The sequence below is a fragment of the Pedobacter ghigonis genome, assembly GCF_903166585.1.
In the GTDB taxonomy this organism is placed as follows: domain Bacteria; phylum Bacteroidota; class Bacteroidia; order Sphingobacteriales; family Sphingobacteriaceae; genus Pedobacter; species Pedobacter ghigonis.
In genome coordinates this window covers 57,672-288,357 of sequence record NZ_CAESCM010000006.1, presented here as the reverse complement: position 1 = coordinate 288,357, position 230,686 = coordinate 57,672, and the positions used below count along the sequence as shown (strand labels likewise).

The 230,686-nt window shown below is 39.9% G+C and carries 207 protein-coding genes, 2 tRNA genes, 1 pseudogene and 1 riboswitch (2 of these 211 only partly in view); of the genes and pseudogenes, 72 read left to right on the top strand and 138 right to left on the bottom strand.

All coding sequences use genetic code 11. From position 1 onward, the window contains the following. Window positions 1-1,092 carry the 5' portion of an HlyD family secretion protein gene (locus tag HWV58_RS11570; RefSeq protein ID WP_235972715.1) on the bottom strand. 129 nt of this gene lie to the left of the window's left edge, so 1,092 of the gene's 1,221 nt are visible here — the first part of the coding sequence; the start codon lies at window positions 1,090-1,092; its stop codon lies beyond the left edge, outside the window. A 305-nt stretch (window positions 1,093-1,397) separates the two neighbouring features. After that, window positions 1,398-1,565 carry a hypothetical protein gene (locus HWV58_RS11565; protein WP_175634236.1) on the bottom strand — a complete coding sequence of 56 codons (168 nt, stop codon included), beginning with the start codon at window positions 1,563-1,565 and terminating at the stop codon, window positions 1,398-1,400. 810 nt (window positions 1,566-2,375) lie between these two features. On the opposite strand from HWV58_RS11565, the gene HWV58_RS11555 reads away from it, so the two are divergent. The 3 genes from HWV58_RS11555 to HWV58_RS11545 all read left to right on the top strand — a co-directional run bounded on the left by HWV58_RS11555 (window position 2,376) and on the right by HWV58_RS11545 (window position 5,197). Further along, window positions 2,376-2,558 (top strand): hypothetical protein, encoded by a 183-nt coding sequence (locus tag HWV58_RS11555; RefSeq protein WP_175634234.1) that lies wholly within the window; start codon window positions 2,376-2,378, stop codon window positions 2,556-2,558. Between the two features lie 92 nt (window positions 2,559-2,650). Next, on the top strand, window positions 2,651-4,066 hold the full coding sequence (locus HWV58_RS11550) for a S41 family peptidase (RefSeq protein ID WP_175634233.1): 1,416 nt from the start codon (window positions 2,651-2,653) through the stop codon (window positions 4,064-4,066). 81 nt (window positions 4,067-4,147) lie between these two features. Further along, window positions 4,148-5,197: a sensor histidine kinase gene (locus HWV58_RS11545; RefSeq protein ID WP_175634232.1), complete on the top strand. Its 1,050-nt coding sequence runs from the start codon at window positions 4,148-4,150 to the stop codon at window positions 5,195-5,197. Here the strand turns inward: HWV58_RS11545 and HWV58_RS24610 are convergent. Then, a pseudogene (locus tag HWV58_RS24610) lies at window positions 5,185-5,232 on the bottom strand (hypothetical protein); the annotation flags it as partial. The gene HWV58_RS11545 and the pseudogene HWV58_RS24610 sit on opposite strands and share 13 nt — an antisense overlap. Between HWV58_RS24610 and HWV58_RS11540 the strand changes: the two are divergent. Both HWV58_RS11540 and pruA read left to right on the top strand, forming a co-directional pair. Further along, window positions 5,212-5,919 (top strand): LytR/AlgR family response regulator transcription factor, encoded by a 708-nt coding sequence (locus HWV58_RS11540; protein ID WP_394354239.1) that lies wholly within the window; start codon window positions 5,212-5,214, stop codon window positions 5,917-5,919. The pseudogene HWV58_RS24610 and the gene HWV58_RS11540 sit on opposite strands and share 21 nt — an antisense overlap. Window positions 5,920-6,159: 240 nt before the next feature. Continuing rightward, window positions 6,160-7,794, top strand: coding sequence for an L-glutamate gamma-semialdehyde dehydrogenase (gene pruA, locus HWV58_RS11535; protein ID WP_175634230.1), 1,635 nt, complete (start codon window positions 6,160-6,162; stop codon window positions 7,792-7,794). Window positions 7,795-8,147: 353 nt separating this feature from the next. On the opposite strand, the gene HWV58_RS11530 is transcribed toward pruA, so the two are convergent. After that, window positions 8,148-8,909, bottom strand: coding sequence for a response regulator transcription factor (locus HWV58_RS11530; protein WP_175634229.1), 762 nt, complete (start codon window positions 8,907-8,909; stop codon window positions 8,148-8,150). An 87-nt stretch (window positions 8,910-8,996) separates the two neighbouring features. On the opposite strand from HWV58_RS11530, the gene HWV58_RS11525 reads away from it, so the two are divergent. The 3 genes from HWV58_RS11525 (at window position 8,997) to HWV58_RS11515 (ending at window position 10,397) form a co-directional block, all read left to right on the top strand. Beyond that, on the top strand, window positions 8,997-9,251 hold the full coding sequence (locus HWV58_RS11525) for a hypothetical protein (protein ID WP_175634228.1): 255 nt from the start codon (window positions 8,997-8,999) through the stop codon (window positions 9,249-9,251). A gap of 6 nt (window positions 9,252-9,257) precedes the next feature. After that, window positions 9,258-9,980: a DUF3667 domain-containing protein gene (locus HWV58_RS11520; protein ID WP_175634227.1), complete on the top strand. Its 723-nt coding sequence runs from the start codon at window positions 9,258-9,260 to the stop codon at window positions 9,978-9,980. A 156-nt stretch (window positions 9,981-10,136) separates the two neighbouring features. Beyond that, a complete protein-coding gene (locus HWV58_RS11515) occupies window positions 10,137-10,397 on the top strand; it encodes a hypothetical protein (RefSeq protein WP_175634226.1) in 261 nt (86 codons plus the stop codon). A gap of 57 nt (window positions 10,398-10,454) precedes the next feature. Here HWV58_RS11515 and can read toward each other — a convergent pair whose 3' ends face one another. From can to HWV58_RS11500, 3 genes are all read right to left on the bottom strand, one after another. Next, window positions 10,455-11,111 (bottom strand): carbonate dehydratase, encoded by a 657-nt coding sequence (gene can, locus HWV58_RS11510; protein ID WP_175634225.1) that lies wholly within the window; start codon window positions 11,109-11,111, stop codon window positions 10,455-10,457. Between the two features lie 2 nt (window positions 11,112-11,113). Further along, window positions 11,114-12,721 (bottom strand): SulP family inorganic anion transporter, encoded by a 1,608-nt coding sequence (locus HWV58_RS11505; RefSeq protein ID WP_175634224.1) that lies wholly within the window; start codon window positions 12,719-12,721, stop codon window positions 11,114-11,116. A 126-nt stretch (window positions 12,722-12,847) separates the two neighbouring features. Then, window positions 12,848-13,150 carry a hypothetical protein gene (locus tag HWV58_RS11500; RefSeq protein WP_235972714.1) on the bottom strand — a complete coding sequence of 101 codons (303 nt, stop codon included), beginning with the start codon at window positions 13,148-13,150 and terminating at the stop codon, window positions 12,848-12,850. A gap of 302 nt (window positions 13,151-13,452) precedes the next feature. On the opposite strand from HWV58_RS11500, the gene HWV58_RS11495 reads away from it, so the two are divergent. The 6 genes from HWV58_RS11495 (at window position 13,453) to HWV58_RS11470 (ending at window position 19,110) form a co-directional block, all read left to right on the top strand. Continuing rightward, on the top strand, window positions 13,453-14,994 hold the full coding sequence (locus HWV58_RS11495; RefSeq protein WP_175634222.1) for an acyl-CoA carboxylase subunit beta: 1,542 nt from the start codon (window positions 13,453-13,455) through the stop codon (window positions 14,992-14,994). A 136-nt stretch (window positions 14,995-15,130) separates the two neighbouring features. Continuing rightward, on the top strand, window positions 15,131-16,294 hold the full coding sequence (locus HWV58_RS11490) for an MFS transporter (protein ID WP_235972713.1): 1,164 nt from the start codon (window positions 15,131-15,133) through the stop codon (window positions 16,292-16,294). A 14-nt stretch (window positions 16,295-16,308) separates the two neighbouring features. Beyond that, window positions 16,309-16,911, top strand: a complete 603-nt coding sequence (locus HWV58_RS11485; protein ID WP_175634221.1) for a hypothetical protein — start codon at window positions 16,309-16,311, stop codon at window positions 16,909-16,911. A 2-nt stretch (window positions 16,912-16,913) separates the two neighbouring features. Next, window positions 16,914-17,327 (top strand): GNAT family N-acetyltransferase, encoded by a 414-nt coding sequence (locus HWV58_RS11480; protein WP_235972712.1) that lies wholly within the window; start codon window positions 16,914-16,916, stop codon window positions 17,325-17,327. Window positions 17,328-17,391: 64 nt separating this feature from the next. Further along, a complete protein-coding gene (locus HWV58_RS11475) occupies window positions 17,392-18,507 on the top strand; it encodes a M42 family metallopeptidase (RefSeq protein ID WP_175634220.1) in 1,116 nt (371 codons plus the stop codon). Window positions 18,508-18,696: 189 nt separating this feature from the next. After that, window positions 18,697-19,110, top strand: a complete 414-nt coding sequence (locus HWV58_RS11470; RefSeq protein ID WP_175634219.1) for a PAS domain-containing protein — start codon at window positions 18,697-18,699, stop codon at window positions 19,108-19,110. Here HWV58_RS11470 and xth read toward each other — a convergent pair. Next, window positions 19,097-19,873, bottom strand: coding sequence for an exodeoxyribonuclease III (gene xth / locus HWV58_RS11465; RefSeq protein ID WP_175634218.1), 777 nt, complete (start codon window positions 19,871-19,873; stop codon window positions 19,097-19,099). The two genes, HWV58_RS11470 and xth, sit on opposite strands and share 14 nt — an antisense overlap. A gap of 163 nt (window positions 19,874-20,036) precedes the next feature. Here xth and HWV58_RS11460 point away from each other — a divergent pair, with 163 nt between their 5' ends. Both HWV58_RS11460 and HWV58_RS11455 read left to right on the top strand, forming a co-directional pair. Further along, on the top strand, window positions 20,037-20,492 hold the full coding sequence (locus tag HWV58_RS11460; protein ID WP_175634217.1) for an RNA polymerase sigma factor sigma-70 region 4 domain-containing protein: 456 nt from the start codon (window positions 20,037-20,039) through the stop codon (window positions 20,490-20,492). Next, window positions 20,482-20,973, top strand: coding sequence for a hypothetical protein (locus HWV58_RS11455; RefSeq protein ID WP_175634216.1), 492 nt, complete (start codon window positions 20,482-20,484; stop codon window positions 20,971-20,973). Before HWV58_RS11460 ends, HWV58_RS11455 begins: the two co-directional genes overlap by 11 nt. A gap of 167 nt (window positions 20,974-21,140) precedes the next feature. On the opposite strand, the gene HWV58_RS11450 is transcribed toward HWV58_RS11455, so the two are convergent. From HWV58_RS11450 to HWV58_RS11430, 5 genes are all read right to left on the bottom strand, one after another. Then, window positions 21,141-21,659, bottom strand: a complete 519-nt coding sequence (locus HWV58_RS11450) for an RNA polymerase sigma factor (RefSeq protein ID WP_175634215.1) — start codon at window positions 21,657-21,659, stop codon at window positions 21,141-21,143. Window positions 21,660-21,784: 125 nt separating this feature from the next. After that, complete coding sequence (locus HWV58_RS11445; protein WP_175634214.1) at window positions 21,785-22,435, bottom strand: response regulator transcription factor; 651 nt, start codon at window positions 22,433-22,435, stop codon at window positions 21,785-21,787. Window positions 22,436-22,475: 40 nt separating this feature from the next. Then, window positions 22,476-23,552 carry a PAS domain-containing sensor histidine kinase gene (locus HWV58_RS11440; protein ID WP_175634213.1) on the bottom strand — a complete coding sequence of 359 codons (1,077 nt, stop codon included), beginning with the start codon at window positions 23,550-23,552 and terminating at the stop codon, window positions 22,476-22,478. Window positions 23,553-23,889: 337 nt separating this feature from the next. Further along, the gene (locus HWV58_RS11435; protein ID WP_175634212.1) at window positions 23,890-25,011 is read right to left on the bottom strand and encodes a Gfo/Idh/MocA family protein; all 1,122 of its coding nucleotides are present in this window, start codon (window positions 25,009-25,011) and stop codon (window positions 23,890-23,892) included. A 163-nt stretch (window positions 25,012-25,174) separates the two neighbouring features. Then, entirely contained in the window at window positions 25,175-25,597 is a 423-nt protein-coding gene (locus HWV58_RS11430) for a helix-turn-helix domain-containing protein (protein ID WP_175634211.1), read from the bottom strand. Window positions 25,598-25,866: 269 nt separating this feature from the next. Here HWV58_RS11430 and HWV58_RS11425 point away from each other — a divergent pair, with 269 nt between their 5' ends. The 7 genes from HWV58_RS11425 (at window position 25,867) to HWV58_RS11395 (ending at window position 34,066) form a co-directional block, all read left to right on the top strand. Further along, complete coding sequence (locus tag HWV58_RS11425; protein ID WP_175634210.1) at window positions 25,867-26,283, top strand: DUF1801 domain-containing protein; 417 nt, start codon at window positions 25,867-25,869, stop codon at window positions 26,281-26,283. 131 nt (window positions 26,284-26,414) lie between these two features. Next, window positions 26,415-28,832, top strand: a complete 2,418-nt coding sequence (locus HWV58_RS11420; protein ID WP_175634209.1) for an alpha/beta hydrolase family protein — start codon at window positions 26,415-26,417, stop codon at window positions 28,830-28,832. A gap of 275 nt (window positions 28,833-29,107) precedes the next feature. Next, window positions 29,108-30,001: a DnaJ C-terminal domain-containing protein gene (locus HWV58_RS11415; protein ID WP_175634208.1), complete on the top strand. Its 894-nt coding sequence runs from the start codon at window positions 29,108-29,110 to the stop codon at window positions 29,999-30,001. Between the two features lie 5 nt (window positions 30,002-30,006). After that, window positions 30,007-30,312 (top strand): chaperone modulator CbpM, encoded by a 306-nt coding sequence (locus tag HWV58_RS11410; protein ID WP_175634207.1) that lies wholly within the window; start codon window positions 30,007-30,009, stop codon window positions 30,310-30,312. A gap of 95 nt (window positions 30,313-30,407) precedes the next feature. Continuing rightward, window positions 30,408-31,982 (top strand): helicase HerA-like domain-containing protein, encoded by a 1,575-nt coding sequence (locus HWV58_RS11405; RefSeq protein ID WP_175634206.1) that lies wholly within the window; start codon window positions 30,408-30,410, stop codon window positions 31,980-31,982. Window positions 31,983-32,099: 117 nt separating this feature from the next. Beyond that, the gene (locus HWV58_RS11400; RefSeq protein WP_175634205.1) at window positions 32,100-32,999 is read left to right on the top strand and encodes a nucleotidyltransferase family protein; all 900 of its coding nucleotides are present in this window, start codon (window positions 32,100-32,102) and stop codon (window positions 32,997-32,999) included. Next, a complete protein-coding gene (locus HWV58_RS11395) occupies window positions 32,990-34,066 on the top strand; it encodes a phosphotransferase enzyme family protein (protein ID WP_175634204.1) in 1,077 nt (358 codons plus the stop codon). Before HWV58_RS11400 ends, HWV58_RS11395 begins: the two co-directional genes overlap by 10 nt. Window positions 34,067-34,311: 245 nt before the next feature. On the opposite strand, the gene dnaK is transcribed toward HWV58_RS11395, so the two are convergent. Beyond that, on the bottom strand, window positions 34,312-36,213 hold the full coding sequence (gene dnaK, locus HWV58_RS11390; protein WP_175634203.1) for a molecular chaperone DnaK: 1,902 nt from the start codon (window positions 36,211-36,213) through the stop codon (window positions 34,312-34,314). A gap of 479 nt (window positions 36,214-36,692) precedes the next feature. On the opposite strand from dnaK, the gene HWV58_RS11385 reads away from it, so the two are divergent. Both HWV58_RS11385 and HWV58_RS11380 read left to right on the top strand, forming a co-directional pair. Next, window positions 36,693-37,052: a DUF1304 domain-containing protein gene (locus HWV58_RS11385; RefSeq protein WP_175634202.1), complete on the top strand. Its 360-nt coding sequence runs from the start codon at window positions 36,693-36,695 to the stop codon at window positions 37,050-37,052. Between the two features lie 123 nt (window positions 37,053-37,175). After that, window positions 37,176-37,751, top strand: coding sequence for a murein L,D-transpeptidase catalytic domain-containing protein (locus HWV58_RS11380; protein WP_175634201.1), 576 nt, complete (start codon window positions 37,176-37,178; stop codon window positions 37,749-37,751). 61 nt (window positions 37,752-37,812) lie between these two features. On the opposite strand, the gene HWV58_RS11375 is transcribed toward HWV58_RS11380, so the two are convergent. Then, window positions 37,813-39,000 (bottom strand): class I SAM-dependent methyltransferase, encoded by a 1,188-nt coding sequence (locus HWV58_RS11375; RefSeq protein WP_175634200.1) that lies wholly within the window; start codon window positions 38,998-39,000, stop codon window positions 37,813-37,815. A gap of 289 nt (window positions 39,001-39,289) precedes the next feature. Here HWV58_RS11375 and HWV58_RS11370 point away from each other — a divergent pair, with 289 nt between their 5' ends. Both HWV58_RS11370 and HWV58_RS11365 read left to right on the top strand, forming a co-directional pair. Next, window positions 39,290-41,026 carry a GMC family oxidoreductase gene (locus tag HWV58_RS11370; protein ID WP_175634199.1) on the top strand — a complete coding sequence of 579 codons (1,737 nt, stop codon included), beginning with the start codon at window positions 39,290-39,292 and terminating at the stop codon, window positions 41,024-41,026. A gap of 12 nt (window positions 41,027-41,038) precedes the next feature. Beyond that, complete coding sequence (locus tag HWV58_RS11365) at window positions 41,039-41,671, top strand: gluconate 2-dehydrogenase subunit 3 family protein (RefSeq protein ID WP_175634198.1); 633 nt, start codon at window positions 41,039-41,041, stop codon at window positions 41,669-41,671. 267 nt (window positions 41,672-41,938) lie between these two features. Here HWV58_RS11365 and HWV58_RS11360 read toward each other — a convergent pair whose 3' ends face one another. From HWV58_RS11360 to HWV58_RS11200, 33 genes are all read right to left on the bottom strand, one after another. Beyond that, on the bottom strand, window positions 41,939-44,908 hold the full coding sequence (locus HWV58_RS11360; protein WP_175634197.1) for a glycoside hydrolase domain-containing protein: 2,970 nt from the start codon (window positions 44,906-44,908) through the stop codon (window positions 41,939-41,941). A 347-nt stretch (window positions 44,909-45,255) separates the two neighbouring features. Further along, complete coding sequence (gene rplQ / locus HWV58_RS11355) at window positions 45,256-45,792, bottom strand: 50S ribosomal protein L17 (RefSeq protein WP_175634196.1); 537 nt, start codon at window positions 45,790-45,792, stop codon at window positions 45,256-45,258. Between the two features lie 103 nt (window positions 45,793-45,895). After that, window positions 45,896-46,888, bottom strand: a complete 993-nt coding sequence (locus HWV58_RS11350) for a DNA-directed RNA polymerase subunit alpha (protein ID WP_025145205.1) — start codon at window positions 46,886-46,888, stop codon at window positions 45,896-45,898. A gap of 85 nt (window positions 46,889-46,973) precedes the next feature. After that, on the bottom strand, window positions 46,974-47,582 hold the full coding sequence (gene rpsD / locus HWV58_RS11345; RefSeq protein WP_124561708.1) for a 30S ribosomal protein S4: 609 nt from the start codon (window positions 47,580-47,582) through the stop codon (window positions 46,974-46,976). Window positions 47,583-47,644: 62 nt separating this feature from the next. Then, window positions 47,645-48,034: a 30S ribosomal protein S11 gene (gene rpsK / locus HWV58_RS11340; protein WP_010599885.1), complete on the bottom strand. Its 390-nt coding sequence runs from the start codon at window positions 48,032-48,034 to the stop codon at window positions 47,645-47,647. Window positions 48,035-48,200: 166 nt separating this feature from the next. Further along, window positions 48,201-48,578: a 30S ribosomal protein S13 gene (gene rpsM / locus HWV58_RS11335; protein ID WP_010599886.1), complete on the bottom strand. Its 378-nt coding sequence runs from the start codon at window positions 48,576-48,578 to the stop codon at window positions 48,201-48,203. A 70-nt stretch (window positions 48,579-48,648) separates the two neighbouring features. Next, the gene (gene rpmJ, locus HWV58_RS11330; RefSeq protein WP_010599887.1) at window positions 48,649-48,765 is read right to left on the bottom strand and encodes a 50S ribosomal protein L36; all 117 of its coding nucleotides are present in this window, start codon (window positions 48,763-48,765) and stop codon (window positions 48,649-48,651) included. A gap of 1 nt (window position 48,766) precedes the next feature. Continuing rightward, window positions 48,767-48,985: a translation initiation factor IF-1 gene (gene infA, locus HWV58_RS11325; protein WP_010599888.1), complete on the bottom strand. Its 219-nt coding sequence runs from the start codon at window positions 48,983-48,985 to the stop codon at window positions 48,767-48,769. A 71-nt stretch (window positions 48,986-49,056) separates the two neighbouring features. Beyond that, on the bottom strand, window positions 49,057-49,842 hold the full coding sequence (gene map, locus HWV58_RS11320; RefSeq protein ID WP_175634195.1) for a type I methionyl aminopeptidase: 786 nt from the start codon (window positions 49,840-49,842) through the stop codon (window positions 49,057-49,059). Window positions 49,843-49,850: 8 nt separating this feature from the next. Continuing rightward, complete coding sequence (secY, locus tag HWV58_RS11315) at window positions 49,851-51,191, bottom strand: preprotein translocase subunit SecY (protein WP_175634194.1); 1,341 nt, start codon at window positions 51,189-51,191, stop codon at window positions 49,851-49,853. A gap of 7 nt (window positions 51,192-51,198) precedes the next feature. Beyond that, a complete protein-coding gene (gene rplO / locus HWV58_RS11310; RefSeq protein WP_039475451.1) occupies window positions 51,199-51,645 on the bottom strand; it encodes a 50S ribosomal protein L15 in 447 nt (148 codons plus the stop codon). A 105-nt stretch (window positions 51,646-51,750) separates the two neighbouring features. Further along, window positions 51,751-51,930 (bottom strand): 50S ribosomal protein L30, encoded by a 180-nt coding sequence (rpmD, locus tag HWV58_RS11305; protein ID WP_010599892.1) that lies wholly within the window; start codon window positions 51,928-51,930, stop codon window positions 51,751-51,753. A 4-nt stretch (window positions 51,931-51,934) separates the two neighbouring features. Beyond that, the gene (rpsE, locus tag HWV58_RS11300; protein WP_010599893.1) at window positions 51,935-52,453 is read right to left on the bottom strand and encodes a 30S ribosomal protein S5; all 519 of its coding nucleotides are present in this window, start codon (window positions 52,451-52,453) and stop codon (window positions 51,935-51,937) included. A gap of 17 nt (window positions 52,454-52,470) precedes the next feature. After that, complete coding sequence (rplR, locus tag HWV58_RS11295) at window positions 52,471-52,824, bottom strand: 50S ribosomal protein L18 (protein WP_124561705.1); 354 nt, start codon at window positions 52,822-52,824, stop codon at window positions 52,471-52,473. Window positions 52,825-52,829: 5 nt separating this feature from the next. Next, complete coding sequence (gene rplF / locus HWV58_RS11290) at window positions 52,830-53,387, bottom strand: 50S ribosomal protein L6 (protein ID WP_175634193.1); 558 nt, start codon at window positions 53,385-53,387, stop codon at window positions 52,830-52,832. Window positions 53,388-53,406: 19 nt separating this feature from the next. Beyond that, the gene (gene rpsH, locus HWV58_RS11285) at window positions 53,407-53,805 is read right to left on the bottom strand and encodes a 30S ribosomal protein S8 (RefSeq protein ID WP_010599896.1); all 399 of its coding nucleotides are present in this window, start codon (window positions 53,803-53,805) and stop codon (window positions 53,407-53,409) included. A 151-nt stretch (window positions 53,806-53,956) separates the two neighbouring features. Then, window positions 53,957-54,226, bottom strand: coding sequence for a 30S ribosomal protein S14 (gene rpsN / locus HWV58_RS11280; RefSeq protein ID WP_039475193.1), 270 nt, complete (start codon window positions 54,224-54,226; stop codon window positions 53,957-53,959). Then, window positions 54,226-54,792 (bottom strand): 50S ribosomal protein L5, encoded by a 567-nt coding sequence (rplE, locus tag HWV58_RS11275; protein WP_056097523.1) that lies wholly within the window; start codon window positions 54,790-54,792, stop codon window positions 54,226-54,228. Before rplE ends, rpsN begins: the two co-directional genes overlap by 1 nt. Further along, on the bottom strand, window positions 54,792-55,130 hold the full coding sequence (gene rplX, locus HWV58_RS11270) for a 50S ribosomal protein L24 (protein ID WP_124561703.1): 339 nt from the start codon (window positions 55,128-55,130) through the stop codon (window positions 54,792-54,794). The genes rplE and rplX overlap by 1 nt, the downstream gene beginning before the upstream one ends. Before the next feature lies 1 nt (window position 55,131). After that, on the bottom strand, window positions 55,132-55,500 hold the full coding sequence (gene rplN, locus HWV58_RS11265) for a 50S ribosomal protein L14 (RefSeq protein ID WP_010599900.1): 369 nt from the start codon (window positions 55,498-55,500) through the stop codon (window positions 55,132-55,134). Between the two features lies 1 nt (window position 55,501). Further along, on the bottom strand, window positions 55,502-55,756 hold the full coding sequence (rpsQ, locus tag HWV58_RS11260; RefSeq protein ID WP_010599901.1) for a 30S ribosomal protein S17: 255 nt from the start codon (window positions 55,754-55,756) through the stop codon (window positions 55,502-55,504). A 13-nt stretch (window positions 55,757-55,769) separates the two neighbouring features. Beyond that, entirely contained in the window at window positions 55,770-55,982 is a 213-nt protein-coding gene (rpmC, locus tag HWV58_RS11255) for a 50S ribosomal protein L29 (protein WP_025145217.1), read from the bottom strand. 73 nt (window positions 55,983-56,055) lie between these two features. Next, window positions 56,056-56,478 (bottom strand): 50S ribosomal protein L16, encoded by a 423-nt coding sequence (gene rplP / locus HWV58_RS11250; protein WP_113951798.1) that lies wholly within the window; start codon window positions 56,476-56,478, stop codon window positions 56,056-56,058. 40 nt (window positions 56,479-56,518) lie between these two features. Next, a complete protein-coding gene (gene rpsC / locus HWV58_RS11245; protein ID WP_175634192.1) occupies window positions 56,519-57,355 on the bottom strand; it encodes a 30S ribosomal protein S3 in 837 nt (278 codons plus the stop codon). A 7-nt stretch (window positions 57,356-57,362) separates the two neighbouring features. Further along, window positions 57,363-57,722 (bottom strand): 50S ribosomal protein L22, encoded by a 360-nt coding sequence (rplV, locus tag HWV58_RS11240; protein ID WP_124561700.1) that lies wholly within the window; start codon window positions 57,720-57,722, stop codon window positions 57,363-57,365. Between the two features lie 7 nt (window positions 57,723-57,729). Then, entirely contained in the window at window positions 57,730-57,996 is a 267-nt protein-coding gene (rpsS, locus tag HWV58_RS11235; protein ID WP_010599906.1) for a 30S ribosomal protein S19, read from the bottom strand. Continuing rightward, the gene (rplB, locus tag HWV58_RS11230) at window positions 57,996-58,820 is read right to left on the bottom strand and encodes a 50S ribosomal protein L2 (RefSeq protein WP_124561699.1); all 825 of its coding nucleotides are present in this window, start codon (window positions 58,818-58,820) and stop codon (window positions 57,996-57,998) included. The genes rpsS and rplB overlap by 1 nt, the downstream gene beginning before the upstream one ends. A 20-nt stretch (window positions 58,821-58,840) precedes the next feature. Further along, window positions 58,841-59,131: a 50S ribosomal protein L23 gene (gene rplW, locus HWV58_RS11225; RefSeq protein WP_025145221.1), complete on the bottom strand. Its 291-nt coding sequence runs from the start codon at window positions 59,129-59,131 to the stop codon at window positions 58,841-58,843. Between the two features lies 1 nt (window position 59,132). Beyond that, window positions 59,133-59,762, bottom strand: a complete 630-nt coding sequence (rplD, locus tag HWV58_RS11220) for a 50S ribosomal protein L4 (RefSeq protein ID WP_090765858.1) — start codon at window positions 59,760-59,762, stop codon at window positions 59,133-59,135. A gap of 4 nt (window positions 59,763-59,766) precedes the next feature. Continuing rightward, window positions 59,767-60,384 (bottom strand): 50S ribosomal protein L3, encoded by a 618-nt coding sequence (gene rplC / locus HWV58_RS11215; protein WP_175634256.1) that lies wholly within the window; start codon window positions 60,382-60,384, stop codon window positions 59,767-59,769. Between the two features lie 172 nt (window positions 60,385-60,556). Next, the gene (locus tag HWV58_RS11210) at window positions 60,557-60,952 is read right to left on the bottom strand and encodes a DUF1634 domain-containing protein (RefSeq protein WP_175634191.1); all 396 of its coding nucleotides are present in this window, start codon (window positions 60,950-60,952) and stop codon (window positions 60,557-60,559) included. Continuing rightward, complete coding sequence (locus tag HWV58_RS11205; RefSeq protein ID WP_175634190.1) at window positions 60,952-61,785, bottom strand: sulfite exporter TauE/SafE family protein; 834 nt, start codon at window positions 61,783-61,785, stop codon at window positions 60,952-60,954. The genes HWV58_RS11210 and HWV58_RS11205 overlap by 1 nt, the downstream gene beginning before the upstream one ends. Window positions 61,786-62,009: 224 nt before the next feature. Then, complete coding sequence (locus HWV58_RS11200; RefSeq protein ID WP_175634189.1) at window positions 62,010-63,266, bottom strand: prephenate dehydrogenase; 1,257 nt, start codon at window positions 63,264-63,266, stop codon at window positions 62,010-62,012. Between the two features lie 171 nt (window positions 63,267-63,437). On the opposite strand from HWV58_RS11200, the gene HWV58_RS11195 reads away from it, so the two are divergent. Then, a complete protein-coding gene (locus HWV58_RS11195) occupies window positions 63,438-64,049 on the top strand; it encodes a hypothetical protein (RefSeq protein WP_175634188.1) in 612 nt (203 codons plus the stop codon). Window positions 64,050-64,307: 258 nt separating this feature from the next. Here the strand turns inward: HWV58_RS11195 and HWV58_RS11190 are convergent, their stop codons facing one another. The 6 genes from HWV58_RS11190 to HWV58_RS11165 all read right to left on the bottom strand — a co-directional run bounded on the left by HWV58_RS11190 (window position 64,308) and on the right by HWV58_RS11165 (window position 73,318). Next, the gene (locus HWV58_RS11190) at window positions 64,308-65,195 is read right to left on the bottom strand and encodes a PorP/SprF family type IX secretion system membrane protein (RefSeq protein WP_175634187.1); all 888 of its coding nucleotides are present in this window, start codon (window positions 65,193-65,195) and stop codon (window positions 64,308-64,310) included. A 4-nt stretch (window positions 65,196-65,199) separates the two neighbouring features. Then, window positions 65,200-65,703, bottom strand: a complete 504-nt coding sequence (locus tag HWV58_RS11185) for a gliding motility-associated C-terminal domain-containing protein (RefSeq protein ID WP_175634186.1) — start codon at window positions 65,701-65,703, stop codon at window positions 65,200-65,202. Window positions 65,704-65,708: 5 nt separating this feature from the next. Continuing rightward, entirely contained in the window at window positions 65,709-68,189 is a 2,481-nt protein-coding gene (locus tag HWV58_RS24500; RefSeq protein ID WP_175634185.1) for a collagen-like domain-containing protein, read from the bottom strand. 288 nt (window positions 68,190-68,477) lie between these two features. Then, window positions 68,478-69,821 carry a dGTP triphosphohydrolase gene (gene dgt / locus HWV58_RS11175; protein ID WP_175634184.1) on the bottom strand — a complete coding sequence of 448 codons (1,344 nt, stop codon included), beginning with the start codon at window positions 69,819-69,821 and terminating at the stop codon, window positions 68,478-68,480. 99 nt (window positions 69,822-69,920) lie between these two features. After that, entirely contained in the window at window positions 69,921-70,691 is a 771-nt protein-coding gene (locus HWV58_RS11170) for an SDR family NAD(P)-dependent oxidoreductase (RefSeq protein WP_175634183.1), read from the bottom strand. A 17-nt stretch (window positions 70,692-70,708) separates the two neighbouring features. Further along, window positions 70,709-73,318 carry an MGH1-like glycoside hydrolase domain-containing protein gene (locus HWV58_RS11165; RefSeq protein WP_175634182.1) on the bottom strand — a complete coding sequence of 870 codons (2,610 nt, stop codon included), beginning with the start codon at window positions 73,316-73,318 and terminating at the stop codon, window positions 70,709-70,711. 158 nt (window positions 73,319-73,476) lie between these two features. Between HWV58_RS11165 and HWV58_RS11160 the strand changes: the two genes are divergently transcribed. Together HWV58_RS11160 and HWV58_RS11155 are read left to right on the top strand one after the other, a co-directional pair. Continuing rightward, complete coding sequence (locus HWV58_RS11160; protein WP_175634181.1) at window positions 73,477-73,857, top strand: hypothetical protein; 381 nt, start codon at window positions 73,477-73,479, stop codon at window positions 73,855-73,857. Window positions 73,858-73,868: 11 nt separating this feature from the next. Then, on the top strand, window positions 73,869-74,063 hold the full coding sequence (locus HWV58_RS11155) for a YtxH domain-containing protein (protein WP_175634180.1): 195 nt from the start codon (window positions 73,869-73,871) through the stop codon (window positions 74,061-74,063). Between the two features lie 317 nt (window positions 74,064-74,380). Here the strand turns inward: HWV58_RS11155 and HWV58_RS11150 are convergent, their stop codons facing one another. The 5 genes from HWV58_RS11150 to rpsL form a co-directional block, all read right to left on the bottom strand. After that, window positions 74,381-74,626, bottom strand: coding sequence for a hypothetical protein (locus HWV58_RS11150; protein WP_175634179.1), 246 nt, complete (start codon window positions 74,624-74,626; stop codon window positions 74,381-74,383). A gap of 97 nt (window positions 74,627-74,723) precedes the next feature. Then, entirely contained in the window at window positions 74,724-75,029 is a 306-nt protein-coding gene (rpsJ, locus tag HWV58_RS11145) for a 30S ribosomal protein S10 (RefSeq protein WP_008244591.1), read from the bottom strand. A gap of 139 nt (window positions 75,030-75,168) precedes the next feature. Then, entirely contained in the window at window positions 75,169-77,283 is a 2,115-nt protein-coding gene (gene fusA / locus HWV58_RS11140; RefSeq protein WP_175634178.1) for an elongation factor G, read from the bottom strand. Window positions 77,284-77,412: 129 nt separating this feature from the next. Next, window positions 77,413-77,880 (bottom strand): 30S ribosomal protein S7, encoded by a 468-nt coding sequence (rpsG, locus tag HWV58_RS11135; protein WP_025145241.1) that lies wholly within the window; start codon window positions 77,878-77,880, stop codon window positions 77,413-77,415. Between the two features lie 17 nt (window positions 77,881-77,897). Then, window positions 77,898-78,311 (bottom strand): 30S ribosomal protein S12, encoded by a 414-nt coding sequence (gene rpsL / locus HWV58_RS11130; protein WP_008244597.1) that lies wholly within the window; start codon window positions 78,309-78,311, stop codon window positions 77,898-77,900. A gap of 401 nt (window positions 78,312-78,712) precedes the next feature. On the opposite strand from rpsL, the gene HWV58_RS11125 reads away from it, so the two are divergent. Together HWV58_RS11125 and HWV58_RS11120 are read left to right on the top strand one after the other, a co-directional pair. Beyond that, entirely contained in the window at window positions 78,713-79,618 is a 906-nt protein-coding gene (locus HWV58_RS11125) for a prohibitin family protein (RefSeq protein WP_175634177.1), read from the top strand. A 16-nt stretch (window positions 79,619-79,634) separates the two neighbouring features. Then, a complete protein-coding gene (locus tag HWV58_RS11120) occupies window positions 79,635-80,222 on the top strand; it encodes a rhodanese-like domain-containing protein (protein WP_175634176.1) in 588 nt (195 codons plus the stop codon). On the opposite strand, the gene HWV58_RS11115 is transcribed toward HWV58_RS11120, so the two are convergent. The 15 genes from HWV58_RS11115 to HWV58_RS11045 all read right to left on the bottom strand — a co-directional run bounded on the left by HWV58_RS11115 (window position 80,219) and on the right by HWV58_RS11045 (window position 96,435). Continuing rightward, the gene (locus HWV58_RS11115; RefSeq protein WP_175634175.1) at window positions 80,219-80,674 is read right to left on the bottom strand and encodes a hypothetical protein; all 456 of its coding nucleotides are present in this window, start codon (window positions 80,672-80,674) and stop codon (window positions 80,219-80,221) included. The genes HWV58_RS11120 and HWV58_RS11115 overlap by 4 nt on opposite strands. Window positions 80,675-80,713: 39 nt before the next feature. Next, on the bottom strand, window positions 80,714-82,114 hold the full coding sequence (locus HWV58_RS11110) for an aryl-sulfate sulfotransferase (protein ID WP_175634174.1): 1,401 nt from the start codon (window positions 82,112-82,114) through the stop codon (window positions 80,714-80,716). 100 nt (window positions 82,115-82,214) lie between these two features. Then, complete coding sequence (locus HWV58_RS11105; protein ID WP_175634173.1) at window positions 82,215-83,744, bottom strand: RagB/SusD family nutrient uptake outer membrane protein; 1,530 nt, start codon at window positions 83,742-83,744, stop codon at window positions 82,215-82,217. 36 nt (window positions 83,745-83,780) lie between these two features. Further along, on the bottom strand, window positions 83,781-86,876 hold the full coding sequence (locus HWV58_RS11100) for a SusC/RagA family TonB-linked outer membrane protein (RefSeq protein ID WP_175634172.1): 3,096 nt from the start codon (window positions 86,874-86,876) through the stop codon (window positions 83,781-83,783). Between the two features lie 197 nt (window positions 86,877-87,073). Further along, on the bottom strand, window positions 87,074-87,649 hold the full coding sequence (gene cysC, locus HWV58_RS11095; protein ID WP_235972711.1) for an adenylyl-sulfate kinase: 576 nt from the start codon (window positions 87,647-87,649) through the stop codon (window positions 87,074-87,076). A gap of 24 nt (window positions 87,650-87,673) precedes the next feature. Beyond that, complete coding sequence (gene cysQ / locus HWV58_RS11090) at window positions 87,674-88,447, bottom strand: 3'(2'),5'-bisphosphate nucleotidase CysQ (protein ID WP_175634171.1); 774 nt, start codon at window positions 88,445-88,447, stop codon at window positions 87,674-87,676. Further along, window positions 88,437-89,468, bottom strand: a complete 1,032-nt coding sequence (locus tag HWV58_RS11085) for a sulfotransferase family protein (protein ID WP_175634170.1) — start codon at window positions 89,466-89,468, stop codon at window positions 88,437-88,439. Before HWV58_RS11085 ends, cysQ begins: the two co-directional genes overlap by 11 nt. Beyond that, window positions 89,465-90,697 carry a chromate efflux transporter gene (gene chrA / locus HWV58_RS11080; protein ID WP_175634169.1) on the bottom strand — a complete coding sequence of 411 codons (1,233 nt, stop codon included), beginning with the start codon at window positions 90,695-90,697 and terminating at the stop codon, window positions 89,465-89,467. The genes HWV58_RS11085 and chrA overlap by 4 nt, the downstream gene beginning before the upstream one ends. Window positions 90,698-91,254: 557 nt before the next feature. Beyond that, a complete protein-coding gene (locus HWV58_RS11075; protein ID WP_175634168.1) occupies window positions 91,255-91,653 on the bottom strand; it encodes a hypothetical protein in 399 nt (132 codons plus the stop codon). 164 nt (window positions 91,654-91,817) lie between these two features. Next, the gene (locus tag HWV58_RS11070) at window positions 91,818-92,036 is read right to left on the bottom strand and encodes a VF530 family protein (protein ID WP_175634167.1); all 219 of its coding nucleotides are present in this window, start codon (window positions 92,034-92,036) and stop codon (window positions 91,818-91,820) included. A gap of 20 nt (window positions 92,037-92,056) precedes the next feature. Continuing rightward, window positions 92,057-92,668 carry a class I SAM-dependent methyltransferase gene (locus HWV58_RS11065; RefSeq protein ID WP_175634166.1) on the bottom strand — a complete coding sequence of 204 codons (612 nt, stop codon included), beginning with the start codon at window positions 92,666-92,668 and terminating at the stop codon, window positions 92,057-92,059. 3 nt (window positions 92,669-92,671) lie between these two features. Continuing rightward, window positions 92,672-93,079, bottom strand: coding sequence for a RidA family protein (locus tag HWV58_RS11060; protein ID WP_175634165.1), 408 nt, complete (start codon window positions 93,077-93,079; stop codon window positions 92,672-92,674). Between the two features lie 115 nt (window positions 93,080-93,194). Further along, on the bottom strand, window positions 93,195-95,174 hold the full coding sequence (locus HWV58_RS11055; protein ID WP_175634164.1) for a M1 family metallopeptidase: 1,980 nt from the start codon (window positions 95,172-95,174) through the stop codon (window positions 93,195-93,197). Between the two features lie 100 nt (window positions 95,175-95,274). Further along, on the bottom strand, window positions 95,275-96,018 hold the full coding sequence (locus tag HWV58_RS11050) for a peptidase associated/transthyretin-like domain-containing protein (protein ID WP_175634163.1): 744 nt from the start codon (window positions 96,016-96,018) through the stop codon (window positions 95,275-95,277). 69 nt (window positions 96,019-96,087) lie between these two features. After that, complete coding sequence (locus tag HWV58_RS11045) at window positions 96,088-96,435, bottom strand: Spx/MgsR family RNA polymerase-binding regulatory protein (RefSeq protein WP_175634162.1); 348 nt, start codon at window positions 96,433-96,435, stop codon at window positions 96,088-96,090. Window positions 96,436-96,682: 247 nt separating this feature from the next. Here HWV58_RS11045 and HWV58_RS11040 point away from each other — a divergent pair, with 247 nt between their 5' ends. Together HWV58_RS11040 and HWV58_RS11035 are read left to right on the top strand one after the other, a co-directional pair. After that, on the top strand, window positions 96,683-98,221 hold the full coding sequence (locus HWV58_RS11040) for a sensor histidine kinase (protein ID WP_217706981.1): 1,539 nt from the start codon (window positions 96,683-96,685) through the stop codon (window positions 98,219-98,221). Window positions 98,222-98,525: 304 nt separating this feature from the next. Then, window positions 98,526-99,200 (top strand): LytR/AlgR family response regulator transcription factor, encoded by a 675-nt coding sequence (locus HWV58_RS11035; protein WP_175634161.1) that lies wholly within the window; start codon window positions 98,526-98,528, stop codon window positions 99,198-99,200. A 1-nt stretch (window position 99,201) separates the two neighbouring features. Here HWV58_RS11035 and HWV58_RS11030 read toward each other — a convergent pair whose 3' ends face one another. Beyond that, window positions 99,202-105,546, bottom strand: coding sequence for an alpha-2-macroglobulin family protein (locus HWV58_RS11030; RefSeq protein ID WP_175634160.1), 6,345 nt, complete (start codon window positions 105,544-105,546; stop codon window positions 99,202-99,204). A gap of 167 nt (window positions 105,547-105,713) precedes the next feature. Here HWV58_RS11030 and ribH point away from each other — a divergent pair, with 167 nt between their 5' ends. The 3 genes from ribH (at window position 105,714) to ytxJ (ending at window position 106,860) form a co-directional block, all read left to right on the top strand. Continuing rightward, window positions 105,714-106,205, top strand: coding sequence for a 6,7-dimethyl-8-ribityllumazine synthase (ribH, locus tag HWV58_RS11025; RefSeq protein ID WP_175634159.1), 492 nt, complete (start codon window positions 105,714-105,716; stop codon window positions 106,203-106,205). A gap of 112 nt (window positions 106,206-106,317) precedes the next feature. Further along, window positions 106,318-106,440 (top strand): hypothetical protein, encoded by a 123-nt coding sequence (locus tag HWV58_RS24495; RefSeq protein ID WP_255420130.1) that lies wholly within the window; start codon window positions 106,318-106,320, stop codon window positions 106,438-106,440. An 87-nt stretch (window positions 106,441-106,527) separates the two neighbouring features. Further along, window positions 106,528-106,860 (top strand): bacillithiol system redox-active protein YtxJ, encoded by a 333-nt coding sequence (gene ytxJ / locus HWV58_RS11020; RefSeq protein ID WP_175634158.1) that lies wholly within the window; start codon window positions 106,528-106,530, stop codon window positions 106,858-106,860. 303 nt (window positions 106,861-107,163) lie between these two features. Here the strand turns inward: ytxJ and HWV58_RS11015 are convergent, their stop codons facing one another. After that, window positions 107,164-108,681 (bottom strand): malate:quinone oxidoreductase, encoded by a 1,518-nt coding sequence (locus HWV58_RS11015; RefSeq protein ID WP_175634157.1) that lies wholly within the window; start codon window positions 108,679-108,681, stop codon window positions 107,164-107,166. Between the two features lie 383 nt (window positions 108,682-109,064). On the opposite strand from HWV58_RS11015, the gene HWV58_RS11010 reads away from it, so the two are divergent. Next, a complete protein-coding gene (locus HWV58_RS11010) occupies window positions 109,065-110,366 on the top strand; it encodes a short-chain dehydrogenase (protein WP_175634156.1) in 1,302 nt (433 codons plus the stop codon). Between the two features lie 12 nt (window positions 110,367-110,378). Here the strand turns inward: HWV58_RS11010 and HWV58_RS11005 are convergent, their stop codons facing one another. Together HWV58_RS11005 and msrA are read right to left on the bottom strand one after the other, a co-directional pair. After that, on the bottom strand, window positions 110,379-110,732 hold the full coding sequence (locus HWV58_RS11005) for a VOC family protein (RefSeq protein ID WP_175634155.1): 354 nt from the start codon (window positions 110,730-110,732) through the stop codon (window positions 110,379-110,381). Window positions 110,733-110,867: 135 nt separating this feature from the next. Next, window positions 110,868-111,467, bottom strand: coding sequence for a peptide-methionine (S)-S-oxide reductase MsrA (gene msrA / locus HWV58_RS11000; RefSeq protein ID WP_175634154.1), 600 nt, complete (start codon window positions 111,465-111,467; stop codon window positions 110,868-110,870). Window positions 111,468-111,731: 264 nt separating this feature from the next. Here msrA and HWV58_RS10995 point away from each other — a divergent pair, with 264 nt between their 5' ends. From HWV58_RS10995 to HWV58_RS10985, 3 genes are all read left to right on the top strand, one after another. Further along, window positions 111,732-112,694, top strand: coding sequence for an isopenicillin N synthase family dioxygenase (locus HWV58_RS10995; protein WP_175634153.1), 963 nt, complete (start codon window positions 111,732-111,734; stop codon window positions 112,692-112,694). Window positions 112,695-112,798: 104 nt separating this feature from the next. Further along, window positions 112,799-113,641, top strand: a complete 843-nt coding sequence (locus tag HWV58_RS10990) for a DUF6929 family protein (protein WP_175634152.1) — start codon at window positions 112,799-112,801, stop codon at window positions 113,639-113,641. 55 nt (window positions 113,642-113,696) lie between these two features. After that, window positions 113,697-114,179, top strand: a complete 483-nt coding sequence (locus HWV58_RS10985; protein ID WP_175634151.1) for a cyclic nucleotide-binding domain-containing protein — start codon at window positions 113,697-113,699, stop codon at window positions 114,177-114,179. 132 nt (window positions 114,180-114,311) lie between these two features. On the opposite strand, the gene HWV58_RS10980 is transcribed toward HWV58_RS10985, so the two are convergent. The 4 genes from HWV58_RS10980 to HWV58_RS10965 form a co-directional block, all read right to left on the bottom strand. Further along, the gene (locus tag HWV58_RS10980) at window positions 114,312-114,833 is read right to left on the bottom strand and encodes a hypothetical protein (protein ID WP_175634150.1); all 522 of its coding nucleotides are present in this window, start codon (window positions 114,831-114,833) and stop codon (window positions 114,312-114,314) included. Window positions 114,834-114,852: 19 nt separating this feature from the next. After that, on the bottom strand, window positions 114,853-116,670 hold the full coding sequence (locus HWV58_RS10975) for a serine hydrolase domain-containing protein (RefSeq protein ID WP_175634149.1): 1,818 nt from the start codon (window positions 116,668-116,670) through the stop codon (window positions 114,853-114,855). Continuing rightward, window positions 116,657-118,291: an amidohydrolase gene (locus HWV58_RS10970; protein ID WP_175634148.1), complete on the bottom strand. Its 1,635-nt coding sequence runs from the start codon at window positions 118,289-118,291 to the stop codon at window positions 116,657-116,659. Before HWV58_RS10970 ends, HWV58_RS10975 begins: the two co-directional genes overlap by 14 nt. A gap of 125 nt (window positions 118,292-118,416) precedes the next feature. After that, a complete protein-coding gene (locus HWV58_RS10965; protein ID WP_175634147.1) occupies window positions 118,417-118,980 on the bottom strand; it encodes a helix-turn-helix domain-containing protein in 564 nt (187 codons plus the stop codon). Between the two features lie 194 nt (window positions 118,981-119,174). Between HWV58_RS10965 and mutL the strand changes: the two genes are divergently transcribed. The 6 genes from mutL to HWV58_RS10935 all read left to right on the top strand — a co-directional run bounded on the left by mutL (window position 119,175) and on the right by HWV58_RS10935 (window position 127,861). Next, entirely contained in the window at window positions 119,175-121,013 is a 1,839-nt protein-coding gene (gene mutL, locus HWV58_RS10960; RefSeq protein WP_175634146.1) for a DNA mismatch repair endonuclease MutL, read from the top strand. Window positions 121,014-121,398: 385 nt separating this feature from the next. Continuing rightward, window positions 121,399-121,476, bottom strand: a riboswitch (cyclic di-GMP riboswitch). Next, window positions 121,446-121,958 carry a rhomboid family intramembrane serine protease gene (locus HWV58_RS10955; protein ID WP_235972717.1) on the top strand — a complete coding sequence of 171 codons (513 nt, stop codon included), beginning with the start codon at window positions 121,446-121,448 and terminating at the stop codon, window positions 121,956-121,958. It overlaps the preceding riboswitch by 31 nt. Beyond that, window positions 121,951-122,805, top strand: coding sequence for a rhomboid family intramembrane serine protease (locus HWV58_RS10950; protein WP_175634144.1), 855 nt, complete (start codon window positions 121,951-121,953; stop codon window positions 122,803-122,805). Before HWV58_RS10955 ends, HWV58_RS10950 begins: the two co-directional genes overlap by 8 nt. Then, entirely contained in the window at window positions 122,805-123,914 is a 1,110-nt protein-coding gene (locus HWV58_RS10945; RefSeq protein WP_235972710.1) for an endonuclease/exonuclease/phosphatase family protein, read from the top strand. Before HWV58_RS10950 ends, HWV58_RS10945 begins: the two co-directional genes overlap by 1 nt. 227 nt (window positions 123,915-124,141) lie before the next feature. Continuing rightward, window positions 124,142-124,774 carry a nitroreductase family protein gene (locus tag HWV58_RS10940; protein ID WP_175634143.1) on the top strand — a complete coding sequence of 211 codons (633 nt, stop codon included), beginning with the start codon at window positions 124,142-124,144 and terminating at the stop codon, window positions 124,772-124,774. Window positions 124,775-125,134: 360 nt separating this feature from the next. Further along, on the top strand, window positions 125,135-127,861 hold the full coding sequence (locus HWV58_RS10935; RefSeq protein WP_235972709.1) for an Ig-like domain-containing protein: 2,727 nt from the start codon (window positions 125,135-125,137) through the stop codon (window positions 127,859-127,861). A gap of 64 nt (window positions 127,862-127,925) precedes the next feature. Here the strand turns inward: HWV58_RS10935 and HWV58_RS10930 are convergent, their stop codons facing one another. The 11 genes from HWV58_RS10930 to HWV58_RS10880 all read right to left on the bottom strand — a co-directional run bounded on the left by HWV58_RS10930 (window position 127,926) and on the right by HWV58_RS10880 (window position 147,875). Beyond that, the gene (locus HWV58_RS10930; protein WP_175634142.1) at window positions 127,926-128,885 is read right to left on the bottom strand and encodes a 2-hydroxyacid dehydrogenase; all 960 of its coding nucleotides are present in this window, start codon (window positions 128,883-128,885) and stop codon (window positions 127,926-127,928) included. Window positions 128,886-128,926: 41 nt separating this feature from the next. Next, entirely contained in the window at window positions 128,927-129,733 is an 807-nt protein-coding gene (locus tag HWV58_RS10925) for a DUF4249 domain-containing protein (RefSeq protein ID WP_175634141.1), read from the bottom strand. Between the two features lie 4 nt (window positions 129,734-129,737). Next, window positions 129,738-132,062, bottom strand: coding sequence for a TonB-dependent receptor (locus HWV58_RS10920; RefSeq protein WP_175634140.1), 2,325 nt, complete (start codon window positions 132,060-132,062; stop codon window positions 129,738-129,740). Between the two features lie 85 nt (window positions 132,063-132,147). Next, a complete protein-coding gene (locus HWV58_RS10915) occupies window positions 132,148-133,347 on the bottom strand; it encodes a multiheme c-type cytochrome (protein WP_175634139.1) in 1,200 nt (399 codons plus the stop codon). A 15-nt stretch (window positions 133,348-133,362) separates the two neighbouring features. Then, complete coding sequence (locus tag HWV58_RS10910; RefSeq protein ID WP_175634138.1) at window positions 133,363-135,114, bottom strand: cellulase family glycosylhydrolase; 1,752 nt, start codon at window positions 135,112-135,114, stop codon at window positions 133,363-133,365. Window positions 135,115-135,131: 17 nt separating this feature from the next. Then, window positions 135,132-136,472, bottom strand: coding sequence for a glycoside hydrolase family 30 protein (locus tag HWV58_RS10905; protein ID WP_235972708.1), 1,341 nt, complete (start codon window positions 136,470-136,472; stop codon window positions 135,132-135,134). A 151-nt stretch (window positions 136,473-136,623) separates the two neighbouring features. Beyond that, the gene (locus HWV58_RS10900; RefSeq protein WP_175634136.1) at window positions 136,624-138,150 is read right to left on the bottom strand and encodes a RagB/SusD family nutrient uptake outer membrane protein; all 1,527 of its coding nucleotides are present in this window, start codon (window positions 138,148-138,150) and stop codon (window positions 136,624-136,626) included. 12 nt (window positions 138,151-138,162) lie between these two features. Continuing rightward, a complete protein-coding gene (locus HWV58_RS10895) occupies window positions 138,163-141,285 on the bottom strand; it encodes a SusC/RagA family TonB-linked outer membrane protein (protein ID WP_175634135.1) in 3,123 nt (1,040 codons plus the stop codon). A 263-nt stretch (window positions 141,286-141,548) separates the two neighbouring features. Next, complete coding sequence (locus tag HWV58_RS10890; protein ID WP_175634134.1) at window positions 141,549-144,467, bottom strand: ligand-binding sensor domain-containing protein; 2,919 nt, start codon at window positions 144,465-144,467, stop codon at window positions 141,549-141,551. Between the two features lie 373 nt (window positions 144,468-144,840). Next, window positions 144,841-145,503: a GDSL-type esterase/lipase family protein gene (locus HWV58_RS10885; protein WP_175634133.1), complete on the bottom strand. Its 663-nt coding sequence runs from the start codon at window positions 145,501-145,503 to the stop codon at window positions 144,841-144,843. 275 nt (window positions 145,504-145,778) lie between these two features. Next, on the bottom strand, window positions 145,779-147,875 hold the full coding sequence (locus tag HWV58_RS10880) for an FUSC family protein (protein ID WP_175634132.1): 2,097 nt from the start codon (window positions 147,873-147,875) through the stop codon (window positions 145,779-145,781). A gap of 817 nt (window positions 147,876-148,692) precedes the next feature. Between HWV58_RS10880 and HWV58_RS10875 the strand changes: the two genes are divergently transcribed. From HWV58_RS10875 to HWV58_RS10865, 3 genes are all read left to right on the top strand, one after another. Further along, window positions 148,693-149,424, top strand: coding sequence for a DUF6261 family protein (locus tag HWV58_RS10875; RefSeq protein ID WP_175634131.1), 732 nt, complete (start codon window positions 148,693-148,695; stop codon window positions 149,422-149,424). A gap of 174 nt (window positions 149,425-149,598) precedes the next feature. Next, window positions 149,599-150,072, top strand: coding sequence for an SMI1/KNR4 family protein (locus HWV58_RS10870; RefSeq protein WP_175634130.1), 474 nt, complete (start codon window positions 149,599-149,601; stop codon window positions 150,070-150,072). 297 nt (window positions 150,073-150,369) lie between these two features. Further along, window positions 150,370-151,449, top strand: a complete 1,080-nt coding sequence (locus tag HWV58_RS10865; protein ID WP_175634129.1) for an FISUMP domain-containing protein — start codon at window positions 150,370-150,372, stop codon at window positions 151,447-151,449. 353 nt (window positions 151,450-151,802) lie between these two features. On the opposite strand, the gene HWV58_RS10860 is transcribed toward HWV58_RS10865, so the two are convergent. The 4 genes from HWV58_RS10860 to HWV58_RS10845 all read right to left on the bottom strand — a co-directional run bounded on the left by HWV58_RS10860 (window position 151,803) and on the right by HWV58_RS10845 (window position 157,120). Then, the gene (locus tag HWV58_RS10860) at window positions 151,803-152,165 is read right to left on the bottom strand and encodes a hypothetical protein (RefSeq protein ID WP_175634128.1); all 363 of its coding nucleotides are present in this window, start codon (window positions 152,163-152,165) and stop codon (window positions 151,803-151,805) included. Between the two features lie 265 nt (window positions 152,166-152,430). Further along, entirely contained in the window at window positions 152,431-154,878 is a 2,448-nt protein-coding gene (locus HWV58_RS10855; protein WP_175634127.1) for a TonB-dependent receptor domain-containing protein, read from the bottom strand. Between the two features lie 146 nt (window positions 154,879-155,024). Continuing rightward, window positions 155,025-156,767: a PspC domain-containing protein gene (locus tag HWV58_RS10850; protein WP_175634126.1), complete on the bottom strand. Its 1,743-nt coding sequence runs from the start codon at window positions 156,765-156,767 to the stop codon at window positions 155,025-155,027. A gap of 17 nt (window positions 156,768-156,784) precedes the next feature. Next, entirely contained in the window at window positions 156,785-157,120 is a 336-nt protein-coding gene (locus tag HWV58_RS10845; RefSeq protein WP_175634125.1) for a PadR family transcriptional regulator, read from the bottom strand. Window positions 157,121-157,561: 441 nt separating this feature from the next. Here HWV58_RS10845 and HWV58_RS10840 point away from each other — a divergent pair, with 441 nt between their 5' ends. Both HWV58_RS10840 and HWV58_RS10835 read left to right on the top strand, forming a co-directional pair. Next, window positions 157,562-159,019 (top strand): amino acid permease, encoded by a 1,458-nt coding sequence (locus HWV58_RS10840; RefSeq protein WP_175634124.1) that lies wholly within the window; start codon window positions 157,562-157,564, stop codon window positions 159,017-159,019. 227 nt (window positions 159,020-159,246) lie between these two features. Beyond that, window positions 159,247-159,411, top strand: a complete 165-nt coding sequence (locus HWV58_RS10835) for a hypothetical protein (protein ID WP_175634123.1) — start codon at window positions 159,247-159,249, stop codon at window positions 159,409-159,411. 15 nt (window positions 159,412-159,426) lie between these two features. Here HWV58_RS10835 and HWV58_RS10830 read toward each other — a convergent pair whose 3' ends face one another. The 6 genes from HWV58_RS10830 to recO form a co-directional block, all read right to left on the bottom strand. Beyond that, window positions 159,427-160,362, bottom strand: a complete 936-nt coding sequence (locus HWV58_RS10830) for an NAD(P)/FAD-dependent oxidoreductase (RefSeq protein ID WP_235972707.1) — start codon at window positions 160,360-160,362, stop codon at window positions 159,427-159,429. A gap of 30 nt (window positions 160,363-160,392) precedes the next feature. After that, a complete protein-coding gene (locus HWV58_RS10825; RefSeq protein ID WP_175634122.1) occupies window positions 160,393-161,019 on the bottom strand; it encodes a class I SAM-dependent methyltransferase in 627 nt (208 codons plus the stop codon). A gap of 84 nt (window positions 161,020-161,103) precedes the next feature. Beyond that, window positions 161,104-162,015 (bottom strand): UbiA prenyltransferase family protein, encoded by a 912-nt coding sequence (locus tag HWV58_RS10820; protein WP_175634121.1) that lies wholly within the window; start codon window positions 162,013-162,015, stop codon window positions 161,104-161,106. A gap of 215 nt (window positions 162,016-162,230) precedes the next feature. Next, a tRNA-Val gene (locus HWV58_RS10815) sits at window positions 162,231-162,308 on the bottom strand. 48 nt (window positions 162,309-162,356) lie between these two features. After that, window positions 162,357-162,431, bottom strand: a tRNA-Val gene (locus tag HWV58_RS10810). 94 nt (window positions 162,432-162,525) lie between these two features. Then, window positions 162,526-163,251 carry a DNA repair protein RecO gene (gene recO, locus HWV58_RS10805; protein ID WP_175634120.1) on the bottom strand — a complete coding sequence of 242 codons (726 nt, stop codon included), beginning with the start codon at window positions 163,249-163,251 and terminating at the stop codon, window positions 162,526-162,528. A gap of 121 nt (window positions 163,252-163,372) precedes the next feature. Here recO and HWV58_RS24490 point away from each other — a divergent pair, with 121 nt between their 5' ends. Together HWV58_RS24490 and HWV58_RS24485 are read left to right on the top strand one after the other, a co-directional pair. Beyond that, window positions 163,373-164,245, top strand: coding sequence for an MMPL family transporter (locus HWV58_RS24490; RefSeq protein WP_262890326.1), 873 nt, complete (start codon window positions 163,373-163,375; stop codon window positions 164,243-164,245). Next, window positions 164,239-165,723 (top strand): efflux RND transporter permease subunit, encoded by a 1,485-nt coding sequence (locus tag HWV58_RS24485; RefSeq protein ID WP_262890325.1) that lies wholly within the window; start codon window positions 164,239-164,241, stop codon window positions 165,721-165,723. The genes HWV58_RS24490 and HWV58_RS24485 overlap by 7 nt, the downstream gene beginning before the upstream one ends. 42 nt (window positions 165,724-165,765) lie before the next feature. Here the strand turns inward: HWV58_RS24485 and HWV58_RS10795 are convergent, their stop codons facing one another. The 10 genes from HWV58_RS10795 to HWV58_RS10755 all read right to left on the bottom strand — a co-directional run bounded on the left by HWV58_RS10795 (window position 165,766) and on the right by HWV58_RS10755 (window position 173,253). Continuing rightward, the gene (locus HWV58_RS10795; RefSeq protein WP_175634119.1) at window positions 165,766-167,613 is read right to left on the bottom strand and encodes an STN and carboxypeptidase regulatory-like domain-containing protein; all 1,848 of its coding nucleotides are present in this window, start codon (window positions 167,611-167,613) and stop codon (window positions 165,766-165,768) included. A 12-nt stretch (window positions 167,614-167,625) separates the two neighbouring features. Further along, complete coding sequence (locus HWV58_RS10790; protein ID WP_175634118.1) at window positions 167,626-168,582, bottom strand: FecR family protein; 957 nt, start codon at window positions 168,580-168,582, stop codon at window positions 167,626-167,628. A 4-nt stretch (window positions 168,583-168,586) separates the two neighbouring features. Further along, complete coding sequence (locus tag HWV58_RS10785) at window positions 168,587-169,153, bottom strand: RNA polymerase sigma-70 factor (protein ID WP_175634117.1); 567 nt, start codon at window positions 169,151-169,153, stop codon at window positions 168,587-168,589. A 50-nt stretch (window positions 169,154-169,203) separates the two neighbouring features. Beyond that, window positions 169,204-169,995: an SDR family NAD(P)-dependent oxidoreductase gene (locus tag HWV58_RS10780; protein ID WP_175634116.1), complete on the bottom strand. Its 792-nt coding sequence runs from the start codon at window positions 169,993-169,995 to the stop codon at window positions 169,204-169,206. Window positions 169,996-170,300: 305 nt separating this feature from the next. Beyond that, window positions 170,301-171,305 (bottom strand): SDR family NAD(P)-dependent oxidoreductase, encoded by a 1,005-nt coding sequence (locus HWV58_RS10775; protein ID WP_175634115.1) that lies wholly within the window; start codon window positions 171,303-171,305, stop codon window positions 170,301-170,303. 1 nt (window position 171,306) lies between these two features. After that, window positions 171,307-171,981 (bottom strand): DUF6134 family protein, encoded by a 675-nt coding sequence (locus HWV58_RS10770; RefSeq protein WP_175634114.1) that lies wholly within the window; start codon window positions 171,979-171,981, stop codon window positions 171,307-171,309. 136 nt (window positions 171,982-172,117) lie between these two features. Next, entirely contained in the window at window positions 172,118-172,291 is a 174-nt protein-coding gene (locus HWV58_RS24600; RefSeq protein ID WP_394354236.1) for a VOC family protein, read from the bottom strand. Next, complete coding sequence (locus tag HWV58_RS10765; protein ID WP_175634113.1) at window positions 172,257-172,484, bottom strand: VOC family protein; 228 nt, start codon at window positions 172,482-172,484, stop codon at window positions 172,257-172,259. The genes HWV58_RS24600 and HWV58_RS10765 overlap by 35 nt, the downstream gene beginning before the upstream one ends. 310 nt (window positions 172,485-172,794) lie before the next feature. Next, window positions 172,795-173,067 carry an isoleucyl-tRNA synthetase gene (locus tag HWV58_RS10760; protein ID WP_175634112.1) on the bottom strand — a complete coding sequence of 91 codons (273 nt, stop codon included), beginning with the start codon at window positions 173,065-173,067 and terminating at the stop codon, window positions 172,795-172,797. A gap of 3 nt (window positions 173,068-173,070) precedes the next feature. After that, window positions 173,071-173,253 (bottom strand): hypothetical protein, encoded by a 183-nt coding sequence (locus tag HWV58_RS10755; protein ID WP_175634111.1) that lies wholly within the window; start codon window positions 173,251-173,253, stop codon window positions 173,071-173,073. A gap of 84 nt (window positions 173,254-173,337) precedes the next feature. Here HWV58_RS10755 and ileS point away from each other — a divergent pair, with 84 nt between their 5' ends. The 5 genes from ileS to HWV58_RS10730 all read left to right on the top strand — a co-directional run bounded on the left by ileS (window position 173,338) and on the right by HWV58_RS10730 (window position 179,472). Continuing rightward, entirely contained in the window at window positions 173,338-176,739 is a 3,402-nt protein-coding gene (ileS, locus tag HWV58_RS10750) for an isoleucine--tRNA ligase (RefSeq protein WP_175634110.1), read from the top strand. Between the two features lie 30 nt (window positions 176,740-176,769). Further along, on the top strand, window positions 176,770-177,153 hold the full coding sequence (locus tag HWV58_RS10745; RefSeq protein ID WP_039481375.1) for a TraR/DksA family transcriptional regulator: 384 nt from the start codon (window positions 176,770-176,772) through the stop codon (window positions 177,151-177,153). After that, complete coding sequence (locus HWV58_RS10740; protein ID WP_124560462.1) at window positions 177,153-177,755, top strand: lipoprotein signal peptidase; 603 nt, start codon at window positions 177,153-177,155, stop codon at window positions 177,753-177,755. The genes HWV58_RS10745 and HWV58_RS10740 overlap by 1 nt, the downstream gene beginning before the upstream one ends. Window positions 177,756-178,197: 442 nt before the next feature. After that, window positions 178,198-178,734 (top strand): DUF4269 domain-containing protein, encoded by a 537-nt coding sequence (locus HWV58_RS10735; protein ID WP_175634109.1) that lies wholly within the window; start codon window positions 178,198-178,200, stop codon window positions 178,732-178,734. A 54-nt stretch (window positions 178,735-178,788) separates the two neighbouring features. Then, window positions 178,789-179,472 (top strand): 3-keto-disaccharide hydrolase, encoded by a 684-nt coding sequence (locus HWV58_RS10730; RefSeq protein WP_175634108.1) that lies wholly within the window; start codon window positions 178,789-178,791, stop codon window positions 179,470-179,472. A gap of 110 nt (window positions 179,473-179,582) precedes the next feature. Here the strand turns inward: HWV58_RS10730 and HWV58_RS10725 are convergent, their stop codons facing one another. The 4 genes from HWV58_RS10725 to HWV58_RS10710 all read right to left on the bottom strand — a co-directional run bounded on the left by HWV58_RS10725 (window position 179,583) and on the right by HWV58_RS10710 (window position 185,828). Next, on the bottom strand, window positions 179,583-179,945 hold the full coding sequence (locus HWV58_RS10725; RefSeq protein ID WP_175634107.1) for a ribosomal maturation YjgA family protein: 363 nt from the start codon (window positions 179,943-179,945) through the stop codon (window positions 179,583-179,585). 104 nt (window positions 179,946-180,049) lie between these two features. Further along, complete coding sequence (gene odhB / locus HWV58_RS10720; protein ID WP_175634106.1) at window positions 180,050-181,276, bottom strand: 2-oxoglutarate dehydrogenase complex dihydrolipoyllysine-residue succinyltransferase; 1,227 nt, start codon at window positions 181,274-181,276, stop codon at window positions 180,050-180,052. A 47-nt stretch (window positions 181,277-181,323) separates the two neighbouring features. Beyond that, complete coding sequence (locus tag HWV58_RS10715) at window positions 181,324-184,119, bottom strand: 2-oxoglutarate dehydrogenase E1 component (protein WP_175634105.1); 2,796 nt, start codon at window positions 184,117-184,119, stop codon at window positions 181,324-181,326. A 434-nt stretch (window positions 184,120-184,553) separates the two neighbouring features. Beyond that, window positions 184,554-185,828 (bottom strand): DASH family cryptochrome, encoded by a 1,275-nt coding sequence (locus HWV58_RS10710; RefSeq protein ID WP_175634104.1) that lies wholly within the window; start codon window positions 185,826-185,828, stop codon window positions 184,554-184,556. 170 nt (window positions 185,829-185,998) lie between these two features. On the opposite strand from HWV58_RS10710, the gene HWV58_RS10705 reads away from it, so the two are divergent. The 3 genes from HWV58_RS10705 to HWV58_RS10695 all read left to right on the top strand — a co-directional run bounded on the left by HWV58_RS10705 (window position 185,999) and on the right by HWV58_RS10695 (window position 189,346). Next, the gene (locus HWV58_RS10705) at window positions 185,999-186,904 is read left to right on the top strand and encodes a TIGR01777 family oxidoreductase (protein ID WP_175634103.1); all 906 of its coding nucleotides are present in this window, start codon (window positions 185,999-186,001) and stop codon (window positions 186,902-186,904) included. 530 nt (window positions 186,905-187,434) lie between these two features. Then, a complete protein-coding gene (locus HWV58_RS10700; protein WP_235972706.1) occupies window positions 187,435-187,977 on the top strand; it encodes a thermonuclease family protein in 543 nt (180 codons plus the stop codon). A 64-nt stretch (window positions 187,978-188,041) separates the two neighbouring features. Beyond that, entirely contained in the window at window positions 188,042-189,346 is a 1,305-nt protein-coding gene (locus tag HWV58_RS10695; RefSeq protein WP_175634101.1) for a cryptochrome/photolyase family protein, read from the top strand. Here HWV58_RS10695 and HWV58_RS10690 read toward each other — a convergent pair. From HWV58_RS10690 to HWV58_RS10660, 7 genes are all read right to left on the bottom strand, one after another. After that, window positions 189,336-190,223, bottom strand: a complete 888-nt coding sequence (locus HWV58_RS10690; protein ID WP_175634100.1) for an FKBP-type peptidyl-prolyl cis-trans isomerase — start codon at window positions 190,221-190,223, stop codon at window positions 189,336-189,338. The genes HWV58_RS10695 and HWV58_RS10690 overlap by 11 nt on opposite strands. 3 nt (window positions 190,224-190,226) lie before the next feature. Then, the gene (locus HWV58_RS10685; RefSeq protein WP_235972705.1) at window positions 190,227-190,712 is read right to left on the bottom strand and encodes an FKBP-type peptidyl-prolyl cis-trans isomerase; all 486 of its coding nucleotides are present in this window, start codon (window positions 190,710-190,712) and stop codon (window positions 190,227-190,229) included. Window positions 190,713-190,867: 155 nt separating this feature from the next. Continuing rightward, entirely contained in the window at window positions 190,868-191,314 is a 447-nt protein-coding gene (locus HWV58_RS10680) for an FKBP-type peptidyl-prolyl cis-trans isomerase (RefSeq protein WP_175634099.1), read from the bottom strand. Window positions 191,315-191,776: 462 nt separating this feature from the next. Then, window positions 191,777-193,570 carry an acyl-CoA dehydrogenase family protein gene (locus HWV58_RS10675; protein WP_175634098.1) on the bottom strand — a complete coding sequence of 598 codons (1,794 nt, stop codon included), beginning with the start codon at window positions 193,568-193,570 and terminating at the stop codon, window positions 191,777-191,779. A 161-nt stretch (window positions 193,571-193,731) separates the two neighbouring features. Next, a complete protein-coding gene (locus HWV58_RS10670) occupies window positions 193,732-194,907 on the bottom strand; it encodes an acetyl-CoA C-acyltransferase (RefSeq protein ID WP_175634097.1) in 1,176 nt (391 codons plus the stop codon). Window positions 194,908-195,042: 135 nt separating this feature from the next. After that, the gene (locus HWV58_RS10665; protein ID WP_175634096.1) at window positions 195,043-197,448 is read right to left on the bottom strand and encodes a 3-hydroxyacyl-CoA dehydrogenase/enoyl-CoA hydratase family protein; all 2,406 of its coding nucleotides are present in this window, start codon (window positions 197,446-197,448) and stop codon (window positions 195,043-195,045) included. A 75-nt stretch (window positions 197,449-197,523) separates the two neighbouring features. Continuing rightward, the gene (locus tag HWV58_RS10660) at window positions 197,524-197,958 is read right to left on the bottom strand and encodes a MarR family winged helix-turn-helix transcriptional regulator (protein ID WP_175634095.1); all 435 of its coding nucleotides are present in this window, start codon (window positions 197,956-197,958) and stop codon (window positions 197,524-197,526) included. Between the two features lie 132 nt (window positions 197,959-198,090). On the opposite strand from HWV58_RS10660, the gene HWV58_RS10655 reads away from it, so the two are divergent. Next, window positions 198,091-199,044 (top strand): hypothetical protein, encoded by a 954-nt coding sequence (locus HWV58_RS10655; protein WP_175634094.1) that lies wholly within the window; start codon window positions 198,091-198,093, stop codon window positions 199,042-199,044. Window positions 199,045-199,108: 64 nt separating this feature from the next. Here the strand turns inward: HWV58_RS10655 and HWV58_RS10650 are convergent, their stop codons facing one another. The 5 genes from HWV58_RS10650 to HWV58_RS10630 form a co-directional block, all read right to left on the bottom strand. Beyond that, the gene (locus HWV58_RS10650; protein WP_175634093.1) at window positions 199,109-200,428 is read right to left on the bottom strand and encodes a DUF6089 family protein; all 1,320 of its coding nucleotides are present in this window, start codon (window positions 200,426-200,428) and stop codon (window positions 199,109-199,111) included. Window positions 200,429-200,565: 137 nt separating this feature from the next. After that, complete coding sequence (locus tag HWV58_RS10645; protein ID WP_217706980.1) at window positions 200,566-202,275, bottom strand: DUF885 family protein; 1,710 nt, start codon at window positions 202,273-202,275, stop codon at window positions 200,566-200,568. Window positions 202,276-202,376: 101 nt separating this feature from the next. After that, complete coding sequence (locus HWV58_RS10640; RefSeq protein ID WP_175634092.1) at window positions 202,377-204,713, bottom strand: GAF domain-containing protein; 2,337 nt, start codon at window positions 204,711-204,713, stop codon at window positions 202,377-202,379. A gap of 86 nt (window positions 204,714-204,799) precedes the next feature. Continuing rightward, complete coding sequence (gene ggt / locus HWV58_RS10635; RefSeq protein WP_175634091.1) at window positions 204,800-206,521, bottom strand: gamma-glutamyltransferase; 1,722 nt, start codon at window positions 206,519-206,521, stop codon at window positions 204,800-204,802. After that, window positions 206,493-208,268, bottom strand: a complete 1,776-nt coding sequence (locus HWV58_RS10630; protein WP_175634090.1) for an AMP-dependent synthetase/ligase — start codon at window positions 208,266-208,268, stop codon at window positions 206,493-206,495. Before HWV58_RS10630 ends, ggt begins: the two co-directional genes overlap by 29 nt. Before the next feature lie 254 nt (window positions 208,269-208,522). Between HWV58_RS10630 and HWV58_RS10625 the strand changes: the two genes are divergently transcribed. Continuing rightward, window positions 208,523-208,987 carry a hypothetical protein gene (locus tag HWV58_RS10625; RefSeq protein ID WP_175634089.1) on the top strand — a complete coding sequence of 155 codons (465 nt, stop codon included), beginning with the start codon at window positions 208,523-208,525 and terminating at the stop codon, window positions 208,985-208,987. Window positions 208,988-209,090: 103 nt separating this feature from the next. Here HWV58_RS10625 and HWV58_RS10620 read toward each other — a convergent pair whose 3' ends face one another. Continuing rightward, a complete protein-coding gene (locus tag HWV58_RS10620) occupies window positions 209,091-210,869 on the bottom strand; it encodes a M61 family metallopeptidase (protein ID WP_235972704.1) in 1,779 nt (592 codons plus the stop codon). A 407-nt stretch (window positions 210,870-211,276) separates the two neighbouring features. On the opposite strand from HWV58_RS10620, the gene HWV58_RS10615 reads away from it, so the two are divergent. From HWV58_RS10615 to htpG, 6 genes are all read left to right on the top strand, one after another. After that, window positions 211,277-212,374, top strand: coding sequence for an efflux RND transporter periplasmic adaptor subunit (locus HWV58_RS10615; RefSeq protein WP_175634087.1), 1,098 nt, complete (start codon window positions 211,277-211,279; stop codon window positions 212,372-212,374). A gap of 2 nt (window positions 212,375-212,376) precedes the next feature. Then, the gene (locus HWV58_RS10610) at window positions 212,377-215,487 is read left to right on the top strand and encodes an efflux RND transporter permease subunit (protein WP_175634086.1); all 3,111 of its coding nucleotides are present in this window, start codon (window positions 212,377-212,379) and stop codon (window positions 215,485-215,487) included. Window position 215,488: 1 nt separating this feature from the next. Then, entirely contained in the window at window positions 215,489-216,799 is a 1,311-nt protein-coding gene (locus HWV58_RS10605; RefSeq protein ID WP_175634085.1) for a TolC family protein, read from the top strand. Window positions 216,800-217,042: 243 nt separating this feature from the next. Next, window positions 217,043-217,906 carry an N-acetylglucosamine kinase gene (locus HWV58_RS10600; RefSeq protein ID WP_235972703.1) on the top strand — a complete coding sequence of 288 codons (864 nt, stop codon included), beginning with the start codon at window positions 217,043-217,045 and terminating at the stop codon, window positions 217,904-217,906. A gap of 125 nt (window positions 217,907-218,031) precedes the next feature. Further along, complete coding sequence (locus HWV58_RS10595) at window positions 218,032-218,424, top strand: response regulator (RefSeq protein WP_039471507.1); 393 nt, start codon at window positions 218,032-218,034, stop codon at window positions 218,422-218,424. Window positions 218,425-218,599: 175 nt separating this feature from the next. Next, window positions 218,600-220,486, top strand: a complete 1,887-nt coding sequence (gene htpG, locus HWV58_RS10590) for a molecular chaperone HtpG (protein ID WP_217706979.1) — start codon at window positions 218,600-218,602, stop codon at window positions 220,484-220,486. Between the two features lie 158 nt (window positions 220,487-220,644). Here htpG and HWV58_RS10585 read toward each other — a convergent pair whose 3' ends face one another. Beyond that, on the bottom strand, window positions 220,645-221,139 hold the full coding sequence (locus HWV58_RS10585) for a type I restriction enzyme HsdR N-terminal domain-containing protein (protein WP_175634084.1): 495 nt from the start codon (window positions 221,137-221,139) through the stop codon (window positions 220,645-220,647). A 21-nt stretch (window positions 221,140-221,160) separates the two neighbouring features. After that, a complete protein-coding gene (locus HWV58_RS10580; RefSeq protein ID WP_175634083.1) occupies window positions 221,161-221,535 on the bottom strand; it encodes a hypothetical protein in 375 nt (124 codons plus the stop codon). Between the two features lie 382 nt (window positions 221,536-221,917). Between HWV58_RS10580 and HWV58_RS10575 the strand changes: the two genes are divergently transcribed. Beyond that, window positions 221,918-222,661: a LytR/AlgR family response regulator transcription factor gene (locus HWV58_RS10575; RefSeq protein ID WP_175634082.1), complete on the top strand. Its 744-nt coding sequence runs from the start codon at window positions 221,918-221,920 to the stop codon at window positions 222,659-222,661. Here the strand turns inward: HWV58_RS10575 and HWV58_RS10570 are convergent. Beyond that, window positions 222,648-222,812: a hypothetical protein gene (locus HWV58_RS10570; RefSeq protein ID WP_175634081.1), complete on the bottom strand. Its 165-nt coding sequence runs from the start codon at window positions 222,810-222,812 to the stop codon at window positions 222,648-222,650. The genes HWV58_RS10575 and HWV58_RS10570 overlap by 14 nt on opposite strands. 111 nt (window positions 222,813-222,923) lie before the next feature. Further along, the gene (locus HWV58_RS10565) at window positions 222,924-223,067 is read right to left on the bottom strand and encodes a hypothetical protein (protein ID WP_175634080.1); all 144 of its coding nucleotides are present in this window, start codon (window positions 223,065-223,067) and stop codon (window positions 222,924-222,926) included. Window positions 223,068-223,446: 379 nt separating this feature from the next. Between HWV58_RS10565 and HWV58_RS10560 the strand changes: the two genes are divergently transcribed. Continuing rightward, entirely contained in the window at window positions 223,447-224,565 is a 1,119-nt protein-coding gene (locus tag HWV58_RS10560; protein ID WP_175634079.1) for a sensor histidine kinase, read from the top strand. Here HWV58_RS10560 and HWV58_RS10555 read toward each other — a convergent pair. The 4 genes from HWV58_RS10555 to HWV58_RS10540 all read right to left on the bottom strand — a co-directional run. Continuing rightward, the gene (locus HWV58_RS10555; RefSeq protein WP_175634078.1) at window positions 224,562-227,363 is read right to left on the bottom strand and encodes a lantibiotic dehydratase; all 2,802 of its coding nucleotides are present in this window, start codon (window positions 227,361-227,363) and stop codon (window positions 224,562-224,564) included. The two genes, HWV58_RS10560 and HWV58_RS10555, sit on opposite strands and share 4 nt — an antisense overlap. Window positions 227,364-227,473: 110 nt before the next feature. Then, the gene (locus HWV58_RS10550; protein WP_175634077.1) at window positions 227,474-229,474 is read right to left on the bottom strand and encodes an OmpA family protein; all 2,001 of its coding nucleotides are present in this window, start codon (window positions 229,472-229,474) and stop codon (window positions 227,474-227,476) included. 72 nt (window positions 229,475-229,546) lie between these two features. Beyond that, the gene (locus HWV58_RS10545) at window positions 229,547-230,548 is read right to left on the bottom strand and encodes a PorP/SprF family type IX secretion system membrane protein (RefSeq protein WP_175634076.1); all 1,002 of its coding nucleotides are present in this window, start codon (window positions 230,546-230,548) and stop codon (window positions 229,547-229,549) included. 37 nt (window positions 230,549-230,585) lie between these two features. After that, a protein-coding gene (locus tag HWV58_RS10540) for a gliding motility-associated C-terminal domain-containing protein (RefSeq protein WP_175634075.1) crosses the window boundary here: on the bottom strand, window positions 230,586-230,686 show its 3' portion. It continues 3,238 nt past the right edge of the window; the window shows 101 of its 3,339 coding nt (coding positions 3,239-3,339); its start codon lies beyond the right edge, outside the window; it ends in the stop codon at window positions 230,586-230,588.

Sequence of the window (230,686 nt, the reverse complement as noted above, 5' to 3'; positions counted from 1 at the left end):
CTGGCCCTTATATCCGTTCTTTAGCTTTAAATAATCCCGGTTTAGTTTACATTTTACTTTAAAATATGGGATTTGATTCAGCAGAACGATATCATCAGCGATATCGGTAACTACCCCCGAAAGCAGGCCCCACTGGTTATAATTGAAGGCATCTATCTGAAAGCGCACTGTTTGCCGGGTTTTAATCAAGCCAATATCAGCAGGTTTTATATAGCAAACGGCAAGCAAAGCGCTATCGGGCGATATCTCTCCGATTTTTTGGTTAGCTGCAATAAACGAGCCCAGCTGAAGTCCGGATAAATTTTGAACTGTTCCAGACACGCGTGCGGTTAAGTGATACATTTTCTCCTGCTCCATCACCTGGATCTTTTGGTTCTCCAAATCTTTCAGTTCTTTTCTGTACTGGTTAGATTCTGTTTGCCATTGGGTGATGTATTTTTTAGCTACCAGTTTAAAATCTGAAAGCGCTTGTTCGTAGTTAAACTTATATTGTTCGTACTCTGCTTCGGTAACTACTTTTTTGCCATAAAGTATTTCGTATCTTTTGTAAATTTTAGCAGCCTGCTCACGTGCATTTATAGCATTTTGCAGTTGCTCTGTATATTGCTGCCAGCTTGCCGCATAAAGGCCTGTTTGCAATGCAGGTTGCCCTGCATTGCTTAATTTGGCCTCATGTAGAAGAGAGAGCGCGTCATTTAACAAATCTTTTAATTCGCGTAAACGTGTATTTAAAATCGTATTTTGTGTTTGGGGTATAGTGGGGTCGATATTTAAAAGCACTTGCCCTTTTTTTATCTTTTTATTATCAACCAAATTAATCAGGGTAATTTTGCCGGCCACAGGCGAAAGCAGCTCTGTACGCTCAATATTGCTTTGCAAAGAGCCACTGCCATTAACACTTACAGTGGTATAAATAAAAGGTAAGACTGCAAAAGCGACAATAACAGCCAGCATGGTTACTACATAAATAACCTGGGTACTGAGTTTGGTTTGATGTAAAAAAACCAGGGTGTTGTCTTCAAAATTGGCATCTTCTATAAATGGCATAATCATCAATTGGCTTTTGTTATGACCAAGTTTGATATTATTCATTTAACGTACAAAAAAGATACACCAAATGGCTTATTGTAGGGATGAAAGCTAGGATTATGTACTTACAATGAATTTCGCCTAAACACCTGTAGAAATGATTTTTTAGCGTAAAATTCTTTTTAAAAGGCCAATATTTTATTGATATAATGCATCATTATTAATGACAAGTACCAAAAACCGGCACTTTATATTTTAGAAAATACTTTAAATAAAAATGCAACTGTTTAGTAAAAAGAATTGCCTTCAAGTATTCTTTTTGAAAAGAAAAGTTTGGCTGATTCTGTCCGATTGCAAATTGTATTATTTTATTTTGCCGGCGCTGATATGGTAACATTTTTTTCTGCATCAGCATCTTGTTTCCCAAGATTGAAACCAAATTTAAAAAGTTCAAAAGAGATCCAGGCGATTAGAATAAGAAACAGTGCAAACATATAAGCTCCGTCATCCTTTTTAATTGAATTTTCGATAATCATAAGTTTATTTATAAGATAAAAGCTAAATTATATTTACACAATATGGAAAAGCAAAATAATTCCATTACAACAACTGTGTAACAACATTGAATACCCTATTCCATACTTAATACGTACATATCCAAAGCCTAAACCTGCAAATATTTGTGAGGAGAAATAAAAAATCCATTTAAGCGTAGGAAAAAAGCTGCTGCAATAACAATTCAGTAAGCTAACCTGCATTTCGTCGTTCCCAGTCAAAAAAATTGATACAATTACTCATGGGGTGGTGTATTAAAATCAGCAACCAGAGTTGGGAACGACGAAACTGATCGCATGAATTGTCAGGCATGTATTTAATTTAATAAAGGCATAAATCACCTACTGTAAGGATATCATTAATACGGATAATATCAAGTAACACTTAAAACGTATCGAATTACATACAAATCATATCAAGAAACACTCAAAATGCATCGAATTACATACAAATCATATCAAAAAAGACTGAAATCATATCAAGCAACACTCAAAATGTATCGAATTACATACAAACAGTATTAATATAGACTAGACCTGTATCTCATTATAACATAAACCCATTAAATACAACTATCTACTATACATTTTATATTATACAATATTGTATTTTAAAATAGTTTATTTAAATCATATAATATAGCCTATAATTGTAACCGCAACAATAAACACAAACTAAACAATTTATCGGTTTGGTACCGACAAACGACCGTTTGGTGTATTGTTTTTTGTCATTAGTTTCAAAAGCAACATTTTTAAGTTCTTTTATTTAAAAATCTGAATATTACGACCATGAAAAACAAAAAATTAGAAAAAGTAACCAAGTTCATTTTTAAAAGAAATGATATTTTAAGCTTAAGTAAAGAACAAATGCAAAAAATTAATGGCGGAAATGGCCAAGACTACCTGGGCGGTCCATCAACCAATCCTGGTTGTGTAGAAAATAAAACTGTGGCCGCAACAGTTGTTGGCTAAATTAGGTCGATGGCATCTATCAGTGATAGATACCATCGACTCTATTCGTTTGCCTTAGTTTATAATATTATTGAATCAAATTTCATCAGTTAATGAAATATATCTATCCCCTGTTTTTTTTCCTCCTATACTTTCTTGATTCCAATGCCCAAAACTGCAACTGTGGTAGCAATTTCCAATACCTTGTAAAAAAAATCGAGAAAAATTACGTTGGTTTTTCAGATAAAGTTACCCCTGCTAACAAAAAACGTTTTCAAAAATTTACGGATAGCCTGCAAAAAATTGCTGATCAATCCAATCCATATAAATGTTTAAGTATTAGTAGAGAATGGCTGGCCTTTTTCAAAGATAAACACATAAATTTTGGGATGGACTTCGAGAAGTTAAACCCTGATTCAGTAAAATCTTTTTTTGCAGACGAAGAAAAAACGCCATGGACAGAAAACAATTTCAAAAACTATTTAGATGCAAACAAAGGAAAGCTAGATGAAATAGAAGGAGTTTGGTTTTCTGGCATTTATAAACTTGGCATTGTAAAAGACCAGGCTAACAAGTCATTATTTATTGGTTTTATATTAAAAGCTGATGGTTACAGATGGGATGCTCAGCAGATAAAACTTAAAATAACTAAGACCAATAAAGGTTATAGCACAAGTAATTTTAAAGGTGGAGATCATTCAGAACAATTTCCAATTTTGACTAAACAAAATGACACTTTGGATTTTGGAATCTTTGGAAAATGGTACAAGGGTATGCACAAAACAGTACAAGGCCCGGCAGCTACGCAGGTAGATTACAGTCCAAAATTCAAGGTTGCAAATGATACGACTTCAATATTTGAGTTACCTTCTTTTTACTCCTTAGATTACATTGCTCAGGTAGATAGTTTAATAAGCGCCAACAAACCTATATTAACAAAAACAAAGCATTTAATTATTGACTTAAGAAATAATAGTGGTGGATCTGTATTGATATACCAAAAGTTAATACCCTATATATATACAAATCCTATATTACAGGAAGGAGGTAGTGTTTTGGCAACTGTAGAAAATATAAGAGATGGTTATTCAACAGAATATCCACAAATGTCGGATAGTATTAAAAGTGTTTTCAGGAAAAATTTGAATAGACTAAAAGCGCATACAGGTGAATTATACAACCTCTACCCTGTTGACACAATTAAGCTTCAAACAGTACTCCAAAATCCGGCAAGAATTTCTTTTCTTGTTAATAAGGAGACTGGTAGTGCTGCAGAACTTTTTTTACTCGAAGCCAGGCAAAGCACAAAAGTTAAACTATACGGTACTAACAGTGCTGGTGTAGTAGATTATACTGAAACGGTCAAAGCAACTATGCCTTGCCCTTTTTATACTTTATGGTATCCAGCATGTAAATCAACCAGACTACCAGATTTCCCATTGGATAATATTGGTATTAAACCTGATATTGAAATACCTGATACCGTACAAGACTGGATTGAATTTGTAATAAACTATCGTAAAAATTAATTCAAAATTGTGTTACAGAGATATAAATTAATAAGCTATCACTTAATTTTCTGGCTACTATACATGTTGTTAGGGAGTTTAATGGAATACGCAACTAATCCCAAAAGCTATAATTTTAGTGCGGCAGATATGTTGTTTACCCATTTACCCAATATATGTACCGTATATCTCTCAATCCTTGTATGTAAAAAATGGGCAAAACCTTTAAAGGTACTCCCATTGCTTATTGGACTGTGTATCGCTTATATATGTTCATTTTTCAACTGGTTTTTCACAGCTTATTATATCCGTCCACTGATTAATGCCAATGGGGCAGCTTTGGGCCAGATTGATTATTTTCATTTTGGAATCACCGTTCTTTGGGTATTTGTTAGATATGCAGTATTTGGATTTGGCTATTATTATGCAAGTGAAACAATTGAGCACGAACGCAAACTCCGTCTCATCGAAAAAGAAAAACACGAAGCAGAATATGCCTTTCTCCGCGCCCAGATTAACCCCCATTTTTTAAACAACACGCTCAATTTCTTTTTTGCCAAATCGTTACCCTTATCACCAGAATTAGCCGATGGTATTTTAACACTAAGTGAAATTATGCGCTATTCGCTCGAAATGGATAAAGACGACCGGCTTACTTTAATTGAAGAGGAAATTGCCCATATCAATAATGTGATTAAGATTAATCAATTGCGTTTCAACAACAAACTGGAAATTGATTTTAATATCAATGGGAATACCAGCAGTGTAAAAGTAATTCCCTTGATCCTGATTACCATCGTAGAAAATATATTAAAGCATGGTAATTGTACAGAAAAAACACATCCTGTTAAAATAGCGCTAAATATAAATGACAATGATATCCAGCTCAAAACCTGGAACCTGAAGAAAAACGGGCCAAAAGAACTTTCAAGTGGCATAGGTATGGAAAATATTCAAAAAAGACTCAGCAATCATTATAAAAATCAGTTTTCAATAAACATTAATGAAACCGAACTCGATTACAATCTCGAATTAACCTTACCCTATAACAAAGTGATCAATCACCAGGAAAAACCAACCTCGCCTGATCATTTAAGTTTTATGCAGCACTTTCAGCTTGCCCAAATTAAACCTCAACCTTATACCTCATGATAAACTGCATTATTATTGATGATGAAGAACATGCCATTGAAGTAATACAACATTACCTGAATCCTGTAACAGCCATACAAATTATGGCCACATTTACCAATCCTATTGATGCCCTTAGCTTTTTAAGCCACAATCAGATAGACCTAATTTTTTTAGATATACACATGCCGGCCATTTCGGGTATTGAGTTTATACGGGCATTAAACAACAAAAGTGTACAGGTAATACTCACTACGGCTTACAAGGAATTTGCTACCGATGGTTTTGACCTGGACGTGGTAGATTATTTGGTTAAGCCCATACCCTTGCCGCGTTTTTTAAAGGCAATAACTAAAGCGCAGGAGATCATTAATGCCAGAAACAGCAAGAAACCACAGCCCCAACCGGAAGATGATTACTTCATGGTTAAAACCGAGACGAAAGGTAAAATGCTTAAAATTAATATTGCCGAAATTGATTTAATTGAGGGCATGAAAAACTATGTTGCCTTTCATCACAATGGCATTAAAACACTGGCATTATTAACGATGAAAGATGTAGAAGACCGTTTACCCAGATCTCAGTTTGCCAGGGTACAAAAGTCGTTCATTGTGGCCGTCAATAAAATTACATCCATTGATGGGAACCAGGTATTTATAAAAGGGGTTACCGCAGAAGTAATTATTGGTGAAACCTACCGTAAAGATTTTCTGGATATGATGAAGCAAAAACTGCTCATGTAAATGCGACAATATACCCTTCCTAATTTTCCCTTTACCATAAAAATTTTGTTGAATGGCTGGGCTTAACAGCGTGGGAATATACCCTTAAATTGTAACCAGATTTTAACTAAAACCAACTCAAAATTAACGTTCTCCAAATCCAGCTACTTCACTCAAACGTTTGCCCTATTTTCTTTACAGAATAATAGAATTGGCTATGTTAAAAAGCACTATCTTTGCCCAACTCATAAAAAATACATTATGCTTAAAGGATTTTTTAACGTACCTACCCCGGTAAACGAACCTATTTTAAACTACGGACCAGGCAGCAAAGAACGTGCTTTATTGAAAGAAGCATTGGCCGAGGCCCGCGCACACCAACAAGACATTCCGATGTACATTGGAGGTAAACAAGTTCATACTACCAAAAAAGGTAAAGTTGTTCCACCTCACGATCATCAACATATTTTAGCGCAATACAGTATTGGTGATAAAACCCATATTGCACAAGCGATTGATGCAGCTTTAGCTGCAAAACAAGACTGGGAAAACCTGGCCTGGGAGCACAGAGCAGCAATCTTTTTAAAAGCTGCTGATTTAATTGCCGGTAAATACCGTTATAAATTAAATGCAGCAACCATGCTTGGCCAAAGCAAAAATGCTTATCAGGCAGAAATTGATGCCGCTTGTGAGCTGATTGATTTCTTACGTTTTAACGTAAGTTACATGGTTGATATTTACAAACAACAACCTCCTGTTTCACCACGCGGAAGCTGGAACCGTGTAGAGCAACGTCCTTTAGAAGGTTTCGTATTTGCTCTTACACCTTTCAACTTTACTGCCATTGCTGCAAATTTACCTGCTTCTGCAGCCATGATGGGTAATGTGGTGGTTTGGAAACCTGCCGATACACAAGTATATGCAGCTAACCTGTTAATGGAAATTTTCCGTGAGGCGGGCTTACCGGATGGCGTTGTAAATTTAGTTTATGCCGACGGACCAGAAACGGGTGATGTAATTTTTAACCACCCTGATTTTGCAGGTATCCACTTTACAGGTTCTACAAAAGTTTTTCAGGAAATCTGGAAAACCATTGGCACCAATATTCACAAATACAGATCTTACCCACGTATTGTAGGCGAAACCGGTGGTAAAGATTTTATTCTTGTTCACCCATCTGCACAAACCAAAGTGGCCAGTACAGCTATTGTACGTGGTGCTTTCGAATATCAGGGACAAAAATGTTCAGCAGCCAGCCGTGTGTACATCGCGAAAAGCCTTTGGCCTGAAATTAAAGAACAGATGTTAGCCGATTTAGCTACATTTAAAATGGGTGGTACAGAAGACTTCACCAACTTTATTAATGCGGTAATTGATGAGCGCTCGTTTGATAAACTGGCTAAATACATCGATCAGGCTAAAAAAGATAAAGGTGTTGAAATTATTGCAGGTGGTAATTACGATAAGAGCAAAGGTTATTTTGTTGAGCCAACTGTTTTGGTGGTTGACGATCCGAAATACACCACCATGTGCGAAGAATTGTTTGGTCCGGTTTTAACTGTTTATGTTTATGCTGACCAGGATTTCGATTCAGTTTTAGAACTCATTGATACCACTTCGCCTTATGCCTTAACTGGTGCATTAATTGCACAAGACCGTTATGCAATTGAGCAAGCAAGTCATGCTTTACGTAACTCGGCCGGTAACTTCTACATCAACGATAAATGTACAGGTGCAGTTGTTGGTCAGCAGCCTTTTGGCGGTGCCAGAGGTTCGGGTACAAACGATAAAGCGGGATCGATGATCAATTTATTGCGTTGGGTTTCTCCACGTACCATTAAAGAGGTTTTCGAATCTCCAACTGATTACCGTTACCCATTCTTAGCTGAAGATTAATACAGTAAGAAACATCATATCAAAACCTCCGGAAAGCCCGGGGGTTTTTCTTTTTTCTTTGAATGTCATCCTGAGGGGTAATTTATTCATAAAAATCAATGTGAATAACAGCCCATTCAGGACCGTCATTTTGAGGTAAGATTGCATGCCTGCTGCAGGCATGCAATCTTACTACTATGGGTGGAAAAAAGCATTATTTCCAGTTTCAACTAGCGATCGTTGTAAGATTGCTTCGTCGTTCCTCCTCGCAATGACGAATCTTCTATTGGGCCTGTCAATGGTAGCTTGTCGAAGGACCTTAGCTGATTCCAATGCGATAAGCAAAGGTTAACAGGAAAGCTATTTTGAAAAAATCAAATCACTTTATTGTTTACCGCATAAGAAAGTGCTTCGACAATATTGCTAACCCTAAAATTCTCGAATATTTTTCGCCGGTAGTACTTTACGGTATCAGGAGAAACAAATATTTTGTCGGCGATCTGGTTAATGGTTAAGCCTTGTGCATATAACCGTAAAACTTCGAGTTCGCGCTCACTCAGCTGCGGTTTGGACTGTTTGCTCCAAACCTGTTTTTTTTCATCAAGTTCCCAAAGCTGATCGGAACCATGTTTGTGAATTGCTGCATTGCCTGCCGTTTTATTGGCCGAAATGGAAACCACGCAAATGGCTTTCCACATCTTCCCTTCGGCATTGAGAAAAAGCGGGGTAAGCTTATGGTTAATCAGGCTGGCTTTTCCTCCCTTGTTAAGTAAATGAAAATCGTAGGTAATACTGTATAGCTTCTTTTCGTTAAGAGGTAATTTCTCAAAAAAATTGAATCCGCTTTCGTTAATCAAATCCAGCAATTGCAGGTCCTTTTCAGGCACATTGTTAAAGTAAAACCCATAACCCAAAGCCATTACCTCTGCCACGGTATGGCCGCATAGAAAAAGTGGATTGCTCGATACGTATTCGAATTTCATTTCGGCATAGTCGATAACATACACACTTTGATAGGTTAATTTTTCGAAAGCGCTTATGGCTTCCAGATAATTATCCAACTGGAGTATATCTTCGGAAGTTACATTTTCTATTTTGTTTTTGGTAAGTAACCCTGTGTGGTTATCGGCTTTCATGACACTACTAAAATAGCAAAATTACACTAAAGTGTAGCCGCCATTCAGATTACATTGCTGAATTTTGTTGTTCAGCACTAAATCATTATGGCAGCAGAACAACTATCTAAACTAGACTTCTCCGAATTAAACAAAAACAAAGCAAAATTAAAGTCTGTAATTATTGCAGGTGCAATTGTTTGGCTATTGTTGCTGTTCGCAGTAATTTACCTGTTCATATTTAAATCGAAATCGGCTATTCCATTTGTGGCCATTCTGATTGCAGTACCCATCACCTTTTTACCGGCCATTAACAGCCTGGTTGAAGTGAATAAAGAAATAAAATCGCGCAATCAAAATTAATTGGCAATGATGGCAATCTGTAACAGCTGCAATCAGGACGTACCTGAGAACTACTGTGGTAAATGTGGCGAACCGGCCAAACTTAAAAGAATCGACCGGCATTATATCCAGCATGAAATAGAACACATTCTACATTTAGAAAAGGGGATATTTTATACCATTAAAGAGCTATTAATCAGGCCCGGACAAACCATCCGGAATTTCATTTCCAACAACAGAAGCCGACTGGTTAAACCAATTGTATTTGTTATTGTAACCTCTTTAATTTATACATTAATTAACCACTTTTTCCACATTGAAGAAGGTTACTTTAATTTCGACAGAACCAAAACTGCAGCCATAAACCCGATTAACGAATGGGTGCAGAGCCACTATGGTTATGCCAATATCATTATAGGGGTGTTTTCGGCATTATGGCTGAAACTCTTTTTCAGGAAATATGATTATAATTTCTTCGAGTTACTCATTCTTTTGTGCTTTCTGCAAGGAATGGGCATGCTCATTTTTGCATTTTTTGCCATAATTGAAGGACTCATCCATACCCATCTTATGAAATATTCCGGGATGCTTTTTATGATCTACTTTACCTGGGCTGTGGGGCAGTTTTTTGAAAAAGGTAAATATATCAATTACCTGAAAGCTTTGGGCGGTTATATTCTTGGAGTATTTACTTTTACGGCTTGTACCATATTTTTAGGATTACTGGTATACGTTGTTTTCAAACATTAATCCGGCTTCCTGCTCCTGAAGGTGTTTAAGCACTAAAACTCCCTGTTGTAACCTGGAAAAAGCATGCGCTCGACATTAAGTTCGATTGTTCCAATCAGGAAGCTAAAACCAATCTGTTTTTGCAGTGTTTTGATATAAACAACTCAGCTACAGCTCATGGAAAACCAAAAAGAAAACAACGAAAATCTCGGCAATAAAAACATCGAAAATACGGCAGATCAAAGCAATATGCCCGATCAGCAGGTGCCGCGCCACCGCAGCAATGATAAAGCGAAAAAGAATACTGTAGAAACCGAAGCGGGCAACCTGGGCCGCGATTTCGGAATGGGAGATTTTGGTTCGGAAGAAGCCAGAACTGATGCCGAAAAGGGTAATAAAGGACATGCAGGTAATATGCCCAACAGTACAGAAAAATAAAGCCCGGATAAATCCGGGCTTTCCTAACAACTAAAAAATAACATCTAAAAGATGTTTTTAACTTACTTTAAAAGCGGCAGAAACATCATCAAGACCTGTACTTGTTACTTTAAGATCTTTAATTAGTCCCGTTTTTAAACTATATACCCAGGCATGAACCGCCAACTCCTGGCCGTTTGCCCATGCACTTTGTACAATAGAAGTATTCATCACATTTGATGCTCCTTCGATAGCATTCAACTCAACCAAACGGTCAAAACGCTGATTCTCATCTTTAATGGTCGACATTTCGCGTTCGTGGGTACGGTATACATCGCGGATGTTTCTTAACCAGTTATCGATAATACCAACTTGTTTGTTGCCAAGGGCAGCTTTAACACCACCACAACCATAATGACCGCAAACAATTACATGTTTAACTTTTAAAACATTAATTGAATAATCGAGTACCGAAAGTAAATTCATATCGGTATGCACTACCACATTGGCAATATTGCGGTGAACAAAAACATCACCTGGTTTAGTGTTTGTAATCTGGTTTGCGGGTACACGGCTATCCGAGCAGCCAATCCACAATACCGGCGGGCTCTGACCTGCTGAAAGTTTATCGAAAAAAGAAGGGTCGTTATCGATCATATCTTTAACCCAATCTCTATTACCTTGTAACAGACTATCGTATGTTATATCTTGTGTTTCAATTGTTTTGGCGCACATAACTATAATTTATTTATATCTTCTTCTACTTTAATATTTAATTTAGGAACAGCATAATGCTTCTGTATGTTTTCGAGGGTTACAATAATCCCTTTAGTGTAGGCATTATGCTTATAATTGAAAATGGTTTCCAAAACATCCGGATCAATAAAACGGGCATTGGTACCATCAATAATCACATTTGTTTCTTTCGGTATATTCGTTAATACCACCTGTATTGCAGCTTTGTTTAAAAAGGAAACCTCTTCGGCCAGTTTAATCCGGATGTGTTTCTTATCGCCTTCGTTGGTAATGCGGTAAAAGAAGGGATTACGCATATTGGTACGAAGCAGGTAGAAAACAGAAACCAACATACCTACTGCCACACCTTTTAACAAGTCGGTAAAAATTACAGCAACTACTGTTACCACAAACGGCACAAACTGATCCCAGCCTTTGTGGTACATGTGTTTGAAAAGGCTTATCCTGGTTAGTTTATAGCCGGTTACCAAAAGAATTGCCGCCAAACAAGAAAGCGGAATCATGTTAATCACCTGTGGAATAAACAACAACGATAGCAATAACCAGATACCATGAAAAATGGCCGACATTTTGGTTCTCGCGCCAGCATTGGTATTTGCCGAACTACGTACAATTACTGATGTTAAAGGCAAACCACCTAACATCCCGCTGGTCATGTTACCAATACCTTGTGCAACTAATTCTCTGTTTGTAGGCGATACACGCTTAATCGGATCGATCTTATCAATGGCTTCGATACTTAACAAGGTTTCTAAACTCGCAACCACCGCAATGGTTAAAGCTACAATATATACATCCTTATTGCCCAAAGCAGAAAAATCGGGCATTGAAAATAGTCCCAAAAACTCTCCAAAACCACTTACTACCGGAATCTTTACCATCTGATCGGGCCTAAGCTCGTGGTTGGTGCCCGCAAAAATAAGGCTTCCAACTACACCAATGGTTACTACAATTAGCGGAGCAGGCACAACGCTCAGTTTTTTCAATTTTGGCCAAATCAACAATACGGCAACCGAAATAACACTAATCAATACCGCTGCCAGACTAAAATGGCCAAGGGCTGCTGTTATTGCCGAAAATGTATTTTCGTGATCTTGCTGAAGAAAACCTTCATCCCCACTAAAATCGCTATCTACTCCTAAAGCATGCGGTAATTGTTTTAATATTAGGATGATACCAATTGCAGCCAACATCCCTTCAATTACACTCGAAGGAAAGTAGTTTCCAATGGTTCCTGCCTTTATCAGTCCCAAAATCATCTGGAAAAAACCGGCTAAAAACACTGCCAGTAAAAAGGTTTGATAATTGCCCAGAGAAGTTATTGCGCCTAATACAATAACCGTTAAGCCTGCTGCGGGACCACTAACACTGAGCTGCGAACCACTACATGAGGCTACTACTATACCACCAATAATTCCGGTAATTAAACCGGCAAATAATGGGGCACCTGAGGCAAGCGCAATACCTAAACACAGCGGCAAAGCCACTAAAAAAACTACAATACTTGAGGGTAAATCTTTCTTTAGATTCTTTTTAAGAAAATATTTCTTCACATCCGTACCTGAAAAGGCCGGGTTAAACTTTTGCATAACAATATAATTATCTGGTAAATTTTAACGAATAAAATCGTGCGGAAAACCAAAATGCCATAACCTGGCCACTACCTCAATGCAGTGTAGCATCAGATAATGAAAAATGGTTTATCCTGAAAAAAACTAGATAACGTTAGGTGGGGGTGTTGGAACAGTAGGGTGATATGGATCTACATACCGCTTGAAATGCTCTATAAAACTGCTCTTCAAAAAGAAATGACTCGAAGAGAACTCGTAAGCAAAAATAGGATGGTTAAGTTCAATAAGTTTGAAATCGGTAAATTTCGCGGTGTCTTTGGCGGCATCTTTTCCGCCTTCATGCTCTAACTCAATTTGCATGATTACGGCGTTCATAATTTCCTTATCAATGCTGGTACAAAATACCGGCGCACCAGAAATGCCCATCTTCGCCATGAAGATAAACATGAATGCTGACACGATTAAATATTTGTACTTCCTTAAAAACATCGATTGATTTCTAATCTTATTCTAATGTAACGTTACAAAAATAAACGGATATTTGGTTTTTCAATGCGATAAGCTGTAAAAAAAATGTAATATACTAAAAATCGACGGTCGTTTAGTCGCTATTTTCAAGTCTGCCAGCTTTTTAAAAGTTGGTGCAAACAGATCATTTAATCAATTGCAATAGCCACTGGATGAAATTATATCCACTATCCTTGCAATACCGTTGTTAATTTTTAAATTTAAAATCTCATCGTTAGGCAATGGATAAAAAAATAGCATTACTTCAGGATAAAATAAAACAGGCTAACCTTGGTGGCGGGCAATCCAGAATAGATAGTCAGCATAAGAAAGGTAAACTTACTGCCCGCGAGCGCATTCATTTCTTACTAGACGAAGGTAGTTTTGAAGAAATTGGCATGATGGTTACCCACCGCAGTACCGATTTTGGTATGGAAGCCGAAAAATACCTGGGTGATGGCGTGGTTACCGGTTACGGCACGATAAACGGAAGATTAACCTATGTTTTTTCACAGGATTTCACCGTGTTTGGCGGCTCTTTATCCGAAACACATGCCGAAAAAATTTGCAAACTGATGGATATGGCCATGAAAAACGGAGCACCGTTAATTGGCTTAAACGATAGTGGTGGAGCACGTATTCAGGAAGGTGTGGTTTCTTTAGGTGGCTATGCCGATATTTTTTACAAGAACGTGCAGGCCTCGGGAGTAATTCCTCAACTATCGGCCATTATGGGACCATGTGCAGGTGGTGCCGTTTATTCGCCAGCCATAACCGATTTTATTTTGATGGTCGAAAACACCTCGTATATGTTTGTTACCGGCCCCAATGTGGTTAAAACCGTAACACACGAAGAGGTAACTTCCGAAGAGCTCGGCGGTGCAGCCACCCATGCTACAAAATCGGGGGTTACGCATTTTGCCTGTGCCAACGAAATTGAAGCCATTAACCATGTAAAGAAACTATTAAGCTATATGCCGCAAAATTGCGAAGAAATAGCCAGCCACCTGCCCTACCAGCCTACTGATGAAAGCCGGCCAGGGCTGAATACCTTTATGCCACAAAATGCATCACAGCCATACGATATCCGCGAGGTAATTTCGGTTGTTGCTGATGCGGATAGTTTTTTAGAGGTACATGCCGCTTTTGCCGAAAATATTGTAGTGGGTTTTGCCCGCCTGGCCGGACGTAGTATCGGTATTGTGGCTAATCAACCTGCCTATTTGGCTGGGGTTTTAGACAGCAATTCATCTACCAAAGCTGCGCGGTTTGTTCGCTTCTGCGATTGCTTTAACATTCCGCTGTTGGTATTTGAAGATGTGCCTGGCTTTCTGCCCGGAACCGACCAGGAGTGGAATGGTATTATCAGCAACGGCGCTAAATTATTGTATGCCTTTAGCGAAGCCACAGTACCCCGTATTACTGTAATTACCAGAAAAGCTTATGGTGGTGCTTACGATGTGATGAACAGCAAACACATCGGAGCAGATATGAATTACGCATGGCCAAGCGCCGAAATTGCTGTAATGGGCGCAAAAGGAGCTGCCGAAATCATCTTTAAAAGGGAAATTACCGCAGCAGAAAATCCTGAAGAAAAATGGCTGGAGAAGGAAAAACTTTACTCCGATATTTTTGCCAATCCTTACCGTGCTGCCGAGCGAGGTTTTGTTGATGAGGTAATAGAACCTGCCCAAACCCGCATTAAGTTGATAAAAGCTTTCAAAATGTTAGAAAATAAGGTGGTTAATAATCCGAAGAAGAAACACGGAAATATACCTTTGTAAGGATGGTAGATGGATGATGTAAAATGGAATATGGATGAGGTAAGATGGAAGATGGATTGATCACATTAACCATTATCCATTTTACATCATCCATCTCACATTATCCACCTTACCTAATACATTTTACCTACTTTACATGTTAAAGCGCGCCGATATTATCCTAATGGCCTTTTGCACAGGTCTTATAGTTGCCAACATTTATTATTGCCAGCCATTGGTGGTATTAATTGCCAAAGATTTCAATCTCACCGAAACCAATGCAGGTAGAATTACCTACCTCACGCAGATCGGTTATGCTTTAGGTCTTTTTCTTTTGGTGCCACTCGGCGATATGTTTGAAAGAAAAAAACAGATCCTGATCATTACCGGTCTGGCTATTTTCGCATTGCTGCTTGCAGCGCTTTCACGTACTTTTTTCGTATTGGAAATTGCCTCGGTGCTTATTGGTGCATGTTCTATTGTACCGCAGCTTATTTTACCACTGGCTGCTAACCTGAGTACCGACGAAAACCGCGGAGCCAATATCGGCATGATTATGAGTGGCTTACTGGTAGGCATCCTGGCATCACGGGCAGTTAGCGGAAGTATTGGCTTTTGGCTAGACTGGCGGGCTGTTTACTACATTGCTGCCGCCATTTGTGCTTTGTTAATTATACTAATGGCCAAACGCTTCCCGCAAAGTTACCCAGCTTTTAAAGGCACTTATAAAGAATTAATGCGCTCTATGCTTGGCTACATCAAAACCCAGCCGGCATTAAGAGAAACTTCGATCATTAACTTTTTGGCTTTTGCCATTATCAGTGCCTTTTGGACTACCATGGTGCTGTTTCTGGCCAACCCACCGTTTAATTTCCAAACGCTACAAATTGGTTTATTTGGAATTGCAGGTGCGGCAGGTGCTTTGGCGGCTCCCCTGGTTGGTAAATTAAGTGATGGTGGCAATCCACGCAAAAACCTGATGATTGGCTTTATCCTTCAACTGGCAAGTATAGCTTTGTTTTATTTCACAGGCAGTCATTTATACTTATTTATAATCGGAATCGTCTTAATTGATATTGCTCAGCAGGCTATCCATGTAACCAACCAAACGCGCATTTACACCTTAATACCCGAAGCAAGAAACCGACTAAACACCATATTTATGTCTGTAAGTTTTATCGGGGCGAGCTGTGGTTCGGCATTGGGCCTTTGGCTCTGGGGGCAAGGCGGCTGGACCCTATTCTGTTATGGCATGACAGGCATTACACTAATTAACATTTTAATTTATAAATTTTACGGACAAAAAAAATTCAAACCTTAAATCAACAATCTTTTATGAAATCTAAAAACGCAATCAAAACAATCACTTTAATGTTAATTTGTTTAGCCATTTTCGGAAAAACGCATGCACAAGACAGTACAAAAACAGTTCAACCTACTGAAGTAAAGTCATTAAATAAAATAAGGCTAAACCTCTTGTCGGTACATTATGAGAGAGAGCAAAAGATAGGAAAATTAACCACTGTCTATGTAGGCGCGGGTATTGCCGGCACCTTTTTGATAGAGTATAATTACAATTATATGGCTGGAAGTGATACCAAAACGTATTTTGATCTTTCGCCAAACTTATATGCCGGAATCAGGAAATATTACAATTTTGAAAACAGAATAAAAAAGGGCAAAAAAACCATTAATAATGCCTCTAATTATTTTGGTCTCGATGTAGCCACTTATTTTTCTCCCTTTCTTAAAGAGGGTAATGTTAGTCAATATAACGTAATCGATTTTGAAATCGGAATTACACCACAGTGGGGTTTTCAGCGTAGTATTGGTAAGAAAACAAATTTCGAATTGTCATTAGGTCCAACTGTGCGCATCAATAAATATGAAACCTATTTCGGGGTTGACGGAAGAATAGGCTTTAGTTTTATGCTATAATTATGGTTCAAATTGAGCAAATATTCCCCTCATTAACCTGGCGCATCCGGCATGAAGCCATGTATGCCGATCAGCCTTTTGATATAGTAAAGCTAAAGGATGATTTTGATGGCATCCATTTTGGGCTATATGCCGACCACAAATTAACCGGTGTGGCTTCACTCTTTTATGAGGGTGATATTTATCAGTTTAGAAAACTGGCCGTATTACCCGCGGCTCAAAAACTAGGTTATGGCTCCCGGTTAATGGACTATATGATTGATTTTTGTAAAATTCAAAAAGCGGGCAAACTATGGTGCAATGCCCGTGTACAGGCTAAGGAATTTTATTTTAAATTTGGCTTCCACGAAACCGATAAAATCTTTTCCAAAGATGGAAATGACTTTGTGGTAATGGAAAAAGAACTAACATATTAATTGACAAAAGACAAGAAAGCGCATAACGCTATGCGCTTTGCACTTGCTATAAAACAAATATTATATGGCTAAGAAAAAAGACGACGAAAAGAAAAAACATGTAACTGTAGTCACTAAAAAATCGTTACAGTTTTTAGAAGAATACATCAATAACCCGGCTCCTACCGGTTACGAATGGGAAGGGCAAAAAATCTGGTTAAACTATTTAAAACCATATATAGACGAGCATTTTGTTGATAATTATGGCACGGCAGTAGGTGTAATTAACCCTAAGGCAGCCTATAAAGTAGTAATTGAAGCACATGCCGATGAAATTTCGTGGTATGTAAACTACATTACTGCCGACGGTTTAATTTATGTAATCCGTAACGGAGGTTCAGATCATCAGATTGCGCCATCAAAAAGGGTAAATATTCATACGGAAAAAGGCTTGGTTAAAGCTGTTTTTGGCTGGCCGGCCATTCATACCCGTCACGGTGAAAAAGAACAGGCTCCTGAGCTGAAAAATATTTTCCTGGATTGTGGCTGTACTTCGAAAGAAGAAGTAGAAAAACTGGGCATCCATGTGGGTTGCGTAATTACCTACGAAGATGAATTTATGGTGCTAAACGACCGTTATTATGTTGGCCGTGCGCTTGATAACCGTGTAGGTGGTTTTATGATTGCCGAAGTTGCCCGTTTATTAAAAGAAAACAAGAAAAAACTACCTTTCGGTTTATATATTGTAAACTCTGTACAGGAAGAAATTGGCTTACGTGGTGCAGAAATGATTGCACAGCGCATTAAACCCAATGTGGCTATTGTTACGGATGTAACTCACGATACCACTACTCCAATGATCAACAAAAATACCCAGGGCGATTTATCGGCAGGAAAAGGACCAGTAGTTTCTTATGCGCCTGCAGTACAAACAAACCTGAACAAATTATTGATTAAAACGGCCGAGAAAAACAATATTCCATTTCAGCGTCAGGCTTCTTCACGTTCTACCGGAACCGATACCGATGCCTTTGCCTACTCAAATGGTGGCGTACCTTCGGCATTAATCTCTTTACCATTGCGTTACATGCATACCACAGTAGAAATGGTACACAAGGAAGATGTTGATAATGTAATCAGTTTAATTTACGAAAGCTTATTAAACATTACCGACGGTCAGGATTTTAGAGAATTTAAATAGCAGGTTTAGAAAAACAGCTTTATAAGGAGTTAGGTTAAAACTTAACTCCTTTTTTATTGCTTAAAAAACTGAATCAAAGCCAATTAAACAGCAATTAAATTAAAACTTATAGCACTACGCTTTTTTATATTATTGCCCAAATTATCTCTACATTGTTTGCGCTATATTAATCAATAGCTTATTCATTTTATGAGATTAAGCCATAGAACACTCGACCTTGCCATGATATGCGATGCGCATTGGGATGTGGTTTTTAATCAGATTGGCCTCGGCTTTTGGGAACTGAGTTTACCCACAGGTATTCTCCGTTCGAGCACATCATTTAAAAAAAACTTCGGCTATCCTGCCGATGGTGTATTAACTTACGAAACAATATTAGGTTTAATTCTGCCCGAAGACCTGGACCGTGTTCAGGATGATATTGAACTAACCATTTCAAATGAGCAGCGCATTTACCATTCGGTTTACAGAATCCGCCGCCCGGATGGAGAAATCAGGTGGATCAGGGCAGACGGGATCATGTCGCAGCCAGAGGGCGAGCCTTTAAAATTAGTAGGAACCACACTGGATGTAACCGACGAAAAAATAACTAGTCCTCTTTAAGCGTTATCCAAACCGGGCCATGATCGCTGGTCTTTTCCCAGCCCCTCACCTGCCTGTCTACACCAGCCGATACTAAACGCTCGTTAGCCTTTGGGCTGAGTAAAAAGTGATCGATCCTTAAACCGGCATTACGCCCATAGGCATTACGGAAATAATCCCAAAAGGTATAAATGGTTTCGTTGGGATATAACTTTCTAATCGCATCTGTCCAGCCCTGCGCCAATAGTTTTTTAAACGCTTCGCGTGTTTCCGGACGGAATAATGCATCTTCCACCCAGCGCTCAGGTTTATAAGCATCCAGTTCGGTTGGGATTACATTATAATCACCTGCTAAAATTACAGGTGTATCACTTGCTAAAAGCTTAGCGGCATGCGCCGTAAAACGTTCAAACCATTGTAATTTATAATCGAATTTTGGCCCTGGTGCCGGATTGCCATTGGGTAAATAAAGGCAGCCAATAAGTACACCATTTACTGTAGCCTCGATATACCGGCTCTGCAGATCTTCCGAATCGCCGTCTAAACCTCGTCTCGATTCCTTTATTTCTAAATTACGGGCCAAAATAGCTACACCGTTCCAGCTTTTTTGTCCGTGCCAGATGGCATTATAACCAGCATCTTTAATGGCCTGTTCCGGAAATTTTTCTTCAGGAGCTTTTAATTCCTGTAAACACACTACATCGGGCTGCGTTTCTTCGAGCCAGCGCAATAAAACAGGCAAACGGCCATTTACCCCGTTTACATTATAAGTAGCTATCTTCATGTTATAAATCTCTGCAATAAAATTTAAAAATAGAACCAGTGCCTGTAATTTGTTTCAAAACCTTTACAACACCTTTGAAGTGTTTTTATTCAAAATAATTAAAGGTAATTTAAACTTTAGCCCTTATCTTGCACGTTAATTCAAATTATACCACTCAGTACCTATGCCGAAAGCAGTTTTAAACGTACCTCCTGCCGAACCCAAGGATATCCGTTGGTTTTATGACAAGTATGCCGCCATGCTGCTTGGTTATATAAATGGCATTGTTCAGGATCACCGAAAATCGGAAGATCACCTGATTTCCATTCTTACTGCATTTACTGCAGAATTTGGTGCAACAGAAAAAAGCCAGCTGGGTATTTGGCTGGAGCTACGCCAGTATGCACAAAGCAAACTGACACTGGTTACCGAAAAAGATCATTCACTAGCCCCTGCTCCCGTAAATAGCAATGGTAACCTGGATTTGTTAGACGATTTAGAGAAGCAAATTTTTTGTGCCGTATATTATCACGGAAAATCGATTTCGTACCTGGCCGCAACATTGGGTAGCGATGAAGACGAAATCCGCAATCAACTGAAACGCTCAATAGATAAAATGAGGAGGAGCCGTGGAAATTAAAAGGATTATAGAAAGTGGTTTAATGGAAACCTATGTTATGGGTATCGCCACTGAAGAAGAAGTACAGCAGGTTTTATTGCTCAAAAAAGAATATCCGGAATTTAAGGATGCCCTTGCAAGCCTTGAACTGGATATGGAAATTTTGGCCCAGGGAATGGCCATTATGCCTCCTCCAGGTACACTCGAAAAAATTGAGACCGAAATAAACGAGATTCAACGCCGTAACCAGGTGGTACAAAAAGTTGCCCGGCCTAAAACCGAACAAGGTAGCAGCGATAATGGCAGAGAAGAAAAATACATTGAGGTAGAGGCTGAGTCGAACCAGATGCGGGTAAACAAAGCCTGGAAATGGATCTTTATTGCCGTATTTATTCTTGGAAAAATATTTCTGGCCAGCGCCATTTATTTTTACCTGGAAAACAGGCAGGCCCGCGAACAGATAAACGAATTAAAATTAGAGTTAAAACAAAAGATAAAATAAAAAGAAGGTTTATTTTCACAAATAATCCCGAATTTTAAAACCAATACTAAACTGAAATGTTTAGTTGTTTAATTCATTCATGTTTGAGCGCATGTTTGAGTTTAGATATAGGGATAGACTTGCTTAGTCTGTCCCTTTTTTATTCCACACGCTGTAATTAACTCCCTTTAAGCAGCCATATCGGCATTATAATTTTTAAGCATTTTCTTTAAAAGCCCTCTGGCCACATGTATTTTGGTTTTTACGGTACCCAGCGGAATATCCAGTTCGGCTGCAATTTCATGGTATTTATATCCTTCAAAATACCGGCAAAAGCAAAAGCGGCAATCTTCTGGCAGGGCATTTAATGATCTTTGTATATCCTCCATCATAAACTTGGCACTTCCACCATTTGATGAGGCACTTGGAGCAAGCTGTACGGATGTCAAATCTTCTTCCTGCTGTATAATTTCATTTTTGCGTTTCACCTTATAGTAATGGTTGAGAAAAGTATTTTTTAAAATGGTAAAGAGCCAGGCCCTTACATTGCTACCTAATTCGAACTTACCCGAAAAACGGAAGGCTTTCATAAAGGTATCCTGTACAAGATCTGCCGCGTCATCTTCATCGCGTGTATAAGCTAAGGCGCGGTCAAAAAGCGGCTGCCTGTATTGGTAAATGTCGCAGTTGAAATTTAAAGTTTCCATACTTGGTTTTGAGGGTTGGTGTAGGTAATCAACAAACACAAGTGCTTTGTGTTATTTGTAGAAATACCCGATTTTTTACGGTTTCTTTAAATCAGCAAAAAACAGCCCTAAAAATGGCCAAAATGTTAGGTAACATAACCGTTTCGCATGGCAAAACGAACCAAAGAAGCAGAGTTTTTAGTACCGGTTTTACTGATCAGCGCCTCTCTCTGGCTCTCAACAGTACGCCTGCTCAGGTATAATTTATCGGCAATTTCCTGATTGGTGAGCCCCTCGGCAATGAGCTTTAATACGTTAATTTCACGCTCTGAAAAGTTAATTCCATTACTCATATTTTGAGCAAGCATGTTTAGCTGATTGTTAAAACGTTCCAAAATAGAGATGCATAAATCAGAAGAAAGGTAGCGTTTTCCTTTCATTACATGTTGCAGGCAGAACAGCAATTCGTCTTCTTCAATATCCTTTGACAAATAAGCTGAAGCACCTGATGTAAAGGCATTTGATGCATATTTTTCATCATCTAAAATCGATAAAACAACCACTTTTACCGGGTATCCTTTTGTTTTAATGGTATTGGTTAGTGCTATTCCATCGAGCTTTGGCATCACAATATCAGATAAAACAATATCAGCTTCTACTCCCTTTTCAAGAAGGTCCAAAACGGCTAAGCCGTCTGATACTTCTGCAATAACTTTGATGCCTTCATATTTTTCAATAAGTGCTTTAAGAGAAGCCCGGACAATATTATGATCATCCGCAAGAATAATGTTAATCATAACTCAAATATAACTTACGGTAAAGTAAAATTAAAAACGGCTACTTCGGGAGCTCAATATAGAAGGTGGTTCCGATGCCAACTTTGCTGGTAAACCAGATTTTTCCCTGATGCAATTCTACAATGGCTTTGATAATCCCCATTCCAAAGCCTCCAGATTCTTCGCCTTTTAAACCCTGCCGCATGGTTTGGGGTAAACGATCGAAAAGGCCTGGCTGTAATTCGTCCGGAATGCCAATGCCATTATCTGCTACACTAATCAGCACTGTTTTTTCATAAGATTCGGCATGTAAACTAATATCCCCGTTATCTGCCGTAAATTTTATTGCATTTGAAATTAAATTGTTGATTACCTGCAAAAATTTCATTGTATCTAAACGCAAATAAATATTCTCTGCCGAACTGGTAAAGCGTATATGCTTCATTTTACCCAATTTAGAGCGTTTATAGAAACGAACTACATCCCTCAATTCCCAAACCAGGTCTGCCCGCTCCTTGCCGATTTCTATTACCGACGACTTTAGAAACTCGCGGTTAATCATGCTCCTCACCAACAACAAATTGCGTGCACACATATCCTTAATAAAACCTAAAGCATCCATTACCTTTAAATCGCCCGTATCTGCCAATCTTCCCTCTATTGATGAAGCTGCGAGTTTTATCATTCCGAAAGGCTCCTTTAAATCGTGGGCTAAAACCTCCAGGGTAATATTTTTCCGTGCGTTAATCTGCTCGATGTGAATTTTATTATGCCTCATTACCGTAGTATCTTCTACAATACCCAGCATACATAGATTAGCCCCATCCGTAATGGTAAATACCGTAGCGCGCAAATACTTCTCATGATCGCTAAACAATAACCTGAATTCGTATTTTTTTTCGGTTTTAGACTCCAGGCTCTCATCGTAGCACGATACCACATGGTCGGCATCTTCGGGGTGGATATTTTTTAACACCAATGCCGGGTTTTCCAAAATACTGTTAACCGCTAACTCCCAAAGTGCTCCAATTGAATTATTAAGGTAAGAGAAACGCCTCTTATTCTGCTCAAAAATAAAATATCCATCGGCAGATAAATCTCCCAGCCTACAAAAAAGATCTGTATTGAGTTGAGCCATAACGTACTTATAGGATGATTACCGGGTGTTAAGGACTATGTTTTCCTTAGGGTATAACTACAACACAAACAGCAGCATGGTTAAAAAGTTTTTGGTTTATAAAAATGGCAGCGCCAGAAGCTATTTTACCTGGTTTTGAGATATTAACATTTTCCACAGGATGTGCATAATTAATTCACATAACAAAACCAACAATTGCTTAAATTGTTATCATAATAACACGACAAAAAAGTCCTGTGAGCGGGAGATCCGCGGAGGGCAGGCACACCATAAAAAGATCAAAGATCTTTCACCAATAGCCATCAAACAGGTGGCTATTTTTATTTAGTAGCAGGCGCTATTTCAGCAATACTTTTTTGCCCGTTTTAGCCGAAGTTTTAGCAGCCTCCAGAATTTTTACTACAATTAAATTATTGGCCAGCGATGCCAGGTCGTTGCCCGGATGAATTTCCCCTTTTAAAACAGCCGATAAGTAGTTTAAATGATTTGCATATACCGGACTTAAGGTTTGCGCCTGATAAATCTGATAATCGCCCTTTCCCTTAATTTTGCTTCTTAAATTCTTTTCATTAATGGCCTGCATATACCCGGTGGTACCAAACACCTCCATATCTTTTATGCTAAATGGCCAGTTCCATGAGGCCTCGATAATTCCGGTAGCAGTGGGGTATTCGAGTAAAATGGTCGCATCATCATCAACTTTAGGGTAAATATCTTTCTTAATTTGATGCGTAATGGCCGTAACGGATACTGGCAGCTGTCCATCCATTAACCAGGTCATTAAATTTGCCCCGTAACAACCAAAATCGACCAGTGCCCCTGCCCCATTTTTATCAGGATCGGTTAACCAGCTTAAAAACTCTTTACTTACACCAATTTCTTTAGGTCCCTGATGCCCGTCGTGCACAATTATTTTGCGCAAAGGCCCAATACTGTTGGTTTCCTTTATATTTTTATAGATTTCCTGATTGCTGGGGTACCACGTTGTTTCGTAGTTGGTAAGAACCTGTATTTTATACTGGCTGGCCAGGGCTGCTATACGCTCGGCCTGTTTTACCGAAACAGCTAAAGGTTTTTCTACCATTACGGATATACCTAGAGGGGCAGCTGCTTCTACCACAGCCAAATGATCGCTTATCGCATTATAGGCCAAAACTACATCCGGTTTTTTGTTGCGGAGTAACTCGGTAAGGTTGTTATAAAATATACTATCTGGTATTTTGTAACGGGTTTTAAACCGGTTTACCAGCTCGGGATTATTTTCGGCAATTCCAATGATGTTAACTTCGGCCTTTTGGTAGCTGTTCATGATGAGGTAAATATGATCATGATTCAACCCGGCAATGGCCACATTTAATTTTGCCTGTGCAAACGCAGAAAGGGAAGCAAGTAATAAACAAATAGTAAGACTGTTGAAGCGCAGAAGCGATTTTACAATGCAATAAGGTACCCTGATCATATTTTCTAAATTGATTATCACCAAATTAGAAAATTTATGAACGCCTTAATTCAAACCACTTAAAATATTACATGTTTGGGATAGGAGATGACTAGAAAGAAAAAATCAACGGGATGATTTAAATATTCATTTAATAAAACGTTACAACTCAAAGCGGTTATTGTTATTGGTACAAAAATGTTTCAGACTTTCTATTCCTTAACGGAAATTCCTTGCTAATCTGATCATTTTCATGTGCTTCTTCTGTTACTAACAGGTCGTTGTACTTTTCTAATAAGTGAATGTACTTGTTCATCCAAAAATATACAGAATTTGAATCTGAACCGATCTGTTTGCTGGCTTCAGCAGGTTGGTCCGTTGGTTCTGAATACTTGGGGAAGGCTTCTGGAAAGGATGAAGAAAGATCCTGACCTAATAATTTGCCTACCTGCCAAATTACTTCATGTCCAATTCTGTCTTGACCAAACCAATTGTAAATTGTTCTGCGGCTAACGTGAAGTTTTCTTGAAAGTTCACTGATGCCCATGCGATCTCTGCGCACTAAGCGCTCAAGGATTTCTCCTTGTTTTAGTAGTGTTGTTGTCATTGAGATAATTAATTTTAATTGAAAAAATAATTAAATCATATATCGGGGACGATTGACAGGTTAAATTTAAGAATAAGTGTGTAAGGTTGTATAAAAAGTGTTGATTTTTTGACATTTATCAAATTACTTTAGCGAAAATGTGTGAAGCAGGTGTCAATCGTGTCTTATTTATAATCAATATAATGATAAACAACGCATTATCTGTAAAACATCACTTCTCTCAAGAATGGAAATTTACTTTTAAACCCCTATATTCATATAAAAAAGATATGGCACAGAATAAAACTACCGAGAACGATTTAAATGTTACTGACTTCATCAATACAGTACCAGATGAAACAAAACGTACAGATTGCTTTGCCTTATCGCACATTATAACGGAAACAACAGGTTTTAAGGCCAAAATGTGGGGCACTGCGATTGTTGGTTTCGGCAGCTACCATTATAAATATGAGAGTGGTCACGAAGGCGATGCTCCGCTGGTTGGTTTCTCACCGCGCAAAGAGGCCATTGCAATTTATCTTTCCGCCCATTTTGAAAACCGCGATGAACTACTGGCCAGATTTGGTAAACATAAATCGGCAAAAGCCTGTATTTATGTAAAAAAAATGAGCGATATCGATATTCCGGTACTAAGGGAAATGATTCTCAATTCTGTTGCACATATCAAAAATTTATATCCTTAACTTTTCCTGCCCATAAAACAGCGCAATGCTGTCTCCTTACATTGCAAAACGATGTAAATAAGAAGTTACGCTGCAAATACTTAATTTTTACAATATTTGGTTATTCCTTATTTCGAACAAACTAACTGGAAATGATTAAAAAACTATACCTCTATTTATGGATAGCGGGCGCTTTTGTTTCGCTACATGCTGCCGCACAAGATGCAGTAAGCTACCGCACCCCACCTAAAGAAATTGCAGATTTATTACTGGCCAAGCCTACACCTGGCGTGAGCATTGGCGGCAAGGCCGAATGGATCTTATTTAGTGAACGTAATTCCTATCCATCGGTAGAAGAGCTGGCTATGCCCGAATACCGCATTGCAGGTTTGAGGCTCAATCCGAATAATTATTCGCCAAGCAGACAAACCTATATCAACAACTTTAGTCTTAAAAACATCAAGTCTAACCAAACCTTTCCGGTTACCGGCTTGCCTACGCCATTATTTGCCGGCAACATCAGCTGGAACCCATCTCAAAATAAAATTGCCTTTACCCATACCACGCAGAAAGGTGTAGATCTTTATGTGATCGACCTGGCCACGAAAAAAGCAACAAAAACCAATAAGGCCTTTTTAAACGTGGTATTAGGCAGTGGCATAACCTGGTTAAACGACAATACGATTATTTACCGTACGGCCACTAAACCTGCAAGTGCTGCACCGGCAAAACCATTAATGCCTAAAGGACCAACAATACAGCAAAACCTGGGTAAAGCAGCTCCAAGTGTTACTTATCAGGATTTAATTAAATCGCCGTTTGACGAGCAATTGTTCGAGTTCTTTGCTACTTCACAGTTGGTTAAAAATACAGCCGGAGTAGAAACGCCAATAGGTAAACCCGCTATTTATGGCTCAACAAGTTTATCACCCGATAAAAACTACATGTTGATTGAAACTATCCGCAAACCATTTTCCTATCTGGTTTCGGCCTATGGCTTCCCATCAACCGTTACCATTACCGATTTAGCAGGCAAAACAGTTAAAGTAATTGCCGATTTGCCTTCATCGGAAGGTACTCCATCTGGTTATGACAATACCCAAAATGTACCACACGGATTTGATTGGCGCGATGACGAAGCCGCAACACTGGTTTGGTCAAAACCTTTAGATAGCGGCCTGATTAAAAAAGATGTACCTTATCATGATGCGGTATATGCTTTAAGCGCTCCTTTTACCAGTGCCGAGAAAGAACTGTTTAAAACGAAAACACGTTTCCGCGGTGTGCAGTGGGGTGATGCCAATCTGGCTTTAATTATGGAAGGCCTGCGCAGTAAACAAACCAGCACTGTAAGTCTTTATAACCCAACAACCGGTGCTGTAGAAGAATTGTATAGCAGAAACCAAACCGATGCCTATGGAAACCCTGGTTCTCCGGTACCCGCCAAAAATAAGTATGGCCGTCAGGTAATTAAAACAATAGACAATGGCACCAAGTTGCTGATGAACAATCCTGTTGGTTCTTCGGAAAAAGGAGATTTGCCTTTCCTGGCCAAATTCGACCTGGCCAGCAAGAAAAATGAAATTATCTGGCGCAGTGCCGAAGGAACCTTTGAGTATGTAAGCGAAGTAATAGATCCCGACAAATTGGTTTTACTTACCCGTAAAGAGAGCCAAAAACTGGTACCGAATTATTTTATCAAAAACCTCATACTACGCGTTGCCGACAGGCCAATAACCGATTTCAGCAACCCATACCCATCTTTAGAAGGCATTACCAAAGAAAAAATTTCTTACAAACGTGCTGATGGTGTTGATTTAACCGGCGATTTATACTTACCAAAAGGATATAACAAAGAAAAAGATGGTCCGCTGCCGGCTTTGATTTGGGCTTACCCGCGCGAGTTCAACTCTGCAGCAGATGCGGCTCAAATCCGCGGTTCGAAAGATAAGTTTACAGCCATTAGCTGGGCCTCTCCTATTTTTTGGGTAACCCGTGGTTATGCTGTTTTAGACAATGCCGAAATGCCCATTGTAGCCAAAGAAGGTAAAAAACCGAATGATACTTTTGTAGATCAGTTACAGTTAAACGCTGAAGCTGCCATTAACAAACTTTCCGATTTAGGCGTAGGCGATAAAAAACGGATGGCCGTTGGCGGCCACAGTTACGGTGCTTTTATGACAGCGAATTTACTGGCGCATACCAATCTTTTTGCAGCCGGTATTGCCCGCAGTGGAGCCTATAACCGTACCCTAACGCCTTTCGGCTTCCAGAATGAAGAGCGTACCTATTGGCAGGCTCCTCAACTGTATTACGAAATGAGTCCGTTTAGTTACGCCGATAAGATTAAAACCCCGTTGCTTTTAATCCACGGCGATTCTGATGATAACCCTGGTACTTTCCCTATCAACAGCGAGCGTTTATTTAATGCCATTAAAGGTGCTGGTGGTACTACCCGTTTTGTCTTTTTACCTTACGAAGCCCACAGCTATCGCGGTAAAGAAAACCTGTTGCACATGCTATGGGAGCAAGACCAATGGTTAGAAAAATATGTGAAAAACAAAAAATAAATTTCTCTCTACCTTTATCGATTAAAGTGCCTCAATTTGGGGCACTTTTTTTGTTTACAGGGGCCTCGATTGCATCAGATATTTATGCTCCCTAATTCTCTTTATTTTTTGCCACAGAGGCACAGATTTCTTTATTTGCTTTGCGGTTAAAACGGCTAAACTAGCCCCTGCACTTCAGGCCATGCCCCTGCTCGCCACACCATGTCCACTTCAATTTAAAACCTTACATTTATGCTATAAAAAGAACATTCCACTAACTTATTTGTTAAGCCATTATGGACTACATAGACTATTATAAAATCCTCGATTTAAAGAAAGATGCAAGTACAGAGGATATTAAAAAAGCTTATAGAAAACTAGCCCGGAAACATCACCCCGATCTTAACCCAAACAATGAGGAGGCCAACAAAAAATTTCAGCAGGTTAACGAAGCCAACGAGGTCTTAAGCGATCCGGAAAAGCGGAAGAAATACGACAAGTACGGTAAAGACTGGCAGCATGCCGATCAGTTAGATGCCCAGCAGCGGCAACAAAGACAGTATCAATCGCAGGGCGGTGGCTTTGGTGGCAGCAGCTATGCCGATGGATTTGGTGGAGGAGACTTCTCTGATTTCTTTTCCTCTATGTTTGGCGGGGGAGGCCGAAGTAGCAGAAATTCGCCATTTAAAGGACAGGATTACAATGCCGATTTGCAGCTAAACCTGCTCGATGCTTATACTACCCACAAGCAAACCTTAACCGTAAATGGCAAACAGGTTCGCATCACCATCCCTGCAGGAGTAGAAAACGGGCAAAAAATTAAACTGGCAAATTATGGTGCGCCAGGGGTTAACAACGGCCCTCCCGGCGATTTGTATATCAAATTTAGTATTTCCGACGATCCAAAATTTAAACGAAAAGGAAACGACATTTACATACAGGAAGAGATAGACTTATATACCGCGGTATTGGGCGGTGAGAAAATTATAGATACCCTTAACGGCAAGGTGAAATTAAAAGTCCCGGAGGGTACACAACCCGATGCCTCTCTGCGTTTAAAAGGGAAAGGCTTTCCGGTTTATAAAAAGGAAAATCAATTTGGCGACTTATACATTAAGTGGCTGGTTAAATTACCTACCAGCTTAAATACTGAGCAAAAAGAACTATTCGAAAAACTCTCTAAACTTTAAACACCATGGAAAGTAAACTAATTCCGGTCGAAGATATTTGCGCTTATCATCATGTTGAGATTAATTTTATTCAATCTCTCGAAGATTTTGGTTTGATTCATACCAAGGTTAAAAAGAAGGCAGCCTTTTTACCCATGGCCGAATTGTCGAAACTTGAACAGTACCTGCGTCTGGCTCAGGATTTAGAGATAAACCTCGAGGGCATTTACGCAGTTTCACACCTGCTTAATCAGCTACAGGATATGCAGGAAGAAATACAATCGCTCAAGAACGAAATTAGTTATTACAAGCAACTTAACCAGCAACATTAATCAACCGTTTGTGCAAAAATTTGCATGAAAAGTGCATACCAAAACACAACCTTTTTAAGATTAGTTTCTTAAATTGGCGGTCTAATTTTATAAAAATGAGCGATTTGTCTTCAAAATTCATCGAAAAAATAAAATCATCCTATGCCCCAACGGGTTCGTACATTTATTTAGGCGCCGGGATTTTAGACGGACAAGTTTACAGTGAAGCCGAAGTTAACTTATCATTAAAAATGATGAACAGGCACGGTTTAATTGCCGGTGCCACAGGCACAGGTAAAACCCGTACGCTGCAGTTGCTTGCCGAACAGTTATCAGATGCCGGCGTTCCTGTTTTTATGTTAGATGTAAAAGGCGATTTATCAGGCTTAAACCAGCCTGGTGCTGTTAACCCCAAAATAGAAGAAAGGGCACAACAGTTAAATAAACCTTTTACCCCAACCGGCTTCCCTATCGAAATATATTCACTTTCGGGTAAAATGGGGGCACAAATGCGGGCAACCGTTTTGGAGTTTGGCCCAACATTACTTTCCAAAATTTTAGATTTAAACGATACCCAGGCTGGCGTTATGGCCGTTATCTTCAAATATGCCGATGATAACAAAATGCCTATAATCGACTTAAATGATTTAAAGAAACTGGTTTCCTATTTATCAGAAGGTGCCGGCGCAGCAGAAATAAAAAGCAGCTATGGCAGCATTTCTACAGCTACATCGGGTACCATTTTACGAAAAATTGTAGCCATTGAACAACAGGGTTTAGGTGGCATGTTTGGCGAAAAATCTTTTGATATAGAAGATCTTTTTGAACGTGTAGATGGCAAAGGCACCATCAGTTTATTGAATATTGCCGATGTTCAGAACCAGCCTGTTTTATATTCTACCTTTTTATTGAGTTTACTGGCAGAACTTTTTAACACCATGCCCGAGGTTGGCGACCTGGATAAACCCAAGCTAATCTTCTTTTTTGATGAAGCACACTTGTTGTTTAAAAACTCATCAAAAGCTTTCTTAGAGCAAATCGAAACCATTATCAGGTTAATCCGCTCAAAAGGCATTGGGGTTTTCTTCTGTACACAGGCTCCTACCGATGTACCTGAAAGTGTTTTAGGCCAATTGGGTAACCGCGTACAACATGCTTTGAGGGCCTTTACGCCAAACGACGTAGATGCTTTAAAGAAGACTGTAAATACCTATCCGAAATCTGATTTTTACGAAATAGACAAAATATTAACGTCATTGGGTACCGGCCAGGCTTTGGTCACCGTACTTAATGAGAAAGGTATCCCAACCGAAGTTTCGGCAACGATGCTTACCCCGCCAAGAGCGATAATGGGTCCACTTACCGCTGCAGACTTTGATAAGGTAGTACATGCCAGCCCAATGTTTGCCAAATACAAAGATCCGATCGATCCGGAAAGTGCTTACGATATTTTAACCAAACGCATTAACGAACAAATTGCGGCTGAAGAGCAGGCCAAACAAGAAGTAGAAGCCCAGAAACAGGCAGAAGCAGACAGTAAACCTAAACCCGGAGAAAAAAGCCTGGTAGAACAGGTAATGGGTGCTACCATTACCCGCCAGATAGGTAAAGAAATTGTTCGCGGTATTTTTGGTATGCTTACCGGAAAGAAAACCAGATCAAAATCTGGTGGCGGGCTTTTTGGATTCTAAAAAACAAATTATTAACCTTTTAAGCGCTCAAATTATTAATTTCGCGATATGAAGCCGGATAATTAGATCACTTTAATTGTCAAAAGGCTCAACCCTAACAAAAATTAACACCAATAGATGAAACCCACCCTATTAATATTGGCTGCTGGTATGGCAAGCCGTTACGGAAGCATGAAACAGATTGATGGCTTTGGTCCAAATGGCGAAACCATTATCGATTATTCTATTTACGATGCAATTAATGCTGGTTTTGGCAAAATTGTATTCATCATTAAAGAAGAGTTTGTAAATGAGTTTAAAGCTATTTTCGAACCAAAACTTGCCGGTAGAATTGAAACCGATTACGTTTTTCAAAACTTCGATTTAAAGCAGTTCGGTATTGAAGAAGAAATTTACAGAGAAAAACCATGGGGTACTGCACACGCTATCCTATCAGGTAGAAATGCCATTAAAGAACCTTTCTGCGTAATTAATGCTGATGATTTTTATGGTTACGATGCCTTTAAAAAGATGGTTGATTTCTTAACTACTGAAGTTACAGATAGCAATTACTCGATTATCGGTTATCAGGTAGGCAATACACTTTCTGAGTTCGGCGCTGTTTCGCGCGGGGTCTGTAAAGTAGATGCAGCCAGCAATTTAGAAGAAATTGTTGAGCGTACCAAAGTTTATCCTAAAGATGGAAATATCTTTTACGAAGAAGATGGCGAAGAGTTCCCGTTAAGTTTTGATACACCTGTATCTATGAATTTCTGGGGCTTTACACCTGCAGTTTTCAAAATTACTGAAGATATGTTCAGAGCGTTTGCAATGGAGAATAAAGACAAACCTAAGGCAGAGTTCTTTATCCCGTTAATTGGCGAGAACCTGGTAAAAACCAACACTGCCAACTTTAAAGTAGTACCAACTACAAATAAATGGTTTGGTGTAACCTACAAAGAAGATAAACCTTTTGTTCAGGATTGCATTGACCAGTTGATCAAAGACGGAACATACCCTGAAAAATTATGGGACTAAATTTAGCAGACGAAGTTTTAGAAGCTTACGGATACGCTAAAGAGAATATTACAATTACACAAATAGGTACGGGATTAATAAACCGTACTTATTTGCTTTCGCCTTTTGCTGAAGAAAAAAAATACATTCTTCAGAACATCAATACAGTAGTTTTTACTTCACCACAAACCATTGCAAGCAACCTGCGGGCAATAGCCGATTACCTGAGCTTTGCTTACCCCGATTATCTTTTTATTAAACCGGTTGCTACTACCAAAGGTGAAGAAATGGCTTATATCCACCACGAATACTGGCGGATGCTCCCCTTTGTACCCAATACCATTTCGCTTGATGTTTTAGCCGATACCAAACAAGCTTACGAAGCGGCAAAACAATTCGGTAAGCTGAGCAGATTGCTCGATAATTTTGATGCCGGTAGCCTTCAGCCAACCATAGCGGGTTTTCACGACCTCGCCTTGCGTTACGAGCAGTTTACATTAGCGCTGAACCAAGCCAGCGAAAAGCTAAAAATGGAGGCAGCAACACAGATCGAAAATGCTTTATCTCACAGCTACATTTTAGACTACTATATTTCTTATGCACACCGAAAGGATTTTCCCGACCGGGTAATGCACCATGATACTAAAATTAGCAATGTTTTATTAGATGATGAAAGCTATGAGGGCATTTGTGTAATTGATCTGGACACCATTATGCCCGGAAAATTTATTTCTGATCTGGGCGATATGATGCGCACCTATCTTTGTGCATACTCCGAAAACGAAACCGACTTAACTAAGATTAAAATTCGCCTGCCTTATTTTGAAGCAATGATAAAAGGCTATTTAGCCGAGATGAAAAGTATCTTAACCGAAACAGAAAAAGAGCTTATCTTATTCTCGGGCAGATACATCATTTATATGCAGGCTTTGCGCTTTTTAACCGACTTTTTAAGCGGTAACAAGTATTATCCTACCGATTACCCGGAACAAAACCTCGATCGTACTAAAAACCAGTTTAAACTGCTTTACGAAATATCCGTAAACGAAAAGGAATTACAGGATATTATTGAAGAAAATTTGGCTTAGTAATTCCCTTTTTTAGTTCTGCCTCACAATGCGATCGTCATTGCGAGGAACGAAGCAATCTTAATGCGCTCGCTAAGTAGCAGTTTTTGTAAGATTGCCTACCTATTGCAATAAGGTTTCGTCGGCTGAAAAATCCTTCTCTTAATGACAAATTTCTCAACAAAAAAGCGTTCCTGAACTTAATCAGAAACGCTTTTTATTTTATGCTTCCAGGTCTCTCGACTCAGAGCTGAAGACTCAAAGACTTATTTTTCTTCTTTCACTTCTTCAAAGTCAACATCAGTAACGTTATCGCCACCTTGAGCCTGACCATCAGCTTGTGGTTGTTCACCACCCTGAGGCTGCTCTCCAGCTTTGTACATTTCTTCTGATGCTACATTCCAGGCAGCTTGCAATTCAGCAGAAGCTGCATCGATATCTGCAAAGTTACGTGAAGAATGTGCTGCTTTTAATTTCTCTAAACCAGCTTCGATAGGTGCTTTTTTATCTGCAGATAATTTATCACCAAACTCTTTTAACTGTTTCTCAGTTGAGAAGATTAAAGCATCAGCTCCGTTAATTTTATCAGCTTCTTCTTTTTGCTTAGCATCATCTGCTGCATTAGCTTCAGCTTCTTCTTTCATTTTTTTGATCTCAGCGTCAGTTAAACCTGAAGATGCTTCGATACGGATTTTTTGCTCTTTACCAGTAGCTTTATCTTTTGCACTTACGTGTAAAATACCGTTGGCATCAATATCGAACGATACTTCTACCTGAGGCACACCACGAGGTGCTGGTGGAATACCATCTAAAATGAAGCGGCCAATTGTACGGTTTTGGCCAGCCATTGGGCGCTCACCTTGTAAAATGTGGATTTCTACTGAAGGCTGGTTATCAGCTGCAGTTGAGAAAGTTTCCGATTTTTTAGTTGGGATAGTTGTGTTAGACTCAATTAATTTAGTCATTACACCACCCATAGTTTCGATACCTAATGATAAAGGAGTAACGTCTAATAATAATACGTCTTTCACATCACCGGTTAATACACCACCTTGAATAGCAGCACCGATTGCTACAACTTCATCAGGGTTAACACCTTTACTTGGCTCTTTACCGAAGAAAGCTTTAACAGCATCCTGAATTGCAGGAATACGTGTTGAACCACCTACTAAGATAATTTCGTCGATATCGCTTGTGCTTAAACCAGCATTTTTCAAAGCAGATTTACAAGGATCGATAGTACGTTTAATTAAGCTATCAGCTAATTGCTCAAATTTAGCACGTGATAATGTACGTACCAAGTGTTTAGGTCCACTTGCATCAGCAGTAATGTATGGTAAGTTAATTTCAGTTGAAGTTGTGCTTGATAACTCAATTTTAGCTTTTTCAGCAGCTTCTTTTAAACGTTGCAAAGCCATTGGATCTTTAGAAAGGTCCATGCTGTTTTCTGATTTAAACTCATCAGTTAACCAATCGATAATGATGTGGTCAAAGTCATCACCACCTAAGTGTGTATCACCGTCAGTAGATTTTACTTCGAAAACGCCATCACCTAATTCCAATACAGAAACGTCGTGTGTACCACCACCGCAGTCAAACACAACAATTTTCATGTCTTTGTGTGCTTTATCCAAACCATAAGCTAAAGCAGCTGCAGTTGGCTCGTTAATGATACGTTTTACAGTTAAACCTGCAATTTCACCAGCCTCTTTAGTAGCCTGACGTTGTGCATCATTAAAGTAAGCAGGTACAGTAATTACTGCTTCAGTAACTTCCTGACCTAAGAAATCTTCAGCAGTTTTTTTCATTTTCTGCAAAATCATTGCAGAAATCTCTTGTGGAGTGTATTTTCTGTCGTCGATTTCAACACGTGGCGTGTTGTTATCGCCTTTTACTACTTTATAAGGTACGCGTCCAGCTTCTTTCGCACTTTCGTCGTAGCTGTTACCCATAAAGCGTTTAATCGAATATATCGTTTTGGTTGGGTTGGTTATAGCCTGACGTTTAGCAGGCTCGCCAACTTTACGCTCACCGTTTTCTGCAAAAGCAACAATAGACGGTGTAGTACGTTTACCCTCACTGTTTGCGATAACTACAGGCTCGTTGCCCTCCATTACGCTCACGCATGAGTTTGTTGTTCCTAAGTCTATTCCAATAATTTTTCCCATTGTATTTTTATTTTCTCTTTTTAAAGTATTATAATTTCTACTCCTGTTAAACAATGCTTGTGCCAATTGGTTTTTGGCAGATAATATGGGCAAAAGACTGATAAAATGTAAAAAATAATCTGATTTGATACTGACAGCATGACAGAAAGAGATGAAAAATGTACGATGACAGATGGATGAGGGGTGTGAAAGATTAAAGCGTAAGAAAGATTAAAGCGGAAAGACTAAAGCGAGCAATGTGCCTAAATGATTTTGAAAATGAAAGTCCGAATCTCGTCGGGAGCACCTGTCCCGCTTTTTGCTTGTAGTCCTGGCTTAAAGCCAGGAGCTACCGCTTCAATCGGGTTTATTTACAGCGGCAGTGCAAAAAAATCGACTAACGAACTAAATATACCTCATACAATTATCCTCAAACTTTTATATCTTTATTATTGCATAGGGTAATCCGTGTAATCATCCTATCAGTGTAATCACTTAATATGCAAGTAGCAGCACAAATCATGATCGGGCTTGTTGCCCTTATCCACATTTATATCCTTTGGCTCGAAATGTTCGCCTGGACAACCAAAGCACCAAAGGTTTTTAAAACTATCCCTAAAGATTTATTCGCTCCAACCAAAACACTGGCCGCAAACCAGGGCTTGTACAATGGCTTTTTAGCGGCAGGTTTAATCTGGTCGTTATGCATAACCGACCACCACTGGCGATTGTATGTAGCCATATTCTTTTTAACCTGTGTAATTATTGCCGGTATTTATGGCGCAGCAACAGCCAGTAAGAAAATTTTATATGTGCAATCTATCCCCGCATTAATTGCAGTGATTTTATTGCATTTATAAGTTCCGTTCTATCGGTTAGTAGCCGTACCAACCAAAACAACTGGTATCGATCAATTCTTATTCCTACTATCGGTTGGTGTCCTCACCAACCGAAATGATGCTCCGTCAACCAACATGTAATAAATGCAAAAATTATTCGCTCTCCTTATCCTATTTACACTGTTTGGGTTTAAATCGGTCCATAAAAAAAGTATCAGTGTAGATAAGGTTAATGAGGCTTTAGCTTTTTGTAAGAAAAATAATATGGATACCTCGATTGCCATCATGGTTGATATGAGTATCCACTCAGGTAAAAACAGGCTTTTTGTTTACGATTTTAAGCAAAAAGCAATCACCATCGAAGGATTATGTGCTCATGGCGTTGGCGGAGGTAGCACACCAACCAAAGTGGTGTTTAGCAATAAAGAAGGTAGTTATTGCACTTCGCTGGGAAAGTACAAGGTAAAAGGCCGTGCCTATAGTAACTGGGGAATTAATGTGCACTATAAAATGTATGGATTAGAAGAAACTAACAGCAATGCCTTTAAAAGGATTGTCGTTTTGCATTCCTACAGTCCTGTTCCCAATCATGAAATTTATCCGCAAACCTTATTTGGCCAAAGTGCCGGCTGCCCGGTTTTATCAGATTCAACGATGCGAAAGGTAGATACTTTGTTAAAAAACAGAAAAAAGCCGGTTTTGCTTTGGATTTATGTTTAACCGATAAGATTTCTCCACTACGGTCGAAATGACGGTGATCAGTTAGCAAAAAGAATCGAATCTATAACTCAAGTAACCTCTCCAAATGATGGTAACCGATCCCGAAATAGGCCTTGCTTGCTTTAATCTTTTCCAAAACCTCCGATTTTCGCTCTGCGCTTAGCGCTTTGCCCTTAATCCCCACAACAAGCACATTTTTAGGCGTATGCGCATCAGAAATAAATTCGAAAACCTTAGTTTTGTAGCCAAAATACTCTAAAATCAAAGCACGTATACCATCTGTAACCATCTCTGCCTGACGCTCTAAAAATATCCCGTATTTGGTTAAAAAAGAAACATCATTTTTCACTTTGTGCTGTTCAATTTCCCGGCGTATTTGTTTGTGGCAACAAGGTGCAACCACAATAAGTTCGGCATTGGCTTTAATTCCTTTAAAAATAGCATCATCCGTTGCCGTATCGCAGGCGTGTAATGCAATCAGCAGGTTTACATCGGCTGCCTGGTAATCTTCAATTGTTCCCTGTACAAAATTCAATTTATCGAAAGATGATTTTTCAGCAACCTGATTGCATAGTTCAACCATGTCCTGGCGGTACTCCACCCCAACCACTTCCGAATCCAGTTTCAAAACCGAATGCAGGTAATCATAAAGTGCAAAAGTTAAATAACCCTTGCCCGAGCCCATATCGGCAACCTTTCTTATGGTTCCTGCCGGCAGTTCTTTTATTAATGAACTTAAAATTTCGATATAGTGACTAATCTGACGGAATTTATCCTGCGCATTTTTAAATACCTTTCCCTCTGCATCGGTGATTTTTAGTTCCGTTAAATACGATTTCGAATCTGCTTTAATCAATCTCATTTTTTCTTTATCGTGACTGCCAGACGGAGCCTCCTTGCTCGAAGCTTTGTTTTCCCTTATCACCACCTTTCCGTTGTTCAGCTCTTCCAGTATCAGATCTTTATCTGTAGTAAACAAGGTGCCAATTTTAAAGCCATTCTCCAGATAAGCCGAAATCAAACTTAGGGCCTCATCGAGCGTGTAATTTTTTACCACATCGCGGGTTTTATAGCGATAAGTAAAAGCCAGTTTATCTTCACGTTTAATCACCACCCTGCGGATCAGGATTTGCTTTAAAGCTTCTTCTGTTCCCTTATAGTTACCGAAAGAAACCTTCACAAAAGTTCTGGTTTCAAAACTCTCTTTTAAAGCAGCGATAAATTGTTCGATATAGGCAGATACTGGCATTGATAAAGTTTAAGCTGCAAAGATAATCAAGTTTACGGGCTAAGCCTTATACTTGGAATAATGTAACAATAGAGCGACCATTACAAAAAACAATGGAAGATGTAAGCGGGGATATGGAATGTATTCCTAGTTGAAAAACCGCTCAGGCTGCCCTAAACAAATGATTGACGTAATACGATTTAGAAACGTTTAAAGCTTCATTATCTATACTGATTCTAAAGAAGGTGATCGCTTTTATTTAAAAAAATTAAACTTTAGATTAGATGTATTAAACATCTAACCATTTTACATGAGTGACTTTCAGATAAAGAAATCGCCTACCGTTTACGATGCCATTATTGTTGGCTCAGGTGCCGGGGGCGGAATGGCTGCATACGTATTGGCACATGCAGGTCAAAAAGTTTTATTGCTCGAAGCCGGCCAAAACTTCGATCCCCGATTAGATTCACACCAGTTAAAATGGCCCTGGGAATCGCCTCGCCGTGGCGCTGGTACCGTTCGCCCTTTTGGCGATTTTGATGCTTCTTACGGAGGCTGGGAACTGGAAGGTGAACCTTATACCCAAAAGAACAAAAGCGAATTTGAATGGTTCCGTTCGCGCATGCTGGGTGGCCGTACCAACCACTGGGGAAGAATTTCGCTACGCATGGGACCAGAAGATTTTAAACCTAAAGATGGCTTAACCGACAGCTGGCCTATTACCTATGCGGATGTAAAGCCTTTTTACGATAAGGTTGACCGCATGATTGGTATTTATGGTACCGTTGAAGGCATTGAAAGCGAGCCTGATGGAATTTTCATGAAACCACCTAAACCGCGTTTAAATGAGCTGTTTATCAAAAAAGGGGCTGAAAAAGCCGGTGTAAAAGTAATTGCAGGCCGTGGTTCGGTACTTACTGAGGCACTCCCAAATAATAACGACCGTGCACCTTGTTTCTACTGTGGCCAATGTGGTAGAAGCTGTAAAGTTTACGGAGATTTCTCTGCCTCGTCATGCTTGGTAAACCCTGCTGTAAAAACCGGCAATCTGACTGTAATTACTGATGCGATGGTGCGTGAAGTAATTACCGATAAAGACGGTAGCGCTAAAGGTGTTTCCTATGTAAACCGCAAAGACCTGCAAGAATATCAGGTTAATGGCAAGCTGGTAATATTAGGTGCCAGTGCCTGCGAATCGGCAAGGATATTACTAAATTCGAAATCAAGCTCACACCCCAATGGCTTAGCCAATAGCAGCGGTGTGGTTGGTAAATACCTGCACGATTCGACCGGAGCAAGTGTTTCGGGATTTTTACCTCAATTGATGGATCGGAAACGCTACAACGAAGACGGCGTGGGTAGTGTACACATTTATTCACCCTGGTGGCTGGATAATAAACGCTTAAACTTTCCGCGCGGCTACCACATCGAATACTGGGGTGGCATGGGTATGCCTGCTTATGGTTTTGGCGGAGGAGTAGCCGAAATGAATGGTATGATCCCAGGCAGGGATGGCAAAATGAAAGAAGCTGGAGGTTACGGAAAATCGTTAAAAGATGATTACCGCCGTTTTTATGGAACCGGTGTAGGTATGGCCGGTAGAGGAACAGCCATCGCGCGCGAAGACAATTATTGCGAAATCGACCCTAATATGGTCGATAAATATGGCATACCGGTATTGCGCTTTAATTACAAATGGGCAAAAGAAGAAATTCTTCAGGCCAAGCACATGCAGGAAACCTTTTTAAGCATTATGAAAGAAATGGGCGCTGTGGTAACTTCAGAAATACAGGGTGCCGATACCAATTATGGCTTGCTTAATCCGGGTAAAATTATTCACGAAGTTGGAACCATACGCATGGGCGATGATCCTAAAAAATCGGCGTTGAATAAATACTGCCAGGCGCACGACTGCAAAAACCTATTTGTGGTTGATGCTGGTCCGTTTGTACAGCAAGGCGATAAAAATGCCACCTGGACTATCCTGGCGCTTTCTATGCGTACCGCCGAATATATTTTAGCTCAAAAGAAAAAACAAAACATTTAAAAGAATTACAACATGAACAGACGTGATTCCATAAAGGCATTGGGTTTAACAGCCATTAGCACCGGGGTGATATTAGAGGCCTGTAAACAACCCGAAAATAAAACTGAAGCGGTTGTAACTGAAGAAACGGGAAAAGAAACCGGCCGGGAGCAATGGGAAATAGACCGCGATAAAAACCTGAAAGCGGAAACCTTTTTTACCAAACATGAAATGGCAACGATTACCGTTTTGGCTGATATCATTATCCCTAAAGATGATGTTTCGGGCAGTGCATCGGATGCCAAAGTACCCGAATTTATCGAATTTATTGTAAAAGACATTCCAGAGCATAAAGTACCTATGCGGGGCGGCTTGAAATGGCTAGATGTTTATTGCTTCAATAAGTTCCAGAAACCATTTGTAGAGTCTTCAGCCGATCAGCAGATTTCGATCGTGGATGAAATTGCCTACCCTAAAAAGGCTAAACCAGAAGTAAGGGCGGGAGTAACATTTTTTAACCGGATGAGAGATTTAACAGCATCGGGCTTTTACACTACCGAAATGGGTGTAAAAGATATTGGTTATGTGGGCAACGCCCCAAACCAGTGGGCTGGAGTACCGGCCGACGTATTAAAACAATACGGCATGGAAAATGTGAAGGTATAATATAAAAAACCGTCATCTCGCCCCAAACGCAGTGAAGCGGAGAACCACGCAGTGCTCAGCGAAGCTAAATCTATCTTGAAACAGATTTCTTGGGATCAACAAAAAAATAGCTCAGGGTTTAAACCATGAGCTATTTTTTTGTAACGTCATCCCGATTTGCAATCGGGTAGAACGAACTGATCGATTGATTATATCGATCTTGAAAAAACACATTACAAATGTGTAGCTTCATAATTCTCGTTGCAAACGAGGAATATGGCTTAGGTGTTATTCTACAATCAGGATCAAGCCTTTTCCTTTTTCAACCGGAACTGATTTTCCATCAGCGTAATTTCCTGCCGTTTGAAATTTATCAATTGCCGGAGCTGTTATTTTCACCTTTGCAGCGTCTAAACCTAACTTAGTCCAATCGATGTTTAAATTAACTTTTACATCACCATCGGCCCAGCTGGCCAAAGCGATCATGGTTTTACCTTGCTTTTTATAGACGGTAGCTAAAACTTTTGCATTATCGGTCTTAACCGGACAGTTTTCGCTCCAGTAACCAAACATTTCCGAACCTTTAATTCCGAAATTATCCCAGGCTTTCCACAAAGGTCTTGGATCGCTCTTTTCCGACCACCCTAAACGGCTTGTCATGCCATAAATCATTCCACGCCATGGGTTTCCATCATCCTGCAACATTTCGCCCATTAAACCAAACGGAATACCACTCACTTCAGTTAAAAAGAAGTCAGGGTTATTTTTTTGGTAGTCGAAATATTCACCAAACCATAAACGGTTCAAGTAAGGGAAGTGCTCCATATATAAAATGGCGCTATTGTTAAAACCATCGCTTTTGTTGTACTGGTTTGCCGAATGCAGATCAATAATACCCGGATGGTTATTTTGGGTTAATACGCGCTTAATCCGCTTCATGGTAACACGGTCAAAAGCCACATCATCCAGATAAACTCCGTCAATCCCTACATTATTTACCAGCCAGTTCATGCCTTCCACATAGTAATTATGCCAACGGTTCATTCCGCTGTTGATTACTGCAGCATCTTTAATCTCGGGTACAAACCAGGCCGCAATGTAATTAGAATCCAGGTGCTCCTGCAACCAGCTAAAGCCTCCACCCTTTCCAGGCGAATAAACCTCAGTACCTAAACTCCGTAAAGCAGGCCACTCGTAAGCATGGTTAGAAAGTTCGCGAACGGTATTGTATATCTTAACTTTCAGGCCTTTGCCGTGTGCATCGCTGATATAGTTTTTCATTTTTTTCCATTCGATAAACGGATAGTTGATCCACGGGTTGATTGGCGTAGCATGGTGAATATTTACCACACTTGCACCTGCCGCTTTAATGGCATCTAATTCGCCGTACTTATGGTAAAAACGGTTATCCCACTGGAAATCGGTATCGAGTAAGTGAAACGGCGTAATCAGGAGGTTAAAGTTATAATAAAGTACATCTCCTTTTTTCATGCTTCTTGCGCCGGTAAAGTTATCGGCCAGCATCGAACTGCCTTTAACATTGATCTGAATCCCGCCTTTATCTTCATTACCCCACGATTTAGGCAATAATAAAGGCTTCTGCAGGTAAAAATTGGTATTCAACGGACGAACATAACGCTCATCTCTTAAATTGTAATACAGCCCCGCATTTACGTTACCGATCCAAACAGCATCCTGGTTTTTATTGGCTACATCCCATTTCCACTTAACAGTATCTGGCCTAACGCCACCTTTTTCACCCAATCCCATTAAATATTTGGTCGAGCCTTTATCAAAAGGGATATGAAAATCAACATTACTGAAATCTACATCTTTTAAGGCGGTAACCTTAATTACGTAATGTACGTAACCATCAAATTCCAGGGCACCCTCCAAATCCATTTTTAAATTTTCGGAGGTATTGGTAGCCGTCCATTTCACTGTACCTGCTTCTTTGCTGGTAATCTGGAAATTACTTGCAACAAATTTCTCTTGTGCTTTAGGGGTATTAAAAAAGTGAAAATGGATTGGCTCAGCTAAAATATTATTAGGCTTATCGGTATAAGCCGTCATTTCGGCATTAAAAAAAGTCTGGATTTGTTTAGGGAACCCATCCGGATTGATCTCAAATTTACGTCCCAAAAGCGAAATTACATTTCCCTGAACCGTTAGCGGCGTGTAAGGTGCAACTACCATATTGGCTTGCGCCAGGGTTGAATTTAACCAGGTTAAACGCGTTTGTTTAGCAGGTGTTCCTACGCCGGCATCAGCTAGCACCTCATTCCCTACCGTAATTCTGGCAGCGATTACTTTTGCTTTTCCTTTGGCTTTAACTGTAAAGTTGCCCACATATACGCCAGCCGCTGTTGTTTTAGGAATATCAATGGTAATCCACATCGGTTGGACCTTACCCGAAGCCACATTAACCACTTCTAACAGCGGCTTATTGTCGTAACTGGTTCCTTTGGTATTTAAACAGTTAATAAATTTAGCGGGAATTACTTTCCCACTCGCTGTTTTTAAATCGCCAAAGCTAACCGTTAGATTGTTTAAGTCTTTTAATGCAAATACGCCTAACTGAAAAGCATAATTTTCACCTTTGCTTGCAGTGCCTGCAAAAGTAGCACTAGTTCCTTTCTGGATCCAGCGATAAGGCAAATCGTTTTGCATTTTAATTGGATACATCCTATCCTCCGGAAATACCACAAAAGCTTCCGCACTGTTCTTCGCTTTAATTGCGGCTGTTTCTTTCGCCGTAGCTATAACTTCCATGGGGTAGAAGCTATTAAAGGCATCAACAGCCTGGATCTCCAATACAGCAGTATTTACAGCTGTACGTTTAGCCAGGTTTAGCCAGTTTTGATCTACCTGTTTCGGTTTTAAATAAACACCTTTTGGATAATTGCTTCTGCCCTCATTTTTATAGGCCAGATAATACACATAGTATTTCCCTGCGCCACTAGGTTCAAAATAAATGTCAGCACTTTCGCGGGTTAATTTATCAGCACCAAAAACGGCTACATTTTTACCATTCGCATCCTGAATGATGAGTCCCTTGGTTTCAGGGTGTTCATCTCTTCTGCGCCAAGCTATTTTGGCATGTGCAATTTTGTCCGTACCCGAGAATTGCACTACAACCCTGTGGTTGCCGAGCGAATCGGCGTTCCATGAGCTGTTGCCATTGGTATATTTTAGTGTTTGTGCTTGAAGGGAGAACTGCCACAAAAGGCAGGAGAATAGAAATAACCTAAATTTCATCTTTAATTTGTTTGAAGCTAATTTATGCATAGCTGCTTGAAATAAAGCCATGTAATGAAAAAATGAGACAAACGTTTGCTTTGTTGGTTCATTTGTTCATTTGTTCATTGGGCATTGGTTTATTGGTGCATTTCTACAAAGCATTGTCATTCTGAGCGCAGCGAAGAATCCCTTTCCCATTAACACAGAAATTTGGGTGTCTACAAATCGTTGTAATTAGGGTCTACTTGTTTGTTGAAGTCAGTATTTTATAGCTTAGAGATTCATTCACTACGTTCAGAATGACAGGCACAAAAAAAAGTCCTGCTCTTTCGAACAGGACTTTCCAAATCTTAAGGTGAATAAAATTATTCTCCTTTTGGTTCTTCAGTAGCTGGAGCTTCTTCAGCAGGAGCAGCTTCTGGTGCAACTTCTTCAGCAACTTCAGCTTTCGCCTCAGCAGCTTTTTTAGGAGCAGCAGCTTTGCTTCTACCACGACGAGTAGTTTTCTTCTCTTCTTTAGCTTCTACATCTTTACCGTAAACTTCGTTATAATCTACCAATTCAATTAAAGCCATTTCAGCGTTATCACCTAAACGGTTGTTTAATTTAATGATACGAGTGTAACCACCTGGACGGTTTGCAACTTTCTCAGCCACTTCACGGAACAAAATAGTGATTACTTCTTTATCCTGTAGGTAAGAGAAAACTGTACGACGTGAGTGAGTTGTGTCATTTTTCGCTTTAGTGATTAATGGCTCAACATAAGTACGTAAAGCTTTAGCTTTAGCTAAAGTTGTAGTAATTCTTTTTGCTTTAATAAGTGAAGTAGCCATGTTAGCTAACATCGCTTTTCTGTGGCTGTCGGTTCTGCCTAAGTGATTAACTTTTTTACCGTGTCTCATTGTTTTTTGATTAAGTGTATACCGTCTCTGTCTCAGAGGGAATTATACACTGTTAAAAATTATTTTATTCAACGCTTAGCGCTAAGCGCATGGCGCCATGCTTTTACTCTTCGTCTAATTTAAATTTAGACAGGTTCATACCAAATGATAAACCTTTTGATTTTACAAGTTCTTGAATCTCTGTTAAAGATTTTTTACCGAAGTTTCTGAATTTTAACATATCAGCAACATCGTAAGAAACTAAATCAGCTAAAGTGCGGATATCAGCAGCTTTTAAGCAGTTTAATGCTCTAACTGATAAATCCATATCTACTAATTCAGTTTTAAGAATTTTACGCATGTGTAAAATTTCCTCGTCAACTTCTTTAGTTTCTTCTTTAGCCTGAGATTCTAATACCAGGTTCTCATCTGAGAACAACATAAAGTGTTGGATAAGGATCTTAGCCGCTTCTTTTAATGCTTCTTCAGGATGAATTGAGCCATCAGTAGAGATATCCAATACTAATTTTTCATAATCCGTTTTTTGTTCAACACGAAAGTTTTCGATCGTGTATTTTACATTTTTCATCGGAGTATAAATCGAATCGATCGCAATAACACCTACAACAGCATCAGCAACTTTATTTTCTTCAGCAGGTACATAACCACGTCCTTTATTGATGGTTAATTCCACTTCCAAAGTAACAGATTTATCCATGTTGCAGATTACGTGCTCAGGGTTTAAAACTGTAAAGTTGTTAGAGAATTTAGTGATATCACCAGCTTTAAACTGATCTTGACCATTAACGATGATGAAAACTTTTTCAGAATCACCTGAATCGCCTGTTTTCTTAAAACGAACTTGTTTTAAGTTTAAGATGATATCAGTTAAATCTTCTACAACACCTTTCATGGTAGAAAACTCGTGAGAAACGCCTGAAAAACGAATAGTAGTAATAGCATAACCTTCTAACGAAGAAAGTAAAATTCTTCTTAAGGCATTACCAATTGTTACACCGAAACCGGGCTCTAAAGGACGAAATTCAAATGTGCCATCGAAATCAGTTGATTTCTGCATGATCACTTTGTCAGGTTTCTGAAATGCTAAAATTGCCATTTATAATTTTTTAAATTCGTTATTGAATATATAGTAACAAGAAAAAAGTTAATTACCCTTTTGAGGTAATTAACTATCTTATTTATTACTTTGAGTACAACTCGATGATTAAGTTTTCCTTGATGTTTTCAGGAATCTCATCACGTTGAGGGTAAGTTAAGAATTTACCGGTTAATTCACCAGCATTCCACTCTAACCATGCGAACTTGTTGATTGTTCTGCCTGCAACTGAGTTACTAATTGATTCTAATGATTTAGATTTTTCACGAACAGCAACCACATCACCAGCTTTTAACTGATATGAAGGGATATTTACAACTTCACCATTCACGGTTACGTGTTTATGGCTAACTAACTGGCGTGCACCAGAACGGGTTGTTGAAATACCTAAACGGTATACTGTGTTATCTAAACGTGCTTCTAATAACTGAAGTAAGTTATCACCGGTAATACCAGCACGTGAAGATGCTTTTTTAAACAAGTTACTGAACTGCTTTTCTAATACACCATAAGTATATTTTACTTTTTGTTTCTCCATTAACTGGATTGCATACTCAGATTGTTTTCCTCTTCTTTTTGAAACGCCATGTTGGCCAGGAGGATAATTTTTTCTGTCTAACACCTTATCAGGACCGAAGATTGGTTCTCTGAATTTACGGGCGATCTTTGATTTTGGGCCTGTATATCTTGCCATTTTTTTTCTGTTTTTAAAGTATCATCCAACCTGTAGCTGGAGATTCTTAGCTTTAAAATTAATTAAACTCTTCTCTTTTTAGGAGGACGACATCCGTTGTGAGGAAGTGGAGTAATATCTTTAATAGACGTTACTTCGATACCTGCTACTTGCAAAGTTCTGATTGCAGATTCACGACCTGAACCCGGACCTTTTACAAATACTTCAACTTTACGTAAACCTAAGTCAAACGCAACTTTACCGCAATCTGAAGCTGCTTGACCAGCTGCATAAGGCGTGTTCTTTTTAGAACCTTTAAAGCCCATTTTACCAGCAGAAGACCATGAGATAGTCTGTCCGTTGTTGTTTGTTAAGGTAACGATGATGTTGTTGAAGGTAGCATTGATATGCGCCTGACCAACAGGCTCAATTACAACGATACGTTTTTTTGTTACTTTTTTACTTTTAGCCATTTTATCTTTTAGATTTTAGATATGAGACTTGAGATAGGAAACTTTCCTACCCCGATACTCAGTATCCTACTTTTTCTCTTTTATTCCAGATTTGAGCCGGTTTTAAAGACATGATTCTCACATCTAAATCCGATAGCTATCGGATCTCACAGCTCAGATCTATCTATTACTTAGTAGCTTTTTTCTTGTTAGCAACTGTTTTTCTCTTACCCTTACGAGTACGTGAGTTGTTTTTAGTACGCTGACCACGAGAAGGTAAACCTTTTCTGTGACGTAAACCACGGTAACAACCAATATCCATTAAACGTTTGATGTTTAACTGAACCTCTGAGCGTAAAGCACCTTCTACTTTAATCTCATCGTTAATCATTGTACGGATAGCTGATAACTCATCATCAGACCAGTCTTGTACTTTTTTGTTTAGATCGATACCTGCAGTAGTTAAAATACGTTGTGCAGTTGTTCTACCGATACCATAGATATAGGTTAAACCAATCTCTCCTCTTTTGTTTCTTGGTAAATCAATACCTGAAATCCTTGCCATATTTATTGATGTTTTGAAGTAATCCCGAACGGCGGGCCACCGTTGTACGGTAAATTACAATATTTTTTAATTACCCTTGACGTTGCTTGTATTTCGGATTTTTCTTGTTGATAACGTAAAGTTTTCCTTTACGGCGAATAATCTTACAATCAGCGCTACGTTTTTTAATTGATGATCTAACTTTCATTTTATTTGTATCTATAAGTGATGCGGCCTTTTGTTAAATCATACGGCGACATCTCTAGTTTTACTTTATCACCAGGAAGAATTTTGATGTAGTGCATCCGCATCTTTCCTGAAATGTGCGCAATAATTTCATGTCCGTTTTCGAGTTCAACTCTGAACATCGCATTAGACAATGCTTCTCTTATTACTCCGTCTTGTTCAATTGAGGCTTGTTTAGCCATATTTTATTGATTGTTACTTAATTAGCTGCTTCTAAACAGGGTTGCAAAATTAAATAAAAAATTTTAATTATTTATTTTTTTTGTTGTAAAACTTCTTCTATAATAGAAAACGTCGATAAAACATCTGCTTTGCCCTTTTTTACGGCTACTGTGTGTTCAAAATGTGCCGATGGCTTATTGTCTTTACTCGTTACTGTCCATCCGTCTTTATGAAATTTAACACCGGCAACGCCTGCATTAATCATGGGTTCAATTGCAATTACCATTCCTTCTTCAAGTTTTGGCCCTGCACCACGCTTTCCATAATTAGGAACTTCTGGTTTCTCATGAAGCTTTACACCCACACCATGTCCTACCAGTTCTCTTACTACGCCAAATCCGTTAGTCTCTGCATGTTGCTGAACTGCAAAACCGATATCACCGATCCGCATGCCAGCTACTGCCTTTTCAATACCTAATTCCAGACAACGCTTGGTAACTTCAACTAGTTTTTGTTTTTCTGCATCTATCTCTCCTATCGAAAAGGTATAAGCCGAATCGCCAAAATAATTGTTTTTAATTACGCCGCAATCAACCGAAATTAAATCTCCCTCCTGTATTACATACTCACCTGGAAAACCATGAACAACCTGTTCATTTGGCGAAATACATAATGAGTAAGGGAAACCATTGTAGTTTAAAAATGCCGGGATTGCCCCGTGATCACTGATAAACTCGTAAGCTAACTTATCTAACTGAATAGTAGTCATGCCTGCTTTTATCACTTTCGCCACTTCGGCTAAAGTTTTAGAAACAAGCATGGAACTTTCTCTTATTAACTCGATCTCTTCAAGAGACTTGTAATAAATTTTAGACATCCTTTACACTACAACGCAGCGTTGCTACTTGCAGCAGGTACACCTGTTCTGCCAGTAACCCTACCGGTTTTCATTAAACCATCGTAATGACGCATCAATAAATAGCTTTCGATCTGTTGTAAGGTATCCAACACAACACCAACCAAAATCAATAAAGATGTACCACCAAAGAAGTGAGCAAACTCTTGTTTAATACCAAACTTAACCGCAATAGAAGGCAGAACAGCAATAATCGCTAAAAAAACTGCACCTGGGAAAGTGATTTTAGAAATCACATCATCAATAAAAGTTGATGTTGCGAAACCAGGTTTAATACCCGGGATAAAACCACCGTTTTTCTTCATATCATCGCTCATTTGAGTTGGATTAACTGTAATGGCAGTATAGAAGAAAGTAAAGGCAATAATTAAAAATGCGAATGTTAAGCTATAAGCCAACGATGTTGTGTTACTGAACTGGATTAACCATGAGCCCTGTAACGAAGGAACAAACTGCATAATAGCACCTGGAATGAACATTAACGCCTGAGCGAAAATGATTGGCATAACACCGGCAGCATTAACCTTTAAAGGAATGTACTGACGAACACCACCAAACTGGCGGTTACCAACAATTTTCTTAGCGTATTGTACAGGCACTTTACGTACACCCTGAACAATTAAAATGGTAAACATTACAACTGCAAATAAGGCAACGATTTCCAAAACTAATGCTACCGGACCTCCACCCTCACTTGACGAACCCACACGTGCACTAAACTCTTGAGAAATTGCAACAGGTAAACGGGCAATGATACCAACCATAATGATTAGTGAGGTACCGTTACCAATTCCTTTATCAGTAATTTTTTCACCTAACCACATTACAAATAAGGTACCTGCCGTTAATACAAACGTAGATAACACTAAAAATAACGTGTTTGGTAATAAAATAGCTTCTGCCGGAACCTGCGTTTTAACATAACCAACAGACTGAACGATTGTGATCGCTACCGTTAGGTAACGGGTAATCTGGTTCATTTTTTTTCTACCACTTTCGCCTTCTTTCTGCATTTTCTGGAAAGAAGGAACAGCAATACCCAATAGTTGCACCACAATTGATGCAGAGATATAAGGCATTACCCCCAACGCCAAAATAGACACACGAGAGAACGAACCTCCGGCAAACATATCCAGTAAGCCTAAAAGTCCCGATTTTTCGTTGTTGCCTAAAGCAGTTGCATCTACACCTGGTAAAACCACGTGAGAAACGAAACGGTATACCAAAAGAATTAAGAGCGTAAACAATATACGCTCTTTTAATTCCTGAATTTTCCAGATATTACTTAAAGTAGTAAATAGCTTCTTCATTTAATAATTACAATTTTACAATAGAACCACCTGCAGCTTCAATAGCTTTTTGTGCGGTTGCAGAAAACGCATGTGCTGTAACTTCTAATTTTGCTTTCACTTCACCACGACCTAAAATTTTAACTAAGTCGTTTTTTGAAGCTAAACCATGCGCCTGGAGAGCGGCGAAATCGATAGTTGTTAAGCTGAATTTTTCAGCTAAGTTTTGTAATACGTCTAAGTTTACACCAACGTATTCAGTGCGGTTGATTGGTTTGAAACCAACTTTAGGCACACGACGTTGTAAAGGCATTTGACCACCTTCGAAACCGATTTTGGTTGAGTGACCTGAACGAGAACCCGCACCTTTATGACCACGAGTTGAAGTACCACCACGACCAGAACCTGTACCACGACCAATTCTTTTGCTGTTTTTTGTAGAACCTTTTGCAGGTTTTAAATTACTTAAATTCATTTTTTTGAATTTGTGTTGCCCTTCGCTTTCACTAAACAGGTACAACGATTAAACATATATAAAGGCAATACAGGTTTTACCCCATATTACCTTTAACTTTTTTTATTAGATTGCTTCGATAGCTACCAGGTGGTTCACTTTGCGAACCATACCGATAATTTGCGGTGTAGCTTCAACCTCAACACTTTGGTTCATTTTAGATAAACCCAAAGCCTGAACGGTTCTTTTTTGGCGCTCGCTTCTGTCGATAACGCTTTTTACTTGTGTTATTTTGATCTTAGCCATGATATTATCCGTTAAATACTTTGTTTAAATCAATACCACGGGTTTGAGCTACTGTATAAGCATCGCGCATTTTAGTTAACGCATCAACAGTTGCTTTTACCACGTTGTGTGGGTTAGATGAACCTTTAGATTTTGCTAATACGTTATGTACACCAGCACTCTCTAATACAGCACGCATTGCACCACCTGCAATTACTCCGGTACCTACTGCAGCTGGTTTGATTAATACAAAACCACCTGAGAATTTACCGATTTGCTCGTGAGGAACAGTACCGTTTAAAATTGGAACTTTTACCAAGTTCTTTTTAGCATCATCCACACCTTTTGCAATTGCTTCAGTTACCTCTTTCGCTTTACCTAAACCGAAACCAACAACACCGTTCTCATCGCCTACAACAACAATTGCCGAGAAGCTGAAAGTACGGCCACCTTTGGTTACTTTGGCAACACGTTGTATACTAACCAAACGATCCTTTAATTCGATATCGGTGGTTTTTACTCTTTTTATATTAATAGTTGACATCTTACTTTTTCTTCAGATTAAAATACTAAACCAGCTTCGCGGGCACCCTCTGCCAACGATTTTACACGACCGTGGTATAAATAGCCATTTCTATCGAAAACAACTTGTTTAACACCAGCAGCAATTGCTTTTTCGGCAACTAATTTACCTACTGCAACTGATTGGTCGCTTTTGCTTCCAGTACCTGCAAAATCTTTTGATAATGATGATGCTGAAACTATTGTTTTACCGGTTACATCGTTAATTACCTGCGCATAAATCCCTTTATTGCTTCTATATACAGATAACCTTGGACGCTCTTCCGAACCGGTAAGTCTTTTTCTGATCCCTTTTTTAATACGATCTCTTCTTGATAATTTTTTACCTGCCATGATTACTATTTTTTAGATGCTGATTTACCTGCTTTTCTTCTTAACACTTCACCTACAAACTTGATACCTTTACCTTTGTATGGCTCTGGTGCACGTAACGAACGGATCTTCGCTGCTACCTGACCAATCAATTGTTTGTCTATACTCTCTAAAATGATTTTAGGAGTCTGACCTTTTTCTGATTGAGTAGTAACGGTAATTTCCGCTGGTAACTGGAATACATAGTGGTGAGAATAACCTAAAACTAGATCTAATGTATTACCTGTGTTTGTAGCACGGTAACCAACACCTACTAATTCCTGAGTTAATTTATAACCTTCTGTAACACCAACAACCATGTTGTTAAGCAATGAGCGATATAAACCGTGTAATGCTTTGTGTTTCTTTTGATCTGATGGACGTTGAACTGATAAAATTCCATCTTCTTGGCTTACAGTGATATCTGAATCTACTGCTTGCGTTAATTCACCTTTAGGGCCTTTTACTGTTACAACGTTATCGTTAGATACGGTAATAGTAACACCTGCTGGTACTGTAATTGGGGCTTTTCCTATTCTTGACATTGTGTTGTTCTCCTAAATATTAATAAACGTGACACAATACCTCACCACCAATGTTTAATTTGGCTGCTTCTTTATCAGTCATTACACCTTTAGAAGTAGATAAGATTGCGATACCTAAACCGTTTAATACTCTTGGCATATTTTCAACACCAGCATAGTTTCTCAAACCTGGTTTACTTACTCGCACTAATGTACGAATAGCAGGAACTTTAGTAATCGGATTGTATTTCAAAGCGATTTTAATTGTGCCTTGAACTGTAGTATCTTCAAACTTATAGTTCGCGATGTAACCTTTATCAAAAAGTACTTTAGTAATTTCCTTTTTAAGGTTTGATGCAGGAATTTCTACAACTCTGTGGTTGGCCTTAATGGCATTCCTTACTCTTGTTAAATAATCTGCTATTGGATCTGTATTCATTATTTATTGTTTTTGATAGTGGTTTCCTTCTGCTACCCAGCTGTGGGACCTGCTACCGGTTAAAATTCTTTTTTTTAGCGAAAAGCAAAAAGACTAAAGCCTAAAGCGGGTTTATTCGCTTTAGACTTTAAGCTTTCAGCTCTAAGCTATATTACCAAGATGCTTTTTTAACACCTGGTATTTTACCGTCTAGTGCCATTTCGCGGAATGTTACCCTTGAAATACCAAAGGTACGCATATATCCACGAGGACGACCAGTTAATTTACAACGGTTGTGTAAACGTACTGGAGATGAGTTCTTTGGTAATTTATCCAAACCCTCGAAATCTCCTGCAGCTTTTAATGCTGCACGTTTTTCAGCGTATCTAGCTACCAATTTTTGGCGCTTAACTTCGCGTGCTTTTACACCTTCTTTTGCCATTATTCTGCTGTTTTTTGATTTTTAAATGGTAATCCGAATTGTTTCAATAACTCAAGCGCTTCTACGTCAGATTTTGCCGAAGTTACGAAAGTTATATCCATCCCTAAAATTTTATTGATTTTATCTATATTAATCTCAGGAAAGATGATTTGCTCAGTAACACCTAAAGTGTAGTTACCTTTTCCATCGAAACCTTTATCGTTAATACCTTTGAAATCACGGATACGTGGCAAAGCAACAGAAATCAAACGATCAAGGAACTCATACATGTTGTTATCACGTAATGTTACGCGTACACCTACTGGCATACCTTTACGTAATTTAAAGTTAGAGATATCCTTTTTAGATTGTGCCGGAACCGCTTGCTGACCAGTAATGGTAGTCAACTCAACGATTGTGGTATCCATAATCTTTTTATCTGTAACAGAAAAACGACCAACACCCTGATTGATACAGATTTTTTCCAATTTAGGAACCTGCATTACAGTTTTGTACTGAAATTTTTCTTTTAATGCACTTACAACTTCTTCTTTGTATTTGCTTTTTAATCTTGGTGTAGTAGCCATTATTTAATCTCCTCTCCTGATATTTTAGCAACTCTAACGATTTTGCCATCTGCGTTAAGTTTACGACCTACGCGTGTAGCTTTACCAGATTTTGGATCAACCAACATCAAGTTAGAAATGTGAAGAGCAGCTTCTTTTTTAATAATACCACCGTTAGGATTTGCAGCATTTGGTTTAGTATGTTTAGATACTAAGTTAATACCTTCTACAATGGCTCTGTTTTTATCTGTTTGTACTGAAAGTACTTTTCCTTGTTGACCTTTTGAATCGCCAGCAATTACTTTAACTAAATCTCCAGTGCGGATTTTAAGTTTTGGTGTATTTACTTTGTTTCCCATTTTATAATACCTCCGGTGCTAATGATACGATTTTCATGAATTGTTTTTCACGTAGTTCTCTCGCAACCGGGCCAAAGATACGTGTACCTCTTGGCTCATCCTGTGCGTTCAATAATACAGCTGCATTATCGTCAAAACGGATATAAGAACCATCTTTACGACGGATTTCTTTTTTAGTTCTTACAACAACTGCTTTAGAAACTGTACCTTTTTTAATATTACCTGAAGGTAAAGCGCTTTTTACGGTAACAACTACTTTATCACCAATTGAAGCATAACGTTTGCCGGTTCCACCTAGCACGCGAATTACTAATACTTCTTTTGCGCCGCTGTTATCAGCAACGTTTAATCTTGATTCCTGTTGTACCATCTTATTTAGCTCTTTCTAAAATTTGTACCAATCTCCAGTTCTTGTTTTTACTCAAAGGACGAGTTTCCATAATCAATACTGTATCGCCGATACCGCATTCGTTTTTCTCGTCGTGAGCCATAAATTTGGTAGTTTTCTTTACGAACTTACCATAAATCGGGTGTTTTACTTTACGTTCCACGCTCACTACAACAGATTTATCCATCTTGTTGCTTACCACTAACCCGGTTCTTGTTTTTCTTAATTGTCTTTCCATGTCGACTCTCGAATTATTTAGTTTCAGTAGCTGACTCAGTGTTTTTCACTTTAGTCAACTCAGTGTTTAAACGGGCTATGTCTTTCCTTACTTTTGCAATGCGCGAAGGATTTTCGATAGCTGAAATAGTGTGAGCGAACTTTAATTTTGATAAGTTCTCTTTTTCTTCCGCAATCTTAGCTACTAATTCTTCTTTTGAAAGCCCTGTGATTTCTGAATTTTTCATTTTTCTTTTTCTTTTACGTTGAGTGTAGCGGTTATAATAAACAAGTATTTACAACATTCACCTCAACACTTTACTATGCTTCTACGTAATCTCTACGTACTACGAATTTGGTTTGGATTGGTAATTTCTGAGCTGCTAAACGCAATGCTTCTTTAGCAATTTCTAAAGGCACGCCTTCAGCTTCGAAAATTACACGTCCAGGTCTTACAACTGCTACCCAATACTCAGGAGCACCTTTACCTTTACCCATACGTACCTCAGCAGGTTTTTTAGTTACCGGTTTGTCAGGGAAAATTCTGATCCATACCTGGCCTTCACGTTTCATGAAACGTGTTACGGCAATACGGGCAGCCTCTATCTGGCGACTTGTGATCCAAGTTGCTTCTAAAGATTTGATACCGAAAGATCCGAATGCTAATTCAGCTCCACGAGAAGCTAAACCCTTCATTCTGCCTTTTTGCATCTTCCTGAACTTCGTTCTTTTTGGCTGTAACATTTTATTTTGTTCTAATCGTTAAACGATGTTAATAAATCAATTATTTACGAGGACCTCTGTTAGCGCCTGCGCCACCACCTCTGTTTGCACCACCTTGACCTGGGCGACCGCCTTGGTTTCCACCACGTCTGTCGTTACCGCCACGGTTATCTCTTCCACCACCTCTGTTATCTCTTCCACCGAATGCTGGTTTCTCTGACTGGCCTTTAGGACCGTTGTTTGTCGAACCGATGTTTGGAGACAAATCACGTTTTCCATAAACCTCACCTTTACAGATCCATACTTTAATACCGATTTTACCATAAGTGGTTAAAGCTTCAGCTAAAGCATAGTCGATATCAGCACGGAATGTATGCAAAGGCACTCTTCCTTCTTTGTACTGCTCAGTACGTGCCATCTCAGCACCACCTAAACGACCAGAAGTCATGATTTTGATACCTTCAGCACCCATACGCATGGTTGATGCGATAGAAGATTTCATTGCTCTACGGAATGAGATCCTTGCTTCTAATTGTTTTGCAACACCTTCTGCAACTAATTGTGCATCAAGTTCAGGGCGTTTAATTTCAAAGATGTTAATCTGAATTTCCTTTTTAGTTAATTTCTTTAACTCTTCTTTGATTTTATCAACCTCAGCACCTGCTTTACCGATTACGATACCCGGACGAGCTGTGTGGATAGTTACAGTGATACGTTTTAACGTACGCTCGATAACTACTTTTGCAACACCGCCTTTTGCGATACGGGCAGAAAGGTATTTTCTTATTTTCTCATCTTCAACTAATTTATCGGAGTAGTTGTTGCCACCGAACCAGTTAGAATCCCATCCTTTGATAATTCCTAACCTGGCACCTATTGGATTTGCTTTTTGTCCCATTTCCTAATTAGTTTTGAGTTTCTGTATTTTTACTATCTACAATCAGCGTTACGTGGTTAGAACGTTTGCGAATTCTATATCCACGGCCTTGAGGAGCTGGACGTAAGCGTTTTAACTGACGGCCACCATCAACCATAACTGTTTTTACAAAAAGTTGGTTTTCTTCAGGGCGGGCACCTTCATTTTTAGCTTCCCAGTTTTTAATAGCAGATAATAATAATTTCTCAACTCTTATTGCTGCTTCTTTATTGGTAAACTTTAAAATGCTTAATGCTTTCTCTACACGTTCACCTCTGATAAGATCTACAACCAAACGCATCTTACGCGGTGAGGTTGGACAATTGTTTAATTTTGCTATTGCTTCCATTGTCTAATTATTTTTTCTTTTCAGCGTGTCCTCTGAATGTTCTGGTTGGAGCAAATTCTCCCAACTTGTGACCAACCATGTTTTCTGTTACGTACACAGGGATAAATTTATTACCGTTGTGTACTGCAAATGTATGATTAACGAAATCTGGTGAAATCATTGATCTACGAGACCAAGTTTTGATTACAGACTTTTTGCCTGAATCATTCATAGAGTTTACTTTTTTCTCTACGTTATGGTCAATATAAGGTCCTTTTTTTATCGAACGAGCCATTATTTCTTCCTTCTCTCTATGATGTAACGATTAGAATATTTTTTAAGTTCTCTGGTTTTGTAGCCTTTAGCTAAAACGCCATTTCTTGAACGTGGGTGACCACCTGATGATCTACCTTCACCACCACCCATTGGGTGATCTACTGGGTTCATCGCTACCGGTCTAGTTCTCGGACGACGGCCCAACCAACGTTTACGACCTGCTTTACCTAATACTTCGTTCGCGTGATCTGAGTTAGAAACAGCACCGATAGTAGCAAGACAAGTAGTCAGGATTAAACGGGTTTCGCCTGAAGGCATTTTCAAAGTAGCATATTTACCATCGCGGGCAGCTAATTGTGCGTAAGCACCTGCACTACGAGCCAATTGTGCTCCTTTTCCAGGGTGAATCTCCACGTTGTGGATGATAGAACCTAATGGAATGTTCGATAATTTTAAAGTGTTACCTACTTCTGGAGCTGCAGTATCGCCCGATAATAATACCGAACCTACTTGCAATCCTTCAGGAGCAATGATATAACGCTTCTCGCCATCAGCATAGTGTAATAATGCGATGCGGGCAGTACGGTTTGGATCGTATTCTACAGTAGCAACTGTAGCAGGAATATCGAATTTATCGCGTTTGAAATCGATAATACGATAAGATTTTTTGTGACCACCACCCATGTAGCGCATGGTCATCTTTCCTGTATTGTTACGTCCACCAGACTTTTTTGATGATGCAACCAATGATTTTTCGGGCTTGGTTGCTGTAATCTCCGTAAAGCTAGCACCAACTCTGAAGCGGGTACCTGGAGTAACTGGTTTAAATTTTCTTAAGCCCATAGTTATAATGAATTATTAAATTAAAGGGTTGCGTAATAATCTATTGTTTCGCCGTCTTTCAACGTTACGATTGCTTTTTTGTATTTCGGGCTACGACCTGATACAAAACCTGCTTTAGTGTAACGAGACTTAGCTTTTCCATCAACAACCATAGTGTTAACTGCAACGATGGTTACACCGTACAATTTCTCAATAGCTGCTTTGATCTGGATTTTGTTAGCCTTGTGGTTAACGCTAAAAGTGAAACGGTTAGATTTCTCAGTTAAAGCTGAAGCTTTTTCGGTTAATATTGGTTTTTTTAAAATTTCCATATTACTTGGCAAATGCCTCCTCCAAAGTTTTAACAGAATCAGCAGTTAACACAAGTACGCCAGCGTTTAATACATCATAAGTATTCAAATCTGCTGCAGAGATTACTTTAGTTTTCTGAACGTTTCTGCTTGATAAATAGATATTATTATTTTGTGCAGGTAAAACCAACAAAGTTTTTTGTGTATCTACTTTTAAAGCAGCCAATAAACTTGTAAAGTTTTTAGTTTTAATTGTATCGAAGCTGAAATCTTCTAAAACTACCACATTGTTATCTTTTGCTTTATAAGCTAAAGCTGATTTACGTGCTAATGATTTTAATTTCTTGTTCAATTTAAAACTGTAATCACGTGGCTGAGGACCGAAAACACGACCACCACCGTTAAATAACGGAGATTTAATGCTACCAGCACGGGCACCACCTGTACCTTTTTGTTTGTATAGTTTACGGGTCGAACCAGCAATCTCGTTACGTTGTTTAGATTTGTGAGTACCTTGACGTTGGTTAGCCAAATACTGTTTTACATCTAAATAAATCGCGTGGTCGTTAGGCTCGATACCAAATACCGATTCAGGAAGTTGCACCTTGGCACCTGTTTCTTTACCTGAAATGTTTAATACTTTAACTTCCATCTGATTATTTGTCTAAGATTACGTAAGAACCTTTAGCTCCTGGAATGGAACCACTAACTACTAATAAGTTTTGCTCAGCGTAAACTTTCAAAACCTGTAAGTTTTGAATTTTCACTCTGTCTCCACCTGTTCTTCCTGCCATGCGCATTCCTTTGAATACACGTGAAGGGAATGACGATGCTCCCAATGAACCTGGGGCACGTAAACGGTTATGCTGACCGTGAGTCTGCATACCAACACCGGCAAATCCGTGGCGTTTTACAACACCTTGAAAACCTTTACCTTTTGAGGTACCTACAACATCAACAAAATCGCCTTCTGCGAATGCATCAACAGTTACTACATCACCTAAATTAAGTGCAGTTGTAAATGAATCAAATTCTACCAGCTTGCGTTTCGGAGTTGTGTTTGCTTTCGCGAAATGGCCTTTCAATGGTTGAGTTGTGTTTTTCTCTTTTTTCTCATCGTAACCCAGTTGGATTGACGAGTAACCATCTACTTCTTCGGTTTTTACCTGTGTAACTACACAAGGTCCAGCCTCGATTACCGTACAAGGAATGTTTCTTCCTTCGGCATCAAAGATACTGGTCATTCCTACTTTTTTTCCAATAATTCCTGACATTTTATCTTTTAATTTTAACACCCATCGAAGCAGTAGGGCTTCGTTCAAGGTGGTTGTACATCCCCCGAAAGGGACGGCAAAGATAGACAAGAATTATTAATTTTCAAATAGTTAGCGAAATATTTTTTCAAATAAATTGCTGATATGATGCGATTTAACTTTAAAAGTAGTGTTAATGTGCTAAACCACCATTTAAACTGATGGTTATAATCGCTAAAATGATAAATCCGATGAGTACATAGAGGTAATCGCGCTCTATTAAAAAGCTAAAAATGGCAAACACAATCCGTGCTATCGGCGTGAATATCAGCATCAATATGCCAAATTGCACCACTGCATCGCCCTGAAAGGTAAGCACTCCTTTAAATATGGCCGCTATCGACGAAAACCTGGCAAGCTCGGGTTTAAAAACTTTATAATCGGTAATTACACCTTTGTTGTGGATCAGGAAAATTACCCCTCCTATCAACACAATACCCATCGAAATAATTACGCCTGCACGCAAAAGTGTACCCAGTATTAGCTGAATATCTTTATCTTTTATATTTTCCTTGTTGGCTGTGTTCATTACAATCCGCTTATTCCTTTATAAATCATTTGCATGGCCAGAAATGCAACCACCACGGCAAACACAATTTTAAGTTTATCGGTTTTGGTTTTCAATAAAACTTTCGAACCCACCGTAGCACCGGTTAAAACACCAATACAAACCGGCATGGCTATACCTGGATCGATTTGACCGCGGTGCAAATAAACCACTGCACTGGCCGCCGCCGTAACGCCCATCATAAAATTACTGGTAGTGGTAGATACTTTAAAAGGCAAACGCATAATGTTATCCATGGCAATTACTTTTAACGCCCCGCTGCCAATCCCAAGCAAACCGGATAAGGTTCCGGCAAAAAGCATCATAAAAAAACCACCTGGTATATGTTTCACCGCATAAGGATGCTCTGTTCCCCTATCGGGATAAGATCCGTTCAGTTTAAAAAACCTGGCCCATTTATCGGTATCATCTAAAGTGGTATGATCTACCTTCTTCTTCAAAGTCATGATGGCCGAAAAGATGAGGATACAGCCAAACAGGATGGCAATGTAGTTAGCGTTTAGGTAAACGGCTACAATTGCGCCACAAATGGCACCAATGGTAGTAGCGATTTCTAAAAACATACCAATACGGATATTGGTAATGCCCTCTTTAACATAAGCTGCCGCCGAACCCGATGAAGTGGCAATAACCGAAACAATAGATGCGCCAATGGCATAATGGATATCTACCCCTAAAGCTAAGGTGAGCAAAGGGATAATAATTACACCTCCACCTAAACCCGTTAACGAGCCCAGTAATCCGGCCAAAAAAGCACCTAATAAAACGATTATGGTAAACAGCAATACCGACATGCGGGCAAATATAATGTACTGTTTTTGGGGAAACGAAGGATTAAAGGAATAAAATAAAGTCTATATGATATATGGAATATGTAAAATGAGAGATGGAAAATGGATGATTTAAGGGGATAAAATAGAATTTTGAGATAGAATAACCGTCACCCTGAATTTATTTCAGGTTCTCTGCAGAAGTGAGATGCTGAAGTAAATTCAGCATGACGTGAACTTATGTTAATCTATTTGCCTAATCTCTTAATCATCTCTGCACTTAAATCTCTGCCATCATTCAGCCGATTGGCAAAAAATGATTTAGCCGCTTCAAAATGTGCTTTATAGCCGTTAATATCACCGTAACCTATAATCGAGGCCCATTCGTGCACAGCAGTATGAAATTCGAGGTCATCGCCGCGGATGGATTTATCGTACAATGCCGTTTGGATCGATTCTTCGAGCATTTCCTTGTTTTTGAAAAGATACTCGGCAATACCCAACCTTAATTTAAAAGGCGGGGTCTGGCAAATCAGGTTGTCGTAAGGATTTACGCCCATTTTATACCAGGCATACACCATGCTCAGCAAACTTAAATGCGAATTGGGTTTCTGTTTATGGTCGGCATCCGAAAGGCTGAACTCTTTCATGATGTTATCATCAAGCAACAACAGCTGGCGGCTTTCGTGAAAAACAAAATCGCGGGCAGCATAAATTTTCTCCCTGAACTCGACTTCATTTTCGCAGATCATGAGTTTATAGAGTTCAGATTCGGCCTGGGCATAATATTTAACCTGCTTTTGCGCATAAGGGTTTAATATGGCCAAACCAGCATAGATGTGAGATTTGTAGCTAAAAATCCTTAGGGTGGTTAAAATCTTTACGTTATCAATCCCTCCGGCATAGGCAGGGTTATCCCATGGGAAAAAACCGGCATTTTTCCAGGCCGAGCCCATGCTTTCGAAACCCATGTGGGTTACGGCCTGTGTATCGGCCACAATACGGTCGTGCTCGCGGTAATCGTCCATCTCGATAATGTTCGACTTTAAAGATTTATAAATTTCCAGTGCTTTAGCGTAAACCTCGTCCGTAGCACGGTGGCGCACCACTACCAGGGTTTGTCCCTCCGGGCTAAAAGCCGGGCCATGCAAAGAATGGCAGGTTACAATCTGGGTGTCGGGTGGAAGGTGTTTTTCAAAAGCGGCAATTTCGGGATGTTTAACGGATGTTTGGCCTGAAACAATTGCACCATATTTGGTAGAGCGTGCAAAAGTAGCCACCACTTCATCAATTTTTTCGGCTTCAACGCAGTAAATTATAAAATCAGACTTACGTGCCACTTCATGCCCGTCAATTAAAACTTCAATTCCTTTAGGTTCGAGTTCGTTTTTTAAATCTGTAAAACGCAAAGGCATATCTGCCCCGCATACTTTATAACCAGCGTTTACAAACGATACAGCGTACAATTTGCCCATATCGCCTAAACCAATAATTCCTATTTGCATGAAACAAATGTAACCTATCGCAAATAATTTTATAATAAAACTTCGATAAAATTGTTATTTAACATGTTAAACACAAACATATTTGTCTTTCATCCCCAAACTTCACATAAAAATATTAACCGGGAAATGGATAAAAATGTAGTTTTACACGATAACACCTATATTTAAACTATGCAAAAAATTAAACACACCCTACTGTTTTTAGGCGCTATGCTATTTGTAAACTTTGCGTTTGGGCAAACTTTACCTGACACGACCAAAAATACCGACCCATCGTTAAATGGCCAGTATCAGTTCATGTTAAAGAAATCGAAAAGCTTCAATGGTGCAAGGCTGATTAACCCCAACCGGTTATCGTCTTTATGGAAAAGTGTTAACGATACGCTACGCAAAGAACGCAAACAATTGCAGGAAGCCAGACAGGAGATTACAGCCCAGGCTGGTAATATTTCGAGTTTAAAAGGCGAGGTTACCGGAAAAGAAAGCTCGCTGGCTACAGCAAATGCTTCGGTTAACGAAATTAAGTTTTTAGGGATTGCCTTTGATAAGGGCACTTATAATACTATTGTTTGGTCGATTATTATTGTGCTGGGCCTTGGTCTGGCTTTTATTATTTTCCAATCGGGTAAATTAAGGCACGAAGCCAAATACCGTACGGAGCTTTACCAGGAAGTGGCCGATGAATTTCAGGCGCACAAGGTTAAGGCTAAAGATAAAGAGATGAGGCTTGCCCGCGAACTGCAGGATGAGCGGAATAAATGGGACGAAGGCAGGGGCAGATAACCTGGTCTAATTGTTTGAATTTTGAATGATTGAATGATATAGCGTTATTCAATCATTCAAAATTCAATCATTCTCTCATTCAAAAGTAAAGCCAAAGACTTTTTAAACACGCCATATTTTATTTGAAAAGCAGGGCTTGTGATAATCGGTTATGCCAGTCCCGCCATTCGCTACTTCCGATGAAAAACCGGAACCGCTGCTGTCGGGTTTATTTTACACACTGCAGTACCTTGTAGGCTACTAAACCTTCATCGATAGCTAATTCTTCAAGCTATACTTCAATCCAACCTCAAACTCTCCATTACTGTAATTCTGCATTTTTGAAGTATTGGTCGTGTACTGAAATAAAATAGAAAACTGATTTTTATAGTTAGCACCAAAGCCTCCGGTAAAGCTATTGGTACTGTGGTAAATGCCGTTCAACATTAATTTTTGATCTAAAAACTGAAGGTTTACCCCTGCATCAAAAATACCATCGTAGTTCTGCACCCCACGGTAAACCAGTTTGGGTTCAATGCTATTAATTAGCTTATCGGTAGTGAACTTATAACCTGCTGCCAGAAAATAGATAGACCGATCGACCACGTTTCTAACCTGATCTCTTTTAAAAAACCTTTTCAGGTTAGGTAAAGCGCCCTGAATAGTTAATTTATCAGTTCGGTATGCAACACCGAAATCGCCATCCAGATACAGCTTACGGTCGTTAAAACTATTGAGTACATCATCGTCGAGATCTCCCTTTACTTTACCAAAATCGACCCACTCGTTCATAATACCGGCCGATAAACCAAAATCGATAAATTCGGTGCCCCCGTTTAAAGGTAAATGATAAGCATAAGTTAATGTAGCCCTTGTGCGGTTAATGGCACCGGCGCCTTCATTATAAAAAAGCACACCCAGACCCACTTTATCATTTTTCAGGCCATAATCACCTGTTAAATACTGAATGCGAGGGCCACCTTCTACACCCGTCCATTGGGTTTTGAGGGCAGCATTGAGGTTTAGGCCCTTCTCTACACCTGCAATTGCCGGATTGGCCAAAAACTGGTTCTGGTAATAAATGCTCCCCATGGGATTGAGCTGCGCGAATGCCGGTATCGCGAATAAAACCAACAGCCCTGCTAAAATATGTTTCACTCTTCTCATGCTGTTACTTTTTATATAAAATCGAAATAAACCCTTTAACTGTTCCCTCAACTCCTAAATCGAGTATGTAATAATAGGTATCTTCGGCAAGTGCCGATCCGTTTACATAGCCATCCCAGTTGTTCTTGTAATTTACCGCCGAGTAAAGCATGCGCCCTCCCCTGTCAAAAATAGTGAGCTTGTTGCCGGGGTATTTTTCCAGGCCTTTAATCACAAAAAAATCGTTCTTGCCATCGCCATTTGGCGTAAGGATGTTATTTACAATGCTTACCTCCGCCTGTGTGTCGATAATTAGGAAAGGCTGTAAAAACCCTTGTGTTAAGCTGGTATTGGTAAGCTGAAAGGTTTGAACCAATGCCATTTCGCCAATGCTGAAATCGTATAACTGGTTATTGATTTTACCATAACCACTGGCCGAATTAAGCACATAAGGTAAGCTTTGCGCTTTAACACCGCGACCAAAAAAGATAAGCACCAGAAAAACAAACAGGCAATATGTTCTTTTCATCGTTCTTAATTTAAAGAGATCCAGGCCGAGCCATCGCTTTGGATGGTAAATGCTTTTGCACCGCTAATGGTGGTAATGGTGGTATCGTCGTTCATGGTAATGGCATTGTTTAAGGTAACATTACCTGTTGACAAGGCTTTTACGATAACATAAATCCTGCCCTTACAAGTTGCAGGCCCGGGCAAATTTAAAGTAACCGGAAGTCCGGCATTTTTTAACCTTACGGTATAATGACTGGCATCAAGCGATAACGTTCCGCCTGTGGTATAGGTTAAAATACCCGCCGAAACCGAGCCATTTACGTTTAGCGTGCTGGCACTTGCAGGAGCATAGGTGGTTGATGTAGCTGCATTACTGCCATTGAGGGTTAAAGTTCCGCCATCGGTAGTCATGCTCCCCGCAATTAACGGATAGGTTGTATTGGTATTGGCAATAGCTAAGGTGTTATTTGCGCTGGTACTGGTACTACCTGCATTACTACCAATAAAAATATTTCCCGAACCATTGTTTTTTGATCCGGCGGCATAACCCAGGGCGGTATTGTTATCACCATTGCTGGCCTCTAAAGCCAGGCTACCGATAGCCGTATTGTTAATCCCGCTACCATTAGCCATTAAGGTGTGGGTACCAAATGCACTGTTGTTCGAACCTACTGTACTTACACTTAAAGCCTGCGAACCAAAGCCACTGTTGTTGATACCGCTGAAACTCCTTTGCAACACCAGATAGCCAAAGGCACTATTTTCGTAACCGGAAATGTTTACCGAAAGCGCCTCTCTACCAAATGCGCTGTTGTAAAAGCCCGAAACATTGCTGGCTATGGTTTTATAACCGTAAGAAACATTGGTTTCTGCCGAATTGCCCAAACGACCAGATTTTTGTCCATTTACCAAAAAATTAACTGCCACATCATCGGTATTGCCTAAAAAATTATTGGTTTGATCAACATTCCCGGTGTTCCCCTTTAATGCCCATGCATTGGCATTGGCAAATAAGGTACGGCTAATTAGTTCGGGCTTACCCGTAGTGGCATTGGTAATGTATACTTTGTTGGCATCGGCAACACCAGCAGTAGTTAGTTTTTCAACAGTTACTGATGCATCGGCCAGTTTTGGTGTGGTTACCGACCCATCTGCCAGCTGCAGGGTATTCACTGCTGCATCATCTACATTGATATTTTTAACTTCTTTGTTTCCAATTTTCACTGAAGTAACTGCCGCATCGGCTAGTTTTGGCGTAGTAACTGAACCATCTGCCAGTTGCAGGGTATTCACTGCTGCATCGTCAATATTGATATTTTTAACTTCTTTATTTCCGATTTTTACTGAAGTAACTGCCGCATCGGCTAGTTTTGGAGTAGTAACCGCACCATCGGCCAGTTGCAGGGTATTTACTGCTGCATCGCCAATATTGATATTCTTTACTTCTTTATTGCCAATTTTTACTGAAGTAACTGCTGCATCAGCCAGCTTGGGCGTGCTTATGGCTCCATCGGCTATTTTTAATGTGGTAACGGCAGCATCGGCCAGTTTAACCATTGTTACTGCACCTGCATTAATATCAATAACCACATCTTTGAGCAAGGCTGAAGCACCGTTGGCACTAACAGCCAAATCGGTAGAGGTTAAACCTTTGGCTCCGGCCAGTTGGGCAACATCTAAAGTAACCGGTTTCCAGGCAGTTCCATCGAAGAGTAAAACCTGGTTATTGGCTGGCGCGTTGGCACTTAATGTTTTACCCTGAATGTTTGCCAGGGTTGGATTGGGATAATTACCTGTTAAATCACCTCCTGCAACCCCGGTTGAAGGTCCAACCGGCCCTACCGGACCGATATCTCCTTTATCGCCCTTATCTCCTTTTACGCCTTGTATGCCTTGAATTCCAGCTGGGCCTGTAGCTCCGGGATCTCCTTTAGCACCTGTTGCCCCCTGTGCACCGGTGGCACCTGTTAAGCCAATCGGGCCTTGAGCTCCTGTTGCCCCTGCAACACCGGCGGGCCCCTGAGGTCCGGCAACTCCAGCTACACCTTGTGCACCCGCAGGGCCTGTTGCCCCCGTATCGCCTTTTGGTCCGGCAGGGCCATTAGCTGCATATAAAGCATATGGAACACTCAATAACTGGGCTGTTCCTGCTAAACTAAAGTTGGTTCCATTATCGGGATCGATTTCTACTTTTACAATTTTTAATCCGCTAGCCCAGGTTACCCCGGCCAGGGTACCGCTTACAGAAGTTGCTCCGCTCGAGCCAATGGCTACCGCATAAAGCCCGTAAGCATTGGTTACCACATTTCTGACTTCGCTGTACTGCGCAGTTCCGGTTGATGATCCATCCAGTATACTGATTCGCAGCGATATGCTCTTGTTTGCCAGTGGTGTACCGTTAGCATTTCTTGCTGCTCCCTGATAGTTAAATTGCTGTGGCGCCTGCGCCTTAACAGCCAGTGCCAGGCCGAAGCTCAGCAATGCGATGAGTAAAAGTTTTTTCATGAACCGGGATGAGATCTAAATTGCAAGGCCTCAAACAAAAAATAAGAGCCTTACGTTCAAATCTACTAATTAGTATATCCGGTTATGTCTACTTTACACAAAAGACTATTCTTCTAGACAACACTACACACAAAATACTGACAATCAACACGATAATCAATATCTTATTTTGTATTTTTACACCAACACCCTATTTTTGGGATATTTTTACTTTGAAAACAGAAGAAAAAACACCTCAAATACAGCTTTCGAGCTATATTTTACTGGCTATAAACGTTATGTCAACTATTAAGTTTCTGAAGGGAAGGATATACCTTTAATATTACGATACAAATCAACCGCGTACAAATCTGTCATTCCTGAAACGAAATCGAGCACACTTTGAATAATAGAATAAATATCGGTTAAATCGGTATGGTACTGCTTGGGGATAAGCTTTACCAGTTTTCTATAATAATGTGTATTGTTGTGGATCAGTGCCGGAACGAACTCTTCTAATAAACCCGCCATGATTTTATAACCGGCCACTTCTTTTTGTATTACTGACGAGAAATTATAAATCCGTTCTATTGAAACCTGCTCAACAGCCTTCCACGCCGACAAATAGGGTTCAGGGATCATATCGGTTAAACTCTGGTTCAGTTCGCCACGCAATAGCCTTTCCTGCTCATTAAAAAAGATACCTGCGCATAAATTGGTCAATGTATTAATGGCTTTTGCCCTTAGCAAACCAATTTTGGCATCATCATCTTCATAATCATGTTTTAACCGGTCTTCAATGGTTTTAGAATTTGCAAAAGGCAGCAGGTAATTTTTTACCTCCTCGTACGAAAGGATTTTTAAACGGTGTGCATCTTCCAGATCGATAATACTGTAACAAATATCGTCGGCTGCTTCTACCAGATAAACCAGCGGATGGCGTTTGTAAATGAGGTATTCGCTTTGTTCCTGCTCCAGCTTAAGCTCGGCAGCAATCTTTTTAAAACTATCTTCCTCTGACTGGAAGAAACCATATTTTTTACGGTGCAACAATCCTTTCTGCTTACCCGCGATAGAGGCACACGGATATTTGGCTATAGAGGCCAATGTAGAATAGGTTAATGCATAAGCATCGTTCCCTTTACCTTTTAAAGGATGGGTAAGAATGCGGATCGCATTGGCATTTCCTTCAAAATTAATTAAATCGTGCCATTGTGCTTCGCTCATTTCTTTCTGGTAAACCTTACCATCACCATCGGTAAAATAGCGCGAAATTGCAGCTTCGCCCGAGTGGCCAAAAGCAGGATTACCTAAATCGTGGGCCAATGCGGCCGCGGCTACAATATTGCCTACTTCGTTAATTAAAGGAACTTCTTTAATCAGGGCAGGATTATGTTCCTCAACACTTTTAAGGAAGATATTGGCCATGGAGCGGGCAACACTTGCCACTTCTAAACTATGGGTTAGGCGGTTGTGCACAAAAACACTCCCAGGCAATGGAAAAACCTGAGTTTTATTCTGCAATCTTCTAAAAGGAGATGAAAAAATCAGGCGGTCGTAATCGCGCTGAAAATCTGAACGGGCCCGATCGGTGCTGGCACCGTATTGTTCTTGTCCAAACCTTTTATTCGAAAGTAAATATTTCCACTCCATTGCTCAGTTAATTTTGGGCGAAGTTAAGGATTAGCGTGATTTAATAAAACCTGGAGGGAAAACTTTCTAAACCACTATATATTCGCAGCAGAACCTCCCCTACTGTTCTTCGTAATGATAAGTTAATCCGCCATCAACAAAATAAGTTGAGCCTGTAACATAACGGGCATCATCAGAAGCCAGAAAAGCCACAATACCTGCTACATCTTCGGGCGTACCCAGTTTTTTCATCGGAATATTGTCCAGTAACTTTGCTAACTTCTCTTTATCGTTTAAAAGCGATTTATTGATGGGCGTAGCGATAGCGCCCGGTGCCACATTATTGACCCTGATATTGAAAGGAGCCAGCTCTGTTGCCAGGTTACGGGTTAACATTTTTAAGGCACCTTTACTGGCACAATAAGGTGCAAAATGCGGAAAAACGATTTCTTCGTGCACCGAACTCATATTTACAACTACTCCAGCAATCTTGTTGGCTATACAGTGTTTAACGAAAGCTTGGGTGCCAAAAAACAGTCCTTTTAAATTGGTATCCATTACCAGATCAAAATCGGCCTCTGTTACCTCCCAAAAGTTATGGTTCTTTTCAACACCTGCATTGTTTACCAAAATATCTAATTTGCCGTATGCTTTTATGGCATTGGCGACTAAACCGGTTACACTTTCTACCTGGCTAATATCTGCTGCTAAAAAAACAGCACGTCTGCCCAGGGCTTTAATTTCGGCAATCAATTTTTCGCCGCGTTCATCCAGCTTCCTGCCGTTTAAAATAATATCGGCACCTTCGGCTGCTAAACGCAAAGCACATGCTGCACCAATCCCCTGGCTACTACCTGTAACTAAAGCTACTTTATCCTTAAATCTTTCCATTTCTGATCATTAACTGGTTATAAAAGTGCCACTAAGGCTGTCCAACCGCTTTGATGACTTGCTCCTAAACCTTTTCCGTTATCGCCGTTAAAATATTCGTAAAACAAAACATAATCCCTAAAGTGTTCATCGTGGTTTAACTTTGCGCACCCTCCATAAACAGCTCTTTCTCCCTTTTCGTTTTTTAAGAAGATATTTTTTAAACGTTTACCCAATAAATCTGCTATTTCGGCGAGCGAATAATAGGTATTGGAACCTGTTGGATATTCTACCCTAAAATCGTCGGTGTAATATTCGTGAAAATGCTTCAGTGCATCAATCAACAGGTAATTGATGGGAAACCAAATGGGGCCTCTCCAGTTGCTGTTTCCGCCAAACATACCGGTATCGCTTTCTGCCGGAATATATTTAACCGAATAATCGTTACCGTTTAACCAATAACTGTAGGATTCGGTTTCATATTTCTTCGAAATAGAACGGACGCCGAACTCTGAGAGGAACTCGGAAGTATCGAGCATACGGCGCAATAACATTTTCATGCGGTGGCCGCGCAACAGCGAAAATAAATGCTTATCGTTACCGCTTTTATCTTCCCAATGGCTAACAAGTTGTACCAAATCGGGTCGCTGGAGCATAAAAGACGCTAACCGGTTTTTAAGTTTGGGTAAATCTTTCCAATCCTGATCGCTAAAAACAATGACAGCAAACATCGGAATCAAACCTACCAGGGTTCTCAGCCTTAGCCTATCCCAACCGCCATCGGGTTTGCGGAGTAAATCGTAATAAAAGCCGTCCTGATCATCCCATAAACCGGTATGGTACTCGCCCATGTTATCAATAGAGCCTGCAATAAACAAAAAGTGTTCTGAAAACTTAATGGCCATATCTTCGTAAACCGGATTGTGCAGCGCCAGTTCAATACTGATCTGCAGCATATTTAAAGCATACATAGCCATCCAGCTGGTACCATCGGCCTGCTCTAAAAAGCCGCCGCCAGGCACCGGCTCGCTCCGGTTAAATACCCCTATGTTATCTAAACCAAGAAAACCGCCTTCAAAAATATTATTGCCCTCACTATCCTTTTGGTTTACCCACCAGGTAAAATTGAGCAACAGCTTCTGAAAAACTTCTTCCAGGAATTTCAGATCGCCCTTTCCTTTATTTTTTTTATCGGTAAGATAGACCTTATATGTAGCCATGGCATGTACCGGCGGATTGGTATCGGTAAAATCCCACTCGTAAGCTGGTAACTGCCCGTTGGGATGGATATAGTTGTTGCTCACCAACAAGCTCAATTGCTGTTTGGCAAAATCAGGATCGATTGGTGCCAGTGCAATGCAATGAAAGGCAAGGTCCCAGGCAGCAAACCAGGGATACTCCCACTTATCAGGCATCAGAATAATATCGGCTGCCATGAAATGGCTCCAGTGAAAGTTACGTCCGCAAGACCGCTTTGCAGCTGGTTTAGGTAAACCAGCATCGCCCTTTTGCCAAACATTTACATCATAGTTATAGTATTGTTTGTTCCAAAGTAAGCCCGCCCAGGCCTGGCGTTGCAGTTGTTGCTCCTCCTCACTGATATTGGCCTTGTATTTACTGGCATAAAACTCATCTGCTTCCTTTTTCCGCAATTCAAAAATCGCGTCAAAATTTTCGAAAGGTTTTTCAATTGGTTTTGCAGACAGCCTGAGCTTAAAACTCAGGCTTTGTTTTGCGGGTACAAGTTTATGGTAATGCACTGCTACCTTGGTTCCGCTCTTAGCCGGGTTTACCTGATTTTTCTGTCCGTTAACAAGGTAATTATTAATCCCATCCTTTACATAAGGCGAAACATTGGCCGATTGATACAAGCGCTCGTTGTTACTTTCGTTATTCGTAAATAAAAAATCGGGATCGCCATCAGCATAGGCGTACATTTTACCTTGCTTTTCCGAATGGAAAAGTAACTCGTTTTCGCCAAGGTAATTTATCGCAGGTTTGGCTACACTCCCCTCCCAGCTCCAATTGTTGCGGTACCACAACTGAGGTAACAAATGAATTTCTGCATCTTCATTACCGCGATTATAAACTGTATAATGCACCAAAATATCGTCTTCTTCATTTTTGGCGTAAGTGATAAACACATCAAAATATTTATCCTGATCAAAAATTCCGGTATCTATTAGCTCAAATTCAGGTTCCTGTCTAGTGCGTCTGACATTTTCTGTTAACAGTTGCGTGTATGGAAAAGCTGATTGTGGGTATTTATACAACATTTGCATGTAGGTATGCGCTGGTGTATTATCCAGATAGTAGTAAATTTCCTTTACATCTTCTCCGTGGTTACCTTCTCCATTGTTTAAGCCGAAAAGACGTTCTTTTAAAATGGCATCCTTACCGTTCCAAAGCGCAAGCCCCAAACATAACAATTGCTGATCGTCGCTAAAACCTGCCAGTCCCTCTTCTCCCCATCTAAATGCCTTACTTCTGGCACTATCGTGCGTGGTATAGCTCCAGGCATCGCCATTATTACTGTAATCTTCGCGTATGGTTCCCCATTGCCTTTCTGACACATATGGTCCCCATTTGAACCAGTTTGCACGGTTTTGGTACTGTGCGTCGATTCTGCTTTGTTCGGCATTTGCCATATAGAATGTTTAAGATTTGTAGACCACAATTAATATGTGCGTTAAATATCAAATATTTAATGCATTAAATGCTAAAAGTTATGTCAGGAAAACGCCAACAAAAATCAAACCTTTTAATTCATGAAACGTTCTATATATAAATATTCAAAGGCAGGATTATGAAAACGAGCATCTATAATAAAGCAGAGCATTTGGAAGGTTATATTGGTAAGGAAGGCAATAGTGAAGAAAAATCGGAAGTGCAGAAAGCTTACGAAGCCGGCAATGAGGGTAATGAAGTAACCAGCTTTGGTAAAGAAACCATAGCTAAGTATAATGCGGAAACCATGCACCTGGATAAAACGATGCCCAGGGATGGGTTCGACAATACGGGTACGCAGGGTGCCGATTCATTGAGCGACGATGCCTACAACAGCCCGGATAAACACCCCACTATAAAAAGTGCCGAAAGCCATACCGGAAGTTCGTCTGAAGATTTTAAAACTAAACCGGGTATTAATGAGGCCGATGAGGATCATGCGCTCGATACCGGAATATAAAAAATAAAGCCATGGGATTATTAAAATATGCCATACTGGGTACAGCAGCTGTATTCGGGTTAAAATATCTGACTAAGAAAAGGGTTGCTGATGGCAAATCGCTGGCAGATGATATTAGAACGAAAGCCAATCAATATCTGAACGAAGCCAGTAATTTTGGTGAAAGAGTAAGGCATGACTACAGGCAAACCAGCGATCTATACTGACAGGATTTGAGATTTTACAGACACAAAAAATTGATATATATCAAGATATTTATCCTGTATAACTTGTAAATTGATCAGATGTTTGTGAAATTTGCAGCGCTGTAGGATTCGCGACAAAGATTAACTAAAAAGATCATTAACAACTAAAATTTAAGGGCATTTTGCTACTTGATTAACGCATTTCAGTCGTGGAATTCTACTTAACTTCCATCTACCGGAAAAGCATTAAAAATTTAAAAGGGATTATTCTTTACGGATATTCCCTTTTTAATTCTGCATAGTACAAATGTTATATCAGCCCATTAACAGGCCATTCACTACCTCACACCTTTACTCTGGTTGTTTTGGGTAGTACTATCTACATCATTTTTATCAGATCCGTTTCTTTCTCTATGCTGAGGCGGGTTTTCCATCCTGCTTTTTTCGAGCTCAGAAAAATCACCATTTTTTTGATTAGCCACTTCGCCATGCGATGGCTTCTTCTCATTTACTGCTTTATCCGGATTGGCAAAATCCTGTCCAATAACCGATGGATCGTTTTCTGTTTTTGCATGCTTTCTCATACAAGTAAAACCAACGAAATACAGCTTTTGTTCTAAAATGCGGGCACAAAAAAAGTCCTGGCTTACACCAGGACTTTTTCATTTCTTTTAAAATCAATTAAACTTTGATTTCAACTTCAACACCGCTAGGTAATTCAAGTTTCATTAAAGCATCAACTGTTTTGGAGTTAGAGCTATAAATATCCAATAAACGTTTGTAAGCGCATAATTGGAATTGCTCTCTAGCTTTTTTGTTTACGTGTGGAGAACGTAATACAGTAAAGATTTTTTTCTCAGTAGGAAGTGGAATCGGACCACTTACAACTGCACCCGTAGGCTTAACAGTTTTTACGATTTTCTCAGCAGATTTATCTACCAAGTTGTAATCGTAAGATTTTAATTTAATTCTGATTCTTTGGCTCATCTTGTTTTTAATTATGGTTTCCTGTTAGAGCTATTAACAACAGAAACCGGATTTATCTTTTGTAGTATCAAGAAATTAGGTATCGGGTATCAAGACTGATAAATCCGTCTTGATACTTGATACATAAATACTTGTCTAATTAGTCTTCAGATTTTACTCTTCCTTTAGATTTCGCTACAACTTCGTCCTGTACGTTTTTAGGCGCTGGCTCGTAGTGATCGAATTCCATTGTAGAAGTTGCACGGCCTGAAGTGATGGTACGTAACTGAGTTACATAACCGAACATTTCTGAAAGTGGTACCAATGCTTTGATAACCTGTGCACCGTTACGGGTATCCATACCTTGTAACTGACCACGACGACGGTTCATATCACCGATAACATCACCCATGTTTTCTTCAGGGGTTAAGATTTCGATTTTCATGATTGGTTCCATCAACGAAGGTTTACATTTAGGTAAAGCCTCACGGTATGCCATACGGGCAGCAAGCTCGAATGATAAAGCATCTGAATCGACTGCGTGGAATGAACCATCAATCAAACGTACTTTCATATCAGGAAGCGGGTAACCAGCTAATACACCGTTCGCCATTGCAGAAGCAAATCCTTTCTCAACTGAAGGGATAAATTCACGAGGAATTGAACCACCTACAATTTCGTTTACGAACTGTAATCCGCCTTTTTCAAAATCTGCATCAATTGGAGAGATCACAACTTTGATATCGGCAAATTTACCACGACCACCTGATTGTTTTTTGTAAACTTCGCGGTGTTCTGCAGTACCAAAGATTGCCTCTTTGTATGCTACTTGTGGCGCACCTTGGTTAACCTCTACTTTAAACTCACGTTTTAAACGGTCAATTAAGATATCTAAGTGAAGCTCACCCATACCAGAAATTACAGTCTGACCAGTTTCCTGATCTGTTTGTACTCTGAATGTAGGATCTTCTTCAGCCAGTTTAGATAAGCCCATACCTAATTTATCAACGTCAGCCTGAGTTTTAGGCTCAATAGCTAAACCGATAACCGGATCAGGGAATACCATCGACTCAAGAACGATTGGGTGTTTCTCATCACAAAGGGTATCACCAGTTTTGATATCTTTAAATCCAACTACAGCAGCAATATCACCGGCAGCCACATTAGGCACAGGGTTTTGCTTGTTTGCGTGCATTTGGAAGATACGTGAAATACGCTCTTTACTTTCTGAACGGGTATTGTAAATGTAAGAACCAGCTTCTAAGTTACCTGAATAAACACGGATAAAGCATAAACGGCCTACAAATGGGTCAGTTGCAATTTTAAATGCTAAAGCTGCAAATGGCTCATCAATACTTGGTTTCAATAAAACTTCTTCGTTAGTATCTGGGTTAGTACCTACAACACCTTCTGAATCAAGAGGTGAAGGCAATAACTCCATTACATAATCCAACATGGTTTGAACACCTTTGTTTTTGAAAGATGAACCACAAACCATAGGAACAATTTTAGCATCTAAAACAGCTGCACGTAAAGCATCTAAAACTTCACGCTCAGTGATGGTTTCAGGAGCATCGAAGAATTTCTCCATTAGAGACTCATCATAATCAGCAACTGATTCTAATAATTTCTCTCTCCACTCAGCAACCTCATCAATCATATCATCAGGAATTGGCACTTCAGTAAAGGTCATACCTTTATCGTGCTCGTTCCAAACGATACCACGGTTGTTGATCAAATCAACCACACCTTTAAACTGATCTTCAGCACCGATAGGTAATTGCAAAGGAACTGCATTACTACCTAACATATCTTTAACCTGCTTAACAACTTTTAAGAAGTCAGCACCAGAACGGTCCATTTTATTAACGAAACCGATACGGGCAACATTATAGTTGTTAGCTAAGCGCCAGTTAGTTTCTGATTGAGGCTCAACACCATCAACAGCAGAAAACAAGAACACTAAACCATCTAATACACGTAACGAGCGGTTTACCTCTACGGTAAAATCCACGTGTCCCGGTGTATCGATAATGTTCATGTGATAGTTCTGGTTTCTGTATTTCCAGTTAACTGTTGTCGCAGCAGAAGTAATGGTAATACCACGCTCTTGCTCTTGTGCCATCCAGTCCATTGTTGCAGCACCTTCGTGCACCTCACCAATTTTATGACTTACACCAGCATAATAAAGGATACGCTCAGTTGTGGTAGTTTTACCAGCATCAATGTGAGCCGCAATTCCAATATTTCTTGTAAATTTTAAATCTCTTGCCATGTTATGTTTTTGATTTATCTGATTTTAAATGATTGCACCGATTATGTAGAAACAAATCGGTGCAAATTATCTAATCAGTATAATCTTCTAATTAAATCTGTGTAATCTTACTAGTCTGTTAATCCTAAATTAGAATCTGAAGTGAGAGAACGCTTTGTTAGCCTCAGCCATTTTGTGCGTATCTTCTTTCTTCTTAACAGCAGCACCTTCACCTTTAGCAGCAGCTACGATTTCACCAGCTAGTTTCTCTTTCATGGTTTTTTCACCACGACGACGAGCGTATAAAATTAACCATTTCATACCTAAAGCTGTTTTACGCTCTGGTCTAACCTCAGTTGGAACCTGGAAGTTAGCACCACCAACACGACGAGATTTAACCTCTACAGCTGGCATAATGTTAGTTAATGCACGTTTGAATACCTCTAAACCGTTTTCACCTGCTTTTTTCTCAGCAATTTCAACAGCATCGTAAAAGATTGAGTAAGCGATAGATTTTTTTCCATCGTACATCATATTGTTTACAAAACGAGTTACCTGAACATCATTGAATTTTGGATCAGGAAGAATAATTCTCTTTTTTGGTTTTGACTTTCTCATTTCTTATTTCCTCCCGATTATTTCTTTTTACCTTTTGTTGGCGCCGCAGCTACTTGTCCTGGTTTTGGACGTTTAGTACCATATTTCGAACGACGTTGGTTACGACCAGCTACACCTGATGTATCTAATGCACCACGGATGATGTGGTAACGTACACCTGGTAAATCTTTAACACGACCACCACGGATCAATACGATTGAGTGCTCCTGTAAGTTGTGACCTTCTCCAGGGATGTAAGCATTCACCTCTTTACCGTTCGTTAAACGAACACGGGCTACTTTACGCATTGCTGAGTTTGGTTTTTTAGGGGTAGTGGTGTACACACGTGTACATACACCTCTTCGCTGTGGACAGCTGTCCAACGCTGGAGACTTACTCTTGAACTCCAGTGCTACTCTACCTTTTCTAACTAATTGTTGAATGGTTGGCATTGTGCTTTTTTATGTTTTTTTATTAAAAAATTTACCGCTCCCCCGGCATCTTTACAGATAGCCCATAAAACGGACTGCAAAAGTAGAACAATTCTTTTTAAAAATCAAGGGGTTAGCGTAAAAAGTTTTCAGTTGGCAATTGCCGGTTTTCAGTTGGAGATTAAGGAGTTGCGGCTCGCTGTGCAGTTTACAATTATCAGTTTTCTCCCCAGAACGCGCTAACAAGGGCGTCATGCTGAACTTGTTTCAGCATCTCATTTGCTTGTTTAAATTACTTTCCAGAAAGCGATTCTTTAGCTCTTTTTACAGGTTTGGTTACTGTTAAATACCGCAAATGCACATAATTTAAATTTGTACAAAATTGTTTGAAATACTTTATCTTTAATAAAAATCTAAATTATATGTTCTTAAGTATCATCGGAATTATCGTCATTTTTATTGGCTTTGCTGTTTCTAATCAAAACAATGCTCTTGGCCGCTACAGCAATATCGCCAAAATTACAGGTGTGGTTTTGGTAATTATCGGCTTATCCTTTTCGGTGTTTAAAGTGATTGATGCCGGTGAAGTTGGCGTTAAAACAGTTTTCGGGAAAGTAGACAACGATGTTTTGTATAGTGGCATGAATGTAATTAACCCAATTGCGGTAATCACTCCCTTTGATGTTAAAACCCAAAATTATACCATGTCTGGTGTTCATGATGAAGGCAATAAACAAACTGACGATGCATTGCGCGTTTTATCTGCCGATGGACTGGAAGTAATTATTGATCTCTCGGTATTATTCAGGGTTAAAGGAAGCGCCGCTCCGCAGATCTTAAGAGAAATTGGAACCGACTATCTGGAAAAGATTGTTCGCCCGGTTTCGCGTACTGCCATAAGAGATAATGCTGTAGCTTATGATGCTGTTGCACTGTACTCCAGTAAACGGGATGAATTTCAGGCAAAAATATTTAACACCATCGAGAAAAGTTTTGCCAAAAGGGGCTTAGAACTGGAGCAACTTCTAGTGCGCAACATTACCCTGCCGGCATCGGTAAAAGCGAGTATCGAATCTAAAATAAATGCAGAACAGGATGCACAAAAGATGACATTTGTACTTCAAAAGGAACGCCAGGAAGCAGAACGTAAAAGAGTGGAGGCCCAGGGTATTGCCGATTACCAGCGTATTCTTTCAACAGGATTGAGTGACAGGCAGCTTCAATATGAATCTATATTGGCTCAAAAAGAAATTGCGAAATCGGCAAATACAAAAGTCATTATTATGGGGAATGGAAAAACTGCTCCAATTATTTTAGGAGGAAATTAATTTAAACACTCAAAACATGAAAACGAAAATCATTACCATCGTGCTTTTTAGTATTGCGTATCTGTGTAATGCGCAAACTACTCCACCTGTTAAAAGAAAGGCCAATGTAGATTTTGATGCTTACGAAAAATTAATACCCGAAGTTAAAGCCCACCGAAAAAATAAGCTTATAGATCTGCCATCCTTTTTAAAAATGGCCGCAGAAAAAGGCACCGTTATTTTAGATACCCGATCAGATAGCCTATACAAACGGAAGCACGTTAAAGGCGCGATACACCTTAACTTCTCAGATTTTACGCAACAAAACCTGCTCAGGCTTATACCTAATGTGGATACGAGAATATTAATCTATTGCAACAACAACTTTGTAGATGATGCAGCCAATTTTGCCAGCAAAACAGTTATTCCTGTCATGGTTAATAAAAAGATCTCAGCCATTTCATTAGCGCTCAATATCCCGACTTACATTAACCTGTATGGCTATGGGTATAGAAATGTTTATGAGCTTTCTGAATTGGTAAGCACATTAGATAAAAGAATAACTTTTGAGGGTACGCACGTTAAAAACATTGCGGTTAACGCGCAAGCATTAAAAGTTAACTAATTACAATCCTTAAAACCATCTTTCAGCACCTTTAACCTGGCTACCGCAGCTTCGAGCTCTTTGGGGGCTTTTCCGTATTCGTAGGTAATTTTATATTGCTTACCATCAGCATTAATGGCAATCCACTCTGCGCCACCATCTGCACAATCAGGGCAGCCTATTGTTTCGGGCAGGGCGGCAATTTTCTCTATATTCAGATCGTTTTTGATGGCATTTACATCTGCCTCTGAAATTGTTTTGCTGCAGGTTTTGGTATCGGATGTCTGACCGTTTTTTGATTTGGAAAAAGTAAGTTTCAAATCGCTGATGAGCAGATTATTGGAACAATACCCCACACACATCCCAAACGAAGAGCCATAGCTGATACTGTTTAGGTTATTGATGCGGTCTTTTTTACATCCGGCAAAAGACAGGATGGCACTCAGCGTAACAAAGAGTAAAGTTCTTTTCATAGGCTTAAATCAATCGGTTTATTAATTATTTTGTTGTTATTAAGGTTTTAAAACAGGGCTTAGCTGTTCCGAATTTACGAAAATTGCCCTATAAGCAGGCACTGAAGCTTCTAAAGTCCATAATAATACACCTTTTCTATTGGTTAACACCATAATATGCCTTTTTGAACTGCAACACAGTATATTTTCAGGGGTAATCATATAAGCGCTCCCCATCCGGTCGTTATAAATTTGCGGAGGCAGCTTTACATGCATATCCAAAGTTGCACTTTTGGCCAGCTGATTTAACTTAAAGGTATAAACACCCGATTGATGTTTATCTATCCCATTATCGAAAAACATTAAATTACCCTCGGTATTGATGTGCACGGCATGCGCCTGAGAAAAACTGGCTTCGGCAGGCATTTTAATATCCCCTCCTTTACCAAACTTCCAGATTACCTTGCCTGTTTTGGCATCGATTTTCCAGATCTGCCCATTGTTATAAAAGGACATGATATAATTGCCATCCGTATCGTAATTTAAACTATTGGCATGCATCCAGTCTTTTTTGGTTTTTAACAAGGCCTTGTCAGCCAATGGATCAAGTGCATCAAACACGCTCCATTTCCAGATCTGCTTTCCTTTCTGGTCCATCACCATAATACCGTCGCCATTTATGGTATCTTGCTTTGCACCACCAATGTGACTTAAATCGGTTACTTTCTGATCAATAAACAAGGTGACCAATTCACCTTTAGTATTTTTCAAAATTTCGTGGTGAATGGTTTGTTTAAAATCACCCTGTCCTTTTTTCAGGTGCAACACGGTATCACCATTCAGGTTAATTTCCAGAATCTGACTGCCATAGCTGGTGGGTTCATCGTTGCTGCCTAAAATAGATAGCAGGGTTTTATCTTTGGTAAAGTTGATTACTTTGAAGCCAACATTATCAATCATGTGGTACCACCGCAATCTGCCTTTGTAATCGACCAGGTAAGCCATTCCGGGCGAATACCTTTTGTTAATGAGGATTAAACCATTTTTAAATTCCTTTGGGATCAACTTATCATCAGCACTTTTGGCCTTAAACTGGTCTTTTAACCATTCGGGTAAATCGCGCGATTCGAAGGTATAAGTTTTACTCGCCGTTTCGGCACCATTATTTACGGTAATAACCTGATAGGCATAACTGGTTTTAGGAAGAATATTGCACAACACCAGCGTGTGCTTACTTTTGCCTTTCGACAATGGTGTTACCTGTTTAGCAGAATCGGCAATTTTATTGGGCCAGTATTTTATGTAGACATCAGCGTCCGCACTGGTATTTACATCAATCTGGATTTTTAATTCATTGTTGTTGTGCAGGCCAACCTTAATTTCTTTTATACCAACTTTTTCCGAACATCCGGAAAAGGCCAGCACCAGTAGTAAAACCGCTACATTTAAAATATGCTTCATAAATTTCTGATCATTAAAAATATATAGGATGTTGCTTGTAAACAAAAAAGAATACATAGCAAAAACTACATATTCTTTTTTGTTAAATAAAAGTATGAAATTATTGTCTGCCCGAGTTATTTAAATTCGGGTTAATATTTACCTGGTTTAAAGGATAAGGGAAATACTGATCGCGTGGCATTACCACGGTTGGTGTTTGGTTTATACGCTTTAAATATCCGTTAACGATACTTTCGTATTTACCAAAACGCATTAAATCTGCTCTTCTTTTTCCTTCATAAAACAATTCCCAGCCACGTTCCTGTAAAAGTGCATCTTTTAATGTGGTTTGGTTGTAGTTAGCCGCAACCAATAATTTGGCATGCGATCTTCCTTTTACCTGATTGATCAGATTGATACACTCGGTGTTTGGACCGCTTAATTCGTTAATAGCTTCAGCCCTGCTCAACAACACATCGGCATAACGCAGAATATTTACACTATGGCCATCATAATACGTATTGGCTCCATTTGGATCAGCATATTTTGCGGTAGCTACATCCTGCATATAAAATACACCGGCCGGTGGGGTTGCTCCCAATGTCGGCGCTTGTTTATGCACCAGTTTATCAACACCCAGATATTCAGGAAAGAAAAGTTTTTTCCGGTCATCCGCATCATCAAAGCTGTTATAGAAATCCCAGGTTACAGCATAATACTGCCACCTATCAGTTAAAACTGGGTGTTGTTCTGGTCCAAAGTGATTTAACAACTCTGTTCCATTTACATTGGCATCGCTTAATACCGAGAAAATATTTTCTGAACACCATTGATTACTTTCAGCAAAAAGTCCTGAATAACTTGGAAAAAGCGAGTAAACATTTAAATCCATCACCTGCTTGGTTACATCCAAAACTTTTTGCCATTGGTGCTGGCGCAAGTATAATTTAGCCAGTAAAGTTAGTGCAGCTCCTTTTGTTGCACGGCCAACATCATCGGTAGAATAGAATTTATGATTTGAATAATTAATTGGCAAAGTTGAAGATGCCGCCTGTAGATCGTTTATTAACAATGCTTCGATCTGATCAAGGGGCGTTAATTGTTTGTTATCAAAATAATTAGGAGACATAGAAGCTTGTTCAACATCTTTCTCAGTAGCTAAAATTACCGGACCCCAGGCATCAGTTAAATCCATATAGGCTACAGCCCTTAAGAATTTAATCTCCGACAGAAACTGGTTTTTCTCTTCACTTGTAATAGCTGTCATGTTAGAGATATTAAAAATCGCATTGTTTGCATTTGCGATCAGCTTGTAGATCTGTCTCCAATCTTCTGCGATTAATCCATTTGCCGAATTCCACTGTACATTAGATAGCTGACCTGGGTCACCTCCATAGCTGCAGTGCCCTACATCGGTAGTCAAATCAGTCAATGCAAAGTGCCTAACGGTCCAGTAATCAAAATTGTCTCCTACCGATGGTCCCTTTAAACGAGCATAAACAGCGTTTACCGCTGCAATAGCATCCGATTTTGTCTTAAATGCATTGGTAATGGTTAAGCTGCTATATACAACCGGATCTAAATCTTTTTTACACGAAAACTGCATAAGTACAACTGCAGCTATGGCTATAATAATCTTATATCTTTTCATCTCTTTATCTTTATTAATCCTTACGGATTGAAATTATTAGTTGATGGTTAATTTTACTCCTGCCGAAAATGTTCTGAAAGCAGGGAATGCATTAAAATCAATTCCCCCACCAAAGTTACTTCCCGAATGTGAGTTTACCTCTGGATCAGTTCCACTATAATTAGTCATGGTCAGTAAATTCTGGCCTTCAGCATATACACGCAAACCTTTTATCACTTTGATACGATCGAATATTTTTGCTGGTAGCGTATATCCGAGTGAAACTGATTTCAACCTTACGTACGATGCTTTTTCTACAAAACGGGAGTTTACGTAGCTACCATAAGTACTTAAAAAGTACCCTTCACGTGGGATCTCGGTATTTTCATTAACGCCAGCTACAAACCGGTTTAAAGCATCCGCACCAGTAGTCGATTCCAGTACCAGTCTGTTCATATTATATAAAGAATAACCAAAAGCACCCTGAAAGAAAATATTCAGATCGAAACCCTTATAATGAAAGTCGTTTCCAAAACCCATAGTAAAACGCGGGGTCGAATTTCCTAAAAAGGTCATATCATCGGGAGTAATTTTTCCATCACCATTGGTATCCTGGTATTTCGGATCACCCGGTTTAGAATTTGGTTGAGGCGCATAAGTTTCACCTGTTTTAATTACACCGGTGTAAACATATCCGAAGAGTTCGCCAAGCTCCCTACCTGGCACCACGCGAGAAAATTCACGCCCTGATACCGTACCACTCGGATTGGCTGTATTTACAGAAATTTGGTTAACAGGCCCCAATGACAATACCTTTTGACGATTGAGCGCAATATTAAAATTAGTGTTCCAGCTAAAATTATCATTACGAACATTTACCGTATTTAGCAAAAATTCAACACCACGATTTTGTATCGATCCTGCATTTACAGTGATGGAATTAAAGCCCCAATATTGCTCTATTGGAATACTAATTAACAAATTGGTGGTTTTCTTAGTGTAAAGATCTATTGTTGCATTTACACGCCCATTTAAGAAGCCCATATCTAAACCTAAGTTAAATTGTGTGGTACTTTCCCATTTTAAATCTGGGTTGGGTAAAGTTTTAGGCTCTGTACCAATCTGTAAGGGATCGCCCGGATTCAGAACTGTGCTGTAATTGGTAAAAGTGGCTAAATACAAATAGTTGGGCACACGATCATTACCAGTTACTCCATAACTTGCCCTAAGTTTTAAATTAGAAAAGGTGTTTAGGTTTTTGATAAATTCTTCGTCAGTAAATTTATAGGCAATAGCTCCTGAAGGAAAATACCCATAACTATAATTAGGACCAAATTTTGATGAACCATCTCTTCTTAATGTAAAAGATGTTAATAGTTTATCTTTATAATTATAGTTTATCCTTCCATACATTGAATTAAATGTAGACTGTTCTTTAAAACTGTTATAGCCGTTACCTAAATTTGATATTGTAATGCCTGAACCATTTGGTGTTGAACCAGCGCCAAGGTTATAGAACAAATAAGCATCAGTTGGAAACCCTTTACTTCCAGCCGCAATAAATTCGTTAACATCTTTTTGATTAGATACACCAGCCAAGAACGTAAAATCATGATCACCTGTTTTGTATTTATAGGTTAAATAATTTTCTACCAACCATCTAAATGTCGTCGAACTTTTTTGCGCAGCCAATCCGCCATTTTTTGAACCAGCACTTAATGTTCTGGGTATATATTGCCCTTCGTTCAGGTTGGTATATTCAGCTCCTCCTCCAAGGTGATAAGTTAATCCTTTAATAATTTCGTAATCTAAAGAAACATTGGCATTAGCCAGTTTATTGTTACTTGTATTGGTTGGTTCAAGCAAGCTGGCCAACGGATTATCCTTTCCCTGGTAGCGGTAATAACTTCCATCGGCATTATAAACCGGAATGTTGGGTAATGCTGTTAACAAACCAAATAATGGAGCTGTAATATCCGCAGAGTACGATTGCTGTAATACTTTAGCCGACGAACCATAAAAATTAGCACCAAGCTTCAACCTTTCGTTCAGGTTTTTTTCGGCACCAATCCTTGCGGTGTATTTTTCGAGGCCAGTACCTTTTAAAACACCCTTCTGGTTAAGGTAATTACCTGATACATATAATTTAGAATTCTGATCGCCACTGCTGATGCTTAAACTTCTATTGTGTACCGAAGCATTTTGCGTAGCTTCATCCATCCAGTTGGTATTTGCAATATTAAAAGAAGGTGGGAATAACACTGGTTTTCCATCTTCAACCGCTGTAGCATTTTGTATAGCTGTATATTGCTGACCATTTAATAAAGCTGGTTTATAAGTTAAGAACTGGTTACCGTTCGATAGATCCAAATCAATGGCTACCCTACCAGCTTTACCTTTTTTAGTAGTGATTAAAACCACTCCATTACCACCCCTCGCTCCATAAATGGCAGCCGATGAGGCATCCTTTAAAATCTGGATGTCTTCTATATCATTCGGGTTAATTGTACTCCCATTATCAGAAATAAAACCATCTACTACGTATAGCGGGCTGTTAGTGGTATTGATAGAGTTACCACCCCTTACCGTAATTTGCATACCAGCACCTGGCGCAAAACTGGTTTGCTGTACCTGCACACCTGCTGCTTTACCCTGAATAGCCTGTCCAATATTTGATGTGGTACCACCTAAATTTAGGTCATCACTTTTAATCGAACTGATAGAGCCTGTTAAATCCGTTTTCCGCTGCGTACCGTAACCTACCACAACAACTTCATTTAGCTTATTTAAATCTTCTTCCAGATTTATGTTTACCACGTTTGAAGCTCCAACGGTTACTTTCTGCGTTTTATACCCTACCAGCGTAAAATTTAAAACACGTAACTTTCCTTTTAAGGTTAATGTAAACTTACCGTTGGCATCAACGGATGTGCCATTCTTCACATCGGTTTCCGTTACTGAGGCTCCAACCGCTGGCAGGCCTTTCTCATCTTTCACCGTTCCGGTTACAACCGTTTGTGCACTGGCTGCAATGGGGATGAGCAGAAACAGACAACAATAAATATTTTTTAAAAGTGCGTTAAAAAGATTGCTCCTTTTTATAGGAATGCTCTCCCTATAATGAGCTGTGGTTTGTTTGTAAATTTTAGTCATGATGATTCGTTTGATAGTTGATAGCAGGCAAGAAGCAACGACTATTGTTTCTTGCATATATAATATTAGCAATTAAACAATTCACTTGCACAGCAAAACACTGCGCAATCGATTGACTAAGTAGACTAAAGACTATGAACGATCAAATGAATGTTGGAAGCAGATGCCTTAAGTGCTCGTTTTCAGGGATGAACACCCTAAATAACGGCCCCGATACGGAGGTTAATCTCACTAAATAAGCGCTCCATACTTTCAACAGCACTTTCAGTATTGGTTTTAAGAATTAAGTTGGCATTGGAGGAAGGTTCGAACTTAGCGCTTACCCCTGTAAAATTGGAGATCAAATTTTGGCTCGCATCTTTGTACAAACCTTTCACGTCTCTTTGCTGACATATATTTAAGGGGCAATCAATAAAAACCTCAAAATACCGCTCACCAATAATTTCAGCAGCCAGAGTCCTTTGGGCACTCATGGGAGTAATAAAGGAGCAGATGGTTATAATGTTATTGTTCAGCATCAACTTGGCTATTTCGGCTGCCCTTCTGATATTTTCGGTTCGATCTTGTTCGCTAAACCCCAAATCTTTATTGATACCCTCTCTCAACGCGTCTCCATCAAGTGCAACTGAAAAGAAACCGGCTAATTTTAATTTTTCGCTCAACAGGGTAGAAATGGTTGTTTTTCCTGAACCTGAAAGCCCGAATAACCAGATCACTAATCCATTCTGGCCTGAAATACCAGATGGATGGTTAAGCATTGTTTGTTGTAGCATGAATAAAGATGTTAGCTTTTAAAATTAGTCAACTTTACACAAAAAGCCTTCATTTAACAACGATTCTTTATTATACAACATGGGCTTTCCGGATAAGGTGCTGATATTACAGCCGCTAAACAGGATAATGGCATGACCAGCTGCCGTATCCCACTCCATAGTAGGACCTGTTCTTAAATAAATTTGCGCTTTCCCTTCGGCCAGAAGGCAGAATTTTAACGAACTCCCTACAGCTACAGCATTTGTAACCGGGTATTGGCTTAATATTTCTTTTTCTTTACCATCGGCATGCGACCGGCTTACAGCAGCCGTCCAATTAGCGGTATTTACTAACTTAATCTGTTGAGGTGCTTCTCCAGGCAGTTGTTTCCAGCTGCCAATGGTTTCGCTCCCGTAATATAATGTATTTTGAACCGGAATATAAATCACCCCTAAAACCGGGGTCTGCCCTTTAATGAGTGCAATATTTACCGTAAACTCTCCATTTTTTTTGATAAACTCTTTTGTTCCATCCAGGGGATCTACGCACCAAAAAAAATCGTAATCCTTCCTGTCTTCGTAGGCTATGCTTTTCCCTTCTTCGGATATAATTGGAATGGCCGGATATCGTTTTTTCAACCCTGCACAAATAATATCGTTTGCCATTTTATCGGCAATGGTTAAGGGCGATGCGTCGCTTTTGGTTTCTACTTCGAAACCTTCATCGCGGTTATACACGGTTAAAATTGCCTCACCTGCCGCTACGGCAATATCCAGAATTGCCTGAATATCGATACTTTCAGTAATATTACTTTGCATGGATTGCTATTTTCGAATTTCTGATTCTTTTAAGTATTTCCAGCTGTGGGTTTCTTTTATCCAAATCAGACTGACGGGCATTTTCCATAAAATGCTTTTTCATTTGGTCGTTTTTATCGTTAAAAAGTGCAATATCTGCGTCTGGAATAAATTGTCCATGAACTGAAGGATTTACTAAAGTATATCCAAGTTCTGTTAAGGTTTGCTGGTTAATGATCTCAAATATATTGATTTCTTCTGCACTAAGTTCTTTTAAAAACTTGCGGGTATTGTCTTTAATGATAGGTTTAGCTAAATTCTCCCACATTTCACCTGCATTGGCTGTAGCCAGCGATTCTTTTGAACGATGAAAATCGAGCATACTTTCAAAATACTCAATTTCGAGAAAGCGGCATAGCTTTTTAATCACCTCTTCGGGATTAGCGATCAATTCTTCGTAATCCAATGCAAAAAAACGCGCTGGCTCAATTTGCTTCGACAACTCTATACAAGCGGTTTGGTCTTTAAACCATTGCTGCGCCAAATGGTAAATATGCTTTTCTCCAACAATTGCTTTTTTAAATGATAAAGCTACATCGCGCCCATCACGATATAAATAGATATATTTAAGTTTGGGCGAATATTTTTCCAGCTCGCTGGCATAATGCACGTTGGCCATACTTTTACAGCACCAATATTTCGCATTTTTCGATCGCGCCACAGATTCGTACACCAAACGGTTAATTTCGAATAAACTCTGTTCCTTCGAATTTTCGTAAATCCAGGCTTTATCCAGTTCAACTCCATCCCATGGTACCGGATTGACATTTACATAATCAACTACATCGCTTATTAATTCCCTGTAACTCTCATCATTTAAAGGGCTATACAAGTTTAAAAGCGGCACAAAGGTGACTAAAATATGGGGTGGATGGGGTGAAGCAATTTCGTCAGACTGATCTAAGATCACCCTTAGCAGGTTTGAGCCTGATCTTTGCGTACCTATTATCTGGATGCCAAGTGGGTTTGAAATATTGTTCATGAAATAAAAATGCTTAAAATTCCGAAAAGGATTGAGCCAAGGATCAAATATACCGGGCTTAGTTTATACTTAAAACTTAACACAAATGCAATTATGGCCGTGACACCAACTAAAATGGTTCTTGGCTGCATTAATAGTATTTTAAAGGCCGAAGAAATAATCAGGCCGATTACCACCACTTTAACCCCACTAATCATACTTTTAATTAAGGGGTGATCTTTTGTACGGTTAAAAATTTTAGAAACCATAATCATTAAAGCCGCAGCTGGTAAAAACATGCAACAAGTGGCTAGCAACGCACCTGAAAAACCAGCCAGCTTATAACCAATAAAAGTTGAACTTACTAAAATGGGTCCGGGGGTAACCTGACTAAACGCAATGGCATCTATAAATTGCTTGGAATTAAGCCAGTTCAAATCTTTAACAAACAGCGACTGCATAATTGGGATAATCACGTATCCTCCGCCAAACAGGGAAATGCTAATACCCGAAAAAACTGTTCCGATTTTAAAAAAAATGTTAGCGTAACTTTTAAAAAAACCACTGACGAATAAAACCTGATTGACAAACAAAATAGCCAACACCGATAATGAAACCGGACTTAACTGCAGGTTGTATTTCAACTTAAGCCCACCTAAAATCTCTTTGTAATTGTTTTTTTTTCTATCAATCAACAAGCCGCTAATTGCGCCAATTAACATTAAAACAATGGTTAAAATATAACTGCCAATAATTAAATCGAGTGCTACCGCGAATAGAAAAAGAGCTATTTTACTATAGTTGAGTGCTATTTCTTTGCGGAATAATTGTAAGCCAGTAGAAAAAATAATGATGCCAATGGTGGCGCCAACGTATTGCATTACCGAAGTCCATTCGATTTTAAAACCACTTGAAAAGTATACGTAAGCCAAACAGAGTATCAGAATACAAGCTGGTAAAAGCACTGCGAACATGCTTACAATTGCTCCCAATTTACCTTTTAGGGTATAACCAATATTAGCAACCACGTTTACTGCAAGCGGCCCTGGCATAAAAGAGGCTACCGTTATACTATCCAGCACATGTTCGTTATCAATACTTTTATCCTGCTCTACCATAATGGTCTGGATTAAAGATACCAACGCCATATGCCCACCGAAGCTTACACAGCCAATTTTAAAAAAGGTAAAAAAGAGGTACCTCAGCGTTATTATTTCCTTAGTTAAGCCTCCCTGCACTGATAACTCCATATTTCTTTTCTTAAGATTAACCTTGTACCCTTTTTCTATGATGATCAAAAAAGGAACTTATACAGGATTGGCTGTGATTTACGATTTGGTTCTTTCAATATCCTAAATTTATGGCTTTTGGTGCTAAAAAAGGCGTAAAAAAATTACGCAAACGTTTGATTAAAGTGCTGTATTTTAATAATTTTATCTAATACGCGCAAAAAAGCCAGATCAACCTGAAACAACAATTTGACTGCGTTTGGCCAATGTATTTCTTTAGCTGCATTATTGAACTGACTTATGATACAAAGCCGCTAAATTAGCCTAACGAAAGTATTGAACAAACGTTTGTGTTAAATTTCCTGATCTATTTAATTAATGCGTAAAAACTGTTTGCGCCTTAAAATCAGCTAAGTAATATGTCAATCGATCTCACATGACTGGTTTGGCAACGTCGGTTTATTGGCCAACAAAAAAATCCTCCAGTTTTAACTGAAAGACTTTCTCTTTTCATGATGACGATATACCTTGTTATTTTATTATTAAATACTGAAAATCAATGAGGAATACTTTGTGAGCTAAGGCAAATCGAAAGCAAGCGAATAATTTAATCTTTTTCCACTTTGTATATATTCAGAAATTACCTTTCCATCTACCAAAATTTTGTATTCTGCCCGCGATTTTGCTTTGGCTTTAGCCAGTGTTTTGAGTTGAGCATGTGTGCCGGATTTTAAAGTCACCTGCTTTTCCCATACGCCACCTATGTTTTTCAGATTGGTTTGCTCACCACTTTCATCGGTATAAGCAGCATCCGCTTTCAAACCATCTCCAAAACTGACCTGATATACTACGGTATAACTTTCTTTCTGGGGTACATTTATTTTGCCTTTCGAATTGGAATAGACGGTTGTCATGGTTGAAAAAGCACAGCTGCTCAAAGCAATCATCAGCAAAAAACAATAGAAAATATTTTTCATAGAGATAGGGGTTAGATCAAGATGACGATGGTTTTAAAGGAAAGGTTGCAGACAATAGTTTTGAAGGAGGAAAATTTTGAATGATTGAGTAAACAACATTCTCTCATTCAACCACTCTATCATTCAGCCCTTCTATCATTCTATCATTCAAAACTCAATCATTTTTATGCAAAAGTATCCACATATAAATCTTCTACCTTTTTACGTGCCCAGGGCATTCTTCTTAAAAATTTCAAGCTCGATTTGATGCTTTGATTATTATTAAAGCAATCGATCCTGATCAACGTACCCAGTTTTTCCCATCCATAATGTGCCTGAAGATCGGTTACAATTTTTTCTAAAGTAATACCATGCAGGGGATTGTTTTTTTGCTGTTCGGCCATGGTGCAAAGTTAAGGCAAATTTATTGAGGTTTATATTGTGCCAGCCAAACATTTGCCCCACCACAATCGGGGTCGTTTACCTGATGCTTCAGTACCACAAACTTATTAGCTTCGAGCAGTGCCCGGTACTCTGCAGTATCTAATGAGTCATGAAACAGGTTTTCTCCTCCGTTCTCGCCCCAGGCTTCTCCCCTTTCGGTACCAGAGGTAAACAACAAAATACCATCGGGGTTGAGGTGATTTTTGAAAATTTTGAACATGGCGGGCTGATCTGCTTCAGGTAAATGAAAGAAACTATGCCAAGCAATAAGCACATCAAATTTTTCATCCAAACGTAGCTCGCGCATATCCTCTAATATTAACCGGGTATCAGGGAAATTAGCCCTGGCCAAATCCAGCATCTTTTCACTTGCATCGATACCCACAACACGGATATTGTGCTTAATGAAATGCTCCAATATGGGCTTCCCGTTACCGCAGCCTACATCCAACACGCTGGCATTTGGTGAAAGCTGCCCAATGATCGGGTCCAAATAAACACGTTCTACCGAATCGGCATAACGGTTTTCGGCAAACCACTCACCTATTTTATTGTAAACCTGATAAACGTTTTTGCGCTCTCCTTTTTCCATCAATTAGCCTATTGCGGTTGCATCAATTTCAATCAACATACCATTTAAAGCCAAACGTTGTACAGGAATAAGTGTATTTACAGGGAATTTCAGGTCGGGCCAGATTTTGGTCGATTCTTCAATCAATATCTGATGTTTTTCATCATCGTAATCTACCACCAAAGTAGTTAGCTTGGCAATATTTTCCATTTTCAGGCCTTTACTAGCTAAAGCAATGGCTATATTTTCGAAAACAATGGCTACCTGCGTCCTGAAATCGGTACTTAAAATACCATCGGTTCTGCTCCCTCCCTGTCCGGCAATAAACACCAGCTGGCTCCAGGCCGGAACTGCTGCAACATGCGAGTAGCCATGCGGGCGGGGATCGTAAATTCCTTCAGGATTGGTTATTTCTAATAAAGAAGTGCTCATAAGTATAATTTTATTGCTAAGCTAAGCGATATAACAGATTAATCCGTCGGTACTTTGCAATAAAAAAAGCCTCCCGATCTTCAAGACCGAGAGGCTTTTTGTGGATAGCAACAGCTTAATTACCTGCGGCTGTCCAGGTATTGTTATCTGGATTTGAATCTGGTAATACTTTATTTGGATCTAAAGTTACCGATTCTATTGCTTCAGTTGTTGGGTAACGCACCAACCAGCTGGTGTTCTTCATCCAAACATCAACAGGTACTTTTACGATATCGGTTTTACCGCTTTTGGTTTTAATCTGCAGAATAATTGGCATTGGCATTTTCTCCAGGTTTACCACTTTAATGTTATAACCTGTTATTTTATCGCCATCTTTAACGGCTTCTACAGTTGCAATGCCCTGATCCATTTTCCAGCTGTTTAACCACCAGCTTCTCCAGAACCAGGCTAAATCTTCGCCTGCACCGTTTTCCATTGAGCGGAAGAAATCGAAAGGTGTTGGATGTTTAAATGCCCAGTTTTTAATGTACTGGCGGAAAGCATAATCGAAACGGTCTTCGCCTAAAATCTGGTTTCTTAAAAGATCAAGGCCCCAACCTGGTTTGCTGTACAGGTTAACGCCAATATTGCGTTCAGCCATTCCATCAGGCATAAGCATAATATTTTCGAAAACCGGATTACCGATAACACTCTTACCAATTCTGTTTAGATCAGTTGGCGCACTGGCATACTCTCCATTATTGAAACTGCTTTTAGAAATACCATTGATGAAGGTATTGAAACCCTCATCCATCCAGCCGTATTTACGCTCGTTCGAACCTACAATCATCGGGAACCAGGTATGACCAAATTCATGATCAATTACGCCCCATGCACTTCCTTTTTTAGCTTTCCAACCGCAAAACACAATACCAGGATATTCCATACCACCAATATTGGTTGCTACGTTAACCGCCATTGGGTATGGGTATTCGAACCATTTCGACGAATAGTGTTCGATTGTAGATTTTACGTATTCTACACCACGACCATAGCCATCAACTCCATTGCTTTCTACCGGCTGTGCCGAAACGGCCAAACCTGTTTTACCACTTGGCAGTTTATACCTTGCTGCATCTAAAACAAAAGCTTTTGATGAAGCCCAGGCCGCATCGCGTGCATTTAAAATTTTAAATTTCCAGGTTAATTTATCTTTAGCAGGGCGGGATGCCGGATCGGTAACTTCGGCCTCTGTACGGATATGCACAGTAGCATCGCTAGTTTTGGCGGCATTCCATCTTTGTAATTGTGTTGGTGTAAAAACTTCAGCCGGATTTAATAATTCGCCAGAACCCATAACGATGTGGCTTGCCGGAGCAGTAATGGCAAAATTGATATCGCCATACTCACAGTAAAACTCACCTCCACCCCAGTAAGGCAAAGTGTTCCAGCCAATTACGTCATCATACACCGACATGCGTGGAAACCATTGTGCGATGGCAAAAATTTCACCATTTTTTGTGGTTAAATGTCCAGTCCTGTCCGATCCTTCTTTAGGCACGATATACGAATAATCCATTTTAATGGTTACGATATCGCCATTTGGTGCCATCGGCTGATCTAAACGAATCTGCATGCGGGTATCTTCTACCAATGAAGTGAATTTTACCGCAGCAGCTTTTTGCGATACCGTGATGTTCTGGATTTTATAGCCACCATCAAATTTTTCGCCTTGCGCACCATAACGGCTACGCGAAGGGGTAATAGCATAACCGCGCGAAGTTTCTTTAAAGGTATTTTGATCTAACTGCAGCCACAAATAAGGCAATTTATCCGGACTATTATTTTTATAGGTAATGGTTACTGTTCCGCTAACCGTGTTCTTAGTTTCATCGAGATTGGCGGTGATATTATAATCTACACGGTTTTGCCAGTACTTAGGGCCTGGGGCACCGATAGCCGAACGGAATTCATTTCCATTCTGGGTGTAAAATAGTGGTCCAAATGCCTCAGCCGGGTTATAATTGCTGGTTGGCGCAGGGCTGCTAGCCTGTTGGGCGGAAGCTGAAAAAGCAAAAGCACAACAAACTACACAAAAAGTAAATAGTTTATTCATATTCATGATATAATAAGGTTGTATTCGGGAGGTAAATATAAAAAATAACCACATATAGATTTATATGTGGTTATAATGTTACCAATAAGCTAATATTGGGTTATTGATCTGCCTTTAATTTTGGCAAATCCTGTAATTTTCTTTCTTGCGGTGTTAATTTTTTCCAGGCAACAAACGCACGTGAGATATAATATGCATACCGGTAGGGTCTTTCGGCCTTTACCGATTCTACCGAAGGACGATAAATGATCATAAAATTTTTAAGTTCTTCGCCTTCCAGTTTGGTTAGGTCGGTAACGGCTTTTGCAGTAAAGTTCTCGTCAATTTCCTGCATGTACATTTCCTTTTCTTCCAAATCTGCTTCTTTGCGCTGCTGTCTTTTATATTTGCCATAACCCAGGTTGAGGTTTAAACCACCAACTTTATCCGTCATTCGTTTGCGGTTAAGGTTACCGCCGGTATTGAGCAAAGTATATTTTTCGGCCAAAGGGTCTTTCGCATCGGTAATCTGACTGTTCATTCTTACCGCGCTGATATTTACATCCTTTAAATTATTGGTTTTAACCGGTAGGTAAATGGTCCGGTTTAACAGATTGGTTAAATACAAAGTATCTGTATGGTAGCCTACAGCTGAAAATTCGATCAGATCGCCCACATTGGCACCAATGGCATATCGCCCCTCCTTGTTGGTACTGGTTGTTTTTTTACTGTTCAGATTTCTAATGGTTACACCAGGCAGTGAAAGTGTTTTCTTCGAAAAATCAAATACCGTACCCGTGGCAACTGTTTGGGCAAAAACGCCAATTGGCATAGCCAGCAATAGAAAAATGATTAGTTTGCGCATATTCAAAAGTAATTTAGTTCTTCATTTAAAATCTGCTTTTAACAAACTTTAACATTATAACAAACAGAGTTATATTAGTGTTTTTAAATAATTATCCTCGTCGAAACCGATTAATACTGCCTTGTTGTTTTTTTCGATAACGGGGCGTTTAATGGCGCTTGTATTTTCTTGTAAATAGGCTATAGCCAAATCCTGAGTGTTTATTTCGGCTTGCTCCTCTTTGGTCAGTTTTTTCCAGGTTAATCCCTTGCGGTTAAGCACTGTTTCCCAGCCAAAAATATTACACCACTCGTTTAATTTTTCGGCAGTAATGCCTTTTTTCTTAAAATCGTGAAATTCGAAATCAATTTGGTTTGCTTTTAACCAATCGAGCGATTTTTTAACTGTATTGCAATTTGGAATTCCGTAAACGGTCATATTGAATGTGTGAATTTTGAATGACTAAATGATAAATGGAAAATGTATTATGGATGATGGAGAAAACCGAACTGATCTTAAATCTAACACCCGTTTCAAAGATAGAAAAAATTGAAAGATGGATCATGAAATAGTAGATGTCATCCAATAATCCTCATCATTCGTCACATTTTTAGCCCCATCCGTCACATTTTAAATATTGGTATTATTGCGCTTTGTAAAATTGTGGACTAAACAAATCAACACAATGGAAATTATTTCTGGCAATCCTGCTTCCGAAAAAGCAAAAAACATTAACCAGCTGGAGTTCTGGATCTCGACCACAATGTACATCCTGGCTTTGATCAGCATCTGCACACAAACCACCTATAATTCTGGTCATTCTTATCATTTTAGCGAAAGCGGCATTGATTACAGCGTAATGAAGAACTTCTTCCTGCCCGAAATGTTCAAGATCAGTGTGGTGTATATCAGTTTTCTGCTGTTCAACTTCTGTTTCATGCCGCAGCTGTCGAGGAAAAATAACATTGCTTTAAACATTATTCTTTCGGTGCTGGTAACTGCCTTTTCTATTGTAGGCTGGATGGTAGCCAACACTTATTCGCAGGCTTACCGGCTAGTTGAATACGAAAACATGAGCAATGCTTACGACATGCTTTTTGGCGAAGCTTTTACTTACGTATTTTTCCTGTATCTTTTATTTAACGTTTATGCCTTTTTTAATGAAAGGGGCCTGGAGTTATTGAATAAGATCAACATATTAAGAGATTACAACCAAAATATCGTTACCGAGGTTTTCATTACTACACGAATCTGGCTGATTTCGCTTTTGGTTTTTGCGGCGGTACTTTCGTTTAAGCTCGATTATGATTTATTGGTAATCTGGCTAATTGCGCCACCTGTAAATATCCTGCTGGCTTTTTGCTCCATTTATTATATCATTCCAAACCTGCGGAAAAACCAGAAAGGTTTTGGTCGTTACTTTTGGGGCAATGTGGCTGTGAGTGCCCTGATTTCGCTCCTATTGCTGATTATGTTGGTACCGTTTATGCGCAATGGCGAAACCGTACCAGTTACTTTAATATTGGCTGCAATTGCCATGGTTTGCGTTACAACCCCGCTGGCCTGGTACATTTACAAAAACAAGTTCGAAAAGCAAACGGAAATCCAGATGCTGAAAACTGAACTGGGTAAATCGGATGCGAGTTTAAATTTCTTAAAATCGCAGATTAATCCACATTTCTTATTCAATGCCTTAAATACTTTGTTTGGCACTGCCCTGCAGGAAAATGCCGAGCGAACGGGTGAAGGTATCCAGAAACTTGGCGACATGATGCGCTTTATGCTGCACGAAAACACACAGGACAAGATTTCACTAACCCGCGAAGTAGAATATCTGAACAATTATATCGACCTGCAAAAGTTACGCACTTCACGATCGGCCGATATCCGGATTGAAGCCCATATTGAAGAGCAGATCAATAATTTACAAATTACCCCTATGCTGCTTATTCCCTTTATCGAAAATGCTTTTAAACATGGTATAAGCCTGCAACAACCCTCGTACATCAAAATGACTTTACAAACTAAAGAAAGTACGCTGTATTTTGATGTAAGCAACAGCATTTACATTAAGGCTGATAATGATCCTGAAAAACTAAAAAGCGGTATTGGGCTTGAAAATGTAAAACAACGCCTGTCTTTGCTCTACCCAGGGAAACACGATTTAATTATCCGCGAAAGTGCCAATGAGTTTTTTGTGCATTTAACGTTGCAGCTGGTTTAATCCAAAGGATATTATTGATTTAAATTTGATAAGCTGATTAAAAATGAATAAAAATTTACAAGTCTATCAGGTGGGTGGGGACACCTACCTTTAGCGGGCGCTTTGGGCGGTGTCTCCACCGCCCATTTGATATTTCGCAGAAATTTAAACAGTTTCTGAGTCTTTTGCTTCTAAATTTATAATTTAGGCAGTTCCTCATTTTGATCCGATATAGCTATTGGATCAAAATGAGGAACGTTTTAAACACTGGAGATGCTTCCTTCGTCAGCATGACATAAAGCGTAAAAACTACTAAGAAACAAAAATGATCGCAATTGCTATAGATGATGAACCCATTGCATTGGATATTATAAAATCGCATGCCTCAAAAGTTCCGTTTATTACTTTGCAGGAAACCTTTACCGATGCTTTTGCGGCCATCACTTATCTTCAACACCATAAAATTGACCTGATTTTTCTGGATATTAAAATGCCTGATATCAGTGGGATCGACTTTTTAAAGAGTTTGAGCAAGCCGCCAATGGTTGTTTTTACCACAGCTTATACCGAACACGCTGTACAAAGTTTTGAGCTTGATGCAGTTGATTACCTCCTCAAACCCTTTTCACTTTCGCGCTTTTTAAAGGCCTGCAACAAAGCTCACGAACTGTTTAACCTGCGGAGTGAAAAACAGGAGGCAAAAGCCAACCACATTTTTATAAAAGATGGCTACGAACAGGTAAAAGTAGAACTGGATGAAATTCTGTACATCGAAGCTTCGGGCAACTATACCCAAATCCAGCTTAAAAATAAACTGCTGAGCTCGCGCATCACCATTAACGACCTGGCCGATCTGTTGCCGAAAACAGATTTTATCCGCTGTCACCGGGCGTTTATAGTGGCTAAAAATAAAATATCCAGATTTGACCGCAGCCAGATCTGGATAGATGAAAAAGTTATTCCTATTGGAGCTACCTACAGCGGTATCCAACTCAATTAGTTTACTTTACATTTACGCGGATGCCTGCCGAGTGGGTAGTAAACTCAGGTGCATACATGCATTGCAAAGTGGTAATACCGTTCGAAAAATTACCGGAGTGCGTAACCCTCAACGGATATTCGAATACATAAGTACCCTTAGGCATATAACTGATAAAGAAATTGGTCGAAGCATCTTTGGTACTTTCGTAATAACCCAATCCATCCTGATATTTATACCTCGAAATTACATTAACGGGCTCAAACCCTGATGAACGCATATCTTTTAAATGAATGTATTCCATATCACGGTCGCAAAAAATTTCTACCCTTACTTTTACCAGATCGCCCGGCGCTAAAACATTATTAGCGGTTAATGGGGTTAGGATATTGCCTGTATTGCTGGCCTTTTGCAAAAACAGTTGTTTCTTAATCTTAACCCCTGTATTTGCCGGTGTAATTTTATCCAGCTGCTCGAAATATTGCCAGTACAAAGCACCCCAGGCAATGGTTTGATTGTTATTTTTAATTTGCACTTTCCCCATTTCCGGTTTTACGCTTGCACCTGCAATGCTTACTTTCTGATAACCTGTACCTGCTTCTTTTTCGGGGTTCGGTCCTTGCAAATCAGCTAATTTTTGCTCACCTATGGTGATTTCGGGTTCGTTACTTTCGCTGAGTAAATCGGTACCTTTCATTAATAAAGCGTAGCAGGCCGCAACTGTCGCTTTGGTGGTTTTCCAATCGTTGGTTTGCTTATTTTTTAACAGCCAGATTTTCATTTCTTCAACCGCTTTGGTATCCTTTGCTACCTCATCAAACGCCTCAATCAACAAAGCCTGTGTTTCAACCGGACTTTGGTACCACCACCAGCCAGCTTTATTTTTGGCCCAATACATCCCCATTTCTTCACTTTGTTGTGCGGTTTGATTGAGCAGGGTGATGATTTTTTGAGCTTCAGCGGTATTACCATTTCTGCTTAATATCAAAGCAGTTTGCGCCAGCTGGTAGCTATCAAAAGTTTTCCAGTTTGCAGTTAGTCTTTTCAGGTAAAAATCTCTGGCTTTTATAAAATCTGCACTGGTATTTTTCGGATTGGTATAACTTCTGGCAAATAAATAATGTATTGGTAAATAGCTATGAAGGTTTGCTTTCGGTTCATGTTTATAATCTTGAACCAATTGTGCATCCAAATAAGCAATGGCTTTATTGAGTATGGTATTAAAACCCGGATAGGCCTTTTCATCAACCATTTTCAGCTTTTTTAACTGGCCCATGCCTAAAACAATATGCTGGGTAATGTACCGGTCTTCTTTCATACCGGTGAACCACGGAAAAGCGCCATTGTTATATTGCATTTTAGCCAATTTATCATAATTGTTTTTCAGTTCATAAGTCATCTGGTTTAAATCGAAAAGCACCGCCAAGCGTTTTTTACGTTCCTTTTCATTATCAGCGTTGCGTACCCATGGCGTTTCTTCGAGTAAAACTGATTTTAATTCCTGGTTTTTCTCCAGATTGGATAAAAGCGCCTCGCCGTTATTACTGTTTTTCCATTGCTCAAAAACTGTTTTAATTTTTGGCGAAGAATTGATAATCCCGGTAGCAAAGCTATTGGCATAAAAGCGGCTAAAAGTTTGCTCTGCACACTCGTAAGGGTACTCCATCAGGTAAGGTAAGGCTTGTACAGCATACCAAACCGGATTTGAGGTAAACTCGAAGGTTAAACTTTGGTTGCGCAAGGTTTTTGAAGTACCCGATTTTTCGAGTTTCTCCATATTAAATGTTTTAGTACTATTGCCCCGCACATTTACCGACATACTTTCGGTAACCAACATGGCGTTGGGTAACACCGGAATGGTATTTTCTTCGCCATCGCTAAACTTGCCACTTTGTGCCAGAACTTTATAAGTAATGGCATTGATGCCCGAAGGGATAATCAAAGTCCACTTCAAAACCGAGCTACCTTCATTGTCAACCTCAAAAGCTTTCTCTGCCTTATCTGCCAGGCCGAAAATCTGGATTGGTTTGCCCGTTAACGCATCGGTTAAAGCCAGGCTTGCTTTGCCATCCAGTTTTTTCCCTGCTAAATTGTTCAGTTTAGCACTTAGCAATATCGTATCGCCCTCACGGAAAAATCTTGGCGTATTAATGGCAATGGCCAGTTGCTTTTGTGTAACCAGTTCTTTGGTAACCGATGCAGTTCTTAAATCTTTGGTGTGAGCGAAACCCATCATTTTATAACGCGTTAACGACTGCGGAATGGTAAACTCGATCTTGATTTCGCCATTGGTATCGGTTAGTAATTGCGGATAAAAAAATGCAAGCTCGTTGAAATTGGTACGGGCAACAATCTCTGTTTTTTTATAGGAACTGGCTTCAATTTCCTGACGCAACGTAGGCGATTTATCTTCACCTGCCATTGCAAAAATCTCATTATCTGCAGATCTGCTACCATAAATAGCATTTGATGCAGCCGCCTTAGCATTTAATGGTGCACTCGATATCTGAGTAACAGAACCAGTCATGCTTTTCTTTTGCTTTGAAGCATAGCCCGCAACCACTACTTCATTTAACGCCTGTCCATCCGGTTTCAGGGTAACATCCATCCGCTTTTTACTCCCCACAACTCCGGTGTAATTCTTATAACCGATATATGAAAAACTTAACTTATCGCCTGCTTTGGCATCAATGGTGTAAATTCCAAATACATTGGTGGTGGTTACCGATTTACCAGATCTGATTTGCACGCCTGGCAACGTTTCTCCCTGATCATCGAAAACCACACCGTAGGTCAGTTTACCCTTTTCTAACTCGGCGAGTTTTTGGATGGCTTCTGGCTGTAAACCTTTCTTTCTGGCTTTCTGAATGTTATTGATGTAATTGCGGTAAGCGTAATTATAACCGCCATAATAATTGTAACCGAACAAATTGAGGCTTTCGTAATTGCGGATAACTGCTGCATAATCGTAATTTTGCCTCAAAAACCATAAATAATCGGGGTTAGTTTTATTGTTGACATTAAAATTCCAATTGTAGAAATAGTAGTTAAAACTGGTTTGCAAATAAGTGTTCCAGTTCATTCCTCTCAAATCATCCAGGCTCGCATCGTAAAGTGTGGCAATCATTTCGGCCATTTGTTTTTCGCCGTTGTTGTTGCTGATCTGCAACTTCCAGCTTTCCTTTTCGCCAGGTTGCAGTTTATTCCTGAAGGTTAAAAATTTAATATCAAGCTCCTTTTTAGGATCAAAAATGCTGACATGCTGCATCGAATTGTAAACCGTACCTTCGTGCACCATGGTAAACTGCACTGCAAAGCCATTCTCGTAGTTTTCATCGGGCTTAATACTTACAATACTTTGCTTTGGCGACAGGTTAAGCCAAACTTTTCGGGTTACGCTATCGCGGTAGTACACTTCGTAATAGCCCTTACTATCATTGGATAATCCAGCCAAACGAAAAACAGCACTTTCTCCAGGCCTAATTACGTTTGTCTCCGTACTAATCCATTCGGTACTGGATTGTATTTGTGCGGGCTGCTCATGGTAAACCACTACATATCTATCTACCTTGGTGGTGTCATTTTGTTCGTTTATAGCCGTTAAATTAATTTTATAGTAGCCAGGCTTTAAATCACGCTGACTAAATTCCAGAATCCCCTTTCCGTTTTTAACCGTAGGGTTTTGCTTTAGTTCGACCGATTTCACCGGCCATTTGGCCACTTCCAGTTCGTTATTGTAATCCTCATCCTGGAAAATTTTAATAAACTCTTCCTTAGTCATGGCATAGTTTTCGGCATAAAAAGGACTTTTGTTCATCAAGCGCAAGGGTGCCTGCAACAAGCTCCATTCGGCTTTCACGTTAGCTTTAATTGGTTCATTATTTAAGTTACTTACCCAAAAAGCCAGGCTATCGCTCTTATTGCTCATGTAAATAACCTGTTCGCCACTAACGTTCAGGTTTATATCTTTCTGCCCTACATTAATTGATGTAGTCTTGGCGCGAGTTTCGCCGTTTAAATCGATAACTTCTACTTCGATATCGTAACTATAATTTTGTCGGGTATCCGTAGCTTTTGCAAAAAAAGTAATATCAAATTTACCTCCTGCTTTAGTTACTGTTTTACCAATAGCCATTTGTTTTCTTTCGAACGCACGCGAACCATAAATGGCTGCCTGCTCAGTGTAGTTTAGGCGGTAATCGTAAAGTGCCCTCCTAAAAATCTTATAGTTTACGCTGGCATTACTTACTGCATAACCTGAAAAAGCGTTGGCCTTACCCATAACCTTAATGCTGTCGTTCAGCTTATACCGCTGGTTAGGTTTATCGAAAACAACTTCGAAAGTTGGCCTTTTGTATTCCTCTACCTGCACTCCAATTTCACCATCTTCAGTACCAATGATCATACGACCGTTTAATTTACCCATCGGAATGCTGAACGATCCCTGAAAGGTCCCGTAATCGTTACTTGTTGCACTGACTGAGGTAATTTCCTTTCCATTGGCATCTTTAAAATAAACTTGGAGCGTTTTATTCACCTCAATTTTATTTTTGCCATCTTTTGATAGCAGGCATAACCCTTTGTAGTAAATGGTTTGCCCCGGACGATAAATAGGCCTGTCGGTAAAAAGGACCACGCGGCTATCATCTTCCGCCTCACGGTAATTACTATAATTGCTGATGTTTAATTTCAGCTCATCTTTGCCCAGGGTAAACAATGCCCACGACATGTTATTATTGATTTCATTTGTGCTGGCGTAACCTTTATCATTGGTGGATATCAATGCGCCATTAACAAATTTCCTGGTATTGTAATCGTATCTCTGCTGCTGTATTTTAACATTTTTTAAAGGGGCACCATTGCTCAGCTGACTTACAAAGTATTCATGTTTATCAATATTAACCCTGTTGATTACTGCCATGGCAGTAACCTTAAAATTGATCATACTGTAAACGGTATCCGGCTGCGCCCGGTTAATGGCCTGGCCAATTAAAGTATAATCGTTAAAAGGCAAACCATCCATTTTATCAATTAAAGTATGCGATTGGTAATCGCTGGTTTTGGGTACCACAACAACCCATTCTTTCAGGATCTTTTTATTTTTCAGAAAATCGAAGAATTCCTTTTTGTTGTCAATCTGTCGGTATTCATTATTATATTCAGGTGTTTTAACCAGCCTGAAAACTACGGTGTCGACGTTTTTATATGATAAATGAAGCTGTGCAGCTTTATCAGGCTGTACGTAAGCTTTGGTTTGGATGGTTAGCTGACTGCTTTTGATCTGGGTAATTAAATTTTTGGCATTTTTTGCACCAATACTTTTAGGATAGCTGTTGATGGCTTTTTCGGCCAGGGCAACTGCAGCAATAAGGTTTTGTTTATTGGTATCAATTAACAGCTGGGCGTTTTTATGGATAACAGCCTGTTCGTATAAAATATCTGCATAAACTTCGCTGCCTGTGCTTTGTTCGGCCAAACGACTTAAAGCCGCGGCAACGGCCTCCTGATTGTCGCCCATAAAATACTGGCTTACAAATTTTAACCTTTTCAAATCGGCATCGGCGAGGGCAGCCAAATTATTGCTGTTTTGATGAAGGCTGATCAGATTTTTGAACAATTGTAGCGCCTGTACTTTAAATGAAGTACTATCTGCAGGTAATTTAACGGCTAAAAAATCGGGGCGGCTCCCCAATAAGGCAAGATTATTCCGGTCAAGTAATTCGTCGTTATAAGTGGTAAGGCTAATTTGCGTATTGCTAAAAACGTCGATGGCGCGGTGTGCAAGTAAATCGTAAAGCGTTGGCCTAAAATTGCGGTTGCTTTTATCGCCCGCTAAAACTGCATCTAAAACATCTACTTTCGTTTGTTGCAAAAGTGCAACCTCATTTAACGATAGCAGATAATATTTTACGGTTTCATTGTTCAGCTTTTTAATGTCCCAGGTTTTAATATTATCGCCAATATCGCCTTGCACCTGCGTGCGTTGCATAATTTGCCAGTTATTTTCTCTCAGGTAATTCCAGTAAGTTTCTGCCAGCAGCGATTGTAAAATACTTTTTTCGGGCTGTTTGACCATGCTGATATCTTTGCGCAAATCGATCAGGATCTTATCAAAGGCATCTTCTTCCAGATAGCTTTGAAACATCATCCGGTAAATAACCGATTTGATAATTAAGGGTGTGTTGTGTGTTTCGTGAGCCTGTTTGCTGATTTTCTCAATCAATGCCAATGCATCTCTAGGTTGCGCGCGGTTAGCAATAGAATCTACCCGGTAAAAATCATCGAAGGTATATTGCTGTGCAGAAACGTTTAGCGATAGCAGAAATGCGCAGATTAGAGAAGCGAAAAAGCGTAAAAATAGGTTCATAAATAACTGGAGTTTTAATATAGATGGGTGAGGCGTACAAATTCCATAACCGTTTACAATTTATCTGATTTGGATACTGATCTAAGTTAAGTATTAACTAATTAAATGTTACAAGTTACAAACATTATGGTTTTAAACATTCGAAGCATAACCTTATCTTTGCACCCATGTCAACACAACTAAAAAATCTATCCGATTTCTCTCATACTACGGTTCCTAGCGGAGCAGACTATAAATTCGGCATTATTGTGGCCGAATGGAATGCCGAAATTACCGGCGCTTTATACAATGGTGCACTAAAAACTTTGCTGGCCAATGGTGTAAAGGAAGAAAACATCGTTTCGTTACCTGTACCGGGCAGCTTCGAATTAACAGGCGGTGCCGAGATTTTATTGAGCAAAAGAGGTGATATTGATGCCGTAATCTGTCTGGGTTGTGTAATTCAGGGCGATACCAAGCATTTTGATTTCATTTGCGATGCAGTAGCGCAGGGAGTAACCAATGTTGGCATTAAGTACAGTAAACCTGTAATTTTTGGTGTTTTAACTACCAATAACCTGGAGCAGGCGCAAGACCGTGCTGGTGGAAAACATGGTAACAAAGGCGATGAAGCAGCGATTACAGCCATCAAAATGGCCGATTTTTCTGCAAACATTTAACATTGCGTTTTAATAAAGTATTTGTATCTTAGAGATTTAATATTAATCCGATCTGCCGTAACGCTCATGATTTTCACGATTGTTTCAGCAATTTGAACACAAACTTATACAGATGAAAAAAGTAGCCATTTTATTATTGGCGGTGTTTTGCACCATTACCATTTTAGAATCTTGTTCTTCTAAACTTTGCCCTGCATACGGATCTTATCCGGAAGGAAAACGCAGAAGAAACTAATCTCCTATTTCTTAATTCTCATATTCAGGTCATTTGCAGAACTTTATTCAATTGCAAGTGTTATTCTGAAAACAATAAAATATATTCATGAATTGGGTTAACTTAACTTCAGTAGAACAACTTGATGAAATCAAAAACGCAAGTGGCTACAGCCTCATTTTTAAGCACAGTACACGTTGCTCGATTAGCCTGATGGCTAAAAAGAACTTTGAGTTTGATTGGGATGTAATTCCTTCAGATACTAAACTTTTCTTTTTAGATCTGATTAGTTACCGTGATATTTCAAACCAGGTTGCAGAAGTATTTCAGGTAACACACCAATCGCCACAAATTTTATTAATTAAAGATGGTGAGTGTGTTTTAGAAGCTTCGCACAGCGATATTTCGGCAGAAGAAGTGGCAGAAGTGATTGCGGCCTAAGCAATAAAAGAATTTGATAAAGAAGGGGTATTCAAGCGATTGGATACCCTTTTTTATTGATTGTTGTTCTACTGGCTGGTGCCCGCACCAGCCAGCTTACCTGTTTTTAGTTTACAGATGGGAAAGAGTCTCTGACTCGTTCTTAACTATTGTCCTACTGATTGGCGTCTCTACCTACCAGCCTTTCATCCATCCTTGAAAACGCTTCGCTGAACTTTACGGACAGTATACGATCGCCGTGGATAGAAAACAAAAAAAGGCCTGTGAACACACAAGCCTTTACATATTTATCATGTCTGTAAATTAAGCAACCACAGTATTCTCTATCTTCAATACTTTCGACGTTATTGTTCTTGTTTCTTTGCAAAGTTCCGAATCCTGTGCCAGTGCTTTTCCATAGGTCGGGATCATTTCTCTGATTTTAGCCTGCCACTCATCGGTAGCTAGATCTTCTGCAAAACAACGGTTCAGTAAATCGAGCATAATCGAAACAGCTGTTGATGCGCCTGGAGAAGCACCCAGTAAGGCTGCAATTGAACCATCAGCTGCGTTTACCACTTCGGTACCAAATTCTAAAATACCGCCCTTTTTCTCATCCTTTTTAATTACCTGTACGCGCTGACCTGCATATTCAAGTTCCCAATCTTTTAACTCAGCAGTCGGTAAATATTCCTTTAATGCTTCCAGTCTATCTTCGGGCGATTGTCTAACCTGCTCAATTAAATATTTTGTTAAATCCAAATTGTGCAATCCAGCCGAAATCATAGGGCGGATATTGTTAAACTTGATCGATTTTGGTAAATCTAAAAACGATCCGTTTTTAAGAAATTTAGTTGAAAAACCTGCGTAAGGACCGAATAATAAGGCTTGCTTGCCGTTAATCATACGGGTATCGAGGTGTGGTACCGACATAGGCGGCGCACCAACCGCAGCTTTACCGTAAACCTTTGCGTGATGTTTTTTAATAATTTCTTCGTTGGTACATTTTAACCATTGCCCGCTAACCGGGAAACCGCCAAAACCTTTTCCTTCAGGGATATCAGATTTTTCGAGCAAAGGCAATGAGCCACCGCCAGCACCGATAAATACAAATTTAGCTACGCGTTTACGTTTATCGCCGTTATCCAGGTCTTTTACCTTTACAATCCAGTTGCCATCTTTATTCTTTTTCAAATCACGAATTTCGTGGTTAAAGAACAAACTTACGTTAGGCTGCTGTTTCAGGTTATTAAACATGTCGCGGGTTAGCGTACCAAAGTTAACATCGGTACCCAGGTCCATTTTTGTTGCAGCAACTTTCTCATTTTTTTTGCGGCCATCCATAATCAATGGAGCCCAGCTTTTTACCAGTTCGGTATCTTCAGTGTACTGCATATCGCTAAACAAATCGCATTGTGTTAATGCATCGTAGCGTTTTTTCAGGTAATCGACATTCTTTTTACCCCAAACAAAGCTCATGTGTGGAATGTTGCGGATAAAATTGCAGGGGTCGGAAACCAATCCCTTTGTTACTAAGTATGACCAAAACTGTTTAGAAACCTCGAAATGCTCGGCAATCTGAATGGCTTTCTTTGTTTCCACCGTACCGTCCTTCTTCTCGGGCGTGTAGTTTAATTCGCAAAAAGCAGAGTGTCCCGTTCCGGCGTTATTCCAGGCATCAGAACTTTCTGCTGCCGCAATATCTAAACGTTCGTAAATTTCAATGCTTAGATTGGGTTCTAATTGTTTTAATAAAACACCCAGGGTTGCACTCATGATGCCTGCCCCTATTAAAATTACATCAGCGTCAGTTTTACCAACTGTCTTTTTCTTTTTTGTCATCTTATTCTAAAGGAGTTACAAATTTAACACGATTTTAAACATCCTACGAATTTTAAGGCATTAAATCTGAAAAAAATTGCGTAAAAACGAGAAATACTTCTCTCTTTTTAATTGTTTCTAATCAAATTTTAATCCAAAATCAGGCATCACCAATACAAGTATTAAAAAAGACATTTATTAAACAATAAGCTGCAATATTAATTTATTAAATACCACGCTTATTTCTTAAAGATATTTATCATTTTACCGCTAAACACAGTGTTTTTTTAGAAGTTCGATAATCAATCAGTAAATCGAAAAGCAAAACTTAGCACAATGATCGATTTTTATTTTTTTATTGACTAAAATGCTAGTTTTATACATCTATTATTTACCCTAACGCTATGAAAAATTTGATTTTAATCTGTCTCGCACTTTTTCTTGCAGGCTGTTCAAAAGAAAAAACAGACCAGGCCTTGCTTGAGCTCGATAAAAAGAAACTGGAAGAAAATATTAATTACGATAAAATCACATTTTATAAGTTTGTTAAAATAGCGGTGCGTTCAACTGCGGTTCAAGATACTACCCTACCCGAGTATCAAAAATTCAGCAAACAGACCCAAAGTGTTGTAAAAACCTTAAATACCGTAAATGCAAACTACAACGAAAGCATCTCGGTAATTGATGCACTCCGCATTTACCAGGAATACCGTTCAGTAAAGCAATTTGTAAAAGAAACCGACGAGGATGTTTTCCCGCTTTTAATCAATGGTTTCATTGCCATGAAAACAGGTTCCAAAATACCTCCCCCATTTTTTAAAAATGCCGGCAAGGCATATTTTCAAAATATAGAGCATGCAGTACTGAGTATGGCCGTACTGGCTACCCGCGATTTAGGACAGCCCTTTGCACTTTACGAATGTACCAAAACACAACCCGAACTGCTTGATGATTGTGAAGTTAAAACCCTCCTCGAATTTGTACGCAGTTTCCTGTTTTTTAGCAATAACCTTTTTTACCTTTCGGAAGATGGCCTTTCGAGAAACATTAAGTGGTTGGATAAAAATGAAAAAATTCCGCTAAACTATACCAAAGCCTTTTTTGGCTGGAGCGACTTAAACAACGAGCAAACACATCTGGCCTTTCATAGCATGAATTATCTGTTCAGAGGTTTCGACCGGATGCGCATGGAACGTAAAATAGATGAAGAGCGATCGCTCGAAGATTTTGAAGCTTTTTTAACCGATATGAATAAGCTGGGCATGCAGAACGAACTGGTTTGGGGAATAACGGCCTATCTCTACCTAAAGAAAGCGGAACCCGAAAAATCAATTCCGGCTTTGGAAAAACTCAGTAAAAGCACACTGATTTCTAACAACGAGCGCGAAGCACTGCAACAGACCATTGCCTATGTAAAAGACCGCAAATCGGTAAAGGCTTTAACCAGCGTTTACGATAAGGCATTTATCGGCAAAATTGCTACCCGGTATATGGTTGCAGTAATGGCGAAGGTTGACTGGGAAAACGTGATGAAGCAACAGGGAGTTCCGTACACCAAAGAAGTGTTTGCAGGAATTCATCAATTTAAAGCCTTATTAAATGCAGTAAGCCAGTACACGCAACCCTCCACATTAGAAAAAGGCAAAAAAGAGATTGGAAAGAAAGGCAGCGAACTGTTTGAAAAAGCTAAAGGCCTGTTGGATTAGATAAAAATGGCATTAACCTGTATGACTTAAAATATTAATCAGTTTGCCGAAGGGATCCCGGGTGTAAAACCGCCTTACTCGCCAGGTTTCGTTCACAGGCCCGTATTCAACCGGAAATCCGGCAGCCCTCACCTTCTCTAATACCAGATCAACATCTTCTACTTCGATAGACAGATCGGGTGTTGCTGTGCCAGAGCCACCTTCGGAAGCAAAACTGATTTGTACATCCATTTTTTGGCCAACTACACCATAGGTAGTTATCCAACCATGATCCATGAGTAAATCCAACCCTAAAATATCCTGATAAAAACGGGCTGCTGCTGCAATTTCAGGGGTATCAATATTAACTACTATTCTTTTTACCATAGTTAGCTTATTAAACTACAAAGGACGATTATATACAAAGTACGCAATCTTTGAGGCTAGCCTTAAAGATTGCGTACTTTATGATTCCCAATCAAGTTGGGAATGACGATCACCTCCTTAATATTTTCGAAAATATTAATTTTTAAGTTTTGCCTTAAATACTTTTTCCAGTTTTTCTAATTTCGGGAGGATAACCAACCTGCAATAAGGTTCGCTTCCGTTTTTATTGAAATAATTCTGGTGGTAGTTTTCGGCAACATAAAAAGGCTTGGCAGCTTCAATCGCTGTAACTACTTTTTTGCCATAGGCATTGGTTTTATTCAGTTCGGCTTTGTACTTCTCGGCAGCTGCTTTTTGTTCAGCATTGTGGTAAAAAATAACAGAACGGTATTGTGTACCGCTATCGGCACCCTGACGGTTTAGCGTGGTAGGATCGTGACTTTTCCAGAATACCTCCAATAAATCATCGTAAGAAATAACCATGGGATTGTAGGTAATTTCGAGCACTTCGGCATGACCGGTTGCGCCTGTGCATACCTCCTCGTAAGTTGGATTGCTTAAAGTGCCACCTTCATAGCCCGATTTAACCGAAACTACACCTTTTAAGCGTTGAAATATAGCTTCAGTACACCAGAAACAGCCCATACCAAAGGTTGCCTTTTCTGTTTTTTTTCCCTGCGCCTGTACCTGGTTGATGGCCAAAACGGCCAATAGTATTAAAATTATCTTTTTCATTTGTGTTTTTTATGAGTTGAAAATAACTGGCAGGAACATAAGTTCTCACCTGATGATTTCTTTTTAATGATACGAAATAAAACGACTGATAGTTTGTGAATAAATTATAATGGATTTAGTGTGACAATCGAACATTTTACCGATTTTACTGTTTTTGTTAGTAACTTAAAAAACTGTATATTAATCCATTAATAGCATTCCATTAACACAAAAACCAGTTATTAACAATTCTTTCTAAATTCGTACAACATTAAATTTAAAATTATGTCAACACCTTATATCCCTTGTTTAGATTTAGGCTCGTACATTCACGGCACCGAAGAAGAACGCAAAAAGTTTTCTGATGAACTGGGCAGAGCCTTTAACGATTCGGGCTTTGTAACCATTACCAACCATGGCCTGAGCCAGGAGCTGATTGATAAGCTTTACGAAAACATTAAAGCAGCTTTCGCTTTACCGGTAGAAACAAAAAGGAAATATGAAAAACCCGAACTGGCTGGCCAGCGCGGCTATACCAGTGCAGGCAAGGAAACTGCTAAGGGTGCTAAAACGCCTGATTTGAAAGAATTCTGGCAAATTGGTCAGGAGGTTACAGATGGCGACCCTGTTAAAAATGAATACCCGGATAATGAGGTTTTAACAGAATTACCGGAATTTAACAAGGTTACCGGCGAAATTTACAAGAAACTGGAAGAAAACGGAACGCACTTATTACGTGCCATCGCTACCTATTTAGAATTACCGATTAATTATTTCGATAAACACGTTCATAACGGAAATTCAATTTTAAGGGGAATCCATTATTTCCCGATCGAAAATCCTGAAACCATCCCGGACGATGCGGTACGTGCAGGCGCACACGAAGATATTAACCTAATTACTTTATTAATTGGTGCCAGCGCCGACGGTTTGGAAGTTTTAACCCGCAGCAATGAATGGCTTCCGATTAAAGCACACCATACCGATATTGTGGTAAACGTTGGCGATATGTTACAACGCTTAACCAATAACAAATTAAAATCGACAACGCACAGAGTAGTAAATCCGCCACGCGAGCTGATGAAAACTTCGCGTTTCTCAGTTCCTTTCTTCCTGCACCCACGCAGTGATATGGATTTAACCAGCTTAGCTTCAACTATCGATGCCGAACACCCGAAAGCCTACAGCGATATGACTGCCGGCGAATACCTGGATGAGCGCTTGAGAGAAATTGGATTGAAGAAATAAAGGGATCGTCATTGCGAGGCTCGATTTTTCATCGAGACGTGGCAATCTTTTTCTAAAAATTTAAGCATCGGCTAAAACCGGTGCTTTTTTTATTAATTTAAACCATGCATTCGACAACTTTAGCAGTTTTTGCCGAAATCAAGGGTATTGGTTCTGCCTCCGGATTATTCCTCAGTAAAGATTTATTGTACATTATTGGCGATAACAGCGGCTATCTGAATGAATTTAACATCAAAACCAGTCAGCTTCGAAAAATTCAAATTTTATCTGATCCCGGCTTAATTAATTTGGAAAACATCCCCAAACCACTAAAACCCGATTTCGAAATTCTTTGTCAACATGGCGACAAACTGTACATCTTAGGCTCTGGCTCTACCAGCAAAAGGAACCTGATAATCGAATTCGATTTGAAAACGCAAGAGGTTATTCGGCACGATCTCACCCCTACTTATAATAAGCTCAAAACCATTGCCCATATAAACGACGAGAACTTTAACCTCGAAGGCGCAATTTATACCGGCACAACCTGGTTACTTTTTAACCGAGGCAACGGAACTGAGCAAAAGAACGGAATATTTATTATTGAAGATACCAATCTATCAGATGCGAATAAAGCTAAATTTGTTGGTTTTAAGCTTCCTAATATCGATCATATAGAATCTACTTTTACAGATGCTATGCTGGTAAAAAACGAAATATTTTTCATTGCAACCGCAGAAGATACCCAATCTACATATGCAGATGGAGATATACTAGGCAGTTTTATCGGCAGCATAAACCTACAAACCTTAAAATTAACTTTTAGCCACAAAATATCGGCTAAGCATAAATTCGAAGGGATTACCTTTTTAAAACAAAGCAGCGGCAAGATTGAATTTCTGCTTTGTGAAGACCGCGATACGGAAGAACTTAAAACTACAATTTATAAACTAACGTTAACCAAATAACTTATATTTGAAATGATTCCCTACTCGATGATACTGTACAGCTAAAAAAATAATTATGCTAAAAGAGAATTATCCGGAAGGTTATCAAAGTCTATTTACCGTTTTCAACTTCATTTATCCCCTTAGCGATGAACTAAAAGCGGCAATCGTTAACAACAGCAATGTAGTTAACTTCAAAAGAAAAACCACATTATTAAACGCTGGAGAAACCAGCAATACCATATACTTTATTGTAGCCGGTGCCGCAAGAGTATATTACCTGGATAAGGATGGAAAGCAAACCAATACCTGGTTTTTATTCGAAAATGAATTACTCATTTCTGTTTATAGCTTTTTTACAGCGCAGCCAAGCTTCGAATATATCGAAACCTTAGAAGAAAAACACAGCAATAATTATGGCGATATTGTTTGGTGGGATATGCTTTTCGGGACATACGAAAACCCAAAAGAATTTAAAAGTATGTGTGGTTTCGATAATGAAAAAGAACAAAGACTAGTAGATATGATAAAATTTAGAGACGTACATAAACGCTGGTAGCTGTTATGCTTGAAATTAGTTTCTTTAATAGTCAACTACCTAAGCGCACTTACTTTTAAGCTACCTTAAATTAAATCCTCACCTTAATCTTTTTAACTTAATGATAAATATTGAACTTAAACTTCAAACGATCTAATTCTTCAACAAACTCCTTACCGAAACCTGTGGCGTTTCACCAGCTGGTACAATAAAAATAGCATCATTTTCTATCACCTGTCCCTCATCGAAATAATATCCGGCTGTAACCGGAAGTACCGCAGTAATGGCCTTTCCGTCTTTATCTTTTGTGGCATAAGTAACATTAATTAAATGGCTTTTCATGCTTACCTGTACCTTTTTTGAAGTTAACCTCGCACCTGTAGCATTTACACAATCCAATTCTATAATTTTAGAATTAGATATTCCGGAAAGATCAAGTGAACTGGCCAAACGGATATTAAAAGATTTACCAGTATTGTTTTTTACCGAGGCTAAAACTTTATACCGATCAAAATCCTGATCTTTAATATTTACCTTTTCTTTATTTACAATAGTGTAGGTTACTGCAATCCCGTTTACATTTACGGTTTCACCATCTTTAATCTGCTGTGCGTTTACATTGATTGATGCAACCACAAGGAGCAATAAAAAGGCTAATGCTTTGATACTTTTCATAATTAATTGCGTTTTAGATTTATTTTTTTGATTCGTCAATAGCTTTGTTTACCACGTCTTCTATCCGACCTCTGATTTTTAAATTCGACAGTTTATCGGTAACGGTTGGATTAACCCTGTTAGATAAAAACACATAAACCAAACCCCGTGAAGGATCTACCCAAACACAGGTACCGGTGTAACCCGTGTGGCCATAAGTTTGCGGAGAAGCCAGTTCAGATGGATAATGTTTGGTTGTATCGGGATCCCATCGGTCGAAACCAAGGCCCCTGCGACTCACATTCGATTGTTTTGAAGTAAACAAATCTACCGTTGCATTTTTGAAATAGGTTTCACCACCATAAGTACCACGGTTTAACAACATCTGGTAAATAATGGCCAGATCGTTTGCGTTGGCAAATAACCCCGCATGACCGGAAATACCACCAGCCAAAGCCGCTCCCTGATCGTGAACATAGCCTACCAGTAAAGTTTTCCTGAAATATTTATCATCTTCGGTTGGAATAATCTGCTCGGGTTTAAAACGGTTTCGTGGCAAAAAGCCTGCAGTTTGCATCCCCAAAGGTTTATAAAAATTTTCGTACGTATATTGATTTAAAGGCTCTTCGCTGATATGTTCTACAATATCTTTCATTACGTACATGCTGATATCGCTGTATACATATTTACCACGGGTTTTAATTGGGGAGTTGAGCATTTTAGGCCACATAAAATCTTTAAAGAAGCCCTTTTTAATGTAATAGTTATCGGCTACCTTGGTAGGGTAAGCGGCCGACGAATCCCTGCTGTAGTCGCCGGTTTTAACATAATCGTGAAACGGGATGTAAGGAATAAACCCTGCCTGGTGCAACATTACCTCACGCACCTGAATGTTGTTCATCGGGGTGGTACGTGCTTTAGGGATATATGCACCAATATTGGTATCCAATTTTAATTTCCCTTCTTCAAACAAACGCATTACTGCAGGCGTAGTGGCGGTAACTTTGGTTACCGAAGCCAGGTCGAAAATATCAGTTACCTTATCTGGCAGCTGAGTATCATAGGTATGTGTACCGTAGGCTTTATTAAAAATTACTTTCCCGTCTTTAGCTACTAAAACCACCAAACCGGGCGTTGCTTTTTGGGCAATAGCTTCGGCTGCGATGGCATCAATTTCTTTTAAATTATTGGAGTTTAAGCCTGCATCTTCGGGTACTGTATATTTTAAACGGGTAGCTGTGGTGGTAAAGCCCGATCCCGTGGTATAACGCGCGGAGTAAGCAGTAGTTAATTTATTGGTAGCGGCAATACCTCCAAAAATATATTGAGGTAACAGATTGGCCGCATCTGTATTGTTTTGTACCGTCCAGATTATGGGCGACTGCAGCAGATCGAAAGATTTTAAACCCGGGCCATTACCGAAAAAGGAAATGATAACCTGCTTGTTTTTGCTTATGCTGTTAATAAAATTGATGTATTTGGCCTGGGTTACATGCTGATCATCAATGGCAATTAAAATTGTATTGAAATATTTTAGATCATCCTCCAAATTATTGAGGTTCAGGCTGTCTTTATACTCATCGGCCGAAAATGAAGTAATCTTCGCATATTTATTAGCCAAACTATCGAAAGTGGTGCTGTAAGCAAAGCCCAGGCTTACTGATGCAATATTCTTCTTATCGAGCGATTTTAAAGGCACCACCGCGTCCTGATTATTCAATAATACAGTTGTACTGGTAATACTGTTGGCAATGGCTAGTTTTTTCTCGTTTACGGCATGCTCTTGCGCACAGGCGGCTAAACATAAAATATTAAAAAAACTTGCCGCAGCCAGGACATACAATTTACTTCGCTTCATATACTTTTTCTCCGTTCAGGTAGGTTTTTAAAACTTTGGTTTTTAATATATTTTGTGGTGTTGTTTTTAAAATATCGTGATCGAGGATTACAAAATCGGCCAATTTACCTTTTTCCAGGCTTCCTTTTTCCTGTTCTTCAAAATTGGCTTTTGCCGCCCAAATGGTCATTCCACGTAAAGCTTCTTCGGGTGTTAAGGCATTTTCGACCTGAAAACCACCTTTCGGAAAACCTTTTGCATCTGTACGTACCGTTGCAGCATAAAACGTTAATAACGGATTAATGTTTTCTACCGGAAAATCTGTTCCCAATGGAATCCAACCATTCTGTTTTAACAATTGTTTGTAGGCATAGGCACCTTTTAACCTTTCGGCACCTAAACGCTGTCCGGCCCAATACATATCTGAAGTAGCGTGTGTAGGTTGCACTGATGGCACAATACTCGCTTTACCAAACAAGTTAAAATCGCTGGCATTCACCACCTGTGCATGCTCAATGCGCCAGCGTTTATCGTTTTTGCCTTTTAAAATTTTACTGTAAATATCAAGTATTACCCGGTTGGCCGAATCGCCGATGGCATGGGTACACATCTGAAAATTATTCGCCGCTATTTTAGCTGCAACTTCTTCAAAATGCTGCCGATTGCTAAGCAGGAAGCCTGTTTTATTGGGCATATCACTATAAGGATGCAATAAACAGGCACCTCTCGAACCTAAGGCTCCGTCGGCATATACTTTAAATGCACGTACATTGAGCCGGTCGGTTTTAATGGGGCCACGGGCAAAAAGGTATTTATAATTTTCGGGCGCATCAGAAAGCATCACATACAACCTCATTTTGAGCTTCTGCTCTTTTTGAAGTTTTTCTATAAACTCAACCGCCAGATAGCTTAATCCGCAATCATCAATCGTAGTTAAACCAGCAGCAAAGCAGTTCCGCTGGGCATCGGTAAAAATCTTTTCGGCCTGTTTGGCATCCGGCGAAGGAATTTTGCTTTCTACAAGTGCTACCGCATTATCGATCAACACGCCCGTTAACCTGCCATTTTCGGTCAGCATATCGCCACCGGTTAGTTTTTTAGGGCTTTTGATTCCGGCATCAATGAGTGCTTTTTGGTTGGCAATAGCGGCATGGCCATCAATCCGGTTTAAAAACACCGGACGATTTGGGAACAGTTTAGTTAACTTCTCATTAGTTGGAAAAGCTTTGTTTTCCCAATCGTTTTGATCCCAGCCATTGCCAATTAACCAGCCATCGGGATGGGTTTTGGCAAAAACGGTTAAACGGTTCAGCACTTCGTCCCACGATTTTGTTTCGCGTAAATCGGCAGTCTGCAGGCTTTGTCCGTAGCCAAAAAAATGGGCATGGGCATCAATAAAACCAGGATAAACCGCTGTACCTTCAGCATTAATTTCTTCTTTGGCACTGTACTTACCCCTGATTTCAGCCGTATTACCCAGACTTAAAACTTTACCATTTTTTACGGCAAAAGCCTCAACAGTATCAAACCCTGCATTAACGGTGTACACCTTTGCATTGTACACCATTACGTCTACTTCTTCTTTTTTGGCACAAGAGGTAAACAACAAAGCCAGCAAAAGGCTGTACAAACTAGATTTCATGTTGATAAAGATAGAAAATTGAAAGCATTTGACTTTGTAATTTCGGTTTTACAGAGGTGAAAATGATTTAACTATCAGTTTTACGTAAATGGTGTAGGTAAGCTGGTTGGTGCAGACACCAACCACTAGAAAAATGGAATTGCAGGTTTATAAATTACTTCTTTCAAATTTTTGGTCCGAAAAGTATTAATCAGGATGAACACAAAATTTAAAGCATACAAACAAAAAGGGATTACCAGGTAAGTGTAAAAACTAAAGCGTCCGCCAAGGTGCATTATTTTAGTGAATAAACTTACCGAATATATCAGTGTTATGACCAATGTCCACGTAGCTTGAAAGTTGAGCAGTTTTTTACCCATTTCATTTAATCTGGGATCTTCATTTCGCTTAAAATACCATAAAATTAGCGGAACAATAAATCCTAATATCGGATAAATTATAAAACTTAATGCAGATAGGTTTAAGAGCGGAAAGAGATAAGTTTGTTCTTTTTCAACCTGACCGATTAAATCCACCGGGCTTAAGTCAAAAACCTTCGCTAATCTTTTTATGGTATCTCCTCTTGCCCCGGTTTCATTCTGCTCGATGCGTTGAATGGTACGCAAACTCAATTGTGTTTGTTTCGCTAATTCTTCCTGACTAAAGCCATGCTCGTTTCTAAGGGCTTTTACTTTATCTGATAGTTTCATGTTTTTGATTCGGTTAACAAATGTAAATGATCATATCCAGATTTGATACCGACTTATTTACGTCATTTTTATGCCAATCCTTCAGAAATGAATTAATCCTGTTTACCCACAGTCATTTACATGTTGAGTTTTAAACAATTCCGGTTCATTAAGCTTATTTTGCATAATTTAGCGAATTCACTTTGCCCTAATACATGACTGATATTATTCACTTATTGCCTGATGCTGTTGCCAATCAGATTGCTGCAGGAGAAGTTGTTCAACGACCTGCTTCTGCAGTAAAAGAATTGCTCGAAAATTCGATAGATGCCGGCGCAGACAAAATTCAACTGGTAGTAAAAGATGCAGGCAAAGCCCTGATTCAGATTATTGATAACGGCTGTGGAATGAGCGTAACCGATGCACGCATGTGTTTCGAGCGCCATGCTACCTCGAAGGTAAAAAAGGCCGAAGATTTATTTGCCATCCGCACCATGGGTTTCCGTGGCGAGGCCATGGCTTCGATTGCTGCTATTGCGCAGGTAGAAATGAAAACCCGCCGGTACGAAGATGAAATTGGCACCTGCATTTCTATTGAGGGTGCGCAGGTAACCGGGCAAGAGCCAGTAGCCACTGCAGCCGGAACACAGATTTCGATTAAAAACCTGTTTTTCAATACGCCGGCCCGCAGAAATTTCTTAAAGAGTAACCCTGTAGAAATGCGCCACATCCTTGACGAATTTCAACGGGTAGCCCTCGCACATCCTGAAGTCTTTTTCAGTCTGCACCACGATGGCGTAGAAATTTTTAACCTGCCAAAGGGCAATTTGAAACAACGCATCGTTCATCTTTTCGGCAACAACTATAACGAACGACTGGTACCTGTAGAGGAAGAAACGACCATTATTAACCTGAAAGGATATATTGGTAAGCCAGCATTTGCAAAAAAAACAAGGGGCGAACAGTTCTTTTTTGTAAACAACCGTTTTATAAAAGATCCCTATTTAAATCATGCGGTAAGCTCGGCTTTCGAAGATCTTTTGCCCGAAGACAGTTATCCGTTATACGTATTATTTATTGAGATCGATCCGGCAAAAATTGATGTAAACGTTCACCCAACTAAAACCGAAATTAAATACCTGGACGAGAAATCGATCTATGCCATTTTAAAATCGGCAGTTAAACGTTCTATCGGCCGCTATAATATTGCCCCTACCCTTGATTTTGATCAGGAAACGGGCTTTAGCAATATGATTACGCACAAAGCGGTTGAAGACATCGTGCCACCAAGCATTAATTTCAATCCTGATTTTAACCCTTTTGCCAGCGATAAAAGTTCTACTTCCGGTTATGCTTCATCGCCACGAAATTATGATGCCAAACCCAGCGCCAAAAACTGGGGTACACTTTACGATATAACCGAGCAACCCGTAGTAGAACAGACTAGCTTTTATGAGGCTGATGATGCTGTTTTAGAGACCAAGCAAAAGCAATATATGCAGCTGCACAACCGTTATATTGTTTCGCAGATTAAATCTGGCTTAATGGTTATCGATCAGCAAATGGCGCACGAACGAATCCTTTACGAGCGTTTTCTCGTACATCTCGATGACCGCAAAGGAGCATCACAGCAAAGTTTGTTTCCGCAAACCATTACGCTCAATGCACACGATTTCGAACTGGCCAAAAGTTTGTTAGACGATATTAAAAGCCTGGGTTTCGATGTGCGCGAATTTGGCAAAAATACCCTTGTAGTGGAAGGTGTACCCGTTGATCTGGGCAGCACTAACATTAATGAAACACAGTTATTTGAGCAGCTGATTGAAGGCTTTAAAAACTCTCAACAGGAATTAAAATTAAATAAGCGCGACAGCCTGGCCAGAAGCTTAGCTAAAAACAGCGCCATTAAAGCGGGTACAAGTCTTGCACAAGAAGAAATGAATACGCTTATTGATGAGCTTTTTGCCTGCAAAACCCCTAACTTTAGCGTAAGTGGTAAACCAATTATCCAAACCATTACTCTAGCAGAGCTGGATAAGAAGTTTGAGAAGTAAGTCAGGGGTCCGAAAGTCGGAAGACCGAAGACATGGCGCAGAAGACCAAAGCAGAAATACCAGAGCAAAAAGCTTAGATGCCCTGAGGTGTCTTAGGTGGCAAATAGTCAGGGGGCCTAAGACTAGGAGCTAAAAGACTAAAGCGGAAAGCCTGATGCTAAATATGATAAAATAACAGTTAACCGATTTAAACAATTAACCAGTTAAACCGTTAATAACCGATTAACCAATTTTTAAAATTAAATGAACAACATATATATCCCACCAATAGTTAAAAATCTGCTAATTATTAACATCTTGTTTTTTGCAGCTACGCTATTGCTTCCTAATCTTCATTTAGATAACCTATTGGCGGTTTTTTATTTCGATTCTCCCAAATTTAGATTTTGGCAACCCCTTACCTACATGTTTATGCATGGTGGTTTTGCGCACATATTCTTCAACATGTTTGCCTTATATTCTTTTGGCAGTATCCTCGAGTCGCGATGGGGTGCAAAAAAATTCCTCATATTTTATTTTGTTACAGGATTCGGCGCATTGGCCTTACAATGGGCAGTACAAGCATATGAAGTACATCAGATTATTGGCCAGATTACCATGTTCGATGGTTGGGAAAAACTGATCCAGTCAGAAAGACAGGCCCAAACACTTGGCAGCATTTATTATGGTGGCATGGTAGGTGCTTCAGGTGCAATTTTCGGTTTACTGGTCGCGTTTGGCATGCTGTACCCTAACGCAGAATTACTAATTATGTTTATTCCCGTACCGGTAAAAGCTAAATACATTATTCCAATTTATATTTTAATAGAACTATCTTTAGGTGTTGCCCAGTTCGAAGGCGATTCTATTGCCCATTACGCACATTTGGGTGGTGCTTTAATCGGCTTTATACTGGTTAAAATATGGAAAGACAAGAACGATACATTTTATACGCTCTATGAATAATACGTTTAAAGATTTAAAGTACAAGATTTTTCAATCAGGCAATCCCCTGTTTTTTTACATTGGCATTAACGTGATCTTGTTTCTAGCCACCGCTATTATCGGTGTGCTTGCATTTTTGAGTAAATCAGCATTAGGTATTGATGAACTGGTTAGAGAGTATGTTGGCCTACCATCCAACCTTTCTAAACTGGCAGAACGCTTTTATACCCCATTTACCTACATGTTTTTTCACGACGGGATTCTCCACATCCTGTTTAATATGCTGGGTTTATTCTGGTTCGGTAGTATATTTATGAATTTCCTGAAAAGCAGACAATTTCACTTTGTTTACCTGGCGGGTGGTTTGGCCGGAGCCTTAATTTATGTAATTGGCTTAAACACCATTCCGGTATTTGCCGATACTTTGCTGGGCCAAACTGTTATTGGTTCATCTGCAGCGGTGATGGCGATTATGGTAGCTGCTGCAACCTTAGTACCTAATTATACCATTATGCTATTGCTGATTGGCGAAGTAAAAATTAAGTGGGTGGCAATAGCCTACTTCCTGATTTCGTTTATTGGTTTATCATCAGCAAATGCCGGCGGAAATTTTGCCCATATTGGTGGTGCCCTGCTGGGTTTCTTTTACATTAAAAGCCTGCAAAACGGAAACGACTGGAGCAAATTATTTGAGCGTAAACCCAAATTAAAAGTAGTTAGAAACGATAAACCAGTTAAAAAATCAGCATTTAAGGAAGGTGTTTCGCAGCAGGAAATTGATGCCATTTTAGATAAAATATCTACTTCAGGATACGACAAATTAACCGCAGCAGAAAAAGAAAAATTATTTAAGGCTAGTAAAGATTAATGATAAAAAAGAAACGGTATAATTTCCTCGATAAGCTTCTTTTGCCCATTGCGGTTGCACTGGCAATAGCTTTGCTCTTGGGTGTACTTGCCGGAAATATGGATCCACGTAAACACGCCATCATTGCGTTTTTTGGTTTGGCCTATCCCTATGTTCTGTTGTTCAATATTATTTTTCTCGTTTGGTGGCTCCTGAGCAAAAAATGGATTTTTGCAGTGGTAACCATTCTTGCTATCGCCATTGGTGTTAAAACTTTAAAAGCAACTTTTGCCGTTGGCGGCGATGAAGGGCCTGTTGAAAGGGCCGACAACAGCATCAGAATGATGACTTATAACGTGCACAGTTTTAAGCTTTACGGAAAAGACAATACCGAATCGGTTAAAGAGAAAATGCTGCAGGTGGTTAAAGATCAAAACCCCGATATCATTTGTTTTCAGGAGTTTTTTACCCGTTATAAAGGTGCATTCGATACTGTAGATAGCTTAAAGGCTCTGCTAAACACCAAATACTATTACTTTGTACCAACCAACCGCAACGATTACGAAGCCACTGGATTAGCCATTTTTTCGAAATTCCCGATTAAAGATTCAGGTAAGATCCCATTTGTAGATGGTTATTCGGGCAACATGAGTATTTATGTAGACCTGAATATTAAAGGCAAAGCCCTTCGGGTTTATAATGTACACTTTCAATCCATTTCTTTCGAAAAACAGGATTACGATTACTTAGATAAGGTTAAAGAAATGAATACCGAATTGCAACCTTCTAAACGTATTTTAAGGATGCTAAAAGGGGCTTTTTATAAAAGGAGCGGCCAGGTCGACATTATGAAAAAGGAAATGGCCAGCTGCAAAACACCTTATTTAATTGCCGGCGATTTTAACGATACGCCTGCCTCTTACGTGGTTACGCAAATTACCGCCGGATTGAACAACAGCTTCATTAAAAAAGGCAATGGTTTTGGCAAAACCTATAATGGCAAATTCCCGAATTTCCAGATCGATTACATTGCAACTTCTAAAGAACTGGAAGTACTTAATTATAAAATTACGCAGGCCAAACTATCCGATCACTTCCCGGTGCGCAGCGATTTAAGGTTTTTAGATTAGGGGTAATTCAATGATTGAATTATAGAATGATTGAATTATAGAGTGATTAAGCTATAGAATGACTGAATTATAGAATGATTGAGTGATTCAACACCTATTCTCTCATTCAAAAATATCAGCGGCAATTCAATTCGCTCAAAAATATTTTTTCTTACCATACATCAACAGTCGGCAAAAAGCTTATCCCCATCTTTGCTTTATAAAATTTAAAAAAATAATCAAAAGATATGAGTTTAATAGATGCCCTAAACTGGCGTTATGCCGTTAAAAAAATGAATGGCCAACCCGTTGAACAAGAAAAAGTTGATAAAATTGTTGCTGCTGCGCATTTGGCTCCAACATCATCAGGCTTACAGCCATTTAAAGTGATTGTAGTAACCAACCAGGAGCTAAAAGAGAAAATTGCTCCGATTGCTTATAACCAATCGCAGGTTATCGATTCATCGCACCTTTTAATTTTTGCTGCAAACGAAAATTATACAGAAGAAGGTATTGATGCAGTATTTACCAGAATGAACGCTGAGCGTGGCTTGCCACAAAACGGAACTGATGCTTATAAAGCACAACTTAAAGGCATGATTTTATCGAGAAGTGCTGAAGAAAACTTTAACCATGCTGCACGTCAGGCTTATATTGGTTTTGGTGTTGCGATTGCAGAAGCTGCTTTATTAAAAGTAGATGCTACCCCAATGGAAGGCTTTAACGGACCAGCTTTAGATGAACTTTTAGGTTTAGATAAAAAAGGTTTAAGAAGTGTTACCCTATTGCCATTAGGTCATAGAGACGAAGCAGGCGACTGGTTGGTTAACCTTAAAAAAGTACGTGCCCCTAAAGAAGAATTCTTAATCGAATTAAAATAAAAGGCAAACACCATTATATTTTCAAAACACAGGCCGCTATTTAGCGGCCTGCGTTGTTTGTAGCTTGCGCTCGTTTCTAACATACTATCCGTAGAGTTAAGCATAGCGTCTCTACGGATTTTTGAATGAGATTGAGTTTATAACTCAATGATTATAGAGCGAGTCGGAGACTCTATTCTATGCTGCAATCCGTAGTGCCCTTCGGAACACTACGGACAGACAGTGAAACGAGCGTGAGCACATGCAGGAAACTCATGCGCAATAATAAACTATTGTAAAAAAGTGTTAAACCTCCGTACAATTTAGGAGCTCTATTGATAATTGGATATATTTACAGGATTAGCATTTAACATCCAATTCATGAAGATTTATAGATTATCGTTTATTATACTTTCATTTCTGTTAGCACTAAATTTTTCTTCATCGGCCCAAACCGATACAGTGAGTATAAATACCATTATCTCCAAAACCAATAAGGTTTTAACAGATTATCCAAACGAAAAAATTTATCTTCATTTCGATAAGCCCTATTATGCGGTTGCCGATACCGTTTGGTTTAAGGCCTATGTTACCGAAAACCAGAATTTCTTATCGGGCATCAGTAAAATCATTTATGTGGATGTAATTAACCAGAAAGATTCGCTCATCCAAACCCTAAAACTGCCAATTACAGGCGGATTTGCCTATGGTAGTTTCCCGCTTGATCAGGTGAATTACAAACAAGGCAATTACCACATCAGGGCTTATACCTTATGGATGCTCAACAATGTAGACCCTGCCTATTTTAACAAAACATTTTATGTTGGCGAAGCCATTGATAAAGAATTAAAAACACACATTAGCTACAAAAACACCTCGACCGATAAACAGGAAAAAATTGATGCGCGCGTACAATTTAGAGATGCCAACAATAAACCTTATGCCAATAAAAATGTAACCTGGCAGGTGGTAACCAGTTATACCGTAATTGCCAAAGGCCGCGGAACTACCGATGCAAACGGCTATCTGACCATTGCCATGACCAATGCGCAAAAAGCCGAATACCAGTTGCAAAAAGGTGAGCTGATAACCAGTATTAACACCACAGACAAAGATGTAGCCAGTAGCTCATTCCCGCTAAAAAATGCCATTTTGAGCAAAGACTTTCAGTTTTTCCCGGAGGGAGGAAATCTGGTTGCTGGTTTAACGAATAAGGTAGCTTTCAAAGCCATTAAAAGCGATGGTTTAGGTATTGGCGCTAAAGGTACCGTTACCGATAGCGAAGGCAAAACTGTGGTTACTTTCAGCGATCAGCATTTAGGTATGGGCAGTTTTAATTTACTGGCCGAAGCCGGAAAAACCTATAAAGCTGCTATAAATTATTCTGATGGCACTACACAAAGCTATAATTTACCTGCTGTAACTGCTAATGGTGTGGTGCTTAATGTGGATAACAGCAATGCCGACAATGTGGTTATTAAAATTGCGGCAAACGATGCTTTTTTTGCAGAGAACCAGGGCAAAAAACTGTACCTGATTGCGCAAAGTAAAGGGGTAATTTGCTACGGCGCACAAACAGTTTTATCAAACAAAGAATACAATACTACCATCCTTAAATCGAAATTCCCGACCGGAATTGCCCAGTTAACGCTGTTTAATGAATATGGTAAACCGCTAAGCGAAAGACTTGTTTTTGTACAGCACAAAAACAATATGGCCGTTGCTTTAACCAGCGCAGCAACCACTTATGGCGTTAAGAAAAAGGTTAAAATTAATGTTGCAGCTAAAAAAGACGGCGCACCTGTTGAAGGAAGCTTCTCAGTAGCAGTAGTAGATGAAACCAAAGTTCCTTCGAGCGAAGATGCAACCAGCACCATCTTAACCGGACTTTTATTAAGCAGTGATGTTAAAGGTTACATTGAAAAAGCCAACTATTACTTCAATGCGCCTGATGCCAAGAAAAATGCAGATTTAGATGTGTTGTTACTAACACAAGGTTACCGTAGCTTTAAATACACCGATATTATTGCAAACAAACTGCCTAAAATTGATTTCCTTCCTGAACAAGGCATTGAAATTTCGGGAATTTTAAGGCAAAACAATGGTATCCCAGTTAGAAAGGGAGCATTGCTTTTGAGCATCCCGGATAAACGCTTTAACCAGGAAGGCACAACAGATCCGGTTGGAAATTTTAAATTCTCTAACCTGGTGTTTAACGATTCATCGAAAGTTACGGTTACTGCCAAGTATAATGTAAACTATAAAAACATGACCTTAAGCTTAAACGGTGCACCAGTACCTACGCTAACCCGCAACTTTAGCGCGGCCGAAGAGGTTTTAAATATCGACAGTGCCCTAACTTCTTATCTGGATAACAGCAAACGCCAGTACGCATACTTACATACCTTAAAAGATATAAACATTAAGGCTGCTGTAATTCCGAAAGTAAGCCATAAAGATTATCCCGCCTTATCGGGACTAAGCCAAATGGCCGATCATGAAATTTCCGGCGATCGTTTAAAAGGATGTGGCTTACTGATTAACTGCCTGCAAGGCATGTTGGCCGGCGTTACCTTTGCCGACAATAATTTTTATGTAACACGAGATTACAACCAAGGCAAAAAAATTCCGATGGGTATTTTCATTAACGGAATGAACGTGGATGTAAACCAGATCAATACACTGGATGCAAATCAGCTGGAATCAGTTGAGGTATTTTTAAGAGATGATTTAGGTCTGGTTAACCGTGCCAACAATGTAAACGGTGTAATTGTATTTAACCAGAAAAAAGCCCCTAAAGGAACCAAGATTACAAAAGCACAACTGATGGATATGTTGCCTAAGTACTACGAGCTTACTTTCTCGCCACAAGGCTACAACAAAGAAAAACAATTCTACTCGCCGCGTTATGATGTGCCTGCAAGCATGAACCGAAACGATTTAAGAACTACCATTTACTGGAACCCTAAAGTAGTTACCGATGCAACCGGAAACACTTCCTTCGAATATTATAACGCTGATGGAAAAGGACAGTATAAAGTAATTATAGAAGGTATAGATGCCAACGGAAATCTAGGCAGATCGGTGTTTAAGTACACAGTTAAGTAAAATGGAAGATGTAATATGTAAGATGGAAAGTCTATCTTACATATTACATCTTCCATCGTACATCTTACCTCACCTCAAAAGGCAGCTTCTCCCCTTTTAATCCGGCAACTACATTCTGCACAATAATTTTGGCCATGGCGGCCCTTGTTTCTTCGGTAGCTGAGCCAATGTGAGGTAAAACAGCAACATTTTCCATACGCAGTAAAGGGTTTGTTTTATCCATAGGTTCGGGATTGGTAACATCCAGTCCGGCACCCCAAATTACTTTTTCCTTTAATGCGCGGGTTAAATCCGTTTCGTTGTGAATGCCTCCCCTTGCCGTATTGATAAAAATAGCATTGGGTTTCATCTGGCTAAAAACATCGTAAGTAAATTTACCCCTGGTTTCGGAAGTTAAGGCGGTATGTACCGATAGCACATCACTTTGTGCCAAAAGTTCTTCGAAGGAAACGTACTTAGCACCAATTTCCTGCTCAGCTTCTGTATTTTGCGAGCGATTATGGTAAATCACATCCATTTGATAAGCGGCTGCACATTTTTTAGCCATTTCTAAACCTATTTTCCCCAGACCAAAAATCCCCAGGGTTTTACCGTTTAATTCGATGCCCAGTTCGGGGCTGGGTTCATAGTTTTTCCACTCACCGCGTCTAATTTTCTGGTAGGAAAAGAAGGCTTTGCGCGATACTGCCAGCATCAGCAAAAAAGCGGTATCGGCAGTTGCAGCACTCAAAACACCTGGTGTATTACCAATAGGGATATTTAATTTCTTTGCCGCAGCCACATCAACCTGGTCGAAACCTACCGAATGCAGTGCAATAACCTTTAAATGACTACAGGCATTTAAAAAAGCTGCATTAAGCTTATTGGGACCAACACTAATCAAAGCATCCTGATCTTTGCAGGCTTCAATGAGTTCTTCGGCAGTGACTTGCCGGTTTTCTTTCCATTGGGTAATGGTAATATCGTTTTCTTCCAGCTGCTTTAAACCAACCGGAGCAATGTTGCCGCTTATAAATACTTTCATATTAATTTAACCGTAAATCTAATCAGGAGTTTTGATTATAGTTATTTTACTGTAACCGAAAGCACCTGATACGTGTTTGCACTGAAATATCCCAGTGCATTATTCGAAATATTGGAGGTTGGATTGGCGGGCGTAGTACCCTGATTCGGTCCGCGGTCTGACTGCTGGCTCAATGCATACCAATAATCAAATATATTACTGTCAACACATTCCATTTCAACCCTAACTTTATCATTGGTATTCAGCTCATCGCTGTCGTGATCGTTGTTGGGTTTAAAAAACAGTTGGATCCGCAAATCATTGCCGTTTGTCAAGCGGTCATTGTTAGCATAATAACGTCGCGAGAGTACATCATTTACATACAGGTTAAAATGGTAGAAATTTACTTCGTTAACCGGATCGGTAAAAAATGCCGCGGCTGTTTTTCGCTCACGCCCAAAAAAGGTGTTTTTAATTATCCCAATCGAGTCCATTTTAACCACATTCGGCATTTTAGAGCTGGCAGTGTAGTTCTGTCCCTCAACAGTTGCATTTAAACTGTAGGTAACACCTGGCTCTCCCTTCATCCTGTTAATGTAAGTACCCTGTTTAGCGCTTTCTTTAAACACAAAAGTATTGCCCTTGCTATCGGTAACGGTAACTGTAGCACCCGAAATCTTTGGAAAAATATTCTCTTCAGTATAACCAATAGTTTTACTGATTTTAATCTCCTGATCAATCAACTGATTGTTAATTATGCCTTCAATTACAATTTGAGGTGCTGCATTTTCGGTATCAATCGAGATAATTTTCTTGCATGAAGTGAGGCACAAAGTAAAAAGGGCAAAATATATCGTTAGTTTTTTCATGACATTAAAATTTAAAGTTCCAGGTAACGGATGGGATAAGTCCAAACAGCGAAGTTTGCTGGGCAGCAGTTTTGTTCGGATTATCCGGATCGGTGATAAACTCAATGGAGTAGGGATTTTTACGCGCCAGCAGATTGTAAATACCAAAATTCCAGCTCGATTGGTATTTCCCTTTTTTCTTGCCTTCTAATGTTGCGCTTACATCTAAACGCATGTTGTAAGGCATGCGGCCTGCATTGCGCTGGGTATAATAATAAGCAGGTTGCCCGCCAACGGTATATTTCCCTGCCGGATAGGTAACAGCATTACCTGTACTGTAAATAAAGCTCGATGAAAAGGTCCACCTTGCAGTCATATTGTAAATGCCAACCAGCGAAATATCATGTGTGCGGTCTTGCCTGGCCGGAAAATATTTACCGCTATTCAACTCGGTAAATTTACGCTCCGTGCGCGATAAGGTATAACCTACCCAGCCATTCAGCTTACCAAATTTCTTTTTGAAAAACAGTTCGAGTCCATAAGCCCGGCCAATGCCATAAATCAGCTCCGATTCTACATTTGAATTGGCCAGCAACTGGGCAGCATTTTTATAATCGATCTGGTTTTGCAACCATTTGTAATAAATTTCTGCCGAAAGCTCGTAGGTATTGTCTTTAATATTTTTAAAATAACCCAAAGCCACCTGATCTGCAATTTCGGGCTTTATGTTATTGCTGCTCAACACATACTGATCGGTAGGAGAACTCGAAGTAGCGTTGGTTAAAATGTGAACGTTTTGGGTATTGCGGTTATACGATGCTTTAACCGAGTTTTCTTCGTTAAACAAATAACTTACCGAAAAACGGGGCTCCAGGTTGAAGTAGTTTTTGTAAAACTTGCCTTTTGCTACATTGTCTGTAGAAGTAACTTCGCCTGCGGCATTGTAAATATTAAAATTACCTGGCCCCATTAAAGAGAAAGCCGCCAGTCGTACACCATACAAAAAGTTGAGGTGTTCGTTTACACTCCATTCGTCAGAAATATAAGCGGCAGATTCTATTCCGTAGCGGCGCTCCTGTGTAAGCGAATTTACCTGCGAGGCTACATCGCTATCAATATCAATCGGCGAAATGCGGTGTTGTGTAGCATTTAACCCAAATCTTAAAATGTGTTTATTGCTGAAGTATTGAAAATCTTCCTTAAAATTAAAATCGCGCACCAGCGAGGTAGCCTTAAAATTAGTGGCATCGTTAAGCAGGCGAACAGTATAATTGTAATTGTTGTAAATTAAGGAGGTATTAGAGAATAACCTATCATTAAAAATGTGGTTCAGCCTGATTGTAGTGGTTACATTGCCCCAGTTATTCTCAAACAAATCCTTCACCCCGATATTATCTTTACCGAAATACCCCGAAATGTAGATCGTGTTTCTATCGTTTATTTTATAGTTGGCTTTGGCGTTAATATCATAAAAATTCAGCGTGCTTCCATTTACCGACGAATCTGGCGAAGCCCTTAAAAACAAGTCGATATAGGTGCGGCGAAAGCTTACCATAAACGAACCGCGGTCTTTAACAATAGGTCCTTCGGCTTTAATACGCGAAGCAATTAAGCCGATCCCACCCTGAAATTTAAATTCTTTATTGTTGCCATCATCCATTTTCACATCTAAAACCGACGATAAACGGCCACCATATTGGGCAGGCATGCCACCTTTGTACAGGCTTACATCCTTAATGGCATCGGCATTAAAGGTAGAGAAGAAGCCCAACAGGTGCGAAGAGTTGTACACCACAGCCTCATCGAGGATGATCAGGTTCTGATCGGCAGCCCCGCCCCGTACATAAAAACCGGTATTACCCTCCCCACCCGATTTTACTCCGGGCAGCAGCTGTATGGTTTTCAAAATGTCTTTTTCGCCAAGCAGAACCGGAATAGAATTAAGCGCCTTCATATCAACCCGTTCGAGGCCCATTTGCGCACTTTTAACATTTTCGTTTTTGCGGTTATTGGCACTCACGGTTACTTCGGCCAAATCGTTGGCACTCTTTAACTCTTCGTTTAATTTGGTATCTTTTGTTAAATTGATTTTCTTAACAATGGGTGCATAGCCGGTGTAACTAACCGATACGGTGTACTCTCCTTCTACCTGGGTTAAAGCAAAATAACCATAGGCATTGGTTAAGGTTGCACCGGTTGCGGGGCCAATTACTTTTATCGTTGCACCAATTAATGTTTCGCCGGTGCCGGCATCGCGGATAGTACCACTAAGGGTAAATTTACTTTGGGCAAAAACAACTGTATTTAAAAGAAGAAGGGAAAATAAAGCAAAGTAATTTTTTATGAGCATATCGGCAACTATCTAAGATGAAGGAAACCAAATGTACGAAATCAAAGTTCTATTGCGAATATTATCGGATTTCTTAAAGTTCGGTTTACTTACTATTAACGGGATAAATGCCAATATGGTGTGAGCGCAACATATAAGCGCTTAGCCCATCCTTGCCTGCCTGCTGAAAAGTAATGAGTTTGGAAGGTGTTTTGGGCATGTGACAATCAATGCAATTGGTGCTAAGCGATCCTTTTGCCAGCGTGGTATTGCTGTGTTGGGGGCTTTGATGACAACTGATGCAGCGTTGCGAGTAGATGGTTAAATTTCCCTTAATGCTTTCGTGCGTATTGTGGCACGATTGGCAGGTCATGCTTTGGCTCTTGCGGTAGCAATTGCTTCCCTTCAGCATTTCGGTCTGGTTACCATGTACATCGGGATCGGCACCACCAAAGCCTGCAAAGTCTTGTGCATAATAATCGTCTAAATTATCGCCGGGCTGGAAACCGAAAACCGATTTTTGGGCAACCAGTGCATTGCCCGAGTGGCATACCCCACAGGCATCCATCTTTTGCTTTCTGCTAAGCGTTTTGTAAATGGTTATAAATTTAGCTGTTTTCTCTTCGGGGTTATCGAGGTGAAAAACTGCATGCTGCCGACCGGGCCCGTGGCAACGTTCGCAATCTATACCATAAATGAGTGCGCCACGTTCCATTTCCTCATCAGTAGAAATGCCCGAGGTTTGGGTTACTTTTTTCTCTACATACGAAGCATGGCATTCTAAACAACGGCTGCCAATCGGCCTGTCGTAATAAAAGGTTTGTTTGGTAAAACCCGGACTAATGGCCCAGTTCCGGATTGCCGAAAAATACGAAAGCGGCAGCTCGTAAAGCTTTTTACCTTTCCAGTAGGCATAGGTATAAGCCTTTTCGCCCGAACCGAATACCATATCGAACCTTTGGGCACGTACTTCTTTACCAGCTACATAAGCTACCTGAAAAATACCCGTTGCCCGTTTTTCGACTACTACCTTTTGATGCGCATCGAAACTAAACGCATTAGAATCGGGTGCAAAAACTTTTAACAATTCCAGATCGGCCACTGGTTTGGAGGTTAAACCATGGGTATTGTGTAGGTAAGATTGGGTAATCTCCTGATGGCATTTTACGCAGGTAGCGGCCCCGGCATAAGCTTCGCCCCTGATATCTTTTGGTAACCGGGCGGCCGTATTCATGCATCTTGAAAGGATAAAGATGACTACCGCCATCGCCCCTAAAATAACCAGGATCCTATTTATTCCTTTCAAGATGATGTTAGCTTTTTATTTTACAAACTGAATATAACTAAAATTATAACCGCCAGCAGCAGCAAGTATCCTAATTTTTTGTTTCCCGGCTTTTAAAGCCAGGTTTTTTATTTCGAATGTGGCAAACTTTTTCGCATCGCCTGTATTTGGAACCGCTACTGCTTTGGCAACAGTTTTACCATCAATCAAAATACTTATCCTGCCAGCGTCCTGATCGGCAGCGGTATTGAGTTTTAAAGTATAATTTCCTTTTTGGGCAACGTTTACCGTGTATTGCAGCCATTCTCCTTTTTCGATATGGTTTACATAATACTTTTCGTACTGGAGCGAATCTTTGACAATATCTACACCATCGTTGCGGTAAATCCTGCCCCGGTTTCCAGCCGATCTTTTATTGGTTGACGTATGATAATCGGCCGTATCGGTATCGAAATAGGCAAAACCATTTCTGCCCAAATCATAATCAACGGCATAAATAATACTTTTGTTTTTAACCGAATTGGCTTTAAAAGGTTTGGTTTCATTGCTAAAGGGCTGGCGGATCATCGCATCGATTACATCGCGGTGGATAATGGTATTTTCTAACCTCGAATAAATTGCCAGTTCCATCAGGCCACTGTACACGTTGCTATCTTTAGGTTTGTTGCCGCCATTATTCAGGTATTTAACCAAAGCATCATAATTGGGGTTCGATTTAATTTCCATCGGATTATTTACGCCGATTTTTTTCAAAGGCCACCACGACCAGCCGATATTATTTTTTTCTAACAGGTGTATGGCATCGGTAAACCAAACGTTTGAGTTTTCGCCTGTTTCGCCCAGCCAAACGGGTACATTTTGTTCATCCCGTGCTTTGATAATGTGCGCTATAGAAGCCTGATCGTTATAATTCCAGTATTTGTGGAAACTTAAAGCCATATTTTTATCCCACAGCGGAAAAATACCATTGTAATTATTGCCCCAGCCATTCCCTTCAATAATAATGAGGTGTTGCTGATCGACCTCGCGAATGGCTTTGGTAATCTCTACCATCAGTTTTCTTAAAGGAGCGTTTACCTTTTCTTTGGTTCCGTTTTTATCTTCCTCGGGATTGCTGAAACCATAGTTTGGCTCGTTTATAATATCGTAGGCCCCGATATAAGCTTCGTTTTTATAGCGCTCGGCCAGTTTTCGCCAAAGGGCAATGGTTTTCTCCTGGTTAGCTTCGCTATTCCACAGGTAGGGTTTTGACGGATCGCGGTCGGCAATGTTTAAATCGTTGCCCTGCCCACCCGGTGCTGCATGTAAATCTAAAATGAGGTACATTTTATTGGCCTTACACCAGTTGAGCAAGCTATCAGTCATGGCAAAACCTTTTTCGAGCCAGGTATTTTTACCGGATACCGGCTCCTGATCTACAGGCAAAGTATAGAGGTTATAATGCATGGGCAACCGAATCGAATTAAAGCCCCAGCGTTTCATCGAGTCGACATCTGTTTTACGCATGTGGTTAGCCAGCCAGGCATCGTAAAATTCCTGCGTTTGCTTCGATCCCATTAGGTCTGCTATCCTTTCGCGGATACGGTACTGCTGGGCTTCTTTATCAATTTTAAGCATGTAGCCTTCCTGCAACATCCAGCCCCCAAGGCCAATGCCGCGTAACAACACATTCCGGCCCTGGCCATCAACAATTTTTGTGCCCGATGCTTTTAAAAAACCCTGACTAAAACCGGTAATTGAAATGCTGCTAAGGAGAAAAATATATAAGAGTGATTTTTTTAAAAACATAGTTGAGACGATTGATTTTACCAGATATAAGTGGCTACCGCGCCCTTATCGAGCGTTGCAGCGTATGTTTTACCATGCTGACTGATGTTAAATTCGGCAGCATCTTTGCCTGTATTGGCCACAACAAGTACATATTTACCATCGGGCGTTTTAAAAGCAACATTGGCCAAACCATTTAATTCGTTAGAGGCAATGCGTACAGAGCCAGGCCTTACAAACTTCGAAGCATGGGCAATAGAAAAATAGGCGAGGTTCCGGCTGTAGTTGTCGCCATTAATGGTAACTGCGCCCTGGCACATCGAACAGCCTCCCCTGTCGGTGTAAGGCTTGTTTTCCGGATCGGCAGCAAGGTTCCATTCCAGTACGTTTTTACTCCAGTTACGGGTAGCGCCAATAATTAAGCGCTTTACCGGGTTAACGATATTAATGGTTGCTGCATCGGGCTGTTCTACTACCATTTGCTCGGAGAAATAGATATTTTTATCGGGATGGGCGTTGTGCACATCGCTTAGCGCTTCGATTTTACCACCATAGAGGTGAAAGGCCGAGCCATCAATGTATTTCTTCGCTGCCGGGTCATCTAAAATACTGATCGGGTAATCGGGCCGGTCGGCATTATGATCGTACACAATAATTTTGGTTTTAATATTGGCTTTTGCGAATGCTGGTCCGAGGAACTGCTTTACAAATACAGCCTGATCTGGTGCTACCATCAGTAAGCTGGGGTTATTACCCGGATGTAAAGGCTCATTTTGCACGGTAATGGCATCGATCGGAATACCTGCTTTTTGCATGTCCTGTACGTAACGCACAAAATATTTGGCATAAGCACCATAATATTCAGGTTTTAGCATACCGCCGCGGGCATCGTATGTTGTTTTCATCCATAAGGGGGGAGACCATGGAGAACCCATAATTTTTATTTTAGGGTTAATGGCCAGGATTTCCTTCATTACCGGAATAACATCTGCCTTATCGGGTCCCAAATCAAATTTAGCCTGCTCCAGGTCGGTTTGCCCTTCGGGAAGGTCGTTGTAAGAAAATACCTTTTCGTTTAAATCGGATGCGCCAATACTTAACCTGATGTAACTTACCCCAATATTAGTACCATTGGTTGCAAACAGTTCTTTAAGCAAAGCTGCCCTTGCCGGTGCCGACATTTTAACAATATGCTGGGCACTTCCGCCAGTTAAGGCATAGCCAAAACCATCTATACTTTGAAAAGTTTCTTTATCGTTTACAACAATGGTGGGCTGCTTGTTTTTAGCAGTGGCCAGGCTTAAGCCTGTAGCTTGCCGGGTAAATAAGGCTGTACGATCGGCTTTCGTTAACCACACCTGTGGCTGGCTTTGTGCCATAACAGCTGCCGAAAAAGTAAAAGCACAACCCATTATGAGCCCAAAGGACTTGGTGAATAGCATATAAAAAAGATGAGCTGATAAAAAACAGGAAGAAAGACTTCGCTTTCTCCCTGTAACAATTAAACATTAAGGATATATAGACGGGAATTTATTTAGAGCCGCCCCACTCTTTACTCTGTAAAATTTTAGAGTTGGCCAGTTCTCTTTCCGGAACGGGTAGTATTTCGTTTTTACCGGCAACAAAACCTTTAGAAGATAGTTTTGAAGCGGCAAGGCCCCAACGTACCAGATCAAACCAGCGCTGGCCTTCTGCAGCAAGCTCAATCCTTCTTTCCTTCATAATGTTATCCATGGTAACGGCAGCCGGATTTAAACCAACCCTTGCCCTAACCGCATTAAACATAATATAGGCTTTAGTACCTGCACCAACTGCTGCACCGCTTTTTAACAAGGCTTCGGCTTCCATCAGGTAGGTATCGGCCAAACGGATTTCGTACATGTTCTGGCCAAAGTTTAATTCCAGCTGACCTACAGCTGCTTTGGTTGAGGTACGGCCTGCAAATTTTTCGACAAAGTAACCGGTATTGGCGTTAGCATGTTTATAGCTTACAATGCCTGCTTTTTCTAAACTGTCTAAATTGGCAACAGTAGGTTTATTACGTGGATCGAAATGAATTAAATCGAAGAATTCTTGTGTAAAAGGCATTACGCTCCAGCCTGAAACATAATCGGGAGCCTGTGCTGCAATTTTTGGCACATAGTTACGCGGGCCAACCAAAATACCCATAACGTTTCCTTCTCCGCTACCCACATTGCCCCAGCCCATGTTTGAGGTTGTATTGTAGGCAAGCTCGAGTATAGATTCAGAGTTGAACTTATTGGTTACTTTCCATAAATCGGCAAAGTTAGGTAGCAATTTATAATTATAGGTGCTTGCACCAGGTGTTGCGCCATTTACCAAAGCAAATTCTGATGCCGCCTGTGCCCATTTTTCCTGCCACAAATAAACCTTACCCAAAATCGCGTGTACTGCACCCTGCCCTAAACGCCCGGCTTCTGCTGTGGGTATGGTAGCAGGCAAACCACCTAATGAAGCTGTTAAATCTGCTTCAATTTGTTTGTAAACATCGGCAGGAGCAGCCTGTACCACATTGTACATGTTATCCTTATCAACAGGTTCTAATAAAAGCGGAACATTTTTAAAAATACGTACCAAATCGAAGTAGAAGATGGCACGTAAAGCTTTGGCTTCTGCTATATACCTGTTTTTGGTGTTGGCATCCATGCCTATGCCTTCTATTTTCTTCAACAATACATTTGCACGATATATGCCTGTAAAGCCTTTGCCCCATAAATAACTCGGTGCACCCGAAAGTGAGTTTACGGTATAGTTATTCATGGCCTGTAAATCGCCCAGATCGGAAGGCGAATCGCCGCCTGCAAAGTGATCGTCAGAGCCTGAAGCAAAAATATTTAGCTTGGTTAAATAACCCGACGACTGATTGCCCAACTGATCGTAAACAGCAACTAAACCATTAAAAGCCTGTTGTTGGTTCACGTAATAACCACTCTCCAGAATACGGTCTCTTGGGTTTACGTCCAATTGTTTTTGGCACGAAACCAATGCCTGACTTGCAACTAAAAGCGCTGCATAAAATAAAATATTCTTTTTCATCTTCTACTTAAATTAAAATGCAACATTTAAACCAACCATAAATGAGCGTGCCTGCGGATAAACACCTCTATCTACTCCCAACACGGTACCACCGATTTCCGGATCGTAGCCGCTATAGTTGGTAATGGTCCAAAGGTTTTCGCTCATTAAATAAACACGGAGTTTCTGTGCGCCAATTTTTTGTGTAATGTTTGAAGGAAGATTATAACCGATCTGAAGGGTTTTCAATCTGAAGTAATCGCCCTTTTCAAGATATTTTTTAGAGAATTTGGTATTGTTTCCGTTCGGATCGTTTTCTACCACTCTCGGAACCGTAGTAGAAGGATTGTTAGGTGTCCAGCGATCTAAGATCGAGTGCTGCCAGTTGGCATAAGTTACATCTAAACGTCTTAAACCCTGAAAAATCATGTTACCAGCAACACCGTTTCCGAATATAACCATATCAAAACCTTTGTAGGCCAGGTTTACAGTTACACCATAAGTTAATTTAGGTAGCGGACTGCCAATGTAAGTTCTGTCTGATCCCGAAATGGTTTCATTGCCGTCTAAGTTGGCATATTTAATATCGCCTGGTTTTGCTGTTGGCTGAAGTATAGTACCTCCTGGGCCGCGGTAAGCATCAATTTCTGCCTGCGTTTGGAAAATACCCAGCATTTCGTAACCGTAAAATTCGTTAAACGATCTGCCTAAACCAGTTCTGGTAAAGTTACCCATGGTTTGAAAAGATTGTGCATTATCTTCGATAAAGCTTTTTCCAGGCAATAATCTGGTTACCTTATTTTTTAAGGTAGAAAGGTTTGCATTAACACCCAGGTTAAACTCGCCGATTCTTTTTTTGTAGCCAAGCTCGAACTCAAAACCTGTATTCTGCATATCGCCTACGTTTTCTGCTGCACCACCTGCTGCACCAACATAAAGCGGTATATCTGGTGTTTGTAAAACGCCCACGGTTTTTTTCTTGTAATATTCGGCCGATAAGCTGAAATCGTTAAGCAAGGTTAAATCGAAACCGATATTGGTTTGGCGGGTTTCTTCCCATTTCAAATCAGGATTTGAAAGTGCTGCAGGACTCCAACCAATGGTACTGATATCGGTAGTACCGAAAGAGTAGTTACGTCCGCTTTGTACCAGCGCAATGTACCTGAAATCGCCAATAGCATCGTTACCGGTTACCCCGTAACCCCCGCGGATTTTTAAGAAGTTGATGACTTTATTTTCTTTCCAGAAACCTTCTTTGCTCGGTACCCAACCCAATGAGAATGAAGGGAAATAACCAAATCTGTTGTTGCTACCAAAGCGGGATGAACCGTCGCGGCGGATAATACCAGTAAATAAATATTTTTCATCATAATCATAAGTAACCCTGGTAAACAACGAGTTAATGGTATGTGGTGTACCATCGCTACCATCGCTGGTTCTATCGCCGGCAATTGGCTTATAGTTCATATTGCCCTGATAAAAATCGGTTGCAATTACGTTGGCAAAGTTTACGTTAATGCCGCGGTTGTTGTTATCCAGATAATAACCCTGACCTAAAATGGCAAATGCATGGTGTTTACCAATGTTTTTGGTATAACTCAGGGTATTTTCCCAGTTATAATTTAACACCGTATTTATTTCCCTGTAAAATGATGCTTTATCATTTTTATTAGAAGATGTTAAATAAAACAATGGCGTAAAACGGTCTTCGCCGTAGAAAGCTACTTTAGTTCCAAGCGCTGAACGGAATTTAAATTCGGACGTTGGCTGGATTTCGGCAAAAACGTTACCTACGATGTTATGATCCCAGGTATAATTGCCCAAACGCGTTTGCATGTAAGCCAGTGGGTTACTCATTTCCTGCCCAACCACCGGAGATAAACCATAAGGGAAACCTGTAGCCGGATCTTTTAAAACATTGGGTAAGGTGTAAGGCGAAGCACCAATAATTGCCGGATTGGTTTCAATTGTAGGTGTAATCGGGTCTAAGTTAATGGCCGAACTCAATGGCCCGCCAAACTCACTGTTGGTGTTACCTAAACTACTTGCTACAGCGTGGCTATAACCCATGTTTTCGCCAAAGGTTAACCATTTTGCAGGTTTAAACGTAGTGTTAATCCTTACGTTGGCCCTGTTCCAGCTAGAAATAGGACTGGCCACAATACCATCCTGATCGATATAACCGAAAGAAGTGTAATAGTTGGCTTTGTCGTTTCCACCAGAAACACTGAACTCATGTGTTTGTCTTCTGGCATCGTTGTTAAAGATTACAGACTGCCAGTCGGTTCCTTCGCCAAAGGCTGCCGGATTTGCGTAAGGAGCTGCTTTACCTGCGTTTACTGCCGATTCGTTTCTGATTGTGGCGTACTCAGTAGCATTTAACATATCTAATTTTTTGGCTGGTGCCGAGGTACCATAAAAAGCATTGTAGTTGATATTTAAACCACCTGCTTTACCTTTTTTAGTAGAAATGATAATAACCCCATTGGCTGCACGTGCACCATAAATGGCCTGCGAAGCAGCATCCTTTAACACCTCAATCGATTCGATATCTGATTGGTTTAGGTAGCCAATACCACCGTTATCTACAATTACCCCATCTACAACCCAAAGCGGATCGTTATTACCTGATGATGCAAATGAAGTGTACCCCCTAACACGAACGGTTGAAGAAGTACCCGGCTGACCGTTACCGCTGGCAATGGTTAAACCAGATGTTCTGCCTTGTAACGATTGCTCGATCCGGTTAATTGGCATGGTTTCCAAATCTTTGGCTTTTACACTTGAAATAGATCCGGTTACCACACTTTTCTTTTGTGTACCATAACCTACTACTACCACCTCAGTTAAGTCTTTCGAATCGGCGGCTAGCGTTACATTAATACGGCCACCTGCTGGAACAGTTACCGTTTGTGCTGCCATACCAATTAAACTGATGGTTAGCTTTGCCCCTACCGGAGCCTGAATGGTAAATACACCATTGGCATCGGTTGATGCTGCCTTTGTAGTTCCATCTAACTTAACTGTTGCGCCTGGTAAGGGCGAGCCATTTTGCTCTGTTACCTTCCCTGTAACCGGAATGTCTTGTGCCAATAAGGCGAGCGGGAAAGCCAGGAGACAGTAAATGAAGAATACGAATGTAAATCTTCCTCTCATAGAAATTAGTTTTTAGTTAATGATATTTGGTTAGTTCATGAACACAGTCTTATTGGCTGCTGTTTCATAAATCAAATCTATAGACGTGAGGAGCAATAGCACAATTTACCACTACTACACCAACCATACACCAACCCTCAAATGGGCTAAAAAACAGAAAAAAAGGGCCTACATAAGCCCTACAATAGAATTATAAAAAACTGTTTTACAGCTATTTAAATTTTTTAACAGAAAAACACAGTAATTGTAACAAAAATACAGGTTTAAGGTGTTTTTTGACGTGCAATTTCGATCAGGAACTCGTATAAATTGGTTTCGGGCTTAAGCTGAAGCTTCTTTCTTAAGCGATAACGGCCCACTTCTATAGCCTTAATCGTCACATTCATCAGCTGCGCCATTTCTTTTGAAGAAAGGTTCATTGATAAATAGGCACAGAACTTCAGATCGTTCTGGCTCAGGTCGGGATAAAGATCTTTAAGCCGGGTAAAGAACTCGGTATTGACGTGGTTAAAGTGCACACTCATGTGATCAAGCTCCTGGTCTTTCTTTTCTACATCTTTAATCAGCCTGATCAGGTGCCTGAAACTTGGCGAGCTTTCGTTAAGATCATGGTTTTTGATTACAGCCGATATTACCTCTTTAATTTTAGCCAGTACCTTACCACGCTGCACCAGGTGCATGGTCATGGTAGAAAGTTCTTTGTTTTTATAGTTTACATCGGCTTCGAGCTTTTCGTTCTGGAGCCTTACAATTTCTTTTTCGTTCCTATCCAGTTCCAGCTGGTGCAGGTAGCTCATGCGTTCCTGCTCTTTTATGTGTTTCTTTTTTTGCCACCTGATGATTAATCGTAAAGCCATAACAATTAAGATCAGGTAAAAAATGCGCATCCAAATGGTATTGTACCAGGCAGGCAGTACTACAAAAGTATAGCTCACCACTTCCGATTCGTTATTAACGCCGGTACTGGCCTTTACATTGAAGGTATATTTTCCGGCTGGCAAATTGGTGTAGTCTTTTTCGCTTTTAGTGCCCCATGCCGACCATTCGCTGTCGAAACCAATAAGCTGATAACTGAATTTGATGTTCTTATCGTGCTCAAAAAGTGTAGAGGCGTACTCGAAATGGATTGAGTTTAGGCTGTACACGTATTCGGGTATCTCGTGCAGGTCTTGCTTACCTGCAATAGTACCCTTGTTTACAAAATAGCCACCAAAAACCACACTATCTTTATTACCCATCAATTTAACAGTACCGAGCACTACATTTGGCCGGGTTATATTCTGAATGTATTTTTGGTAGTTGATGTGATAAGCCCCTTTGTTGGCCCCGATAAATATGTTTTTGCTATCGGGCGTATATATCGATTCGAAACCGCCAACCACTTTGCCATTTAGTTCGGGCAGGTACAAAATACTGAAGGCACTTTTGGCTTGTGGCCTGTGAAAATCGATTACCCCTACCTTTTTATTGGTAACAAACCAGATATTGCCGTCGTTATCTTCTTTGAGGTATTGAATAGGAACACCATTTAGTGCCGTACCTAATAACTTAAAACGGGTAAACTTTTTGCTTGCGGCATTGTATTCAAACACACCACTGGTAGTTGCAATTGCGACCCTGTTTTTAATGTGGAATACATAATTATAGAGCTTTGTAGGCAATCCGTCCCGATCGGAGAATAAAGTAGTACGCAGGATGCTTTTATGATCGGGTTTCAGTTCTATTTTATACACGCCATGATAAGGGTGCGAAGCCCAGATCTGATCGGGATTATTGTTATCGGCCACAATAAAGCGCAGGGTTTCGTTAATTCCGGCAATTTTACCTCCACTAACAAAGCGGCTTCCATCGTAGGTTATTTCCTGCAGCCCAGCGTAGGTACCAGCTATAACTTCTTTGCTCGGGTAAACATTATCCATGGTTTGGTACATCCAGGTACCAATCAGACTGTAAAGCGGGGTAGCGGTATTATCTTTTACCAACAGGGTACCATCCTCGTGTGCCATTAGCAGCTGGTTGTTAATTTCGTCGAGGCCCCAAACCTGTCCTTTGCTGTTCTTTACTTCCTCAAAATTGACTGGCGAATAGCTTAAATCGGGCATAGCCGTATTAATTTTCGCCCTGTACAAACCATTAGAGGTACCAATGTAGATAGACTGGCCATACTTACGGAAAGCGTAGCTGGTAATTTGCTTATTGCGGTCGGGAAAAATGTTTTTAACGGCACTATTTATGGCTACATAGGCAATCCCATCATCGAGGGCCAGCCACATGTTCTTATCCTTATCGAGCAGTATTCCCCTTACGTTATTGTTTTGTAAGCCTTCTTTATAATTGTATTTCTGCACCAGATCGCCCTGCTTGTTCATGATGTAAACCCCACCCGAAGTAGTGGCCACACCATATAAATCAGGACTGATTTGGGTGGTAAAATAAATCCGTTCGTTTAAAAACACCTGATCTAAACTGGTTTTTAAAGGCTTTAACTGATGGTTAACCACGAGGAAGAATCCCTTTTTTAACATCGAAACCAATAAAGTATCGCCGCCATAAGGCAGCACCGCCGTGATGCCCGAGCGGTTTAAAGCACTGTCGATGCAAAATGGCTTCCACATTTCGTGGTCGTAAATCATCAGTCCCGAATCAGAAGACTGCGAAAAAACCTTGCCTTTCGCCGCACCCATAAACAGCCAGGTAGTATTGGTTTTATAGCTTTTAATTACCCCGTCTTTATAATGCAGAATAGCATGTATCGACCTAAAAAACACTTCATCGCGAACAATTGAAACGCCCCAGATATCGGCCAGTTTCCGCATGTTTTCGGGCAAGAGGTTTAGTAGCGAAGTATATTTTAAAACACCTTGTGCATTGGGGTAGAAATAACCAAATTCATCCTGACCGCCTACATAAATGCGGTTTTTAGAATCAATCCCCACTGAGCGCACAGAAGTAAAGTTGGGTAACCTGAACAGGTTCCAGTAGCGGCCGTTAAAAGTAAGCAGGCCTTCGTTGTTGCCAAAATAGAGTATCCCGTTTTTATCTTGCTCTACATCCCAGTTCTGAATACCGCCATTGTACTGCTCATTATTGTAGTTTACCACCTGCGGAATACCCAATAATACCTGGGCATGGGCACAATAAGCAATTAGCAAGAATAATATAGCTAGTACAGGTTTCTTCATTTAGGTTAGGGGACGGTTAAAACGCAATAATAAATATATAATTTTAATTCCGGTTAGCCGTGATTAGATTTCGGCCTAACATTCTCCGCCTGCGCACGCTTGCTCTTGGTCGGTATTTTTAATCCCGGCCAGAGATCAGACACTTTAGTCTTCCACATAGATTTCTCCACTACGGTCGAAATGACGATTCCGTTTTAAGCTTTCCGCTTGCGCGCGTTTCTAACGCGTGCAGAATAGCTTAACGATTTTATCGTACCAATCATTTTTTCAACCACCTCAGACATCTAAGAACATCCAGGCTATTTTCTTTTCGCTTTCAGCTTTAGTCTTTTTCAGGCTTCCAGCTTTAGTCTTTTCGCTTTCAGCTTTAAGTTTAGTCCTTCAACAAATGTGGCTGTACAGCTTTTCGCCAGATTGCGTAACCGGCAGCATTCATGTGCAGCATATCGCCAACAAATAGTTCGGGACGTAGCTGGCCATCTTTGGTGAGCATTAAAGGGTATATGTTAACAAATTTGGTATTGGCTTCGCCTGCAAAGAATTTTTGGATTAAAGCATTTGAGGCTACAGCCTTTTCTTTAAACTTATCGCGGCTTGGGCTGGGTTTAATTGAAATGTACACAATAGGTACAGCTGGCAATTTTGCCCTGATAGCTTTGTACAGGTTAATGGTACGGTTCAATACAGTATCTGGCGTTACAGCATCGTTTGGCAGGTCGTTTTCACCTACATAAAGTACAATTTGTTTAGGTTGATAAGGAAAAACAACATCGTTTAAGTAATAGGTAATATCGTTAATCACCGCACCTCCAATACCCCTGTTCAGGGCATTGTATTTAGCAAAAATCCGGGTACAGTCGTCCCATTTACGTATAGAGGAGCTTCCGACAAAAAGCACGGGGTTTACAGGTGGTTTATACATTTGGTCGTACTTTTTAATCACCTGCACATCATCCCAGAAATTGGGTTTGTTTTGCGCAAAGGCAGTTAGCGTTAAAAAAGAGAGGCAAAGCAGAACGAAGGATGATCTTTTCATATTATTTTGTATTAAACCGGGCACAATATAGCATTATACCCTTGGCTGTGGTAAAATCAAACAAATTTATTACGGCTGGTTTATGTGGGGTTGCCACAAAGGCAGGGATTAAACACCGAGGAGGTGATTTTTTAGCGGGATCGTCATTGCGAGAAGGCTTTTTCAGCCGACGAAGCAATCTCTATCGTAAGAATCGCAGGTATGAAAGATTGCTTCGTCGTTCCTCCTCGCAATGACGAATCGCAATATTAAGATGCCCTACCAGTAAACACCTATTAAAAAGCCCCTCCAAAGCTCCGCGTTACAGCCTCATTAAAGCCTGCTGATAAAGCGGCAATATGTGCGAGTTTTTGCGGGGTGGAGTGCTCGTTGTACAGTTCGGTTTCGGCCATTGGCGGCACTTTAATCGCCTCATGCTTATTGCTGTTAGCCTCGCCGGATAAATCGACTACAATCTGCCCTACCAAGAGTAAATCGGTTTGTTCGGCCTTGTGGTTAAGCGAAAGGTATATAGAAGTAATGATGGCATTGATCTGGTAAATGATAGCCTGTACATCGTAAAGTCCTTTAAAACCGATATGTTTCTGCATGGGTTCCTGCCGTGCCGATTCGATGGCTTCGCTTAGGGCAGATAAACTTAAATTGGCGCTTTTACGGGCCATGCGCGATTGGTTTTCGTTGCGTTCTGCCCTGTTTTGAATGGCTACCTCCAGATAATTAAGACTGGCTTTTGAAGCATTTAAGATTTTAGCCTTCAACTGGCGACTATCCCATATCGGGAACAGGTAAGTAGCAAAAATGGCAATTACACAGCCCAGCAGCGTAAACATAATGCGATCGTGTACAATATGATCGAAATGCCCCTGATAACTGCCCAATGTTAAAATTACCGCAGGAGTAATAAACAGTACGCTAATGGTATAATTTAGGCGGTTAAAAGCATAAAAGCCAAGTAAAAAGATTACCGAAAAAGACAGCAGCACCACCGGACTTTTAATCAGATAAACCAAAACGAGGCCAATAGCCACCCCACCAAGACTTCCCTTTAGACGTTGCAGGTTGCGTTTCCAGGTGATTGAAAATTTAGGTCGCGCTACAATTACGAGTGTTAAAAAAAGCCAGTAACTGTATTTGCTGGGTTCGAGCTGCCAGATTAACAAAAAGCCGAAAAGGAAACAGATGGCCAGCCGCAGCGAAAACCTGAATATCGGCGATTTTAAGGTAAGGTGTTCTTTAACCGAAAAGCGGTCGCCGGTAATAAACAATGGGTATGCAATGCTTTCGCTCAGTTCTTGCAGGTGTTTTTGGGGCATGCGCTCATTACCGCGTATCATTTCGATAATGCGCACAATATCGTTCATGTTAGCCATCACTTTGAGCACAATGAGTCGCTGGGTTTCGTTTAAACGTTCCAGCTCCTGCAACAGCAGTACCCGGTTTTGGTGGTAGGCCATATTCGTGGCTACCTCGCCTTTGTAGGCTTTGGCCGAGCGTACATGTCGCCCCAGTTGCTCCAGTTCTTTGGCTAAAAGTTCAATTAATATGGCAATCAGTTGCAGGCTTTGGCCCCCATCGAGGGTTTTTCGTACCAGGCCATAATCGTAATGCACCGCATTCAATTGCTCGTATAAATCAATCAGCAAACGGGCCCTTTCTAGCAGCAACTGCCCTTTTGCATTGTCGGGGTTCATGGCATACTTATCGGTAAGCAGCAAATTGCGAATGAGCTCGTGTTTCTGGTTTACCTTAATGTGCAGCTTAATGGCTTCTTTTTGCTGCAAATCGAGCGGTACGTTTACATCGTAATTTTTAGCTTTAATATGCAGAAACTCGGCACTGCTCATTAAACATTCAAAAATGGCGTGGTGCAGCGAGCGGTAAGGCCTGATGAGGATCTGGATTAAACTGATTACATAATACCAAATCCCGCCTATTAAAATGCAGGTACTAAAATACAGCGGCCGGGCAGGTTGTAGGCCCATTACAAAAGTGCATACAATTAAGGCCATGGTACCAATTAAGGCCAGCTTTTGCCCGTAAACCGCAAACATCGAAAAGCTAAAGGCCGCCATTACTACCACAGCAGCACTGAGGTAAACCTGATCTAAAACCGACGATACTACCAGCGTAGTTAAGAAGAATACCGAAATGCTCCATATTGCAGTTTTTAGTTTGTTTAAACGGTTATCGGGCAAATCAGTAAGGCTAATGAGCAAAGACCCCACCCCAATTCCCTTTGCTGCATCGGGATTGCCCAGGTAAAAAAACAGGATAATGGGTAACACAACCGTAATGGTGGTGCGCAGTGCATCAGAAAAATACTCGCCCAAAAAGAAATAGGTAATGGTAGAGCCGATACTGTTTTTGCCCATGTAATTAATGAATAATCTTAATCGTTAGAAACGCCGCAAAGGTAATAAATATAATGCATGCATATCAAATGGTTGCATAAGACAAGATACCGTTTCGTTATTTGGACTTTTGCGAAATTCAGATCTGGTGAAAGGGTTAACTGTTTAATCTATCTCGAGGTAGATTTCTCCGTTTCGCTGCGCTCCAGTCGAAATGACGGAACGAGGCGATAAAAGCCACGGATGCACGGAAAAACACGGATTGAGAATTAACTAAAAAGATTGCTTCACTCTTGCACACCAGCCCTACCTTTCGGCTTGCAATGACGCTATAGGTTAACTGTTTTAAATTGGTTAAGCGGTTAACTGTAAAGGCAACCTGTTAAATCTGCATTCGCACAGATTATCGTAAACCTCCCTCTGCGTACTCAGCGCCTTTCTCTCTGCGTGCTTTGTGGTTAAAAATGCTACAGGCACAACTAAACTCAAAAGCCTTATTCGTCATTAAATTCCTCTTGACAATAACTAACCATTTCGTTATGTTTGATTTTACTATTCCCAAACCGAGTGCTAATACTTTCTTAGCCCGGTTTTAAATAATCATCCCACATTTATTAACGGGTTTTATTACCCATAAATTAATTAGGCTATGGCCATAACGGGCATGATTAGGGAACCTCCGCGTTCTGCAAAAGCTGCTAAGGCAGCACAAAAACCTTTAGAAAAACCCCTTTTTAGGTTAAAAAAGGCAAATTACTTTGAAACCTTGCTGCAGCGTGCAGCGACAAATCAAAGTAAAAACGTAAAAAACAACATCAACCATTAAATTTAAAAACCTATGATTAAAAGTATAGTATTACAGCCGCTTAGAAACGGCGAGTATATCCAGTTCTTAACCGATGTTTTAAACATTGTAGCGAAAAACGATCCAGATACTTTGAATGTAAGCCCGCAATATAGTGCCTTGCGTACCACAACCGATAGTGTTGAAAAACTATTTAAAATAAGTCAGAGCAGTTTGGTAACCGAAGAAATAGAGGCTTTAGATAAACGAAGAGACGATGCTATAAACGGCATTAGCTTACAGGTGCAAAGTTTATCGTATAGTGCCGATACAGTATTAAATAAACACGGCAAAACCCTCTCGGCCCATTTGGCCCTGTTCGGCAGTAGTATAGCTAGAGATAACTACCAGAGCGAAACCACTATCCTGCGTAATGTTGTTAACGATTGGAAAAATAAAGTAGAACTGCAGGAAGCCGTAAGTGCCTTAAACCTCAATGCCTGGCTTACCGAGCTGGAAACGGCCAACAACGATTTTAACCAGGCTTATATTAAGCGCAACGAAGAACTGGCCGCAGCACCAACCGATAAACTGAAGGAGTTGCGCAGCACAGCCAATAACCTGTACTATAAACTACGTACGCGTATTAATTCGAACCTCGATATTAATGATGGTGCCGAGCCATGGGCAGCCACTGTTAACCTGCTTAACCAGCACATTAGTACTTATACACTGTTGCAAACACGCAGGGCTGGCGGATCGGGCGAACCGCCCGTATTGAGCTAAGTATTTTTTTGGAGATGCACACACATAATTAGCTACAACTATTATATGGCGTGCATCTCTTTAAAAAAATGAATAGATATCACGAATCTAAAAACCAAAAAAGCCATAAGGTTCTATATTTGTTTAAGTATAGCACAGTTATTTACAATAAAATATTGTTTTAATTATTTACAAATGATCCCTACCATAAAAGACATTATTGCAAGAATCAAGACCAATAAGCAAAAACTTGGAATTACACTTTTAACAGCAGCTTCGTTAGCAGAAATATCAGATTTTGAAACCATTATGGGTGTTAAGTTACCCGATGAATTTATTCAATTCTATAATTTTTCCAATGGTTTAGAATCAGAAGAAGATATGTTTAGAATTATCCCTTTAAACGAAATAATTGAAAACATACAACATCCAGATACCTCTACCGTAAATCCAAATGACTTTCATTTTGCGGAATACCTGATTTACAGCGATATGTGGACAATAAATATAAACTCTGAGGAAAGGAATAAATATGGCATTTATAATAAGGCTGAAAATGTAATCACTTTAACAGATTCTTTGCCGCACTTTTTAGATGTTTTTTTAACAGGAGGTGTTTTTGATGGTCTATACAAATGGAGAGAAAATTTAGAGCAATTGCCCGGTTGATGTGAGCTAAATCTCCATCATCCTCGTTTGTACTGAGGATGATGGAGCATAGCGATTTTATCGCTGGTTTGCCTTTAGTTCCGTTATTATTTAAGAGCCCCTTAAATGCCCGTCCGACCGGCCTGGGGCAAATCCGATAGCTATCGGATCAGGATGACGGTAAAAGGATTAGCATCGGTTTTTCGGCATTATAATTAGTCAACCAGACTTCGAACTAAAAAATATACCCATTAAATGGTATTGATGCGGTGTAGGGTGTTTGGGAAATTTGCTTGCAATAAACAAACAATTTAGGGCATGAAAATAAACAAACTCCTGCTAATGGCACCAGTGCTTGTGCTATTGGCAACGGCATCGGGTGTAATGGCGCAGGTTAAGAAACCGGCAGCCAAAGCAGCTGTTCCGGCTAAAACCAAATATGGGGCTTTAGCGATAGACCGGTCAAATGGTTTTTATTATGGCTTCTCTTTCGATCAGCCGAGCCGGCCGGAAGCTGAAAAAAGGGCTATAGATGAGTGTACCAAACGCGGTGGCGCTTGCAGCATTGTACTTACTTACTCGGGTACGGGTTGTGCAGCCTATCGCACCATTAATGGTAATGTAGGTACGGCATTTGGCTGGGGTATAGCTAAAACCAAAGAGGAAGCTGATGCAGTAGCCATTAAAGAATGCTTAAAAAGAAGCGGTGGCACTCAACCCAATAACTTTGTTTGGAGTTGTAATGCGGCACAAGCGGCTCCGTTAAAAGAAATATACAATGCTTCGCCCGAAATTACTGGTCCGGTAAAAATTGGTAACCAGGTGTGGACAAGCACCAACTTAAATGTGAGCACCTACAGAAACGGCGAACAGATTTATTATGCAGCCAACCAGAAAGAGTGGGAAAAGGTTAGCAGGGAAAAAATTCCGGCTTATTGTTACCTTAATTTCGATAGCAGTAACGAAAAGAAATACGGAAAGCTTTACAACTTTTATGCCGTTACCGATCGCCGCGGTTTAGCGCCAGCGGGCTGGCATGTGCCTAGCAGCAACGAATTTTTAACGCTTATTTCGGCCCTAGGTGGCGAAAAGGTAGCAGGCAAAAAAATGCGCGGTACTACCGGCTGGGACGTACAAGACTCATACAAATTTGCGCATGGCAATGGAGATAATTCATCAGGACTTAATTTACTTACCAATGGTAGCGCTGGCGGCGATGAATACGGTGGCGGCCAATCTTTCAAATATGGCGTATGGTTAAGTTACTGGTGGTCTTCTACCACCAAATCAAGCGGCGACAGCTTTGCCTATTACCTTGATTTTAACAAATACAGCGAACCACGTGTAACCGATTACAGTAAAACTACAGGTAGTGCGGTACGGCTGGTGAAAGATTAAATACCCGTATCGCAATAATGCTCAGATTTCGTAACCTAAAGGGTAGAAATCATCTAATCAACCGGAAATGTTCAAAGCTTTCCGGTTGATTTTGTTTTGGGGGATGACCAAAGTAATTCCTGGAGCACATTCACCATATATGGCATTGAAGGAAATATAAGTTGGGATCGTCATCGTTTGTAACGAGGAGGGGCGAGAACAGCGATTTTATCGCAGAGTTCTCCATATCGATTACATATTTAATGGAGAGACCCTGAAATAAATTCAGGGTGACGATTGAAAAAACCTCGGATTTTCAACGCCATGCATAAGCACCCAGTCTTCGGACCTCTGACTGCCGACTAAAGACTAACTTATTCCCTCAACTTCTCCTTAATCCCATCAGCTAACTTTTTCACTTTCATGTAACCAGATAAAGAATTATTTCTTTTATCGAAATTAATCACCAGCCAGCCTTTCTGTGCTTTCAGGTTGAATTTATCGCTGCCATTTAAATTAACAAACAAATCGATATGCTGATCTAACGGAAGTTCGTTATCCAGTGCACTATCGAGGTATTTCTCCAGCCTGGCTGTTTTACTTTCGGCGTACTTCGCTTCAAACTTAAAGTTAGTGTCGTTATCCGTAGTGCTGAGAGATAAGTGGCCACCGCTATTGCGGCATCCGAAGCTTAAAGCAGTAAATAAGATTGCGATGAGGTGTAGTTTGTATTTCATGATTGTATTTTTATTGGGTTAATTGGTTAATTGTTTGAACTGGTTAACTGTAGCGCGCGCGTTTTTCATCCCCCTGCCCCCGACAAGGTTCGGGATAATAGAATTCCTGACTATCGACTCGGGGCTACTGACTCCCGACTCCAAACTCTTTCATCCCCCTGCCCCCTTCAAAGGGGGACAAGATCTGGGATAATAGGATTTCTGACTCAAGACTCGTGACTACTGACTCCCAGCTCAAAACTCCAAGCTCCGAACTCAAAACGCCCTATCCTCCTGCCCTGCCTTTAATATCATCCGTAGCGGTATTTCTCGATCGGGCCGATTTTACATTCTGGTTTCCGAAATTATAGCTGATACTGAAATTAGCCCTACGACTAGTGTAACGGTTCACCACTTTCATGTTAATGTTTTGGTACACCAGCTTGCCTTCCCAATGGTTGGTGAGCAGGATGTCGTCCATATTTAAGCGCAGTTTCAGTTTTTTATCGAGCAATGTTTTTTGTATTCCAGCATTTAGCGCGCCCTGGTAAATGGTGGTTTGCTCTACTCCGCTTACCCTTGGCGAGTTAAGCCAGGCACTTATTTCGAGACTAAAATTCTGCGGCAATGTAAAAGAGTTAGAAGTATATAAATTTACCGCGGCTTTACCGGCGCTGTAAGCCGCGCCTTCAATATTACCATCATTAAACTTACCATAGTAAACACTTACATTGTTCTGTATGTTCCACCATTTGGCAACCCGAACCGGCACGTACAAATCGGCCGAATAGTTTTGCGAACGGCCCAGGTTCTGACGAATTACGCTGATTACCCGGGTTGCATCATCCTGCTTGCTGATTTGCGTAATCATATCGCGGGTATCGGAATAGCTTAAAGAGAACGAAATTTCCTTGTAGCTATAGCTAATCTGGTAACTGTTGGTAAACTGGGGTTTCAGGTATGGGTTTCCCTGATCAACCGCCAGTGGATCCATATAAAAAACAAAGGGGTTTAGCTGCTGGTAATTTGGTCGGTCTACCCTGCGCCCGTAAGAATACCTGATATTGTGGTTTTCGCTAATCTTTTGGTTCACAAATACCGTTGGGAACAAAGAGAGGTAATTGCGTTCTACCGATTTATTATCGGTAACCGAGGTACCGTTTGAGTGGGTATGCTCGGCACGTAAACCCAACTGAACCTGCCATACTTTCCACTCTTTAGAGAAACTACCGTAAACCGCATTAATATTTTCTTTGTACACAAAATTGTTCGATTTGCCCAGGTCGTTTTGCCATACTCCGCCAATCAGCTGCTCAGAAATAAAGTTGTTATTGGTAACTACATAACTGCTCTTTAAGCCTGTTTCTATCTTCACGGTTTTAGAAAGCGGTAAAGTAAAATCTGTTTTCGCAGCGTACACCTTTATATCGGCATCTGTATTGTTGCGTAAGCTGGTTTGGTTGGTGGGGTTGCCGCCTGAATTTAGATAATTGGCCAAAAAGTTCTCATCCTTCTTGTTGCTGAAGCCCGAAAAATCCATATCGAAGGTTAAGCTCTTTCCTTTTTTATCAAAATCGTGTTTGATGTTAAAGTTAGCCGTTAAGTTGCCCACCGGTGAGCTCGAACTGGCATCCTGTAAAATATAACTCTGGCTGGCAGAACCGTTTTGCACGGCACTAATATCGGTATTGCTAAAATTCGTCAGCTTTGTATTTACGGTATTTGCATCGAGCATTACACCAAATACAGTTTTTTCCGAAGCATAATAATCGGCCCCTATTTTCCCCTGAAAACCAACCCCCTTATTTTTACGGTCGAAATTTTGTGTTAAAGCACTTGCCAATCCGTTTGATAAGGTGGTACGGGTTAAAAAGGTGTTGTTAAACTGTGCTTTTCGCGCTACTGCACCATTACCAAAAATATTCCATTTGCCCTGCCTGTGGTTTAAATTCAGGTTTACACCGGCGCGGAACAAATCGCTGGGCGAATCGGGCATAATTCCCTGCCCGGTATTTAAAGAAACCGTCCCGTTAGTGCCGTAAGCCTTGTTTCTTTTAAGCTTAATATTAATGATACCCGCATTTCCGGCAGCATCGTATTTGGCCGAAGGATTGGTTATCAGCTCTATCGTGCCAATCTGGTCGCTGCTCATGTTGCTGAGCAAAGTGGTAATATCGGCTCCCGAAAGAAAATTACTTTTGCCATCAATCATCACCACTACACCGCTTTTGTTATTCAGTTTAATCTGGTCGCTGTTCCGGTCAATTTGTACACCCGGTGCTTTTTCTAAAACTTCAAGGGCTGTACTTCCTGTAGCGGTAAGGCTGTTTTCTACATTTAAAACTGTTTTATCGATCTGGTGCTCAATAAATGGCTTACGCCCCTGCACACTTACCTCTTTAAGTTGTTTGCTCACGCTTTCCATCCCAATGGCTGGCAATTGTAAATCTTCTTTAAGCAAAAAACGAGCTGTTCCTTTGGTTTTAAAGCCTACAATTGATATCGACAGCAGGTATTCGCCCTCCTTTAAGCCGGCAATTCTAAATTCGCCGTCAATATTGGTCGATACGCTTTTTACCAGGGTGGTATCCGGATATTTCAGCAACCGAACCACGGCAAACGATACCGGAACGGTCTTTTCATCAACAACTTTCCCCGAAACTGCATTTAATTTTTGGGCAAAAGAAGCCCCACATGCCAGCAGGCATGCAATTAGCGTAAATAATGTTTTCACGGTTTTTCTTGGTTTTAGGTGATCGTCATCTCGACTGGAGCGTAGCGTAATGGAGAGATCTTTTAAAATAGATTTCTCGACTGCGTTACACTCCGCTCGAAAGGACGATCTGTTTAGATTTCTCCGCCATAATCGGAACAATTCGCTTATTCTTCAGGCTCGATACCCAATTCCTTTTTCACTTCGCCAATCCGGTTCAATACAGAATCCTGATAAATGGTATCGGTAGTTCTATCTCTAAGCTGTAATTTTAAATCATGTAATTCTTCTTCCAGTTTTTGCTTTTTGATTGCTTCTTCTTTTAATTCGGCAATACACTTCAAACCATCTTCTGTCATTACCCAAACACTATTATCATTGTGGTCGTTTTCAGTTTCATTGCAGCTCCATGCCCAGTAATTGTTAATGTAGCGGTACGAATCTTCCTTTAAAATTAGTCTGGTACCCACCGGTACTTCGAGGGTTAACCTTACTTCGTGATTGCGCCAGGTAGTGCCTTTATTTAACCTGAAGCGCGGGTTAAATACCATAGCCGAATCTTTTAAGACATAAGTATAGCTTATATTTTGCGCATTCTGCAAAGCGTTTGAAAAGGTTTTACCCTGCGATTCGTATTTCTGTGTTAAACGTGTAATATTCGTTTCGCTCTTTTCGATATTAATGCGGATTTTATTGGGCGTAACAAAAGGACCATCTTCAAAATCATCCACTACAATCTGATTTTTTTGGTTCAGGTCGATGTGATAGGCAATACTATCTTCCTTGCTGAAATATTTACTCTTGTCGATATCAATTATATAAGTACCATAGCTTTTCAGATCAACAGTTTGTGTTAATTCTGCATGTTGCTTAAACTCTGATGATATTTTTGCCGCCTGATATCCGGTAATGGCCACTCCCACCAGCCAGATGATTAACAAGGCAAAAGAAAGTGTTTTATTAATGGCCTGTTTGTTAAATGCTACCCTGATCGAGAAAAGCACCAAAGCTAAAACCGGAATAAATAACACTACAAAGGCACCAAACAAAATTGCGCCACGGTTGCCGTCATTTATAATCGAGAATGGGAAATACTCGTAGATGCTCGAATCCCAGAAACCCTGAAAAGCAGCTGTAGTAACAATCAGCGTGAGTAGTAAAAATGCACCGAAAACCACGATAAAACCTGCGATAACTTTAAAAATTACTTTGCCGGTACCCGATATAAAACGGCCAAGCCATTCGAAAAACTCGCCGATAAAAATCCCAAAACGTGTAAATAAAGGTTGTGCATGTTTATTTACTTCGCTTAAACGCTCTTTAACCGCCTGTAGTTCTTCATCCAGGTTCTTTTGAAAACCCTGCAGGTTGGCAGGCTCACCCTTCATTTCCATTCTTTCGATACGCGATTTCGCCTTCGGCATAATAACCCATAGCAAGGCATAAACCAACAGTCCCGAGCCACCAACAAAGATAGTTAGAACTGCAGCCAGCCTGATCCATTTCGCATCGGCGTTAACGTAATGCGCAATACCTGCACATACCCCGGCAATAACCCGCTCATCCATGTCGCGGTATAATTTTTTCTCGGCATACTGATATTCGTAAGCACTTTGCGCAACAGGTTCTTCGTCGCCCTCAGCTGTGGTATCAAAATCCTGTACCCTGCCCATCTGCGCAATAACCGAATTTACATTGGCCGCGTCAACAACCTGCTTTTTCTGCTCTTCCAGTTGCTCAGTTAACAATTCGGCAATACGGTTTTCAATATCTGTTACAATTTCCAGATCGTCGGCATGGTTGGCAAAATATTGTTTTACCTCGTTCAGGTACGCCTTTAAGAGTTCGTAAGCACTTTCTTCAATATGAATAATCGTGTTCCCTATATTTATGATGATGGTCTTTTCCATTTCCTTGTTACTAATGATTATGAATTGGCACCTTGTTGCGAAACCCCTACCGCGTAGGCCAGTTCCTGCCAGGTTTGATCTAATTGTGCTAAAATGCCTTTGCCAACTTCGGTTAAGGTGTAATATTTACGGGGCGGGCCTGAGGTAGATTCTACCCAGTTGTAGCTTAACAAACCATTGTTTTTAAGCCTGGTTAACAATGGATATAATGTGCCCTCAACCACCAACAGCTTTGCCGACCTTAATTCAGCAATAATATCAGAGGCATAAATTTCGCCTCTCGAGATGATTGATAAAACACAGTATTCCAGAATTCCCTTCCGCATTTGTGTTTGCGTATTTTCTGCTATCATAATACAAAGATATATGTTTTATAAACTACCATGCAATACATAGTACTAAAATAAATTAAAATAAAACCACAAAACACTGATTATTAGCTAATTAATTTTTAATAATATTTTTGAGGTTAAAGAAAAAATATGTAAAAGCAGCAGATTTAGCTTATTTTTAGCAAAGCAAGTCCGGTAATTCTTCGGTTTCAGCAGTCCCCTTATTGCCTATAGTTCCGATTTTTTGAAGAAAAAAACCGCAAGCTATCTGGCGCTATCGGGTTTAGTTTGCAGGTGCATTTAGGCTTAGGTTACAGGTTCGACTAAACATTTAACAGGCTCACACTAAACTTCCGAAGTTAACTACGCACCTACCATACTAAACTTCGGAAGGCGATTTACTATATAAATACTATAGAATTAATATATTTTAATAATTTTGCAGCGTCTTAACTTATTTTCATGAAAAAGTCTATTGCCAGCATTGTTGCTGAAGCAAACCAAAGTGGCGAAGGTACGCTTAAAAGAACATTGGGGCCTATTAACCTCATTTTAATTGGTGTGGGCTTGACGCTGGGTGCTGGTTTATTTTCCATTACCGGTTTAGCGGCCGCCAACCACTCAGGTCCCGCGGTTACCTTATCGTTCGTAATTGCAGCATTAGGTTGTGGTTTTGCGGCATTGTGTTATGCCGAATTCGCCTCTATGATTCCCGTTGCCGGAAGCGCATACACCTATTCTTATGCCACCATGGGCGAACTTTTTGCCTGGATAATTGGCTGGGACCTGGTGCTCGAATACTCAGTTGGCTGTGCTACTGTTGCCATTAGCTGGTCGCAGTATTTAACCAAATTCTTAGCCAGCTTACATATTTACCTTCCCGCACAACTCACCCTGTCGCCATTCGAAACAGCTAAACTGGCCGATGGCGCTACCGTACACGGCATTATCAACATTCCTGCGGCGCTGGTAGTGGTACTTATGACTGCTATTCTGATCCGTGGTACAAAAGGTTCGGCGATTGTAAATGGCATTATTGTATTTTTAAAAGTGGGCGTGGTACTGGTTTTCATCGCCTTAGGCTGGCAATATATCGATCCGGCCAATTATCATCCTTACATTCCTCAAAATACCGGCACTTTTGGCCAGTTTGGCTGGAGTGGTATTTTACGTGGTGCCGGACTTGTATTTTTTGTGTTTATCGGCTTCGATGCTGTAGCAGCTTCGGCCCAGGAAACCAAAAACCCAGCCCGCGATTTACCTATCGGCATTATTGGTTCGCTGGTGGTTTGTACCGTTCTATTTGGTTTGTTCGGCCATGTAATGACAGGCTTGGCCAATTATAAAGAATTTGCCAACAGTGGTGCACCTGTAGCCATTGCTATCGAAAAAACACCTTATGCCTGGTTGAGCCAAGCCATTATTCTGGCCATTTTAATTGGTTATACCTCTGTAATCCTGATCGATTTAATGGCGCAATCGCGCATGTTTTATTCTATCAGTAAAGATGGACTGCTCCCTAAAATGTTTTCGGATGTGCATACTAAATTTAAAACACCTTATAAATCCAACATCATACTGTGTGTATTTATCGGGCTGTTTGCAGCATTTGTCCCCATGAATGTGGTCGGCGAAATGACCAGTATTGGCACTTTGCTGGCTTTCCTGATGGTGTGTGTAGGCATATTGATCCTGAGAAAAACCAATCCTGAAGCTAAACGCCCATTCAAAGTACCATTGGTTCCGTTAATTCCAATTTTAGGCATATTAACCTGTATTGCCATGATGGTATTTTTACCATGGGAAACCTGGCTAAGGCTGGCAGTTTGGTTAATTATTGGTTTGGCTATTTATTTCTGGTATGGTAAAAAGAACAGTAAACTAAGGGTGGTAAATGATGATGTTTCATCATCACTATAGCACCAGGATTTGTACGCCTAATAAATTCATTATCATATACATGCCACGGTTAAGCTGTTCGGTTTTCAGTACAGCTTAACCGCAATATTTTAGTACCATTTCTAATGTGGCTACGCAAACTGTAAATCACTGAACATAAACTGCGTAAGTTATTCACATTTCCACATTTTTTAGCCTTTTTGGCTTGGGTTTTGTCTTAGGTTATTTAACCTATAAAACTCAATCCCATGCTCATTAAAATACACACCCCCATTTTCAGGTTTTCCAGGCATAAAACCGAAACCATAAAAAAAACTCCTGTACAGCTTACCAGGGCACAATGGATTGCCGCCGATAGAATTGTAATTGCTGTAATGTTTATTGCTACCATTTTAGGTGCAATTTTATTCTAAATTTCAGATGGAAAATCAAAAATCTTCTGAAATCATTTCTTTATTCAGCACTACTGCAGCCATAGTGCCTGTAGCTGTTATTACCGATAACGACCTGAACATAGTTGTGCAATCTCCTGCTGCATAAACTCCTTTAGCAGTAGTTTGTTGCTGCTCATTAACCTTTATCGTATTCAATTCTGTCAGTTCGAAATTTAACTGCACATCAAAATCTACATGCTGTTTTACATCTGCCCTTGCATACACCGCTTTTAGCGCCAATTGCCCTATATTTGCAAATACTACATGCTCCAACTCACCGTTTGCATGAACAAATTCAACAATTTCATCTTCAATAATCTGGATTGACTTCGATTTTAGCTTTTCAGTTTGCTCGGCCGTTAACTCCGATTTACCATTGGTGAGCAGGCTCAAATTCTTATTCCATAAATAGAGGTTTTTAACCATATCATAGGCTTGTTCGCCATTCATCATTAATCCAATCTTTTCTCCCTTCACTTCGTAACCATGACAATAAGGGCAATGAATTACCGAAATCGCCCAGCATTCTGCTAAACCTTTAATATCTGGCAGTACATCTTTTAAACCCGTTGCAATAATCAGTTTTCTGGCCGAAAAACTTTCGCCACTCTCCAGTCCAACAGTAAAACCACCAGTTATTTCGCTGGCAGATAAGACTTTACCCGCTAAAAATTTTACCGTAGGATACTTCAATACCTCAGCTTTGGCCTGAGCCGCAATTTCGGCTGGTTTATCGCCATCATGTGTTAAAAAATTATACGAATGCGGGGTTTGCCGGTTACAGGGCTCGCCACTATCAACGATTAATACCGTTCTTGTTGCCCTGGCTAAAGTAAGCGCCGCCGACAAACCTGCGTAGCTGCCTCCAATTATAATTACATCAAAATCCATATCTATTTCTTTTGGAACAAAAATCAGTAAAGACTTCATTAAACGCAATAAAGATGCATTAAATAAGTGTCATTTTTTATAAATAGTTCCTTTGATAAAATCGCCATAGTAAAAACGTTCTTCCACCACTTCATAATTTTTAGCTGCAAAGAAAGGGTGCATATCAATCAAATTCCTGGCTTCTACAATACCCAGAAGCTTAAAAAAACTGTACATCGATTTCAACAAAAACCTTTTCCACCATTGGCCATTGGTTTTGTTCAGCGAAAAATCGACTAAAAACCATGATCCGTTTTTCTTTAGAAATCCATCCAGCAATTCAAACACTTTCACTGCTCTTTTTTTCGAAAAATTATCGAACAGAAATGGTGTTAGTATCACATCAAACTGTATTTCGGTTGTAAATGTTTCTATGCCCTGGTTCAAAAAGACTACTTCGTTACCGCCATAATTCCTGGCTTTCGAAAGTTCTATCATTTTAGCTGAAATTTCAACATAAACAATTTTTAGCCCAGCAGGCTGCACTTTTGCCAGTCCTTCTAAAACCCACCCTGTTCCGCCACCTACAATCAGTACATTGCTATCTTTTTGGATATAATGCAATTGATTAACCTGTGCATTCACCTGCGATTTAAAAAACACCAAACGGCTTAAGGTATCGTAATGTCTGGCAATTTTATCGTAGTTGTTATTCATCTTGGTTAATTGTTTAAATTGTACAAATCGGATAATTGTCAGGTAATACAATTAACCCGCTAACCGATTCTAACAGTTAAGCACCTAGCTTACAAATTGCATTCCTACTATTCCGCAAATGGCTTTAAACAAAATCAGTCCATCAATTACCATTAAATAATAAAGTATATTTTTTCGGCGGTGCATAGAATAGGCCACATAAATGGTGAATATAAACGGCAACACATTACAGAAAACCAATGGCCAGGCAAAACCTTTATAACTGGCAAATATACCCAGAGAGATTAAACCGATAATTAACAGGGGGATCAGGATATTGAAAATGGTTCTTCTTAGTCCATAGCGTACCACAAATGTCCTTAAATGCCGGTTGGCATCGGTTGGGTAATCTTTAATATCGAAAATGATTGCATTTACCGTGCAGAACATCCAGTTTTTAATAAATAGCCAGGTCCATAATATGGAATCGTGATAACCAATACCAGTTTCGATTTTGAGCATGATGAGTGGCAGTACATTGGCACAGCATGCCCATACAAAGCCAATAACAAAAGCCTTTAACCAGCCGGTATTACGCAGGTTAAATTTTAAAAACGACCGTGGCAACAAGCCATAATACAATCCTCCGGCAGTTACAATAATTACTATCGCAATCCAGTAGCTTAGTGGCAAGGCCAAAAAGTGATTTAAATTCTGATAAATGAGGTTTATGGCCAGCAGCATACAGCTGATAAAAAGAATAGCCTGGCTGTAATTAATAAACCGTTTATGCTTAAAATACCATTGATTACGCGGATTAGTTGTAGATGGTTTTGTAGATACCTTGTTATAGGCGTAGGTGTAATAAATAGTAGGTGCCAGGAAAAGCAGGAGATAATAATTTAACGAATTAAAAGGCACCCTTAACTGAAAGGTAGCTTCGATGGTTAGGGCAACAGCCAGAATACCAACAAAGTAGTTTCCGAAAAATATGAACCTGATTATTTTACCGAGCATTGAAGCTGTTTTTATCTGGCCAATTTCGGATATATAATTGAATAAGGTAAATAATTGGGGTAAAATGTAGGAATTAAAACTTAACCATATAAGGCATAATAAGATCATATCAGCTTAAATGTTCCTGATATGACTTATATGGTTAAAATAAACGACGCAGTTGCAAACCTAAAATTTAACCATAAAAAAAGCCTTCCAGTTGTACTGAAAGGCTTTGGTGGGAAATGAGGGGTTCGAACCCCCGACCCCCTCGGTGTAAACGAGGTGCTCTGAACCAGCTGAGCTAATTTCCCTGGTGAGTATTGCAATTAAAAAACTTTTCAACTCCTTGAAAAGCCTAGTGGGAAATGAGGGGTTCGAACCCCCGACCCCCTCGGTGTAAACGAGGTGCTCTGAACCAGCTGAGCTAATTTCCCTTTTGTTATTTTGTCAATTTAATGCCCCACTCTCCGTTTGGGAATGCAAATATAGCGCTATAAAACTGTTCTGCAAATCTTTTTTTCTTTTTTTTCAGCTTAGCAAAGTTTCGAGGATTTTATGCGATTGAACCGTACCAAACGACGCAGTATGTAAGGTATAGAAAACCAATATCTTATCTAACAAAAACCTGCGTTGGCTATTGGCTAATTTTATTTCAGAATTTTTTTCCAGTGGGGTATTAAAAAGCGAAATAAACTGTAAAGCATCGTCTAGTTGCAGGTAATTGGCATGAATGGGTACACGCGAAAAGAACTCTCCCTCCTGCAAATCGAAGTAAATCTGGTCAGCTCTTCTTTTTTCGTTGGGTGCAAAACCTAAAAAACGGGTCAGCTTTAACAAAAACGATAGGTGAAAATTCGAACTAATTTCTTCTACCTCATCAAACCAGGCCACCGAATTGAAAATATAATCAAACAAGTCTTCGTCCGCCGATTGCTGCCTGATACTTTTATACAATACTTCATTTAGGAAAATAACGATACTGGTTTTCACCATATCGTAAGGAATACTCTTAAAAACCGGTGTCTGCCGCACTTCCGATACCCGCTGCATATTGGTATTGGCTTTGTGATACACCACCATATCGAGCAAATGGAGCGACTGTAGCATGTTCATCTTGATCTTCGCCTTTGGCTTTTTAACACCATTAATCAGGTAAGACTGCATGCCAAATTTATCGGTAAGTACCTGCACAATTACACTGCTTTCGCTGTAATTGGTGGTCTTTAAAACAATCCCTCTAACTTTATGCAACATGCGTTTAAAACATTTTTTTCAAAAGTATGTTATTTGTGCAAATTTAATTGTGCAAAAAGTAATCACGTTTTACAAATAAGATTAGTTTTGCCGTTAATATTATCATTAAAAAAAGCTGCACATGTGGGTTAAGCTATCGAGATTTATTCTTCAGAACCGTATCGCAATCATCGTATTTTTTGTTCTCGGAACCATTTTCATGGCCTATCAGGCCAAAAACGTAAAACTCTCTTACACAGGAAGTAAAATATTACCCGTAACCGACAGTGCATTTATTAAATACAATGCCTTCAAAAAAACATTTGGCGAGGATGGCAGTGTAATGGTTGTAGGTATACAATCGCCCGATATTTTTAAAAAAGAAGTTTACAACCAATGGGTAGAACTCTCTACCAGCATTCAGAAATTAAAAGGGATCAAGCAGGTATTATCATCAGGCAGGATTTTCCAGCTGGAGAAAGATACCGTAAACCAAAAATTTGTTTTAAAGCCCATTCCGGGTAGTTTGGTTAAAACTGATGCGGAGATGGATTCGATCAAAAACACCCTCTACAACAATCCTTTTTTCGAAGGTCTGGTTTACAACCGTCAGAATGCCACTTTAATGGCCATTACTTTCGATACAAAAATATTAAATACCGCAGCGCGAAACCCGATTTTAAAAGAAATTGAGGCCAAAGCAAAAGCTTTCCAAAGCAAAACCAAAATACAGGTGCATATTTCGGGACTACCCTACATTCGTACTGCGGTTAGTAAACTGGTAAGCAACGAATTTGTGCTGTTTTTAGGATTATCGATTTTAGTTTCAGCCCTAATCTTACTGTTTTTCTTTAAGAAATTTTATGCTGTTTTCTTCCCGATTTTAGTCGTAGTAATGGGGGTAATCTGGAGCATTGGTACACTCGTGTTATTCGGTTTTGAACTGACTATTTTAACAGGCCTTATACCACCACTTATTGTAATTATCGGTATTCCAAACAGTATTTATTGTTAAACAAGTACCAGAACGAGCTGAGAAAACACGGCGACAAACAATTGGCATTAAGTATAACCATCGAGCGTATCGCCATTACTACTTTAATTGCCAACATTACCGCAGCCATTGGTTTTGGTGTATTATACTTTACCGGAAGTGAGTTATTGATGCAATTTGGCAGTGTAGCCTCAATCAATGTAATGGTTACCTGGTTAATGTGCTTGTGCTTAATCCCGATTATTTTCAGTTACCTGCCAGCACCGAAACTGAAAGCACAAACCCATGTTGAAGAAGGATTCTTGCATAAATTACTGGTAAAAACAGATGTGCTGGTGCAGCAAAAAAGCAGCTTAATTTACATTGGAACAATCGTTATTTCGATTATTGCTTTTATAGGGGTAATGAAAATCAACGTTAACGGTTACGTGGTCGACGATTTACCCAAAAACTCAGAGATTTTAACCGATTTAAAGTTCTTTGAGAAAAACTTTGAAGGGATTTTACCTTTAGAAGTTAGCATAGACACCAAGAAGAAGAACGGCGTTTTCAACTTAACCAATCTAAAAAGAATAGAAAAACTGGAAAAAATGATTTCTGCCTATCCGGAGTTTTCGCGTTCTATTTCGGTAAACATGGGCTTGAAATATGCTACTCAGGCATTTTACAATAACGATTCTACTTTTTTCCGACTGCCTGATAACCTAGAAAAGAATTTCATTCTGGCCTACATCGCCAATGGTGGTAAAGGCAATGCGAGCTTGTTAACCAATTTCATTAGCAAGGGCAACCAAAGTACCAGAATCAGCTTTCAGATGGCCGACGTAGGTTCTAAACGTTTAGATGGGATTATGGCCGAACTGAAACCACGGATAGACAGCATTTTACCGCCAGCCAAATTTGATGTAGAACTTACAGGTTCAAGCATCATCTTTTCTAAAGGTACCGATTACATGTTAAAACACCTGGTTGAAAGTATTGCCCTGGCCATAGTGCTAATCTCGCTGTTGAGGCTGGCTCAATTTAAAAGTCTGGGCATTATGTTTATTTCTTTGCTGCCTAACATTGTACCTTTAATTATTACGGCAGGTATTATGGGATATTTTGGTATTTCGCTAAAACCCTCTACTATCTTAATTTTCACCATTGCCTTTGGTCTGGCTTCCGATCAAACCATTTATTTCCTTACCCGGTATCAGCAAGAGCTTAACCTTACCAATTTCAGTGTACCTAAAGTAATTACCGATACAATTACCGAAACAGGTGTAAGTATGACGCATATTGCCTTAATCTTATTCTTTGGTTTCGGCATTTTCACGGCTTCTACTTTCGGCGGAACGGTAGTATTAGGCCTGCTCCTATCGATCACTTTATTGGTGGCCTTGATATTTAACCTCACCTTATTACCCGCATTGGTATTGTGGTTAGATAAAAAGAAAGTTAGAAAGCTTGTTTCTGATGAGGAAAGCGCAAAGAATGCGAGCGAATTTGATCATTAATTAATATAGCGTTGGGTTTAAACCCAACGCTATATGCTATATTTACAAAATCACCAGACCAACATTCCAGCCAATCCAACCGGTATAGCGTTGATTGTTAAAAGAAAAATCCTGATGTTTTTGTTGCAGTAAACCAAAATTACCAATTGCAATATTTTGTTTGGTGTAATACGCATTTACCGATGGACCACCTTGCATGGCCAGCCATTTATTTAAACGGATATTTAATGGCAATTCGAATTTACTAAGCAAGTTTAAGTAATCCCAGCTACCCTGGTAAACATATTGGCTACTGATTTCGGGGTTTAAGGAAAGCTTACTGAAAAGTCGCATTTCTTTTCCAAAGCCCAAACCTGCAGTATATGTTTTCGCTCCTGCTTCACTATTCATTCCGAACATTAACATGTTATACAAGCGTTTGCTACCACCTTTATAAGCCACATTGTAAGTGGTACTTTCATTAGTCCCCAGACTAAATTTGTGATAGCCGTTTAAGGCAACATTAATTAAACCAATGGAATAACCGTCGTTCTGTGCTGAAATATTTATAATTCCCAGTTGAGCACCTTTTAATTTACCTGCATAATTAATCACTCCCGTTTGCAATCCCCGGGCCGTATTTGAAGTGTAATTACCCAATACAGCAACATTAACTCCTTCTGATTGCCGGTTTAAATTGGCAATACCAGCAATTTGCATTCCCATTGATTTATTCCTGACTACATTCGCCGCTACTCCAATTTGGAGTCCATCTTGTTTTTCGGCGACAAGGTTTAACGCCCCTACCTGAAAACCACTTAATTTTTTACCGATAGTATTTAAGCCTAATGACACCTGCATGCCGCTAAAATCATAACCAATATGATTGTAAATGCCGCCAACCTGAAAACCTTCAAAATTTTTACCTACATAATTATAGCCCAGGGCAATTTGCGCGGCATTTACTCCGCCAATTACCTGATTAAAAAAACCAGCTATTTGTGTACCCCGAACATCGCCCCCGACCAGGTTAAAAGCACCAGCAAACTGAAAATATTGCACATTGCTTTTATCAATATTGAAAATTAAACCAATTTCTCCGCCATCAACACCTGCACTGTAGGCACCAATGGCGTTTAAAGAAAACTTGTTTACTACCTGTCCACTTAACGAGCCGTGAGAGTTTAAACCCGGAAGTAAGGCAAACTGAAATGGTGCTTTAGAAATAAAACCGCCAATATTAATCGACTGAATTTTTTGTCCGGTAGTAACCAGGGCATTACCCAGCCATGTTTTTTCTACCTCATCCAGATTACCACTGATAAAACGCTCACTAGCCTGATCTTTCTTATGAGTTACGTTTACCTCTGCCAAAAAATGGGTAACAGTCGATTTATAATTTTCTTTACTAACGGTTAAAGATATGGGCTGAGTAATGTTTTTTAAACGCATTGAAAAATACCCGCTACCATCCGAAATTTCGGAAACCAGCAGGTTCTTTTCATAAATACTGGCATCGGCTATCGGTTTGCGCAATTGCTTATCTACAATCTGTCCGGTAATGGTATATAAATCGGCGTTGCCTACCGATTCGTTAACCAGTAAAACCAACTCCAAAGGAGCATACCTGATGATGATAAAATTACCGGCCTGCCTATATTCGAAACGGTGGTTTAAGATTTTATCGAGTGCTTCGGAGATATTTAGGCTATTATCATGAATGCTAACCAAACTATCTGTTGGCAAGATACTACTGTTGTAAGAAAAGCGGAATGCTCCCTGCTCTTCAATCATTTTCAACACCTTACCCAGTTTTTGCTTTTCAATATTGAGTGATATATTTCTGGCCAAAAGCGATTGTGCCTGGCTCGAAAAACTGAAAAAAAGCAACAAAAAACAAATCAGCTTCATTATCCGCATTGCTTATTTCAGTTTAATGATTCCCTTACCATATTCGACCTTAATTTTTAAAGTTTGGGCCACTATTTCTAAAATTTCGTTTAACTGCTCGTTTTTAAAGGTGGTACTAATCGGCAATGTTTGGATGGCCGGATTAACAATTACGATATTGGCTTTAAACTTTTCGTTAAGCACCAGCACCAGTTCGTTTAAAGGCGTTCTATCGCAAATCAACTCGCCTGTGTAATAGTAATTATAGAGTTTACCCTGGTTTTCGTCTTTAAATAATTTAGTTTGATTTTGGGTAACTTCTACCTTCTCGCCCGCAGTTAAGCGAACACTATCCCCTTGGTTATTTACTTTTACAATACCACTTTCTACAATTACCACCGTTCCGTTACTACTGCTTTTTATGTTAAAGGCTGTACCCACAACTGTTACCCTAACCTGGTTAACATCAATAATAAAAGGCTTTGCCTTATTGGCACTCACTTTAAAAAAGGCTTCTCCTTTAAGTTTTACCTGCCGGGTTTTATTGAAAAAACCACCCACAAACGATAAAGATGATTGCTTGTTCAGGATTACAGTTGAACCATCGGGCAACACCTGGGTTAAAATTGTAGCACTGCTTGCTACATCAATTTTATTCGCCACCAGATTTTTATACCCAAACAGGCCTGCAGCAAAAATAACAGCGATAGCAGCTACCCAAGGCAAAATAGTCTTATAGCCCCACATTTTAGTTTTGGCTTCCTTTTCTAAGCGAAGGTTTAACCGCGCTAAAGCATCCTGCGCGTCAATGCTTGAATCAATCTGCAACTTGCTTTTCTCCAGGATCGTCCTGAAATCGCTTAATTGTTTTAGGTTTTCGGGAGCAGATTTGGCCCATCGTTCTACCTGCTCGCTTTCGGACACAGTTGCCTCACCAAGCAGGTATTTTGCCAGCAAATCTTCATTTATAGGTGTAGAATTTATATCCATAAGCTTATTTTAAAAGAATAAAAATGAGGACCAGGAAATCGATTACGCGATGGCGTAAAATCTTTAAGGCCTTGCCCATTTGGTTTTCTACAGTTTTAACCGAAATATTAAGTGCAACAGCTATTTCCTGATATTTCATTTGATCGAACCTGCTCAACTGAAATACATTGCGGCATTTTTCGGGCAGATCGTTAATTGCCGAATTGATGTTTTTCTCCAGTTCGGTTACTGTAATTTCAGTATTTAAGTTTCCCATCTCGTTTTTTACACTATTGGCATAATGTACATTGAAATTCGATCTAACTTGCTGATGTTTGAGATAATTTAAACTCTCGTTATGTACAGCCCGATACAGAAACGATTTTAAAAAGCCATCTGCTTTAAGCTGCTCCCGGCGCGTCCAGATCCGTACGAACACATTCTGCACAATCTCTTCGGCATCATCGCGTTCTTTAACTATTGTAAAAGCATAAGCATGCAGATTTTTGAAATGTATTAAAAACACTTCGTCGAAAGCCTGCTTATTGCCGCTTTTAATTAATCCGAGAAGGTGAGTATCGTTACTTTCCATAAAGTTAAACCTGCAAAGCTTTAAAAACCTTACAGGTTTCTGATCTAAATCTATGCTGTTAAAATCGACTTCAATTTACGCCTTATTATAATTTCTTTTAAAAAGCGAGGGATTATTTTATCCAGCACAACTAAAAAACGGTTAGCGAAACCAGGAATTATTTCTTTTTTCCCTTTAAGCATCCCATCAATAGCAGTTTTGGCCACATAATCTGCTTCTAAAATGGTGGCTTTGGCAAAACCTTTTAAAGTATGGTTCATCACGAGCAATTCGGGTTTGGTATTAATTCCCCCTGGACTAAGTAAGCTGATGTGCACATTGGTGCCACTAAGCTCGAGTTGAAGGCAACGCGTAAAATAGCCGACAAAGGATTTGGTTGCCCCGTAAACCTGTTTTTTAGGCACAATAAAATGGCCTCCCAAACTTCCTACATTTAAAATATAGCTTTCAGCAGCCTTATCGATATGGTTTAAAAACAATCGGGTTAGCAAAACAGTATTGGTAATATTGAGATCGATCTGGGTGCGGTAAAAATCGGCGTTTTTATCTTCAAACCACGACCAATTTCCCAAACCTGCATTATTGATTAAAACATTGACTTCTATCCCCGCTGTGTTCAATCTTTCGAATATCTGGTTGGCCGAAGTATTTTCGGTCAAGTCTATTTCGATACAATACACCTTGCAGTTAAAATTAACCCGCAGGTAGTTGGCCAAATATTCAAGTCCGCTGTTTGGCAAAGCAACCAACACCAGGTTAAGTCCGCGCTGCGCCCATTCAATGGCAAAAGATTTCCCTAAACCTTCGCTTGCCCCTGTAATTAATGCTGTTAACTGTTTCATTTTATTTTTTAATTTCTTATCGTTCAGTTCCGTTTATTTTAGCCACGGATTGCACGGATAAACACGGATTTAAATTCCAAACTATCTGTGTCCATGCTCTATCGTCCTCTTTTATAACGAGGATGCACTAGCTTGTCGATTGTATCGACTATAGCATTTTTAGCCACGGATTGCACAGATTAACACGGATTTAAATTCCAAAATATCTGTGTTCATTCTTTTCATCTGTGGTTAATTACTATTCATCAATCTATCCACATTATAAATGTGGTTCTCATGCGTCCTCGTTACAAACGAGGACGATGCTAGTTGTGCTGAAAATGGCTAACTGTTTTTCCTAATCCAACAGCAAAGGGTGTAATGTGATAGTTTAATTCGGCAATGGCTTTATTGCTGCAATATTGCTGGTTACACTTTAAGCGGTCGGCAAATTCGGGAAGAAAAAACGGCGTTAAATTAAAGAGTCTGTTTTTTAAAAACTCGAGCATGCTGTAAGCTTTAATGATGCTTACCGGTATTTTATACAGGCTGTGTTTCTTTCCGGTTATGTGTTTGAGCACATTAAAAAAAACGTTAAAAGAAACATCTTCGCCGCCCAAAATATACCTTTCGCCATTTCGACCATGCTGCATTGCAGCTATATGCCCGTCCACCACATCATCAACAAATGCATAATTGGCAATGGCTTTTCCATCGCCGGGAATAAAATGCCAGGTACCACCCATATAACCGGTAACCATTTTGCTCACGGTATTACTGTCGGTTATCGGTCCATCGCCATACACCCGTGAGGGGTTTACAATAACCACTTCAAGGCCCTGCTCCACAAAAGCTTTCACCTCCAGCTCGGCCAGGTATTTGGTGCGTTCGTAGCTAATCGGAAAGCCTACGGCCCGCGGATCGTTTTCGGAAACTGGCAGATTAAGGGTTGGCCCCCATACGCCACAGGTTGAAGTATGCACCACCCGGTCTACCCCCATGTTAAGGGCGCAACTTAAAACATTAGCAGTACCCGTTACATTTACATCGTAAAAATCGGTTTCGTTTTTGCACCACATTTTAGCCATTGCAGCGGTATGGTAAACCTGGGCACAACCTTTCATCGCTTTCTGTAAACTTTTAAGGTCTAAAATATCACCCTTTACAAAATGAATATTGCGGTGTCTGATCAGATAAGGATGTTTGGTATCGCGGCAAAGGGCAACCACATCGTAACCTGTTTCGGCTAGACTCAGGCAGAGTTTACGGCCAATGAAACCTGAAGCACCAGTTACCAGCACCCTGAGGTATTTATGATTAACTGCTTCCATATTAAACCAGTTCCATTTTAATCGTGTACAGCGAATCATTAACCACCACGAGCTTACAAATTCCGTTTTCAAAGTAGTAATCGTTGTAATTACCATCGGGCAAATTAACCCGGTATTGGTGTGCTGCCTGTTTTTTGATGCGCAAAAAGCACTGAAAATTATCTGAATAAACCTGATTGACAGACACAGGCTCGGTGGTGTAGAGCAACATCATATTGAAAGCGATAGCCTGACTTAAACTGTTGAATTTATTGCCCGATTGCAACTGGTAAACATCGTTTTGGAAAGTGGTTTTCTTGCGCTCTTTTGCTTTACCGTTAACGGAACGACTTACCGTTGATGAAATTAACCGACCGTTTTTGAAATGGGCCAGATCCTCAGTCAGCACATCGATTTTGAATACAAAACGGGTGCTTACCTGCGAGGTAATTTTAAGGTAGGTATTTTCGCCATCCGTATTTTGACTAAAAGCAAGTTTACCGATAACCTCGCCATTGTGCTTAATGTGATAAACCTGACTAAAATTATGCGCAAATGCAGAAAAATTTAAGGCAAGCAACAATATCACCAGAGTTGCCGGCTTAGAAAACCGTGCGGCGCTGCTTAAACTGCTTTTTTTGTTTAACCTTGGCAGAATGTATTTCTTACACAGCCAAATTACTAATGCTGGAATCATATTTTCTCTGTTTTTAGAGCTAATACAACTCAAAGGGATTTTACCCCTACGCAACTTTGATTATTTTTAAAAAGAATGTTATTTTTCTCTTATAGTGGCACAAATAATTTCATAGGGCCAGGTTAAAAGTTTGCGATTAGGCTATATATTGACAATAGCGTAGTGTATTGCCATCTGGGTCGGTCACATAAAATTCCCGCCGGCCCCAGGTTTGATCAACTGGCCCCTGATGCACAGGTGATCCGCTTTTCCCTTCTAAACCGCGGCTCACAAATTTAGCAAATAAAAAATCTACGTCCCGAACATACATAAACAGCCGAACCAAATAGACTGTCGCTTTCGTAGGTGGTAATTTGCAATTCCATGTTTTCGTGACCAAGATCAACGACTGGCGAATCCGTCGTATCGTCAGGCCAGGTCATGCGAAAATCCAGCACTTCGGTATAGAACTGAATCGCTGCGCGCATATCGCGAACTTTAAACAAGGGGATGAAACTGTTCATATTCAAAAATAAAAAATAGTTGACAGCTATGCATACGATCCCCTCAAAGATGACACAACAGGAAATAGGTGTTACTAAAATAATGAGCCGTTAAAAAGGAATCTACAAAAAAACTGTGGCGGTTGAAGGGTGCAGCATTAGGTTTACTGTACAGGCTGAAGTAAATTAAACCTGATGGCAGTGGAAAGCCCGCAATCCCTATTTTTTCATCGGGAGAGGACTTGTAACGAACAGCAGGGCGAACGTTAAAATGAAATACGGTTTTTGATTTTCTCAATTGAAGATAAAATTATATCCCTGAAAAAGCAACCTACTCTTTTACCGGCTTATCTTCTTCCTCATCTTCCGGAATTTCTACTGTTGGGTCGGTAATAATTTCGGCATTGCCATCATTATCCTTTTTGGCAAAAAGAATGGGGTACAACATCCATAAAGCGCCAGCCATAACCAAAACCCCGGCCAGCATTTGTACATAACGGCTACCACTTACATCGTAAGTTTCTAAAATTTTATAGGCAATGTAGGTTAGGATGCCCAAAACAAGCACCCAAACTGCTTTTTGTAACTTTAAGAGCCTGATCATGAATTATCTTTTTTTAAGTTTTATGATATGTATTAAAACAAAGATTAACCCAATTAGTTCGAGCAAGCCGCAGAAATAAAAAGCATAAAGCACAAAATCGCGGTTTAAAGGGTTTACCACCGCAACAATTGGCAAGGCAATTACGGCCACCACCATCATTGCAAGCCCGATATTAAATAATTTCACGTTAAAAGTATTTACATCAAAACTACCAAAATCCGGTCAATTCTGTTAACTTTGCAACCTTTAATTTTTTGAGGTACTTGATTGATGTATAGCGAATTTAAACAACTGGAACTTGCCAAAATAGGGCAAGAAATACTGGATTTCTGGAAAAAGGAAAATATCTTTGAAAAAAGCATTTCATCCCGTCCGAAATCTAATCCGTTTACTTTTTACGAAGGTCCGCCTTCTGCCAATGGCATGCCGGGGATTCACCACGTAATGGCGCGAGCGATTAAGGATATTTTTTGCCGTTACAAAACGTTAAAAGGCTACCAGGTAAAACGCAAAGGTGGTTGGGATACACATGGTTTGCCTATTGAGCTTGCTGTGGAGAAAAAACTGGGTATTACTAAAGAGGATATCGGTAAGAAAATCAGCGTAGACGAATACAATGAGGCCTGCCGCACTGAAGTAATGCGTTATACTGATGTTTGGAACGACCTGACCGAAAAAATGGGCTATTGGGTTGATCTTGAAAATCCGTATATCACCTACGAAAACGAATACATTGAAACCCTTTGGTGGATATTAAAACAACTTTACAGCAAAGGATTTTTATATAAAGGTTATACCGTTCAGCCGTATTCGCCAGCAGCGGGTACAGGTTTAAGCTCGCACGAGTTAAACCAGCCAGGTACTTATAAGGATGTAAGCGACACCACAATTGTAGCGCAATTTAAAACCATCGAATCTACTTTACCCGAAGCTTTAAAAGGCTTTGGTACAGTTCACTTTTTAGCATGGACTACTACCCCATGGACTTTACCAAGCAACACCGCTTTAACTGTAGGCCCTAAAATCGATTACGTATTGGTTAAAACTTTTAACCAGTATACTTTCGAGCCGATTCAGGTTGTATTGGCTAAAGCTTTGGTGGGTAAACAATTTGCAGGAAAATACTTTTTGGCTGAAAGTGACGAAGCTTTTGCAAACTACAAAGCTGAAGACAAAAAGATTCCTTATACCATATTAGCTGAATTGGTTGGTGCAGATTTAGTTGGCATTAAATACGAACAGTTATTGCCTTATGCACTGCCATACCAAAATCCAGAAAATGCCTTCAGGGTAATTTCAGGAGATTTTGTTACTACTGAAGATGGTACCGGTATTGTACATACCGCACCTACTTTTGGTGCAGATGATGCCCGGGTTGCTAAACTGGCTACGCCAGAAGTACCGCCAATGCTCGTACTTGACGAGAAAGGAAATGCGGTTCCACTAGTAGATTTACAGGGTAAATTTATTGCTTCACTGGGTGGAAACTATGGTGGCAAGTATGTTAAAAACGAATATTATAAAGATGGCGAGGCTCCTGAAAAATCAGTTGACGTAGAAATCGCCATCCAGTTAAAAGAAGAAAATAAAGCCTTTAAGGTAGAAAAATACGTACACACCTATCCACACTGCTGGAGAACTGATAAACCTGTTTTATATTATCCGCTGGATAGCTGGTTTATCAAAACTACTGCAGTTAAAGATAAAATGGTGCAACTAAACAAAGGCATCAACTGGAAACCAGAATCGACCGGAACAGGCCGTTTTGGTAACTGGTTAGAGAACCTGGTTGACTGGAACTTATCGCGCTCGCGCTACTGGGGAACACCGCTACCGATCTGGCGTACTGCTGATGGATTGGAAGAAAAATGTATTGGTTCTATTGCAGAACTGAACGCAGAAATTGCCAAATCGATTGAAGCAGGTTTTATGCCAGCAGGCTTCGAACTGAAAGATATGCACCGCCCTTATGTGGATGATGTGATCTTAACTTCTTCGAAAGGTGAGAAAATGATCCGCGAAACCGACCTGATCGACGTTTGGTTTGATAGCGGCGCCATGCCTTATGCACAATGGCACTTCCCATTCGAAAATAAAGAAGAGTTTGAAAATGCTTACGCTGCCGACTTTATTGCTGAAGGTGTTGACCAAACCCGCGGCTGGTTCTTTACCCTGCATGCCATTGCGGTAATGCTAAGTGAAGCCAGCGATGAGATTAAAGCGGTAAACGAAAAAGTTGGTAACCCCGGTGTGGCTTTCAAAAACGTAGTTTCGAACGGATTGGTACTGGATAAAAACGGTAACAAAATGTCGAAACGTTTGGGTAATGCTGTTGATCCATTTAGTACAATAGAAACTTACAGTGCCGATGCTACCCGCTGGTATATGATCAGCAATGCATCGCCATGGGATAACCTTAAATTCAGTTTAGAAGGTTTAGATGAAGTGCGCCGTAAATTCTTCGGTACACTGTATAACACCTATGCTTTCTTTGCACTTTATGCCAACATCGATAAATTCGAGATCGACAAAAACAACTTAAGCAAAATTGAAGACAGGACTGAATTAGACCGCTGGATCTTATCGTTATTGCAAAACCTGATTAACGAAGTTGACGAAAGTTACAATACATACGAGCCAACCAAAGCTACCCGTGCCATCCAAACCTTTGTTGATGAGCATTTGAGTAACTGGTACATCAGGTTAAGCCGCCGCCGTTTCTGGAAAGGCGAAATGACCGAAGATAAACGTGCAGCTTACGAAACACTTTATACCTGTTTAGAAACCCTCGCTCAGTTAATGAGTCCGGTGGCACCATTCTTTGCCGATTGGTTGTACAGGAACCTGAGTGTTACTGATGCACAAGCTGCAGAATCAGTGCACTTAACGTTGTGGAAAGAAGCAGATCAAAGCCTGATCGATAATGCCCTGAACGAAAGAATGCTTTATGCTCAGGATATTTCTTCGATGGTTTTATCGTTGCGTAAAAAATCAGGCATCAATGTACGTCAGCCTTTAGAGAAGATCTTAATCCCATCATTAAACGGCGATTTCGAACAAAAAATCTCAAAAGTTGCCGATTATATCCTTTCAGAAACCAATGTTAAGCATATCGAATTTATTACCGATACGCATGGCATCGTGAAGAAAAAACTGAAACCTAACTTTAAATCTTTGGGTAAAAAGGTAGGTAAAGATATGAGCACTGTAAAAGAGGCTTTGGAAAACATGACGCAAGATGATATCCAGCGCTTGGAGGTTGATGGCTACATTAATGTTTTCGGTAGCAATAACATTCAGCATGCTATCGATTTAAATGATGATGTAGAAATTTTTGCGGAAGATATTCCGGGATGGCAGGTAACTAACCTGGGCAGCTTAACCGTAGCCCTGGATGTAACCATTACTGAAGAACTGAAACAGGAAGGTATTTCGCGTGAGCTGGTTAACCGTATCCAGAATTTACGTAAAGAACTGAATTTTGAAGTAACCGACAGGATTAAAGTTTCGTTACAAAATGATAACTTGGTGGCCAATGCTGTGGCTGGTAACAAAGCCTACATTTGCGACGAGATCTTAGCTGATACACTAGAATTAACAGATACTGTAAATAATGCAAACAAAATCGTGATAGATGATGTTGAGTTAAGCATTTCGGTAACTAAAATATAAATCCATATATTAGAAAACTAAATTACAAACATGGAAAACAGTAATAAAACGCGCTACTCAGACAGTGAACTTCAGGAATTTAAAGAATTAATTCAAGATAAATTGCGCATGGCAAAAGAGGAACTTAATGCATTAACTGCATCTTTAAGCAATCCTAACGCCAATGGTACAGAAGATACTTCAGGTGCTTACAAAACATTAGAAGATGGTTCGGCAACAATGGAGAAAGAGCAAATCAATCAATTGGCTGCCCGTCAGAAAAAGTTTATCGATAACCTGGAGAATGCCCTGGTACGTATTGAAAACAAAACCTATGGTATTTGCCGCGAAACCGGTAAACTGATCCAGAAAGAACGTTTACGTGCTGTACCACATGCTACTTTAAGTATGGAAGCTAAACTAAAGCAGGGTTAATGAAAGGCTATACAAAACCTTTAATTGTTATCTTTTTGGTTTTATTGGCCGATCAGCTGATTAAAACCTGGGTAAAAACACATATGTACCTTGGGCAGGAGTTCCACATTATCGGAAAATGGTGTATTATCCATTTCACCGAAAATAACGGGATGGCCTTTGGAATGGAATTTGGCGGCGAGTTTGGTAAACTGGCTTTATCGCTTTTCCGCATTGCAGCGGTAGGTGGTATTGGCTATGGTTTACACTATTTAATTAAGCATAAATATCACCGCGGATTGATCTTAAATGTGGCCCTGATTTTTTCGGGTGCATTGGGAAACATTATCGATTCGGTTTTTTATGGCAAAATTTATGGCTACGAAAGCTGGTTTCATGGCCGGGTGGTAGATATGTTCTATTTCCCGATTGCAGAAGGACATTTCCCTACCTGGTTACCAATTTGGGGTGGCGAAGAATTTGTTTTCTTCAGACCTGTTTTTAACCTTGCTGACGCAGCTATTTCGATTGGCGTAATACTGATCCTGATCTTCCAAAAAAACTACTTTAAAGAAGATGTAAAGGACGATGTGAGCATTAACAGTGAAATTGTAGAGGATTAATCTCCCCGATCGTCATGCTGAACTTGTTTCAGCATCTTAAACCTTTTAAATAAATATACAAAGCCCATTTTAGACTGAGATGGGCTTTTTTTTTTATAAAAATCCGTCATTGCGAGAAGGAACGACGAAGCAATCTCAATGCTTTGGTTTTACCAGCGATCGCTTTAAGATTGCTTCGCACCTCGCAATGATAGCTTTCTTATTAATCTATCGGTTGGTGCCCTACCGACCGACCTTCTATCCGTCGAATTCCGAAGGACTCTACGGATTACAGAATAGAAAAGAGTCTCCGACTCGCTGCTTAGTCGTTCAGTTTTCCTGTCGCTTGATGCCCCCAGTGACATTTTCCTATCGGTTGGTGTCTCACCAACCGGCATCAGCAACATATTAGCTACAGGTTTATTAACTTTAGCCACTACAATGAGTAAATCGCCTGCATCAAATGATTAACTTCCTCAACATTTCCTATCTCCAATCCGGAAACGAAAAGCAACAGCAAGCTTATCAGGTTTTAACTGCACACCAGATACTAGAAAAATTAACGGCCTTCACCCCTATCCTTACCGGCACCATCCCGATAAACATCGATATTGAAAGCAGTGATCTGGATATCATCTGCTATGTACAGGATAAAACAGCATTCACTAAAACACTAACTGATCACTTCCAGAACGAAAAAGGCTTTATAATTTCTGAAAATCCAACCTTTCAATCCATCAAAGCCAATTTTTTTATGGCTGGTTTTGAATTCGAAATTTTCGGACAACCCAAACCAACAATACAGCAAAGTGCTTATCGCCACATGCTAATAGAACATCAGATTTTGTTAGAAAAAGGAGAAACCTTCAGACAGGAAATTATCAGGTTAAAAAATCAGGGTATTAAAACCGAACCTGCCTTTGCACAACTGCTCGATATTGCCGGAAATGCTTATGAGGAATTATTGAAACTGGAACCGACTCATAAGCCTTGGGTTTAAACCCAAGGCTTATGAATAAAATCATATATTTGAAAAAACCAAAAACCAGATATAATGAAATTACTCTCCATCTCCCTGTTATTATTAATCTCGAGCTACACTGCATTTGCCCAAAAGAGCCTTTTTAACGGCAAAGATTTAAAAGGCTGGCATGTTGATGTACCTGCAATGGATAAGAAACCAGACACCATTAATCCATTTATTGTTCGCAACGGCATGCTGGTAAGTTTAGGCACACCAGGTGGTCATTTAATTACCGATAAAATTTACAAAAACTACCAGTTAACCGTACAATATCGTTTTGCCGGCAAACCTGGCAACTGTGGTGTTTTAGTGCATGCCTCAACTCCGAGGGCATTATACGGCATGTTCCCCAAATCTTTAGAGGTACAAATGCAACATAAAGATGCCGGCGATTTCTGGTGCATAGAAGAAGACATTACGGTACCCGATATGCTTGCCAGACGTGGGCCAAAAGAGAACTGGGGCGTAAACGGCGATAAACTGCGCCGCATTAAAAACCTAACCGATGGCAGCGAAAAACCACTTGGCGAATGGAATACCATGATTATCCAATGTTTAGATAACGAAGTTAAAGTTTGGGTAAATGGTGCCCTGGTAAATGACGGCACCAATTGCACCGCTAGCAGCGGACAGATTGCCTTGCAGGCAGAAGGCAGTGAGGTAGAGTTTAAACAACTGGATATTAAACCCATTAAGGAATTATCTAAATCTTAAATAAACCGTCATTTCGACCGTAGTGGAGAAATCTTTTTATTAAATCCTGAGAAAAGATCTCTCCATTCCACTTTGCTCCAGTCGAGATGACAACACGATGAAGACACAACTCAATCCTTAAACAATAAACAGATCAGGTAACCTGCAAAATAAGCAAGCAGATCGTAAACACTAAAAGACGTACCCATTAGCGTGCACATCAGCTTATTGTTTTCCAAACCAAACCAGGCAACGTAATTTAATTTTTGGAGAAATTCGATCAAACAAGCAAAAAGCAGCACACCCAGAGCTAGTTTGCGGTTGTTGGTTTGTATAAAAATCCTTAAAAAAGCATAAATTAAAACAACTACCAGCACATCGCCACCAAAAGGGCGTATGAAGGGATCGTTGAGATACTTGCCTATTAAAACCTCAACTATAAAAATAGCGAGAGCAATAAAAAGGAATTTGGAGTTAAACGTTAATTTCATCATTAAACACAAAAGAAGTCAAGTTTTATAGCACAATGGCTATTAAACTTGACTTCTCTATCAATATAAGACCCTGAAATAAATTCAGGGTGACAAATCCTAAAGGTTTAAACGCCTAGTAACAATCTAGCCGGATCTTCTAATAATTGTTTCACACGAACCAGGAAGCCTACAGACTCACGTCCGTCGATAATTCTGTGATCGTAAGATAAGGCTACATACATCATCGGACGAATTACCACTTCACCTTTTTCGGCGACCGGACGCTCAACAATGTTGTGCATACCTAAAATAGCCGATTGTGGCGCGTTGATAATCGGGGTCGACATCATTGAACCAAATACACCACCGTTGGTGATGGTAAAGGTTCCGCCAGTCATTTCTTCGATGGTTAATTTGCTATCGCGTGCTTTTAAAGCCAACTCTAATACCGATTTCTCAATCTGTGCTAAAGTCATGCTTTCTGCATTGCGGATAACCGGAACTACTAAACCTTTTGGAGCAGAAACGGCAATAGAAATATCAGCAAAATCATTGTAAACCAATTCTTCGCCTTCAATACGACCATTTACAGCAGGGAAATCTTTTAAAGCCTCGGTTACAGCCTTAGTGAAAAAGCTCATAAAACCTAAACCAACGCCAAATTTCTCTTTAAACTGATCTTTATATTTTCCGCGTAAATCCATAATTGGTTTCATGTTAACCTCGTTAAAAGTGGTTAACATTGCAGTTTCATTTTTAACAGCAACCAAACGTTTTGCAACTGTTCTACGCAACGGCGACATTTTTTCGCGACGCTCGCCACGGCTACCAGCAGGTGCTGCAGCAGCGACAGGAGCACTGGCTTTAGGAGCCTCAGCTTTTTTACCAGCTTCTGCTTTAACAGCGTCATCTTTAGTAATACGGCCATCAACACCAGTACCTTTTACAGCCGATGCATCGATGCCTTTTTCGGCAAGGATTTTACCAGCAGCAGGTGATGGAGTACCTGTAGCATAGCTTTCGCCAGATTTTTCAGCAACCGGAGCTGCAGTTTTTTCTTCAGCAACAACCGCTTTCTCTTCCGCTTTTGGCGCATCAGCTTTGGCAGGAGCTGCACCACCGTCTTCAATTTTACAAACTACTGCACCAATGGCTAAAGTATCGCCTTCGGCTGCTATGGTTTTTAAAGTTCCAGCTTGTTCTGCAGTTAATTCGAATGTAGCCTTATCCGATTCTAATTCGGCTATCACTTCATCCATTTCAACAACATCACCATCGTTTTTTATCCAACGTGATAAAACAACTTCTGTTATCGACTCACCTACAGGTGGAACTTTTATCTCTAAACTCATAATATAAAATATGTCTTTATTATCTTTCTAATGTTAGCGCAATGCCTTTAATCGATTTGAACTAATTTTTTTGTTGCTTTTTTAGCAATGTCTTTCACATCTTCTGTTACCGGAATTTCGAAAGCTTTAGCTAAAATATAAGCTTGCTGGTTAGCATGTTGTTTTGCAAAACCTGTAGCCGTACTGCTGCTCTCTCTTCTCGAAATTACATCAATACCTTTCAATGCAGTTTTGTACAACTTGCGGAACAAGTATGGCCATGCACCCATGTTTTCAGGTTCTTCCTGTACCCAGAAAACTTCTTTGGCATTTTTATATTTCTTCTGGATGGCTTCCATCTGATCAACCGGCGTAGGATACAATTGCTCTACACGAACAAGTGCTACATGTTTCAGTTTATCAGCTTGTTGTTTCTCCAGTAATTCGTAATAAATTTTACCGCTACAGAAAACGATACGGTTTACATCTGCAACTTTAGCATTTACATCGTCGATGACCTCTTTAAAGCCACCTTCAGTAAATTCTTCTAATTTAGAAACACAAGCCGGGTGACGCAATAAACTTTTTGGAGTAAATACAACCAAAGGTTTACGGAAATCGCGTTTAAATTGGCGACGTAAAACGTGGAAGAAGTTAGCTGGAGTAGAACAGTTTACAATCTGCATGTTGTAATCTGCACAAAGCTCCATAAAACGCTCAATACGCGCTGATGAATGCTCTGGTCCCTGACCTTCGTAACCGTGAGGCAATAACATTACCAAACCGTTTTCGCGCTGCCATTTGGTTTCGGCACTTGCGATATACTGATCGACAACAATCTGCGCACCGTTAAAGAAATCGCCAAATTGTGCTTCCCAGATGGTTAAAGCATTCGGGTTAGCCATTGCATAACCATATTCGAAACCTAAAACACCGTACTCTGATAAGTGCGAGTTGTAAATATCAAATGCTGCCTGCTGATCTGAAATGTTAGCCAATGGTACATATTCTTCCTCGCTGTCTTCTAAAGTTAAAACCGCATGACGGTGAGAGAAAGTACCACGTTCTACATCCTGACCACTTAAACGAACACGTTTGCCTTCTGATAACAAAGTACCATAAGCCAGTTGCTCGCCCATTGCCCAATCGAAAACATGTGTTTCGCCAACCATTTTGGTCCGCTCAACAAATAGCTTTTCGATTTTTTTGAAGAACTTTTTATTTGATGGTAAAGTGGTAATGCGTTTACCAATTTCCAGTAAAGTTGTTTTTTTAACTGCCGTAACCGGAGAAACTTCAAAATCTTTAGGCGTAGCCATACGCAAATCGGCCCATGCACCACCAAATTTAACTTCGGTATTAGCGGCAACAAATGCCTTGGCTTCATTTAAACGTTCCTGCAAAATACCACGGAAATCTTTTTCCATTTCTTTTGCCAAACCAGCTTCAAGCGAGCCTTCTTTAGTTAACTGCTCAATATAAATTTCCCTTGGATTAGGGTGTTTTTCGATTGTTTTGTACAATAAAGGCTGAGTGAATTTAGGCTCATCAGACTCATTGTGACCGAAACGACGGTAGCAAAGAATATCAATGAAAACATCGTTTTTATATTTCTGACGGTATTCCATTGCCAGATTGATTGCATAAACCAAAGCTTCAGGATCATCACCATTTACGTGGAAAACAGGCGATAAAGTTACCTTGGCAATATCGGTACAGTAAGTACTGGTACGCGCATCCTTGTAGTTAGTGGTAAAACCAATCTGGTTGTTAATTACCAGGTGAATGGTACCACCGGTTTTATAACCTTCCAAACCAGCCATCTGGATTACTTCGTAAACAATACCTTGTCCGGCAACTGATGCATCACCATGAATCAAAATCGGAGCTAAGCGGCTGTTATCACCACCGTATTTAAAGTCGATTTTAGAACGGCTCATACCTTCTACCACGCCATCAACAGTTTCTAAGTGCGATGGATTTGGGCATAAACTTAAGTGAACGCTCTTACCAGCATTGGTGGTTACATCGGTAGAATAACCTAAATGGTATTTTACGTCGCCACCAAATGGAGTATCGGGGTTGTAGCTTTTACCTTCAAACTCAGCAAAAATATCTTTATAGGTTTTTTGCATGATATTGGCCAGCACGTTTAAACGACCGCGGTGAGCCATACCAATTACAAACTCTTCAATACCCAGTTCTGCACCTTTTTCGATTACCGAATCCAATGCCGGGATTAAAGCTTCAGCGCCTTCCAGTGAGAAACGTTTTTGACCTAAAAACTTTGTTCCCAGAAAATTCTCGAAACTTACTGCTTCGTTTAATTTTTTAAGGATACGTTTTTTCTCTTCGATAGAGAAATTAGGTGTATTACGCACACTTTCCATTTTTTGCTGAATCCAGTTCAACACTTCAGGAGTACGTAAAAATTTATATTCGGCACCAATTGAGTGCGTATAAGTTTGTTTTAAAACAGCAACAATGTCTTTCAATTTTGCTGCACCAATACCAATTTCAACACCAGAGTTGAAAACGGTTTCCAGATCGGCATCAGATAAACCGAAGTTAGAAAGTTCTAAAGTTGGTAAGTGTTTGCGTCTTTCGCGTACCGGGTTGGTATGCGTAAATAAGTGACCACGGCTACGGTAGCCATCAATAAGGTTAAGTACATTAACCTCTTTTAAAAATTGTTCCGGAGTTTCTACTGTTACTGCGGTGGCTTCCGATCCTCTTCCAAAATCGAAACCTTCAAAAAACTTTTGCCAACCAAACTCAACTGATTCAGGATCCTGCTGATACGACTGATATAAAGCATCTATATATTCGGCATTTGCGCCGTTAAGATAAGATAAACTACCCATTATTAACTGTTTACTATAAGCATTACAAAATTAGAATTTTACCTTACATTATTGGCAAAAAACTGCATTAAAAATCATATTGATTGAATTTAGAATTATTATTATCAAACGATTGAACTATTGAATGACAGAATTTAGAAATGATTGATTTATTTCGTCTTCAATACTAAACTGCCCTGCATTCTATCATTCAAAACCCCATCCTTCATTCACTTCTACTGATTGAATGATTAAATGAGTGATTTTTTGAGTTTATAATTAGATCAGATCTTTTGTACTAAGTAAATCAACTATTCTATCATTCAAAACGCTACCCTTCATTCACTTCTACTGACTGAATTATTGAATGAGTGATTTTTAGGTTTATCAGCAGATCATTAATACTAAGCCGATCTGCCATTCTATCATTCAAAAATTCACCCTTCAATCATTCCCTATGAAGCCCAGATGTTGGCATAATTGCCTTTTGGATCGAGGTTCTTAATATTTTTATCGAGATCGAAAACACTTTTCGATTTTTGGTCGTTCCCAACTCCTGCAACATTGGCCCAATTACCCCAGTTACTTGCCGGATTGTAATCGATTAGTTTTTCTTCAAAATAAGCAGCTCCAAAAACCCAGCTCACCTCCAGATTATTAATCAGGTAAAGTGCTGCCGTTTGGCGGGCAATATTCGAAATAAAACCGGTTTGGTTTAACTCTGTCATTACTGCATCAACAACAGCAAAACCAGTTTGACCTGTACGCCATTTGTTAAAATTCTCCTGCTCGTTCGCAACATCTACCAAACCCTGACTTCCAAATCCATCCGGATTGAAAAAAGTATTGCCATATTTCTTAAACATGAAACGGAAATAATCTCTCCACAACAATCCCAATAAAATATGGTTAAACATGGCTTTGGTATTGGGCACACCTTCCATTTTTTTAATTTCCCAGTACACCTTACGCGGCGATAAGCTGCCCATAGCCAGCCAGGCCGATAATTTCGATGCTAAAATTAAATTCTTGGTAGTAGCGGCCTGTTGCATGGCTACAATAACCTTTTGTAAATGCACCAATCCTTCGGCCTCACCACCGGTAAATTCGAAATCAGCACGCTGGTCTTTTTCCTGCGCCGCAAGATTCAGGTCTGCAAGTGATGGTAAGGTGCCCCAGTCAATTACTTCAGCTACATTGATGCGATCTGGTGCAGCAAAGCAAGGCTTAATTATCGAATCGCGTTCAATTTTCTTTTTAAACTGATTAAACGCATCCGGAATATCTTTAATCGGAAATGGTAGATCTTCTTTATTATATAAGGTATGACCAATAAAGTGCTTAAGGTTAATGCGCAGTTTCCAAAGGGCGTTTTCAACCAGGGTTGATACATGCGTTTCCTCGCGGGCTACCTCACGGTGGTGGTACACTTCGGTAATTTCGTATTCCTGCACCAGTTGCGGAATAATATCTTCGGGGTTACCCGCAGCAATTAGTAAATTGCCACCAATCTGTTTTAATGAATTGCGTAAGCCTAAAACGCTTTCTAAAATGAATTGCGCCCTGATGTTGCCGGTTTTCAGGGTACCATATTTTGTTTCTCCGAACAAGCGGTGATCTAAAATATAAACGGGCAAAATCGAATCAGATTTAGCAATCGCTTCAACCAACATTTCATTATCATGCAAGCGAAGATCGTTTCTAAACCAGACTAAAATTTTTTTGGACATCTTTTATCGAAAAGGAGTATAAGAACGCGCTTACAAATTTATTTTATTTTTCCACTCCATCAAACCCTTAAACAATTCTTTACAAACAGGTAACAAAAGGATCATCAGCCTTTTAATCTCGTTTTAATCTCTGTACAAAAACCCTTTTGTATCTTTAGTGTTTTAAAATCATGGCGAAGAAGATACTGATTACAGGGGCTACCGGACTTGTTGGTACGGCACTGAAAAAACAGCTGTTAAGTAAGGGTTATGAGGTGAATACGCTCTTGCGGAAAAGCAGCAAAGATCCAAATAATTTTACCTGGGATGTTTACCAGGGAACAATAGATCCGGCCTGCATTAATGGTGTTGATGCAGTTGTGCATTTAGCAGGAGAAGCAGTTGCCGATAAAAAATGGACGGCCGAACGCAAGCAACAGATTATAGATAGTCGCGTGAAATCGACCGAACTACTTTTCAGCACCATAAAATCAGCTCCCGTCCACCAGATCAAATCTTTCATTTCTTCATCGGCAGTAGGGTATTACGGCGATTGCGGTGACGAAATATTAACGGAAGAAAGCCAAAACGGTTACGGTTTCTTAGCCGAATGCTGTAAACTTTGGGAAGACGCTGTAGATGAAGGCAAAAAACTTAGCCTTCGCATAGTTAAATTGCGTACCGGCATTGTGTTTAGTACAGAGGGAGGTGCATTGCCACAGCTCGATCAGCCGGTAAGGTTATTTGCTGGTGCTGCATTGGGTACAGGCAAACAATGGACCCCTTGGTTGCATATTGATGATATGGTTGAAATGTATATCCAGGCCTTAGAAAACCCTAAAATGGAGGGAAGTTACAATGCCTGCGCACCTTTTCCGGTTACCAATAAAGCACTCACCAAAGCTATTGCCAAGCACCTGCGCCGCCCCTTCTGGCCAATCAACGTACCTAAGGCTGCACTAAATTTATTATTAGGAGAACGTACTGAAGCTGTTTTAATGAGCAACAATACTTCTGCACAGAAGATTTTGGATGCTGGTTTTAAATTCAGGTTTACTCATTTGGATGATGCACTAAAGGCGCTTTACGGGCGATAGTGCAACGAAGCATCTCCTGCATTATCTTCAATCTAGCCACGGAAGCACGGAAAACACGGAGGGTATCCAATACCCAAGACGCTCAGCTGAGGTAATCGTCATTCCCGCGAACGCGGGAACCTTAATGCCTTCGCTACTAAAGTAAAACAGAAGGCACCAAGTACCCAATATGCGCATACAAAGATTAATACTTCTATTTTAAAGAAAACAAATTGTAGTCATTTTTACTGCAATTTCAAAAATGACTACAAAAGTGTAGTCAAAATCATTGTAGACTTTTTTTTGACTACACCATTTTCGACTACAATATTTTATGACGGATAAATAGTATGTATAGCCGAAAAACCTACCATAGCAGATGTTGCAGTAGGAACTGGTCTTAATCTAAAACGTCCTTCATTATCCCTTTTTTTTACCAACACCGCTTGTACCGATTCTACAACGGTGTATATTTGCAACAGTACCTGCCAGCATAAAATTTTAAAAACAACATTGGAGAAAGCTAAAAACGACGGAAAAACATTGTGTGGATGGGAAGATTAATTGTACTGGGTTTTATTTTATGTTTTCATTCCGTCCTTGCTAGTAGTCAGGGTGTTTATACCAAAGCACCCGATTTAAAGAAACGTACTTTCATTGCGCGGGTAATCCGGATTATGGATGGCGACACAATGGAAATCCTGTACCAGCAAACGCCAACCAAGGTACGTTTGGCGCATATAGATTGTCCGGAGAAAAGAGGCAAACAGCCTTTTGGCAACAATGCTAAAAAAGCTTTATCCGATTTGTGTTTCGGGCAAAATGTAACCGTTTACGCCGAAAAGTACGACCGCTACCGCAGGTTAATTGCTGTGGTAATCAACAATAAAAAACAAGTGGTAAACCAGGAAATGATTAAACAAGGCATGGCCTGGCATTTCAAAAAATATTCTACTGATCTTGTTTATGCTCAACTGGAAATAACTGCCAGAAAAAATAAGGTAGGATTATGGAAAGAAACCAATCCCACGCCACCCTGGGAATGGCGAAAATCGAAACACAACAACCAGGTTACTGAAAGTATTTCGAAATAAAAGGAGTAAGAAATAAACCTCCTTAATGCTTTGCTGTTATTACCTTTGAATAACATTCCTTAATATGAAGAAAGCCATTTCTATCTTTTGGTTCCGCCGCGATTTACGCTTAACAGATAATGCTGGATTATACCATGCACTAAAAAGTGATCATCAGGTTTTACCACTCTTTATTTTCGACAAAAACATTCTCGATAAACTGCCCGAAGATGATGCCAGGGTAACCTTTATTTATCAAACGATAGAAGATTTAAAAAAGGCATTGCAAAAGCACGGCTCCGACCTGTTGGTTAAATATGGTTCGCCCGAAAAAATCTGGACGGAAATCTTAGCCGACTACGAAGTGGCAGCCGTTTACACCAACCACGATTACGAGCCTTATGCCCGCGAGCGCGATGATAACATGGCCGAGTTTTTAACCAGCGAGAAAATTGCCTTTAAAACCTATAAAGACCAGGTTATTTTTGAAAAGAATGAAATTTTAAAAGCAGACAAAACACCTTATACCGTTTTTACCCCTTTTTACAAGCAGTGGCATGCCAAATTAAATTCATTTTATACCAAAGCCTACCCCACTCAAAAATATTATAAAAACCTGTTACCTTGCAAAAACCTCCCTTTACCTTCATTGAAAGAAATGGGCTTTGCAAAAAGCAAGCAAGACTTCCCAAAAATTAGTTATCAGCATAAACTAGACAATTATGCACAGGAACGCGACTTTCCAGCCATAGATGGTACTACGCATATCGGTTTACATTTACGTTTTGGCACCTTAAGTATCCGCAAGGCTGTACGCGATGCCATTGAGGCCAAATCGAATATCTGGCTTTCTGAACTGGCCTGGCGCGAGTTTTACATGACCATTCTTTGGCACTTCCCTTATTCGGCGGGCGATTCGTTTAAAAAGCAATACGACAAAATTAAATGGCGCAATAACGAGGATGAATTTAAGGCCTGGTGCGATGGCAATACCGGTTACCCGATTGTTGACGCAGGTATCCGGCAATTGAACCAAACGGGTTGGATGCATAACCGGGTGCGCATGATTGTAGCAAGTTTTTTAACCAAACACCTACTCATCGACTGGCGTTGGGGTGAAACTTATTTTGCCGAAAAACTATTAGATTATGAAATGGCCAGCAATGTAGGCGGCTGGCAGTGGGCTGCTGGTTCTGGTAACGATGCCGCACCTTATTTCAGGGTATTTAACCCAGAGTTGCAAACCAAAAAATTCGACCCGAAATTTGAATACATTAAAAAATGGGTACCAGAATTTGGCACAAAAAAATATGCCCAACCTATAGTTGAGCATACTTTTGCAAGAGAAAGAGTTTTAAAGGTTTTTAAAGAGGCTTTATCTAATTCGTAACGCTTACAATTTCAATATCGAAATCAAGAACGGCATTACCTGGAATAGTGCCATTCCCTGCTTGTCCATAACCCAAATCGGAAGGAATAAATAGTCTGATTTTTGTACCCGCTTTAAAATTCTTTAAAATCCCCCAACCTTTTATAGCATTAGCTAAATCAATAGAAAGGGCTGTACCACTAGTTTGATCAAAAATGTTTCCATTTAGTAACCTACCCGTATAATTAACAGATAATGTACTTGATGCCAATACCTGATCGCCAGTTCCTTGTTGGGTAACAATATAACGTACTCTTGAAGGATCTTTTATTGCGGTTAATGAATTTGCCGATAAGAAATTGTTAATTTCCAATTCGTCAATTTGATGAACCTTCGATTCTGAGTAAATCCCCAAATTAACGAGAATATTTTCATTAGATCCAATGTTTAAAAAACTTATCCCATTTTTACCAAAAGCCATATTAGAAGGCATAATTAAGGTCGCATTACCACCTCTTTTTAGCTTCGTAAGCACTTCTCTAATTGGTGTAAATACATAGGATACATTATTGATTGTAAACCGATCTGTATAACCTAAAAAAGTGCCAGGAATCATCACATTCGATGTTTGGTTTAATACCTGTCCTGATAATGTTCTAAAAGTATATGAATAATATACCGAATCAGAATTCTTAATTACATCTCCCGTTCCATCAGTTGTAACTTTATAATAGTAGCCGCTGGCATCTTTCTCAAAGCTTAAATTATTCTTTTTCAGGTAAGCCTGAATGGCTGCATCGTCTATCGTTTCAATAGACTCATACTCCTTTTTACAAGAGCTGAAAATCACTGTAGCCAGCAAAAGCGTAAATAGGCTAAGTTGAGTAAATTTGTTCATTTATTATTGTACGTCTGTAAGTGTTATTGTAAAATCGAGCACTGAATTTGCCGGAACTGTACTTGAGGGCGATTGTGTTCCGTAAGCATAATAAGAAGGGATAATTAACCTGATCTTACCTCCTTTTTGTATTCTCTGGATACCTATCTGCCAGCCAACAATTACATTTCCCAATAAAAACGAGGTAGGTGTACCTTTAGTGCTATCGAAAATGGTTCCGTTAAGAAGTCGGCCTTCGTAATCGGCAGTAATTTTGGTAGAAGCTGTGTAGGTTACGCTTCCTGAGCCGGGCTCTATAATCTGATAAAAAATACCGTAGGCATCTTTTACCGCAGTAATGTTATTGGTTTTAACAAAAGCACTAATTGCAGTTGTATCAGCTTTAAACTGTGGTAGCGGATCGTACTCCTCTACCGGTGTGTTCTTTTTACAAGCAGCAAAGCAACCTGTAATACAAACTAATAGGATAATATATTTAAACTTAGCCATCACCCGCAAAAATAAGCTTTTAATACGGATGCTACAATTTTTAACCAATTTTAACAATTTAAGGAACATGAGGCTCAAAGCAGTTAGCCCAAAGCAGCTTATTTAATAATATAAACCCTGCTTTAAACTTTTACGTTAACCTTTAGTATTGCTGCTTATTGTGTATTAGAAAGCTGAATGGTAAAATCTAACACCGAGTTACCTGGAATTGGACCTACCGCACCACTTCCATAACCTAAACCTGGCGGAACGATTAATCTGATTTCGCCTCCTTTTTGTATTTTAGGAATGCCAATTTTCCAGCCTTCTATTAACTCGGCCAGATTAAAGGTTTGTTCTTTACCACCGCCATTATCGAAAACACTGCCATCTAACAAACGGCCTTCGTATTTAATGGTAATTTTAGTATTGGCCGGATAAGTAAAAGAACCTGTGCCCGGTTTAATGATCTGGTAATATAATCCAGATGCATCTTTAGTTGCGTTGATATTGTTCTTCTGTATAAATTCGGTAATCTGTTTTTCAGGATCTTCGTCTTTTTTACAAGCTGAAACCATAACTATAGCCAAAAAGAGCAGGCTAATTAATCTAAGTTTAATCATGCGCGAAAATAAGGTTTTAATATTATAAAGTAGCAGCCAATCCCTTTTTGAAGTGCAGTTTTCTGCCCTTTCGGAGTGTGCTGTTCTGCTTTACACGATTATCTTTTTTAACTTTTGTTATGCTAAGGAATAATTTATGCATAAAAATCAATTAAATGACAGCCCATTTCAGGGTCGTCATTGCTGGTACGAAGCAACCTTACTACTATGGGTGGGAAAAAGCATTACTTCAGTTTCAACTAGCGATCGTTGTAAGATTGCTTTCCCAATTAAGCGGGACAGGCTGTCGTTCCTCCTAGCAATGACGATCCTTCTGTTAGGTCTGTCAATGGTAAGCTTCTGTAAAACAAGGGTAACATTTCGACCAGAAGCAAGGGCACCAGGATTAACCTTTTCTAACAAAAAAGGGCTAAGTGCTTTATACACTTAACCCTTTAACCCTCAACCTGCTAACCTATTACCTTAAAAGATATATTTATTTGCTTCGATTAGCTGTTGTGCTACTCTCTGGCGTGCATCTTTAACATTAAATGGTTCCATTTTGGTAAAACGACGTAAGCCAACCAGCATCATTCGCTGCTCGTCCCCTTCGGCAAAAGCCCATAACGCTTCTTTACCCGCTTTACTAATACCATCAACAGCCTCTACCAGGTAAATCCGCAATAAATCAAGCTGACCTGCAACTGCTGCTTCGCCACGTATGGCAACCAGTTTTTCAGTCCTCAACAAGGCTGATTCGGCTACATACACATAACTGGCCATATCGGCAATATTCATTAAAATTTCCTGCTCCTTGCTTAAAGTCATCATCAGTTTCTGCACCGCAGCACCAGCCACCATTAAAGTTGCTTTTTTCAGGTTCGACAATACTTTTTTCTCTGCAGCAAATAAGGTGGTGTCTTCTTCACCAAAATCAGGGATACTCATCAGTTCTGCAGCAACTGCTGTAGCCGGAGTCATCAGATCTAATTCACCTTTCATGGCACGTTTAAGCATCATATCAACGGTAAGCAAACGGTTAATTTCGTTGGTACCTTCAAAAATCCGGTTAATACGGGCATCGCGATAGGCCCTGTCCATAGGTGCATCAGCAGAGAAGCCCATACCACCATAAATCTGTACGCCCTCATCTACTGCATAATCCAACGCTTCAGATCCCCAAACCTTTAAAATAGCACATTCAACAGCAAACTGTTCAACCGATTTTAATCTGGCCTTACCCGATTCCATTCCACCGGCAACCAGTTGATCGTAAGTATCGTCGATATTTTGTCCGGCGCGATAATTAGCAGCATCAACTGCATAAAGTTTAGAGGCAGTTTCGGCGATTTTATAACGGATGGCACCATATTTAGAAATTGGTCTGCCAAACTGAATCCTTTCGTTCGAATAATTAATCGCCGTACTTAATGTTGCTTTTGAAGCCCCAATTGCCGCAGCTGATAATTTGATACGGCCAATATTTAAAATGTTTACGGCGATTTTAAAACCATTTTCCCTATCGCTCAACATGTTTTCAACCGGCACCGCACAATCGTTAAAGAACACCTGGCGGGTTGATGAACCTTTAATACCCATTTTGTGTTCTTCAGGGTTCATGGTTATGCCACCAAATTCTTTTTCTACAATAAATGCAGTGAGGTTTTTATCATCGTCGATTTTGGCGAAAACAATAAAAATATCAGCAAAACCACCGTTGGTGATCCACATTTTTTGTCCGGTAATGATGTAATGTTTACCGTCTTCGCTCAGTTTAGCCTTGGTTTTACCCGAATTTGCATCAGATCCTGAATTAGGTTCTGTTAAACAATAAGCTGCTTTCCACTCACCCGAACCCAGTTTTGGAATATATTTTGCCTTTTGTGCTTCATTGCCATAATACAGAATGGGTAAAGTACCAATACCTGTATGGGCAGAAAGTGCAACGGCGAAAGAATGGCCTGCACCTACCACATCGGCAACCAACATAGAGGTATTAAAATTCTTACCGAAACCTCCGTATTCTTCAGGCACTGAAACTCCCAAAATACCCAGTTCACCTGCTTTGGTCAGCAACGAAGGCATTAACTCAGGGTCTTCCTGTTTATCAATTTTATCTAAGTTCGGATAAACCTCTGCTTCCAGAAAATCGCGACAGGTTTGTGCAATCATCTGCTGCTCTTCATCAAATTCTTCAGGGATAAATACTTCCTGATAAGTGGTGTCTTTAATTAAGAATTCGCCACCTTTAATTGTCTTTTTTTCAGTTGTTTCCATTGTTATGAGATTTGAGAAATGAGATTTGAGGCTTGCTCAAAAGTCAAGTCAATACTATTAAAGTAATCGTCATTGCGAGGAACGAAGCAATCCTAAAACGATCGCTGGTTAAACCAAAGCATTAAGATTGCTTCGTGCCTCGCAATGACGGTTTTGCGCGTTTACAACAATTCAAATATCCCCGCAGCGCCTTGCCCGGTTCCTACGCACATGGTAACCATTCCGTATTTTTTGTTTTGTCTTTTAAGTTCGTTCATGATTTGCACCGTTAATTTTGCTCCGGTACAGCCCAGTGGGTGACCTAATGCAATTGCACCGCCGTTTACGTTAATCACATCAGGGTTTAAATCAAGGGTTCTGATTACCGCTAATGATTGTGAAGCAAAAGCCTCATTGAGTTCAATCAGGTCGATATCTTCTTTTTTCAAACCAGCTTGTTTCAATGCTTTTGGAATTGCTTCAATCGGGCCAATGCCCATAATACGTGGCGGAACACCTGCAACACCATAGCTTACCAATCGGGCAATAGGCTCGGCATTTAACTCTTTCATTTTCTTTTCCGAAACCACCAAAACAAAGGCTGCCCCATCTGATGTTTGAGAAGAATTACCTGCAGTTACACTTCCAACTGCATCAAAAACCGGTTTTAGTTTTGCCAGCTTATCAAGCGTTGTATCTGCGCGCGGACCTTCATCTGTATCAACCACATAAGAACGGGTTTTCTTTTTCAGATTAGCATCCAGGTAATTTTCGTTTACGGTAATGGGTAGCAAACCATCTTTTAAATGACCGTTTTTAATCGCATGAACTGCTTTTTCGTGCGATTTTAATGAAAAGACATCCTGATCTTCACGACTTACTTTATACTCTTTGGCTACTGCTTCGGCGGTTAAACCCATTCCCCAGTACCAATCGGGGTTATTTTTGGCTACCTCGGCATTTGGCACCAGTTTCCAACCACCAAAAGGCATTCCGCTCATAACCTCTACACCACCTGCAATAATACAATCGGCCATTCCTGCCTTGATTTTAGCAACTGCAGTGGCAATGGTATCTAAACCTGATGCACAATACCGGTTAACAGTAACACCCGGAACTTTATCTGTATCAAGACCCATTAGCGAGATCATGCGGCCAATGTTTAAGCCCTGCTCAGCTTCTGGTGTAGCGTTACCTACTATTACATCATCAATTTGTTCGTTATCTAAATTCGGAACCGATGCCACCAAAGCTCTGATTACTTCCGCAGCTAAATCGTCGGCCCTTGTGAAACGGAATACACCGCGGGGTGCTTTGCCCACAGCTGTTCGGTATCCTGCTATTATATATGCTTCCATTGTTTTAGTATTTCTTATGGCTTAAAGCCTATATTATCTTTTTATTTTATGCCCCGTCATGCTGAACTTGTTTCAGCAACGCTCAGTAAAAAGCTCCTATATAAGATTGCTTCGTACCTCGCAATGACGAATGGGCTAATTCCTCAACGGTTTCCCTTTTGTAATGATACTCTGAATCCGCTCCAACGATTTTCTTTCACCTGCCAGCGATAAAAATGCTTCCCTTTCCAGATCAAGTAAATATTGTTCGGTAACTTCTGTAGGAGCAGATAAATCGCCTCCACACATTACATAACCCAGTTTCTCGGATATTTTCTTATCGTGTTCAGAAATGTAATGCCCGGCGTACATGCTGTTTGCACCGGCATAAACAATCCCCAAACCCTGTTTGCCTAAAACTTTGATATCATTACGCTGAACCGGTTTGGTATAACCCGCATCAGCAAGTTCAATGGCTTTTGCTTTCGCATCCGCTAACAGGCGGTTACGGTTCATAGAAATTGAGAATTTATCTTTTTGCAAATAACCCAACTCATAAGCCTCATAACCCGAAGTAGAAACCTTAGCCATACCAATGGTGAGGAAACGATCTTTCAGGGCATTCTGCACAATCTGATCATCTTTATACTCGTCAGACGCACGAAGCGCAAACTCTTTAGTACCACCACCACCAGGAATTACACCCACACCAAATTCTACCAGTCCCATGTAGGTTTCGGCCGAAAGCTGAACATGATCGGCATGTAAGCTAAACTCGCAGCCCCCACCCAACGTTAGGTTATGAGGCGCTACCACCACCGGAATAGAAGAGTAACGGATCCGCATTGATGTATTCTGGAACATGCGGATCGCCATATTCAACTCGTCCCACTCTTGCTCTACCGCCATCATAAAAATCATCCCCACATTGGCACCAGCCGAGAAATTAGCCCCATCATTACCGATAACCAAACCACGGTAATCTTTTTCGGCCATATCAATGGCTTTATTGATTCCCGAAATTACATCGCCACCAATGGTGTTCATTTTAGTATGGAACTCAACATTCAAAATGCCATCGCCCAGATCAATAATAGAAACACCTGAGTTTTTCCAAACCGTTTTATTTTCGCGAAGGTTGTCTAAGATGATAAACTCATCGGTGCCCGGTAGGGCTTTATAGGTTTTAGACGGAATATCATAATACTTTTTAACGCCGTTCTCTACTTTATAGAAACTCGTATTTCCGGCAGCAAGCATTTCATGTACCCAGCTGGCAGCTTTATTTCCATACTGCTCCATACCTTCAAGCGCTTCTTTAACACCCACGGCATCCCAAAGTTCGAATGGCCCAAGCTCCCAACCGAAACCTGCTCGCATGGCATCATCAATACGGTAGAGTTCATCAGAAATTTCAGGAATCCTGTCTGATACATATTCAAACAAACCAAAAGAAGAGTGGCGGAACAATTCGCCAGCTTTATCTTTTCCTTTGGCAAAAATCTTCATCCGCTCGCGCAGGTTTTCAACCGGCTTGGTCATTTCTAAAGTAGCCGATTTTACCTTTTGCTGAGGTTTGTATTCCAGCGTTTTTAAATCCAGTGCCAGGATTTCTGTTTTACCATCTGCCGATTTTGTTTTTTTATAGAAACCCTGCTGCGTTTTATCGCCCAGCCATTTGTTCTCTTCCATTTTTTGCACATAAGCCGGAAGCTTAAACAAATCGTGTGCTTTATCATCGGGACAATTATCATAAAGGCCTTTAGCCACCTTAATCATGGTATCCAAACCCACTACATCCGAAGTACGGAAAGTAGCCGATTTCGGTCGGCCTAAAGCTGGTCCGGTAAATTTATCGACTTCTTCTACAGTTAAATCCAGTTTTTCTACCAGATGCAACAGCGCCATAATCGAATATACACCTACCCTGTTGGCAATAAAGGCTGGGGTATCTTTACACAAAACAGTGGTTTTACCCAAAAATTTATCGCCATAATGCATTAAGAAATCAACGATTTCTGGTTTGGTATGCGGCGTTGGTATAATTTCGAGCAATTTGAGGTAACGTGGCGGATTAAAAAAGTGGGTTCCGCAGAAATTAGCTTTAAAATCTTCGCTTCTGCCTTCGGCCATTAAGTGAATGGGAATGCCCGAAGTGTTAGAAGTAATTAAGGTACCTGGTTTACGAAATTGCTCTACCTGTTCGAAAACCTTTTTCTTGATATCGAGATTTTCGACCACTACCTCAATTACCCAATCGTAAGCCGCAATTTTCGACATATCATCGTCGAAGTTTCCGGTTTTGATTTTATTTAATGCTTTTTTGGTATAAACCGGCGATGGATTTGTTTTAACAGCTGTTTGCAAAGCGGCATTTACAATCCGGTTTTTTACAGCTGGGTTATCCAGCGCTAATCCTTTTGCCTGTTCTTCTGGACTCAGCTCTTTTGGGGCAATATCCAATAGCAAAACCTCTACACCAATATTGGCGAAGTGGCATGCAATACGCGACCCCATAATACCCGAACCTAAAACAGCAACTTTATTAATGCTTCGTTTCATTACTTTATATATTTTTCTTTAGGCCTGATTAAACCTGTACAAAGTGAATTTATTTTGTTTCAGATTACGTCCTGATTAATCAACAGTATACGCTACCGTGATCTCATTTAGTTTTATCAATAGATTAATGAATGTTTCTTTTTCCTTTTTGGTAAAGTGTTCATCCAGATACTCGTTAAATTTGCGTACAACACCTTTGGCCAGCTGCTTTTTTTCTTTACCAAAATCGGTTAGGAAAACTTTTACAGAACGTTTATCGCCAACGGATGTTTCGCGATAAATGAGATTAGCCTCTTCCATATTATTTAACATGCGCGAAAGGCTGGTGGCTTTTACACCCAGCAGGGCAGCAAGGTTAGAAACAGCAGTACCCTCTTCGTCGTTAATGTTAATAAGCATATAACCAATAGCCTGGGTAATACCAAAACTTGAAGCCATTTGGTTATATTTATTAAACATGTTTTGCCAGGCAAACTTAACATGGTAATCTATTGTTTGTTGTTGTTTCATTCCTTAATTTATTATGCTTGCATAACAAAGCTAACGAATGTATTTTGTTAATGCAATAGAAAAAATCAAAATAATTGTCAAAATTTTCTTATTATGGAAACACACAAATGAAAACGACTTAATATGTTAAACATGAAGCAACTTCTCTTGTTCTGCTCCTTCCTTTTATGGGGCTTAATTTGTAAAAGTCAGGTATCTTACTTCGGTAATTCGGCTGCTGTTAGCCAGAAACTGGAGGTTTTTAAAAAGACAACCACCCTTTTTACACTGCAATATGCAGATTATGCAGAGCTTGAAAAATTTGATAAGGCCATTAAAAAGATCTGGACCATTACACCTTATAAAATTATTAAGCCCGAAGAACTATCTCGCTACGATACAGTGGCCAATTATTCTTTTTTCTATTTTGATGGCTATCCCGAAAAAGCAGAAGGCACAACAATAGCGAATATTGTGTATACATTGAAACTGGTAACACCCGGCAAAAAGCCCAGGCTAAAGGAAGAAAGTGTACTGGCAACGGTTACGCTTTTTGCAGACAGATCGACCAATATACTCGTTGAAATTCAAGACCAGCAGTATGGATCGCAAAAAAGCATTAAGAACTATCTTTTATCGAACCTTTACAACAAATCGCATTTCCAGAATTGGTCGCCGGGCTTTTTAAGTGGTTATTTAAAACAAATTAATGATGGATTACAGGCTGCAGAAAACCGTGGGATAGATTACCAGTTTTATAACCAAGTACGTTTGCCCCAACTAGCTAAAGAAACCTTGTATATCCCTGAATATATTAAAGCAGAATTTTCGTCGAAACTGGCTCTCCTACCACCATCGGGCATTGTTGCCGAACCTTACAATTACAAGCTGAAATTTGTATCGAACAAAGAACTTGATAGCTTAATCCTAAATCAGGATACGCCTGTTAAATATGTGATTTACACCCAACGTTCTGATGATAAAATTATCAGCGTTTACGACAGTAAGGATAATCAGATTATTTACCAGCGATTTTACCCAAATTTGCCAAATTTTGAGATGAACGATTTAAGCGAAATAAAAAAGACGATTCTGGGAATTAAATAAAGACGCTGAAACAAAAAAAGTCCCGGCTTGCACCGGGACTTTTTTATTTTTATTTAAAAACAGACTAGTAAAGGGTAAACTCTACACGACGGTTTTGCTGACGGCCAGCTGCTGTTTTATTTGTAGCAATTGGTTGGCCCATGCCATAACCTGTAGCTTCGATACGTGATGCATTTGCACCTTGCGATACTAAATAAGCTTTAACAGATTCTGCTCTGTCTTTCGATAAACGTAAGTTCAATTCTTTTGAACCGGTATTATCGGTATGACCAGCTAATTTTAAGCTGAAGTTTTTCTGAATTAATAAAGCTGCAACTCTGTTTAATGATGCATAAGATTTAGAACGGATAGTCGCTTTACCTAAATCAAATTCAAGATTTTTAATCGCTTCGTTAACCACTTTACGGTCTTCTTCGGTTACGATTACTTTCTCTACTACTTTTTCAGGAGTTTTTAACGGACAACCCGCTCCATCTACTACAGTACCAGAAGGTGTATCCGGGCATTTATCTAATTTATCAGCAACACCATCACCATCTGAATCTTTAAGCAAATCGCTCATTTCTGAACGTAGTTTTGCATTTTCAGCTTTCTGTGCATCTAAATCACTTTTTAAACCTTCAGCAGTTTGTTTTGCACTAACCGCTTCATCATAAGTTAAAGCAACCGGGTTGTGGAAAGCCAATTGTTTTCCGCTACCCAAAGCAAACTCTAAACCAGCATAAGCATAGTTGTATTTGTCATTTCCTCCTCTGTAATAACCATCTAAGTTATCACCATCAACAAAATTGATGGTCCAGCCTAAATCGAAGTTAACGGCATCCGAAATTCTAAATTTAGCACCTAAGCCTACCGGAATAATCAATTCCTGAATATTTTTGTCGCCAGCATACAAAGAAGTACCTCCTGCAGTGGTAATGGTTGGTTTGTAACCTGCAATACCCGCACCTGCAGAAGCATAAAGCTGTAATGCATTTTCTTTCTTAAACATATCGATGTTAAACATGTTTACTACTGCATTTAAACTTCCTGAATAGGCCAGCTGGGTATCGAAAGCTTTTACCGGCGAATTGTTTACCACACCACTTTCGTAAGGTTCAGTATTATCGCCTTTTAATTTACCGCGTACTCCATCTAAACGAAGTGAGAAATAAGGGGTAATTTGTTTTTTAATGTACAAACCATAACCAAAGCCAGATTTGTTATTGCTAAAATCGTTTTTTCCTCCAAGTGGCGAAAGCGGAGTTAATACACCAGCGTTAACACCCACAGACCATGTTCTGAAAGTAGCTGAACTTGCCGGCTTTTCCTGGGCAGAGGTAACCGATCCGATAAGCAATCCAGCTAAAGCAACTGGAAGCGTTCTTAATAGTTGTAATTTCATAGTTTTTATATATAACGTTGAAAAAGCGTTATTTAACTATTGCAATAGTTATACCAAAACCTACAAACAAGTAAAAATACTTATCAACTTTTCCACAACTTTAAAGAAAAAAACGGGTATTCAGTACTTGCCTTGCGCTATTTAACGTCTCCTGCAAATTTCCACCGGGTACTGAAATTTTCGGGCAGTTGCTGGTTGGTTAACAAAGCTCTAACCATTTCAACCGGCATGTTATTTTCGTGCAGTATCCTGTTGTGAAACTGAATATTTGTCATTTTACCACTCTGCACCAGTTCTTTATGTAAGGTCCTGAATTGGAGCCCGCCTAACATGTAACCAATTTGGTAAAGCGGACCATAACCTCCGGTAAAAGAGCGGCGTACCTCGGCTTCGGCATTGGCCCGTTCAAAACCTACGCGATCAACCAAAAAATCGATACATTGTTTAGGTGTCCATTTGCCCAAATGATAGTTCATAGAAAAGATGATTCGTGCGCAACGGTGCATGCGCCAAAAAAGCATTCCGATTTTATCTTCAGGCGATTTGGGGAAATTTTGATCCCAAAGCAACATTTCCCAATAAAGCGACCAGCCTTCAGTCCAGAAAGGTGTACTAAACACTTTGCGGTAAGGCTTGTACCGGCTTTGCATAAAATATTGCAGGTTATGCCCCGGAATAAGCTCGTGAAAAACTACAGCCCTTGAAAAATGCCTGTTATTGCCACGCAAAGTCATCATTTTAGCCTCTTCGCTCATATCTTCTGTTGGGTAGGCAATCAGCACAGATTCTCCACCCAGAAAAAACGGGGCAAACAATTGTTCTTTCGGGCTTAGCATTCTCATCTGCCAACCTTCTTTGGCCAGTGGCGGGATACTAATCAGGTTATGTTTTTCTACAAAATTGATGGCTTCGTTGGCCAGTTCGTAAACCAGTTCTGGCTGCTTGCCGAGTTCCGGATAATCGGTTTTTACTTTTTCGAGTGCTTTTTTCCAATCGTTACCAAAACCCATTTGTTGCGAGGCTTTGAGCATTTCGGCATCACACCAGGCAAACTCCCTCATGGCAATGGCTTCAATCTGCTCGGGTGTATAAGCAATCATCTCGTCTTTTAATTTGCTCAATAAAGCTGGGCGGCCTATCGGATTACCAATAATACCGCTACCATCATCTACCGCATTAGAAAGCCGGCCAATTTTACCCAGTACATCAGCATAAGCCTGCAATGCACTGGCTACTTCAGGGTAAACTCCTTTTGTAGCCCTGGTAAATTGCGGATCGTAACCATCGTAAAATTTATAAGCTTCGGTAAATACGGCTAAGTATTGATTCACGGTTTGCTGTGCCCAAAAAGCCTGCATTGGTGTAACGATCAAATCTTTCTTCTCCACCGCTTTTGCAGTTTTCCTGATATTGTCTCGCAGCTGTTCAAATTGTAGCTGCACAGTTTTGCCATCCTGCTGTTGACCAACTCTGCGCTTTGCTTCAAAATCAATCAATGATTGGGCAAAAGGCAAAGTAAAAGTGCTGGTTTTAAATTCGGCGTAATTCTGTTGCAAACTGGCTGAATCTGAACGGATATCGCGTTTGAGCAAAATATAATCTACCCTTTCGTTTACCGTGAGCTTATTAAAAGGTAATGCGCTTAATTGTTTCTGCCAACCTACATAAAATTGTGCCATCCGTTTAAAATATTCCTCTGCACGTTTGAGGTTATATTTCCGGTTAAACATGGTTTTATCTGACTGATATTGGTTAATCAGCGGACTTACCAGACTGGCCTCATTGGTTTGGGCCTGCAATTTTAAAGTGATTGTTAAAAGTAAAAACAGGGAGCAAAGTTTGCGCATAGCAATAGATGGTTTGGGTTAGCTGACGCAATATAAAGAAACAGTAAGAATCGGCCATAAGGAAGCAATGTAACTTATTGAAGATATTCTGCCCTGGCCCGCTATAAAATAGTTACACGCAAGGCTTTTAAGCCACTTAAACCTTGCAGATCTTCCAGATCAAGATCTTCGGTTTCAGCACCTAGCACTTCTGTTTCCTGCAGGTATTTTACAAAAGGAAGGTAGTCTTCTATATCTCTTTTATTGAAGTAGATCAAGGCCAGTTTCTCGGGTTGGGTAAGCCGCTCTTCAGAGTTGCGAATAAGTACTTTGTCGATTCTTTTTTTAATCATCTGGTACCGGATGTTGTAGGCGCCTTCTACATCAAACTTTCTTTCATCAATCCTAAAACTGATATCGATGGGGTGATTGTGGATAAAAATCAACTGGGTAGTAGCCAGTTTTACAGGCAGATCGGGTTGGCGTTGCCGCACCATTTTAGCTATCGCTGCCATTGATGAAAGTTGCCACAAACGCAGGTTCTTCAGGTGAAAATGATTGAAAATCCGGTCGGGAGCAATAGACTGCCCTATGTAAATATCGTATTCCACACCGTCTGTCCTGAATTTTTCGAAATAGCAGGGAAATGACTCCTGCAATTTTTCGCGTTCGGCTTCGAAATAATTGTTAATATCGGTATTAATCAGTTGCATAGCAGTTTCTAAAGCCTGCCGGTTTTTGTACACCTCGCCACCCTGAACAGCAATTCTTTCGAGGTATTGACCGATAATCTTTTTCGTATGGGGATGCGATTGAGAAATGAGCTTTAAATAATCGCTGGTTTCTTCGTTGAGGAAAATATTGAGGCTGTTCTCATCGGTTGTATTCAGTTCTTCGCTCTGCAAAGTATTATTCCATTTGTTGCAGTTAAAGATAATTTCGACCAGTAAGGCATCGCTATAGGTTTTACTGAGTTGCTGGAGTGTATCTTGGAGCAGGCTCAGGTGCAGATTAAGATCGGCTTTGCTCGCCAGATTTCTTTCGGTGGTAGAGTTTCTGATATCTATTGCCCCATAAAATGGATAAACGTCTGTAAAGCTGATATCCTCCGTGCGCAGGGGCAAATTCTTTTTCTTATCGTGCAGGTAATGCCAGGCAGCTTCGTTAAATTTCCATTGTACAGCCGGTTGTATTGATGTATATTTCTCTTTGATGATGTTTTCGATCTCGAGATTAAATTCATCAATATAAACCTGCAACAGCTGGGCAATGGGTGCCAGTACCTGTTCCAATAGCGTAATTTTCTTTTCGTCGAAAGTTTCACCAACCCAGGTATGCATGCCTAACACGCCCACTAATACCTGATTATGAAATACGGGTAAAAGCGCCATCGATTTTACATTGAGTTCTCTAAACCGCTCTAGCCAGGGAAACATTTCCCTGCTTTCGGCCCAGATATCGGGCGAATAAAAGGAATTGGGGTTTGCCGCATAGCCCTCGGCAATTTGCTGAAAAGCTTCAGGACTTAAGGTTTCTTCTCCCCATACCGAGAAAAGTAATCCGCTTCCTCCTTTTACGTAACCATAAACCATCTTATTGTTAACCCTTACAAAAGGAAAAAGATCGAACTGGATATTGGCATTTTTGACGAGGACTTTAAGCGATTGAATGACCTCTGAATAAGCCACACCCTCATTACCCGGAGCACGGCTTAACCTTACGGCTTTAATATTTTCTACTGCCTGCCTTGCGGTTACATCGGTAATGGTTAGTACCGAAATCCCCCTGAATTCGAAAAGCGACAGGGGCAGTACCTGCTGCAATTTATCCAGTCCCGATGCTTCATTCAGGTATTGTTCCAACTCCCTGTAACTCAGTTCGGGCAAGGTTTGTTTAGCTTTTACTTCAATAAAGGCTGTATTTACGCCGATGTTAAAATAACCCGGCAAGCCCGTATCTAAGTTGGTAACTGAATGGTATTTTTCCTTTAACGGAGTATGAAAAGCATACAGTTGGTTCAGAATAAACGCATATATAAAATGTAGCCGATCCCAGGGTTGCTGTTGGGGTGTTCTCGAGCCGGCAAAAGTTTTGTAATCTTTTTCTTCCTGCTCCAACAATTCGTACATCAGCGCTGTACCGTAAAAAGTAATGGGCTGCATAGGTGCACAAAGACCCCAGGCCTGTTGATCTTCGGCCAAGGGTGCCGGCGATAGACAGGCATACACATGCTCCAACAGCAATTCGTGCTGGTAAATATCTTCAAGTGCAATTACCTGATTATCGATTCCCTGCTTCTCAAATTCTTTTAAAGCATTTCGATAAAGTGCCACCCTTACCGTTTGCTCTTCTTTGATTTTCAGGCGCAGGTATTGAATAAAAGGACCAAAAGAGATGGCCGCATCTACATCAGGCAAATCCGGATAATTGAGGGCAAGATTAAATATGCGCTTCTTCATCTCTTTAAATTTTAAATCAGGCAGTCAGCAATCCAAATGATACCAGATTGCCAATAGCTAAGATAAAAAATTGAAGCGATATTCAGCTACCAGCCAATGGCCTTATCATCCCCTCGGGGATCTGCCCCCCCCTGATAGTTCCCCCATGGGGTCCTCAGAATGGCATCTACCCTGCCGATTGATCCTCTTGGTACAATATGATAACCTTTGGCCTTTAATTTTTGAGTAGCCAGGCTATCAATTGCCTCTTTTTCTACATACACTTCGTCGGGTAACCACTGGTGGTGAAATTTCTTAGCTGCTACTGCCTGTTGCATGGACATGCCGAAATCAATTACATTAATAATGGTTTGAAACACCGAAGTAATGATGGTCGAACCTCCCGGGGTACCCACAACCATAAACAATTTCCCATCTTTTTCTACAATGGTTGGTGTCATAGAGCTTAACATTCTTTTATTTGGCGCAATGGCATTGGCTTCGCCACCAACCAAACCATACATATTTGGTGCACCGGGTTTAACCGAGAAATCGTCCATTTCGTTGTTAAGCAGAAAGCCTGCTCCTTTTACTGCAACTAAGGACCCATAAGAGCCATTTAAGGTTGTGGTAATCGAAACTGCATTGCCATAGCGATCTACGATTGAAAAATGCGTGGTTTCCTCATGCTCTTTTCCTTTAATTTCGCCGGCCAGTACTGCACTACTTGGTGTTGCAGCAGCCCAGTTAAAGTTTGCCATCCGGTTTTTATTGTAGGCCGCATCTAATAACTGTTGTTGCGGAACGGCATAAAAATCGGGATCGCCTAAATGTGTAGCCCGATCAGCATATACCCGCCTTTCAGCTTCCACAATTACCTGCACCGTTGAATCGGCATTATGTCCCCATTTTTTTAAGGGATAAGGCTCTACCGACTGGAGTAACTGGATTAAAGCAATGCCACCGCTACTGGTTGGCGGCATGGTAATAATTTTATAGCCTTTGTAATTGCCTGTAGTGGGTTTGCGCCAGGTGGCATGGTAGTTTTTTAAATCTGCTTTGGTAATTAAGCCCTTACCGCGTTGCATTTCGGCTACAACCGAATCGGCTACCGCACCTTCGTAAAAACCAGCTCTACCTTTTTCCTGGATCAGTTTTAAAGTATTGGCCAATTCTTGTTGTACAAGTACATCATTTTCCTGCCAGGTGTGCTCTAAATTTACAAGTGCAGTTCCGTTGGGATTAAAATCCATCAACTTTCTGTGCAAGCTGTTCAGTTCGCTGGCCTGGCGGTTGGTAATTTTAAATCCACCGTGTGCTAAATCTATTGCTGGTTGCAGCACCTGTGCCCAACTCAACTTTCCGTATTTTTTATGCGCTTCGACCATGCCATCAACAGATCCCGGCACGCCTGCAGCCAGATGTCCGTACAGGCTCTTATCTACAATCGGATTACCTGAAGCATCCAGATACATATCCCTGCTTGCTGCTGCCGCTGCTTTCTCTCTAAAATCTAAAGCATTTGTTTCACCGTTTGCCCCTCTGTATACCATAAAACCACCGCCACCAATATTACCGGCATTGGGGTAAACAACGGCAAGGGCAAACTGCACCGCAACAGCGGCATCAACTGCATTGCCTCCTTTTTTTAAAATATCGACCCCAACCTGCGAAGCTTCGGGATGGGCAGAAACCACCATGCCGTTTTTATATTCGCCACTGTTGTTCTTGCCTAATTGCCCGGTTACACAACCCGCCAATAAAACAACTACGCTCAGGCAGGTTAACGATCTTTTTAAATTATTGAGCGGCTTTATAGTTTTCAGCATCTTTATATATCTTTTCAATTACTTCGTTATTTTTCTCGGTAATTACTTTTCTTTTCAAGCTTAATTTTGGTGTAAGTTCACCACCATCAATACTCCACTCTTTAGGTAATAAAGCAAATCTTTTTACCTGTTCCCATTTACCAAAACCCGCGTTTGCTGCTTCAATAACCTCGTTATATTTAGCTAAAACCTGCTCGTTTTTAATGAGGTCTTCTATTGCCGTAAAGCTAATGCCTTTTCGACCTGCCCACGTTTTTAAGGTTTCGAAGTTAGGTACGATAAGCGCTGAAGGGAATTTCCTGTTCTCTCCCAAAACCAATATCTGTTCGATAAAGATCGATTCTTTATATTTATTTTCCAGCATCTGTGGTGCCACATATTTACCACCTGCTGTTTTAAACATTTCTTTTTTACGGTCAGTAATCTTTAAAAAGCGGCCATCTACCAGCTCGCCAATATCGCCTGTATGGAACCAGCCCTCCTGGTCTATTGCCTCACTGGTTAAATCGGGACGGTTGTAATAGCCTTTCATTACCTGGTGTCCGCGCGTTAACACTTCGCCATCTGCTGCAATTTTAACTTCTACACCTTTAATTACTTCGCCAACGGTGCCAAACATGGTACCACCAAAATGGTTTACAGTAATTACCGGCGAAGTTTCGGTTAAACCATAGCCTTCGAAAACCGGCATACCAGCTGCCCAGAAAATCCTGGCTAAACGCGGATTTAATGCTGCTCCTCCGGATACAATTACCACAATTTCTCCGCCCAAAGCTTCCTGCCATTTTTTAAATACCAGTTTACGGGCAATACCCAGTTTTAAATTATACCAGGCACCTGCGTTAACCGAATATTTCTCGGCCAATGCAACCGACCAGAAGAAAATCCCTCTTTTAACACCAGTTAAAGCCTTCCCTTTCTCCATAATCTTATCGTACACTTTTTCGAGCAGTCGGGGAACGGTAGAGAACGCATTAGGTTTTACATGCTGAATATCGGCAACAATGGTTTCCATGCTTTCGGCGTAATACACTGCAGTGGAGTTGAACAGATACAAATAAATGATCATCCGTTCGAAAATATGTGATAGGGGCAAAAAGCTCAGCCCTTTTTTAACGCCTTCGGGTATTACTACCGATGAATTTACAAAGTTGGCCACCAGGTTATTGTGCGTAAGCATCACCCCTTTAGGTGTACCTGTTGTACCAGATGTATAAATCAAAGTTAAAACATCTTCAGGTTCAACTTTTGCGCGGTAATCGTCGAGATTGATCTCTGTAGCAGACTTTCCTTCGGTTATTAATACATTCCAGTTTTCTGCTTCGGCAATTTCATTAAAACTGTAAATCTTAATGGCTGGATTGATGGCATCTGCACAGGGTTTTATTTTTTTATACAATTCTTCATCTGCTACAAATACGATCGAAATCTCAGCGTCCTTTAATATGAATTGAATATCGTGTTCGGCCAGCGTTGGGTATAATGGAATCTGGTAAGCCCCGATCTGGTTGGCGGCAAAATCGGCAATGTTCCATTCTGGCCTGTTGTGCGACATTACAGCCACTCTCCCGCCCTTGTTAATACCTTGTTTAATTAATCCGCGGCTTAAATTATCTACCGCTGTACAAAAATCGGCTGTACTATAATTTATCCATTTACCTTTAATTTTTCCGCTGATGAATTCCTGCTTAGGATTTTCGAGGCTATATTTCAAAAGATCAAAAACCCGTTTAATTTCTGCCGCCATATGAATTGTTATTATTTGGTTAAGTTAAAAAATCAATCATAAAGATTGATCATTATGTGCCTCTTTAATTAAAATAATACATCCTGCTTAGCCAAAAGCTGTATTTATTCTCATCAAAAATTTAAAATTAAACTTAGCAATTACAAAATTACTATGCAAGCATTGTTTTTTAATCGTTCCGGATTTTGACCTTAAAAACAGAAACGGCATTAAAGTTGTTAGGCTGATAATTATTTTACAAAAACATATCAATTATGAAAAAGTTATTTACAATTTTAGGATGCATTGCATTATTCGCACTGAGTACAACAAACGTTAAAGCTCAAAACTATAAAACCGGATTAGGTTTAGGTATCGATTTTGGCGATGGTGCTACATTGGTAGGCCCATCCATCAGACATCACTTTAGTCCAAAAGCTGCTATTCAGGGCGATGTTTTATTTGGTGGTAATTCTACAATTATCCAGGGATTTTTACAGTACAATTCTTCTATTCCAGGCGCAAGAGGCTTAGATTGGTATCTAGGTGGTGGTCCGTCAATTCAATTGTATGATGGTGGCTCTAACTTTTTCCTGGTTCCGATGGTTGGTTTAGATTATAAATTCAGCGGGGCACCATTGGCTTTGGCTTTAGATTGGAGACCAAGGATTTATTTGGGCAGCAACGACAGTGATTTTAATGCCGGCAGATTTGGTTTAGGCTTTAGATATACTTTCTAGACAATGGCAGCGCATTAGCGCTAAGCATAAAAAAATCCCGTAAGAAATTAATCTTACGGGATTTTTTTATGCCCTAGTGAGCGCTGTTAACAGAAACTGTTAACTAAACTCCTGTCCATTTTTTCAATACTGCTTTCTGAGCGGCTGTTGCATTTTCGTTAACAGTTGCCTTCAAGCGTACATTCGGGTTTTCTTTCAGGGTTAAAGAAATTTCTTTCTCCAGGCCATCGCGTTTAACTTTAAGTTTCAGCACATCGCCAATATTCTTTTTAGCTACCAATGGCAATACATCTAATGATAAAGCCGGGCTTTTTAACCTGATAGTTGAAAGGGCATCGCTCAGTGAAGTATCATCTAAGGCCAGTACCACATCATTAACATTTAATCCACTAATCCAGGCAGCAGAATTTCTTACCGTAGCCGTAATGGTTAAACCCTCGCTGCTGAGCTGTCCGCTGGCACCAGTAACAGGTTTTCCCGGAGTGGCATTTTCGGTCGAAACATCAACACCTGCATAGCCGAAATATTTTACGTACTCTACATCATCTACACCGTTAACATATTTCGCCCAGAAATTGGTAAAACTAATTCCAGATATTTTTTCAACCATGGCTTTAAATTCGGCATCTGTATAGCCGCGTTTTAAAGTTTTGCATTGCAGGTACATGGCTTTCATCACATCATCCAAACTTTTAGCACCTTTTGTGGCGTTAATAATTTCAAGATCCATCAAAATACCAATCACCTCACCTTTATTGTAGTAAGAAATCGAATTGTTTTTTGAGTTCTCGTTCGGACGATACCCGATGATCCAGGCGTCATAACTAGAAGAAGCGGCCGACTGGTATTTGGCACCAGGAGTATTTAAAACCGTACCTACACCTCCTGCCAAATCTTTCAAAAATTCGTTTACATCAGTAAAACCTGCACGGTGTAAATATTTATTCTCGTAATAAGAGGTAAAACCTTCGGCCACCCAAAGGTTAGTGGTGTAATTCTCGTTATCGTAATCGAAGGGGCCTAATGCAACCGGACGCAAACGTTTCACATTCCAAAGGTGGTGATATTCGTGTGCAACCAAACCTAAAAAGCCTTTATAACCTTCGGCGGTATTGTAGGCATTTCTGGTTGCCCCCAATGTAGTAGAGTTTAAATGCTCTAAACCACCACCACCTTTTAAAAAGTTATGTACAATAAAAAGGTAGTATTTATTTGGGTTTTCGCCATAAACAGCAGTTTCTTTCTCTACAATTTTAGCCATATCTACTTTAAGTTTTTCTTTATCGTAGTTACCACCACCGTACATGGCCACTTCATGGCGAACACCCGCAGCAGTAAACTCAAAAGTATCCTGGTTACCTACTTCAATCGGGCTATCATATAAAATATCAAAATCGCTTGCTTTATAGGTAAACTGCTCGCCTGCAACCGGAGTTAGGCCTGTAGAAACTTTAGACCAGGTATTAAAAGGAATAATCTTAACCGTACTTGGCGATTTAACCATTCCGTCAGGATGCATAAAAATTGCCGTAGGCGATAAAAATGCATGCGAGTCATCGATAAATGCTGTACGAACAGAAATTTCGAATGCATAAACACGGTAATTGATCTGAATATCTTTCGCTTTTGCCGAAAAGATCCTCCAGATATTTTTCCTCACTTTTTCTACTTTAACCTCTTTGCCTGCTGCAGTAGCTTTGAACTCTTCCACGCTTTTTTCAAATTCGCGAACCAGGTAAGAACCAGGGGTCCATACCGGCATTTTTACATCAACATAATCCTTTGCCAGGCCAGAAATATTCATCTGCACCTCTGCGTAATGTGCTTGCGGCTCTTTAAAAGAAACCTCAAAGCCTATTTTTACCTGCGCCTTCGCTGCCATAATACACGTTAGTAGTAAAACTAAACTTAAAATTGATTTTTTATTAAACATATTCACTTGCTTTGCTGCAAATTTAGATTTATTGATGGGTTTTCACTATGAAATAGCTAAATGTGATGTAAAATTTTCATTGTATCATGGTTGATGGTTAATGGTCTTTTGGTCGGCCAAACTATAAACGTCAACCATAATTCTTGCCTTTAACTAAGTTGTAGCATATAAATGCCAATTACATCTTGTTTACGAGGGGTTAACTCCCCTCTGAAAACTGCAAACTCCAAACTATAGCGCTGTAACATCCTTAATACAACAAATTTAGGACTAAACTATTTGGATATTTTTGCGCTCTAATGCTAGGGTATTAATGCTATTTTAATGTCCGGAACACGCACGACACAAATTTAAACATGAAGAAAAGGTATATTTTTTATGCTGTTTTAGCTCTGGGCCTGGCCTATCTGGTATATTACAGAATTAACGCAAACAAAAAACTAGAGGGAAAAGGCGGAGCATCTGCCGGTGCAGGAAAAGGTAAAGCAGGTGGTAAAGACGGCAAATCGGCACCGCTTGTGGTAGATGGTATTATAGTAAAACCGGTATCGTTTAATAACGACCTGGAAGTAACTGGTGCCATCGAAGCCAATGAATCGGTTGTGTTAAAAAGTGAAGTATCGGGGTTGGTTACCGGCATTTATTTCCAGGAAGGCACCACGGTATCAAAAGGAAGTGTGCTGGTAAAGGTAAACGACAGAGATATACAGGCGCAATTGCAGGATGCGTTAACGAAACAAAAACTTTCTGCCACTAATGAAAACCGGGCAAAACAATTGCTGGCTAAGGGGGCAATCAGTCAGGAAGAATACGATACGGCCCTGGCAGATTTAAAATCTTTACAGGCGCAAGCGCAATTAATCAGGGCACAACTGGCAAAAACGACTATCCGGGCACCTTTTACCGGCCGGGTGGGTTTACGCAGCATCTCTGCCGGAACCTATTTAACACCTGCCACGGTAATTGCCAATCTGGTGAGCACCAATCCGGTTAAGGTTACCTTCTCCGTACCAGAGAAATATGCCGGTCAGGTTAAAATAAGTTCTGAAATTATTTTTACTACCGATGGTTCTTCAAAAGAGAACAAAGGAAAAGTATATGCTATAGAACCTGGTATTAATGCCACTACGCGTACTTTACAAATCAGGGCTTTGGCACCAAATGCCGATAATGCACTGTTGCCTGGCTCATTTGCCAAAATTAAACTGGCCTTAAATACGCTTCAAAATGCTATTCTGATCCCTAACGAAGCCGTTATTCCGGTGTTAAAGGGTAAAATTGTTTATATCCAGAAAGATGGCAAAGCACAGGAAGTTAAAGTAGAAGCAGGCACCCGTACCGATGAAAACATTGTGATTACTTCGGGATTAAAAGCAGGCGACACCGTTTTAACCACAGGCTCGATGGCTTTGAAGAAAGATGCGCCGGTTAAAGTTCATTTGGTTAAAGAATAATTATGAGTATCTCCACCACGAGTATAAAAAGGCCCGTTCTGGCCATTGTGATGAACCTGTTGATTGTTCTCTTCGGGATAATCGGCTATACCTTTCTGGGGGTGCGCGAGTATCCTTCTATCGATCCAACGGTGGTTTCGGTAAGAACCTCTTACCCTGGTGCCAACTCAGATATCATTGAATCGCAGATTACTGAACCGCTTGAAAAATCAATCAACTCGATTGATGGGATCAGGAATATTTCCTCGTCCAGTAACCAGGGAGCCAGCAACATCACCATTGAGTTTAACCTCGATAAAAACATTGAAGAGGCGGCCAATGATGTTCGTGATAAAGTTTCGCAGGCCGCCAGAAACCTTCCTAAAGATATTGACGGGCTACCGGTTGTAAGTAAGGCCGATGCCAACTCTGATCCGATTTTATCGATGACGATCCAGAGTGATAAACGCAATACACTTGAGTTAAGTGATTTTGCCGAAAACGTAATTGCCGATCGTATTCAAACCATTCCGGGCGTAAGTAGTGTTCAAATTCAGGGGCAGCGTAAATATGCCATGCGCATTTGGATGGACCCAAATAAACTGAGCGCTTATGGCTTAACCTCGCAGGATATTGTTACCGCTTTGGATAACGAGAACGTAGAACTTCCCTCGGGAAAAATTACCGGCGCAACGACCGAACTTACGGTAAAAACCCTTGGTAAATTAACCAACGAAAACGAGTTTAATAACCTGATCCTGAAATCAGACAGCAACCAGGTAATTAAATTAAAGGATGTGGGTTATGCCGTTTTAGGTCCCGAGAACGAGGAGACTGTTTTACGCGAATCAGGCAGGCCGATGGTGGCCATTGCCATAATCCCGCAACCGGGAGCCAATTACCTCGATATCAGTAAAGAATTTTACAAACGTTTCGACAAATTAAAGGCCGATATTCCACAAGACATTAAATTAAAAGTAGCCTTAGACAATACGCTTTTCATTAAACGTTCGGTTACCGAAGTTGCCGAAACCATCGGTTTATCGCTGGTACTGGTAATTTTAATTATTTACCTGTTTTTTAGAGACTGGGCCATCGCTTTCAGGCCGTTGATTGATATTCCGGTATCACTTATTTTTACGTTCTTTATCATGTATGCCTTTGGCTTTTCGATAAACGTATTGAGTTTACTGGCCATTGTACTGGCAACAGGTTTGGTGGTGGATGACGGGATTGTAGTTACCGAAAATATCTTCAAAAAGGTAGAAGAAGGCATGTCGCCCTTTGAAGCTGCCATAAAAGGATCGAACGAAATCTTTTTTGCTGTAATTTCGATCTCCATTACGCTGGCGGCAGTGTTTTTACCGGTAATTTTCTTACAAGGATTCGTAGGGCGTTTGTTCAGGGAGTTTGGCGTGGTAATCGGGGCTGCCGTATTGGTATCAGCCTTCGTTTCACTTACCCTTACACCGATGCTTAATGCTTACCTGATGAAGAAAGGAGGGCATAAACCATCGCGTTTCTACAACTGGACTGAACCTTATTTTGTAAAATTAAACGATGCCTACGAATCGAATCTGAATAAATTTTTAGATAAAAGATGGCTTTCAGTACCGATTATCCTGGTGTGTATGGGCCTTATTTTCCTTTTCTGGAAGATATTACCCAAAGAAACCGCTCCCTATGATGACCGCAGTGCCATCAACATTAACGTATCTACACCCGAGGGAGCTTCTTTTGCCTATACCGATAAGTTTATCATGAAACTGAACCAGTTGGTGATCGATTCTGTTCCCGAAAAGAATGTAAACATTACCATTAGCTCACCAAGTTTTGGTGGTTCGGGTGCTGTAAACTCAGGTTTTGTGCGTATGGGCTTAACCGATCCGGAAACACGTGAACGTTCGCAAAAAGACATTGCAGACATGCTGACCCGGGTTACCAAAAAATACACCGAAGGAAAAACCATTGTGAGCCAGCAGCCTACCATTTCTGTTGGTCGCCGGGGCGGTTTACCCATTAGTTACATTATTCAGGCACAAAATTTTGAAAAGCTACGCGAGAAAATCCCATTGTTTATGGATGCAGTAGCCAAAGACCCTACATTTACCGTTTCGGATGTGAACCTGAAATTTAACAAGCCGGAAATTAACCTGACCATCGACCGCGATAAAGCCAAAAATCTGGGGGTTTCTATTTCGGCCATTGCACAAACCTTAAATTTAGGTTTAAGCGGACAAAGGTTCTCTTACTTTTTCATGAATGGAAAACAGTATCAGGTAATTGGCCAGTTCGATCGCGGTGACAGAAAAGATCCTTTGGATTTGAGTTCGGTCTACGTACGTAATGACAAAGGCGAACTGGTTCAGCTCGATAATGTGGTTACTGATAAAGAAGAAAGCAGCCCGCCACAATTGTACCGCAACAACCGTTTTATTGCCGCTACGGTTTCGGCAGGTTTAGCGCCGGGTAAAAGTATTGGCGAAGGCATCGACGCCATGGATGCAATCTCGAAAAAAGTATTAGACGAAACCTTCTCAACCGATTTGAGTGGCGAATCGCGCGATTTTAAAGAAAGTTCATCTAACACCTTCTTTGCCTTTGGCCTGGCTTTGTTACTGGTTTATTTAATCCTTTCGGCACAATTTGAAAGCTTTAAAGATCCGATTATTATCATTTTAACTGTACCTATGGCCGTTGCCGGGGCATTTTTATCGCTCTGGTTATGTGGCCAAAGCTGGAATATCTTCAGCCAGATTGGTACCATTATGCTCATTGGTCTGGTAACTAAAAACGGTATCTTAATTGTAGAATTTGCCAACCAGCTTAAAGAAAAAGGCATGGCCATTCCGGAAGCCATCAGAGAAGCTGCCGTTTCGCGTTTACGCCCTATTTTAATGACCAGTTTGGCTATTGCCATTGGTGCCTTGCCTATTGCACTTGCTTTGGGTGCTGCGGCAAAAAGCAGAATGAGTATGGGAACCGTAATTGTGGGTGGTACCTTGTTCTCATTGGTATTAACGCTGTTTGTAATCCCTGCCATTTATTCGTATTGGGCCAAACCTTACAAACCGAATAAAGAATTAAAAGAAGCGCATCGTTTTGAACAGGAAGCTTTACATATAGAAGAATAAGATGAGCAAGAAATTAAGAATATTTATCCTGCTGATAAGCTTATCGCTTTCGGGTTTTGCACAAGAAAAGCTAAGCCTGCAACAGGCCATTACCATTGCTTTACAGAATAACTACGATATCAAAATCAGCAAAAACCAGATCGACATTGCAAAAAACAATGCCAATATCGGTAATGCAGGTATGCTGCCTAACCTCACCGGAAGTTATACCAACGGAGGGAGCATCCAAAATACACGGCAAACGCCTGCAACCGGGCCGGATAGGGTAATTACGGGTGCTAAAAGCACCAATAACAGTTATGGTGCCGATTTAAACTGGACCATTTTTGATGGTTTTAGCATGTTTGCCAATTACGACAGGCTGAAAGAACTGCAAAAACAAGGTGAACTGAATGCCCGCTTAACCATTTTAACTACCGTAGCTGATGTAATTACGGCTTATTACGATGTGGTAAGGCAACAACAGCTGGTTATCGCGGCTGATAGTGCTATGGATGTTTCCGTTTTGCGCGCTAATATTGCCAAAACAAAATTACAACTCGGCCGTGGCTCAAAACTGGATGTATTAAGCGCACAGGTAGATTACAATACAGATACTTCAAGCTATTTACAGGCTAAAAACACTTTGCAGGTTGCCAGGGTACGTTTAAACCAGTTAATGGTGAGGGATATCAGCACTTCTTTTTCGGTAGAAAATAAAATTGAGGTAGATAAAGGTATTTCGTTTAGTAAAATGGCCGAACTAGCCGGGCAGCAGAACCCCAATGTGCAGAACGCCTTTATTAATCAGCGCATTGCTGCTTTAAATCTAAAATCGATCCGCGGGGCCAGGTACCCATCGGTAAGCTTAAATTCGGGTTACAGCAGGGCAAACAGTACCAGTCCAACAGGCTTTAACCAAAAATTTGCTGCAAACGGATTTACCTATGGGGTTACCGCAAGTATTAATTTGTTTAATGGTTTTTTACAGCGCCAGCAAGAGCGTAATGCAAAAATAGAGATCGATAACTCGGCCATTACCCTGAATAAAACCAAGCTGGATGTAAACGCACAATTGCTTACTGCCTACGAAAATTACAACACCTACCTGGATTTGATTAAGCTTGAGCAGCGAAATGTAGATATTGCCAAAGAAAACCTGGATATTACCTTAGCTAAATACCGATTAGGCAGCATTGCCCCTTTAGAACTGAGAGAAGCACAACGCAATGCAATTGATGCACAAAACCGCTTTATCGAGATGCAATACCAAGCCAAAATAGCAGAAACCACATTAAAAACAATTAGTGGAAGTATTGATTTATTAAACTAAATTTATAACAATGATTTGCTAACCTGGATGGTTACCTCCTTAAAATCGTGATTAGGCAGTTACTGTTGAATTTTGGCAATAAAACATTTAAATATTACAATTGCTTGTTAAAAAATATAAACTACTGATTAAAAACCATTAGTAAATTTATATTGAGGTTAAAATACTGCCAATAAGCGTTAAAATGAAGTAACGAAATTATTGAATGTTTAAAATTTTGTAATAAATCTTTATATTTAATCCATGATACTTGTTGCAGATAGTGGCTCATCAAAAACGGATTGGATGGGCTATCACAATGGCGAAACTATTAAGTTTAGTACGCCGGGAATAAACCCTTATTTTTTAAGTGAGCAAGAAATTGCCAGGTTAATTTCTAAAAACGAGTCCTTAATCCAATATGCAGATGAGGTTAAAGAAATTTACTTTTTCGGCGCAGGTTGCTCATCTCCCGATAAACACGAGGTGGTTTCGAACGGGTTATCAACTATTTTTACCAAAGCTTTTATTTCTGTAGACCATGATCTTTTAGGGTCTGTTTATGCTACATGTGGAAATGCTGAAGGCTTAAACTGTATTTTAGGTACCGGTTCAAACATTTGTTATTTCGACGGGAAGAAAATCCATGATGGCCACCATGGCTTAGGTTATGTTTTAGGCGATGAGGGCTCAGGTACCTTCTTTGGAAAAAAAGTATTGTTAAGCTATCTGTACAATAAAATGCCTTCAAATTTAGCTGCAGAATTTAAAAAGACATTCCCCGCAGAAAAGGAGCAGATTATTACCAATGTGTACCAAAAACCCTTTCCAAACATCTATTTAGCAGGTTTTAGCCGCTTCATGGCCAACCATAAAGACCATCCTTTTATTCAGGAAATATTAAGAAAAGGCTTTCAGGAATTCGTAGATACCAACATTAAGGATTACCCCAAACATAAAAATGTACCCTGCCATTTTGTAGGTTCAATAGCCTATTATTACCAGGATGCACTCATTTCGGTATTGGTAGAAAATGGCATCGAACCCGGTAAAATATTACAAAAACCGATCGATGAACTGTTTAATTTCATTTTGCATAAAGAAGGCATCATACAACAAGCCAGTTAAAGCAAAACTTATATTGTGGCTATAAATAAAAGGCTATATATAAATTGTTAAAATATGCTTAAGATTGTAAACATAACGCAACAAACATTTGTTATAGTTTTAAGGGCATATAATTGCTAACACATATGAAGAGAATACTGGTAGTAGATGATGATATTGAGGTTTTAGAAACCATACAATTGATATTGGAAATTGGGGGATTTAAAGTTTCGGCATTAAATGACGGAGAAGAAATTTTTAACCGCATAGCACAGTTTAATCCTGATTTGATCTTACTTGATATTTCACTGGGACATATAGATGGCCGTATTTTGTGCGAACAGTTAAAATCTATAGAAAGCACTTCGAAAATTCCGATTTTATTGATTTCAGGATTATATGATCCAAAGGATTTTACAACTTTGAATTACGGTCAGGATGATTTCTTATCGAAACCCTTCCAGATGGATGTGTTGCTGAAGAAAATTTCAAAGATCCTTTCCTTAGAAGAAGATCAACCTAGTTTTCTTTTAAACTAAGCGTAACATACACGATTTTAAAGCCAAAAAATGTAGCATTTTTTGGCTTTCTTTTTTTCTCTTCTTCCATCATCCATTCCCCTCTCCCATCCTCCCCCGCCTGTCATTTTGGCAAACAAAACCCTTTGGAACAACCCTTGTTATGCAGGATATAGATTAAACAATTTATTCACATATGAGCATACAGGAAAAAGGAAATATCTCGATACACACTGAGAACATCTTCCCGATAATTAAGAAGTTTTTATACTCTGATAACGAAATTTTTCTTCGTGAGTTGGTTTCTAACGCGGTAGATGCGGTTCAAAAAATTAAAAGACTAGGTTCTCTGGGCCAGTTTAACGGCGAAGTTGGCCAGCCATTGGTACAGGTTGCGGTTGATAAAGCTGCAAAAACCATTACCATTAGCGACAATGGCTTGGGTATGACTGCCGAAGAAATTAAAAAATACATTAACCAGGTTGCATTTTCTGGCGCAAGCGAGTTTGTAGAAAAATTTAAAGATGCAAAAGATGCTAACGAAATCATCGGTAAATTCGGATTAGGTTTCTATTCGGCATTTATGGTGGCCGATCTGGTTGAAATCCAAACCTTATCCTATCAGGAAGGTGCTGAACCAGCACGTTGGGTTTGCGATGGCAGCACCGAATTTGAAATCACAGAGGGCACTAAAACCAGCCGTGGTACCGATATTATCCTGCATGTAAACAAAGATTCGGAAGAGTTTTTAGAAGAATCGAAACTTCAGGAAATTCTTGATAAATACGCTAAGTTTTTACCGGTTCCAATTAAGTTTGGTACGAAAACAGAATCTGTTGAAGATGGTGTTGACGAAGAAGGTAAAGCAAAATATAGCGATGTTACCGTTGATAACATCATCAATACCACCAACCCTATCTGGACAAAAGCTCCTGCAGATTTGTCAGACGAAGATTACCTGAGTTTTTACCGCGAATTATATCCGTTTTCGGAAGAGCCGCTATTCTGGATCCACTTAAACGTAGATTATCCGTTTAACTTAACCGGTGTATTGTATTTCCCTAAGTTGAAGAACGACTTCGAAATGCAACGCAACAAAATCAAATTATACTCGCGCCAGGTATTCATTACCGACGAGGTAAAAGATATTGTTCCTGAGTTCCTGATGTTATTGCATGGTGTAATCGATTCGCCGGATATTCCGTTAAACGTATCACGTAGTTTCTTACAAGCAGATAGCAATGTTAAAAAGATCAACAACTACATTACCAAAAAGGTAGCCGATAAATTGGCCGAATTATTTGCCAAAGACCGTAAGGCTTATGAAGATAAATGGAAAGACATTGGTCTTTTTGTTAAATACGGTATGATTAGCGAAGAGAAGTTTTACGATAAAGCCAAAGATTTCGCCCTGGTTGGAAACACCAAAAACGAGCTTTATACTTTACCGGAGTACAAGGAAAAGGTATCGCCATTACAAACCGATAAAAATGGCAGCGTGGTTTATTTATATACCAACGATGCTGCTAAACAGGATGCATTTATCCAATCGGCCAATAAAAAAGAGTACGATGTACTGGTTCTGGATTCGCCAATCGATAACCATTTCATCAATCAGTTAGAGCAGAAACTGGAAAAAACATCAATTAAACGTGTTGATTCGAGTGTTGCGGATAAGCTGATTGAAAAAGACGAGCAAAACGAGCACGTTTTAACAGAAGATCAGGTGAAAGAAGTAACCGGTATTTTCGAAAAAGCCATTACCAAACCGGGTATGCACGTAGAAATTGTGGCATTACACCCTGAAGAGCTACCTGTTACCATTACGATGGATGAGTTTATGCGCCGTATGAAAGATATGGCTGCCATGGGTGGCGGAATGGGCTTTTATGGCCAAATGCCAGACAATTACAAAGTTGCTATTAACGGTAACCACAAGTTGATCAGCAAAATCCTTAAATCGGACGAGACTGAGCAAAGTACTTTAGCTAAGCAAGCCGTAGATTTAGCGCTGCTGGCACAAGGCATGTTGACCGGAGCTGAGTTAACTGCTTTCGTTAGCAGAAGCGTAGAGCTAATCTAAGCAGCCGTAAAGCGAATATATTTAAAGGGGAGCACCAATAATGGTTGCTCCCCTTTTTTATGGTTTAATCAAAAATCAGGGCACAAAAAAAGTCCCGATTTACATCAGGACCTTAGGTAAGAATTTTCGGGAACTCTTAGATTAAAATTAATATTTTATTAGCTGGCTAATACGCCTTGTTTCTGATCTACGTTAAAGTAATCTTTATGCTCTTCGATCATTTTGGCAATTGTAGCCGCTTTAGTATCAGTGATTTTAAATTCGAACGCAGGCTCCTGGTTTTTCTTAGATCTAACCATTTTCTCAGTATAAAAACGGTATACCAAACCATTGGTTAATAAACCATATTTAGCTTTTGTTTTACGGAAATACTTAGATAAGCGCGAATCGTGGATATCTAAATTATCGTTGTGGTGTTTACACTCAACCAGAATAGTTGGCTCGCCATCTTTCATAATGGTATAATCCACCTTTTTACTTTTCTTAACACCAAAATCTAAAACTGCTTCAGATTGAACCTCAGAAGGATCAAATCCTAAGATTTGAATAAAAGGCATTACTAAGGCATTCCTGGTTAAATCTTCAGATTGAACTTGTGGAAGCATTTTCTTAATTCTTACGGTAAATTGCCCGATTTCGTCTTTTAATTCCATGGTAAATATCTTTATTGGTAATTAATTTTTTAAGTTATACTGATTGAATACCGAATTAGCTGTGATGATGATCTGATCTAAACTTTGTTTATCGAAAAAATTCCTGTTCAACATATCAACCATATAGGTTAGCTTAGTAATATCAGTTGCACGCATGGTGAACTGAAAACTTTTCATACCATCTTTAATCGCTTGTTGAACGTAATTACGCACAACCAAAAAAGATTTTCTAAAAGCGTATTCGCTGTCCAGCTTACCTTCTACCAAATTTTTCATATCGAGATTGCTGTACTCATTCTGCATTCTCTGATAAATATCTGCGTTAACCCCTTGTTTTTTGAGGATCCCGTTGTAGTAGATCTTATTAAGTAAGTACTCGTATTCGTTGTGTTTCATTTGGAGGAAGATAGATGTAGGGGAATATTTTCTTTTTTCGGTATTCTTTATTTTTCTTGTTTTCTAATGTTAATTTTTAACCCAGTATTGTATGGCCTGTTTTTAATTTGCTTATCTACAGGCTACACAAGATTGGGCAGGCAGATGTTCTTCATCGGGAGCTTTTTAACACTTCCAATTATTTGTTTTTGGCAAACAGTTTAAAGATTAGAAAAAGAAGTTAGGCTGGTAATTTTTTTACATCAACCCCGTAGAATTTTACACGAAACCCCCGGTTTTTTCAGACAAAACCAGGGAGAAGTTTTTTTTAGCCCAATTGTTAAATCAATGCATTTTTATTTAACTTGCAATCAAATCATAAAAACAAACATATTTAATAATCATGAATCTAAAATGCGTTGTTATTGACGACGAGCAGCATGCAATTGAGGTACTAACAGATCACATTGCCGAAATGCCTGGTTTAACGGTTTTTAAGACTTTTACCAGCCCTGTACAGGCACTTACAGAAATTAGTGTTGACGATGAGATTGATTTATTGTTTATGGACATTGACATGCCAGGCATAAACGGTCTGGAGTTGGCTAAAAATATCAGAGAGAAAGCTAAATATCTGATATTTACAACCGCACATCCAGACTACGCCCTACAAGCATTTGATGTACAATCGGATCAATACTTACTTAAACCTATTTCTTTTGCAAAATTTGCATTAGGCATTGACCGCATTTTAAAGAAAGAGGCTAACGCTGCAAAAGCTACTCCGAAAGAAGCTGAGCAAGTTGCTGCCCTTTATATTAAAGGCGATCATAAGTATGCTTTTTCGAACATCGCCATTGATGAGATACTTTACATCAAGGCTTTACAGAATTACATCCAGATCATTACCAAATCTGAAACCCATACAACCTACCTTACATTAAAGGAGATTGAAAAAGCACTTGAAACTCATGCGTTTATCAGGGTTAACAAATCAAATATTGTTGCCAAAACTGCCATAAAAAAGGTTGATGGCAATATTATCCGTTTGGTAAACAATGAAATGATACAAATTGGAGAAGGCTATAAAGATGCTTTCTTTGCCTATGTTCAAAGTAGCTTACTTAAATCTACTAGAAACCAGTAGTAGTAAGTACAATGATGCTCCAGGTACCATTAGTTGCAATTGTTTGGCTTTGATCGCTAGTTGGAGTTGTTTCAAAGTTGTTTTGGTCTTTGATACTTTTATAAACGAATACCGTTTTTTTAGTCAATTTGGCTGTTTGTTGCATTTTCATGATTGAATATACTTTAAATGTTAGAATTATTAGAATTATATTAAGAACGGTTATTAAAAATTTTTCACCCGTTCATGATTTATTAAAGAATTGTTAAAAGCGAATCGCTAACTAGATTGCAAATATCCAAGTACCCTGTGTCGCAATTGTGTGGCTTTGGTCAGTTGGATTAGTACTGAAGTTGTTTTGATCTTTGATGTTTTTATAAACAAATACAGTTTTTTTTGCAAGTTTAGTTGTGTGTTGCGCTTTCATGTGATGAATATTTAAGATTATATAACAATGGTGATAAAGTTTGCTCTCAGATAGATATAGCCGACAGCTCAATACATTTAATATAATGGAACTAAATAGCGATTATCCAAGTACCCTGTGTCGCGATTGTGTGACTTTGGTCAGTTGGATTAGTACTGAAGTTGTTTTGATCTTTGATATTTTTATAAACAAATACAGTTTTTTTTGCAAGTTTAGTTGTGTGTTGAGCTTTCATGGTATATTATATTAAATGTGATTTTTTATTGTTGTTATTAATTTCTGTAAAGGTGCTGCAGAAAAACAACTACCACTATTTTTTTACACAAAACCCCGCTTTTGGGAGATAAAAACCGCATTTCAATAGATTAAAAGCAAAAAAATGAACCTTTTAAATTTAAAAACCTTCTACGAAAAATATAAAATTCACTTAATTGTGTGGGGTATTTACATCATTTATGAAGTATTTATCCTTGGATTAATCAGAGGAAATTTTCTTGCCCCCGGTTCTTATGTTGGAATTTACACTACTAATATTTCTGTCTTCTATATCTACTCATTCTTTCTGGGTAAACTATTAAACAAACAGGTAGTATCTTTCAAAGTAATTAAGATCCCACTTATCATATTATGTGCAGTTGTAGCATATATAGGTATAAGCTACGTCTTAAATTTAACGTTCAGAGCTATCGGAATCCTTCCGGCAACAGCTACTCAAGCTGTGATTGACAGCGCCTATGTTTCAATTCTAACTTATCGGTCTTTATTATTCATCGGTTTTGGTACAGGTTATGTTTACATCAAAAAATCATTTGAAGAACGTAAAAAGGTAGAAGCACTGGAAAGGCAGAACCTGATTACCCAAATCGAAAAACAGGCGCTTGAAAATGATTTAGTACAATCGCAGAATAATTACCTGCGCAGTCAGATTAACCCTCACTTCCTTTTTAATACCTTAAACTTTATTTATAATGATGCCCGTAAAAAGGCTCCTATGGCTGCTGATGCCATTATGAACCTTGCCGAAATGATGCGCTATGCCCTTAAACGGCCTGAAGCATCGGAGGTAGTTCCTTTAAGCGAAGAAATTGAGCAAATTGAGCACCTGATTAACCTTCATAAGCTCCGTACTGCCAATACCATTAACCTAGAACTCGATGTAACCGGCGATTTATTCGGACTCAGATTTCCGCCACTTATCCTGTTAACTTTAGTAGAGAACATTTTTAAACATGGGAATGTTTCGCATTCTACCCAACCGGCGCAGATAAAGATTGTTTACCAGAACAATAACCTGAATATCACCACCATCAATATGATTAATGATAATAAAGGCAAGCAAACAGAAAGTCACCATGTGGGGATTGAAAATATTGCGAAACGCCTGAACAATTTTTATGGTGAGGATTATATTTTCAGGTACTATAAGGACCCGTTAAACCGGTATATCACAGAAATAGATGTAAATATTGTTAATCCAATGGCCAGGATAAACCGTTAACGGGCCATTGCATTTTGACGCTGAATTTCCTTTACCAGGAAATAATACATCACCATTTCATGCGTACGCTGATCTTTATTAAACAGCCTGTTTACATGCATGTGCATTAAATCACTAAATAGTTTTGCCTGCTGTGTTGGCTGGCTTTGTTTTAGCATGCCAATCAACGAAGCAGATAAAGCATTAAAGTTCTGCTGCTGATCTTCGTTTAATCCGCCGAACGGAGCTTTTCTGAATTCCTGATACTGACTATTCAATTGTTTAAAATCAGCTGCATCTAAATGATGTTCGCGGTTAAATGCATCAGAAATTCCGCTAATCATTTTAAACAACGTTGGGCGATCGGTTATTTTCGAAACCACCAGCGTTGATACCAGGGCTGCACAAAGTTTATATTTATCAAAATGACTGGGCTGGGTTTCAAAAAGCGATAATACAAATGCGCTGTCAACGGCAAAATGTTTCTCTGCATTTTCAATATTATCGCTTCCATAACGTTCCAGTTCCCGCTTATAGGTCTTAATCTGCACATCCGAAACCAGGCCACTGTTTAAAAGTACAGCCAGGTCTTCCATCAGATCGGCAATGAGTGCCTGCCCCCTAAGTTCGTTATGCAACTGCAACCTAAACCTGATGTGGTTTCCGTTTTCATTGTACCTGATAAAAAACCAGGTTTTAATATCAGCTTCATGATTGACTACGAAAGGCGCAATAACCTCGGCTAAAACCTGATCTGAGCGCTGCTGGTGCGAATATATTTCGAAATACAGCCATTCTTTCCCCGGAGGAAAAAAACGAGTTACTGCTGTAGATCCTGTATGGGCTGTAATTCCAGCATAAAGCTGTTGGTTGTGTGTAAGACTTAGGATAAACTGTGAAAGATAAGGCTTCCCTTGTTCATCAACAACAGTACTTTGCTGGGGAAAGGTAACTTCCTCTAAATAAATGCTGTTTTGTTTTTGCATGTACTGAAGAAAGGCATTCAGGTCTTCATCGCTATCGAGTGCAAAACAAAGTGTTTGATCGGCTACCCCTGCTTTAAAATATGGACTTAGTCCTAAGTTGCTCAAGTATTCGCGGCAAAGAGCAACCGGCAGGTACTTTTTATCAGCGCCTAAAAGATTTTCCTTTTTGATTTTCCACTTGTTATTGCTCAAAACGATATTCTGGTATTGTAAGCGAGGATAATAATCCAGATCAGGGAATATGCTATCGAGCGGAAGGGAAAGATTGCTCTGCAAGCCCTGGTGTTGCAAATCGCAAAGCAGCCTGAATACCGAAAGATCGGAGCGGGAATAATTATAGGCCGAGGCCATCCGGGGGATTAAGCGCTTATTTAAGCTTTTAGAGCGGAGTATAACCTCTGTACCCCGCACTGACAGCTGTATATCATTTAAAACCAAAGGCGTAGCTGATGTGTCGAAATTTAAGATAGACAACTGGTGGTTATAAATCAGTTTTCGCCTGTTTACGTTATCTATAGTAGTCTCGACCATATAGGCCACATCGAAAAACAAAACGTCGGGGTTAGCTTCCTGTTCGATATGGGCAATACTTTTGGTATAACGTTCAACCGCTTCATCGGCCATGGTAAAACGACCGGTTAAAGCATTTGATGATGCACCACCAATCTGCTCGGCAAAAATAAGATCATCTTGAACAGACATGATCATACTCAGCGAATTGGGCAAAGGCAAGGGTTTTTCATTCGGTGTAAAAGAAAGCTTATTTAAAAAAATGGTCTTTCCTTTTTCAAAACCTTGCGGAGTGAGGTTTGTACGCAACTGGTTTTTAACCTGCTCACTATCCGTTGTTTTTTTTGAAGGCTTGTTATTTAGCCTGGCTATAAAATCGTCGTTTTGCCCTGCCTGTTCCAGTTCATCATAGCCCACGCCCATTTCCGGATCTAAGGCCACCAGTAACGGAATTTCCTGATCTTCGAATTTCTTTTTAAAACGTGTGGTAAACTGCCCCAGTGCACCTTGATCTTTGGCTGGCAAAATATCCTGTATTAATTTAGCTAATGCCGGAATTGCCTGAAGTAACCGCTCTTCGAGATTTCCAGACTGAACGGCTCTTTGTGCAAGGAGATATTTAGGCAGATCGGCAGTATCGTTAAAGCCAATACGCTCAAAATAATCAGTGCCTATGATGTTTGGATCGTAATCAGTAAAAATAAGTTGCAGGTCGTGCATATCCTGCAATAAGCCAAATAAACCTTCAAGTTCAGTATGTTCCAGTTGTAGTGCCTTAACCAGATCGTTAACGCTGATAGGCGCTAAACAACTATCTAAAATCTGCTTTACCGTATCATCGTAATCCAGTTCTGCCAGCTCGAATACCCCATCGGCACAAGCTATATAGCGAATGCTGTTTGGTGTTAAATAATAACTGCTGTTACTAAATAGCATGCAGTTTTTAGGCAATATTTCGGCCAACTGAAACCCAATATTGTTTTTTTGCGGCCAGTCGACCAGTTCGTGTACCTGCAATGTTTTTTGTACAACAATAGGTTCGGCAACTGGCTTTATCGCATTCTCCAACAAGCTAAAACTAGCAAAGGTGCCATAAGGTGTTGCACGGAATTTAGACCGGTTGAAATACTTCCAGATGGTAAAATGGATTTTAGGCGGAAGACCGGCCAATTCGTTAGCCTTTACGTCTTTTATCGTTTCGTAAAAGGCTGCCGAAGAAATCGAAATAGCTTCTTTTAACTCCTCCCAACAATCAGTAAGTTCTGTTTGGTATGAAAACTTAGGTGTTCTAAAAATTAATGTTGGTTGGATATGAAGTTTCATTGCGTTTAAATGGTAGGCGGAAAATTACAAAGATTAATTTAAAAAGGGCGATAAAAACAAAAAAGCCATCTCCTCAAAAGAAGATGGCTCACCGGGATGCTAATTTTTTATTATTTTTTGGTCACTTTAAATTCTGTTCTTCTGTTTTTGGCCCTGCCTTCAGGGTTATCTTTTTTCTTGCGTTTAACCACGATCTCGTTTGGTGCTATAGGCACCGACTCGCCATATCCTTTAGAAGTCATCCTTGAAGCTGCAATGCCTTTACTCTCCAGATAATCAACACACGATTTAGCCCTTCTGTTTGACAAATCGAGATTATATTCATCGGTTCCGATATTATCGGTGTGCGAACCTAATTCAATTTCCATTTCGGGGTTATCTTCCATAATCGGGATTAAGAAATCCAATACCTTTTTAGAAGGCTCTGTTAACTCAGCGCTGTTAAATTCGTAATACACATTATCCAAAGCCATTGGGATACCCAATTTAAAAGGACTAAGGCAATAATCTTTGTAAATCAGGGTATCTGCTTTGGCCAGCTCTTCGTATGGGTAATTGCGCGTAATGGCAAAATAGTTGTCTTTAGCAAAAAGCAATTTAATTGGTCTTTTCGAATCTACTTTAAACCTGTAAACACCATCTGTGCCGGTAGTAAACTTTTGTGGTCCCTCGGCATTTGTAAGGGTTACAGCAGCACCAGCTAAAGGCGCTTTGGTTTTACAATCGGTTAAAATACCCGCAATAGAGAGGAATTCTTTTTTCACCTCAAAAAGCTCTAAACAGCATGATGATTCGCGATCAGAACTGATATAACCTCTTGTTCCCCTGTCGTCGGTTGCAGTGAAATAAAGATCGTCTTTTGATGAGTTGAAGGGATAGCCCAGGTTTTTTGGGGTTGACCAGGTAACCAGATCACCTTCCGACTCGAAAAAGTCTAGTCCTCCAAAACCAGTTCTGCCATCGGTGCTGAACAATAGTTTTTTTGTTAAAGTATTGTAGTAAGGTGCACGCTCATCATCTTCGGTATTAATGTTCGGGCCAAAGTTTACGGCCTGACCTAAAGATCCGTCTTCGCGGATGGCGCAGTACCATAAATCGAATTTACCATACCCCCCGCTCCTATCTGATGAGAAAAGCAGGAATTTACCGTCGCTGGTTACAAAAGGTTGCGAAGAATTAAAATCTTTACTGTTTACCTGCAAACCAACAGGTTGCGGATCTGACCATTTATCGCCTGTTTTTTTAGCGCTGTAAATGCCATATTTTTCTTTATCCTTCCAGGCTGTAAAATAAGCTACACTGCCATTTGGCGAAAAAGCCGGGGCAGCTATTTCAATATTCTTTGGGAAATTGATATCAACCATTTTAACGGCAATATCGCTTGCACTTAACTCACCTTTAGCGGTGTAAATATTATTGATGAAAGGATTGCTTTTGGTCGAAACCTGCACATCTCCAGCATCGGTTTTAACCAAATCGCGTTTCCCGGCTACAGCAACAGGACGCGAAGAAGTAAAATAAAATTCGTTATTCAGTTTAACCGGAGCATAGTTAGAACCTAAACCGTTTACATTAGCAGGCAATTTTTTTACCTGCACCATACGTGGGAAACGCATTTCCTCGATGGCAAACTTGCACGATTCAATTTCTTTTTGTGCCTCTTTTGCCAGTGGATCGTTTCCATTTCTTTGGATATACTGCTGAAAAGCATCGATAGCCAGATTGAACTTTTTATTTGCGCGTAAGCTTTCTGCATAATAAAAAAGTGCTTTACGGTAGCGGGTATTGCTAAAAGTTATGGCCACTGCATAGTATTTTTCGGCTTCATTAAATTCACGGTATAAACGGCTCGATTCTGCCAGGTTATAAACCGATCCTTCATAATCTTCTATCGCTTTATTATCAGAAGCTGTTTTTCTTTCTTTACCATAGGGCAAAATAGCATACGTGCTATCTCCGGTAATTTTTAAAGCGCGTTTATAAAAAGTAGATGCCGCATAGTAATCCTTATTTTCAAAATAAGTATCGGCAACCTTTTTATAATTTACCACAAACTGTGCGTTTGCATAACTGCCAAATGCCACTAGCAAAAAGAGTAATATTTTTTTCATCTTTCTAAATTTGGTTTCAATGGTGATGATGCTATCATGATCCGAAAACCATGATGCTTTCATCTGAAATAATTATAAACGTGGGCAAAAGAAGTTTGGACCAATGATTCCGTTGCGGCCGATTAAAGAAATAGACAATTCTAAACCACCATTGCTATTTGATGCACGGTTAAAGCTCGAGGTATTTACATCATAACTCAATCCGAAAACCATGTTTTTTAGCTGTAAGCCAACAAAAGCAATTGCAGCATCTTTAGCCCTGTAGTTACCCCCAAACAAAATATTTGCCGATGGGTTAACATTTAGCTGTGCGTAGGCACCTAGCGAAACCTCGTTTGTATTTCCCTGGTACATAACCAAAGCATTCGGTACAATATCTAACAGTTGCGATGCACGGATTCTTGCACCACCATGTGCGGTAACGCGCACCGGAATCCTCGAATTACTGCCAGAAAAGCGATCCATTGGGCGGGTTAAGTGTGCAGCACTTGCGCCAAGGAAAACGTTTACACTTTTATTGGGATTACCATCGAAAAACATAATACCGGCATTAACATCTGGCACCAATGAGGATTGCGACGATAATGTTTCGCCACTCATCATGCCGCCATCGTAGCCCGAAATCGGGTTAAACTGGTTACCAAACCTGGCTTGCGAAAAGTCGAAACTGCGGTTGATAATCCCGGCCTGTAAGCCGAAACTGATCATTTGCAGGCCTTCTGCACCAAACCGCAAGCGATACGATCCTGAAACCAGGGCAGTCAGGTAGTTAAAATCCAGCTCCCCTGCTCTTTGGTTTAATACTGTTGCACCAAATGCAAAGTTCTTTTTAGGTGCCATATCAAATGAGGCACCACCAGTTAGGAAAGAGCTGTTTAGCGCGCTCCACTGCTGTTTAAAGTTTACCGAACCACGGTAATCGCCATCAATTACCCCCGTTAAGGCTGGGTTCAGCCATAACGGGTAAGCATAATATTGAGAAAAATGTGGGTCGGTTTGCGCAAAGGATTTTGCTGTACACAGCAGTAATCCGAACATGGCAACATATATTTTTAAAGCCGATAGTATTTTCATGGTCTATGATTTTATCTGTTTATTATTAATCCTCTTCTTATCTAATCAGCGTTACTGTTCCTTTTTTCAGGGTACTTGTTCCATCGGTAAAGGTTACCTCAACCATGTAAACGTACACGCCTGTTGGCTGGTTAACAC

Excerpts from the sequence above, each read along its gene's own strand:
- HWV58_RS11075 (WP_175634168.1), bottom strand. The coding sequence starts at position 91,653 with ATGAAAAATATTTTCTATTGTTTTTTGCTGATGATTGCTTTGAGCAGC.
- HWV58_RS24600 (WP_394354236.1), bottom strand. The coding sequence starts at position 172,291 with ATGTATGTTCGGGACGTAGATTTTTTATTTGCTAAATTTGTGAGCCGC.
- HWV58_RS10985 (WP_175634151.1), top strand. The coding sequence starts at position 113,697 with ATGCTAAAAGAGAATTATCCGGAAGGTTATCAAAGTCTATTTACCGTT.
- HWV58_RS10850 (WP_175634126.1), bottom strand. The coding sequence starts at position 156,767 with ATGGAAAAGACCATCATCATAAATATAGGGAACACGATTATTCATATT.
- rplE (WP_056097523.1), bottom strand. The coding sequence starts at position 54,792 with ATGGCTACTACACCAAGATTAAAAAGCAAATACAAAGAAGAAGTTGTA.
- HWV58_RS10780 (WP_175634116.1), bottom strand. The coding sequence starts at position 169,995 with ATGAAACAGTTAACAGCATTAATTACAGGGGCAAGCGAAGGTTTAGGG.
- HWV58_RS10875 (WP_175634131.1), top strand. The coding sequence starts at position 148,693 with ATGATTAAAAGTATAGTATTACAGCCGCTTAGAAACGGCGAGTATATC.
- HWV58_RS11415 (WP_175634208.1), top strand. The coding sequence starts at position 29,108 with ATGGACTACATAGACTATTATAAAATCCTCGATTTAAAGAAAGATGCA.
- HWV58_RS10555 (WP_175634078.1), bottom strand. The coding sequence starts at position 227,363 with ATGAAACTTCATATCCAACCAACATTAATTTTTAGAACACCTAAGTTT.
- HWV58_RS11530 (WP_175634229.1), bottom strand. The coding sequence starts at position 8,909 with ATGAAAGCCGATAACCACACAGGGTTACTTACCAAAAACAAAATAGAA.
- HWV58_RS10760 (WP_175634112.1), bottom strand. The coding sequence starts at position 173,067 with ATGATCAGGCTCTTAAAGTTACAAAAAGCAGTTTGGGTGCTTGTTTTG.
- HWV58_RS10605 (WP_175634085.1), top strand. The coding sequence starts at position 215,489 with ATGAGCAAGAAATTAAGAATATTTATCCTGCTGATAAGCTTATCGCTT.
- HWV58_RS10580 (WP_175634083.1), bottom strand. The coding sequence starts at position 221,535 with ATGAAACACAACGAATACGAGTACTTACTTAATAAGATCTACTACAAC.
- HWV58_RS11035 (WP_175634161.1), top strand. The coding sequence starts at position 98,526 with ATGATCGCAATTGCTATAGATGATGAACCCATTGCATTGGATATTATA.
- HWV58_RS11185 (WP_175634186.1), bottom strand. The coding sequence starts at position 65,703 with ATGAAAAGAACATATTGCCTGTTTGTTTTTCTGGTGCTTATCTTTTTT.
- HWV58_RS10840 (WP_175634124.1), top strand. The coding sequence starts at position 157,562 with ATGAAAAAGTCTATTGCCAGCATTGTTGCTGAAGCAAACCAAAGTGGC.
- HWV58_RS10570 (WP_175634081.1), bottom strand. The coding sequence starts at position 222,812 with ATGAAAATGCAACAAACAGCCAAATTGACTAAAAAAACGGTATTCGTT.
- HWV58_RS11165 (WP_175634182.1), bottom strand. The coding sequence starts at position 73,318 with ATGGCAAATGCCGAACAAAGCAGAATCGACGCACAGTACCAAAACCGT.
- HWV58_RS11375 (WP_175634200.1), bottom strand. The coding sequence starts at position 39,000 with ATGCCAGTATCTGCCTATATCGAACAATTTATCGCTGCTTTAAAAGAG.
- HWV58_RS11005 (WP_175634155.1), bottom strand. The coding sequence starts at position 110,732 with ATGGTAAAAAGAATAGTAGTTAATATTGATACCCCTGAAATTGCAGCA.
- HWV58_RS11070 (WP_175634167.1), bottom strand. The coding sequence starts at position 92,036 with ATGGCCGAACAGCAAAAAAACAATCCCCTGCATGGTATTACTTTAGAA.
- HWV58_RS10690 (WP_175634100.1), bottom strand. The coding sequence starts at position 190,223 with ATGAACAAATTTACTCAACTTAGCCTATTTACGCTTTTGCTGGCTACA.
- recO (WP_175634120.1), bottom strand. The coding sequence starts at position 163,251 with ATGTTGCATAAAGTTAGAGGGATTGTTTTAAAGACCACCAATTACAGC.
- rplD (WP_090765858.1), bottom strand. The coding sequence starts at position 59,762 with ATGGAAGTTAAAGTATTAAACATTTCAGGTAAAGAAACAGGTGCCAAG.
- rpmD (WP_010599892.1), bottom strand. The coding sequence starts at position 51,930 with ATGGCTAAGATCAAAATAACACAAGTAAAAAGCGTTATCGACAGAAGC.
- HWV58_RS10695 (WP_175634101.1), top strand. The coding sequence starts at position 188,042 with ATGAAGAAAGCCATTTCTATCTTTTGGTTCCGCCGCGATTTACGCTTA.
- HWV58_RS11410 (WP_175634207.1), top strand. The coding sequence starts at position 30,007 with ATGGAAAGTAAACTAATTCCGGTCGAAGATATTTGCGCTTATCATCAT.
- HWV58_RS10630 (WP_175634090.1), bottom strand. The coding sequence starts at position 208,268 with ATGGCGGCAGAAATTAAACGGGTTTTTGATCTTTTGAAATATAGCCTC.
- HWV58_RS11565 (WP_175634236.1), bottom strand. The coding sequence starts at position 1,565 with ATGATTATCGAAAATTCAATTAAAAAGGATGACGGAGCTTATATGTTT.
- HWV58_RS10670 (WP_175634097.1), bottom strand. The coding sequence starts at position 194,907 with ATGGAAGCATATATAATAGCAGGATACCGAACAGCTGTGGGCAAAGCA.
- HWV58_RS11385 (WP_175634202.1), top strand. The coding sequence starts at position 36,693 with ATGCAAGTAGCAGCACAAATCATGATCGGGCTTGTTGCCCTTATCCAC.
- HWV58_RS11450 (WP_175634215.1), bottom strand. The coding sequence starts at position 21,659 with ATGGAAACTTTAAATTTCAACTGCGACATTTACCAATACAGGCAGCCG.
- HWV58_RS10865 (WP_175634129.1), top strand. The coding sequence starts at position 150,370 with ATGAAAATAAACAAACTCCTGCTAATGGCACCAGTGCTTGTGCTATTG.
- rpsK (WP_010599885.1), bottom strand. The coding sequence starts at position 48,034 with ATGGCTAAAAGTAAAAAAGTAACAAAAAAACGTATCGTTGTAATTGAG.
- HWV58_RS11370 (WP_175634199.1), top strand. The coding sequence starts at position 39,290 with ATGAGTGACTTTCAGATAAAGAAATCGCCTACCGTTTACGATGCCATT.
- HWV58_RS11430 (WP_175634211.1), bottom strand. The coding sequence starts at position 25,597 with ATGACAACAACACTACTAAAACAAGGAGAAATCCTTGAGCGCTTAGTG.
- HWV58_RS11060 (WP_175634165.1), bottom strand. The coding sequence starts at position 93,079 with ATGAGCACTTCTTTATTAGAAATAACCAATCCTGAAGGAATTTACGAT.
- HWV58_RS10825 (WP_175634122.1), bottom strand. The coding sequence starts at position 161,019 with ATGAATAACAACTACGATAAAATTGCCAGACATTACGATACCTTAAGC.
- HWV58_RS10735 (WP_175634109.1), top strand. The coding sequence starts at position 178,198 with ATGATTAACTTCCTCAACATTTCCTATCTCCAATCCGGAAACGAAAAG.
- HWV58_RS10615 (WP_175634087.1), top strand. The coding sequence starts at position 211,277 with ATGAAGAAAAGGTATATTTTTTATGCTGTTTTAGCTCTGGGCCTGGCC.
- rplW (WP_025145221.1), bottom strand. The coding sequence starts at position 59,131 with ATGGAAATTTTAAAAAAACCAATATTAACCGAAAAAGCTTCAGCTTTA.
- HWV58_RS11050 (WP_175634163.1), bottom strand. The coding sequence starts at position 96,018 with ATGCGCAAACTAATCATTTTTCTATTGCTGGCTATGCCAATTGGCGTT.
- HWV58_RS11545 (WP_175634232.1), top strand. The coding sequence starts at position 4,148 with ATGGAATACGCAACTAATCCCAAAAGCTATAATTTTAGTGCGGCAGAT.
- HWV58_RS10920 (WP_175634140.1), bottom strand. The coding sequence starts at position 132,062 with ATGCTCATAAAAAATTACTTTGCTTTATTTTCCCTTCTTCTTTTAAAT.
- HWV58_RS24500 (WP_175634185.1), bottom strand. The coding sequence starts at position 68,189 with ATGAAAAAACTTTTACTCATCGCATTGCTGAGCTTCGGCCTGGCACTG.
- HWV58_RS11155 (WP_175634180.1), top strand. The coding sequence starts at position 73,869 with ATGGGATTATTAAAATATGCCATACTGGGTACAGCAGCTGTATTCGGG.
- HWV58_RS11085 (WP_175634170.1), bottom strand. The coding sequence starts at position 89,468 with ATGAACAATATTTCAAACCCACTTGGCATCCAGATAATAGGTACGCAA.
- ytxJ (WP_175634158.1), top strand. The coding sequence starts at position 106,528 with ATGAATTGGGTTAACTTAACTTCAGTAGAACAACTTGATGAAATCAAA.
- HWV58_RS10655 (WP_175634094.1), top strand. The coding sequence starts at position 198,091 with ATGAAGCAACTTCTCTTGTTCTGCTCCTTCCTTTTATGGGGCTTAATT.
- HWV58_RS10600 (WP_235972703.1), top strand. The coding sequence starts at position 217,043 with ATGATACTTGTTGCAGATAGTGGCTCATCAAAAACGGATTGGATGGGC.
- dgt (WP_175634184.1), bottom strand. The coding sequence starts at position 69,821 with ATGGAGTGGAAATATTTACTTTCGAATAAAAGGTTTGGACAAGAACAA.
- HWV58_RS10650 (WP_175634093.1), bottom strand. The coding sequence starts at position 200,428 with ATGAAATTACAACTATTAAGAACGCTTCCAGTTGCTTTAGCTGGATTG.
- HWV58_RS11470 (WP_175634219.1), top strand. The coding sequence starts at position 18,697 with ATGAGATTAAGCCATAGAACACTCGACCTTGCCATGATATGCGATGCG.
- HWV58_RS11515 (WP_175634226.1), top strand. The coding sequence starts at position 10,137 with ATGGAAAACCAAAAAGAAAACAACGAAAATCTCGGCAATAAAAACATC.
- HWV58_RS10925 (WP_175634141.1), bottom strand. The coding sequence starts at position 129,733 with ATGAAAAAACTAACGATATATTTTGCCCTTTTTACTTTGTGCCTCACT.
- HWV58_RS10905 (WP_235972708.1), bottom strand. The coding sequence starts at position 136,472 with ATGGCACAAAGCCAGCCACAGGTGTGGTTAACGAAAGCCGATCGTACA.
- HWV58_RS11360 (WP_175634197.1), bottom strand. The coding sequence starts at position 44,908 with ATGAAATTTAGGTTATTTCTATTCTCCTGCCTTTTGTGGCAGTTCTCC.
- rpsJ (WP_008244591.1), bottom strand. The coding sequence starts at position 75,029 with ATGAGCCAAAGAATCAGAATTAAATTAAAATCTTACGATTACAACTTG.
- can (WP_175634225.1), bottom strand. The coding sequence starts at position 11,111 with ATGTGCGCCAAAACAATTGAAACACAAGATATAACATACGATAGTCTG.
- HWV58_RS10725 (WP_175634107.1), bottom strand. The coding sequence starts at position 179,945 with ATGATGAAATTAACGTTTAACTCCAAATTCCTTTTTATTGCTCTCGCT.
- HWV58_RS11365 (WP_175634198.1), top strand. The coding sequence starts at position 41,039 with ATGAACAGACGTGATTCCATAAAGGCATTGGGTTTAACAGCCATTAGC.
- xth (WP_175634218.1), bottom strand. The coding sequence starts at position 19,873 with ATGAAGATAGCTACTTATAATGTAAACGGGGTAAATGGCCGTTTGCCT.
- odhB (WP_175634106.1), bottom strand. The coding sequence starts at position 181,276 with ATGAGTTTAGAGATAAAAGTTCCACCTGTAGGTGAGTCGATAACAGAA.
- rplP (WP_113951798.1), bottom strand. The coding sequence starts at position 56,478 with ATGTTACAGCCAAAAAGAACGAAGTTCAGGAAGATGCAAAAAGGCAGA.
- HWV58_RS11475 (WP_175634220.1), top strand. The coding sequence starts at position 17,392 with ATGGCTAAGAAAAAAGACGACGAAAAGAAAAAACATGTAACTGTAGTC.
- secY (WP_175634194.1), bottom strand. The coding sequence starts at position 51,191 with ATGAAGAAGCTATTTACTACTTTAAGTAATATCTGGAAAATTCAGGAA.
- HWV58_RS10945 (WP_235972710.1), top strand. The coding sequence starts at position 122,805 with ATGATAAAAAAGAAACGGTATAATTTCCTCGATAAGCTTCTTTTGCCC.
- rplV (WP_124561700.1), bottom strand. The coding sequence starts at position 57,722 with ATGGAAGCAATAGCAAAATTAAACAATTGTCCAACCTCACCGCGTAAG.
- rpsC (WP_175634192.1), bottom strand. The coding sequence starts at position 57,355 with ATGGGACAAAAAGCAAATCCAATAGGTGCCAGGTTAGGAATTATCAAA.
- HWV58_RS10625 (WP_175634089.1), top strand. The coding sequence starts at position 208,523 with ATGAAAAAGTTATTTACAATTTTAGGATGCATTGCATTATTCGCACTG.
- HWV58_RS10795 (WP_175634119.1), bottom strand. The coding sequence starts at position 167,613 with ATGAAGCTGATTTGTTTTTTGTTGCTTTTTTTCAGTTTTTCGAGCCAG.
- HWV58_RS10565 (WP_175634080.1), bottom strand. The coding sequence starts at position 223,067 with ATGAAAGCGCAACACACAACTAAACTTGCAAAAAAAACTGTATTTGTT.
- HWV58_RS11380 (WP_175634201.1), top strand. The coding sequence starts at position 37,176 with ATGCAAAAATTATTCGCTCTCCTTATCCTATTTACACTGTTTGGGTTT.
- HWV58_RS10770 (WP_175634114.1), bottom strand. The coding sequence starts at position 171,981 with ATGATTCCAGCATTAGTAATTTGGCTGTGTAAGAAATACATTCTGCCA.
- HWV58_RS10910 (WP_175634138.1), bottom strand. The coding sequence starts at position 135,114 with ATGTTTTTAAAAAAATCACTCTTATATATTTTTCTCCTTAGCAGCATT.
- HWV58_RS11395 (WP_175634204.1), top strand. The coding sequence starts at position 32,990 with ATGGGACTAAATTTAGCAGACGAAGTTTTAGAAGCTTACGGATACGCT.
- HWV58_RS11350 (WP_025145205.1), bottom strand. The coding sequence starts at position 46,888 with ATGGCAATTTTAGCATTTCAGAAACCTGACAAAGTGATCATGCAGAAA.
- HWV58_RS10545 (WP_175634076.1), bottom strand. The coding sequence starts at position 230,548 with ATGAAAATACTATCGGCTTTAAAAATATATGTTGCCATGTTCGGATTA.
- rpsQ (WP_010599901.1), bottom strand. The coding sequence starts at position 55,756 with ATGGAAAGACAATTAAGAAAAACAAGAACCGGGTTAGTGGTAAGCAAC.
- HWV58_RS10790 (WP_175634118.1), bottom strand. The coding sequence starts at position 168,582 with ATGGATATAAATTCTACACCTATAAATGAAGATTTGCTGGCAAAATAC.
- HWV58_RS11205 (WP_175634190.1), bottom strand. The coding sequence starts at position 61,785 with ATGTCGGTATTGCTGTTTACCATAATCGTTTTATTAGGTGCTTTTTTG.
- HWV58_RS11440 (WP_175634213.1), bottom strand. The coding sequence starts at position 23,552 with ATGGCTCAACTCAATACAGATCTTTTTTGTAGGCTGGGAGATTTATCT.
- HWV58_RS10685 (WP_235972705.1), bottom strand. The coding sequence starts at position 190,712 with ATGGCTAAGTTTAAATATATTATCCTATTAGTTTGTATTACAGGTTGC.
- HWV58_RS11420 (WP_175634209.1), top strand. The coding sequence starts at position 26,415 with ATGATTAAAAAACTATACCTCTATTTATGGATAGCGGGCGCTTTTGTT.
- HWV58_RS10980 (WP_175634150.1), bottom strand. The coding sequence starts at position 114,833 with ATGAAAAGTATCAAAGCATTAGCCTTTTTATTGCTCCTTGTGGTTGCA.
- HWV58_RS10965 (WP_175634147.1), bottom strand. The coding sequence starts at position 118,980 with ATGAAACTATCAGATAAAGTAAAAGCCCTTAGAAACGAGCATGGCTTT.
- rpsS (WP_010599906.1), bottom strand. The coding sequence starts at position 57,996 with ATGGCTCGTTCGATAAAAAAAGGACCTTATATTGACCATAACGTAGAG.
- HWV58_RS11065 (WP_175634166.1), bottom strand. The coding sequence starts at position 92,668 with ATGGAAAAAGGAGAGCGCAAAAACGTTTATCAGGTTTACAATAAAATA.
- map (WP_175634195.1), bottom strand. The coding sequence starts at position 49,842 with ATGTCTAAAATTTATTACAAGTCTCTTGAAGAGATCGAGTTAATAAGA.
- HWV58_RS10940 (WP_175634143.1), top strand. The coding sequence starts at position 124,142 with ATGAGTTTAATAGATGCCCTAAACTGGCGTTATGCCGTTAAAAAAATG.
- dnaK (WP_175634203.1), bottom strand. The coding sequence starts at position 36,213 with ATGGGAAAAATTATTGGAATAGACTTAGGAACAACAAACTCATGCGTG.
- HWV58_RS11195 (WP_175634188.1), top strand. The coding sequence starts at position 63,438 with ATGCAAAAAATTAAACACACCCTACTGTTTTTAGGCGCTATGCTATTT.
- HWV58_RS10550 (WP_175634077.1), bottom strand. The coding sequence starts at position 229,474 with ATGAAAAAAATATTACTCTTTTTGCTAGTGGCATTTGGCAGTTATGCA.
- HWV58_RS10830 (WP_235972707.1), bottom strand. The coding sequence starts at position 160,362 with ATGAAGTCTTTACTGATTTTTGTTCCAAAAGAAATAGATATGGATTTT.
- HWV58_RS10715 (WP_175634105.1), bottom strand. The coding sequence starts at position 184,119 with ATGGGTAGTTTATCTTATCTTAACGGCGCAAATGCCGAATATATAGAT.
- HWV58_RS10710 (WP_175634104.1), bottom strand. The coding sequence starts at position 185,828 with ATGTCCAAAAAAATTTTAGTCTGGTTTAGAAACGATCTTCGCTTGCAT.
- mutL (WP_175634146.1), top strand. The coding sequence starts at position 119,175 with ATGACTGATATTATTCACTTATTGCCTGATGCTGTTGCCAATCAGATT.
- HWV58_RS11045 (WP_175634162.1), bottom strand. The coding sequence starts at position 96,435 with ATGACCGTTTACGGAATTCCAAATTGCAATACAGTTAAAAAATCGCTC.
- rpsD (WP_124561708.1), bottom strand. The coding sequence starts at position 47,582 with ATGGCAAGATATACAGGCCCAAAATCAAAGATCGCCCGTAAATTCAGA.
- HWV58_RS10680 (WP_175634099.1), bottom strand. The coding sequence starts at position 191,314 with ATGATTAAACTTAGATTAATTAGCCTGCTCTTTTTGGCTATAGTTATG.
- rpsG (WP_025145241.1), bottom strand. The coding sequence starts at position 77,880 with ATGAGAAAGTCAAAACCAAAAAAGAGAATTATTCTTCCTGATCCAAAA.
- HWV58_RS11550 (WP_175634233.1), top strand. The coding sequence starts at position 2,651 with ATGAAATATATCTATCCCCTGTTTTTTTTCCTCCTATACTTTCTTGAT.
- HWV58_RS10935 (WP_235972709.1), top strand. The coding sequence starts at position 125,135 with ATGAAGATTTATAGATTATCGTTTATTATACTTTCATTTCTGTTAGCA.
- rpmC (WP_025145217.1), bottom strand. The coding sequence starts at position 55,982 with ATGAAAAATTCAGAAATCACAGGGCTTTCAAAAGAAGAATTAGTAGCT.
- HWV58_RS10730 (WP_175634108.1), top strand. The coding sequence starts at position 178,789 with ATGAAATTACTCTCCATCTCCCTGTTATTATTAATCTCGAGCTACACT.
- HWV58_RS10895 (WP_175634135.1), bottom strand. The coding sequence starts at position 141,285 with ATGAGAGGAAGATTTACATTCGTATTCTTCATTTACTGTCTCCTGGCT.
- HWV58_RS10560 (WP_175634079.1), top strand. The coding sequence starts at position 223,447 with ATGAACCTTTTAAATTTAAAAACCTTCTACGAAAAATATAAAATTCAC.
- HWV58_RS11495 (WP_175634222.1), top strand. The coding sequence starts at position 13,453 with ATGGATAAAAAAATAGCATTACTTCAGGATAAAATAAAACAGGCTAAC.
- HWV58_RS11210 (WP_175634191.1), bottom strand. The coding sequence starts at position 60,952 with ATGAACACAGCCAACAAGGAAAATATAAAAGATAAAGATATTCAGCTA.
- HWV58_RS10745 (WP_039481375.1), top strand. The coding sequence starts at position 176,770 with ATGGAAAACAGTAATAAAACGCGCTACTCAGACAGTGAACTTCAGGAA.
- ggt (WP_175634091.1), bottom strand. The coding sequence starts at position 206,521 with ATGCTGAAAACTATAAAGCCGCTCAATAATTTAAAAAGATCGTTAACC.
- msrA (WP_175634154.1), bottom strand. The coding sequence starts at position 111,467 with ATGAAAAAGATAATTTTAATACTATTGGCCGTTTTGGCCATCAACCAG.
- HWV58_RS11405 (WP_175634206.1), top strand. The coding sequence starts at position 30,408 with ATGAGCGATTTGTCTTCAAAATTCATCGAAAAAATAAAATCATCCTAT.
- HWV58_RS11500 (WP_235972714.1), bottom strand. The coding sequence starts at position 13,150 with ATGTTTATCTTCATGGCGAAGATGGGCATTTCTGGTGCGCCGGTATTT.
- HWV58_RS10950 (WP_175634144.1), top strand. The coding sequence starts at position 121,951 with ATGAATAATACGTTTAAAGATTTAAAGTACAAGATTTTTCAATCAGGC.
- rpmJ (WP_010599887.1), bottom strand. The coding sequence starts at position 48,765 with ATGAAAGTTAGATCATCAATTAAAAAACGTAGCGCTGATTGTAAGATT.
- HWV58_RS11015 (WP_175634157.1), bottom strand. The coding sequence starts at position 108,681 with ATGACAAAAAAGAAAAAGACAGTTGGTAAAACTGACGCTGATGTAATT.
- infA (WP_010599888.1), bottom strand. The coding sequence starts at position 48,985 with ATGGCTAAACAAGCCTCAATTGAACAAGACGGAGTAATAAGAGAAGCA.
- HWV58_RS10860 (WP_175634128.1), bottom strand. The coding sequence starts at position 152,165 with ATGAAATACAAACTACACCTCATCGCAATCTTATTTACTGCTTTAAGC.
- HWV58_RS11040 (WP_217706981.1), top strand. The coding sequence starts at position 96,683 with ATGGAAATTATTTCTGGCAATCCTGCTTCCGAAAAAGCAAAAAACATT.
- HWV58_RS11435 (WP_175634212.1), bottom strand. The coding sequence starts at position 25,011 with ATGATCAGGGTACCTTATTGCATTGTAAAATCGCTTCTGCGCTTCAAC.
- pruA (WP_175634230.1), top strand. The coding sequence starts at position 6,160 with ATGCTTAAAGGATTTTTTAACGTACCTACCCCGGTAAACGAACCTATT.
- HWV58_RS10645 (WP_217706980.1), bottom strand. The coding sequence starts at position 202,275 with ATGCGCAAACTTTGCTCCCTGTTTTTACTTTTAACAATCACTTTAAAA.
- HWV58_RS10740 (WP_124560462.1), top strand. The coding sequence starts at position 177,153 with ATGAAAGGCTATACAAAACCTTTAATTGTTATCTTTTTGGTTTTATTG.
- HWV58_RS10900 (WP_175634136.1), bottom strand. The coding sequence starts at position 138,150 with ATGAAAAAGAATATTTTATTTTATGCAGCGCTTTTAGTTGCAAGTCAG.
- HWV58_RS10620 (WP_235972704.1), bottom strand. The coding sequence starts at position 210,869 with ATGGCAGCGAAGGCGCAGGTAAAAATAGGCTTTGAGGTTTCTTTTAAA.
- HWV58_RS10595 (WP_039471507.1), top strand. The coding sequence starts at position 218,032 with ATGAAGAGAATACTGGTAGTAGATGATGATATTGAGGTTTTAGAAACC.
- HWV58_RS10700 (WP_235972706.1), top strand. The coding sequence starts at position 187,435 with ATGGGAAGATTAATTGTACTGGGTTTTATTTTATGTTTTCATTCCGTC.
- rplQ (WP_175634196.1), bottom strand. The coding sequence starts at position 45,792 with ATGAGACACGGTAAAAAAGTTAATCACTTAGGCAGAACCGACAGCCAC.
- chrA (WP_175634169.1), bottom strand. The coding sequence starts at position 90,697 with ATGGAGTTATCAGTGCAGGGAGGCTTAACTAAGGAAATAATAACGCTG.
- HWV58_RS11445 (WP_175634214.1), bottom strand. The coding sequence starts at position 22,435 with ATGATTAACATTATTCTTGCGGATGATCATAATATTGTCCGGGCTTCT.
- HWV58_RS11170 (WP_175634183.1), bottom strand. The coding sequence starts at position 70,691 with ATGGAAAGATTTAAGGATAAAGTAGCTTTAGTTACAGGTAGTAGCCAG.
- HWV58_RS10970 (WP_175634148.1), bottom strand. The coding sequence starts at position 118,291 with ATGAAATCTAGTTTGTACAGCCTTTTGCTGGCTTTGTTGTTTACCTCT.
- HWV58_RS10845 (WP_175634125.1), bottom strand. The coding sequence starts at position 157,120 with ATGATAGCAGAAAATACGCAAACACAAATGCGGAAGGGAATTCTGGAA.
- HWV58_RS11105 (WP_175634173.1), bottom strand. The coding sequence starts at position 83,744 with ATGAAAAGATATAAGATTATTATAGCCATAGCTGCAGTTGTACTTATG.
- HWV58_RS11125 (WP_175634177.1), top strand. The coding sequence starts at position 78,713 with ATGTTCTTAAGTATCATCGGAATTATCGTCATTTTTATTGGCTTTGCT.
- rplC (WP_175634256.1), bottom strand. The coding sequence starts at position 60,384 with ATGTCAGGAATTATTGGAAAAAAAGTAGGAATGACCAGTATCTTTGAT.
- HWV58_RS11150 (WP_175634179.1), bottom strand. The coding sequence starts at position 74,626 with ATGAGAAAGCATGCAAAAACAGAAAACGATCCATCGGTTATTGGACAG.
- rplO (WP_039475451.1), bottom strand. The coding sequence starts at position 51,645 with ATGAATTTAAGTAATTTAAAACCTGCAAAAGGTTCTACAAAAAACAGC.
- HWV58_RS11030 (WP_175634160.1), bottom strand. The coding sequence starts at position 105,546 with ATGAACCTATTTTTACGCTTTTTCGCTTCTCTAATCTGCGCATTTCTG.
- HWV58_RS11010 (WP_175634156.1), top strand. The coding sequence starts at position 109,065 with ATGAAAAATTTGATTTTAATCTGTCTCGCACTTTTTCTTGCAGGCTGT.
- cysQ (WP_175634171.1), bottom strand. The coding sequence starts at position 88,447 with ATGCAAAGTAATATTACTGAAAGTATCGATATTCAGGCAATTCTGGAT.
- rpsE (WP_010599893.1), bottom strand. The coding sequence starts at position 52,453 with ATGTCAACTATTAATATAAAAAGAGTAAAAACCACCGATATCGAATTA.
- rplR (WP_124561705.1), bottom strand. The coding sequence starts at position 52,824 with ATGGCAGGTAAAAAATTATCAAGAAGAGATCGTATTAAAAAAGGGATC.
- HWV58_RS10675 (WP_175634098.1), bottom strand. The coding sequence starts at position 193,570 with ATGGAAACAACTGAAAAAAAGACAATTAAAGGTGGCGAATTCTTAATT.
- HWV58_RS11425 (WP_175634210.1), top strand. The coding sequence starts at position 25,867 with ATGGCACAGAATAAAACTACCGAGAACGATTTAAATGTTACTGACTTC.
- HWV58_RS11190 (WP_175634187.1), bottom strand. The coding sequence starts at position 65,195 with ATGAGAAGAGTGAAACATATTTTAGCAGGGCTGTTGGTTTTATTCGCG.
- rplX (WP_124561703.1), bottom strand. The coding sequence starts at position 55,130 with ATGGGAAACAAAGTAAATACACCAAAACTTAAAATCCGCACTGGAGAT.
- HWV58_RS10585 (WP_175634084.1), bottom strand. The coding sequence starts at position 221,139 with ATGGAATTAAAAGACGAAATCGGGCAATTTACCGTAAGAATTAAGAAA.
- ribH (WP_175634159.1), top strand. The coding sequence starts at position 105,714 with ATGTCAACACAACTAAAAAATCTATCCGATTTCTCTCATACTACGGTT.
- HWV58_RS10930 (WP_175634142.1), bottom strand. The coding sequence starts at position 128,885 with ATGAAAGTATTTATAAGCGGCAACATTGCTCCGGTTGGTTTAAAGCAG.
- HWV58_RS11490 (WP_235972713.1), top strand. The coding sequence starts at position 15,131 with ATGTTAAAGCGCGCCGATATTATCCTAATGGCCTTTTGCACAGGTCTT.
- HWV58_RS10990 (WP_175634152.1), top strand. The coding sequence starts at position 112,799 with ATGCATTCGACAACTTTAGCAGTTTTTGCCGAAATCAAGGGTATTGGT.
- HWV58_RS11520 (WP_175634227.1), top strand. The coding sequence starts at position 9,258 with ATGATGGCAATCTGTAACAGCTGCAATCAGGACGTACCTGAGAACTAC.
- rpsN (WP_039475193.1), bottom strand. The coding sequence starts at position 54,226 with ATGGCAAAAGAAGGTGTAAAAGCACGCGAAGTTAAGCGCCAAAAATTG.
- rpsL (WP_008244597.1), bottom strand. The coding sequence starts at position 78,311 with ATGCCAACCATTCAACAATTAGTTAGAAAAGGTAGAGTAGCACTGGAG.
- HWV58_RS11525 (WP_175634228.1), top strand. The coding sequence starts at position 8,997 with ATGGCAGCAGAACAACTATCTAAACTAGACTTCTCCGAATTAAACAAA.
- HWV58_RS11505 (WP_175634224.1), bottom strand. The coding sequence starts at position 12,721 with ATGCAAAAGTTTAACCCGGCCTTTTCAGGTACGGATGTGAAGAAATAT.
- rplF (WP_175634193.1), bottom strand. The coding sequence starts at position 53,387 with ATGTCAAGAATAGGAAAAGCCCCAATTACAGTACCAGCAGGTGTTACT.
- rplN (WP_010599900.1), bottom strand. The coding sequence starts at position 55,500 with ATGGTACAACAGGAATCAAGATTAAACGTTGCTGATAACAGCGGCGCA.
- HWV58_RS11100 (WP_175634172.1), bottom strand. The coding sequence starts at position 86,876 with ATGACTAAAATTTACAAACAAACCACAGCTCATTATAGGGAGAGCATT.
- HWV58_RS11110 (WP_175634174.1), bottom strand. The coding sequence starts at position 82,114 with ATGAAGCATATTTTAAATGTAGCGGTTTTACTACTGGTGCTGGCCTTT.
- HWV58_RS11460 (WP_175634217.1), top strand. The coding sequence starts at position 20,037 with ATGCCGAAAGCAGTTTTAAACGTACCTCCTGCCGAACCCAAGGATATC.
- rpsH (WP_010599896.1), bottom strand. The coding sequence starts at position 53,805 with ATGAATACAGATCCAATAGCAGATTATTTAACAAGAGTAAGGAATGCC.
- HWV58_RS10835 (WP_175634123.1), top strand. The coding sequence starts at position 159,247 with ATGCTCATTAAAATACACACCCCCATTTTCAGGTTTTCCAGGCATAAA.
- HWV58_RS11120 (WP_175634176.1), top strand. The coding sequence starts at position 79,635 with ATGAAAACGAAAATCATTACCATCGTGCTTTTTAGTATTGCGTATCTG.
- HWV58_RS10775 (WP_175634115.1), bottom strand. The coding sequence starts at position 171,305 with ATGGAAGCAGTTAATCATAAATACCTCAGGGTGCTGGTAACTGGTGCT.
- HWV58_RS10995 (WP_175634153.1), top strand. The coding sequence starts at position 111,732 with ATGTCAACACCTTATATCCCTTGTTTAGATTTAGGCTCGTACATTCAC.
- cysC (WP_235972711.1), bottom strand. The coding sequence starts at position 87,649 with ATGCTACAACAAACAATGCTTAACCATCCATCTGGTATTTCAGGCCAG.
- HWV58_RS11115 (WP_175634175.1), bottom strand. The coding sequence starts at position 80,674 with ATGAAAAGAACTTTACTCTTTGTTACGCTGAGTGCCATCCTGTCTTTT.
- HWV58_RS11480 (WP_235972712.1), top strand. The coding sequence starts at position 16,914 with ATGGTTCAAATTGAGCAAATATTCCCCTCATTAACCTGGCGCATCCGG.
- HWV58_RS10890 (WP_175634134.1), bottom strand. The coding sequence starts at position 144,467 with ATGAAGAAACCTGTACTAGCTATATTATTCTTGCTAATTGCTTATTGT.
- htpG (WP_217706979.1), top strand. The coding sequence starts at position 218,600 with ATGAGCATACAGGAAAAAGGAAATATCTCGATACACACTGAGAACATC.
- HWV58_RS10765 (WP_175634113.1), bottom strand. The coding sequence starts at position 172,484 with ATGAACAGTTTCATCCCCTTGTTTAAAGTTCGCGATATGCGCGCAGCG.
- HWV58_RS10660 (WP_175634095.1), bottom strand. The coding sequence starts at position 197,958 with ATGAAACAACAACAAACAATAGATTACCATGTTAAGTTTGCCTGGCAA.
- rpsM (WP_010599886.1), bottom strand. The coding sequence starts at position 48,578 with ATGGCAAGGATTTCAGGTATTGATTTACCAAGAAACAAAAGAGGAGAG.
- HWV58_RS10665 (WP_175634096.1), bottom strand. The coding sequence starts at position 197,448 with ATGAAACGAAGCATTAATAAAGTTGCTGTTTTAGGTTCGGGTATTATG.
- HWV58_RS11160 (WP_175634181.1), top strand. The coding sequence starts at position 73,477 with ATGAAAACGAGCATCTATAATAAAGCAGAGCATTTGGAAGGTTATATT.
- HWV58_RS10820 (WP_175634121.1), bottom strand. The coding sequence starts at position 162,015 with ATGCTCGGTAAAATAATCAGGTTCATATTTTTCGGAAACTACTTTGTT.
- HWV58_RS10640 (WP_175634092.1), bottom strand. The coding sequence starts at position 204,713 with ATGAAGAAGCGCATATTTAATCTTGCCCTCAATTATCCGGATTTGCCT.
- rplB (WP_124561699.1), bottom strand. The coding sequence starts at position 58,820 with ATGGGCTTAAGAAAATTTAAACCAGTTACTCCAGGTACCCGCTTCAGA.
- HWV58_RS11485 (WP_175634221.1), top strand. The coding sequence starts at position 16,309 with ATGAAATCTAAAAACGCAATCAAAACAATCACTTTAATGTTAATTTGT.
- HWV58_RS10705 (WP_175634103.1), top strand. The coding sequence starts at position 185,999 with ATGGCGAAGAAGATACTGATTACAGGGGCTACCGGACTTGTTGGTACG.
- HWV58_RS10975 (WP_175634149.1), bottom strand. The coding sequence starts at position 116,670 with ATGAAGCGAAGTAAATTGTATGTCCTGGCTGCGGCAAGTTTTTTTAAT.
- HWV58_RS10575 (WP_175634082.1), top strand. The coding sequence starts at position 221,918 with ATGAATCTAAAATGCGTTGTTATTGACGACGAGCAGCATGCAATTGAG.
- HWV58_RS24495 (WP_255420130.1), top strand. The coding sequence starts at position 106,318 with ATGAAAAAAGTAGCCATTTTATTATTGGCGGTGTTTTGCACCATTACC.
- HWV58_RS10880 (WP_175634132.1), bottom strand. The coding sequence starts at position 147,875 with ATGGGCAAAAACAGTATCGGCTCTACCATTACCTATTTCTTTTTGGGC.
- HWV58_RS10870 (WP_175634130.1), top strand. The coding sequence starts at position 149,599 with ATGATCCCTACCATAAAAGACATTATTGCAAGAATCAAGACCAATAAG.
- HWV58_RS10785 (WP_175634117.1), bottom strand. The coding sequence starts at position 169,153 with ATGGAAAGTAACGATACTCACCTTCTCGGATTAATTAAAAGCGGCAAT.
- HWV58_RS24490 (WP_262890326.1), top strand. The coding sequence starts at position 163,373 with ATGTGGGTTAAGCTATCGAGATTTATTCTTCAGAACCGTATCGCAATC.
- HWV58_RS11200 (WP_175634189.1), bottom strand. The coding sequence starts at position 63,266 with ATGCAAATAGGAATTATTGGTTTAGGCGATATGGGCAAATTGTACGCT.
- HWV58_RS11055 (WP_175634164.1), bottom strand. The coding sequence starts at position 95,174 with ATGAATAAACTATTTACTTTTTGTGTAGTTTGTTGTGCTTTTGCTTTT.
- fusA (WP_175634178.1), bottom strand. The coding sequence starts at position 77,283 with ATGGCAAGAGATTTAAAATTTACAAGAAATATTGGAATTGCGGCTCAC.
- ileS (WP_175634110.1), top strand. The coding sequence starts at position 173,338 with ATGTATAGCGAATTTAAACAACTGGAACTTGCCAAAATAGGGCAAGAA.
- HWV58_RS11555 (WP_175634234.1), top strand. The coding sequence starts at position 2,376 with ATGAAAAACAAAAAATTAGAAAAAGTAACCAAGTTCATTTTTAAAAGA.
- HWV58_RS10885 (WP_175634133.1), bottom strand. The coding sequence starts at position 145,503 with ATGAAAAGATCATCCTTCGTTCTGCTTTGCCTCTCTTTTTTAACGCTA.
- HWV58_RS11400 (WP_175634205.1), top strand. The coding sequence starts at position 32,100 with ATGAAACCCACCCTATTAATATTGGCTGCTGGTATGGCAAGCCGTTAC.
- HWV58_RS10610 (WP_175634086.1), top strand. The coding sequence starts at position 212,377 with ATGAGTATCTCCACCACGAGTATAAAAAGGCCCGTTCTGGCCATTGTG.